The organism is Acinetobacter sp. 231_lipA (assembly GCF_058243005.1).
The window spans coordinates 230,687-461,372 of record NZ_JBZAYU010000001.1 but is presented as its reverse complement, the minus strand read 5'-3'; the positions used below and the strand labels follow the sequence as shown (position 1 = coordinate 461,372).

The 230,686-nt window shown below is 41.5% G+C and carries 211 protein-coding genes, 7 tRNA genes and 19 pseudogenes (2 of these 237 cut by a window edge); 133 read left to right on the top strand and 104 right to left on the bottom strand.

Features of this window, described 5'->3' with window-relative positions:
* Together folP and AC4CUX_RS02385 are read left to right on the top strand one after the other, a co-directional pair.
* On the top strand, window positions 1-270 hold the end of the coding sequence (gene folP / locus AC4CUX_RS02390) for a dihydropteroate synthase (protein WP_490792148.1). The gene continues 582 nt to the left of window position 1, outside the view; only the last 270 of its 852 coding nucleotides appear in the window; its start codon lies beyond the left edge, outside the window; the stop codon is at window positions 268-270.
* A gap of 160 nt (window positions 271-430) precedes the next feature.
* Window positions 431-742 (top strand): DUF5713 family protein, encoded by a 312-nt coding sequence (locus AC4CUX_RS02385; RefSeq protein ID WP_004982696.1) that lies wholly within the window; start codon window positions 431-433, stop codon window positions 740-742.
* A gap of 54 nt (window positions 743-796) precedes the next feature.
* Here AC4CUX_RS02385 and AC4CUX_RS02380 read toward each other — a convergent pair whose 3' ends face one another.
* Together AC4CUX_RS02380 and AC4CUX_RS02375 are read right to left on the bottom strand one after the other, a co-directional pair.
* A complete protein-coding gene (locus AC4CUX_RS02380; protein WP_010327270.1) occupies window positions 797-1,165 on the bottom strand; it encodes a hypothetical protein in 369 nt (122 codons plus the stop codon).
* 97 nt (window positions 1,166-1,262) lie between these two features.
* Window positions 1,263-1,348, bottom strand: a tRNA-Leu gene (locus tag AC4CUX_RS02375).
* Window positions 1,349-1,560: 212 nt separating this feature from the next.
* Here AC4CUX_RS02375 and AC4CUX_RS02370 point away from each other — a divergent pair.
* Window positions 1,561-3,330 (top strand): alkaline phosphatase D family protein, encoded by a 1,770-nt coding sequence (locus AC4CUX_RS02370; protein WP_178928300.1) that lies wholly within the window; start codon window positions 1,561-1,563, stop codon window positions 3,328-3,330.
* Between the two features lie 40 nt (window positions 3,331-3,370).
* On the opposite strand, the gene AC4CUX_RS02365 is transcribed toward AC4CUX_RS02370, so the two are convergent.
* Window positions 3,371-4,099: a hypothetical protein gene (locus AC4CUX_RS02365; protein ID WP_058870058.1), complete on the bottom strand. Its 729-nt coding sequence runs from the start codon at window positions 4,097-4,099 to the stop codon at window positions 3,371-3,373.
* A 174-nt stretch (window positions 4,100-4,273) separates the two neighbouring features.
* Here AC4CUX_RS02365 and AC4CUX_RS02360 point away from each other — a divergent pair, with 174 nt between their 5' ends.
* Entirely contained in the window at window positions 4,274-4,786 is a 513-nt protein-coding gene (locus tag AC4CUX_RS02360; protein WP_004695616.1) for a hypothetical protein, read from the top strand.
* A 47-nt stretch (window positions 4,787-4,833) separates the two neighbouring features.
* Here the strand turns inward: AC4CUX_RS02360 and AC4CUX_RS02355 are convergent, their stop codons facing one another.
* The 4 genes from AC4CUX_RS02355 to AC4CUX_RS02340 form a co-directional block, all read right to left on the bottom strand.
* Window positions 4,834-5,118 (bottom strand): hypothetical protein, encoded by a 285-nt coding sequence (locus AC4CUX_RS02355; RefSeq protein ID WP_058870057.1) that lies wholly within the window; start codon window positions 5,116-5,118, stop codon window positions 4,834-4,836.
* Window positions 5,119-5,239: 121 nt separating this feature from the next.
* Window positions 5,240-6,580 carry a CitMHS family transporter gene (locus tag AC4CUX_RS02350; RefSeq protein ID WP_490792147.1) on the bottom strand — a complete coding sequence of 447 codons (1,341 nt, stop codon included), beginning with the start codon at window positions 6,578-6,580 and terminating at the stop codon, window positions 5,240-5,242.
* A gap of 236 nt (window positions 6,581-6,816) precedes the next feature.
* Window positions 6,817-8,145 (bottom strand): polyamine export protein PaeA, encoded by a 1,329-nt coding sequence (paeA, locus tag AC4CUX_RS02345; RefSeq protein ID WP_125273234.1) that lies wholly within the window; start codon window positions 8,143-8,145, stop codon window positions 6,817-6,819.
* A gap of 129 nt (window positions 8,146-8,274) precedes the next feature.
* On the bottom strand, window positions 8,275-9,264 hold the full coding sequence (locus AC4CUX_RS02340; RefSeq protein WP_178928301.1) for a LysR family transcriptional regulator: 990 nt from the start codon (window positions 9,262-9,264) through the stop codon (window positions 8,275-8,277).
* 647 nt (window positions 9,265-9,911) lie between these two features.
* Between AC4CUX_RS02340 and AC4CUX_RS02335 the strand changes: the two genes are divergently transcribed.
* Window positions 9,912-11,516, top strand: a complete 1,605-nt coding sequence (locus AC4CUX_RS02335) for an isocitrate lyase (protein ID WP_178928302.1) — start codon at window positions 9,912-9,914, stop codon at window positions 11,514-11,516.
* A gap of 103 nt (window positions 11,517-11,619) precedes the next feature.
* Here the strand turns inward: AC4CUX_RS02335 and AC4CUX_RS02330 are convergent, their stop codons facing one another.
* Together AC4CUX_RS02330 and AC4CUX_RS02325 are read right to left on the bottom strand one after the other, a co-directional pair.
* Window positions 11,620-11,994 carry a diacylglycerol kinase gene (locus AC4CUX_RS02330; protein ID WP_178928303.1) on the bottom strand — a complete coding sequence of 125 codons (375 nt, stop codon included), beginning with the start codon at window positions 11,992-11,994 and terminating at the stop codon, window positions 11,620-11,622.
* A 214-nt stretch (window positions 11,995-12,208) separates the two neighbouring features.
* Window positions 12,209-13,348, bottom strand: a complete 1,140-nt coding sequence (locus AC4CUX_RS02325) for a glycerophosphodiester phosphodiesterase (RefSeq protein WP_178928304.1) — start codon at window positions 13,346-13,348, stop codon at window positions 12,209-12,211.
* 256 nt (window positions 13,349-13,604) lie between these two features.
* Between AC4CUX_RS02325 and AC4CUX_RS02320 the strand changes: the two genes are divergently transcribed.
* The 4 genes from AC4CUX_RS02320 to AC4CUX_RS02305 all read left to right on the top strand — a co-directional run bounded on the left by AC4CUX_RS02320 (window position 13,605) and on the right by AC4CUX_RS02305 (window position 19,272).
* Entirely contained in the window at window positions 13,605-16,709 is a 3,105-nt protein-coding gene (locus AC4CUX_RS02320) for a multidrug efflux RND transporter permease subunit (RefSeq protein ID WP_178928305.1), read from the top strand.
* A 135-nt stretch (window positions 16,710-16,844) separates the two neighbouring features.
* Window positions 16,845-18,191 carry a magnesium transporter gene (gene mgtE / locus AC4CUX_RS02315; RefSeq protein WP_178928306.1) on the top strand — a complete coding sequence of 449 codons (1,347 nt, stop codon included), beginning with the start codon at window positions 16,845-16,847 and terminating at the stop codon, window positions 18,189-18,191.
* Window positions 18,192-18,306: 115 nt separating this feature from the next.
* Window positions 18,307-18,900 carry a DUF4112 domain-containing protein gene (locus tag AC4CUX_RS02310; RefSeq protein ID WP_178928310.1) on the top strand — a complete coding sequence of 198 codons (594 nt, stop codon included), beginning with the start codon at window positions 18,307-18,309 and terminating at the stop codon, window positions 18,898-18,900.
* A 6-nt stretch (window positions 18,901-18,906) separates the two neighbouring features.
* Complete coding sequence (locus AC4CUX_RS02305) at window positions 18,907-19,272, top strand: bleomycin resistance protein (RefSeq protein WP_490792146.1); 366 nt, start codon at window positions 18,907-18,909, stop codon at window positions 19,270-19,272.
* A 72-nt stretch (window positions 19,273-19,344) separates the two neighbouring features.
* Here AC4CUX_RS02305 and htpX read toward each other — a convergent pair whose 3' ends face one another.
* Window positions 19,345-20,250, bottom strand: coding sequence for a protease HtpX (htpX, locus tag AC4CUX_RS02300; RefSeq protein WP_004982663.1), 906 nt, complete (start codon window positions 20,248-20,250; stop codon window positions 19,345-19,347).
* Window positions 20,251-20,367: 117 nt separating this feature from the next.
* Complete coding sequence (locus AC4CUX_RS02295; protein ID WP_490792145.1) at window positions 20,368-21,240, bottom strand: lytic transglycosylase domain-containing protein; 873 nt, start codon at window positions 21,238-21,240, stop codon at window positions 20,368-20,370.
* Window positions 21,241-21,741: 501 nt separating this feature from the next.
* Between AC4CUX_RS02295 and ttcA the strand changes: the two genes are divergently transcribed.
* Both ttcA and AC4CUX_RS02285 read left to right on the top strand, forming a co-directional pair.
* Complete coding sequence (ttcA, locus tag AC4CUX_RS02290) at window positions 21,742-22,665, top strand: tRNA 2-thiocytidine(32) synthetase TtcA (RefSeq protein WP_004695645.1); 924 nt, start codon at window positions 21,742-21,744, stop codon at window positions 22,663-22,665.
* Between the two features lie 227 nt (window positions 22,666-22,892).
* Window positions 22,893-23,276, top strand: coding sequence for an SCP2 sterol-binding domain-containing protein (locus AC4CUX_RS02285; protein ID WP_004695646.1), 384 nt, complete (start codon window positions 22,893-22,895; stop codon window positions 23,274-23,276).
* 67 nt (window positions 23,277-23,343) lie between these two features.
* Here the strand turns inward: AC4CUX_RS02285 and AC4CUX_RS02280 are convergent, their stop codons facing one another.
* On the bottom strand, window positions 23,344-24,456 hold the full coding sequence (locus AC4CUX_RS02280) for an MltF family protein (RefSeq protein WP_078388608.1): 1,113 nt from the start codon (window positions 24,454-24,456) through the stop codon (window positions 23,344-23,346).
* A 365-nt stretch (window positions 24,457-24,821) separates the two neighbouring features.
* On the opposite strand from AC4CUX_RS02280, the gene greB reads away from it, so the two are divergent.
* From greB to AC4CUX_RS02260, 4 genes are all read left to right on the top strand, one after another.
* Window positions 24,822-25,316 carry a transcription elongation factor GreB gene (gene greB / locus AC4CUX_RS02275; RefSeq protein WP_004695648.1) on the top strand — a complete coding sequence of 165 codons (495 nt, stop codon included), beginning with the start codon at window positions 24,822-24,824 and terminating at the stop codon, window positions 25,314-25,316.
* 89 nt (window positions 25,317-25,405) lie between these two features.
* Window positions 25,406-25,495, top strand: a tRNA-Ser gene (locus AC4CUX_RS02270).
* Between the two features lie 564 nt (window positions 25,496-26,059).
* The gene (locus tag AC4CUX_RS02265; RefSeq protein WP_490792613.1) at window positions 26,060-26,638 is read left to right on the top strand and encodes a TetR/AcrR family transcriptional regulator; all 579 of its coding nucleotides are present in this window, start codon (window positions 26,060-26,062) and stop codon (window positions 26,636-26,638) included.
* Window positions 26,635-27,540 (top strand): DMT family transporter, encoded by a 906-nt coding sequence (locus tag AC4CUX_RS02260; RefSeq protein ID WP_490792144.1) that lies wholly within the window; start codon window positions 26,635-26,637, stop codon window positions 27,538-27,540. The genes AC4CUX_RS02265 and AC4CUX_RS02260 overlap by 4 nt, the downstream gene beginning before the upstream one ends.
* 122 nt (window positions 27,541-27,662) lie before the next feature.
* On the opposite strand, the gene AC4CUX_RS02255 is transcribed toward AC4CUX_RS02260, so the two are convergent.
* Complete coding sequence (locus AC4CUX_RS02255; RefSeq protein WP_490792143.1) at window positions 27,663-28,811, bottom strand: acetyltransferase domain-containing protein; 1,149 nt, start codon at window positions 28,809-28,811, stop codon at window positions 27,663-27,665.
* A gap of 170 nt (window positions 28,812-28,981) precedes the next feature.
* On the opposite strand from AC4CUX_RS02255, the gene AC4CUX_RS02250 reads away from it, so the two are divergent.
* The 3 genes from AC4CUX_RS02250 to AC4CUX_RS02240 all read left to right on the top strand — a co-directional run bounded on the left by AC4CUX_RS02250 (window position 28,982) and on the right by AC4CUX_RS02240 (window position 31,015).
* Window positions 28,982-29,614 (top strand): TetR/AcrR family transcriptional regulator, encoded by a 633-nt coding sequence (locus AC4CUX_RS02250; protein WP_234950536.1) that lies wholly within the window; start codon window positions 28,982-28,984, stop codon window positions 29,612-29,614.
* A 3-nt stretch (window positions 29,615-29,617) separates the two neighbouring features.
* Window positions 29,618-30,595 (top strand): zinc-binding dehydrogenase, encoded by a 978-nt coding sequence (locus AC4CUX_RS02245; RefSeq protein WP_490792142.1) that lies wholly within the window; start codon window positions 29,618-29,620, stop codon window positions 30,593-30,595.
* Between the two features lie 66 nt (window positions 30,596-30,661).
* Window positions 30,662-31,015 carry a DUF1304 domain-containing protein gene (locus tag AC4CUX_RS02240; RefSeq protein WP_125273248.1) on the top strand — a complete coding sequence of 118 codons (354 nt, stop codon included), beginning with the start codon at window positions 30,662-30,664 and terminating at the stop codon, window positions 31,013-31,015.
* A gap of 79 nt (window positions 31,016-31,094) precedes the next feature.
* Here AC4CUX_RS02240 and AC4CUX_RS02235 read toward each other — a convergent pair whose 3' ends face one another.
* The 3 genes from AC4CUX_RS02235 to AC4CUX_RS02225 form a co-directional block, all read right to left on the bottom strand.
* The gene (locus AC4CUX_RS02235) at window positions 31,095-31,790 is read right to left on the bottom strand and encodes a pirin family protein (protein ID WP_490792141.1); all 696 of its coding nucleotides are present in this window, start codon (window positions 31,788-31,790) and stop codon (window positions 31,095-31,097) included.
* Window positions 31,791-31,912: 122 nt separating this feature from the next.
* The gene (locus AC4CUX_RS02230) at window positions 31,913-32,974 is read right to left on the bottom strand and encodes a hypothetical protein (protein ID WP_490792140.1); all 1,062 of its coding nucleotides are present in this window, start codon (window positions 32,972-32,974) and stop codon (window positions 31,913-31,915) included.
* An 82-nt stretch (window positions 32,975-33,056) separates the two neighbouring features.
* On the bottom strand, window positions 33,057-34,298 hold the full coding sequence (locus AC4CUX_RS02225; protein WP_490792139.1) for a L,D-transpeptidase family protein: 1,242 nt from the start codon (window positions 34,296-34,298) through the stop codon (window positions 33,057-33,059).
* Window positions 34,299-34,500: 202 nt separating this feature from the next.
* On the opposite strand from AC4CUX_RS02225, the gene hemE reads away from it, so the two are divergent.
* The 7 genes from hemE (at window position 34,501) to AC4CUX_RS02190 (ending at window position 42,504) form a co-directional block, all read left to right on the top strand.
* Entirely contained in the window at window positions 34,501-35,571 is a 1,071-nt protein-coding gene (hemE, locus tag AC4CUX_RS02220; protein ID WP_004695668.1) for a uroporphyrinogen decarboxylase, read from the top strand.
* Between the two features lie 36 nt (window positions 35,572-35,607).
* Window positions 35,608-36,405: a DUF817 family protein gene (locus tag AC4CUX_RS02215; protein ID WP_490792612.1), complete on the top strand. Its 798-nt coding sequence runs from the start codon at window positions 35,608-35,610 to the stop codon at window positions 36,403-36,405.
* 144 nt (window positions 36,406-36,549) lie between these two features.
* Window positions 36,550-37,020 carry a DUF3015 family protein gene (locus AC4CUX_RS02210; RefSeq protein WP_490792138.1) on the top strand — a complete coding sequence of 157 codons (471 nt, stop codon included), beginning with the start codon at window positions 36,550-36,552 and terminating at the stop codon, window positions 37,018-37,020.
* A gap of 82 nt (window positions 37,021-37,102) precedes the next feature.
* Window positions 37,103-37,717, top strand: coding sequence for an IS607 family transposase (locus AC4CUX_RS02205; protein WP_005402019.1), 615 nt, complete (start codon window positions 37,103-37,105; stop codon window positions 37,715-37,717).
* Entirely contained in the window at window positions 37,714-38,868 is a 1,155-nt protein-coding gene (locus tag AC4CUX_RS02200) for an RNA-guided endonuclease InsQ/TnpB family protein (RefSeq protein ID WP_005402020.1), read from the top strand. The genes AC4CUX_RS02205 and AC4CUX_RS02200 overlap by 4 nt, the downstream gene beginning before the upstream one ends.
* Before the next feature lie 179 nt (window positions 38,869-39,047).
* Window positions 39,048-40,931 carry an Lnb N-terminal periplasmic domain-containing protein gene (locus AC4CUX_RS02195; protein ID WP_490792137.1) on the top strand — a complete coding sequence of 628 codons (1,884 nt, stop codon included), beginning with the start codon at window positions 39,048-39,050 and terminating at the stop codon, window positions 40,929-40,931.
* Window positions 40,932-41,127: 196 nt separating this feature from the next.
* A complete protein-coding gene (locus AC4CUX_RS02190) occupies window positions 41,128-42,504 on the top strand; it encodes a diguanylate cyclase (RefSeq protein ID WP_490792136.1) in 1,377 nt (458 codons plus the stop codon).
* Between the two features lie 56 nt (window positions 42,505-42,560).
* On the opposite strand, the gene AC4CUX_RS02185 is transcribed toward AC4CUX_RS02190, so the two are convergent.
* The 6 genes from AC4CUX_RS02185 to AC4CUX_RS02160 all read right to left on the bottom strand — a co-directional run bounded on the left by AC4CUX_RS02185 (window position 42,561) and on the right by AC4CUX_RS02160 (window position 47,638).
* Window positions 42,561-42,920 (bottom strand): cupin domain-containing protein, encoded by a 360-nt coding sequence (locus AC4CUX_RS02185; RefSeq protein ID WP_125273255.1) that lies wholly within the window; start codon window positions 42,918-42,920, stop codon window positions 42,561-42,563.
* Window positions 42,921-43,006: 86 nt separating this feature from the next.
* A complete protein-coding gene (gene folE, locus AC4CUX_RS02180) occupies window positions 43,007-43,555 on the bottom strand; it encodes a GTP cyclohydrolase I FolE (RefSeq protein ID WP_171054237.1) in 549 nt (182 codons plus the stop codon).
* A 93-nt stretch (window positions 43,556-43,648) separates the two neighbouring features.
* Window positions 43,649-44,335, bottom strand: a complete 687-nt coding sequence (locus AC4CUX_RS02175) for a Smr/MutS family protein (RefSeq protein WP_004695682.1) — start codon at window positions 44,333-44,335, stop codon at window positions 43,649-43,651.
* 252 nt (window positions 44,336-44,587) lie between these two features.
* A complete protein-coding gene (locus AC4CUX_RS02170) occupies window positions 44,588-45,397 on the bottom strand; it encodes an SDR family NAD(P)-dependent oxidoreductase (RefSeq protein WP_114837171.1) in 810 nt (269 codons plus the stop codon).
* 41 nt (window positions 45,398-45,438) lie between these two features.
* Entirely contained in the window at window positions 45,439-47,073 is a 1,635-nt protein-coding gene (locus tag AC4CUX_RS02165) for a long-chain fatty acid--CoA ligase (RefSeq protein WP_490792135.1), read from the bottom strand.
* A 70-nt stretch (window positions 47,074-47,143) separates the two neighbouring features.
* Window positions 47,144-47,638 carry a 2,4'-dihydroxyacetophenone dioxygenase family protein gene (locus tag AC4CUX_RS02160; RefSeq protein ID WP_114837173.1) on the bottom strand — a complete coding sequence of 165 codons (495 nt, stop codon included), beginning with the start codon at window positions 47,636-47,638 and terminating at the stop codon, window positions 47,144-47,146.
* Between the two features lie 346 nt (window positions 47,639-47,984).
* Between AC4CUX_RS02160 and AC4CUX_RS02155 the strand changes: the two genes are divergently transcribed.
* The 3 genes from AC4CUX_RS02155 to AC4CUX_RS02145 are packed head-to-tail and all read left to right on the top strand — an operon-like array spanning window position 47,985 to window position 50,640.
* Window positions 47,985-48,818, top strand: a complete 834-nt coding sequence (locus tag AC4CUX_RS02155; protein WP_228254593.1) for an AAA family ATPase — start codon at window positions 47,985-47,987, stop codon at window positions 48,816-48,818.
* Window positions 48,800-49,369, top strand: a complete 570-nt coding sequence (locus AC4CUX_RS02150; protein WP_228254594.1) for a winged helix-turn-helix domain-containing protein — start codon at window positions 48,800-48,802, stop codon at window positions 49,367-49,369. Before AC4CUX_RS02155 ends, AC4CUX_RS02150 begins: the two co-directional genes overlap by 19 nt.
* A gap of 14 nt (window positions 49,370-49,383) precedes the next feature.
* Window positions 49,384-50,640 carry a LuxR C-terminal-related transcriptional regulator gene (locus tag AC4CUX_RS02145; protein WP_490792134.1) on the top strand — a complete coding sequence of 419 codons (1,257 nt, stop codon included), beginning with the start codon at window positions 49,384-49,386 and terminating at the stop codon, window positions 50,638-50,640.
* 115 nt (window positions 50,641-50,755) lie between these two features.
* Here the strand turns inward: AC4CUX_RS02145 and trpC are convergent, their stop codons facing one another.
* The 3 genes from trpC to AC4CUX_RS02130 are packed head-to-tail and all read right to left on the bottom strand — an operon-like array spanning window position 50,756 to window position 53,226.
* Window positions 50,756-51,562, bottom strand: coding sequence for an indole-3-glycerol phosphate synthase TrpC (gene trpC / locus AC4CUX_RS02140; protein WP_062034010.1), 807 nt, complete (start codon window positions 51,560-51,562; stop codon window positions 50,756-50,758).
* Window positions 51,563-51,578: 16 nt separating this feature from the next.
* On the bottom strand, window positions 51,579-52,625 hold the full coding sequence (gene trpD / locus AC4CUX_RS02135) for an anthranilate phosphoribosyltransferase (protein WP_005400478.1): 1,047 nt from the start codon (window positions 52,623-52,625) through the stop codon (window positions 51,579-51,581).
* Between the two features lie 16 nt (window positions 52,626-52,641).
* Window positions 52,642-53,226 (bottom strand): anthranilate synthase component II, encoded by a 585-nt coding sequence (locus AC4CUX_RS02130; protein ID WP_005400479.1) that lies wholly within the window; start codon window positions 53,224-53,226, stop codon window positions 52,642-52,644.
* An 841-nt stretch (window positions 53,227-54,067) separates the two neighbouring features.
* Here AC4CUX_RS02130 and glnA point away from each other — a divergent pair.
* The 6 genes and pseudogenes from glnA (at window position 54,068) to AC4CUX_RS02100 (ending at window position 58,963) form a co-directional block, all read left to right on the top strand.
* Complete coding sequence (glnA, locus tag AC4CUX_RS02125) at window positions 54,068-55,483, top strand: type I glutamate--ammonia ligase (RefSeq protein WP_005400480.1); 1,416 nt, start codon at window positions 54,068-54,070, stop codon at window positions 55,481-55,483.
* Between the two features lie 89 nt (window positions 55,484-55,572).
* On the top strand, window positions 55,573-55,848 hold the full coding sequence (locus AC4CUX_RS02120) for a hypothetical protein (RefSeq protein ID WP_078388621.1): 276 nt from the start codon (window positions 55,573-55,575) through the stop codon (window positions 55,846-55,848).
* Between the two features lie 87 nt (window positions 55,849-55,935).
* On the top strand, window positions 55,936-56,421 hold the full coding sequence (locus AC4CUX_RS02115) for a chorismate--pyruvate lyase family protein (RefSeq protein ID WP_078388622.1): 486 nt from the start codon (window positions 55,936-55,938) through the stop codon (window positions 56,419-56,421).
* The gene (gene ubiA, locus AC4CUX_RS02110) at window positions 56,418-57,299 is read left to right on the top strand and encodes a 4-hydroxybenzoate octaprenyltransferase (RefSeq protein ID WP_490792133.1); all 882 of its coding nucleotides are present in this window, start codon (window positions 56,418-56,420) and stop codon (window positions 57,297-57,299) included. The genes AC4CUX_RS02115 and ubiA overlap by 4 nt, the downstream gene beginning before the upstream one ends.
* A gap of 107 nt (window positions 57,300-57,406) precedes the next feature.
* Window positions 57,407-58,633, top strand: a pseudogene (locus AC4CUX_RS02105) (alpha/beta hydrolase family protein).
* A gap of 99 nt (window positions 58,634-58,732) precedes the next feature.
* Complete coding sequence (locus AC4CUX_RS02100; RefSeq protein ID WP_078388624.1) at window positions 58,733-58,963, top strand: hypothetical protein; 231 nt, start codon at window positions 58,733-58,735, stop codon at window positions 58,961-58,963.
* Window position 58,964: 1 nt separating this feature from the next.
* Here the strand turns inward: AC4CUX_RS02100 and AC4CUX_RS02095 are convergent, their stop codons facing one another.
* The 8 genes and pseudogenes from AC4CUX_RS02095 to AC4CUX_RS02060 form a co-directional block, all read right to left on the bottom strand.
* The gene (locus AC4CUX_RS02095; RefSeq protein WP_490792132.1) at window positions 58,965-59,465 is read right to left on the bottom strand and encodes a DUF2726 domain-containing protein; all 501 of its coding nucleotides are present in this window, start codon (window positions 59,463-59,465) and stop codon (window positions 58,965-58,967) included.
* 20 nt (window positions 59,466-59,485) lie between these two features.
* A tRNA-Asn gene (locus AC4CUX_RS02090) sits at window positions 59,486-59,561 on the bottom strand.
* A gap of 280 nt (window positions 59,562-59,841) precedes the next feature.
* A tRNA-Asn gene (locus AC4CUX_RS02085) sits at window positions 59,842-59,917 on the bottom strand.
* Between the two features lie 196 nt (window positions 59,918-60,113).
* Window positions 60,114-60,189, bottom strand: a tRNA-Asn gene (locus tag AC4CUX_RS02080).
* A 4-nt stretch (window positions 60,190-60,193) separates the two neighbouring features.
* Window positions 60,194-60,269, bottom strand: a tRNA-Asn gene (locus AC4CUX_RS02075).
* Between the two features lie 144 nt (window positions 60,270-60,413).
* A complete protein-coding gene (gene sodB / locus AC4CUX_RS02070) occupies window positions 60,414-61,040 on the bottom strand; it encodes a superoxide dismutase SodB (RefSeq protein WP_058870028.1) in 627 nt (208 codons plus the stop codon).
* A 209-nt stretch (window positions 61,041-61,249) separates the two neighbouring features.
* A pseudogene (locus AC4CUX_RS02065) lies at window positions 61,250-61,870 on the bottom strand (superoxide dismutase).
* 345 nt (window positions 61,871-62,215) lie between these two features.
* Window positions 62,216-62,974, bottom strand: a complete 759-nt coding sequence (locus tag AC4CUX_RS02060) for a Nif3-like dinuclear metal center hexameric protein (protein WP_114837191.1) — start codon at window positions 62,972-62,974, stop codon at window positions 62,216-62,218.
* Window positions 62,975-63,142: 168 nt separating this feature from the next.
* Here AC4CUX_RS02060 and AC4CUX_RS02055 point away from each other — a divergent pair, with 168 nt between their 5' ends.
* On the top strand, window positions 63,143-64,324 hold the full coding sequence (locus AC4CUX_RS02055) for a S1C family serine protease (RefSeq protein ID WP_419323681.1): 1,182 nt from the start codon (window positions 63,143-63,145) through the stop codon (window positions 64,322-64,324).
* 70 nt (window positions 64,325-64,394) lie between these two features.
* Here the strand turns inward: AC4CUX_RS02055 and AC4CUX_RS02050 are convergent, their stop codons facing one another.
* The 4 genes from AC4CUX_RS02050 to AC4CUX_RS02035 form a co-directional block, all read right to left on the bottom strand.
* Window positions 64,395-64,718 (bottom strand): CREC-EF hand family protein, encoded by a 324-nt coding sequence (locus AC4CUX_RS02050; protein WP_004695767.1) that lies wholly within the window; start codon window positions 64,716-64,718, stop codon window positions 64,395-64,397.
* Between the two features lie 261 nt (window positions 64,719-64,979).
* Window positions 64,980-65,942: a Tim44 domain-containing protein gene (locus AC4CUX_RS02045; RefSeq protein WP_114837189.1), complete on the bottom strand. Its 963-nt coding sequence runs from the start codon at window positions 65,940-65,942 to the stop codon at window positions 64,980-64,982.
* Window positions 65,943-66,060: 118 nt separating this feature from the next.
* Window positions 66,061-67,452 carry a DNA repair protein RadA gene (gene radA / locus AC4CUX_RS02040; protein ID WP_004695771.1) on the bottom strand — a complete coding sequence of 464 codons (1,392 nt, stop codon included), beginning with the start codon at window positions 67,450-67,452 and terminating at the stop codon, window positions 66,061-66,063.
* A 143-nt stretch (window positions 67,453-67,595) separates the two neighbouring features.
* Complete coding sequence (locus tag AC4CUX_RS02035) at window positions 67,596-68,957, bottom strand: alanine/glycine:cation symporter family protein (RefSeq protein ID WP_490792131.1); 1,362 nt, start codon at window positions 68,955-68,957, stop codon at window positions 67,596-67,598.
* Between the two features lie 331 nt (window positions 68,958-69,288).
* On the opposite strand from AC4CUX_RS02035, the gene AC4CUX_RS02030 reads away from it, so the two are divergent.
* From AC4CUX_RS02030 to AC4CUX_RS02000, 7 genes are all read left to right on the top strand, one after another.
* Window positions 69,289-70,692 (top strand): amino acid permease, encoded by a 1,404-nt coding sequence (locus AC4CUX_RS02030; protein WP_114837188.1) that lies wholly within the window; start codon window positions 69,289-69,291, stop codon window positions 70,690-70,692.
* A 133-nt stretch (window positions 70,693-70,825) separates the two neighbouring features.
* Entirely contained in the window at window positions 70,826-71,050 is a 225-nt protein-coding gene (locus AC4CUX_RS02025; protein WP_004982578.1) for a hypothetical protein, read from the top strand.
* Between the two features lie 32 nt (window positions 71,051-71,082).
* The gene (lysA, locus tag AC4CUX_RS02020; protein WP_004982575.1) at window positions 71,083-72,333 is read left to right on the top strand and encodes a diaminopimelate decarboxylase; all 1,251 of its coding nucleotides are present in this window, start codon (window positions 71,083-71,085) and stop codon (window positions 72,331-72,333) included.
* A gap of 6 nt (window positions 72,334-72,339) precedes the next feature.
* Window positions 72,340-73,185: a diaminopimelate epimerase gene (gene dapF / locus AC4CUX_RS02015; protein ID WP_114837187.1), complete on the top strand. Its 846-nt coding sequence runs from the start codon at window positions 72,340-72,342 to the stop codon at window positions 73,183-73,185.
* Window positions 73,186-73,339: 154 nt separating this feature from the next.
* Window positions 73,340-74,251 carry a tyrosine recombinase XerC gene (locus AC4CUX_RS02010; protein WP_114837186.1) on the top strand — a complete coding sequence of 304 codons (912 nt, stop codon included), beginning with the start codon at window positions 73,340-73,342 and terminating at the stop codon, window positions 74,249-74,251.
* Between the two features lie 181 nt (window positions 74,252-74,432).
* The gene (locus AC4CUX_RS02005) at window positions 74,433-75,383 is read left to right on the top strand and encodes an IS481 family transposase (RefSeq protein ID WP_031952572.1); all 951 of its coding nucleotides are present in this window, start codon (window positions 74,433-74,435) and stop codon (window positions 75,381-75,383) included.
* Between the two features lie 198 nt (window positions 75,384-75,581).
* Window positions 75,582-75,980, top strand: a complete 399-nt coding sequence (locus AC4CUX_RS02000; RefSeq protein WP_114837185.1) for a hypothetical protein — start codon at window positions 75,582-75,584, stop codon at window positions 75,978-75,980.
* Here AC4CUX_RS02000 and AC4CUX_RS01995 read toward each other — a convergent pair.
* Both AC4CUX_RS01995 and AC4CUX_RS01990 read right to left on the bottom strand, forming a co-directional pair.
* A pseudogene (locus AC4CUX_RS01995) lies at window positions 75,907-76,512 on the bottom strand (GNAT family N-acetyltransferase). The gene AC4CUX_RS02000 and the pseudogene AC4CUX_RS01995 overlap by 74 nt on opposite strands.
* On the bottom strand, window positions 76,512-77,006 hold the full coding sequence (locus AC4CUX_RS01990) for an Lrp/AsnC family transcriptional regulator (protein ID WP_004695793.1): 495 nt from the start codon (window positions 77,004-77,006) through the stop codon (window positions 76,512-76,514). The pseudogene AC4CUX_RS01995 and the gene AC4CUX_RS01990 overlap by 1 nt, the downstream one beginning before the upstream one ends.
* A 114-nt stretch (window positions 77,007-77,120) precedes the next feature.
* On the opposite strand from AC4CUX_RS01990, the gene AC4CUX_RS01985 reads away from it, so the two are divergent.
* From AC4CUX_RS01985 to AC4CUX_RS01960, 6 genes are all read left to right on the top strand, one after another.
* Window positions 77,121-77,726 carry a LysE family translocator gene (locus AC4CUX_RS01985; RefSeq protein WP_087013283.1) on the top strand — a complete coding sequence of 202 codons (606 nt, stop codon included), beginning with the start codon at window positions 77,121-77,123 and terminating at the stop codon, window positions 77,724-77,726.
* A 481-nt stretch (window positions 77,727-78,207) separates the two neighbouring features.
* Window positions 78,208-78,960, top strand: a complete 753-nt coding sequence (locus tag AC4CUX_RS01980; protein ID WP_005400499.1) for an electron transfer flavoprotein subunit beta/FixA family protein — start codon at window positions 78,208-78,210, stop codon at window positions 78,958-78,960.
* A 17-nt stretch (window positions 78,961-78,977) separates the two neighbouring features.
* Window positions 78,978-79,913 carry an FAD-binding protein gene (locus AC4CUX_RS01975; protein WP_004982561.1) on the top strand — a complete coding sequence of 312 codons (936 nt, stop codon included), beginning with the start codon at window positions 78,978-78,980 and terminating at the stop codon, window positions 79,911-79,913.
* 295 nt (window positions 79,914-80,208) lie between these two features.
* Entirely contained in the window at window positions 80,209-80,817 is a 609-nt protein-coding gene (locus AC4CUX_RS01970; protein WP_078389622.1) for a hypothetical protein, read from the top strand.
* Window positions 80,818-81,123: 306 nt separating this feature from the next.
* On the top strand, window positions 81,124-84,105 hold the full coding sequence (gene gyrA, locus AC4CUX_RS01965; RefSeq protein ID WP_114837184.1) for a DNA gyrase subunit A: 2,982 nt from the start codon (window positions 81,124-81,126) through the stop codon (window positions 84,103-84,105).
* Between the two features lie 73 nt (window positions 84,106-84,178).
* A complete protein-coding gene (locus AC4CUX_RS01960) occupies window positions 84,179-84,622 on the top strand; it encodes a DUF3887 domain-containing protein (protein WP_490792130.1) in 444 nt (147 codons plus the stop codon).
* Between the two features lie 33 nt (window positions 84,623-84,655).
* Here the strand turns inward: AC4CUX_RS01960 and AC4CUX_RS01955 are convergent, their stop codons facing one another.
* From AC4CUX_RS01955 to AC4CUX_RS01940, 4 genes are read right to left on the bottom strand one after another with little or no spacing between them, the layout of a single operon-like run.
* Window positions 84,656-85,744, bottom strand: coding sequence for an ABC transporter permease (locus AC4CUX_RS01955; protein ID WP_490792129.1), 1,089 nt, complete (start codon window positions 85,742-85,744; stop codon window positions 84,656-84,658).
* The gene (locus tag AC4CUX_RS01950; RefSeq protein WP_490792128.1) at window positions 85,741-86,871 is read right to left on the bottom strand and encodes an ABC transporter permease; all 1,131 of its coding nucleotides are present in this window, start codon (window positions 86,869-86,871) and stop codon (window positions 85,741-85,743) included. Before AC4CUX_RS01950 ends, AC4CUX_RS01955 begins: the two co-directional genes overlap by 4 nt.
* A complete protein-coding gene (locus AC4CUX_RS01945) occupies window positions 86,871-88,019 on the bottom strand; it encodes an HlyD family secretion protein (protein WP_490792127.1) in 1,149 nt (382 codons plus the stop codon). Before AC4CUX_RS01945 ends, AC4CUX_RS01950 begins: the two co-directional genes overlap by 1 nt.
* 21 nt (window positions 88,020-88,040) lie before the next feature.
* Complete coding sequence (locus tag AC4CUX_RS01940; protein WP_490792126.1) at window positions 88,041-89,558, bottom strand: TolC family protein; 1,518 nt, start codon at window positions 89,556-89,558, stop codon at window positions 88,041-88,043.
* A 341-nt stretch (window positions 89,559-89,899) separates the two neighbouring features.
* On the opposite strand from AC4CUX_RS01940, the gene serC reads away from it, so the two are divergent.
* Window positions 89,900-90,979, top strand: coding sequence for a 3-phosphoserine/phosphohydroxythreonine transaminase (gene serC / locus AC4CUX_RS01935; protein ID WP_004982544.1), 1,080 nt, complete (start codon window positions 89,900-89,902; stop codon window positions 90,977-90,979).
* Between the two features lie 122 nt (window positions 90,980-91,101).
* On the opposite strand, the gene AC4CUX_RS01930 is transcribed toward serC, so the two are convergent.
* The 3 genes and pseudogenes from AC4CUX_RS01930 to AC4CUX_RS01920 all read right to left on the bottom strand — a co-directional run.
* Window positions 91,102-92,058 (bottom strand): TauD/TfdA dioxygenase family protein, encoded by a 957-nt coding sequence (locus tag AC4CUX_RS01930; protein WP_490792125.1) that lies wholly within the window; start codon window positions 92,056-92,058, stop codon window positions 91,102-91,104.
* A 165-nt stretch (window positions 92,059-92,223) separates the two neighbouring features.
* Window positions 92,224-92,358, bottom strand: coding sequence for a hypothetical protein (locus AC4CUX_RS01925; protein WP_004982541.1), 135 nt, complete (start codon window positions 92,356-92,358; stop codon window positions 92,224-92,226).
* Window positions 92,351-93,238 (bottom strand): annotated as a pseudogene (locus tag AC4CUX_RS01920) (MFS transporter); the annotation flags it as partial. The gene AC4CUX_RS01925 and the pseudogene AC4CUX_RS01920, both read right to left, overlap by 8 nt.
* A gap of 86 nt (window positions 93,239-93,324) precedes the next feature.
* On the opposite strand from AC4CUX_RS01920, the gene AC4CUX_RS01915 reads away from it, so the two are divergent.
* The 5 genes and pseudogenes from AC4CUX_RS01915 to AC4CUX_RS01895 form a co-directional block, all read left to right on the top strand.
* Window positions 93,325-93,708 (top strand): transposase, encoded by a 384-nt coding sequence (locus AC4CUX_RS01915; protein ID WP_146857247.1) that lies wholly within the window; start codon window positions 93,325-93,327, stop codon window positions 93,706-93,708.
* Window positions 93,705-94,040 (top strand): IS66 family insertion sequence element accessory protein TnpB, encoded by a 336-nt coding sequence (gene tnpB, locus AC4CUX_RS01910; protein ID WP_058951667.1) that lies wholly within the window; start codon window positions 93,705-93,707, stop codon window positions 94,038-94,040. The genes AC4CUX_RS01915 and tnpB overlap by 4 nt, the downstream gene beginning before the upstream one ends.
* A gap of 74 nt (window positions 94,041-94,114) precedes the next feature.
* A pseudogene (tnpC, locus tag AC4CUX_RS01905) lies at window positions 94,115-95,494 on the top strand (IS66 family transposase); the annotation flags it as partial.
* A gap of 576 nt (window positions 95,495-96,070) precedes the next feature.
* Window positions 96,071-97,732, top strand: a complete 1,662-nt coding sequence (gene ltrA, locus AC4CUX_RS01900) for a group II intron reverse transcriptase/maturase (protein WP_005167203.1) — start codon at window positions 96,071-96,073, stop codon at window positions 97,730-97,732.
* Window positions 97,733-97,836: 104 nt separating this feature from the next.
* Window positions 97,837-98,064: pseudogene (locus AC4CUX_RS01895) on the top strand (transposase domain-containing protein); the annotation flags it as partial.
* Window positions 98,065-98,094: 30 nt separating this feature from the next.
* Here AC4CUX_RS01895 and AC4CUX_RS01890 read toward each other — a convergent pair.
* The 5 genes and pseudogenes from AC4CUX_RS01890 to map all read right to left on the bottom strand — a co-directional run.
* Window positions 98,095-98,424, bottom strand: a pseudogene (locus tag AC4CUX_RS01890) (MFS transporter); the annotation flags it as partial.
* 152 nt (window positions 98,425-98,576) lie between these two features.
* A pseudogene (locus AC4CUX_RS01885) lies at window positions 98,577-99,095 on the bottom strand (OmpW/AlkL family protein); the annotation flags it as partial.
* 36 nt (window positions 99,096-99,131) lie between these two features.
* Window positions 99,132-99,833, bottom strand: coding sequence for an IS1 family transposase (locus tag AC4CUX_RS01880; RefSeq protein WP_004282341.1), 702 nt, complete (start codon window positions 99,831-99,833; stop codon window positions 99,132-99,134).
* A gap of 64 nt (window positions 99,834-99,897) precedes the next feature.
* Window positions 99,898-100,455: pseudogene (locus AC4CUX_RS01875) on the bottom strand (OmpW family protein); the annotation flags it as partial.
* Between the two features lie 328 nt (window positions 100,456-100,783).
* The gene (gene map, locus AC4CUX_RS01870; protein WP_004695821.1) at window positions 100,784-101,611 is read right to left on the bottom strand and encodes a type I methionyl aminopeptidase; all 828 of its coding nucleotides are present in this window, start codon (window positions 101,609-101,611) and stop codon (window positions 100,784-100,786) included.
* 207 nt (window positions 101,612-101,818) lie between these two features.
* Between map and rpsB the strand changes: the two genes are divergently transcribed.
* The 9 genes and pseudogenes from rpsB (at window position 101,819) to AC4CUX_RS01825 (ending at window position 107,106) form a co-directional block, all read left to right on the top strand.
* Window positions 101,819-102,568 carry a 30S ribosomal protein S2 gene (gene rpsB / locus AC4CUX_RS01865; RefSeq protein WP_004982536.1) on the top strand — a complete coding sequence of 250 codons (750 nt, stop codon included), beginning with the start codon at window positions 101,819-101,821 and terminating at the stop codon, window positions 102,566-102,568.
* A 141-nt stretch (window positions 102,569-102,709) separates the two neighbouring features.
* On the top strand, window positions 102,710-103,585 hold the full coding sequence (gene tsf / locus AC4CUX_RS01860; RefSeq protein WP_004695824.1) for a translation elongation factor Ts: 876 nt from the start codon (window positions 102,710-102,712) through the stop codon (window positions 103,583-103,585).
* A gap of 82 nt (window positions 103,586-103,667) precedes the next feature.
* Window positions 103,668-104,162, top strand: a complete 495-nt coding sequence (locus AC4CUX_RS01855; RefSeq protein WP_114837352.1) for a DUF3465 domain-containing protein — start codon at window positions 103,668-103,670, stop codon at window positions 104,160-104,162.
* A gap of 67 nt (window positions 104,163-104,229) precedes the next feature.
* Window positions 104,230-104,925, top strand: a pseudogene (locus AC4CUX_RS01850) (AraC family ligand binding domain-containing protein); the annotation flags it as partial.
* A gap of 89 nt (window positions 104,926-105,014) precedes the next feature.
* Window positions 105,015-105,419: a transposase family protein gene (locus AC4CUX_RS01845; RefSeq protein ID WP_017395860.1), complete on the top strand. Its 405-nt coding sequence runs from the start codon at window positions 105,015-105,017 to the stop codon at window positions 105,417-105,419.
* A gap of 37 nt (window positions 105,420-105,456) precedes the next feature.
* Window positions 105,457-105,849, top strand: a pseudogene (locus tag AC4CUX_RS01840) (transposase family protein); the annotation flags it as partial.
* A gap of 34 nt (window positions 105,850-105,883) precedes the next feature.
* Window positions 105,884-106,015, top strand: a pseudogene (locus AC4CUX_RS01835) (AraC family transcriptional regulator); the annotation flags it as partial.
* Window positions 106,016-106,083: 68 nt separating this feature from the next.
* Complete coding sequence (locus AC4CUX_RS01830) at window positions 106,084-106,785, top strand: AzlC family ABC transporter permease (RefSeq protein ID WP_490792124.1); 702 nt, start codon at window positions 106,084-106,086, stop codon at window positions 106,783-106,785.
* A gap of 3 nt (window positions 106,786-106,788) precedes the next feature.
* Window positions 106,789-107,106 carry an AzlD domain-containing protein gene (locus AC4CUX_RS01825; RefSeq protein WP_114837355.1) on the top strand — a complete coding sequence of 106 codons (318 nt, stop codon included), beginning with the start codon at window positions 106,789-106,791 and terminating at the stop codon, window positions 107,104-107,106.
* A 643-nt stretch (window positions 107,107-107,749) separates the two neighbouring features.
* On the opposite strand, the gene AC4CUX_RS01820 is transcribed toward AC4CUX_RS01825, so the two are convergent.
* The 6 genes from AC4CUX_RS01820 to AC4CUX_RS01795 form a co-directional block, all read right to left on the bottom strand.
* The gene (locus AC4CUX_RS01820) at window positions 107,750-108,358 is read right to left on the bottom strand and encodes a septal ring lytic transglycosylase RlpA family protein (protein ID WP_004695839.1); all 609 of its coding nucleotides are present in this window, start codon (window positions 108,356-108,358) and stop codon (window positions 107,750-107,752) included.
* A gap of 287 nt (window positions 108,359-108,645) precedes the next feature.
* Window positions 108,646-109,647, bottom strand: a complete 1,002-nt coding sequence (mltB, locus tag AC4CUX_RS01815) for a lytic murein transglycosylase B (RefSeq protein WP_490753188.1) — start codon at window positions 109,645-109,647, stop codon at window positions 108,646-108,648.
* A gap of 470 nt (window positions 109,648-110,117) precedes the next feature.
* On the bottom strand, window positions 110,118-110,768 hold the full coding sequence (locus AC4CUX_RS01810; protein ID WP_004695843.1) for a hypothetical protein: 651 nt from the start codon (window positions 110,766-110,768) through the stop codon (window positions 110,118-110,120).
* 27 nt (window positions 110,769-110,795) lie between these two features.
* On the bottom strand, window positions 110,796-111,608 hold the full coding sequence (queF, locus tag AC4CUX_RS01805; protein ID WP_490792123.1) for an NADPH-dependent 7-cyano-7-deazaguanine reductase QueF: 813 nt from the start codon (window positions 111,606-111,608) through the stop codon (window positions 110,796-110,798).
* Window positions 111,608-112,381 carry an ABC transporter permease gene (locus tag AC4CUX_RS01800; RefSeq protein WP_004695847.1) on the bottom strand — a complete coding sequence of 258 codons (774 nt, stop codon included), beginning with the start codon at window positions 112,379-112,381 and terminating at the stop codon, window positions 111,608-111,610. Before AC4CUX_RS01800 ends, queF begins: the two co-directional genes overlap by 1 nt.
* Complete coding sequence (locus AC4CUX_RS01795; RefSeq protein WP_004695849.1) at window positions 112,378-113,313, bottom strand: ABC transporter ATP-binding protein; 936 nt, start codon at window positions 113,311-113,313, stop codon at window positions 112,378-112,380. The genes AC4CUX_RS01800 and AC4CUX_RS01795 overlap by 4 nt, the downstream gene beginning before the upstream one ends.
* 178 nt (window positions 113,314-113,491) lie before the next feature.
* On the opposite strand from AC4CUX_RS01795, the gene AC4CUX_RS01790 reads away from it, so the two are divergent.
* Both AC4CUX_RS01790 and AC4CUX_RS01785 read left to right on the top strand, forming a co-directional pair.
* Window positions 113,492-113,567 (top strand) — tRNA-Arg (locus AC4CUX_RS01790).
* A 671-nt stretch (window positions 113,568-114,238) separates the two neighbouring features.
* Complete coding sequence (locus tag AC4CUX_RS01785) at window positions 114,239-115,219, top strand: tyrosine-protein phosphatase (RefSeq protein ID WP_490792122.1); 981 nt, start codon at window positions 114,239-114,241, stop codon at window positions 115,217-115,219.
* Between the two features lie 159 nt (window positions 115,220-115,378).
* Here AC4CUX_RS01785 and AC4CUX_RS01780 read toward each other — a convergent pair.
* The 6 genes and pseudogenes from AC4CUX_RS01780 to moaA all read right to left on the bottom strand — a co-directional run bounded on the left by AC4CUX_RS01780 (window position 115,379) and on the right by moaA (window position 120,325).
* Window positions 115,379-115,846: pseudogene (locus AC4CUX_RS01780) on the bottom strand (molybdenum cofactor biosynthesis protein MoaE).
* A gap of 1 nt (window position 115,847) precedes the next feature.
* Window positions 115,848-116,099 (bottom strand): MoaD/ThiS family protein, encoded by a 252-nt coding sequence (locus AC4CUX_RS01775; protein WP_078389601.1) that lies wholly within the window; start codon window positions 116,097-116,099, stop codon window positions 115,848-115,850.
* 195 nt (window positions 116,100-116,294) lie between these two features.
* Window positions 116,295-116,900, bottom strand: coding sequence for an NTP transferase domain-containing protein (locus tag AC4CUX_RS01770; RefSeq protein WP_078389600.1), 606 nt, complete (start codon window positions 116,898-116,900; stop codon window positions 116,295-116,297).
* Between the two features lie 140 nt (window positions 116,901-117,040).
* Window positions 117,041-118,258: a molybdopterin molybdotransferase MoeA gene (locus tag AC4CUX_RS01765; RefSeq protein ID WP_078389599.1), complete on the bottom strand. Its 1,218-nt coding sequence runs from the start codon at window positions 118,256-118,258 to the stop codon at window positions 117,041-117,043.
* The gene (gene moaCB, locus AC4CUX_RS01760; protein WP_004695990.1) at window positions 118,255-119,178 is read right to left on the bottom strand and encodes a bifunctional molybdenum cofactor biosynthesis protein MoaC/MoaB; all 924 of its coding nucleotides are present in this window, start codon (window positions 119,176-119,178) and stop codon (window positions 118,255-118,257) included. The genes AC4CUX_RS01765 and moaCB overlap by 4 nt, the downstream gene beginning before the upstream one ends.
* Window positions 119,179-119,317: 139 nt before the next feature.
* The gene (moaA, locus tag AC4CUX_RS01755; protein ID WP_490792121.1) at window positions 119,318-120,325 is read right to left on the bottom strand and encodes a GTP 3',8-cyclase MoaA; all 1,008 of its coding nucleotides are present in this window, start codon (window positions 120,323-120,325) and stop codon (window positions 119,318-119,320) included.
* A gap of 378 nt (window positions 120,326-120,703) precedes the next feature.
* Between moaA and AC4CUX_RS01750 the strand changes: the two genes are divergently transcribed.
* The 6 genes from AC4CUX_RS01750 (at window position 120,704) to AC4CUX_RS01725 (ending at window position 126,773) form a co-directional block, all read left to right on the top strand.
* Window positions 120,704-123,112: an FdhF/YdeP family oxidoreductase gene (locus AC4CUX_RS01750; protein ID WP_151836065.1), complete on the top strand. Its 2,409-nt coding sequence runs from the start codon at window positions 120,704-120,706 to the stop codon at window positions 123,110-123,112.
* Window positions 123,113-123,203: 91 nt separating this feature from the next.
* On the top strand, window positions 123,204-124,004 hold the full coding sequence (gene fdhD, locus AC4CUX_RS01745; protein ID WP_151836066.1) for a formate dehydrogenase accessory sulfurtransferase FdhD: 801 nt from the start codon (window positions 123,204-123,206) through the stop codon (window positions 124,002-124,004).
* Window positions 124,005-124,088: 84 nt separating this feature from the next.
* Complete coding sequence (locus AC4CUX_RS01740) at window positions 124,089-124,439, top strand: winged helix-turn-helix domain-containing protein (RefSeq protein ID WP_005400523.1); 351 nt, start codon at window positions 124,089-124,091, stop codon at window positions 124,437-124,439.
* A 237-nt stretch (window positions 124,440-124,676) separates the two neighbouring features.
* Window positions 124,677-125,459, top strand: a complete 783-nt coding sequence (modA, locus tag AC4CUX_RS01735; protein WP_201951981.1) for a molybdate ABC transporter substrate-binding protein — start codon at window positions 124,677-124,679, stop codon at window positions 125,457-125,459.
* Complete coding sequence (gene modB / locus AC4CUX_RS01730) at window positions 125,459-126,151, top strand: molybdate ABC transporter permease subunit (protein WP_005400525.1); 693 nt, start codon at window positions 125,459-125,461, stop codon at window positions 126,149-126,151. The genes modA and modB overlap by 1 nt, the downstream gene beginning before the upstream one ends.
* Window positions 126,152-126,155: 4 nt before the next feature.
* A complete protein-coding gene (locus AC4CUX_RS01725; RefSeq protein ID WP_005400526.1) occupies window positions 126,156-126,773 on the top strand; it encodes an ATP-binding cassette domain-containing protein in 618 nt (205 codons plus the stop codon).
* Window positions 126,774-126,848: 75 nt separating this feature from the next.
* Here the strand turns inward: AC4CUX_RS01725 and AC4CUX_RS01720 are convergent.
* From AC4CUX_RS01720 to AC4CUX_RS01705, 4 genes and pseudogenes are all read right to left on the bottom strand, one after another.
* Window positions 126,849-127,079, bottom strand: a pseudogene (locus tag AC4CUX_RS01720) (helix-turn-helix transcriptional regulator); the annotation flags it as partial.
* Window positions 127,080-127,153: 74 nt separating this feature from the next.
* Window positions 127,154-128,086, bottom strand: a complete 933-nt coding sequence (locus AC4CUX_RS01715) for an IS5 family transposase (protein WP_490792120.1) — start codon at window positions 128,084-128,086, stop codon at window positions 127,154-127,156.
* 65 nt (window positions 128,087-128,151) lie between these two features.
* On the bottom strand, window positions 128,152-128,382 hold the full coding sequence (locus AC4CUX_RS01710; protein ID WP_078389470.1) for a DUF2171 domain-containing protein: 231 nt from the start codon (window positions 128,380-128,382) through the stop codon (window positions 128,152-128,154).
* A gap of 188 nt (window positions 128,383-128,570) precedes the next feature.
* Window positions 128,571-129,083, bottom strand: a pseudogene (locus tag AC4CUX_RS01705) (serine O-acetyltransferase).
* 525 nt (window positions 129,084-129,608) lie between these two features.
* Here AC4CUX_RS01705 and AC4CUX_RS01700 point away from each other — a divergent pair.
* The gene (locus AC4CUX_RS01700) at window positions 129,609-129,827 is read left to right on the top strand and encodes a hypothetical protein (RefSeq protein WP_201951975.1); all 219 of its coding nucleotides are present in this window, start codon (window positions 129,609-129,611) and stop codon (window positions 129,825-129,827) included.
* Window positions 129,828-130,163: 336 nt separating this feature from the next.
* Here the strand turns inward: AC4CUX_RS01700 and AC4CUX_RS01695 are convergent, their stop codons facing one another.
* Together AC4CUX_RS01695 and AC4CUX_RS01690 are read right to left on the bottom strand one after the other, a co-directional pair.
* Complete coding sequence (locus tag AC4CUX_RS01695; RefSeq protein WP_114837798.1) at window positions 130,164-130,760, bottom strand: hypothetical protein; 597 nt, start codon at window positions 130,758-130,760, stop codon at window positions 130,164-130,166.
* 89 nt (window positions 130,761-130,849) lie between these two features.
* Window positions 130,850-131,548 (bottom strand): exonuclease domain-containing protein, encoded by a 699-nt coding sequence (locus tag AC4CUX_RS01690; protein ID WP_114837799.1) that lies wholly within the window; start codon window positions 131,546-131,548, stop codon window positions 130,850-130,852.
* Between the two features lie 490 nt (window positions 131,549-132,038).
* On the opposite strand from AC4CUX_RS01690, the gene AC4CUX_RS01685 reads away from it, so the two are divergent.
* The 8 genes from AC4CUX_RS01685 (at window position 132,039) to ahpF (ending at window position 141,667) form a co-directional block, all read left to right on the top strand.
* Complete coding sequence (locus AC4CUX_RS01685; protein WP_078389474.1) at window positions 132,039-133,298, top strand: alpha/beta hydrolase; 1,260 nt, start codon at window positions 132,039-132,041, stop codon at window positions 133,296-133,298.
* A gap of 156 nt (window positions 133,299-133,454) precedes the next feature.
* Entirely contained in the window at window positions 133,455-134,708 is a 1,254-nt protein-coding gene (gene glyA, locus AC4CUX_RS01680; RefSeq protein WP_005400534.1) for a serine hydroxymethyltransferase, read from the top strand.
* 109 nt (window positions 134,709-134,817) lie between these two features.
* On the top strand, window positions 134,818-136,152 hold the full coding sequence (locus AC4CUX_RS01675; RefSeq protein WP_201953753.1) for an IS4 family transposase: 1,335 nt from the start codon (window positions 134,818-134,820) through the stop codon (window positions 136,150-136,152).
* A gap of 160 nt (window positions 136,153-136,312) precedes the next feature.
* Window positions 136,313-136,717 (top strand): nucleoside diphosphate kinase regulator, encoded by a 405-nt coding sequence (rnk, locus tag AC4CUX_RS01670; RefSeq protein WP_005400535.1) that lies wholly within the window; start codon window positions 136,313-136,315, stop codon window positions 136,715-136,717.
* Window positions 136,718-137,029: 312 nt separating this feature from the next.
* Window positions 137,030-137,818, top strand: a complete 789-nt coding sequence (locus AC4CUX_RS01665) for a tellurium resistance protein (RefSeq protein ID WP_201951973.1) — start codon at window positions 137,030-137,032, stop codon at window positions 137,816-137,818.
* 19 nt (window positions 137,819-137,837) lie between these two features.
* A complete protein-coding gene (locus tag AC4CUX_RS01660; RefSeq protein ID WP_004696049.1) occupies window positions 137,838-138,971 on the top strand; it encodes a toxic anion resistance protein in 1,134 nt (377 codons plus the stop codon).
* A 33-nt stretch (window positions 138,972-139,004) separates the two neighbouring features.
* On the top strand, window positions 139,005-139,931 hold the full coding sequence (locus AC4CUX_RS01655) for a hypothetical protein (RefSeq protein ID WP_078426580.1): 927 nt from the start codon (window positions 139,005-139,007) through the stop codon (window positions 139,929-139,931).
* A 170-nt stretch (window positions 139,932-140,101) separates the two neighbouring features.
* Window positions 140,102-141,667, top strand: coding sequence for an alkyl hydroperoxide reductase subunit F (gene ahpF, locus AC4CUX_RS01650; protein WP_490792119.1), 1,566 nt, complete (start codon window positions 140,102-140,104; stop codon window positions 141,665-141,667).
* A gap of 287 nt (window positions 141,668-141,954) precedes the next feature.
* On the opposite strand, the gene AC4CUX_RS01645 is transcribed toward ahpF, so the two are convergent.
* From AC4CUX_RS01645 to AC4CUX_RS01635, 3 genes are all read right to left on the bottom strand, one after another.
* Window positions 141,955-142,209, bottom strand: coding sequence for a YfhL family 4Fe-4S dicluster ferredoxin (locus AC4CUX_RS01645; protein WP_078389479.1), 255 nt, complete (start codon window positions 142,207-142,209; stop codon window positions 141,955-141,957).
* 14 nt (window positions 142,210-142,223) lie between these two features.
* Window positions 142,224-143,624, bottom strand: coding sequence for a prephenate-dependent tRNA uridine(34) hydroxylase TrhP (trhP, locus tag AC4CUX_RS01640; RefSeq protein ID WP_078389480.1), 1,401 nt, complete (start codon window positions 143,622-143,624; stop codon window positions 142,224-142,226).
* Window positions 143,625-144,086: 462 nt separating this feature from the next.
* Complete coding sequence (locus tag AC4CUX_RS01635) at window positions 144,087-144,515, bottom strand: Cd(II)/Pb(II)-responsive transcriptional regulator (protein WP_005400541.1); 429 nt, start codon at window positions 144,513-144,515, stop codon at window positions 144,087-144,089.
* Window positions 144,516-144,591: 76 nt separating this feature from the next.
* On the opposite strand from AC4CUX_RS01635, the gene AC4CUX_RS01630 reads away from it, so the two are divergent.
* Complete coding sequence (locus AC4CUX_RS01630) at window positions 144,592-145,230, top strand: cation efflux transmembrane domain-containing protein (protein WP_039890057.1); 639 nt, start codon at window positions 144,592-144,594, stop codon at window positions 145,228-145,230.
* A gap of 142 nt (window positions 145,231-145,372) precedes the next feature.
* Here the strand turns inward: AC4CUX_RS01630 and AC4CUX_RS01625 are convergent, their stop codons facing one another.
* The gene (locus tag AC4CUX_RS01625; RefSeq protein WP_005400543.1) at window positions 145,373-146,215 is read right to left on the bottom strand and encodes a hypothetical protein; all 843 of its coding nucleotides are present in this window, start codon (window positions 146,213-146,215) and stop codon (window positions 145,373-145,375) included.
* Window positions 146,216-146,466: 251 nt separating this feature from the next.
* On the opposite strand from AC4CUX_RS01625, the gene AC4CUX_RS01620 reads away from it, so the two are divergent.
* Window positions 146,467-147,033, top strand: a complete 567-nt coding sequence (locus AC4CUX_RS01620; protein WP_005400544.1) for a TetR/AcrR family transcriptional regulator — start codon at window positions 146,467-146,469, stop codon at window positions 147,031-147,033.
* Window positions 147,034-147,422: 389 nt separating this feature from the next.
* Here the strand turns inward: AC4CUX_RS01620 and AC4CUX_RS01615 are convergent, their stop codons facing one another.
* The gene (locus AC4CUX_RS01615; protein WP_201951969.1) at window positions 147,423-148,223 is read right to left on the bottom strand and encodes a DUF2071 domain-containing protein; all 801 of its coding nucleotides are present in this window, start codon (window positions 148,221-148,223) and stop codon (window positions 147,423-147,425) included.
* 108 nt (window positions 148,224-148,331) lie between these two features.
* Window positions 148,332-149,111 carry a ferredoxin--NADP reductase gene (locus AC4CUX_RS01610; protein ID WP_004696086.1) on the bottom strand — a complete coding sequence of 260 codons (780 nt, stop codon included), beginning with the start codon at window positions 149,109-149,111 and terminating at the stop codon, window positions 148,332-148,334.
* Window positions 149,112-149,213: 102 nt separating this feature from the next.
* Here AC4CUX_RS01610 and tsaA point away from each other — a divergent pair, with 102 nt between their 5' ends.
* Complete coding sequence (gene tsaA, locus AC4CUX_RS01605) at window positions 149,214-149,924, top strand: tRNA (N6-threonylcarbamoyladenosine(37)-N6)-methyltransferase TrmO (protein ID WP_039890059.1); 711 nt, start codon at window positions 149,214-149,216, stop codon at window positions 149,922-149,924.
* Window positions 149,925-149,929: 5 nt separating this feature from the next.
* On the opposite strand, the gene AC4CUX_RS01600 is transcribed toward tsaA, so the two are convergent.
* Complete coding sequence (locus AC4CUX_RS01600) at window positions 149,930-151,186, bottom strand: MgtC/SapB family protein (RefSeq protein ID WP_201951966.1); 1,257 nt, start codon at window positions 151,184-151,186, stop codon at window positions 149,930-149,932.
* A gap of 208 nt (window positions 151,187-151,394) precedes the next feature.
* Between AC4CUX_RS01600 and tfpB the strand changes: the two genes are divergently transcribed.
* Window positions 151,395-153,152: a type IV pilus assembly ATPase TfpB gene (tfpB, locus tag AC4CUX_RS01595; RefSeq protein WP_201951964.1), complete on the top strand. Its 1,758-nt coding sequence runs from the start codon at window positions 151,395-151,397 to the stop codon at window positions 153,150-153,152.
* 32 nt (window positions 153,153-153,184) lie between these two features.
* On the opposite strand, the gene AC4CUX_RS01590 is transcribed toward tfpB, so the two are convergent.
* Window positions 153,185-153,886 carry an IS1 family transposase gene (locus tag AC4CUX_RS01590; RefSeq protein ID WP_004282341.1) on the bottom strand — a complete coding sequence of 234 codons (702 nt, stop codon included), beginning with the start codon at window positions 153,884-153,886 and terminating at the stop codon, window positions 153,185-153,187.
* 161 nt (window positions 153,887-154,047) lie between these two features.
* Between AC4CUX_RS01590 and AC4CUX_RS01585 the strand changes: the two genes are divergently transcribed.
* The 3 genes from AC4CUX_RS01585 to AC4CUX_RS01575 all read left to right on the top strand — a co-directional run bounded on the left by AC4CUX_RS01585 (window position 154,048) and on the right by AC4CUX_RS01575 (window position 156,555).
* Window positions 154,048-154,410 carry a NirD/YgiW/YdeI family stress tolerance protein gene (locus AC4CUX_RS01585; protein WP_201951961.1) on the top strand — a complete coding sequence of 121 codons (363 nt, stop codon included), beginning with the start codon at window positions 154,048-154,050 and terminating at the stop codon, window positions 154,408-154,410.
* A gap of 145 nt (window positions 154,411-154,555) precedes the next feature.
* Entirely contained in the window at window positions 154,556-155,218 is a 663-nt protein-coding gene (locus AC4CUX_RS01580) for a response regulator transcription factor (protein WP_114837362.1), read from the top strand.
* Window positions 155,218-156,555: a sensor histidine kinase gene (locus AC4CUX_RS01575; RefSeq protein ID WP_201951958.1), complete on the top strand. Its 1,338-nt coding sequence runs from the start codon at window positions 155,218-155,220 to the stop codon at window positions 156,553-156,555. Before AC4CUX_RS01580 ends, AC4CUX_RS01575 begins: the two co-directional genes overlap by 1 nt.
* Window positions 156,556-156,671: 116 nt before the next feature.
* Here AC4CUX_RS01575 and hemP read toward each other — a convergent pair whose 3' ends face one another.
* Window positions 156,672-156,839: a hemin uptake protein HemP gene (gene hemP / locus AC4CUX_RS01570; RefSeq protein ID WP_004696105.1), complete on the bottom strand. Its 168-nt coding sequence runs from the start codon at window positions 156,837-156,839 to the stop codon at window positions 156,672-156,674.
* A gap of 150 nt (window positions 156,840-156,989) precedes the next feature.
* On the opposite strand from hemP, the gene AC4CUX_RS01565 reads away from it, so the two are divergent.
* Window positions 156,990-157,889, top strand: a complete 900-nt coding sequence (locus tag AC4CUX_RS01565) for an NUDIX domain-containing protein (RefSeq protein ID WP_201951955.1) — start codon at window positions 156,990-156,992, stop codon at window positions 157,887-157,889.
* A gap of 12 nt (window positions 157,890-157,901) precedes the next feature.
* Here AC4CUX_RS01565 and AC4CUX_RS01560 read toward each other — a convergent pair whose 3' ends face one another.
* Window positions 157,902-158,450 carry a tetratricopeptide repeat protein gene (locus AC4CUX_RS01560; protein ID WP_201951951.1) on the bottom strand — a complete coding sequence of 183 codons (549 nt, stop codon included), beginning with the start codon at window positions 158,448-158,450 and terminating at the stop codon, window positions 157,902-157,904.
* A gap of 21 nt (window positions 158,451-158,471) precedes the next feature.
* Window positions 158,472-160,868: a penicillin-binding protein 1B gene (mrcB, locus tag AC4CUX_RS01555; protein WP_201951948.1), complete on the bottom strand. Its 2,397-nt coding sequence runs from the start codon at window positions 160,866-160,868 to the stop codon at window positions 158,472-158,474.
* Between the two features lie 153 nt (window positions 160,869-161,021).
* Between mrcB and AC4CUX_RS01550 the strand changes: the two genes are divergently transcribed.
* From AC4CUX_RS01550 to AC4CUX_RS01540, 3 genes are all read left to right on the top strand, one after another.
* Entirely contained in the window at window positions 161,022-161,960 is a 939-nt protein-coding gene (locus tag AC4CUX_RS01550; protein ID WP_004696112.1) for an NAD(+) kinase, read from the top strand.
* Between the two features lie 3 nt (window positions 161,961-161,963).
* On the top strand, window positions 161,964-162,230 hold the full coding sequence (locus tag AC4CUX_RS01545) for a YeaC family protein (RefSeq protein WP_058869973.1): 267 nt from the start codon (window positions 161,964-161,966) through the stop codon (window positions 162,228-162,230).
* A 93-nt stretch (window positions 162,231-162,323) separates the two neighbouring features.
* Window positions 162,324-162,764 (top strand): hypothetical protein, encoded by a 441-nt coding sequence (locus AC4CUX_RS01540; protein WP_114837366.1) that lies wholly within the window; start codon window positions 162,324-162,326, stop codon window positions 162,762-162,764.
* A 28-nt stretch (window positions 162,765-162,792) separates the two neighbouring features.
* Here the strand turns inward: AC4CUX_RS01540 and AC4CUX_RS01535 are convergent, their stop codons facing one another.
* Entirely contained in the window at window positions 162,793-163,788 is a 996-nt protein-coding gene (locus AC4CUX_RS01535; RefSeq protein WP_114837367.1) for a glycosyl transferase family protein, read from the bottom strand.
* Between the two features lie 410 nt (window positions 163,789-164,198).
* Here AC4CUX_RS01535 and AC4CUX_RS01530 point away from each other — a divergent pair, with 410 nt between their 5' ends.
* Together AC4CUX_RS01530 and AC4CUX_RS01525 are read left to right on the top strand one after the other, a co-directional pair.
* Window positions 164,199-165,542: a dicarboxylate/amino acid:cation symporter gene (locus AC4CUX_RS01530; RefSeq protein WP_201951946.1), complete on the top strand. Its 1,344-nt coding sequence runs from the start codon at window positions 164,199-164,201 to the stop codon at window positions 165,540-165,542.
* 142 nt (window positions 165,543-165,684) lie between these two features.
* Window positions 165,685-166,827: an acyl-CoA dehydrogenase family protein gene (locus AC4CUX_RS01525; protein WP_005400559.1), complete on the top strand. Its 1,143-nt coding sequence runs from the start codon at window positions 165,685-165,687 to the stop codon at window positions 166,825-166,827.
* A 56-nt stretch (window positions 166,828-166,883) separates the two neighbouring features.
* On the opposite strand, the gene AC4CUX_RS01520 is transcribed toward AC4CUX_RS01525, so the two are convergent.
* Complete coding sequence (locus tag AC4CUX_RS01520; protein WP_078426360.1) at window positions 166,884-167,402, bottom strand: DJ-1/PfpI family protein; 519 nt, start codon at window positions 167,400-167,402, stop codon at window positions 166,884-166,886.
* A 457-nt stretch (window positions 167,403-167,859) separates the two neighbouring features.
* On the opposite strand from AC4CUX_RS01520, the gene pheA reads away from it, so the two are divergent.
* The 4 genes from pheA to AC4CUX_RS01500 all read left to right on the top strand — a co-directional run bounded on the left by pheA (window position 167,860) and on the right by AC4CUX_RS01500 (window position 172,855).
* Window positions 167,860-168,969 (top strand): prephenate dehydratase, encoded by a 1,110-nt coding sequence (gene pheA, locus AC4CUX_RS01515; RefSeq protein ID WP_201951942.1) that lies wholly within the window; start codon window positions 167,860-167,862, stop codon window positions 168,967-168,969.
* A 67-nt stretch (window positions 168,970-169,036) separates the two neighbouring features.
* Window positions 169,037-170,128 (top strand): histidinol-phosphate transaminase, encoded by a 1,092-nt coding sequence (gene hisC / locus AC4CUX_RS01510; RefSeq protein WP_114837590.1) that lies wholly within the window; start codon window positions 169,037-169,039, stop codon window positions 170,126-170,128.
* A 3-nt stretch (window positions 170,129-170,131) separates the two neighbouring features.
* Entirely contained in the window at window positions 170,132-172,381 is a 2,250-nt protein-coding gene (locus tag AC4CUX_RS01505; RefSeq protein ID WP_114837589.1) for a bifunctional prephenate dehydrogenase/3-phosphoshikimate 1-carboxyvinyltransferase, read from the top strand.
* Window positions 172,382-172,489: 108 nt separating this feature from the next.
* The gene (locus AC4CUX_RS01500; protein ID WP_005400562.1) at window positions 172,490-172,855 is read left to right on the top strand and encodes a hypothetical protein; all 366 of its coding nucleotides are present in this window, start codon (window positions 172,490-172,492) and stop codon (window positions 172,853-172,855) included.
* Window positions 172,856-172,968: 113 nt separating this feature from the next.
* Here AC4CUX_RS01500 and AC4CUX_RS01495 read toward each other — a convergent pair.
* Window positions 172,969-173,322 (bottom strand): annotated as a pseudogene (locus tag AC4CUX_RS01495) (DUF2147 domain-containing protein); the annotation flags it as partial.
* 30 nt (window positions 173,323-173,352) lie between these two features.
* Here AC4CUX_RS01495 and AC4CUX_RS01490 point away from each other — a divergent pair.
* Together AC4CUX_RS01490 and AC4CUX_RS01485 are read left to right on the top strand one after the other, a co-directional pair.
* Window positions 173,353-173,658 (top strand): IS630 transposase-related protein, encoded by a 306-nt coding sequence (locus tag AC4CUX_RS01490; RefSeq protein WP_000122230.1) that lies wholly within the window; start codon window positions 173,353-173,355, stop codon window positions 173,656-173,658.
* Window positions 173,659-173,705: 47 nt separating this feature from the next.
* Window positions 173,706-174,200, top strand: coding sequence for an IS630 family transposase (locus AC4CUX_RS01485; protein ID WP_490792118.1), 495 nt, complete (start codon window positions 173,706-173,708; stop codon window positions 174,198-174,200).
* 468 nt (window positions 174,201-174,668) lie between these two features.
* Here the strand turns inward: AC4CUX_RS01485 and AC4CUX_RS01480 are convergent, their stop codons facing one another.
* Window positions 174,669-175,298, bottom strand: a complete 630-nt coding sequence (locus tag AC4CUX_RS01480) for an alpha/beta hydrolase (RefSeq protein ID WP_201953955.1) — start codon at window positions 175,296-175,298, stop codon at window positions 174,669-174,671.
* 126 nt (window positions 175,299-175,424) lie between these two features.
* Here AC4CUX_RS01480 and yaaA point away from each other — a divergent pair, with 126 nt between their 5' ends.
* Window positions 175,425-176,204, top strand: coding sequence for a peroxide stress protein YaaA (yaaA, locus tag AC4CUX_RS01475; RefSeq protein ID WP_004696136.1), 780 nt, complete (start codon window positions 175,425-175,427; stop codon window positions 176,202-176,204).
* A gap of 15 nt (window positions 176,205-176,219) precedes the next feature.
* Entirely contained in the window at window positions 176,220-176,846 is a 627-nt protein-coding gene (locus AC4CUX_RS01470; RefSeq protein ID WP_004696137.1) for an HD domain-containing protein, read from the top strand.
* Here AC4CUX_RS01470 and AC4CUX_RS01465 read toward each other — a convergent pair.
* Window positions 176,843-178,270, bottom strand: a complete 1,428-nt coding sequence (locus tag AC4CUX_RS01465) for a cryptochrome/photolyase family protein (protein WP_201951939.1) — start codon at window positions 178,268-178,270, stop codon at window positions 176,843-176,845. The genes AC4CUX_RS01470 and AC4CUX_RS01465 overlap by 4 nt on opposite strands.
* A gap of 227 nt (window positions 178,271-178,497) precedes the next feature.
* Between AC4CUX_RS01465 and AC4CUX_RS01460 the strand changes: the two genes are divergently transcribed.
* From AC4CUX_RS01460 to AC4CUX_RS01445, 4 genes are all read left to right on the top strand, one after another.
* Complete coding sequence (locus AC4CUX_RS01460; RefSeq protein ID WP_227557032.1) at window positions 178,498-178,695, top strand: hypothetical protein; 198 nt, start codon at window positions 178,498-178,500, stop codon at window positions 178,693-178,695.
* A 412-nt stretch (window positions 178,696-179,107) separates the two neighbouring features.
* Window positions 179,108-180,430 carry an NCS2 family permease gene (locus AC4CUX_RS01455; RefSeq protein WP_004696144.1) on the top strand — a complete coding sequence of 441 codons (1,323 nt, stop codon included), beginning with the start codon at window positions 179,108-179,110 and terminating at the stop codon, window positions 180,428-180,430.
* Window positions 180,431-180,497: 67 nt separating this feature from the next.
* Window positions 180,498-181,499 carry an adenosine deaminase gene (locus tag AC4CUX_RS01450; RefSeq protein WP_114837584.1) on the top strand — a complete coding sequence of 334 codons (1,002 nt, stop codon included), beginning with the start codon at window positions 180,498-180,500 and terminating at the stop codon, window positions 181,497-181,499.
* A 54-nt stretch (window positions 181,500-181,553) separates the two neighbouring features.
* Window positions 181,554-181,916 carry a hypothetical protein gene (locus AC4CUX_RS01445; RefSeq protein ID WP_114837583.1) on the top strand — a complete coding sequence of 121 codons (363 nt, stop codon included), beginning with the start codon at window positions 181,554-181,556 and terminating at the stop codon, window positions 181,914-181,916.
* 26 nt (window positions 181,917-181,942) lie between these two features.
* On the opposite strand, the gene AC4CUX_RS01440 is transcribed toward AC4CUX_RS01445, so the two are convergent.
* Window positions 181,943-182,497, bottom strand: a complete 555-nt coding sequence (locus tag AC4CUX_RS01440; RefSeq protein ID WP_004696150.1) for a cytochrome b — start codon at window positions 182,495-182,497, stop codon at window positions 181,943-181,945.
* A 236-nt stretch (window positions 182,498-182,733) separates the two neighbouring features.
* Here AC4CUX_RS01440 and AC4CUX_RS01435 point away from each other — a divergent pair, with 236 nt between their 5' ends.
* The 3 genes from AC4CUX_RS01435 to rnhB all read left to right on the top strand — a co-directional run bounded on the left by AC4CUX_RS01435 (window position 182,734) and on the right by rnhB (window position 184,252).
* Window positions 182,734-183,111 carry a hypothetical protein gene (locus tag AC4CUX_RS01435; protein ID WP_078389498.1) on the top strand — a complete coding sequence of 126 codons (378 nt, stop codon included), beginning with the start codon at window positions 182,734-182,736 and terminating at the stop codon, window positions 183,109-183,111.
* Between the two features lie 137 nt (window positions 183,112-183,248).
* Window positions 183,249-183,611: a hypothetical protein gene (locus tag AC4CUX_RS01430; protein ID WP_078389499.1), complete on the top strand. Its 363-nt coding sequence runs from the start codon at window positions 183,249-183,251 to the stop codon at window positions 183,609-183,611.
* 62 nt (window positions 183,612-183,673) lie between these two features.
* A complete protein-coding gene (gene rnhB, locus AC4CUX_RS01425; RefSeq protein ID WP_201951936.1) occupies window positions 183,674-184,252 on the top strand; it encodes a ribonuclease HII in 579 nt (192 codons plus the stop codon).
* Between the two features lie 57 nt (window positions 184,253-184,309).
* Here the strand turns inward: rnhB and csrA are convergent, their stop codons facing one another.
* From csrA to alaS, 3 genes are all read right to left on the bottom strand, one after another.
* Complete coding sequence (gene csrA, locus AC4CUX_RS01420; protein ID WP_004696158.1) at window positions 184,310-184,564, bottom strand: carbon storage regulator CsrA; 255 nt, start codon at window positions 184,562-184,564, stop codon at window positions 184,310-184,312.
* Window positions 184,565-184,837: 273 nt separating this feature from the next.
* On the bottom strand, window positions 184,838-186,118 hold the full coding sequence (locus AC4CUX_RS01415; protein WP_005400573.1) for an aspartate kinase: 1,281 nt from the start codon (window positions 186,116-186,118) through the stop codon (window positions 184,838-184,840).
* 66 nt (window positions 186,119-186,184) lie between these two features.
* The gene (gene alaS / locus AC4CUX_RS01410; protein WP_171355056.1) at window positions 186,185-188,878 is read right to left on the bottom strand and encodes an alanine--tRNA ligase; all 2,694 of its coding nucleotides are present in this window, start codon (window positions 188,876-188,878) and stop codon (window positions 186,185-186,187) included.
* Between the two features lie 393 nt (window positions 188,879-189,271).
* Here alaS and gap point away from each other — a divergent pair, with 393 nt between their 5' ends.
* Window positions 189,272-190,306: a type I glyceraldehyde-3-phosphate dehydrogenase gene (gene gap, locus AC4CUX_RS01405; RefSeq protein ID WP_490792117.1), complete on the top strand. Its 1,035-nt coding sequence runs from the start codon at window positions 189,272-189,274 to the stop codon at window positions 190,304-190,306.
* Between the two features lie 113 nt (window positions 190,307-190,419).
* On the top strand, window positions 190,420-190,725 hold the full coding sequence (locus AC4CUX_RS01400; protein ID WP_004696167.1) for a hypothetical protein: 306 nt from the start codon (window positions 190,420-190,422) through the stop codon (window positions 190,723-190,725).
* Between the two features lie 12 nt (window positions 190,726-190,737).
* On the opposite strand, the gene AC4CUX_RS01395 is transcribed toward AC4CUX_RS01400, so the two are convergent.
* Window positions 190,738-191,037: an AzlD family protein gene (locus AC4CUX_RS01395; RefSeq protein ID WP_005400577.1), complete on the bottom strand. Its 300-nt coding sequence runs from the start codon at window positions 191,035-191,037 to the stop codon at window positions 190,738-190,740.
* Complete coding sequence (locus AC4CUX_RS01390) at window positions 191,034-191,780, bottom strand: AzlC family ABC transporter permease (RefSeq protein WP_078426372.1); 747 nt, start codon at window positions 191,778-191,780, stop codon at window positions 191,034-191,036. The genes AC4CUX_RS01395 and AC4CUX_RS01390 overlap by 4 nt, the downstream gene beginning before the upstream one ends.
* Before the next feature lie 162 nt (window positions 191,781-191,942).
* On the opposite strand from AC4CUX_RS01390, the gene AC4CUX_RS01385 reads away from it, so the two are divergent.
* Window positions 191,943-192,398, top strand: coding sequence for an Lrp/AsnC family transcriptional regulator (locus tag AC4CUX_RS01385; protein ID WP_201951928.1), 456 nt, complete (start codon window positions 191,943-191,945; stop codon window positions 192,396-192,398).
* A gap of 88 nt (window positions 192,399-192,486) precedes the next feature.
* On the opposite strand, the gene AC4CUX_RS01380 is transcribed toward AC4CUX_RS01385, so the two are convergent.
* Window positions 192,487-192,999 (bottom strand): hypothetical protein, encoded by a 513-nt coding sequence (locus AC4CUX_RS01380; protein ID WP_114836828.1) that lies wholly within the window; start codon window positions 192,997-192,999, stop codon window positions 192,487-192,489.
* Window positions 193,000-193,428: 429 nt separating this feature from the next.
* Here AC4CUX_RS01380 and AC4CUX_RS01375 point away from each other — a divergent pair, with 429 nt between their 5' ends.
* From AC4CUX_RS01375 to AC4CUX_RS01360, 4 genes are all read left to right on the top strand, one after another.
* Window positions 193,429-194,595, top strand: a complete 1,167-nt coding sequence (locus AC4CUX_RS01375; RefSeq protein ID WP_078388960.1) for an ATP phosphoribosyltransferase regulatory subunit — start codon at window positions 193,429-193,431, stop codon at window positions 194,593-194,595.
* Between the two features lie 69 nt (window positions 194,596-194,664).
* Window positions 194,665-195,984 carry an adenylosuccinate synthase gene (locus tag AC4CUX_RS01370; protein WP_114836827.1) on the top strand — a complete coding sequence of 440 codons (1,320 nt, stop codon included), beginning with the start codon at window positions 194,665-194,667 and terminating at the stop codon, window positions 195,982-195,984.
* Window positions 195,985-196,184: 200 nt separating this feature from the next.
* The gene (locus AC4CUX_RS01365) at window positions 196,185-196,490 is read left to right on the top strand and encodes a hypothetical protein (protein WP_004696180.1); all 306 of its coding nucleotides are present in this window, start codon (window positions 196,185-196,187) and stop codon (window positions 196,488-196,490) included.
* A 186-nt stretch (window positions 196,491-196,676) separates the two neighbouring features.
* A complete protein-coding gene (locus AC4CUX_RS01360) occupies window positions 196,677-197,450 on the top strand; it encodes a M48 family metallopeptidase (protein WP_004982314.1) in 774 nt (257 codons plus the stop codon).
* Window positions 197,451-197,575: 125 nt separating this feature from the next.
* On the opposite strand, the gene AC4CUX_RS01355 is transcribed toward AC4CUX_RS01360, so the two are convergent.
* Both AC4CUX_RS01355 and crp read right to left on the bottom strand, forming a co-directional pair.
* Window positions 197,576-198,625: an NADP(H)-dependent aldo-keto reductase gene (locus tag AC4CUX_RS01355; RefSeq protein ID WP_078388958.1), complete on the bottom strand. Its 1,050-nt coding sequence runs from the start codon at window positions 198,623-198,625 to the stop codon at window positions 197,576-197,578.
* A 188-nt stretch (window positions 198,626-198,813) separates the two neighbouring features.
* Window positions 198,814-199,521 carry a cAMP-activated global transcriptional regulator CRP gene (gene crp / locus AC4CUX_RS01350; RefSeq protein ID WP_004696183.1) on the bottom strand — a complete coding sequence of 236 codons (708 nt, stop codon included), beginning with the start codon at window positions 199,519-199,521 and terminating at the stop codon, window positions 198,814-198,816.
* A 147-nt stretch (window positions 199,522-199,668) separates the two neighbouring features.
* Here crp and AC4CUX_RS01345 point away from each other — a divergent pair, with 147 nt between their 5' ends.
* The 3 genes from AC4CUX_RS01345 (at window position 199,669) to AC4CUX_RS01335 (ending at window position 204,576) form a co-directional block, all read left to right on the top strand.
* Window positions 199,669-200,091 (top strand): OsmC family protein, encoded by a 423-nt coding sequence (locus AC4CUX_RS01345; RefSeq protein ID WP_004982311.1) that lies wholly within the window; start codon window positions 199,669-199,671, stop codon window positions 200,089-200,091.
* Window positions 200,092-200,481: 390 nt separating this feature from the next.
* On the top strand, window positions 200,482-203,061 hold the full coding sequence (gene clpB, locus AC4CUX_RS01340; protein ID WP_201951924.1) for an ATP-dependent chaperone ClpB: 2,580 nt from the start codon (window positions 200,482-200,484) through the stop codon (window positions 203,059-203,061).
* A 228-nt stretch (window positions 203,062-203,289) separates the two neighbouring features.
* Complete coding sequence (locus AC4CUX_RS01335; protein ID WP_201951921.1) at window positions 203,290-204,576, top strand: DUF945 family protein; 1,287 nt, start codon at window positions 203,290-203,292, stop codon at window positions 204,574-204,576.
* A gap of 123 nt (window positions 204,577-204,699) precedes the next feature.
* On the opposite strand, the gene rlmKL is transcribed toward AC4CUX_RS01335, so the two are convergent.
* A complete protein-coding gene (rlmKL, locus tag AC4CUX_RS01330; RefSeq protein WP_201951918.1) occupies window positions 204,700-206,904 on the bottom strand; it encodes a bifunctional 23S rRNA (guanine(2069)-N(7))-methyltransferase RlmK/23S rRNA (guanine(2445)-N(2))-methyltransferase RlmL in 2,205 nt (734 codons plus the stop codon).
* Window positions 206,905-207,135: 231 nt separating this feature from the next.
* Here rlmKL and AC4CUX_RS01325 point away from each other — a divergent pair, with 231 nt between their 5' ends.
* The 12 genes and pseudogenes from AC4CUX_RS01325 to AC4CUX_RS01270 form a co-directional block, all read left to right on the top strand.
* A complete protein-coding gene (locus tag AC4CUX_RS01325; protein WP_004696191.1) occupies window positions 207,136-207,489 on the top strand; it encodes a hypothetical protein in 354 nt (117 codons plus the stop codon).
* Between the two features lie 285 nt (window positions 207,490-207,774).
* Window positions 207,775-208,791, top strand: coding sequence for an aspartate carbamoyltransferase catalytic subunit (locus AC4CUX_RS01320; protein WP_148825756.1), 1,017 nt, complete (start codon window positions 207,775-207,777; stop codon window positions 208,789-208,791).
* Between the two features lie 10 nt (window positions 208,792-208,801).
* A complete protein-coding gene (locus AC4CUX_RS01315; protein ID WP_201951915.1) occupies window positions 208,802-210,037 on the top strand; it encodes a dihydroorotase in 1,236 nt (411 codons plus the stop codon).
* Between the two features lie 160 nt (window positions 210,038-210,197).
* A complete protein-coding gene (locus tag AC4CUX_RS01310) occupies window positions 210,198-211,655 on the top strand; it encodes an OmpA family protein (RefSeq protein WP_201951911.1) in 1,458 nt (485 codons plus the stop codon).
* Window positions 211,656-211,767: 112 nt separating this feature from the next.
* Window positions 211,768-212,061 (top strand): hypothetical protein, encoded by a 294-nt coding sequence (locus AC4CUX_RS01305; protein WP_227557031.1) that lies wholly within the window; start codon window positions 211,768-211,770, stop codon window positions 212,059-212,061.
* A 32-nt stretch (window positions 212,062-212,093) separates the two neighbouring features.
* Entirely contained in the window at window positions 212,094-212,708 is a 615-nt protein-coding gene (locus AC4CUX_RS01300) for an IS607 family transposase (protein ID WP_005402019.1), read from the top strand.
* Window positions 212,705-213,859, top strand: coding sequence for an RNA-guided endonuclease InsQ/TnpB family protein (locus tag AC4CUX_RS01295; protein ID WP_005402020.1), 1,155 nt, complete (start codon window positions 212,705-212,707; stop codon window positions 213,857-213,859). The genes AC4CUX_RS01300 and AC4CUX_RS01295 overlap by 4 nt, the downstream gene beginning before the upstream one ends.
* Window positions 213,860-214,040: 181 nt before the next feature.
* Complete coding sequence (locus tag AC4CUX_RS01290; protein ID WP_490792116.1) at window positions 214,041-214,418, top strand: hypothetical protein; 378 nt, start codon at window positions 214,041-214,043, stop codon at window positions 214,416-214,418.
* 33 nt (window positions 214,419-214,451) lie between these two features.
* Window positions 214,452-215,542, top strand: a protein-coding gene (locus tag AC4CUX_RS01285) for an IS4-like element ISAba1 family transposase (RefSeq protein ID WP_088631513.1) whose coding sequence is annotated in 2 segments (ribosomal slippage) — window positions 214,452-214,992 and window positions 214,992-215,542 — 1,092 coding nt in all. Because the reading frame shifts where the segments join, the coding sequence is not laid out codon by codon here.
* Window positions 215,543-215,562: 20 nt separating this feature from the next.
* Window positions 215,563-215,943: pseudogene (locus AC4CUX_RS01280) on the top strand (DUF1311 domain-containing protein); the annotation flags it as partial.
* 72 nt (window positions 215,944-216,015) lie between these two features.
* Window positions 216,016-216,420, top strand: coding sequence for a transposase family protein (locus AC4CUX_RS01275; protein WP_000669095.1), 405 nt, complete (start codon window positions 216,016-216,018; stop codon window positions 216,418-216,420).
* A gap of 37 nt (window positions 216,421-216,457) precedes the next feature.
* A pseudogene (locus AC4CUX_RS01270) lies at window positions 216,458-216,805 on the top strand (transposase family protein); the annotation flags it as partial.
* On the opposite strand, the gene AC4CUX_RS01265 reads toward AC4CUX_RS01270, so the two are convergent.
* The 9 genes from AC4CUX_RS01265 to AC4CUX_RS01225 form a co-directional block, all read right to left on the bottom strand.
* Window positions 216,767-217,857, bottom strand: a protein-coding gene (locus AC4CUX_RS01265) for an IS4-like element ISAba1 family transposase (RefSeq protein ID WP_088631513.1) whose coding sequence is annotated in 2 segments (ribosomal slippage) — window positions 216,767-217,317 and window positions 217,317-217,857 — 1,092 coding nt in all. Because the reading frame shifts where the segments join, the coding sequence is not laid out codon by codon here. The pseudogene AC4CUX_RS01270 and the gene AC4CUX_RS01265 sit on opposite strands and share 39 nt — an antisense overlap.
* 313 nt (window positions 217,858-218,170) lie before the next feature.
* Window positions 218,171-219,580, bottom strand: coding sequence for a short-chain fatty acid transporter (locus AC4CUX_RS01260; protein WP_201951906.1), 1,410 nt, complete (start codon window positions 219,578-219,580; stop codon window positions 218,171-218,173).
* 138 nt (window positions 219,581-219,718) lie between these two features.
* A complete protein-coding gene (locus AC4CUX_RS01255) occupies window positions 219,719-220,348 on the bottom strand; it encodes a CoA transferase subunit B (protein WP_010327116.1) in 630 nt (209 codons plus the stop codon).
* Between the two features lie 3 nt (window positions 220,349-220,351).
* Window positions 220,352-221,056 carry a CoA transferase subunit A gene (locus AC4CUX_RS01250; protein ID WP_201951903.1) on the bottom strand — a complete coding sequence of 235 codons (705 nt, stop codon included), beginning with the start codon at window positions 221,054-221,056 and terminating at the stop codon, window positions 220,352-220,354.
* 26 nt (window positions 221,057-221,082) lie between these two features.
* Window positions 221,083-221,985 (bottom strand): hydroxymethylglutaryl-CoA lyase, encoded by a 903-nt coding sequence (locus AC4CUX_RS01245; protein WP_201951900.1) that lies wholly within the window; start codon window positions 221,983-221,985, stop codon window positions 221,083-221,085.
* The gene (locus AC4CUX_RS01240) at window positions 221,982-223,973 is read right to left on the bottom strand and encodes an acetyl/propionyl/methylcrotonyl-CoA carboxylase subunit alpha (protein WP_201951898.1); all 1,992 of its coding nucleotides are present in this window, start codon (window positions 223,971-223,973) and stop codon (window positions 221,982-221,984) included. The genes AC4CUX_RS01245 and AC4CUX_RS01240 overlap by 4 nt, the downstream gene beginning before the upstream one ends.
* Window positions 223,974-223,993: 20 nt before the next feature.
* Window positions 223,994-224,788: an enoyl-CoA hydratase/isomerase family protein gene (locus AC4CUX_RS01235; RefSeq protein WP_201951895.1), complete on the bottom strand. Its 795-nt coding sequence runs from the start codon at window positions 224,786-224,788 to the stop codon at window positions 223,994-223,996.
* A 10-nt stretch (window positions 224,789-224,798) separates the two neighbouring features.
* Window positions 224,799-226,400: a carboxyl transferase domain-containing protein gene (locus AC4CUX_RS01230; RefSeq protein WP_201951892.1), complete on the bottom strand. Its 1,602-nt coding sequence runs from the start codon at window positions 226,398-226,400 to the stop codon at window positions 224,799-224,801.
* A gap of 36 nt (window positions 226,401-226,436) precedes the next feature.
* Window positions 226,437-227,609, bottom strand: a complete 1,173-nt coding sequence (locus AC4CUX_RS01225) for an isovaleryl-CoA dehydrogenase (RefSeq protein WP_005400596.1) — start codon at window positions 227,607-227,609, stop codon at window positions 226,437-226,439.
* A gap of 148 nt (window positions 227,610-227,757) precedes the next feature.
* Here AC4CUX_RS01225 and AC4CUX_RS01220 point away from each other — a divergent pair, with 148 nt between their 5' ends.
* The 3 genes and pseudogenes from AC4CUX_RS01220 to bioB all read left to right on the top strand — a co-directional run.
* Entirely contained in the window at window positions 227,758-228,384 is a 627-nt protein-coding gene (locus AC4CUX_RS01220; protein ID WP_004982268.1) for a TetR/AcrR family transcriptional regulator, read from the top strand.
* A gap of 100 nt (window positions 228,385-228,484) precedes the next feature.
* Window positions 228,485-230,173: an AMP-binding protein gene (locus tag AC4CUX_RS01215; protein WP_201951889.1), complete on the top strand. Its 1,689-nt coding sequence runs from the start codon at window positions 228,485-228,487 to the stop codon at window positions 230,171-230,173.
* Window positions 230,174-230,222: 49 nt separating this feature from the next.
* A pseudogene (gene bioB / locus AC4CUX_RS01210) lies at window positions 230,223-230,686 on the top strand (biotin synthase BioB); it runs 527 nt beyond the window's last position.

Sequence of the window (230,686 nt, the reverse complement as noted above, 5' to 3'; positions counted from 1 at the left end):
TTTGGCTTTGCTAAAAATGCAAAGCAGAACCTTAAGCTTTTAAACGAATTCCATCAGCTGAATCAGCTCGGGTATCCCATCTTGTCCGCATTGTCACGGAAGCGCTTTATCGGCGAAGCCTTAGGTGGGGCGGATGCAGGGCAGAGGGCTGTGGGTTCTGTAGCGGGACATTTGCTGAGTATTCAACAAGGCGCGTGTATGGTGCGCGCTCATGATGTCAAAGCCATGAGTGATGCGATCAAGGTTTGGCAAGCGATGAATATTGCTTAATGCGGCGGCGGAATGCTGGGCTAATGATTTAATTTGAAAATTTGATCTTTATCTGATTTTTAGACTAGCAGCATTTTGAGATGCTGCTTTTTTATTTGGTGATTTGTTCGGTTTATGTTATACAGACTCGTTTTTTAAGTTTCTCGTTTTGAGTGCCTGTATGTTTGCAGATTTACTTCTCCCTATGTTTGATGATGAATATTATCCCGATATTCTTGTTGCTGAAGTGAAGCAGCATGTCGAGACTTTTGCTAAAAAAATTGTAAAAGCAAAATCTGAGGGTGATATTTATCAATATGCCAATGCCACAGTGGCTGAAATTAATGAAATGAAGCCACATTTTGAAGATCTGGATTCGTCGTTAGATGATTCTGCTGCCGATTTTATTGCTGAAGCGATGATGATGGTGGTACAAGATGCTGGGTTTATGGATATTGAAATGGAAGAATTGGTGGTGAACAGAGAGTGGTGAGCCACTCTCTCATTTCAAGTTCTGTTGGTTTTGCTTTAGAAGCTGAGATTGCTGTTATAACTCATCTAAAAGATCGGTGAGATGACAATTTTGGTTCAAATGTTCATCTTGAATCGTATCGACTGTCATCACATATTCACCTTCGACCATTTCAGCATTTGCACTGAGATTCAGCCAAAATTTTGGATGCTTTTTCATGACCTCACGAATATGTTGCTCATCTTTAGTGTGATTAAAGCTTAATTTAAAATGAGCATCTACTGATTTACACGCATGTAAATAGAGTTGACGGTCTTTTTCAATAATTGTGCCTGCAAACAAGTCATAAAAGGTATCGCTATCTGTTTGCTGTGAGGTGGGGTTTGCATGGCTGATGTTTGAAAAAATTAGGCATAAGATGATAATGAGAGTGTTCTTTTTCATATTGTGATTGTTATGTGCTTCGATGCATAAATTATAGACATAAAAAAACCAGCATATCGCTGGATTTTTTATTGCACCATCTTAATTAGCTTAATAATGGTGCCCGAGGCCAGACTCGAACTGGCACGCTTTGTGGGCGGGGGATTTTAAATCCCCTGTGTCTACCGATTTCACCACTCGGGCATGAGCGCAATAATAGAGGACGAAATAAAAGTTGGCAAGTCTATTTGTGATTATTTGCTTTCTTTTCAAACAATTCAGCGGTTTATGTTTAAAAAATAGCAAAATTATCTGTCTGCACTTGTTCAGGCGTCATAAAAATGTCATCGACTTGAGATATGCATGTCATATTTTTCGCATAAATTTCAAGTCCATATCGTCTTTAGGCAATCCACATGACAAAAAAAATGAACCGCCGAGAACTTATTCAAAAAACTTTGGCAGGATTTGGTGCTTTATCTTTACCTATTTCACTGACCGCTTGTGGTGATGACGCCGATTCAAACACACAGCCCACTACGCAAGTGCAGTTTTTGCATGGGGTTGCCAGTGGTGATCCTTTACAAACTCAAGTTATCATTTGGACACGCGTAACACCATCGGATAGCAGTGCGCGTTTAGAGGTGCTCTGGGAAGTGGCAAAAGATGCAGACTTTAAACACATTACAGCAACAGGAAAGGTGCTGACTACAGCTGCACAAGATTTTACGGTGAAAGTGGATGTGACGGGACTTGCTGCGGGGCAAGTTTATTTCTACCGTTTTAAATCGGCGTCGACATATTCAACCACAGGGCAAACCAAAACTTTGGCAACGCAAGTACAGTCGGTACAGTTTGCCGTATGCTCATGTTCAAATTATCCAGCGGGTTATTTCCATGTTTATAAAGAAATTGCAAAACAGGATGTGGATGTTGTGATTCATTTGGGGGATTACATTTACGAATATGGTATGGGCGGATATGCAACGGAAGAGGCTGTAGAGATGGGGCGTGCACTGGCGGATGATAATAGCTTAGAAATTATTCGCTTAGATGACTATCGCAAACGTTATGCTTTATACCGACTAGATGCAGATTTGCAGGCCGCGCATCAACGTCATCCTTTTATTGTGATTTGGGATGACCATGAACTCGCAAATGATACATGGGAAAAGGGTGCTGAAAATCATCAGTCAGATACTGAAGGCGATTTCCTTGAACGTAAACTTGCGGCACTGGCGGCCTATTTTGAGTGGATGCCAATCCGTCCGCTTTCTGAAAAAGATCATTTGAATATTTATCGCCAGTTTAACTTTGGTAATTTAGTGCAGTTGAATATGTTGGATACGCGTATTCTAGCGCGGAGTAAACAGTTAGATTATGCAGATTATTTAACCGCATCGGGTTTGGATGCTGTGCGCTTTACTACAGATATGCAAGACCCAAATCGAACGTTACTGGGGTTGAATCAACGCGCATGGTTAACACAGCAACTTGCGAGCTCTAAAGCCACATGGCAAGTTTTGGGTCAGCAGGTGTTGATGAGCAAAATGCTTGTTCCAGCCGAGATGTTACAAGTGCTCAGTGCAATCAGTAGCGGCGCGGTGACTCCAGAGGTTTTGGCGCAGGTGAATCAACTCATTAAAGAATTGGTAGAAATAAAACTTCGTTACTTAAATCATGATCCATCTTTAACAGTAGAGCAGTTGTCTCGTATTAAAACTGTGGTTCCTTACAATTTAGATGCATGGGATGGTTATGCGGTTGAAAGGGAGACGTTGTACGGCACACTACAGTATTTAAATAAAAAAGTCGTGGTCTTGGCTGGTGATACCCATAATGCATGGGCATCGGACTTACACGATTTAACAGGGCAATTTGTAGGTGTGGAGTTAGCGACAAGTTCAGTTTCCTCGCCAGGTATGGAAAAGTATTTGTCTATTCCAATGCAACAACTCAAAGAGTTTGAGTTTGCTTTTACAACCTTGATTGATGAGCTGAGTTATTGCAATTTAAATCAGCGTGGTTATTTGAAAGTCCGTTTTACCGCAGAGCAGGTACAAGCGGATTGGATATTTGTGGATACCATTAAGAACAAAGAATACATCGTTGATGAGACTCGCTCACATCAAGTAATATTAGATCCGACATTATTGCCAATCAGTGCGTTAAAGCAAACGGCCTAAAATGACCTTAGAAAAAACCGAGCATCATTGCTCGGTTTTTTTATAATTTCTCATCGATATAGCTGTCGAGATCGATGTGCTTAATCTGTTTACAGTAAGCATGCTCATACTTCAGCAGTTGCACATACAAATCTGCTTCATGCCCCAGCTGGGTTTTACGTGCCTGATAATCTTCAGATTGATGGGAGCTAAAGCGTAATTGGAGTCGTGATTTGAGCGTTTGCTTATAGGCCCAAAAGCAGACACGTCTAAGTTGTTGTAACTGATGATGTTCAACCGACTGGCTGTGGTCTCGAAATAAATTTTCTTTATAGAAGCGCACAAAACCAAAGTTTACACCAAAATAAAACAAGATCCACATCAGCAAACTGCTTTCAAGGAACATTAGATTGAGTCCACTTAAAAGAATCACGGCAGCGAGTTTGATGGGCGCATGGCGTTGCAGTTGATACAGGGAGTTTGATGAATGTTTAATTTGCTTAATGACAAAAGGTAAGACCCACATCAGCACCAATAAAATAGTGATAATGGCGTAACTATGACTTTGCAGCGGGTCGAGATTCTCCAAGTGAGTTAAGTAAAAATTTTTTAGAATTAAGCTGATTGGAATAAAAATCATCACCGCCAAAACCCACGGAATAATTTCACGTTGGTCATCTAAAATACCGCGTGTTTTGATTTGACTATAAAGCAAGTAATTACGTTTAAATGCGGCAGGGTAGCGGGTCTCTAATTGTTGCAGTAACAGTTGAACTTGTTTGGATTGCATCGTCAAAAAAGAGCGTATGAGAAAAATAGCCTTTACTATAGTAGATTTGGAAGGGGATGACTCAAAAAAATAAGTAAAACAGAATATTCACAGAGAAAAGCACAACAATTTCGCTTTTTCGCTCTGAATTATGCGAAAATGTCGGATTCAATTTTTTTTGTCTAAGGGCAGTTCATGACTGATCATTCTCCTGAATCTTTAAGTGATATCGAAATTTTAGACATTTTGCAGTCTATGAAAGACGATGAGCTTGATACAGAGGCAAAAGAAGAGATTCGTAAGGGTGGTAAAGCGGGTCGTCAAGAAGCACATAAACTTGCGATTGTGGCTTTGAACCAATCTTTTGAAAGCAAATTTGTTGAAGCTGTAGCTTTGGCGTTGGGTCTGAATGAAGGTCAAGCCAAAAAAATTCGCTATAAGAAAGACCGCATCCGTATTTTAAAAGTACGTGGGATTGATTACATGGCGATTGATGGTGCGGAAACAGCACAAGTCTTGTCACAAGTTGCACAAGCCATTGTACGGGAAGATGCGACCGTGACACATGATTTGCACAACATCTTCCCATTTTGGAAAGAAGGCTGGCCAATGGTTCAGTTTGACAGCGCATATAAAATTTTATCTGAAGATATTACCATTCACTATCAAGCGACTTTAGATAAATTGCTTGAATTATATGGTCGTTAAGATCGCAGTCTCAAAAGCACCTTTGGGTGCTTTTTTATGGCTTCTATTTAACTATGGAAAATCCAAGACAGTAATAAGCTGATGGGCCAAATAAACAGTCGCCACCATGTAATCAGTGGATTCCAGAAATACTGTCCAAAAGACAGAGTCTCGTTAAAGCTTCGTTGCCCACGTTCATAAGCACAAGGTGTAATCCGCCATGCTAAAATCAGCAAAACAATCGCACTTACGATCAGCAGCGTGTGGCTGTATTGGGCAAAATAATAATAAATCAGATAGAGCGCAGAATAAAAGAAAGTACATGCCAACACAGCGGGCAATGAAAAAGACATAGGCTTGACTCTATTATATTGTTATATCAAGGTATTATAAATGAAAATACCCGATGTATCACATCGGGTATTTATCGGTTGTTGAGCTTAAGGTTCGTTATAACTCAGTATGAGTATTTGATTAACCCAGTGTTGAGTAAAGTGGGAAAATACCAAAGATCATCGCTGTAACCAGCATCACTAAACAAGTAATCACCGCCCACTTGATGGTAAATTCTTGGTGTTCACCAAAGTTAATTCCAGCCAATCCACAGAGTAAGTAAGTCGATGGAACCAATGGGGACAGTAAGTGTACAGGTTGACCAACAATCGATGCACGAGCCATTTCCACAGGAGTGATACCATAGTGTCCAGCGGCTTCAGAGAGTACAGGCAGTACACCAAAGTAGAAGGCATCATTCGACATAAAGAAGGTCAGTGGCATACTAATCACAGCCGTGATAGGTGCTAAATACGGCCCCATACTTTCTGGAATAATGGCAACCAGTTCTTGAGACATGGCTTCAACCATACCTGTACCCGATAAAATACCGGTAAAAATACCTGCCGCAAAGATAATCCCGACTACAGCTAAGGCACTGGCAGAGTGGTTACCAACCAAACGCTTTTGCATGTCTAGATCTGGATAGTTCACCACCAAGGCAATACACAGGGCAACCATGAACAGAATCGCCGCAGGTAAAATGCCCATTATTAAGCAGACCATCAAGACCAAAGTTAGTAGAGCGTTAAACCATCTTAAGTGGGCACGGTTGGCTTCAGGTTCTTGCGAAATCTGAATACTGTCACCATGGCTAATATCTAATTCCACAATACCAATGCGCTTACGCTCCATACGGCCATACATAAAGCCGAGGAAGTATAACCACCCAATTGCAACGAGCATTGGTAAAATCATCGGAACAAAGACATCGTTTGGATCGACATGCAATGCCGTTGCAGCACGTGCTGTTGGTCCACCCCATGGCGTTAGGTTCATGATGCCGCTCGCAAGCATCATTAGACAAGCCATAATTAAAGGGCTCATACCAATACGCTTATACAGCGGTAGCATTGCGGCAACACAGATCATGTAAGTGGTTGAACCGTCACCATCCAAGGAAACAATTAAAGTCAGTGTAATGGTGCCGAGGGTCACTTTTAAAGGATCACCTTTAACCTGCTTTAAAATCCACTTCACTGAAGGGTCGAATAGACCCGTGTCGATCATAATTGCAAAATAAAGGATTGCGAAAAGGAGCATTACGCCCGTAGGAGCGAGCTTTTTAATGCCTTCCATCATCATATTGCCAAGTTCAGCAATATCAAATCCAGCAAGGTTGTCAACAAAGAGACTTAAAACATAAGTAAGTAATGCAAAAATGATAGGGATTAAAGTTAAAGCAACAAGAGCGCTCAGTCGTTTGGACATGATTAAGTACATGAAGCACATAATCATGCCTAAACCTAAAATGGTCAGCATGGATCAATCCTTTGAACGTGTTAAGTCTGTTTATTCAGCAAGTGACAGCGATAGTATGCAATTCAGCATGATTTTTAAATGCTCTTAAACATATGTGATTTTTCATTCTATTTTTCTAATAAATAATATATATCTGTAAAGTATGGTTAAGATACTTATTTTGTATAACTTCATATGGTTAAATCTGAAGCAAAAAAAACCTTGCAGTTGCAAGGTTTTAATTCAAGGCGATGTTCCTATTCCTCGACTGTTTTAGTTTCAGGCTGTAGTGTTTCTTCAAGTAAACGCGTCACTAAAAGTTGGTCAATCTTAAAATGGTCGACATCAACCACTTCAAATTTAAAGCCTGCATATTCTACGGTATCGGCAGGGCGTGGAATTTTGCGTAGACGGTACATCATAAAACCAGCCAAGGTTTCATAATTTTCTTCATCTGGCATTTCATCAATGGCCAGTGCATGCTTCATGTCTTCAATCGGCGTGCTGCCATCAATCAGCCATGAATTATTATCACGTTTAATGATCTGTTGTTCGGCTTCAATTGGAGTAACCCAGTCGCCCATGACCGTAATCATAATGTCTGACAGGGTGATGACGCCCACGACCAAAGCATATTCATTAATCACAACAGCAAACTTTTCTTTGGTGGAGCGGAAACGGTCTAATAACTCAGACAAGGTTAATGTGTCTGGAATGGTGAGAACATTACGAATGGTGCTTTCATTGAGTTGTAGTAAAGATTGATTATTCAGGATACGGACCAGAATGTCTTTGGCATCGACATAGCCAATTACATCGTCAATATTTTCACTACAGACTAAAAACTTAGAATAAGGATATTCAGCCAATTTTTGACGAATGCTGGTTTCGGATTCATTTAAAGTAAAATACACCACATTTTCACGCGTGGTCATACTTGAAGGAACGTTCCGCTCTTCAAGTTCAAATACGTTTTCAATGAAATGGTGCTCTTGCTTTTGCAGAACCCCAGCTTGTGCACCCGCATCCATCACTGCAGAAATATCATCAAAGGTAATGTTGTCATCACGGGTGGTATTCACTTTAAATAGGCGGAATAACAAGTTGGCAAGAGCATTAATAATCCAAGCCAAAGGTTTGCATACCTTAATAAACACCTGAATGGGGTTAATCACCGCAATAGAGATTTTCTCTGGGGCAATCATGGCCAAACGTTTTGGCATGAGGTCAGCAAACAAAATAAATAGAGAGGTGACTAAAGTGAAAGATAGAGCAAAGCTAATGGTTTCAGACCAAGGGCCAGTATAAAAACGAGAAACAAAGCTCATGAAGTAAGGACGAAAAGCCCCTTCACCTAAAATACCGCCCAAGATTGCCACTGCGTTTAAGCCAATTTGTGAAGCGGCAAAGAAGTCAGCAGAATTTTCTTGTAAATTCAAAACTTTCTGTGCGCGATCCTCACCCGACTCAGCCAAGATTTTCAGCTTGACCTTACGTGCTCCCGCCAGTGCAATTTCTGTCAGAGACAAGAAACCCGCCCCAGCAATCAGGACTAGAATGATAACTATGTTTTGAAAAAGACTCACCGAATCCACCTGTGATTCATCGTTATTATGAATATTTTTAACACAAAAAAAATAAAGACAGTAATTAGTTACTGTCTTCTATCATACCTGAGTTATTGATATGAATATGAATTATTTAGAACTGAATGCTTAATAATGTGAGAATTGCAAGTTATTGCCTAAAAACTCTCGATTTTCCTCCTCAATCATTTGACGTGCCACATACAAAATCAGCTGTCTGAGCCAGCGATGTGCAGGATGGTGATGCAACAGTGGGCACCATGCCATTTTCAACTCAAATTCTGGAATATAAAAAGGTGGATCTTTAATCAGGAGATTTTGACTTTTGGCTTGTAGGCGTGCAATACGGGTCGGTAAAGTCGCGACTAAGTCTACATTTGAAGCCAATAGTGCAGGCATTTGATAATGTCGAGTGAAGACCGAAATTTTACGTTTTTGGCCAATACGCTCTAACGCTTGATCAATCCAACCGAGACCTGCTTGTTTTTCAGGGTTAACGCCGAAACCAACGCCCATACCTGTTTTAGAAACCCAAATATGCTGTGCATCAAGGTAACTTTTTAGGTTTAAGTTGCTGGCGGCGGGGTGTTTACCGTTCAGCAAACATGAAAAACTGTCACGCCAGACTAAAACTTGATGGAAGCTTTGTGGAATTTCATTGAATCGGTTAATGGCTAGATCAACTTTACCTTGTTCCATATCACGATATGACACATCACTTGGAGTTAAGAAGTCTAAAACCACATTGGGTGCTTCAGACCGTAATGCTTTAACGAGGCGTGGAACTAAGGTTGCTTCGGCATAATCCGAAGTCATAATACGGAAAACCCGATTTGAGGTATAAGGACGGAACTCGGTACGAGGTTCCAAAATCATGGAGAGATCAGAAAGAGCGTCACGTATGCGGGGTTGTAACTCTAAAGCCCGTTCGGTCGGTGTCATACCTTCAGAAGAGCGAATTAGCAGGGGATCATTAAATAAGTTACGAAGACGACGTAGAATATTACTCATTGCTGGTTGGGTGACACCCAATTGTTCAGCTGCTCGGGTTACATTTTTTTCGCGTAAAAGTACGTCCAAGTAAATTAAGAGGTTTAGATCAACCCGCTCCAGATTCATAAAATAAATACCGAGAATAAAATCATGAAATTATTTGCATTATGCCATAAGCCACCAGTCTTGTGTAATAAACTGACGAAAAAAAAAGCATCGGGTTGTATAAAGAATACCCCCTTCATTTTCTCAGAAAATGTTTTTTTATTTTTAAAAGCGGAGAGGATATTAGTCCTAAGCAATGTTTTAATATGTGTGAATTGAGGCTTAGAGTATCGCCTAGAAAATGGCTTGAGATGGCTTATTGTTGGTGGAATAAAAGCGTGATAAATACTCTTTTTGCTGAATATTGAACTTTTGTCATTTTGGTCACATTAAGTATTGATTTTCGGTTGGGACTCTTTTTTTCAACGGCCGAGACTTAAGTCTAATGAAGAAATATTCGACAAAGTATGTATTTTTTACGGTTTTCTTATTTTATTTAAGTTTAATAATAACAAATACTTGGTTTTAATTTGTCGAAATATAATTAGACTTTTATCTATGTATTTTTTAAATAAATACTGAAAATTAATGCAGAATATTGGATTAATTTTTTCTGTCAATCTAATCTGTATTCATCGCAACGAAGCGCTCTAAATCTAAGCAAAAGCTTGAGGGTCTGATTTTAGCTTTTCGTTGAAGAAAATCCTAATATTATTACAGGAAATATCATGACTACATATCAAACAGCGATTGATGCAATCCGCGAATTAAAAGCAAAATTCGGTAGCACTTGGGCAGACATCAGTCCTGAAGATGCTGCGCGTATGCAAATCCAAAACCGTTTCAAAACTGGTTTAGATATCGCTAAATACACAGCTGCAATTATGCGTCGTGATATGGCTGCTTATGATGCTGACTCTAGCAAATACACTCAGTCTTTGGGTTGCTGGCACGGTTTCATCGCACAACAAAAAATGATTGCGAACAAAAAATACTTCGGTACGACTGAACGTCGTTACATCTACCTTTCTGGTTGGATGGTTGCTGCACTTCGTTCAGAATTCGGTCCACTTCCTGACCAATCTATGCATGAAAAAACTTCAGTACCTGCATTGATCGAAGAAATCTACACTTTCTTACGCCAAGCTGATGCTAAAGAATTAAACGACCTATTCCGTGCGCTTAAAAAAGCTCAAGAAGCTGGTGATACTGCAAAAGCTGCTGAAATCACTGCGCAAATCGACGGTTTCCAAACTCACGTAGTGCCAATTATTGCGGACATCGACGCTGGTTTCGGTAACGAAGAAGCAACTTACTTACTTGCTAAGAAAATGATCGAAGCGGGTGCTTGTGCACTACAAATCGAAAACCAGGTTTCTGACGCGAAACAATGTGGTCACCAAGCTGGTAAAGTAACAGTTCCACACGAAGACTTCATCGCGAAAATCCACGCGCTTCGCTATGCATTCCTAGAAATGGGTCTTGACGACGGTATCATCGTTGCACGTACTGACTCTGAAGGCGCTGACTTGACTCAAAAAATCCCAGTGGTTAAAGAGCCAGGCGACATCGCTTCTCAATACATCAGCTACTTAGACACAACTGAAATCGACATTTCAGAAGCTCAAGAAGACGAAATCCTGATCAAGCGTGATGGTAAACTTCACCGTCCTAAACGTCTTGCTTCTGGTCTATACCAGTTCCGTGAAGGCACGCAAATCGACCGCGTTGTACTTGACTGTGTAACTAGCCTACAAAACGGTGCTGACCTTCTTTGGATCGAAACTGCGACTCCAAACGTTGCTGAAATCGCTCACATGGTTAACCGTGTACGTGAAACAGTTCCAAATGCGAAACTTGTTTATAACAACTCGCCTTCGTTCAACTGGACTTTAAACTTCCGTCAACAAGCATATGACCGTTGGGTTGCTGAAGGTAAAGACGTTTCTGCTTACGACCGTGCTAAGTTAATGAGCGCTGAGTACGATGCAACTGAACTGGCTGCTGAAGCTGACGAAAAAGTTCGTACATTCCAGGCTGATGCTGCTCGTGAAGCGGGTGTGTTCCATCACTTGATCACACTTCCGACTTACCACACAGCTGCGCTTTCTACTCATGAGCTTGCTCAAGGTTACTTCGGTACTGAAGGTATGTTGGCTTATGTTGCTGGCGTACAACGTAAAGAAATCCGTGGTGGTATCGCTTGTGTTAAACACCAAGCAATGGCGGGTTCTGACATCGGTGATGATCACAAAGAAATCTTCTCTGGTGACAACGCTCTTAAAGCGCACGATGATGCTAAAAACACAATGAACCAATTCGCTGCTCACTAAGCACTGAACTGATTCAAAAGAAAACCCTGCGAAAGCAGGGTTTTCTTTTGACTTAATTTTAAGCTTGTTGAACAGCTTGAGTGTGAAATATTGAACAAAAATGTTAAGGCATCAGAATCAGTAGCCAAACAATAAAGATAATACTTAAAGAAACAAACTGTGCAGCACTGCCCATGTCTTTGGCATTTTTTGAAAGCTCATGCCGCTCCAGTGAAACACGATCCACAATCGCCTCAATCGCTGAGTTGAATAACTCAACAATAATTGCAAGTAAACAGACGGCTACCATGAGGGCTTGTTCTAAGCGACTGACATCACAGAAAAAACTTGTTGGAATCAGAATCAGGTTAATCAACAGGACTTGGCGAAAAGCAGCTTCGTGCGCAAATGCGGCCTTAAAACCTGAAATAGAATAATGTGTTGCATTAAAAATACGTCTAAAACCTGACTTGCCTTTGAGTGGGGAATATTGGCTCATACCATCAACCATTTTAAAATTTCAGCCACAATACATGATCTATATTAAAAGTCACTTAATTATAGTATTCAAAAAGTGCTTAATCTATGTATACCTAAAATAAGAGAAAAGAGATTAAAAAGCCTGCTTTTTAATCTCTATAGTTAAAGGGTGGATATGGGTTGGAAGTAAACGAGATGCTCAGTTGTCTGGTTTGCTTCGTAGATGATCTATTCTATTTTTTCAAAAAAGCATCGGCGGCTTGACGACCTAAAGCGGGATCATCGGTAAAGACACCATCCACTCCCGCTTTAAATAAAATCTCAAACTCTGCCAGTGCGCCTTTTTCGCACTTTTCAGCGGCAATGGCGCTACAGTCTAAATAGTCTGGCAAGAAATTGTTTTCAGGGCGTAGGGTATAAGGATGTACTTTTAAGCCCACTGCGTGTGCATCGTTCACAAAACTGGACGGGGTCGCTGGCTGAGTATTCGGCACGATATAGGTTTTGCTTGGTCCGACACCATGCGCATAGCTTGCGACGTCTTTCAGTCCTTGAGGTGTTGCCATATCACTATAGCGGAGTGTTGATTTGGCAAGCACAGCATCGGCAGGTTGTTCGGACTTGCCACCATAGAGTTGAATAATTTTGGCATGTCGAATCGATTTTAATTGATCCAACTGTTGACGCATCTGTTTTAAGTTGCTGACTTCAAACGACTGGATATAGACTGGCGCAATGTCACGACTATAGGTGTGTTTGGCCAGCGTGGTTAATAAGCGTTGCTCCATGGCCAAATTGAGACCTTGGAAATAGCTGGGATGTTTGGTTTCGATATACAGGCCCACAATTCTTCCTGTCTTTTTATAGTGCGCATCTACGAGTTCAATAATTTCATCTAAAGTAGGCAGATCAAATTGATCATTATATTGGGCATTTGCTGGACGAATCTCTGGAATACGTTCTCGTGCCTTCAGTTGCTTCAGCTCGTTTAAAGTAAAGTCTTCAGTAAACCAACCTGTGTAAGTCACGCCATCAACGACTTTACTCGTCTTCCGTTCTGCAAACTGCGGCAAGCTGCTGACATTGGTGGTTCCTCCGATTTCATTTTCATGGCGAGCGATTAAATAACCGTCTAGAGTTGGCACCAAATCAGGCTCAATAAAATCTGCACCATCATCAATTGCTTTTTGATAAGCGGCTAATGTGTGTTCAGGGCGTAGCGCGCTGGCGCCGCGATGTCCAATGATAAGCAATGTAGGCTCAATGTATTCGGCGTTGTTTGGCGGTGCTTGGGACGCGGCATTGTCTTTCTCATCATGATGACAGCCCAATAAGCCTAAAAAAATCAAACTCAATAATGTTCTTTTTAACATGTGTTCCTCAACATTTTATTGTGGTGTTGCGGATTCAGTGTTCAATTTTAATATCTCAGATCAATGACAAATTGCGAAAAATTACAGGATGTCATCAATTGGTCAAAAAGCTTTCTTCATAGTTTCTTCATATTTAGCTCTAATGTTCTATTTCATGTTGTTAAGTCTTGTTTTTTAATGATTCGTCATAGAAGATCAAGCATAAAGTGATACCAGTTTCTAGATCTAGCCTCAGACCCAAGAGTACCGCAGACCCATGCTGTCTAAATTTTTTATTCATCGTCCAATTTTTGCTGGTGTGCTGGCGATTATCGTGATGGCATTTGGTTTATTTGCCACCTTTCAGTTGCCTGTAGAGCGCTACCCCGATATTGCACCTCCGCGAATTACGGTGAGTGCAACATATACAGGCGCGTCGGCAGAGACGGTGGAGGAGAGCGTTACTCAGGTTTTAGAACAGCAAATTAAAGGGATTGATCATTTACTGTATTTTAGTTCGAGCAGTGACTCGAATGGCCGTAGTCGAATCAGCATTAGTTTTGAAAATGGAACTGACCCAGATACCGCTCAGGTTCAAGTTCAAAATGCCATCAATGGGGTGATTAACCGCTTACCAGAAGATGTGCAGCGTCAAGGGGTCAATGTTTATAAGTCGCTTGGCGATACGCATATGGTGATTGGTCTATATGACCAAACAGGCAAAAGTAGCAATATTGCACTGTCTGATTATATGATGACGCATTTGGAGCAAGATTTAGCCCGTATTGATGGGGTTGGTGAGGTTGATGTCTTTGGCGCACAGTATGCCATGCGCTTATGGCTGAATCCGCACAAATTGCGTCAATATGGACTGATGCCGAGTGATATTCGTGCGGCGGTTGAAGCGCAAAACACGCAAGTGGCCGCAGGGGCAATTGGCGAGTTACCCAGCCTGTCAGACCAATATTTAAATGCGAAAGTCACCTCTGGTACACGTCTAAAAACCGTTGAAGAATTCGAAAACATCATTGTCAAATCGACCCGCGATGGCAGTTTTATTTATTTAAAAGACGTCGCACGGGTGGAACTAGGCGCGGAAAATTACCAGTCGTTTAATACCATTAATGGTTTTCCTTCAGCGGGGATGGGCATTTCACTGTCTTCAGGGGCTAATGCCTTAGCGACGTCTGCATTGATTAAGCAAGAGGTTGCCCGTTTATCTTCTAAACTGCCTGAAGGCTATCAAATTGTTTATCCACGTGATAACACGCCTTTTGTGCAAGAGTCGATTAAGGAAGTGGTCAAAACACTGTTTGAAGCAGTGCTTTTGGTGATTGTGGTCATGTTTGTATTTTTGCAAAATTGGCGTGCAACGTTGATTCCGACTATCACAGTACCTGTTGTAATTTTAGGTACGCTCGCCATTCTGTATGTGCTCGGGATGAGTATCAACACCTTAACCCTATTTGCATTGGTCTTAGCCATCGGGCTTCTGGTGGATGATGCGATTGTGGTGGTGGAAAATGTTGAACGGCTGATGCATGAACAGCAGATGAGTGCTCAACAAGCCTCGATTGCATCGATGCAGGAAATCAGTGGGGCATTAATTGGGATTACTTTGGTGTTAACCGCAGTGTTTATTCCCATGGCCTTTTTCGGTGGCTCGACAGGAGTGATCTACCGTCAGTTTTCAATGACTTTAGTTGCTGCCATGGCGCTATCGCTGCTGGTCGCATTGATTCTGACGCCAGCGTTGTGCGCCTTAATTTTAAAACCCAATGATAAATCGGCACGATGGGCAACTTGGTTTAATCTGAAGCTAGATCAGCTAAAACAGCGTTATTTAAAGTTGAGTACGCAGACCATTCAGCACAGTAAAATCATGCTGGTGGTTTTTGTGGCGTTAATTGCCGTCTTTGCATTATTTTATCGTGCTTTGCCGACCAGTTTTATTCCCAGTGAAGATCAGGGTATTTTAAGTGTCCAGTTTAAACTGGCCGATGGTGCACCGCTGAGTCAAAGCCGTGTAGTTGGGGAAGAAATTCGCCAATATTTTTTAGACCAAGAACAGGCCAATATCAATTTGGTGATGATCCGCTATGGTCGTAATTTCTCAGGGACGGGACAAAATTTAGGTCAGGGTTTTATTGCATTGAAACATTGGGATGAACGTAAGGGGAAAGAAAATTCCGCACAAGCGATTCGAGAACGAGCGATTGCTCATTTTAGATCGCATCGAAATGCGCAAATTAATGTAAATATGCCGTCTTCAGTCAGTGGCTTAGGACAAACCGATGGCATGGAGTTTTGGATACGTGATATCAATGGCGAAGGTCGTGCCTATTTAGAAGCACAGTTCAAAACTTTGCAGGAAGCATCCAAGCAGTATTCTAGTTTTAGCAATTTAGATAAACGTTCTAACCCAGATAAAGCCGAACTCAAAGTGGATGTGAACCAAAAGCAAGCTTTGGCCAATGGACTCAGCCAGACCGCCATTAATAGCACTTTATCCAGTGCTTGGGGTGGAAGTTATATCAATGACTTTATTGACCGTGGTCGGATTAAGCGGGTAATTATGCAAGGGGATGCCGAATTTCGTTCAAAACCTGATGATCTTCAAGCATGGACCGTACGTAATGATCTGAACCAAATGATTCCTTTTACAAATTTTGCTCAAGTATCTTGGAGTGGAGGCCCTGAGGTAGTGAATCGCTTTATGGGCTATACCGCACTAGAAATGGAGGCGGATACAGCACAAAATGTTAGTTCTGGACAAGCCATGCAAGACGTACAAAACATGGTACGAGGGCATGATGGTATTGATCTAGCATGGAGCGGGTTATCGTTCGAGGAAAACAAGTCCAATAACCAAGCATTGCTGCTGTATTTGGTCTCCATAGGCTTTATCTTTTTATGCCTTGCTGCACTTTATGAAAGTTGGAGTATTCCAACTGCAGTCATGAGTGCGATTCCACTCGGTATCGGTGGCAATATTTTGTTCAGTTATCTGACGGGTTTTCCGAATGATATTTACTTCCAAATTGCCTTGCTGACTACAATTGGTCTGTCCTGTAAAAATGCGATTTTAATTGTGGAATTTGCTTCACTGGCGCAGCAAAAAGGCCAAACCGCAATTGAAGCTGCCTTGGAAGGCGCAAGCTTACGTCTACGTCCGATTTTAATGACGTCTTTGGCTTTTGGCGCGGGTGTTACACCTCTGGTCTTTGCTTTTGGTGCAGGGGCCGCAAGTCGTCAGGAAATTGGGGTGAGTGTACTCGGTGGCGTGATTTTTGGTACGGTGTTGGTATTGCTGTTTATTCCTTTAATGTATGTCTTGGTTCGCCGTGTGTTTCATGGACGAACACCTCAGGAGGAAGTCTAAGATCGAATCTGAAACATTCGTGTGCAGTATGAATAGGCAAAGCGAACCTTTAATCCAATCAGGCTGAAAGGCCTGACATTTAAAGATCCTTTGCTATACTCGGACAGATAAAGAAAAACAATATTTGAGTGGTGTATGCCAAATCCGTCATTTTCACAGCAAGATTTCCAAGCGCAATTAAATCAGCCCGATAACCATGCTTTTATCCAAAGTTTGAAACAGTACAGCACTGCGGATTTAGCTGATATTTTAATGGCCCTGCCTATAAATGACCAAATTCGGCTATTGGAACAATTACCACAAGCCAGTTATGTCTTTGAGTTTTTAGCATTAACCGAGCAGCAGCAGCTAGCAGCGAAATTGCCTCAGGCTTTGCTGGTGAAGCTATTGGCTCAGATGCATTCGGATGACCGTACCGATTTATTTCAAAGCTTGGCACAAGAGGTTCAAGGTCAGATTTTTCCGCAGCTAGATGCGCATGTTCAAGCCCAGCTGAATGATTTAATGCACTATCCTGCCGAGTCTGCGGGTGCAATTATGAGCACCGAGGTCATTACGGTACATGCCGAAATGACAATGCAACAGGCGATTCAACATATACGACAGTATGCAGCGGAAAGTGAAACTTTATATCTCATCTATGTGACCGATGCCTCGCGTTATTTACACGGTGTGATTTCGCTGCGGCAAATTATCCAATCTCCTCCTGAGCAATTGATTGGACAGGTTATGACCAGTCATGTCATCACGGGGTTGGTCAGTGAGGATCAAGAAAGCATTGCACAGAAACTGGCTCATTATGATTTTATGGCTTTGCCCATTGTCGATGAGCAGCAGCGTCTATTGGGGATTGTGACTTATGACGATGCAATGGATGTGGTGCAACAAGAAACCACAGAAGATATTCTAAAAAGTAGTGCGGTTGCAGCCAGTCCGCAGATGAGTATTAAAACGGCTCCAATCCTATTACTGTATCAGAAGCGGGTGTTTTGGTTGGTGTTTCTGGTTTTTGGTAGTTTACTCTCGGGGCTAGGAATTGCACACTTTGAAGACTTGATTGCGGCACATATCGTTTTGGTATTTTTCCTTCCTTTACTGGTGGGAAGTGGGGGAAATGCGGGGTCTCAGTCTGCAACCTTAATGGTACGTGCACTGGCAACCGGCGATGTACATTTTAAAGACTGGTTTTATTTGCTAGGACGTGAAAGTCTGGTTGCGCTGTGTCTAGGCGGAACCATGGCAACGGCTGTTTCCATTTTGGGCTATTTCCGTGGGGATATTCTGGTCGCCGTAGTATTGGCATTGAGTATGATGGGCATTGTGTTGATGGGTTGTCTGATTGGTATGAGTCTGCCGTTTATCTTAAACCGCATGAAACTCGACCCAGCCAGTGCATCTGCACCTTTGGTCACCTCAATTTGTGATGCGTCAGGCGTGGTGGTATATCTGCTGATTGCATCGCAAATTTTAAGCTTATCCTAAGCTTATAAGCACTTGTTTCAGCACAAAGTTAGCACAGAAAAAAGTCATGAAAACCAGCATAATTCAGTGGTTTTATGATGTTAATGTGGTTGAAATGATGGAGGTCAGTAACAACATGCCTGAACCCTTAGAACAAAAAAAAATGAGCCAGCAAGAGGTCATTCGTTTAGAGCGTGATTTGGCCAAATATGCCAATATGATGGATTCTGTGGTGCGTATCCCATTCACTAAGCAGGGAGTCGGTGCTGATGCTGCATTGAGTACTGTTCCGATTGCTGGGGATATCGCAGGTTTTGCCCTAACGTGTTATGCCATTTATAAAGCCAAGCAAATTGGCGTGCCGCAAGAGAAATTGAGCCCTGTATTGAAGCTGGCTATGATTGACGCTGTGGTCGGTTTTATCCCAGTGTTAGGAACATTGTTTGATATTTTTATACGTCCGAGTCGTAAAGCACTGGATGTGGTTCATGATCATATTCGGGAAGAATACCAAATCCATTCAGAGCATCATGTGACTCATCCTTTTCTTCATGAAAAATTGGAAAAGAAACAGCAACAGTCCGCATTTTGGCGAAATCCAGTAGTGGCATGGCTTTGGCTACACATTCCCGATTTGTTTGGCCTGATCTTTTTAGTGTGTTTTATGGGCTTATTGTGGTGGGGTGGCAGTGTGATGTGGCATTGGTTACAGGGACTAAACTTAGGATAGCCGCTGATGAAATTTGAAGGTCAATTTACGGCGAATTTGCCAGCGATTGATTTAGCGCGCACCGCTTCATTTTACCAAGGCTTGGGCTTTAATCTGGTGTATCAGTCCCCCGAGTGGATGATTATGCGTTTGGGTGAAATGACACTGGAATTTTTCCATCATCCGCATTTAGATCCAAATAGTTCATGGCATAGTGCCTGTATTCGCGTAGCGGAAATTCAATCCTATTATGAATACTGGTCTAAAGTGAATTGGTCGTTGTGGGAAATTGCCCGTATGAGCGATATTCAGAATTTTGATGAGATCCGCCAGTTTTGCATCATTGACCCAAATGGCAGTTTATTACGCTGTATCGAAGTGACGATTGAATAAAAATGTTCTGTTATGCAGAGTCACAAAAAAGCCTCCAAGTGGAGGCTTTTTAAAATCTTGTGAACGAATTGTTTATGGACAATCGAGCTGTTGTAAAGCAGCAACACGTTGTTCAATCGTCGGGTGGGTTTGGAACAATGCGGCTAAACTAAAGCCTTGTTCTTGACCCGCCGCGATAGCAAACGCTTTCATTTCTTTAGGCATCGCATCTGGAAGTTGTGACTCCGCTTGTAAGCGTAACAAGGCTGAAATCATTGCTTGTTTGCCTGCAAGACGCGCGCCTGCTTCATCTGCACGATATTCGCGGTAGCGGGAGAACCACATCACGATTGCAGAAGCTAAAATACCAAAGACAATATCAAGCACGATGGTAATGGCAAAATAAGCTAAACCTGGTGCTTCACCTTCTTCACGACCAAAGACATTACGGTCAATGAAATCACCTGCGACACGTGCAAAGAACATCACAAAGGCGTTCACGACACCTTGAACGAGCGCCAAAGTCACCATGTCACCATTGGCAACGTGACCAATTTCGTGAGCCAAGACTGCACGAAGCTCGTCTTTATTCATACGCTCAAGTAAGCCGGTAGAAACTGCAACTAATGCATCGTTCTTGTTCCAACCTGTAGCAAAAGCATTAGATTGGTAAGACGGGAAAATACCGACTTCTGGCATTTTAATACCAGAACGTTGCGCCAATTGAGCGACTTCTTGTAACAACCATGCTTCTGCTTGGTTGCGCGGGGCATTTGGGTCAATTAACTCTGTACCAGTTGTTTTCTTCGCCATCCATTTTGACATGAATAGAGAAATCATTGAGCCAACCATACCAAAGACAAAACAGATAACCAGTAGGTTACCTAGATTTAAGCCACCCGCGCCATGGTAACTACCGACACCGAAGAGTGACAAGATAATGCCAGCTACAACCAGTACCGCGAGGTTGGTTAGCAAGAACAAACCAATCCGCATCATTGAGAAAATCCTCTTATAATAAAAAAATAATCTGATTTATAAATCGAAAATCATTGATCTCAATATGAGGTGAAACTCTTCAAAATTCAAGAAAAAATAATAAAACTGCTATAAAAATTATTCTGAAATTTGGATGCGGGCAGAGGCGGTTGCATTGGCCGTGGCATAGGAACCCGGCGCATCGGTAAAACTGCCATCGGCTGCGAGGATAATTTGGCGTGAAGGTGCGCTACGACTCACACTGAGTTGTGTGCTTGGAGAAGAGTCTGCATCATAATGTGCAGATTGGGCAATGACTTGAGCATTGGCTGGTGTGCTATTTGAGCCTGCAGAAATGTTAATCCCGCCCGCATATAGATTGCTATAACGGCTACTCACGCGGCGAACATAGTCTTGAGTTTCACGGAAGGGTGGAATGCCGCCGTACTTTTGTACATTGCCTTCGCCAGCATTGTAGCCTGCAAGCGCGAGGCTGGTGTTGCCGTTGAAGCGTTTCATCAGCCATGCCAAATACTTGGCACCTGCATTTATGTTCTGCTGTGGATCATATGCATTAGAGACATTAAAGCGCCGTGCTGTCGCAGGCATGAGTTGCATAAGCCCCTGAGCCCCAACAGGTGAGCGTGCATTGACATTAAAGCCTGATTCGGTATGCATGACCGCTTTAATTAAACCTTCAGAAACCCCGTGGGTTTGAGCCGCTTGGCGAATAATGTGGTCAAAAGCATTTTTGTTGCGACTATAACTGGGCAACACGGAGGACTCAGAAGACCCCCAGTTACTATAACTGTGGATATTACTGTCTGGATAATAGGTTTTCTTTTCGACTTTTAAGTTGCTATAACGACTTTGTTTATTGGTTAACAAGGTCGTGCCGTTGGAATCTCTCAATTGGTAGATGGTTTGACCCGCGTGACAATCTAGTGCCATGAACGAAATCGTCATACACCCCAAAACGTAAAAACGACTCAAAAGCAGCTTATTTTTCATTATCTATTATTAATCGTAAAAAAATCGATTTCAGTGACTAGAAATGAGTTTAGCAAAAAAAGAACCGTCTGAAACTATTTTAAGTTCAAAAATCCATGTCTTTGTAAAAATCAAGTCAAATTGTTGAGCAAGTAATCAAAAAAAATAATTAATTTATTTTTAATGAGGATTGCTTGACTGGGTTAAGTTATTGAAATTTAATAGTAAATAAATTGATCAAAAAATGATCAATTTAAATAGAAGCCTTAAAGAGTGGGGGGAACACCCTGTCAAGTCGATTAGAATCCACAAAGTTATCCCCAGCTTTTGTGGAAAAATGTGGAAAAGTCCAAAACATAAGCAGTTCAGCTAAAATATGAACGCAATCGTTCAAAGTTAAACCGATTTCAATACATGAATATGACAGCAATGACAATTCATGAGAATTTACATTCTTTAGGTGCGAGATGGCTGTGAATCGGATAAAATTGCGCGGTATTTTTTTTAAGGTTTAACTCGTCTATGTTCTCGCCAGTTGAGTCCAATCAGGGATTTAATTTTAAACCAGAACTACCCACTAGCTCTGCGTATTATCGTCTGTTGAAAAAGTTACGCCGTCAGGTAGGTCATGCCATTCGCGATTTTAAAATGATCGAAGAAGGCGATAAAGTGATGGTCTGCATTTCCGGTGGTAAGGACAGTTATACCTTGCTCGATATTATGTTGCAGTTTAAACGCATTGCACCGATCAATTTTGATGTGGTGGCTGTGAATTTGGACCAGAAGCAACCCGGTTTCCCTGAGGACGTGTTACCACGTTATTTAGAAGAGAATAATATTCCCTACTATATCTTAGAAAAAGACACCTACAGCATCACCAAACGTTTAACGCCTGAAGGCAAAACCTACTGTGCAGTTTGTTCACGCTTACGCCGTGGCTCTTTATACGGCTTTGCGCAAGAAATTGGCGCGACCAAAGTAGCATTGGGGCATCATCGTGATGATATCTTGGCGACTTTCTTCTTAAATTTATTCCATGGCGGCAGCTTAAAGGCGATGCCTCCTAAATTGTTATCGTCAGATAAAAAGAACATCTTGATTCGCCCACTGGCTTATGTGGAAGAAAAAGACATCATTAAATATGCTGAAATGCGTCAGTTCCCGATTATTCCGTGTAACTTGTGCGGTTCTCAGGAAAATCTGCAACGTGCCATGTTAAATGACATGTTGCGTGAGTGGGATAAAGCACATCCAAAGCGTCTACACAGTATTTTTGGCGCCTTGCAGAATGTTTCGCCATCGCAGCTGGCAGACCGTGAGTTATTCGACTTTGAAGCGTTAGATAGCGAACGTGAATTCGACTTTAAAGGTGAAAGTTGTTCAACGGAAGATGAACCAGAGAACAAACGCATTAACATGGTTAATCTTGGCTTTGCAGCAGACTAATTTTGTCAGTTAAGCCAATGCAAAACACCAATCAATGATTGGTGTTTTTTTTATGTGGATGATTTTGATAAACTTTGTATAAGAAATATAAAATATGAACGGTACGTACAAAAAACTTTAGGCACATGTAGGATATACATGCTATAACAATCTCCGAGCATATTTAGCTTCACAATGATGCCGTCTGGATAGGCAGCACACAACGAACAAAGAATTGAGGAAACATCATGCCTGCTTTTTTAACTGATGATTGGTTTTCAACTGTAGAAACATTAACTGCTCAAGCGGGGAATCTGAACCTGCCGCCAGCACTTGCGAATCTTGCAATTAACTTAGTTGTTGCTGACAATGCGGGTAATACCGAATTATCTTTAGATGGCGGCGCAATTAAAAAAGGCTTGTCTTCAAACGCGAAAACAACCTTGAACATGGATGCTGAAACACTACGTAAAGTGTTCCTTGAGTTTGATATGGCTGCAGCAATGCAAGCGTTCATGACGGGTAAAATAAAAGTTCAAGGTGATATGTCACAGTTGATGGCATTGCAAACAGCGAAGCCAAGCCAAGAGCAAAAAGATTTATTTAAGAAAGTGCTTGAGCAAACAGCTTAAGTGTTCTGAAATAAAAAAAGCTTACCTTTATAGGTAAGCTTTTTTTTATGCCGATAGAGAGGATCTTTTAGATATTGACCAACTGCGGCGTGGTTTTAATGTGCTCAAGATAAGCTCGGATACGCGTCACATACTGAAGTGCTTGGCGGTAGCGACCATTCTTCGCTTGGTTATGCTCTAAGTAAGCATACAAATTGAGCCAGTTATTTGGGTCTTTACCTTGTGCCTGAATGCGTTTTTGAATCTGATTCACCGCACCCGGTCCCATATTGTACGCAACCAGTGCATACCAGTTCCGGTCAGGAAAGGGGATATCATCATAGCGACTCAGCATTTGGTCGTAGTACTTGGCACCACCTTGAATGCTTTGCGCTGGATCGGTACGGTTACTCACACCCATGGCTTTGGCTGTGCTATTGGTCAACATCATCAAACCACGAACACCCGTGGGAGAAATGGAGTTCGGTTTAAGATAAGACTCTTGATAACCAATCGCTGCCAATAAGTGCCAATCTAAATCGTACTTTTGCGCTGTGCTTTTAAAACTGGCCTTATAGATTGGCATACGCTGACGCAAATCGCGTTGAATCGTATTCCAGTTTTCAGGCTTCACGACATTACGGTTGTAAAAAGAGGCCAATTGACCAATTGAACCAGATTGTTTACCACGGCAGACAAATCCGCTCGCCGTTTGCGTTAATGGATCATTCGCATGTTTAAATACCCAGTTCAGCTCAGTATTGAGGCCATTTTTACGTAAAACGTTTAAATCACCACAAGTTGCAGAAAAGGTTGCGAGACTTTTTTGTTCAATCGTTTGAACACTTGCCGTCGTCATTGCAAAATTTGCTTTGCCCTGTGCTACCCATTTCAGTGCTGTAGCATTATCGGGGACGGTTTTGAAGTCTAGCTTTACATTTAAGCTGTCTGCATAGTTACGTGCAAGGTCATAACCAAAACCATGCAAATGCTGACCATCTTTAAAAACGGTCGTTGGGTTTTCCACTGAAACGACAGTCAATTTATTATGATTGACGACGTTATCATACTGGTAGGTCTTACTTGCATTAATACTATGAAATGGAATTAACAAAGTACTTAAAGCAAGGGCTTTCAACGGGAGAGAGAAAGTTAATGAATTAAGGCAAAGCCTCGATCCAGAAGTTGAACTACTGTGCATGTTGTCTCCGCTACAAGTAATTTATGCCCTAGAACGCAAAGGCAAAAACATGCCTTAAAACGAGTTCAAGTTGTCTAAATTCAATAAGAGGTTGGGCATTCATGACGTCATTCAAAATGACATGGGATTAAGAAGATTATGTAGAAAAACTACATAGATTAAAAAATAGGCAACTAATTTAAGATGTGCGCATAATATATAGCAATTTTAAAAGTGTCAAATTTTGTGCAATATTTTTTTGAAAAATGTAACATAACAATTTAATTTAATTCAGGAATTTATTTTATAAACTTCTGTTGTGAAGAAATAAGGGATAAAATAATCCTTTGTTGTAAATCAATAAGCGGATTTAGACGGCATTCATCATGAAATCAAACTTAATTACACGTGCAGGTCACGACAAATTGGTGGCGGAATTAAAGCAGCTTTGGCATGAAGAACGCCCTGAAATTACCAAGAAAGTAAACTGGGCGGCGAGCCTTGGCGACCGTAGTGAAAATGCGGATTATCAGTACAACAAACAGATCTTACGTAAGATTGATCGACGGGTTCGCTACTTGGGAAAACGCCTCGAAGAACTTCGTATTATCGACTTTTCTGAAGAGCAGGCTGGCAAGATTTATTTTGGCGCTTGGGTCGAAATTGAAAATGACGCAGGGGAACAAAAAACCTTACGCATCGTCGGAGTAGATGAAATTTACGATCATCACCCGCAGCACATCTCCATCGACTCGCCGATGGCACGTGCTTTACTGTCCAAACAAGTCGATGATGAAATTGAAGTGTTGACGCCAACTGGAAAAAAACACTGGTATGTCAATTCAATTCGTTATGACAGACCTGAAAGTTCAGAGAACTAAAAGATTTTGTTTTAATTTTAGCCACTTGGTGTGATTTTTGAAGAAAAGTATTTGCCAAGTAGATTGAATGTTTATATGATGTCGCCCATGGAAGCGTGGCAGAGCGGTTTAATGCACCGGTCTTGAAAACCGACGAGGGTGTGAGTCCTCCGTGAGTTCGAATCTCACCGCTTCCGCCAAATTATTTTTAAATACAAATTAAAATTAATCGATAACCCAAGTTTAAGTTGGGCCATTACGTCAAGTAGTGTGGGGCACACCACATAGATCGGCAGTGATCAAATTCTAAAAAAAGCAGTCAGACCTTCTCTTGCTGCTTTTTCTATTTAAGGCATTTAAGCCTTCTTTTATAACTATTCAATTATAGCTTGAGTTGCCCAACTCAATTCCTTTTAGATTCACTATTCGTTTCAGACAAGCAGTTATAGAGACTATGCAGTTGTACTGTATAGCAGTCATTTCTGTAGATCAGTTTTTTAATTTCATCTGAGTGGTTTTTAGCATCCTTCGTTTGGTTTATCTAGCAGCTCATTACCTATAAGTTGGAACTACATATGCCGTATAAAAGTATAGTGCGATTGTTCTGTTTCGCTTTTTACCCACCGCCATTGTAATGGGGTGATTGAAGGGTATTCTCCCGTTTTTGATTCATCTGATATTTCCTTCATTAAATAGGCAAAGGTGACTTGCATATTTTTACAGATTCTATAAATTAGGTAGATCGGTCTACTTAGTTGAGTATGATGAATACGAAAACCGCGAAACAGAAAATTTTAGATGCAGCCGCGATTTTGTTTTATAACGACGGCATTACCAGTACAGGGATTAATAGCATCACAGATAAGGCCAAAGTTGCCAAAATGTCCTTATATAATAATTTCCCGACTAAGGCTGACTTGATTACCTCTTATATAGAAGCACGGCATCAAGAGTGGTTAGATTTGTATGCGCTTCGAAACCAACAAGCCCATACTCCTATTGATAAAATTGTCGCGGTTTTTGAAGCCTATCAAGACCATGCCGAGTTTGCTTATGAAAAAGGTTTTCGGGGCTACGGTTTGTTGAATGCTGCTGCTGAGTTCCCAGCGCACAGCGCCGAACGTTTGGCTGTGAAAGCGCATAAGGATGAAATTGAAAACATTATCTCTACACAGCTTGCTCTTGTTATTTCGGACGCAGACAAGGTCAAACAAATGGCTTTGTTGTTGTCTTTTATTCTAGAGGGATCGATTGCGCGAGCAGGCTTGGAAAGCTCGAGTGAAAAAGTACAAGCTGCAACGGCGATGGTGAAAACACTTTTAACACAGGAAATCAGTACGTGAATCGGTCTGTTTCTGCGGTACCGAATTATGGTTTGATCGCGGTGCTGTTCGCTGCTTTTCTATGGGGAACGACGGGCACAGTCGCATCTTTTGCACCTAATTTGAGTCCTTTGGCTGTTGGCGCTGCCGCCATGGGCGGTGGTGGACTGTTGCAGGCACTTTTGGCACGAAAAAGTATTATCTACCATCTGGCACATATCAAAGCCAATGTTGTGATGCTCGGTGTAGGCGTAATTGCGGTTTTTATTTATCCTTTGGCCTTTTATTCATCGATGCATTATGCAGGCATCACGATTGGAACAGTCGTTTCGATTGGTACGGCACCTTTATTTACTGCACTTTTAGAAAGGGTGTTTGACCGAAAAGCACTTTCGATGACATGGCTGATGAGTTTCGTATTGGGAGTGACGGGCGTTGCGTTACTTTCTCTAGGGGAATCACATGCTGTAGCAACCACGGAGCATTTGTCCCAAAATCGACCAATGTTGGGTATTGCTTTAGGGGCGGTTGCGGGATTGACCTATGCTTTATATTCTTGGGCGGCAAAACGAATGATTGACCAAGGAATGGATGCAAAAGCATCTATGGGGCTCATCTTCGGACTTGGTTCTTTATTATTACTTCCGACTTTATGGATAACAGGTTCAAACTTGTTTGAAGAAAACATCAACCTTTATGTCGTGGGGTATATGATGTTGATCCCCATGTTTTTGGGCTATGTTTTATTTGGATATGGCTTAAAAACTGTGCCTGCGAGTAAAGCCATTACCTTGACCTTATTTGAACCTTTGGTTGCCGCTGTTTTTGCAATCCTGTTGGTGGGAGAACAACTTGCACCAATCGGCTGGATTGGGATGGTTTTAATTTCAATTTGCTTAGCATTGCAGACTAAAGCAAAGTAAATTTTTTGCTTCAGACATTCGTTGGCGCATAAAACATATTTGCCGGGTGTCGGGAAATTTGATGCCTAGTTGGACTAAGCATCAATCTTGTTTCAGTGAAATTGGCTATACACCTTAAATCCTTAGAGGTATTTAAGAATGCGAATGTGTTTGTTTTTATGTTTAAAAGCTGAGAATTTCAACATCAACGGATAGAGAGCCACAGTTAAAATAATCGAAATGAGCCAGAGGGTGGAGACATGATCGACGCCGAAGTATTCGCCATGGGTCGTGCCAAACAGTGTGACCGCAGTGAGATAGAGGGCTTTCAGCACATATAAGTGTACGATATAGAAGAACATCGGCACGGAACCAAAGACAATCAAGGGTTTGAGCCAAGGTTTACTTTCAACCTTTTGAAGTAACAATAACAGGATTAAACCTAGTCCGACATTCCACAAAATAAACAGCAGCGATGGCGGATACTTCGTCAAGTTTAAAAAACTCATAACGGTTTCAGTGCTGGTCGGCATGACTGACCATGCTTGGTCGCCATAGAGATTGATCATTCTTAAAACGATAAATAAGCTGATACTGGCCAGCCCGAAGCCTAACAAAATTTGATTTCTTTTTGCGACATCGTGTGTGCTGTTAAATACGGTATGACCGATGCAATAGCCGAGGGTAATCACCCCAATCCAAGGCAGTACTGGGTAGGAGGTTCTAAAGCGAAACAGATCTCCAAATTCGATCCAACCACGTTCATGTAAAATAAACCACAGATTTTGCAGGATCGGCATCTGCGAAAATGACACTTGATCCAGCGCATTATGTCCAAAAATAATGCTGAGACTGATCACCCAGAGCCATTTTTGCGATAGCCCAATCAAGCCTGCTAAAACCACCATACTGAGACCAATGGCCCAAATTACTTGTAAATAGATGACATCGGGCGGGAACTGTCCAGTCCAAGCGAAGTTGATAATGATCAGTTCGAGAAAAATCAGAAATAGACCGCGTTTGAGTAAAAATTCACGTGTCATTTGAGCGCTGTTGTTTTTTGCTTGGTAAAGATAAGCCGATAAGCCTGTTAATACCACAAAAACAGGTGCACATAAGTGAGCCAAGATCCGGCTAAAGAAAAGGGATTCTTCGGTTCCTGGAATCAGCATCGGGTCGGGGACTTGCTGGTGGAGATAAAAAGTTTCTCTGACATGATCGACCATCATAATCAGAATAACTAATCCTCTGAGGGCGTCAATTGCTTGTAAACGTTGTGAAGGTGTAGACATAAGATGAATTAAAAAACTAATGTTATGGTATAATGTAACATCTATTTCAATCATTTATATCTAAAATTTAATCAGTAAAATTTATATGTAATCCAATGGTTCGAGATGAAGTATCGAAAACATGCATTATTTTATAGACGACTGGTCTATTATTAATTTATAGTGTGGATATGAAACGATCAGATAAAAGTGAAGCAACACGACTACACATTTTAAATAGCAGTTTTCAACTGGTGTTACATAAAGGTTTTGTCGGAGTGGGCTTGCAGGAAATTCTAAAGAATTGTGATGTGCCAAAAGGTTCATTCTATTATTACTTTGCTTCGAAAGAGGCTTTCGGCTGTGCGCTACTCCAGCAGTATCTGGCCGATTATAAAGTCAAAATCGATCAGCTGATACAGCAAGAACAGCGAAGCGCCTATGCAAGTCTGATGGCACTTTGGCAAGCATGGATTGATAACTCATCACATATTGAAAGTGATGTTGAACATCATAGCGATGGGGGATGGGCAGAGAATTGTTTGATCGTCAAATTGGCAGCAGAAGTCTCAGATTTGTCTGAAGATATGCGTCAGATTTTGAACTTCGGGGTGCGTAAGTTAACAGAACGTATTTCGGGTCTAATCCAAGCCGGGCAGCAAGACGGTTCAATTCCAGCGCATATTGACGCTGAAAAGATGGCACAGACGATGTATCAACTGTGGTTGGGAGCAGCTTTATTGGCAAGACTGGCCCAAGATAAGCAGCCCCTTTACCTCGCTTTGGAAACCACCCAACAACTATTACAGCCGATAAAGGAATAGCAAATGCAAAGTATTATTCATCACCATTTTGGTGAACCTGTTGACGTCTTGGAAGCTGCGGATATGCCGCAACCTGAGCCGAAAGCGGGTGAAGTACGTATTAAAATGATTCTATCGCCAATGCATAACCATCACGTGTGGACAGTGCGTGGTAGTTATGGTTATAAACCCACACTGCCTGCAATTGGTGGCAGTGAAGCTGTGGGCGTGATTGATGCGCTTGGTGAGGGTGTACAAGGCGTATCGATAGGGCAGCGTGTAGCGGTTGCAGGAATTCATGGCAGTTGGGCTGAGTATTTTATTGCGCCAGCGCATGGCGTTGTGCCTTTAACTGATGCGATTGATGATGAAACGGCAGCGCAGTTGATTGGGATGCCGATCAGTGCACTGATGCTTTTAGATTTTATCGACTTACCAGCAGATTCGTGGTTGATTCAGAACACTGCCAATGGTGCGGTGGGTAAAACCGTGGCAATGATTGCAAAAGCGCGTGGTCAAAAGGTGATTCATTTGGTTCGCCGTACGGAGGCTGTAGCTGAAATGCAGGCCTTAGGCATTCAAAATGTGGTCGCAACAAACCAAGCCGATTGGAAAGAACAAGTCAAAGCGATTCATGCAGATCAGCCATTGATCGCGGGTGTAGACTCCATTGGTGGTCAGGCCAGTGGTGAAATGTTAGCTTTGCTGAGTGAAAATAGTCTATTGGTTTCATTTGGCAGCATGACGGGTGAGACCATGCAGATTTCTTCGGGAGATCTGATTTTTAAACAAGCCACAGTTAAAGGTTTTTGGGCGAGTGTGGTGAATAAGCAATTGTCTGCTGAACGCAAAAAAGTGTTAATTGTGGAGTTATTGACGCTTGCTGCACAGAAAAAATTACTGCTGCCTGTTGAAGGTATCTTCAGCTTTGCACAAATTAAAGATGCTGCACTGAAAGCGACGCAAGGCGCACGTCAGGGTAAAGTACTTTTGAAACCCTAATAGTTTCGACTTAGATCAGCTGTGAAGCTGATCTAGCATCATTCATCAAAAATAAGGATAAAGCGTATGATGGGACAAATTTTGATTGCTTTAATTGCACTGTTGCATGTGTATATTTTAGTTTTAGAGATGTTTTTATGGGATAAGCCATATGGCTTAAAGGCCTTTGGCAATACGCCTGAAAAAGCACAACTGACCAAAGTTATGGCGCAAAATCAAGGCTTATACAATGGTTTCTTGGCCGCAGGTCTATTTTGGGCGTTATGTGCACCCGAAACTTATGCACTGCCACTGGCCAATTTCTTTTTAGGCTGCGTTTTGGTTGCAGGGATTTATGGTGGCCTGACCGCCAGTAAGAAAATTATCTACATCCAAGCCTTACCTGCGGCTGTGGCGTTACTTGTGGTGAATTTTCTCTAAGCCAAGAGAAAAAATTGCTTGAGTTCTACATTAAAAAAGCCAACGTCGAGACGTTGGTTTTTTTAATGTGAGTGATGACTTATTTGACTTCAGGCAAATCAAACCAAATCACTTGTGCATCTTCTAAAGCTTTAATGTCGTTTGCTTCTAAGAACGCAATCGCGTCACCTGCATGAAGAGTATGTTCTGCAACTTGGATAGAACCTGAAATTACATGCACATAGTTAATATGCTGTGTAGCTTTAACTTGTAGCATTTGATCTTTTTCAATAACAGCTGTTTTGACTTCGGCATCTTGACGGATATGCATTGCAGCATTGTCATTTGGACCACAGATCACATGCCATTGATTTGGCTGCTCATGTGGATCAAGACGAATCTGCTGATAGGTTGGTGCTGCATCTCTTTGATTTGGGGTAATCCAAATTTGTAGTAAATGTACCGGCTCATCACCCTGATTCATTTCACTGTGCTGTACACCCGTACCTGCACTCATCAGTTGCCATTCACCTGCAGAAATACCACCATGGTTGCCCATGCTGTCTTTATGGGTGATGGTGCCTTTGATCACACAGGTTAAGATTTCCATATTGTCATGGCGGTGTTGACCAAAACCTTGATGACCCGCGATCACGTCGTCATTGATGACACGTAAAGCACTTACGCCCATATATTTAGGGTTATACCAACTACCAAAAGAAAAGCTGTGTTTCGACTCTAGCCAGCCGATATTGACATGACCACGGTCTTGACTGCGATGAATGAATGCATCCATTTTAAACTCCAATCTTATTTTTAATCTATGGAGTAATTCTAGCGTTTTATATTTATCGCTAAAATAGTGAATTTGCAATGTTGCGTTTCAATATTGGAATGATTAAACACAACATTGCAGCCTTAGTTTAAATCACAATACCGTACGCGGAAATCTTTCCAGACGTAGTTTTTGCCCTGCGCATATTCAGCTAAAAATTGTTGATGTAGCTTCGGCTGCTGTTGCATCCAGTCATTGCCCCATTTCACACCGAGTGGAGCCGCTTTGTCCTTAAAAACAAAATAGTCATCAAGGCAAGTACTGCTTTCAACGGAGAGTGGTACATTTTGATCATCGAGATAATTTTCATAATTAATAGAGTTCGGTGAATTCTTTAAGAACACTTTGTCACTGGCGGTGAGCAGAATTTTTTGTTCAAAGTGCTTCAATTGACCTTGTTTGTATTCATAACGGGTTTCAATGTTATAAGGATGCACGGTTTGGTAGTCGCCCGGGGACTTGGTACTGTATTCAAGTATTGCATTATTATAATCTGATAAGTCTTCATCCCATTTGGGGCCAAAACTCATTCCATCTTCAATGATTGGAGCCACAAATTGCACGCGGTGGAGCTGTTTGCCATTCGTGTCGATTTCAATAATTTCATAGCTGTATCGGTAGCGATTGTTGGCATAGATGGCGTTCATGGCCGCATTGGCTTTTAACTCTGTAGGAGTATAGGCATAGCGAGTACGAAAAATCAGTGCGAGATGCTTCGCGACGGGCATAATCGAAAACAGCTCATGATCTTTGACTGTATTGTCGAGTTGAGGCTGTAGGGTGATTTTTTCTCGATTTTCAGCATAAGCCTCGCCTATTGAAAAAACTGCCGAGTGGGGCTGGTTTAAATAAAGTAGTTTAGGCTTTGCTCCTGTTCGAATCGCGTAATAGTGAATCGGAGATTTGCCTGCGATGACATAATAGCGTGCATTCAAAAGTGGATCTCTGAGGCTATCTTGCTCTGGAATGTATTGCGGATGACGGATTTTTTCATGATCATCCAGACTGTCGAATGGATTGTCAGATTCCACCACATAAGCAGAAGCATCCACGCTGGTCACTATTTCTTCATCTAATTCGGCAAAGCTATAAGTTGAGAAAGATAGTAAGCAGGCCACGGGCAGTATTATTTTTAAAGCATTCATCGTCATTTTTATATTGTTGTAATTGAAAAAAAGGTGCTCTCAAGAGAACACCTTTTATAGCGTAAATGCCTTAGAAAGCCAATTATTCTAAGAATTTAACCGTTACACCAGACTTCACTTTTTTGCCAAGATCATTGGCATCCCAGTTGGTCAAACGGATACAACCGTGTGATGCTGTCTTAGAAATAGCAGAAGGGTTTGGCGTACCATGAATACCAAATGATTTTTTGCTTAAACCAATCCAGATATTCCCTACAGGGCCATTTGGACCCGGTGGTAGAGAAAGTGGTTTTAAGTTTTTACCCTGTACAAAGTTACTTGGTGAGTAGCTATACCAAGGATTTGGCGCAACACCCGTAACTTTATAAGTACCCGTTGGAGACGGAGTGTCTGAGCTACCAATGGTTGCAGGGAAAGAACCAATCATTTGGTTACGGCTGTTAAATAAATACAACTGTTTTGCACCTTTGTGTGCAACAATCAAATGAATGTCTTCTGGCACTTCATTGCGGATATTGGCCACAATAATTTTTTCGCCCGCTTTTTTGAAGGTTGCTTTTGGATTTAACTTCTGCAAGAAGTCTTCATCCATATGGAACTTTTCACCCAACATTTCAGTCACGCGAGTGTAATACAAACCTTTCATTTTGGCTTGTAGTGCATAATCGCGTGGAATTGATGCAGCATAAGGACCTTTTAGGTCTGCTTCGGTAATGGTGTATTCAATAAATGCAGGCTTAGAACCTTGGCTTGCCAGTAAGGCATCCCAAGTTTCTTTGGTTAAGGTGCCTGTTGCTTTTAAACCACTCATTTGCTGGAACGAGGCAATGGCTTTGAGGGTATTTTTACCGCTCATGCCATCAATTGCACCCGGAGACGCATGTGCATTATTCAACATCACGTGAGCACGTGCATAGACAGGGAATTGGCCTTTACCAATGTTGTCAAACCATTCTGCACTGTTTAAACCATTTAATGTCCACGATGCTTTTGCTGCAGCAGAATTGGTCGTCGTGGTGGTCGGTGCAGTGGTGGTTTTGCTTGGTGCAGCACCAACGTCAGCTGTTTTATCTTCAGATTGTTCAAGTTGATCTAAAGTTTGCGAAGCTTGGTTTAAGTCTGCTTGTTCTTTTGCTGTAATTTGGCTATTTGCAACCGCAGTAGAAGCTGAAGCGACATCTGTTGCTAAAGGATCAATAGGATCTTGAACTGAAGTACCAATGATCTTTTTGGGCGTCAAAGGTTGTTCAGTAGTAGATGCAGCAAACGCTGTACCAGCAAGAATGCAACTTAAACTCATCGCGAGTATTGTGCGAACGAACATGTAATTCAACCTTAAGAATTATTCATTTACAAAGTAAAAACTAGTCAAGTATTACAGAAAAAAGATGGAGATGCAGTATTTGTTTTGTGTAAATATTCGTTTGCATCTTTGTCCTGATCGAATTTTAGTGTTATGAGAAGTTATTAAAAATTCGACCTTTTTGTTATGATGGTGAGCAAATTTAATTGAGATGGGAAAGTAAATGACGACGCTTAAAAATGATCGTTTTCTACGTGCTTTATTACGTGAACCTGTAGATACCACACCCGTCTGGATGATGCGTCAAGCAGGGCGTTATTTACCTGAATATCGTGCAACCCGTGCACAAGCGGGTGATTTCCTTTCGCTGTGTAAAAATAACGAATTTGCGTGTGAAGTAACTTTACAGCCTTTACGTCGTTATGAGCTCGACGCTGCCATTTTATTTTCAGATATTTTAACTGTACCCGATGCATTGGGTTTAGGGCTTTATTTTGAAGCTGGGGAAGGGCCTAAATTTCATAAAACGGTTCGTACTGAACAAGATGTGGCGAATTTACCTCAGTTTAATGCTGCATCTGATCTCGACTATGTGATGAATGCAGTCAAGACGATCCGTTCAGCGCTTGGCGGCCAAGTGCCATTAATTGGTTTTTCAGGCAGTCCTTGGACGCTAGCAACTTATATGGTTGAAGGCGGTTCAAGCAAAGATTTCCGTTTCACCAAACAAATGATGTATGCGCAACCTGAAGTTTTACATGCGCTGCTCGATCGTTTGGCTGATGCGGTGATTGACTATCTAAATGCGCAAATTGATGCAGGTGCTCAAGCCGTACAAATTTTTGACAGCTGGGGCGGGGCATTGGCACACCGTGAATATTTAGAATTTTCTTTAAAATACATGCAAAAAATTGTTGCAGGTTTAAAACGTGAAAATGAAGGACGTAAAGTACCTGTGATCTTATTCACCAAAGGTGGCGGTCAGTGGCTAGAGCCGATGGTGGCAACAGGAGCTGATGCTTTTGGTTTAGATTGGACGACGCCATTAAATGTAGCTCGTCAAACGGTGGCTGGCCGTGCGGCACTGCAAGGCAACTTAGACCCTGCAACATTATATGGTTCGCATGACACCATCGTGAAAGCCACTAAAGCCATGTTGGATGACGCTTATGCAGGCGGTGAGAAAACAGGTTATGTTGCAAACTTAGGTCACGGCATTACTCAGTGGGTTGACCCTGAAAACCCGAAAGCCTTTATTGATACTGTGCATGAATACAGTGCCAAATATCTCTAAGTTTCACAGCTTCAATTCAATTAGGATTCATGCGTGATCACGATTTTAAAATCATGTTTTGAGTTCTCATCTAAGGCAGCTTCGGCTGCCTTATTTGGGATATTGCTGTTATTGGCTTTTGCGTTCACAGCCAGTATGGGGGATCAGGAATATTTCGGCTTTTTCCGTTATGACTATCTATTGTTTTATGCCGTACTGATTCAGGTATGTCTACTGTATTTAAAACTTGAGTCTTGGACCGAAGCTAAAGTGATTGCATTATTTCATGTGATGGCAATGGTGATGGAAATCTTTTTGACCCATCCGCAAATTGCGTCTTGGCAGTATCCGCATCCCGCCGTGTTTAAAATTTTAACAGTGCCTTTGTTTGCAGGTTTTATGTATTCGGCTGTGGGTAGTTTTTTTGCGCGTTCATTACGTCTTTATCATGTTTCTTTTGAACACTTGCCCCGTTTCTCCGCCATGCTGACATTGGCGGTGTTGTCTTATATCAACTTTATGTCCAAATTTTTTGTTCCAGATATTCGTTATCTTTTGTTTGCGTGGAGCATAGTGCTGTTTTGGAAAACCAAGATTGGCTTTGAATTGCAGCAGCATCGTTTTCAACTGCCGATGTTACCCGTACTTTTACTGTTGGCCTTTATTATTTGGATTGCGGAAAATATCAGTACGTTTTACCAAATCTGGCTGTACCCAAGTCAAGTCGATGCATGGCATATGGTCGGTTGGGGCAAGTTGGGTTCTTGGTATTTATTGCTACTGCTCAGTCTGGTGTTGGTGTTAAAGATTTTAGGGAAACGAGACCTACGAGGCAGTTGGTTCTTATACCGCTAGCACATTTTTAAATATTCACTTCACTTTAGTATAAATTGTTTTGCGTTATGCGCTTGTTACCGCTATCTTACAAGGGTGTAGCTCAAAATACACACAATAGGCACAATAAAAATACTCGGAGATAATCGAGTCTGGAGAAACCTTATGTTGAAAAAAATAGCATTGGCTGCGGTTTTGGCTGTTGGTTCTACCGCTACATTTGCAGATAATGACGTCGGTTGTGGTATTGGTTCACAAATTTGGGCTGGCCAGTCTGGTAAAGTCGCTAAAATTTTAGCGGGTACAACCAATGGTCTTTTTGCTAACCAACTTTTCGGTATTACCTTTGGTACTTTAGGTTGTAGCGGTACAGGTACTGTGACTGCTCAGGCAGTAACATTTACCAACGAAAATGCGGAAGCATTGGCGCGTGATATGGCAGTTGGTGAGGGCGAAAGTCTAAATGTACTGGCTGAATTACTGAACATCCAGTCTGAAGATAAAGCACGTTTCTTTGAAGTGTCTAAACAAAACTTCGCAAAAATCTATTCAGCTGAAAACCAAGATGCGCTTCAAGTATTAGCATCTTTACAAGCAGTCATGGCAAAGGATAGCGTATTAAAAGCATACGTTTAATTGCACCATAAAACCCTGCCATTCAGGCAGGGTTTGTAACTGCTAATTGAAATCTACTTATTTCTATACTATTATATACAACATGAGTAAATATGTAAGCATTAGCGTTGCAGCTAAAACATTAGGTGTTTCCATTCAAACATTAAGGCGTTGGGATGAAGAAGGCACTTTGGTTGCAGATCGAACCCCTAAAAATCATAGACGATATGATCTGAGTAAGATCACGCCTGAGCAAATACACAAGCCCGATAGTCAACTTCAAAGGAAAACCATTGCATACGCAAGGGTATCGAGTCATGACCAAAAAGAAGATTTAATTCGACAGCAACAAGTTCTTGAAATGTACTGTGCAAATCAAGGTTGGACGTTTGAATTAATCTCCGATCTTGGTTCGGGTATGAACTATAGAAAAAAAGGCTTAAATAAGCTGCTAGAAGCAATCATGAATGATGAAATCGGACGTTTGGTTTTAACGCATAAAGATCGCTTATTGCGGTTTGGTGCTGAGTTGGTTTTTGCCTTATGTGAAGCTAAAAGCGTGGAGATCGTCATTCTTAATAAGGGTGAAAATTTGTCTTTTGAGGAAGAACTTGCTCAAGATGTTTTGGAAATCATTACAGTGTTTTCGGCAAGATTATATGGTAGTCGTAGTAAGAAAAACCAAAAGTTAATACAGGCAGTCAAAGACGCACTATGAGCCGATTCATACGAGGGCATGTAATCCAATTACTGCCAAATAATAAGCAAGCAAGTCATTTCGCTCAAGCGAGTGGTGTTGCTCGTTTGTCGTATAATTGGGCTTTAAAAGAATGGCAACGTCAATATAAAGCAGATAAGGAATATAGAGATCAGTGTGACTATTATGGCGTTCAGGTGGATAAAAAACTTCTAAATAAACCATCCGAAGCTAAAATAAGAAAGCACTTAAACTCGTTCAAGCGTGAGAAATACCCTTTCATGCTTAAAGTGACCAAATGTGCGCCACAACTTGCGATTAAGCAATTGGGTAGTTCATTTGATCGTTTTTTTAATGGTCAATCCAAATATCCAAAGCCTAGAAAAAAAGGCGTAGATGATCGCTTCTCATTATCAAATGACCAATTCAGCATTAAAGATAGAAAAATTAGTATCCCAAACTTGGGTTGGGTAAAAATGACTGAGGATTTGCGTTATCAAGGAAAAATATTATCAGCGAAAATATTTAAACAGGGTGGTAAGTGGTTTGCTTCGATTGCTGTTGAATTAAATCAGCCTGAGAAACTTCACCCCAAAACAGGTTTATCTGTTGGTATTGATTTAGGTGTTTCCAGTCTTGCCACTTTATCTAATGGCGAGGTTGTTCCATCAAGTGCGCCACTAAAGAAACAGCTTGCCAAGTTAAGACGACTTGCTAAGTCTTTTAGCCGTAAAAAGAAAGGTAGTCAAAACAGAGAAAAAGCGAAAACCAAGCTCTCTCGTTTGCACTACAAAATATCATGCTTGAGAAAAAACAATCTTCATCAAGTCACATCTGATTTAGTTAAGCGATTCGATCTGATTGCGATTGAGGATTTAAATGTGAAAGGTATGGTACAAAACCGTAAGCTCTCAAGAGCCATATCGGATATGGGCTTTTATGAGTTCAAGCGACAGTTGATTTACAAGGCTAAACAGCATGGCAAATCAATACTTTCTGTTGGACGATTCTTTCCAAGCAGCAAGATGTGTTCGAATTGTGGTGAATTAAACCAAAACCTGACACTTGCAATGCGTGAGTGGCGATGTTCATGTAACACCCTGCATCACAGGGATATTAATGCTGCCATCAATATTCTAAAACATGCAGATAAAGAATTGGTGGCTACATAAGCCACCAATGGCGGTGAGTTACACCGTGACAGCCTATGGAATTGAGGTAATCCCAAGCGCAATAGCAATTGGTTCTTGATGATGAAGTAGGAATTAAACATTAAACCCACGTAAGTAGGTTTAAGTAGGTTTTAAATAACGGTTTTTCATATCTAAAAAAGAAGAATAGCTAACACTGCATGAAATCTGTTGTCCTCCTCTTTAGTGTGCTATTCAGCACCAGCATCTTTGCTCAAGCACCTAGCTCAGCAGAGTTTTATATTGAAAAAGCACAGCAGCTGAAGCTAGCCTCAAATGTGACTTGGCAACGTTTGATGTATGCCAATGCTTCAGGACAAAGTGAAGTCACCTACCGTTCATTTTTTTATAGCGAACACGGACAAACTCAGCTCAAACAAGAGCTTGATGCCAATATTGCAGCACTTTTTACCCCAGCCGAAGCCAATCAATCGATTCAGTGTCGCTTTCCGGCACGTTCAAAATGGCTCATAGGACAACTTGATATTGAATCGAATCAACTGCCTAAAGCCTCATGTCCTGAGCTAGATGAGTGGCTTGGGCAAATTAAGCCGTATAAGGCGACTTTAATTTACGCCACGGACTTTATGGGCAATCCCAGTTCGATGTTTGGGCATACCCTGTTAAGGCTCGATCCTAAAGACCAAAAACAGCTGAACTTAGTCTCTTATGCAGTGAATTATGCAGCGACAGTGGCCAATAGCGATAGCTTTTCTTTTGCATGGAAGGGCTTAACCGGGCAGTACCCAGGTGAGTACTCACTCATGCCGTACTATCGAAAAGTGAAAGAATATGGTGATTTGGAAAGCCGTGATTTGTGGGAGTACGAGTTAGCCCTGACGCCAGAAGAAACCAAAACCATGGTTGAGCATATTTGGGAACTCAAGCATGTGCAATTTCCTTACTATTTTATCAGTGATAACTGTGCCTATCGTTTACTGGGTTTAATTGATTTGGTACGGCCAGAGGTCAACCTACAAAAACAATTTAAAACCGCTGCGATTCCTGTTGAGACTATTAAGGCGGTCGATGAAAACCATTTAATTGCAGAAAGTGTTTACCGTCCAGCTCTAGAAACTCAGTTGTTGGCACAAGTCAAACAACACGGACAAGCCTTGGCAGCGGCGGCGCATCAGGTTTCGCAACTTGAACCTGCTCAAATGCAAGATTATTTGAATCGCTATGCCTTGGTGGATCAGGCACGTATTTTAGAAATGGCCTATGACCATGTGTATTTACAGTTAATTGCACAAAAGATTGCGGCAGAAGACGCCCAACCGCGTATTCGACAACTGCTGGGTTTGCGGAGTCAGATTGATTTGGAAAAGCAACGTCAAGTGGTCGAAGCGCCAAAAGTAGATCCAGTAAAAGGTCATCAGGCGCGAACCATTCAGCTTGAAGCAGGTGAAATACAAGGTGACACTTATTTCCGACTGAGCCATCGTCAGGCCTATCATGACTTGATTGACCCGCAAGGCGGTTTTCGTTTGGGTACACAGCTTAAGTTTCTAGATGGTAGCCTCGAATACCGTGATGATCGATTAAAACTGCAAGAGCTGAATGTGCTGGAGGTCAATGCCTACAGTCCGCTGACTGCTTTTAAAACACCATTAAGCTGGGGTTTTAACATGGGTTGGCAACAAGAGGCACTAAATCGATATGGTGCATTTAGTGAACAGGATCAACACGGTGTATTCAATCTATCTAGTCAGTTTGGCTATAGTGTGGCAGATCAAGAGCGTCAACATTTATGCTATGCACAATTGCAAAATCATGTTCAAGCAGGCAAAGCTTTAGACCGAGGTTGGCGCGTGGGACTTGGGCCAACGGTAGGCTGCCAGAACATCTGGAGCGAACATATCAATAGTTTGGTACAGGTCGAGCTGCCATATTGGGAAGATAGCCATCAATGGCAAGTCAGACTGAATACTCAGTTGCAATATTTATTCAATCAGCAAAATGCCTTGAGGCTTCATTGGCAGTATCAACAGCAAAAAGGCAAAGATTGGGAACAGACGGGTTTGAGTTATATCCATTTCTTTTAGTTCGATCCTCTTTTCAAAGCTCCAATAAAGGGGCTTTTTTTATGAAAGTCATTGTTGTTAAAACAACCAAACGTGAGCCTTACTTTTTATAAAGTGATGAAAATGAAAGCTGATGGTGAAAATAAGTATTGAAATTTGTTATATTAATCACATAAATGTCTAGTAAGTCTCAAAAATATATAAATAGGTAAGTTTTATGAATGATGAATGCATGGCTAAATTGGCCGAGCAGTGGGGGAAAATTTGCCAACATTATTCAGTGAATGATCACGTTAAAGCGCAAAATTTTATTCAGCAGCATTCGTCTGTATTGGTTAATGAGTTTTATAGCAATATTGTCTTGGAGCCTGAGGCTGCAGATTTTTTTAAAGATGACATCATTCAACAACGTTTAAAAAACAGTTTAAACCAATGGCTCATTGAAAGTTTCGACGTGGCTGTGAATGAAGCTTATTATGCAGCAGTTGAAAAACAACAAAAAGTTGGGCAGGTACATGCGCGGGTGGGCATTCCTTCTTGGTTGATCATGCGTGGTATTCGTGAGATTGAGAACAAGATCTTGGAACTCTTGGCTGGACTTCCGCTAGAAAATAACCACCACATGCTGAGTTATATGCTGCAAATTATGGGCTTTGCGACAGAAATCATGTGCAGATCCTATGAAGCCAATACTGAGCGAAGCCACGAAGTTAAGCATAGCTATCGTTTATTTTCTGCAATGCAAGATGTCGCGGTACAAAAAGATAAGCAGCGCAGCATTTTACTCGACTGGGAAAATGAGTTGATGTTCAAAGTCTTCTCCGAGCATCCGCAGTTACAACACATTGCTTTGTCTAAGTCGGAATTTGGTCTATGGTTTGTGCATAAAGCTGCGTATGCGTTTACGGGTGCAGAGCAGGTGGAGACTATTATCAGGCTGATTCAACAGGTCGATACCCTCAATTTTGACGTGCTCGACTGTCAAGATCAGGCTCAGAAGGTAGAACGCATTCAAGAAATTCGTGACGTGAACCGACAGATTCAGCATTTGGTCGATCAACTGTTTCAAGTGACCGAATATATAGACTCAGGCAATGACTCACTGACTCAGCTGTTAAACCGTCGTTATTTAAGTACGATTGTGTCGCGTGAAATTAATTTTGCCCGTAAAAATGATGCTGCGTTGAGCCTACTAGCAATTGATGCGGATTATTTCAAACGTATTAATGATAAGTATGGGCATACCGCAGGGGACTTGGCACTGAGTTTTATTGCTGAAGTCTTGTTAGATGTAGCGAAGGGTAGTGACTATGCCTTCCGTGTCGGTGGCGAAGAGTTCTTATTGCTGTTGGTCGACAGTGATCTCACGCGTGCTTTACAAATCGCTGAAACGATTCGCATGCGGATACAAGAAACCCCAATTCGTACCGCTCATGGGCAAAGTTTTAGTTTTACCGTCAGTATTGGCTGTACGGTTTATAATGGTCATCCTGACTATCAACGCTTTTTAGACACTGCCGATTCGGCACTCTATGCAGCCAAAAATAAAGGGCGTAACTGTATTCATGTGACTGAAAAAGTCCTGAGTGTTTAAATCTCAGACTTAAACACGAACTGTTCTAAGACGTTTCAAATCGATTGTTGAGGTGCTTATACCTCAACAATCACATAGTATTTTTTTACAGCTTCAATCACTTCAAATGTGCCGATAAAACTCGGTGGAATAATTCCTGCCTGACCTGCTTTGACTTCAATGAAGTTTTGAGTGTGGGCATCATGAATACGGATGCAGCCTTCCATCACTTGAAAGAATTCTTGTTTATTGTCGGCAAATTGAATATTCCATGAGCCAACTTCACAGTGCCAAATTCCGCAGCCCATGTGTGGGTGTTCATATAGACTATAGGTCTGGCGCTGTGGATTGCCTTGAACCAAACGGTCTGGACGTGGAAAATCAATACTCTGTTCGCCTTGGGTCAAACCATGACCTGCTAACCAAATTGCTGACATTGCGTATTCCTCTAAACAAAAAATGAATCGTTCAATGATATATGCATAAAAAAAGCCCCAACAGAGGTTGAGGCTTTATGTTTCAATTAATAGCTTTCAGGGACTGCACTTAAAAACTCACGACGCTCTTCTTTATTGGTTTTAAAGTCACCAATAAAGGAAACGGTACGTGTAGTCGATTCTTGCTTGCCGACGCCGCGCATCATCATACACATATGTGCAGAATCAATCATAACCGCCACGCCACGTGCACCTGTCACTTCTGCAACCGCTTCTGCAATCTGCTGCGTCAGATTTTCTTGAATCTGTAGACGACGTGCAAACATTTCGGTGATGCGTGCAAATTTAGAGAGTCCAAGGACATTGCCTTCAGGTAAATACGCAATATGTACGCGACCATAAAAAGGCAATAAATGGTGTTCACAGAGTGAATAAAATTCGATATTTTTAACCAGCACCATTTCACGGTTGTCCGATGGGAACACCGCATTATTGGTCACTTCTTCTAAGCTTTTGCTATAACCAGACGTTAAATACGAAAAAGCTTTAGCAGCACGCATAGGCGTATCGAGGAGACCTGGACGGGTTAGGTCTTCACCAACGGCAGTTAAGATGTTAGCGTAGGATTGCTGCATAGACATAAGACGTGTTCACTTACACTGATATTGAACAAGGACGGCATTGTAGCAGAAAACTATTCCAATGCCTTATTTTGGACAAAAATCCGATTACTGTTTAAACTTTGGGTTCTTTTCAGCACGTTTTAGCAACACTAAAACTGCACCTGTGCCACCTTGTTTCTCTGGTGCACTCACAAAAGCCAATACATCGCGGTGTTGACGCAGCCAACCATTCACATATGTTTTTAAAATGGCTTCTGGACCTTTGCCGTGTACAATTTTAATGACATTTTGATTTTCATCTTTGGCCATTTGAATGACTTGTAAAACTGCGACACGGGCTTCTTCAACGGTGCAACCATGCAAGTCGACTGCTTCAAACCAACGAATGTTACCCGCTTTTAAATCTTCAAATACTTTGTGTTGCAGCGTAGCAATGCGATAACTGAGCGCGGCTTGGCTCGCAACAGGGTTGAGCATCGCTTGAGTATCGGACAGCTCAGTTGCATCGGTATGCATAGGGCCTTCAGCCGCTGCACGTTTTGCTAAAGTTTGTGCATCGATTTTTTTCTTTGGATTTTTTTCTATTTTGGCAATGTTCGCGGTCTCCATCTTTTGGACACCTTGCATTTGCTTTTGAAACAACGCGAAATCATCTTCTGGCTCGGGCGGAGCAACTTGAGCTTGGGCCTCAGACTGTTTGATGGCAGTCGAATGCGGATTGGTGATTTGCTTTTTAAAGTCTTTCAGTAAATTAAACTGTTCTTTAGAAAGCGATGAATCATGTTTGCTCATAGTGTCAGAAAAATACGCAAAATAAGAAATTAGGCGATAATTATAGTCTGATTTTCCCTATATTTGAACTGAATTGCATTCATAGAGATTTGCAAAAAATTGCATATCAAATGGCTAATAGTATTCTGCGGGGTGCTCAAGAGAACTGCTGTTCTGTAAGAACTTAAAATGATTGAACCCGAGCAACCATTCTATCTAGATAGACAAATGATGTACTCGGGTTCAGGTTTGGCATGCTAAGTCAGTCGTGACTTAACTTGCACGTAAAGTACGGATGATTTTATCCAGTTTTTTATCGATTTGGTTACGATAAAGGTCAGGCAAGACACGCGAAAGTTTGGCAAGAATACGTGCTTGAGTACTTGGAATGATCATAAATTGGGATGAGAAAATGCCGCTGTAAATTTCCTGACAGGCCTTCTCTAGTGGGAGGCTGCCGCCAAGTTGTTTTAATGCCGCTGTGACTGGTGAACCATTTTTACGTTCGTCAAATACCATCGGTGTTTCAATTTCTGGCGGGCAAACCACGGCAACTTTAATTTTCTGACTACGCAGTTCCATACGTAGCACTTCAGCCAAACCGACCACGCCAAATTTAGATGAGCAGTAACCCGTATAACCATAACAACCGACCAAGCCCGCTGCTGATGCAACTAAAACCAGTTTTGGTGATTTGCCTTGTTGAACCGCTTGCTTGAGATGCGGTAAGGCAGCATGGGCTACATTACGGCTACCGACTAGGTTGATATTAATTTGTCGTAAATATTCTTCAGAAGTCATGTCTTCAAATGATTTTGCAATTGCAATGCCTGCTGAGTTAATCAACAAATCTGGTGTGCCGAATGCAGCCACTGCTTCAGCAAATTTTGCCTCCATTGTACTTTCATTTTGTACATCGACTTCAAAACCACAGACAGCAGGAGAACGCTTTTGCAAATCAGCAACCGCTTGTTCAATCCCAGCATGGGCAAAAATACACACTTGGAAGTTGTCTTTGAGTAAACGTTTAGTCAACTCAAGGCCGATACCGCTACTGCCGCCTGTCACCCAAGCTGTTTTCATCTTCTTCACATCAATATCCTTTTGAATGTTTTGAATGAGCCTTAAACGACTTCGTCTTGAAGTAGAACATGACCAAATTGTTTGCGGAGTTCTACTTTCACAATTTTACCTGTACCGTTGATTGGCAGTGCATCTACAAAAATCACCACGTCAGGAATCTGCCAGCGGGCAATCTTATTATCAAAGTAAGCCAGCACTTCTTCTTCAGTCAGTGTTGAGTTTTCCTGTTTTACGGCAATCAAAATTGGGCGCTCATCCCATTTTGGATAACGTGCTGCAATAGCAGCTGCCATGCGAATTTCAGGGTGACCTACGGCAATATTTTCAAGTTCAACCGAAGAAATCCATTCACCGCCCGATTTGATTAAGTCTTTGGCACGGTCGCAAATGGTCATATAACCGTCTGCATTTAATGTTGCAATATCGCCTGTATCGAACCAACCATCTGCTGTGGTGGCACTTTTTTCTTGGTTGAAATAATGATCGACAATCCAAGGGCCACGAATTTGTAAATTCCCTTGAGTATGACCATCATTAGCTAAGACTTGATTGGTGCTTTCATCAACGATACGTAATTCAACACCAAAAGGTGGACGACCTTGGGTTAAGCGTAACTTTTCAAAGTCTTCAGCACTCAACGTGGCATGTTTTGCTTTCGGTTGGTTCGCTGTTCCCAGTGGACTGGTTTCAGACATTCCCCATGCATGAATGGTGTCGCAAGCATAGTTGTTTTTGAAATCACGAATAATCGACGGTGGGCATGCAGCGCCACCCACGACATTACGGTTCATACTTTCTAAAGTTGTCCCACGTTTTTTCGCAGCTGCAAGTAAGCCTTGCCAGATGGTGGGAACACCTAAAGCCACAGTAACTTTATAGTTGTCTATCAGGTCAACAAGGCTGTCACCATCTAGATTTGGTCCCGGTAAAACCACGCTACTACCGACCATAGCTGCGGCATATGGCACACCCCATGCATTGACATGGAACATTGGAACAACAGGCATGACCACATCATTTGCCGACAGGTTTAATGAGTCTGGCAAGCTAATTGCCATGGTGTGTAATAGGGTAGAACGGTGGCTATACAGTACGCCTTTCGGATTGCCTGTTGTGCCTGAGGTATAACATAAAGAACTTGGGGTTTCTTCGCCGAATTGCGGCCAGTTAAATTCAGCAGATTGGTTTTGAATTAAATCATCATAGAAAATAACATCTGGAAGTGCTGCAATGACTTTTTCATCACGTGCACCGTAACAGATAAATTTTTCAACGGTTGGTACTTTGCCTTGGATTGCGACAATTAACGGTAGAAAAGTTGAATCAAAGAAAATCGCTTTATCTTGTGCATCGTTAATAATGAACACCAGTTGTTCTGGGAATAAGCGAGGGTTGATGGTGTGGCATACATAACCACTCCCTGAAATAGCATACCAAGACTCTAAATGACGGTGGTTGTTCCACGCGATCGTTGCAAGACGATCACCTTGGTTAAGATTAAATGACGTGAAAGCATTGGCTAAACGTTTGCTATTCTGTTGGACCTGTAACCAATTGGTGGTGGTCATTTGACCATTTACTTCACGTGAAAAAATAGAAGTATCTGCGTGGTACTTTGCCGCATGTTCGATTAAATTACTAATCAATAAAGATTGGTGCATCATTTTGCCAAACATTTCATTCATCCTTGGTGACTATTTTTCTAATAAAAAAGGCTATTAGCCGAAGCCAAAAGCCTTTTGGAATTTATTTGTCGCTAAATACAACATCCGAACCTGGTTTAATATAACGCGGCATTTTTTGCCATGTATGTTCAGCCACGACGTGAAGGGTGCGCTCGATCCAACCTGCATCCATAATAAACATCAGTGAATCATCATCATTTAAGTTGACGTTCGCGCCATTAATGACCATGAAGCCTTCAGCACCTTCTGGGGTTGCTAAAGTATGGATCGAACCTGCTGGTTCAAATAAATAGCTGCCAGCCGTTTGAACATCTTCAGGATATTCGACATAATGCCATGAACCTGCTGTTGTATAGAAATGTACAACACCGGTATGGAAGTGACGTGGAAGTATAGTACCCGGTTCAAAACGGGTATGAATGACCCAGACGCCATTATCGGGGTCTAAAAAGCAAGGTGTGACATGCACACCCGGTAGTGCATTTTTGATTTCGCCATCTTTGATGTTAATCGTTAATAATCGATCCTGATGTTTAACTGATTGTGCGATGCTCATGACAAACTCCTTATATGTCTTTGATTTAGAATATGATATGAGATATCAATACCTAAGATTTCCTTAAGCTTGAGCATAACAAGGTTTCAGAAAATGCAAACCACTCGAAAGAATGGAATTCACCTTGTTTGATAAATGCGCGAATGAACAGTTTAAAATAGGGATAGGAATAGTTTTTGATGCTATTTCATATTGCTTAACTGCTGTGCCCCTACTAATTTATAAGTGTTTTAGACTGGAAAATGGCATAACATGATTCGTAGAGGATGATGTTTTGCCCAATGCAAAATTCAGGGAAATGAACATTGCAGATGAAGTTGAATAAAAAACGATTGGATGAATATACATGCAAGTGTTGAAGACTAAACTCAGTCGTCCGAGCATGCAAAATGGCAGGGCCATGCAACGTCCCCAACTGTTAAGTCAGATCGTGGACTATTGTCAGTCTTCTTTGGTTTTTATTCACGCCGCGGCGGGTTATGGAAAAACCACGCTGATGCATCAACTTTCAGAGTCTCTTTTAGCAAAGGGAAAGAAAGTCTGTTGGTTAACTTTGGATGATGATGAAAATGATCCTATTCGACTCTATCAATACTTGCGTTTAGCGCTTTTAGATTTAGAACCACCGCATTCGATCTCTTATGGACAGATCCATAAACAACACATCATTGAACTGACGCAAAAAGTTGCAGAAGAGGATGCTGACACAGTTTTATTTATCGATGAGTTTGAAGCATTAACAAACCCAGAATGTTTAAATATCTTTTGGTGGTTATACCAGTCTTTACCTGAAAATTGTCATTTGGTGATTGCTTCAAGGGTCAAACCCAACTGGAGTTTCGCGAAAGAATATCTATTAGGTCGTTTAAAGTGGGTCACAGAGTCTCAGCTGAGTATCAAACAGCAAGAAAGCAGTGCGCTTATTCAGTTTTTACAACAACAAAACTTTGACCAGCTTGCTTTAAGCACTGAGCTTGCAGAACAACTGATTGATAAAACTGAAGGCTGGTTTACAGGCATTCAGTTCACCAATTTATATTTGAAAGAACATAAAGATATTCATGGCTTTATTCAAAACTTAAGTGGTGCGCACCATCAGATTGTAAATTACCTCAGTGAGCAGGTTTTTTACAACAAGACCCTGAAATTCAGCAATTCTTATTGCAAATTAGTGTACTGAGAAAAATTAATCCAGCTTTGGTCATCGCTTTAACGGGTAATCCTGCTGCACAGCAAATTCTCGATGTCATCAGTCAAAAAGATTTGTTCATTCAAGCGATAGATGAACAGCGTACATGGTATCGCGTGCATCATTTATTTCGAGACTTTTTACAATCGAAGTTTAAACTTTTACAACCTGATGCATATCAGAAAATGCATAGTAAAGCGGCAGAATGGTTCAAACAACAGCGTTATCTGATGGAGGCGATTTATCACGCCCAACAAGCAGAAGATCAGCAGTTGATTTTGTCATTGCTTAACTCGGTGTGTCGTGAACTGATTTTAGAAGGCCGACACTATACTTTCTTGGAGTTGGTCAAACAGATACCAGATTCTGTTTTGGTGCAAAATCCAAATTTGCTCTATGACATTATTTGGACCTTGGTGCTGACCCATCAAGTGACCCTAGCCAATCATTATTTACAGCTCTGGCATAGTGTGGATCAACATGAAACCTTATTACAACATGAGGACCAATTAGGTTTAGCCCCCCTCTCATTGCTGTTTTAGAAGACAAGTTAGATGTGGCTTATAGCTTAGTGCAACAAAACTTAGCACAACTGCCAAGTACCGTTTATTTTGTCCGTGCTCCACTCATAGGAATTGTGGGGTTGTATCACATTTGTTTGGGGCAAATGAGCGAAGCACGAAAGTTGCTGCTACAAACGCGTATTATCTATTTGCAAGGGCATAACCTATATGGTGTGGCAATGGTTGATTGTATTGATGCCCTATGTGATTATTTATTAGGAGATTTGACTCTCGCAGCAGAAAAGTTTGCACAAGTTGGACAGAGCGAGGAATATCGTAAATTAGGCTTAGATGATGACAATAAAGCAGCCATTATGAATATTCTGAGCAGCTTTAAAGCAGACTTGTATTATGAAATGAACCAAATGTCGCAAGTCGAAGTTGCATTAATGGACTTTAAGGGCGGCGGTAATCTAGCAATGCCTGATATGGTGATAGTCGGTTATATTTTGCAAATGCGACTAGCGACCTTGCATCAAGATCAAAGTGCGATACAAACGTGTTTGCACCAAGCACATACCCGTAGTAGCCAATGGTCATTACCTCGACTCGCACAAACCATACAAGCCTATGTGCAACAATCAAGCCCGCTTTCTGCATTAGCTGATACTGAACAGGCAGCATTTCAGCCGTATTTAAATTTTACGAATTTGCTGCGTGGCGATGATTTAATGCTGGTGCGTCAGCAAATTTTCATGGGGCAAGCCGAGCAAGCTAAAGAATATTTAAGCCAGCAGTTAGCATTTTTTAGGATTTATCCGATACGTTTTGCGCGTGTTCAAATTTTGTTTGCACTGGCCCTGTATCAGCTGAAACAACATGAACAGGCTTTTGAGGCGCTACAACAAGCGCTTGAAACCCTCATGCCGACTCAGGCGGTGCGGGTGATTCTAGATGAAGACCCTTTAATTTGGGATATATTAAGTGGGCTAAGTCAGCATTTAAGTCGACAGAAGCAAAAGCATACAGTTGTGTTATTAGAATATATTCAGCAACTTCAAAAGCTCAATCAAGCTGAAAGCAGTGCTGAAGCTTTGATCGGAAGTTCTGGCCTTGAGGCTTTATCAAAACGTGAAGTCCAAATTTTAGAAAAATTAAGCCGTGGCTGTACTGATGCTGAAATATCCGAGTCGATCTTTTTGTCCATCAATACGGTGAAATGGCATCTGCGTAAAATCTATAACAAGTTGCAGGTCCGCTCTCGAATGGAAGCGGTGAATGAAGCCAAGAAGCAGGGTTTAATTGAGTAATTTAAGATTGAATAATTTTTTATATGTTACTGTTTAACGAGATCTTCAACGGCTTTTTGAAAGAACATATCACAAAGTATTCAGGGCAAGGGCATGCCTTACCCTGAATATGCCATTAAAGTGATTTAGGTGTTCCAAACAGCTCAGTAAAGGCGTGGTCTGGACGCGGCTGCTTCATAAAACTTTCACCGACCAAGAAAGCATGAATGTCATGCTCTTGCATCATTGCAACATCCGCTGGGGTCGCAATGCCGCTTTCAGTCACCAGTAGACGAGATGGTTCAAGCAGTTTTTTCAGTCGAATCGAGGTGTTTAAGTCCACATCAAAGGTTTTTAAATTGCGGTTATTGACACCCAATACGCAACGCTCAGATAGACGTAAAGCACGTTCAAGTTCTGCTTCATCGTGTACTTCAACCAAGACATCTAAATTCTGCTCAAAAGCCGTTTTCGACATTTCTTCGAGTTGCTGATCGGACAAGCATGCCACAATCAGAAGAATACAGTCCGCATGTAAAGCACGTGCTTCAATCACCCCATAAGGGTCAATCAGAAAGTCTTTACGTAATGCAGGCAGGGCACAGTGAGAACGTGCAATTTGAATATTTTCATCGGCACCTTGGAAAAAATCGACATCGGTTAAAACCGATAAACATGCTGCACCTGCGGCTTCATATTGCTGCGCGATTTCAGCAGGATCAAAGTTTTCACGAATAATGCCTTTAGATGGTGATGCTTTCTTAATTTCAGCAATTACACCCGGTTGTTTGCTCAGTAAAGACTTTGCAAAACCACGTACAGGAGTTGCCTCAAGTGCCCATTCTTCAACATCTTTATAGCTACGTTGTTTGAGGCGTGCAGCAAACTCTTCCTGCTTGCGATCCACAATTTTGCCTAAAATCGTATTTGCGATATCTACCATGACAAAGTCCTGTCTATCAAGCGTCGTATTGTTTAAGGGTTTTGCTGAATTCAGCAAGGATGCTCATCTTTTCTAAGGCTTGTCCGCCGTAGATGATGTCATGTGCTAAAGCCACGCCTTGTTTATAGCTAGTACAAAGTCCAGAGACATACAGACCAGCACCTGCATTTAAAGCAATCATGTTGGCTGCTTTTTCGCCTTTATCGGATTTATTTTTGCCTAAGGCATCTTTGATTAAGCTTAAACTTTCAGCAGAATCTTGAATGATTAAACCTGTTAAAGTTTGCGATTCGATTCCGACATCTTCAGGTTGAATTTCCCACTCGGTGACTTCGCCATTTTTAAGTTCAGCCACATAAGTGCTTGATGCAAGGCTAATTTCATCTAAACCATCTTTAGAATGAACCACCATGACATGTTCTGCGCCCAGTTGTTTCATCACTTCTGCAATAGGACGGCACAATTCAGTCGAAAACACCCCAATCACTAGACGTTTTACTCCAGCCGGATTCGTAAGCGGGCCAAGTAAATTAAAAATACTGCGAATGCCTAATTCACGACGTGGGCCAACCGCATACTTCATCGCTTTGTGATGATTCGGGGCAAACAAGAAACCGACACCCATTTCGCGAATACAGCGTTCAGTTTGTTGCATGTTTAAGTCAAGTTGGATGCCTGCTTGTTCTAACAGGTCCGAGGAACCCGATTTGGTTGAAACACCACGGTTACCATGTTTAGCAATGGTTGCACCTGCCGCAGCAATCACAAAAGCAGACGCAGTCGAGACGTTAAATAAGTTCTGACCGTCACCACCTGTACCGACGATATCGACTAAATAAGGCACATCACTGACATCAATTTTGATGGCAAACTCGCGCATGACACGAGCTGCTGCGGTAATTTCATCAATACTTTCACCTTTTAAGCGAAGACCCATCATCAGTGCACCAATTTGGGCATCTGTTGCTTCACCATTCATGATGGTACGCATGACGTCTTCCATTTGCGGCTGCGTCAACTCAATATTTTTAGTGATGTTATTTAAAGCTTGTTGCATATTCATTTTTCACTGCACTCATTTATGCGTAAATTTCTAAAAAGTTCTTAAAGATTTGATGGCCATGCTGACTCAAGATTGATTCAGGGTGAAATTGCACGCCTTCAACGGCAAGCGTCTTATGCTTTACACCCATGATTTCTTCAATTGAGCCATCTGCTTCATTGGTCCAGCAAGTCACTTCTAAGCATTCAGGCAAGCTTTCTTGATCAATCACCAGTGAGTGATAACGCGTTGCTGAAAACGGAGAAGGGAGGTTGCTAAAAATGCCTTTATTCGAGTGGTGCATGTCAGACAAACGCCCATGCATCACTTTTTTGGCACGAATGATTTCGCCGCCAAAAGCCTGACCAATGGCCTGATGTCCTAAGCACACCCCTAATAATGGAATTTTTCCAGCAAAATGCTGAATGGCTGGAATGGAAATTCCTGCTTCCGAAGGTGAGCATGGGCCAGGGCCAATCACAAGATACTTAGGTTGCCATCGCTCAATATCCTCCAATGTCACGGCATCATTACGTACTACTTTTACTTCTTGATTTAACTCGCCAAAATACTGGACGATGTTGTAGGTAAAAGAGTCATAGTTGTCGATCATTAAAAGCATGAGCTTAACCTATTGAAATTTATGCACATAAATGTGCTTGAAGAGTCCCGTAGTATTCGTGCGATTACATTATAAAGCTATAAGTAAATTATTTTTCTCATTCAATGACTTGAATGGAGGCACAAAACCGAAATTATCATAGCAAAAAATACACAGCTAGGGCGCGACATTTTTTTTCGGGCCTAAAAATTACAATGGGTTTTGTTACTAACTGATATAGAGTTTATGAATATCTCAGATTCAAATCTTAACGAGAAACCTCGTGGACTATGTGCAAATGATATGAAGCATGCACATTTAAGGAATATAAAAGAATATCTCTTAATGCAGTGAGCCAAAAACTCCCCTAATGTCACCAAAACAGAGCATATTTTTTTACTTGCTCACATCTGAGATGTCGGCTTTATATTTAGTTTGAAAGGAGAGGTTTTTTATTTTTTAAAAATCAAATAAAAACAGTTAATTACGCTGCTTATATTTGATTTAAGGTATATCGCTCGCCGTGATATGAGGTGTGGAAGTCAAATCAAGGCGAAAATAACAGCTTAAAAAGCGCTCTAATTTATAAAAAACGGGTGTAAATCGACCCGTAATATTTAAAAATGCACCATTATGATCCACACTCAAAATCTTTTAGATTAAATGTGAAGAAGCGTGCTTGAATATGGTGCATTTACTTTTTAGCTCAGTATAATAGAGCCAAAGCAAACAGCTTAAAACTGTTATTCTGATAATGAATTCAATATTTTAGCTAAGCTTTTTAAAGTTGGTACGGTAATTGCTTTAGAACAACCAACTACTAACACGCACTAAAGAGTGCAACAAAATTCATCGGAGCAAAATGAGCATGGCGAACAAGGTCCTACAACTCATCCAAGAAAGTGGCGCAAAATGGGTCGATTTCCGTTTTACGGATACTAAGGGTAAAGAACAACACGTAACTTACCCAGCAGATACTATCGACGAAGATACTTTTGAAGACGGTAAAATGTTTGATGGTTCTTCTATTGCTGGTTGGAAAGGCATTGAAGCATCTGACATGATCTTACGCCCAGATGCTGCAACTGGTTTTATCGACCCGTTCTTCGCTGAGCCGACAGTAGTTGTTACTTGTGACGTTATTGAGCCATCAACAGGTCAAGGTTATGACCGTGACCCGCGTTCGATTGCTCGCCGTGCTGAAGAATACCTAAAATCGACAGGTATTGGTGATACTGCATTCTTTGGTCCAGAACCAGAATTCTTCGTATTTGACGAAGTAAAATGGGAAATTGATATGTCTGGTGCGCGCCATACATTGATTGCTGAAGAAGCTGCTTGGTCAACAAACAAAGACTACGAAGGCGGAAACTCTGGTCACCGTCCACGTGTTAAAGGTGGTTACTTCCCAGTTCCTCCAGTTGATTCTTCACATGACATGCGCGCTGATATGTGTGCGCGTATTGAAGACATCATGGGCCCAGGTCGTGTAGAAGTACACCACCACGAAGTTGCATCTTGCCAGTTAGAAATTGGTGTAAGCTTCAACACAATGGTTCGTAAAGCAGACGAAGTACAACAGTTCAAATATGCGGTTTGGAACGTTGCGCACCAATATGCAAAAACTGCGACTTTCATGCCTAAGCCAATGGTTGGTGATAACGGTTCTGGTATGCACGTTCATATGTCAATCTCTAAAGATGGCAAGAACTTGTTTGCTGGTGATGAATACGCTGGTTTGTCAGAAATGGCGCTTTACTTCATTGGTGGTGTAATCAAACACGCTCGTGCATTGAACGCAATTACGAACCCATCTACAAACTCGTACAAGCGTTTAGTTCCGCACTTCGAAGCACCGATTATGTTGGCTTACTCAGCACGTAACCGTTCTGCTTCTATCCGTATTCCTTACGTTTCTAGCCCGAAAGGCAAACGTATCGAAGCTCGTTTCCCAGATCCAATGATGAACCCGTACTTAGGTTTCGCTGCATTGTTAATGGCGGGTCTTGACGGTATCCAAAACAAGATTCACCCAGGTGAAGCAGCTGATAAAAACTTATACGACCTTCCTCCTGAAGAAGAAGCGAAAATCCCTACAGTTGCGCACAGCCTAGATATGGCTCTTGAAGCGCTTCAAGCGGATCACGAGTTCCTTCTTAAAGGTGGTGTATTCACTAAAGAAATGCTTGATGCATATATCGAACTTAAAACTGAAGAAGTGCGTCGTTTGAACACGACAACTCACCCAGTTGAATTTGATATGTACTACAGCTTGTAATTCTGAACTGAATTTCGCTGCAAAAAACCCGCGCTAGCCGCGGGTTTTTTTGTATCATCTGTTTAACTTGAAAAAAATTGATGAGAGCAATGGCACAGCGTAAGAAGCACACCAGTTTTTATCCTTGGATTGACCCTAAAGATCACGACAAAGGTTTTAAGCTAAATTTTTCGATGGTGATTTATATCGAAGTTGGTCGCACCCCTGAAGGCTACAAGCAGGCAGAATTTGTTGCATTGAAAAGCCCTGAGTTAGCACTGGATTATGATTATCCTCAAAGTTTTTACTTGAGTGCTGAAGGTTTTATTTTGGTAAAAACTCCGCAGGGTAAATTTGAAACCATTGCAAAAACAGATAATTGCTAAAGATTGATCTTAGAATTGAATCAATGACATTCTGCATAACTCAAAAAGCGTTTAAGCGCACAGTAAATCAATGGTACAGGTAGGCTTATGCAGCAGATTCCAGCTGAACTGAAAACATGGTTATATGCTTCAGGTTCACTTACTCAGCAACTGAAGGATTTGGCTGATGGAACATTTAGGGTTCAACCAACCAAAGAGCATTTTCAGCGTCTTCAGTTTATCGATGCAAAATGGATGGGCATGCCGTTTCAGCATACGTCATGGGTACGAGAAAGTTTTTTATATGGTAGTGATGTAGAGCCTTGGGTTAAAGCCAAAAGCATTTTCCCGATTTTAAGTTTGCAAGGCCGTGCACGGCTTTTTAAACATATTGGTAAAAAACCGATTGGCTGGTTCTTGTTTCAGCGCACCAATCCAGCATGTGAACGTCGTGTGATTTGGCTAGAAGATGGCTGGACTAGACAGAGCTGTTATACTTGGCACGGCTGCAAGTTTATTGTTCAAGAAACTTTTTTAGCGAGTTTTGAGCAATTTTTGCAAAAGCAGAATTCAGCATCTGAAGGACAGTCATGACAACTGCGCATCAAATTACTTGGCGTGAACGTTTAGAAGCCTATTATTATTTATGTCGTTTTGATAAGCCTGTTGGCACAGAATTGGTATTCTGGCCCACCATGTGGGCACTGTGGATTGCAGCAGAGGGCATACCGCCAATTGGTATTCTGATTCCGATGGTACTTGGCACGATATTTATGCGTGCGGCTGGGTGTGCAATTAATGATTTTGCTGATCGTAAGGTCGATGCGCATGTAGAGCGCACGAAAACAAGGCCTTTAGCAACAGGGATTATCACGGCCAAAGAAGCCATTTATGTGTTTCTAGCTCTAGTCTTTGCTAGTGCTTGTATGTTGTTTTTTCTACCGATTGAAACGTTTTATTGTGCTTTAGGTGGGCTTGTTCTCGCATTTATATATCCTTTCATGAAGCGCTATACCCATTTGCCTCAGGTTGTTTTAGGCATGGCTTTTTCGTGGGGAATTCCGATGTCATTTACGGCTATGGGTAAACCATTAGATTTAACCTGTTGGTTGCTGTATTTCGGCAATCTGGCTTGGACTGTGGCATACGATACTCAATATGCGATTACCGACCGTGAATATGATTTAAAAATTGGGGTGAAGTCGACAGCCATTTTATTCGGTCGTTTTGATATTCAAATCATTGCACTTTTACAGGCGATGAGTGTCGTTTTGATCGGTACGGCGCTTTACCTTGAAAATTTATTGATGCCATTGGGTCTAATCGCATTGCTTGTAGTCGTGGCTGATTTTATTTATCAATGGTCAAAAACCAAAGACAGAGATCCACAGCGTTGTTTTTGGGCATTCCGTCACAATCGTTGGGTGGGATTGATTGTTTTTGCTGGAATCTTTTTAGAATTAATTATTTAAATTTATATATTGGTTGAAAAAGCGTCCTGTACAGGGCGCTTTTTTATGTCTTAATAAAACGGCATGTAGTTTCATGCTTAAAAAAACAACGAATAAAAGGATATTTTATGAAACGCTCGAAAATAGCATTAGCCCTTACAGTTGCCGTTTCAATGCTGTCTTTAACTGCTTGTAATGACGATGATGATTCGCCCGCTTCAAATCAAAAAACAGACCTATGTTTCTGAAAGTACCTATTCAGAAGACACATTAACCACTGCAGCTTCTATTAAGGTAATGACGTATAACATGGAAAATGTTCAAGGTCAGACCGCTAAAGCAACGGCGCTGGTGATGTTCCCTAAAGTAGCACCACCTACAGATGGTTATCGCGTAGTGGTTTGGGAGCATGGAACGGTTGGAGGCGGAGATGATTGTGCGCCAAGTAAAAATGTGATTCATCCACGCTTTAAAATTTTAGCGAATACATTATTGGCTGCAGGCTATGTCATTGTTGCTCCAGATTATGAAGGCCTAGGTACATCAGGTGTACATCCTTATTTGAATTTATCTAGTGCTGCAAACTCAGCAATTGCGGCCGTTAAGGCCGTAAAAGAGCATTATGGCACCCAGTTAAATGGGGCATGGATGTCGATTGGTCAATCACAAGGTGGGCATGCATCATTGGGTACAGCCGAGTTTGCTAATACAGATACGACTTATAAAGGAGCTGTGGCTGGTGCACCTGCATCCAGTTTAGGACAAATTATTCAAATTTATCTCGATCCACAATATAATCTTGACGCAAATGGTCAACCTAAACCAATGGGCGTACAGGCGATGATGGTGCATGTTTAGGTTATCCAGCACCGAATAGTGCAAATGGCTTACAAGAACAATTTAAAGCGGGTGTTGTTGAGTTTCTGGCAGATCCGACACACTGGACTTCTCAGTATGGTGTTGATTTAAATAAAATTAAAACAGATCCAGTGGTTCAGAAGTTCTTGGCGGATAATCAACCAGCAACCAATGCCACTGCTGCGAAAGTCATTAAAACCCCTGTATTTATTATTCAAGGTGCGAATGATCAAGCGGTACTGCCTGATATGACGAAACTGTTATATGCGAATATGAAAGCAAAAGCGACCACATACTTCCCGCAAAATGGATATGCTGATGGTTATAAACTAACTATTGTACCGAAGGCGACGCATACGCAGGCAATCGTATGTCAAAATAAGGAGGCTGTGGATTTTATTCAGACCTATATGTCTGCGGGTACGGGTATTGTACTAACTGATGCACAAAAAGATGCCAGCACCAATGAAAATTGTACAGGTATAGCACCGACATAAAATTAACCATTTAAACTGAAGACAGAGCCTCATGGTTGAGGTTCTTTTTTTGTTATAGTATTGGCCCATCAAAATCTAGATATTGGAAATAGGCTGGCTATGACGAAATCAACTAAAAAACTAACGTCGAAAGTGATGTTTTTGGCGAGTCTTGGTATTGTGATTCCATTGCTTATTTTAGGAATTGCTTTTTTAGCGGTAAAAAGCGATGCAAAAAACCAAGCGGAATATCAGCGTATTAAAGAAGAACAACAGCAGCGTATTCAAGAAAAGTTGGCTGCCGAAAAGCAATTCACACAGCAGGAAGCGAGCAGCGCGGTCTCAAAATAATTCAAGCACGCATTGCAGGTGTGATACCAATGTGTTTGTGCAGTTGGCGAATGCTTGGAATTTCAGTAAAACGCAGAACGATGTAACCTGCTTCATTGAGCATGGCATCACGTTCTGCATCTTCTTGTTCCTTGCCGATATGGGAAGGATCATCAAGTTCAATAATCACCACGACTGCTAATTGTTTATCTAATAAAACGAAATCGGTGACTTTACGGTTAAATTTGGCCCGCATTTTATAGTGATCACTGGTAATCAGTGAACTAAATGAAACTTGAGCTAGAACATGATGGCGTGGAAAGGCTTCTTTTAAGCGAATAAACATTTTACGTTCAAACGGCGTAATGACGTGTTTGGCATAAAACTTTTGTTTACGGCGAAACAGGTCAGGGTAGACCATCATCACTAACGTAATAGTGGCGAAGCAGCCGATGATAAAAAAGATGATTTGACTCAGATCGAACACAATATTTTCTAGCGCAAAGAAAAAACCCACTCGCATGGAGTGGGTTTTTAGAATTTTGGCTCTCCAACCTGGGCTCGAACCAGGGACCTGCGGATTAACAGTCCGTCGCTCTACCGACTGAGCTATTGGAGAATCTGCACGCATTCTATGTGGCAAAGCTCAAAGGGTCAAGTCTTTGGCCTGATATTTTTATATAATTTGCTTTAAATGATTTAAAAATAAACGGTTTAGCTTTTATTGGTGCGATTTGATTCAGCCACACACTTTTCATGAAGATGTTTTGGGGGAGTCAAGATGAGGAGGGCCTGTATGGAGAGCTGCTTTGGAGTGATTTTGGTTTTACTTATTAGGCGAATATCATCTATATGGATAGAAAAAAGCCCAAGTCATAATGCTTGGACTTTTTAAAATTTGGCTCTCCAACCTGGGCTCGAACCAGGGACCTGCGGATTAACAGTCCGTCGCTCTACCGACTGAGCTATTGGAGAATCTGAAATGCAGTATAGAGAAAATTACACATCGGTCAAGTTACAATTCTAAAAAAAGTCGAATTTTAGATTAAATGTTTTTTTTATAAACAATTTGATATGTCATAGCTGTATACCAGAATGGTATATGTTTGTGGATCAGAATAATGAGCGATAAAAAAAGCCCAAGTCACGATGCTTGGGCTTTTTAGAATCTTGGCTCTTCCACCTGGGCTCGAACCAGGGACCTGCGGATTAACAGTCCGTCGCTCTACCGACTGAGCTATGGAAGAATAGTGGCTCTCCAACCTGGGCTCGAACCAGGGACCTGCGGATTAACAGTCCGTCGCTCTACCGACTGAGCTATTGGAGAATCTGATGCGCATTTTAGGGAGGAAAGGAAAATGGGTCAAGCAAAAAATATTGAGAAATGAATTGTTTGCTTTATAAATATGCGTTTAGGCAGCAAAAACAAAAAAACCGCTCAAAAAGAGCGGTTTTTTAAACAAGACGAATCTTATTTTTCAACGCCAGCAGCTTGACCTGCATATTTCGCGTTTGCATAATCCCAGTTTACAAGGCTTTCAAGGAAAGTTTTGATGTAAACAGGACGCGCATTACGGAAGTCGATGTAGTAAGCATGTTCCCAAACGTCAATGGTTAACACTGCAACTTTACCGTGTGCAAGTGGAGTGTCTGCATTTGAAGTTTTAAGAATAGAAAGGTTGCCATTTACTTCGTCAGCAACTAACCAAGCCCAACCTGAACCGAATTGAGTTGTTGCAGCAGCAGCAAATTCTTCAGCGAATTTTTCGTAAGAACCGAACGCTTCATCAATTTTAGCAGCTAAAGCACCTGTTGCTTTACCACCACCGTTTTTAGCCATACAGTTCCAGTAGAATGTGTGGTTCCAAACTTGTGCTGCGTTATTGAAGATACCTGCTTTAGCTGCATCACCAGCAGAAGCTGTGATGATTTCTTCTAAAGTTTTGCCTTCAAGGTCAGTACCCTTGATTAGGTTGTTTAGGTTAACAACATAAGTATTGTGGTGTTTGTCGTGGTGGAATTCTAAAGTTTCTTTGCTAATGTGCGGAGCAAGATCTTCGTAGCCATATGGAAGTGCAGGTAAAGTAATGGTTGTCATGTTTCATTCCTTGCAGATTTGCTGGGTTTTACTTTAAGTGCATTTATTGTAAATGATTCTATAGACAATAGGGCAGTCTTTTAATACACAAAATATGCAAAAAAATTCGCAAGGAGACATATACGATACACAAGATATCATTAGAGTCTTTCGTACAGAATATATTCATTTTAAAAGACTCTAAGCTCTAGATGGATTGATGTGTGAAATTAATTTTTAGTCTGCAACGCTGCATGGTAACGGCGATTTACCTCATCCCAATCGACCACATTATAAAAGGCATTGATATATTCAGGACGGCGGTTTTGGTATTTTAGATAATACGCATGTTCCCATACATCTAAACCGAGAATAGGGGTATGACCGTGCATAAGTGGGGAATCCTGATTTGCACTACTTTCAACAATCAGGTTGCGTTCAGGTGTTACGCTCAGCCATGCCCAACCACTGCCAAAACGGCTAATCGCGGCTTTGGTAAATGCCTCTTTAAAAGCATCAAAACCACCGAGTTGCTAATCAATAGCTTTTGCCACAGCTCCAGTTGGTTGCCCACCACCTTGTGGACTCACGACTGTCCAAAACAGTGAGTGGTTGGCATGACCACCTGCATTATTGATCACCATATTTTTAAGATCAGTAGGGACTTCATTGACTTTGGCAACCAAATCTTCCACAGACAGTTTCTCCCATTCTGTGCCTGCAATCGCGCCATTAATGTTATTGATGTAGGTTTGATGGTGTTTACTGTGGTGAATTTCCATCGTTTTCGTATCAATATTGGGTTCGAGTGCGTCATAGGCATATGGAAGAGCGGATAAAGAATAAGCCATGTGTTTGATTCCTTTAATCATCAAAATTGTTTTATTGGGATTTTTTAAAGCAGTTTTATTATCCACTTAAAAGTTAATGAGAATCAATATGCTTATTATTTGCAGTTTTGAAGTGAAAGGTCGCAAGTTTTATTGTTCATGTTAGGTTGGACGTTCAGTATGTATAACAAAGGTGAGATGCACAGAATTTTTGAGCTGATGCTATGTTTTGATTTAAAAAGATGAAAGGCTAGGAATAATATTTTAGAAATTCATAATTTGCTGAAATGGAAGTGATGTTGGATGCCGTGCGATGTAAGCGCATTGAAAGGACTGGGATGAAAATAGTCTCATCCCAGCGATTGCTTAGATCGGGTTGTTTAACTCGAAATAAATATATTCAATATCAAATTGTTCTGAAATGGCTTGACCTAATCGCTGCACGCCATAGCGTTCAGTCGCATGATGTCCGCAAGCAAAATAATGTACGCCTAATTCTTTAGCTTCATAGAAGGTACGTTCACTGACTTCGCCTGAAATATAGGCATCACAGCCTTGTTCAGCGGCTTTTACAATAAAATCTTGTGCACCACCGGTACAAAAACCGACTTTTTCAATCATGTTCTTGTCCGCAGGAAGATGGATGGCATCGAATTTTAATTTCTTAGATACAAACTTTTTAAACTCTTCCACAGGCATCGGCTGGTTTAAATAACCAATATTGCCAATAGGATGACGCTCAGATGGATCAAGTGCCTCAATACGTTCCAATTTGAGCAAATCTGCAATCGCTACATTATTTCCAAGACTCGGATGGCTGTCGAGGGGGAGGTGATATGCCAACAAAGAAATGTCATGTTGAATCAGACTCTTGATCCTTTTACCGCGCATACCTGTGATGGGATAGGCTTCACCTTTCCAAAAATAACCATGATGCACCAGTAAAAGATCCGCATTTTCTCGGATCGCGGCATCTATAGCATCTTGCGATGCAGTCACAGTAGCTAAAATTTTACGCACTTCGGTTTTACCTTCAATTTGAAGGCCATTCGGTGCATAGTCCTTAAACTCAGATGATTTGAGGGTTTGATCACACCACTGAATAATGTCTTGTAATTTTGCCATATCGACTTAAAAACTCTTTTAAATTGATTACATCGGAACCTATTGTTTATTGTAACTAAAGCATGACAAAACTCTTGCTTATTTTTGTGCTTCGGCTTGAATTTCGCTTTACAATAGGCATAAATTACTTAGTCATCAATGAATTAAAACATTTTAGAGGGTGAAATCGTGCGCAGGACCTTTTCCTGGTTACCTTGGGTATTACTCATTTTAGTCATTGCTGGATTTTTTGCTTGGCAGCAGTATCAAAAGCCAAAAGCGCCTGTGGCGTCCGATGGGATTAAGATGCCTGCTGAAAAGGTGGAGCCTTTAATTAACACCACGCGTACCGGTGGGGTGGTTTCTTATAGTGCCGCCGTGAAAGTGGCTGCGCCAGCAGTAGTGAATATTTTTACCACGCAAAAAGTCAAACAACTTGACCATCCATTACTCAATGATCCTGCGTTTCGTGAATTTTTTGGCAATCAAATTCCAGATCAGTTTAGCCAAAATAAAAATGAAAACAGTTTGGGTTCAGGTGTGATTGTTCGTCCTGATGGTTATATTTTGACAAATAACCATGTGATTGCTCAAGCCGATCAAATTGTTGTGGCGTTACAAGATGGCCGTCGTGCAGTGGCAAAAGTGATTGGTACAGACCCCGATACCGATTTGGCTGTGATTAAAGTTGAGTTGGCGAATCTGCCTGTTTTACCCTTTAAGCTCAGTGGCAACGAAGTGGGTGATGTAGTCTTGGCCATTGGTAACCCATTTGGTGTAGGTCAAACCGTTACGCAAGGTATCGTCTCTGCTACAGGACGCTCTGATCTAGGTATTAACACTTATGAAGACTTTATTCAAACCGATGCTGCAATTAATCCCGGCAATTCTGGCGGTGCTTTGATTGATGTCGCGGGGAATTTGATTGGAGTGAATACGGCCATTTTCTCTCAGTCAGGTGGGTCTTTAGGTATTGGTTTTGCCATTCCTGCAAGAATTTGCCAACAAGTACTGAACTCTATTCTTAAAGACGGTCGCGTGGTACGTGGTTGGCTAGGTATCAGCTTATTGCCTGTTGAACAAGTCAATATCTTAGAGCCTAAAGGACCAGGTGTGGTTGTCGCGGATGTGTTAAAAACGGGACCTGCTGCAAAAGCTGGTTTAAAGAAAGGCGACAAGATTGTGAAAGTGAATGATGAAGTGATTACTTCAACCTCACATTTGATTAATTTTGTGGCTTTACAACCGCCAAATAGCACCATTCAGATTTCACTTGAGCGCGATGGCAAACCTTTAGATGTTGCTGTGGTTGTTGGGGAAAGAAAAGAGCAAAATCAGGACTCTCAATTTATCCCATTACCAGAACGTTAATCATTATTTAAAAATATTAAACCCTGATTATTCAGGGTTTTTTATTGCTTAGAATTTTATGATTGAGAAATTATCGTGGGGGCCAATTTGCACAAGGATTAGGGAGTAAGCTATGAATTTCTCCAAGCTCTTCATCGGCCAGTTTACCATCCTTATTTTTATCTAGATATTTAAATAATTTAAAATTTTTATCTTTAGCTTGGAAGCGTTTGTCATCGGGCCAAGGAAGCGGGTCAAAATCTTTAACGCTTAAAAATTCTTTTAACTCGAAGGTTTTATTTTTATTTAGATCATAGGTCTTATGAAACTGTTCCCAATTTAAGGAGGCTGGCTCGCAGGCGAGACTATGGGAGCTGATAAATAGTGAAATGCAAAGCATGGTTAAATTTTTCATATTTTCTTTCTCAATAACATTATTTACAGAGTGTTCAAAATGCGAAACTATTTGTGATATGGCTATAGCCTAAGCGCAAAATAGAATTCTGAATATGAATACTATAATTTATTAGGTAAGGAAATTTATTGAAATAGGTGTTCAGTTTTTGTGGATGCTATTTTGTATTGAAAAGTTGTATAGCGATTTATCCGTAATTTAATTGTTGAATCTGCACAATAAAAAACAGCGACCGAAGTCGCTGTTTTTTATCTTTAGAGATTAAGCTTCTTGCTGGATACCCGCAACGAGCCAGTCTTGGGTAGAACCCGCAGGTTTTACAAAGTGCCAAACTTCAGCAAAAGGTTGCGGTAAGCTGTTGAGGTCTTCACTTACTGTACCAGTAAAACGTACGCTAACCACGTATTGGCCATTTTCTGTCGCAGAGTCTGCAACCATCGCATTCAGGTTTGAAAACTCAGCTACATCTTGATCTTGGTTTGCCATAATGTCTTGATACATAGACTGGTAAAGATCAGGTGTCAAGTAACGCTGAATTTCAGAAATGTTACTTGCCGTGTTCATCGACTGAATATGATTGAAACGTTGACGAGCAATACGTAAGAAAGCCGCAGGTTCTGTACCGTCTGGCAGCTGACTACCACTATTGGTATAGGCAGTGCCAAAAGGTGCGTTGTTTTGTGGTGTAGCAGCTGAACCACCTACAGACTGGCCAAAAATGTTGCTGTTGTCATTTGATGTACGTGGTGCAGCTTGTTGGCCAAACGGTGCTTGAGTTGAACCATTGTTTGGCGCGTATGGATTAGCTGCTACTTTTTTTTTTGCGCCCATTTTACGGAAAATGAAGAAGGCAACAGCAGCGGCAAGAAGAATCCAAATCCAGCTCGGAATACCACCTTTTTCTTCCTGTGCTTGCGCTTGAGAAGCAGAGTTATCATCTGCCAATGCATTTGCAGCTACAGCACCAATTGCAGCACCCGCTACACCAGCCGCAACCATACCACCGACGCCTGGACCAGATTTAGCTGGAGCTGTAGCGGGCGCGGTAGGTTGTTGAGCTGGAGTTGCTTGACGAGGTTGTTGATAAGACTGAGTTGGTGCAGCTTGACGGCTCATGCCGTGGCTTTTACCACCACCTGCACGTTTAGCGTCTGCGGCTAAGGGTGCAACTAAAAGAGCCGCTGTTAAAAAACCAGCAATCAAACCACGCTGTCGAACTTCCATCAAATTTTCCTACTCTATAAAAAATAAATTTTAACTCTACCTTTATGCAGTCTTTCATCCTAAATTTCAATAAAAAACGTGTTTATTTTATGAGAAATCCAAACGAATGGAATTTAGCTTAGTTGAGTTCGTCACTTAAGCTCATGGCTTCAGTGAGTGCCTCATGTAAGCGCGCCACAGCGATGACCTTCACCCCAGCAATGTCTTTTTGCGGTGCGTTGCCTCGCGGTAGAATAATGTATTTAAAACCATGTTTAATGGCTTCTTTTAAGCGTTCCTGCCCATTTGGCACTGGGCGAATTTCCCCAGAGAGTCCTACTTCACCAAAAACAGCCAGTTGTTGTGGCAGCGCTTTACCTCGCAGGCTAGAGGCACAGGCCAATAAGACGGCCAAGTCAGAGCCTGTTTCCGTGATTTTTAAACCACCGACAACGTTGACGTAGACATCTTGTCCAGATGTTTGCACGCCACCATGGCGATGCATTACCGCCAAGAGCATATTTAAACGGTTTTGTTCTAAACCTAAGGCGACTCGACGCGGTTGACCATGTGCATCATCAACCAAAGCTTGAACCTCAACCAACAGAGGACGTGTGCCTTCACGGCTGATCATTACGATTGAGCCTGCAATGGCTTCATCATAACGGCTTAAGAAAATGGCTGAAGGATTCGCTACTTCTCTTAAGCCTTTATCGGTCATGCCAAAAACCCCGAGTTCATTGACTGCACCAAAACGGTTTTTAACAGCTCGAATCATCCGATAACGTGAGTCGGACTGACCTTCAAAGTACAGAACACAGTCCACCATATGTTCAAGCACACGTGGACCAGCCAGTGCACCTTCCTTGGTGACGTGTCCGACGATGAACAAGGCTGTGCCACTATTTTTAGCAAAACGTGTTAGTAAAGCAGCAGATTCGCGAATTTGAGAAACGCCGCCCGGCGCTGACTGGAGTGTTTCGGTATATAGGGTTTGAATGGAATCTAAAATTGCCACGGCAGGGCGTTCGTGAGCAAGCATTTCACATATCCGCTCGACACAGGTTTCAGCCATGACTTTGAGTTTATCTGTGGGTAGATCAAGACGATTTGCACGCAAAGCCACTTGAGAGAGTGATTCTTCACCTGTGACATACAATGCCGCACTGTTGGCTGCGGCCATATGCGTTGCCGTTTGCAATAAAATGGTCGATTTCCCGATGCCCGGATCACCGCCAATCAGCACCACGGAACCCGTGACGAGACCACCGCCAAGCACACGATCAAACTCACCAATTCCTGTAGCCAGTCGAGTCTCATGTGAAACTGAAATTTGATTTAAGGTGCTAATAGCAGCAGCTTGACCTGCATAGCCGCCCCCCATTTTGGGCTGCGCACGATGTGTGACTGCAGGTGCAATATTGACTTCAACTAGACTATTCCATTCTCCACATTCAGAACATTGACCCGCCCATTTTGAATGGTCAGCGCCACATTGTTCACAGCGGTAAACACTTTTTGCTTTTGCCATGCTTTATTTGATGCACTATTTAGAGTATTCGATGGTTCAACAGCATACAGAGGATTTGATTTGAAATGAATGCTCTGAATCAAAAAGCCACCCGAAGGTGGCTTAACGATTGCAGATTTTAAAAACTTGCTTTGAAAATAACCTTAGTACAACTCACCTGATTTACGCTTTTCGACAAAATCACGTGACTCTTTCACAATCACCGTCGACAGCAATAACAAAGCAATTAAGTTTGGAACCGCCATTAAACCATTAAAGGTATCGGCAAATAGCCAGACTAAATCAAGAGATGCCACGCAACCAATAAAGACTGATGCGATGTAAATGAGACGGTACAACAGAACATACTTTTCACCGAGTAAATATGTACAGCATTTTTCGCCGTAATAGCACCAACCTAAAATGGTGGAATAAGCGAAGAACACAATACCAAAAGTTACGATCCAGCCTCCGACACCCGGCAGTAATTGGTTAAAAGTATGGGTGGTTAATACCGCGCCTGTTTCGCCACCAAAACTATTGCCCGCCATAATAAAGCCCATGACCAAAACGATCCCTGTGATACTACAGACGATAATGGTATCGATAAACGTACCTGTCATTGAGACTAAGCCTTGACGCGCAGGGTGGTCGGTTTTTGCAGCAGCTGCGGCGATCGGCGCCGAACCCATACCAGCTTCATTTGAGAAGACGCCACGAGCGACACCGTAACGAATGACAGCACCAATTGCGCCACCTGCTACCGCTTCACCAGTAAAGGCATCACGGAAGATCAGTTCAAGTGCAGGCATGACGAGTTCAAGATGGTTGAAGATAATAATGAGGCCACCGAGGACATAGCCAATCGCCATAATCGGCACGATGAAAGAAGCAGCTTTAGAAATCGATTTAATCCCGCCTAAAATAACCAAAGCGGAGAATACCGTAATGACGATACCTGTGATCCATGTTGCAACTCCCATACTGTTTTCAACAGCGAGCGCAACTGTGTTGGATTGCACTGAACTGCCAATCCCAAAAGACGCCAAGGTGCCAAATAGTGCAAAAATCAGGGCTAACCACTTCCATTTTAGGCCGCGTTCAATGTAGTACATTGGACCGCCAGACATTTCACCTTTTTCATTTTTGATTCGGTATTTAACTGCCAGTACGCCTTCACCATATTTGGTTGCCATACCGAACAGTGCTGTCATCCACATCCAAAACACCGCACCTGGGCCACCAAGGACACAAGCGGTTGCAACACCGGCGATATTACCCGTACCAATGGTGGCAGAGAGTGCCGTCATGAGGGATGCAAAGTGGGAGATATCTCCTGCATGAGAATGTGCTTGGTCATGTTTGCCAAATACTTGTTTAAAGGCCAGAGGCAACATGCGGATTTGCCAGAAGAACAAGCGTAATGTGAGGAATATCCCTGTTCCGACAATGAGGACCAACATATAGGGTCCCCAGACCCAACCACTGATGGTTTCCATAAAAGTTTGTAAACTTTGTGTATTCATTTTTCTTTTAGTCCTCTATGTTTTAAAACTTGAAATTTCTAGAAAAATTTTGAGTTTTATTAAGCAATTGATATGCCACAGTCATGCTTCCTGCACGATTTTTTATTGATTTTTAGTCTTGTTGTATTTGTTACACGGAAATTTATTTTTGACAAGTGTTTTGCTGATTTTTTCAACAGGAACTTTCACGTGTCCTTTGTCGTATTAAATATAAGAAAAATTAATTAACTTTTCAAAAGATGTTGAAAATATAGATTAATACAATTTTATTTTTATTTTTTTGTACTTTTCGGGTAATTTTGGCGACTGGAAATAAAAGACGACATCAAGAATGAGTTTAGAAAATACAGAATCGACCTCTGAACAAGGCGATTTAAAACGGAGTTTATCCAACCGCCATTTACAACTCATTGCGATTGGCGGTGCGATTGGTACAGGTTTATTTATGGGGTCGGGGAAGACGATTAGTCTCGCTGGGCCATCTATTTTAATCATTTACATGATTATTGGTTTTATGGTGTTTTTGGTCATGCGCGCGCTTGGCGAATTACTGCTGTCTAACTTGAAGTACAAATCGTTTATCGATTTCTCTACCGATTTGATCGGACCGTGGGCAGGCTATTTCGTTGGTTGGACCTATTGGTTATGTTGGATCACGATTGGTATTGCCGACTTATCAGCCATTATTTATTACCTTCAGTTCTTTAATGGAGGTATGCCGTTCACACCTGGGGAAGGGGTGATGATCAGTGTTGCGGCCATTGTGTTCATCATGGGCTTGAACTTGGTCACGGTGAAACTGTTTGGTGAGCTGGAGTTCTGGTTTGCACTGATTAAGATTATTGCCATTGTGGTGTTGATTGCCGTTGGTTTATGGATGATCTTTACAGGGTTCACTTCAACAACGGGTGAAATTGCATCATTTAGTCATCTTTGGTCACATGGCGGAATGTTCCCAACAGGCGTGACGGGCTTCCTTGCTGGTTTCCAAATTGCGATCTTTGCCTTTGTAGGTGTAGAGCTAGTCGGTACCACGGCTGCTGAAACTAAAGACCCAGAAAAGAATTTGCCTAAAGCGGTGAACTCGATTCCAATTCGTATCATTGTTTTCTATGTGCTGTCTTTAGTGATTGTAATGTCTGTGACACCATGGAACGTGATTGATCCGGCGGTTTCGCCTTTTGTGAACTTGTTTAGTCAAGCGGGTATTGCAGCAGCAGCAATCATCATGAACTTGGTGGTATTGTCTTCTGTGATGTCATCAATGAATAGTGGTGTGTTTTCAACGTCGCGTATGTTGTTTGGTTTGTCTCGTGAAGATCAAGGGCCAAAAGCATTTGGCCACTTAAACAAGCGTGCTGTTCCTGCAAATGCATTGTACTTTTCAGCAATTTGTTTACTGTTAGGTGCTGCACTACAGTACTTTGTACCAAATACTGTTGAAGCCTTTACTTTGGCAACTACACTGTCGACGATTTTGTTTATCTGCGTCTGGATCATGATTATCTGGAGCTACATTGTGTATTACAAAACATGTCCAGAGTTACATGCAAAATCGACTTTTAAACTACCGGGTGGTCTATTTACTTGTTGGTTTGTGATTGTTTTCTTTATTGGTGTGATCTATGTGTTATCACTAGAAGCCGATACCATGAAAGCTTTAATGGTGAGTCCGATTTGGTTTATCATTTTGATTATTGGTTATTTTGGTTTCTACAAACCGAAACATAAATAATCGATACCATTTAAAAAAACGCCAGTCTTTAACTGGCGTTTTTTTTTAACTCACTATAATCTTTAGCGCTTAGTGGTTTGGTCATGTATGTTGATCAGGTTATACTTCTTCAAAATATCAAATAGGTGATCAGATGCGTTCTGTCATTTGCTGCATCAGTGTCTTGGTGATGAGTACTGCATTCGTCGGTTGTGGTCAGTCTGGTACATTACATATGCCAAATGATCCAAACTACGACAAGCGAGCGAAATATTTGCTTTATAAAGACGCAGCATCTAAGCCGTCTGCACAAAAGGAAGATACAGCGCCCGTGAAGCAAGAGTTTGCTGCACCTTCAGTTGAAACCAATCAGCCTTAATACCTTAAACGCTTCATAGAAAGGATACATTCATGAGTTTTACCCGCAATCATGGGGTTTTGCACGCTGAGCAATGCTCGCTGCAACAGCTTGCGCAGCAATTTGGTACACCACTGTATGTTTATTCAAAAGCGACTTTTGAAAAACACTTTACAGAGATGGATCGTGCTTTTGACTTTATCGATCATCAAATTTGTTTTGCGGTTAAGTCAAACTCAAACATTGCGGTATTGAATGTCCTTGCGAAGCTCGGTGCGGGTTTTGATATTGTGACCGGCGGAGAACTGGCTCGTGTACTAAAAGCGGGTGGCGATGCTTCTAAAATTGTCTTTTCGGGTTTAGGTAAAACTGAGATCGATGTTCAAAAAGCATTAGAAGTGGGTATTGCATGCTTCAATGTCGAGTCTCATGCAGAGCTGGATCGGATTCAAAAAGTTGCAGCGAAGCTCGGCAAAAAAGCACCCATTTCATTGCGTGTCAATCCAGATGTAGATGCGAAAACGCATCCTTATATTTCAACAGGGCTGAAAGAAAATAAATTTGGGATTCCGTCAGATACAGTTTTTGAAACCTATCAATATGCTGCAACGCTGCCGAATTTAGACATTATTGGGATTGACTGTCATATTGGTTCCCAGTTGACCGAAACACAGCCTTTTGTGGATGCGCTAGATCGTGTGATTGTGATGATCGATCAGCTGAAAACCATGGGTATTCAGTTGAAACACATCGATATTGGTGGTGGTTTAGGCGTGACCTATAAAGATGAAGTGCCGCCTACCGTTTTTGAATATGCCAATGCAATGAAGCCCGCTTTAGAAAAATTGGGCTTGAAAGTGTATATGGAACCGGGACGTAGTATTTCGGCAAATGCAGGGGTACTCCTGACCAAAGTTGATTTACTCAAACCGACTATTCACCGTAACTTTGCGATTATTGATGCAGCCATGAACGACTTGATTCGTCCTGCACTGTATGAAGCATGGATGGATATTCAGCCCGTTACACCGCGCTCAGATGTCGAGGCAAAAGAGTGGGATGTGGTTGGTGCGATTTGTGAAACAGGTGATTTCTTAGGGAAAGAGCGTGTGCTTGCACTCAAAGAAAATGACGTACTGGCGGTATTAGGTGCTGGCGCTTATGGTTTTGTTATGAGTTCAAATTACAACAGTCGCGGTCGTGCCGCTGAAGTGATGGTGGATGGTGAAAACGCACATTTGATTCGTGAGCGTGAAACCATTGAGTCGCTTTGGGACAAAGAACGTTTATTGCCTGAAGGATAATTCAAGATGTTATTAGAATTTACCAAAATGCATGGTCTAGGCAATGACTTTATGGTGGTTGATTTAATCAGCCAAAGAGCATTCCTTGATACTGTTACGATTCAGCGCTTGGCGGATCGTCATTTCGGCATCGGTTTTGATCAGTTGTTGATAGTCGAGCCACCTGATTTACCCAATGTCGACTTCAAATACCGTATTTTCAATGCTGATGGTTCTGAAGTTGAACAATGTGGTAATGGCGTGCGTTGCTTTGCGCGTTTTGTACATGAGCGTCAGCTCACTACAAAGACCAAGATTAAAGTACAAACCAAGGCTGGAATTGTAGAACCCGAACTTGGTCAAAATGGCTGGGTACGTGTGAATATGGGTTATCCAAAGTTCTTGCCACAGGAAATTCCATTTATTGCGGATGCTCCTGAAGCTTTGTATGACATTGCTTTGGCGAACAATGAGCAATTGACTATTGATGTGGTGAATATGGGTAACCCTCATGCAGTTACTATCGTTCCTGACGTGATTACAGCTGATGTTGCACGTCTGGGCCCTCAGGTTGAATCGCATGAGCGTTTTCCGCAGCATGTGAATGCTGGGTTTATGCAAATCATTGATGAAAAGCATGCGCGCTTACGTGTGTTTGAACGCGGCGTAGGCGAAACCTTGGCCTGTGGAACAGGAGCTTGTGCGGCTGCGATTTCAGGTATGCGCCGAGGTTTACTCGATTCATCTGTTGAAATTGAATTGGCAGGTGGTAAGTTGCATATCGAATGGCGTGAAGGTGATGTGGTTTGGATGACGGGACCAACCTCAAATGTCTACGAAGGACGTATCGATCTGAGTTACTATCAAAACTAAGTTTAGCGTCACACAAGAAGCACTGATTCATCAGTGCTTTTTTTATGAAAAATGTACATAGGCATAGAAAGAGCTGAGACAGTGCTACTATGCAAAAGAAAATCAATCTTCCACAGAATAGAACTATAGAGGCTGACTTGTGACTTTTGAGCCCATGCAACTGCTCGCGATGTGGTTAAAACAACGAGAAATACAAAATCAGTCTGCCCATACTTTGCAGGCTTATGAACGAGATGTGTCTGATTTTTTGTTGTTCTGCGAACAGAAAAAGCTTCAACTGGGCGATGTTGAAGCCACTGATTTACGAGAATTTATTGCGCAAAAAGTTGAATATCAACAGTTGAGCTCCAGTAGTTTACAGCGGATGTTGTCTTCTATTCGTCAGTTTATGAAATGGGCTGAGCAGGGGCAACATTTGGCTTTTAATCCTGCCGATGACTTTCAACTTAAACGTAAACCTCGCCCTTTACCAGGGCTAGTGGATATTGAAACTATCAATAAAATTTTGGATCAGGCCTTGCCTGAGAAAGAAGTCGAACAGCAAATGTGGTATCGAGACAAAGCTTTGCTTGAGCTGCTTTATGCCAGTGGATTACGCTTAGCGGAAGTGCAGGGCTTAAGAATTAAAGATATCGACTTTAACCGACAGTTATTACGTATTACAGGTAAGGGGAATAAAACTCGGGTTGTGCCTTTTGGTTCTAAAGCCAAAGATGCGGTAATGAAATGGCTGAGCATTTATCCGCTATGGAATGGTGATTTTGTGCCCGATGCACAAGTTTTTATTACTCAAAAGGGCAATCCTTTGGGAATGCGCCAGATTGAAAATCGGGTCAAGTTTCAAGCACAGCGCGCAGGCGTGAATATCGATTTACATCCGCACTTATTACGGCATTGTTTCGCCAGTCACATGCTGTCAAACAGTGGTGACTTACGCGCAGTGCAGGAAATGTTAGGCCACAGTAACTTAAGTACCACCCAAATTTATACCCATGTCGATTTTGACAGACTGGCTCAAGTGTATGATCAGACGCATCCTCGAGCACAGCAAAAGGTGAAAACTTAGTTTATTCATACTTTAAAAATAGTGTCACATAATGCATGCACTATAGCGCTGTATTTTGGGTTAAGCGCCAAAAGTCAGAACAAACAGCGTAAACACATCAGTAGATAATTATGTACGCGCTAGGGTGTTTAGTCCCAGATTTTAATGGTGCAATATTCTCAGATAAATGGAAGGAAGCACTATGGGACAAGTTCTACACAGCAGCGCCACAACGACACAGGCAGTGCGTCGAGCAATACAAAATAGTCAAGAGAGCTTAAGAACGCTAGCCAAGCGTTACGGCATCAATCAAAAGACCGTCGCAAAATGGAAGAAACGTACTTCAGTAGATGATCTTACAACCGGCCCAAAGAATCCTCGCTCAAGCGTGTTATCGCCTGAAGATGAGGCGGCAATTGTTGCTTTTCGAAAACGCACTTTGTTGCCGCTAGACGATTGCCTTTATGCATTGCAGCCGAGTATTCCTTATCTGACACGCTCGTCGTTACACCGCTGCTTACAGCGGCATGGTATTTCACGACTGCCTGAGGTACAAGGTGATCGCCCTGTCAGGAAGCGCTTCAAGAGCTACCCCATTGGTTACTTTCATATCGACATCGCTGAGATGCAAACAGCACAGGGTAAGCTTTATCTCTTCGTTGCCATTGATCGCACTTCCAAGTTTGCGTTCACTGAATTGCATACTAAAGCCAGTAAGATGGCAGCCGCGGAGTTCATGCGCAATCTGGTTAAGGCTGTGCCCTATAGAATCCATACGGTGCTAACAGATAACGGCATCCAGTTCACGAACCGCACCTGTGATCGCTACGCCTCTGAGCACATCTTTGATCGGGTTTGTACTGAATGTGGCATTGAACATCGTCTTACCAAGGTTAAGCATCCATGGACCAATGGACAGGTCGAGAGGATGAACCGAACGATTAAAGAAGCTACTGTCAAACGGTTCCATTACGACGATCACACTCAGCTATGCATTCACCTTGCTGATTTTATTGCTGCATACAACTTCGGCCGCAGACTCAAAACACTCAGGGGCCTGACTCCCTACGAATTCATCTGCAAACAGTGGACAGATGAACCTGAACTTTTTAAAATTGATCCGATCCATCAAATGCCGGGACTAAACAGCTAGGGGCTGTGAAATTCGGCATTATTCTTGCTTGAATCAACTAGATCAATAGGTAGCAATCATCGCTCACTTTTGTTGGGAAAAGAGTGATTATGAACTTTTGTAGAATAATAAATTGGCAAAAAATAGAGTATAAACTTAAAAGAGGATGGGCTGAATGTTCCAGTTTAATGAAACGGTAGATTTAAGCTTATATTGAAGATGACAAATGTGAAAATAGGTCAGTGTATGATTTCAGATATACAAGCAAAGTATGATCAACTCAGCTCCGCGCAAAAAGACATTTTTGCGGGCTATGGTTTGCGTCAGGTCAAACACTTTGTTGAAATTAGTTTAGCCAATATTGAGCCTGTACTGCCTGAAAATGCATTTGTTCAAGGCGTCAATGCAGCAGGTAAAGTTCAGGCTTTTAATGCAGAGACTGGGCAATACTATTTATGGATTTCCGATTTACAGTGGCAAGCGACTGCACAGCCCTCAAATAGCATTGATTTAAAAGACGACTTTCTTGAAGTCTGGAAAATTTTTAATCTTGGACAATATGAATTGATTGATTTAAGTCATATTCATCGTGATTTTTTAGAAAGTCAGTTGGCTTAATGGCATAGAGCGTATGTCGAAGCAGTGGGCTATTTTGATCGAGTTTAGGATGATTAAAATAGCCACGATGTTACATGCCGAGACGTTTCATTACCGCTTCAGAAGCCCTATTTTGAACTGCGGTAAAAGCAACAACTTCATCCAGTTTTAAAACCGAAAAAGCAAAATATAGGCAAGCCTGTGCAGCTTCTGTCGCATAACCCTGATGCTAAAACTTCGAGTCCAATCGCCAACCAATTTCGACACAGGGTGAAAAATCAAAGCACTCAGGTTGAGCATGTAAGCCTGTAAATCCAATGAACTCCTGACTATGCTTCAGTTCGACTGCCCAAAAGCCCCAACCATTTTGATTGATGAATTGCTGAAACATTTGCGCAAGGGCATCGCTTTCTGTTTGCGTGAGTGGACTAGGAAAATAACGCATCACTTGAGCATCGGCATTTAACTGCGCAAATGCAGGAAAGTCATCTGCGTGCCAAGCTCTTAGACGTAAACGCGCCGTTTCTATCGCAAAATTTAAATGCGCTGACATTAGATTTCATCAAGCGGGAGTTGGAAACTTTGTTTAATGATTTGACTTGGCAAGTCTGTTTTGACACTGGTAATGCCATTCTTTTTGGTCAAATGTGTGGATTGGAACTCACGATAGCTTTCTAAATCGGGTACCACGACTTTCAGCATTGCATCGCATTCACCTAAAATAATGTAGCATTCCATGACTTGAGGGAGCTCTTTCATGGCTTCAATAAAGGTGTCGATGGTTTCGGCATCTTGACCGACCAGCCAAATACGCGAGAACAGAATCAGTTGAAGGCCAATTTTTTGTGGATCGACCACTGTGGTATAATTTTGAATAACACCTGCTTCTTCTAATAGTTTGACGCGTCTTAGGCATGAAGACGGTGATAGACCGATTTCTCGTGCTAAGTCATTATTTTGAATACGGCCATTGTCTTGTAAGTGGCGAATGATATTTTTATCAATACGGTCAAGTTTTATGCGCACAGACTTTGGTGATTGTTTCATATCTTAGAATATAATTTGAAAAATACGTTTTATTATAGAATAAATTGAAAGCCAATTTTGTATTATTTCGCACATACTAATTTTCACTTTCTAATGGATGAAAGGGGAAAGGAAATGTCTGTATATGTACTCTTTGCACTGACCGTGCTGCCACTAATTTTTACACCTGGGCCAGATATGTTATTTATTCTGTCTCAAGTTATGGGCAAAGATGCAAAAGCAGGCATGATGGCGACTATCGGCGTATGTACAGGCTATTTACTACATTCAATTTTAGTGGCTTTGGGTATTGCTGCCATTATTGTGTCTTTCCCGCTTTTGTTTGAAACCATCCGCTGGCTGGGTATTGCATATTTGTTGTATTTGGCCTTTGGTTTATTAAAGTCGGTTTTTAGCACTAAAAAATTGCAACTAGACCGAAAAACGGAAAATAACCCGATCAAAAAAGGCTTTTTTACCGCACTATTAAATCCTAAAGGTATGCTTATCTATTTTGCAATCTTGCCGCAATTTATCGATAAATCTGCCAACACTGTCAGTCAAGGTTTGATTTTATCTTTACTCTTTATCGCGATGATTTTTGTGGTCTACTGTAGTTTGAGTCTGGTTTTTGCAAAACTGACACAGAAGGCCCCAATAGATGAACGTAAGCAAAAATGGATTGATGGCACTTCAGGTGGTCTGTTGGCATTGGCCGCGACATGGCTGATTGCCAATTAAACTCAGAGAAGCATGTCAGAAGGGCATGCTTTTTTTTGAGGAAGTTTTTAAGATCGCCTAATAAAGCAGCAATATTGTGTCATCGTATGTCTAGAATAATGAGTATTTGAATCTAAGGCTGCGTGATCTATCTTAAATGACAGATTTGTGAAGCCTGATAAAGATGTAAACAGGCAGTCAATCATCTATTTGATGATGAATATTAGAGAAAAGAAATCAAATCTTTGAATAATGTAAATCAGATAAAAATATAATAAAAATCATAACTTAATCTGAGTGCGATTTTGTGCAAATATAGTGCGTACAAAAAAGTATGAACGCGTCGTTCAGCTAAATTTACGCATTTTTACAGCTCTTTGGTGAATTGTGACTTGACCGAAATGCCGTACACATTGCAAGATAGGGCACCTAAAAAAATTTAAGTGAAGAGTTAAACTAACTTTTCTCAACATTTACATTTGCTAAAACAGCCGAGGATTACATGAAGGCTCTTGTTGCTGTAAAACGTGTGGTTGATGCCAACGTTAAAGTTCGCGTTAAGCCGGACAACAGTGGTGTTGACTTAACCAACGTTAAAATGTCAATTAACCCATTCTGTGAAATTGCAGTGGAAGAAGCGGTTCGCTTAAAAGAAAAAGGAACTGTTTCAGAAATCATCGTTGTTTCTATTGGTCCTAAAGAAGCGCAAGAGCAAATCCGTTCTGCAATGGCGCTTGGTGCTGACCGCGGTATCTTAGTTGAAGCTGATGACAGCCAACTGGGTGCTTTAGAAATTGCGAAAGTGTTGAAAGGCGTTGTTGACGCTGAACAACCTCAGTTGATTCTTCTTGGTAAGCAAGCAATTGATGATGACTCTAACCAAGTTGGCCAAATGCTTGGTGCGCTTCTAGGTGCAGGTCAAGGTACTTTTGCTTCTGAAGTTAAAGTTGATGGCGACAAAGTACAAGTAACTCGTGAAATCGACGGCGGTTTACAAACTGTTGAGCTTGCACTTCCAGCGATCATCACCACTGACTTACGTTTGAACGAGCCACGTTATGCCGCTCTTCCAAACATCATGAAAGCGCGTAAAAAACCGCTGGATACGAAGTCTCCTGCTGATTTTGGTGTTTCTACGACAACTAAACTTAAAACAGTTAAAGTTGAAGCGCCTGCTGAACGTAAAGCCGGCGTACAAGTGAAGTCTGTAGACGAACTTGTAGAAAAACTAAAAAATGAAGCGAAAGTGATCTAATACAGAAGGATAAAATCATGAGTATTTTAGTTATCGCTGAGCACGACAACAAAGCACTAAACGGTGCAACTTTAAACGTTGTTGCAGCAGCTCAAAAAATCGGTGGTGATATCACTGTATTAGTTGCTGGTTCTGGCGCTCAAGCTGTTGCTGATGCTGCTGCAAAAGTTGCGGGTGTAAGCAAAGTATTACTTGCTGACAACGCAGTTTACGCAAACCAATTGGCTGAAAACGTTGCAGCTTTGGTTGCAGATATTGCTAAAGGTGGTTTCAAACACGTATTGGCTGCATCAACTACAACGGGTAAGAATATTCTTCCACGTGTGGCTGCTCTTCTTGATGTCAGCATGATTACAGACATCATTGCTGTTGAATCTGCAAATACGTTTAAGCGTCCAATCTATGCAGGTAACGCGATTGCAACAGTTCAGTCTGATGAAGCAATCATTGTTGGTACTGTACGTGGTACAGCATTTGACCCTGTCGCTGCTGAAGGTGGTTCTGCTGCGGTTGAAGCTGTAAGCGAAGCAAAAGATGCGGGTATCTCTAAGTTTGTTGCTGAAGAGATCGTAAAATCTGAACGCCCAGAATTAACTGCTGCGCGTATCGTGGTTTCAGGTGGTCGTGGTGTGGGTTCAGGTGAGAACTACCATACTGTTCTTGATCCATTGGCTGACAAATTGGGCGCTGCTCAAGGTGCATCACGTGCTGCGGTTGACGCAGGTTTTGTTCCAAACGACATGCAAGTAGGTCAAACAGGTAAAATTGTTGCACCTGACCTGTATATCGCTGTAGGTATCTCTGGTGCGATCCAGCACTTGGCGGGTATGAAAGACTCTAAAGTGATCGTTGCGATCAACAAAGACGAAGAAGCACCTATCAATGCAGTAGCGGATTACTGGTTAGTAGGTGATTTGAATACCGTTGTTCCAGAGTTAGTATCTAAAATCTAATTCCTGACAACGTTTCAAAAAACGCTTTTGTGCAAGCAGTTTAAGCAATGCTTAGCTGTCATGTGCAGGAGCGTTTTTTTATGTGCGTAAATCAATCTCAATATTATAAAAAATCAAAATCACTCGATATTTATTTTGTTATTTTAAGTCCTTGTATTTTGCAAATAATAATGAAAATTTAAGCATTTCTTAAGATGAGTGTGCATCTGAATATTCAGATTTATGATACTATTTGCCATCCATTTTTAAGCTTAACTTACATAAAACTTTTTTTGTTAAGTTGGGAGTCGTGATTTTGCTGATTGATACGCGTGTATCGTGGTCTGTTCTGATCCTTGCTGTTCTGTGTTTAATCTTTCCATTTTTGGCTGATCTACAGCTTCCACTTTTAGGTGGTGCTGTTGTACGTGGCGTGGAAAATATACAAGCTCTACTTTTATTGATATTCGCTGTATTTAGTTATTTTTATATGCAGCCGATGCGTCTTCCAGAGGGTAAAAAGTATTTTTGGATCTGGGGAGTACTGTGGTGGTTACTTTTATTTGGGCGTAGCACCAGTTGGGGTAGAGACTATTTCCCTGAGGTCCCAAAAGTATATTTTCGTGGCATCTCGGTAGTTTTGATTGGTTCAGTCGTATTTATGTTGTTGGTTAAACCATTGCGCCATGAGATTGCGATAAAAATGAAGAACATTACGATACCTGCTTGGGCAATGCTGCTCACGGTGTTGGGTTTGATTATTTCTGACGGCATTGAACACAGTCGCATTTATGGTGGAATTTTCTTACATCAGATTGCTTATAAAGACCTTATGGAGGAGCTATATGAGTTTCCTTTAATATTGGGCTTGTTTATGGTGGCATTTCATATTATGCGGCGCGATAAGCAAGGGGTTGATCAGTAAGTCCAAAGATAGGCAAGACATGGCTTAAAGCTCTCAAAAATGAGGGCTTTTTTGCATTTTACGCAACGTTAATAGGGAATGTGATGGAGCTGTAAATGTTCATCCTATACATGTGTAAAAAATAACCCCTAAATTAAAGAAAATTAACGAGATTAACTGTGGTGACGTGGCACAAAAATCAGAGTGTTTATGCTATAATTTACGGCTATATTTCAGTTTTTAGTTCAGTATTTTGAACTAATAATTTTGCAAGTTTTACGACATATAAATGCAAGCGGTTTTACGTTTGTAGAATAAGGAGTATGCATGAGCGTATCGGAAATCAGACCGATTGCGATTGAGGATGAACTCAAGAACTCGTATCTTGACTATGCAATGAGCGTGATTGTTTCTCGTGCTTTGCCAGATGTTCGAGATGGTCTAAAACCTGTTCATCGTCGTGTGCTTTATGCAATGCACGAATTGGGTAATGACTACAACAAAGCTTATAAAAAGTCTGCCCGCGTGGTTGGTGATGTGATCGGTAAATATCACCCACACGGTGATTCTGCTGTTTATGAAACCATTGTTCGTATGGCTCAAGACTTTAGCTTGCGTTATCAATTGGTTGATGGTCAGGGGAACTTTGGTTCGGTCGATGGCGATAGCGCAGCTGCGATGCGTTATACCGAAGTTCGTATGCGTAAGTTGACTCATGAAATCCTTGCCGATCTTGAAAAAGATACGGTGGATTGGGAAGACAACTACGACGGCTCTGAACGTATTCCGCAAGTGATGCCAACGCGTATTCCTAACTTACTGATTAACGGTACTACAGGTATTGCTGTGGGTATGGCGACCAATATGGCGCCGCACAATATGACTGAAGTAGTGAACGCTTGTTTGGCCTATGCTGAAAACCCAAATATTTCAATTGAAGGATTGATGGAATATATTTCGGGTCCAGACTTTCCTACAGGTGGCATTATTTACGGTAAAGCGGGCATTGTTGATGCTTACCGTACGGGTAAAGGTCGTTTGCATATTCGTGGTAAATACCACTTTGAAGAAGACCAAAAAACAGGTCGTACCACGATCGTTTTCACAGAAATTCCATATCAAGTCAACAAAGCAAGAACCATTGAACGTATCGCTGAGTTGGTGAAAGAGAAAAAACTGGAAGGTATTTCTGAGCTACGTGACGAATCTGACAAAGACGGGATGCGTATTGCCATCGATTTAAAGCGTGGTGAAAACGCCGAAGTTGTGGTAAATAACTTATTCCAAAACACGCAGTTGGAAAACTCTTTCAGCATTAACATGGTGTGCTTAGATAACGGCCAGCCGAAGTTAATGAACTTGAAAGACATTGTTGCGGCATTTATTCGTCACCGCCAAGAAGTAGTGACGCGTCGTACCATGTTTGAATTGCGCAAAGCACGTGAGCGCGGCCATATTTTAGAAGGTTTGACGGTAGCATTAGCAAATATTGATGCGATCATTGAGACCATTAAAACTTCTGCAAACCCAGCTGAGGCTCGTGAGCGTTTACAAGCAGGTGAGTGGGCAGCAGGGAATGTGATTGCATTGCTTGAAAAAGCAGGTTCTGTTTCTGTACGTCCAGACGAAATTGAAGGTGAAGATCCAAGCCGTCCATTTGGTTTAGATGGTCAGATTTATCGTTTATCGCCTGCGCAAGTTGGTGCGATTCTTGAGCTTCGTTTGCACCGTTTAACGGGTCTTGAACAAGACAAGTTACAAGCTGAATATACTGAAATTTTAGGTCAAATTGCTGAACTCACAGCTATTTTAAATGACTTCAATTTATTGATGGCCGTGATTAAAGAAGAATTAGCTTTAATTTTGCAACAATATGGTGATGCTCGTCGTACTGCAATTGTTGAGTCTCGTATTGACTTCTCTCGTGAAGATTTAATTCCTGAAGAGCAAGTGGTACTGACTGTTTCAAAAACAGGTTATGCGAAAACTCAACCACTTTCAGACTATGCTGCGCAGCGTCGTGGTGGCCGTGGTAAATCTGCAACATCGATGAAAGAAGATGACTACATCCAGCATCTGATTGTGACCTCTAACCATGCCACAGTGTTGTGCTTTACCAATGTTGGTAAAGTCTATCGCCTGAGAGTGTTTGAAGTGCCTCAAGCATCGCGTGGTTCAAAAGGTCGCCCAATGGTGAACTTATTGCCACTGGATGCCGATGAGACAATCACAGCAATTCTTCCTGTGATTGATGCGCCGAAGAAATTTAAAGAACGCTTAGCTGAGTTCAAAAACTTTGTGCGCAGCAATGTCGCGACATTACGTGAAAATAGTATTATCGACGCGCATTATGAAGCGTTAAAAGCTTCATTCGATGAGTTGGCTGAAGATGCTGATGAACTCTCTGATGCATTACGTAAGCAATTGAAAGAGTTGGGTGTTGAGCTTTCAACAACAGATTTGGACAATGAAACCGTTGTTGAATTTGCTGATCTTGCAGAGAAAATGCGTAAGAACTTCTTTGTATTTATGGCAACTGCATCTGGTACGGTCAAGCGTGTTGAATTAGAACAATTTAGTAATGTTCGTTCAAACGGCTTACGTGCAATTGAGCTGAAAGAAGAAGATACCTTGATTGGTGTTGCAATCACTGATGGCGAACAGCAAATCATGTTGTTCTCAAATGAAGGTAAAGCAATCCGCTTCTCTGAAACTGATGCACGTGTGATGGGGCGAACTGCAAAAGGGGTACGTGGTATGCGCGTCACTTTAGCTGCAGCCCAGGCCGAAGATGATGTTGAAACTGACACAGATTCAGATGATGAAGAATCTTCTGATTTAAATGTGGCAAGCCGTATTGTTTCATTAGTTGTTGTACCTGAAACTGGCGAAGTACTGTGTGCTTCTGCAAATGGTTATGGGAAACGTACGCCTGTTGATGACTTCCCAACCAAGAAACGTGGTGGTAAAGGTGTTATTGCCATCAAAACATCTGAACGTAACGGTGAGTTGGTCGGTGCGGTTGCAATTGATGAATCTAAAGAGTTGATGTTGATTTCTGATGGCGGTACTTTAGTTCGTACTCGTGCCTCTGAAGTTGCTAGAACGGGTCGTAATGCACAAGGTGTACGTCTGATTCGTTTAGGTAATGAAGAAATCTTGGTCGGTGTCGTTGCTGTTGAAGCAGTTGAAGTCGAAGATGATATTTTAGATGCTTCTATTGAAACAACTGAAGAAACTGTGGTTGACGAAGTAAATGTAGATGCATCTGAAAATACTACAGATACCAATACATCGAACGAAGACTAACTGAATGAAAAAGAAAAGGGCGCTTCGGCGTCCTTTTTCATATTGGCGATGACCTAGTGGTGGATAAGATTTTATGAAAGCAAAATTACTGGTTTTGAGTTGTGCGTTGGCTTTAACAGCGTGTGATAAATTGGGACAACAGGCATTGGATTCGATCCCAAATCCGAGTCCTGCTCAAGAGAAAGTAGCTCAGCAAGCTTATCAAGCCTTTACTCAGGGCGATTTTCCGCAGCTATATACTTATTTTGAGCCAGAGTTACAGCGTAAATTTAAAACTCATGAAAAAGACATGCGCAAATTTGCAAAATCGATTCCTAAACAAGCCATAACGACTCAAAAAATTGTATCGAAACACATTGAAAAATCGACAGAAAAACTAAGTTTGTATGCAGTTACCTATGAGTATGCTTATAGCAATAAAAACCTAGTTCAATACGATGTTGGTTTCGACAAAGCAGGCGGAAGCACAAAAATTCGCAGCTTTGATGTCAAACTTTATGGGGCTTCAACGGATTAAATGGGTAGGATTGCTATCAATACGTTCTAAAATTTAGCGATGCTTGAGACGCCAATAAGCAAATGCTGCGCAAACTATACCAAACACAAAGAGATACAGTAGTTTCGACAGAATAAGTGCAGTTGGTACACCCATTTGGTTCAGTTGAATAAACATTTGAATCCCTTGGGTCGATGGCAAAACATTACCCAAGTATTGCATCCAAGCGGGCATTGCGGCGTGTGGCCATGCTGTTCCTGAAAGTAGAAATAGCGGAATAGAGGTAAATACAATGACATGTCCTGCACGTTCAGGCATATCGAAAAATGTTGAAATCAACATGCCTAAAGCCACGATACAGCCTATAAAAATCGGCACGGCCAGTAACATGCCACTAAAATTTCCCCCATGTGGGTAGTCATTTAACCAATAAATAAAGCCAAATAAATATAAACAACCGAGCATACCAATGGTCAGAATGGTGCAAAAAATCGCAAAAAATTCTGTCGTCGTTGGTCGCCATTTCTGTTCGCGGTATCCGGCCAACAACATCCCTAAACCGAGCACGATGGTTTGATGAATAATCAGCGGAGCAATGGCGGGGAAAATATAACTACCATAACCCGACATGGTGTTAAAAAGCGGCGTTTGATGAATGGAAATAGTTGGAGAAAAGTGCGAAATATTGCCAAATTTTTCCACGTGCTCGCGTACAGCATTTTCAATTGAGGTAGCGAGACCTAGTCCAATTTGCTTGGTTTTTAAAAAGTTTGCCGCGCTGAGATAGAGCCCAATCCCACCGACTTCGCCATGCCGAAGACTATTGGAAAGATTTTCGGGTAAGAGCAAAATACCATCGGCTTGCTGTTGTTTAATCATATTTTCAGCATCGAGGAAATTGCCCGTCACAGCTTTCACTTCAACATTTGGACTGAGCGAAACTTGCTGAATGATGTTATTGGTCACGATACTTTGTTCTTCATCCACAATTACAATCGGCAAAGCTTCTGATTGCTGTGCTTTGTAGGCAGTCGGATAGAAAACACTATAGAAAATCACCGAGAGGATGAGCGTGGTTAAAATCGACTGATTGGTGATGATGTCTTTAAATGTTTTGAGGTAATAGTGCAAAAATGACTTCATGATACTGCTCCTTTGATTCTTTTTTTGAGGAGCAGGACAGAGGTCACAGCGTAAAAGACCACATAGAGGATAAGTACGAGTAAAGGCAACAGCGATGAACTGATTGGGCTACCAATGACCCATTGTTCGGTTTGTAGTTTGGCATAAGGTGTGTAAGGGATAATATTGGCCCAAAATTTGGTAAACAGTGGTGCGTTATTTAAGGGGAGCGTCACTCCTGCAAAACTGAGCGAAGAGCCACCATACACAGCAATTAAACCAAAGGTTTTAGATAAGTTGTTGGTGGCTAAAACAATGGTGCTACTGATCAAGGCATAGGCGCTATAAAATAAAAGCTGTGCCAACATGATGAACCAAAGCTGACCAGCAACAAACCAACCGCGAATTTCGACTAGCCAAAACATCCACGCCCATGTCCATAAGCTAAAAATAAGTACATAGGTCAGGTTTTTCGTGAGGATGGCTTTAAAAGCAGATTGCTTGTTTAGCCAATTTTGCGCTGTATGAAACTTAAATTCTTGACCGACTGAAAATGCGACACAGCAGCAGAGTAGTAAATGCAAAATCGCAGGAATCATAAAGGGTTCTAAATAGAACTCATAACTCAAATTTGGGTTGTATAAGGTCGAAATTTTAACGTGTGGCGTAGGTACATCTAAATAAGGAATAGTATTTTCTAAATAGCTTTCACCAGCATAGTCTGCCATGGCTTCAACTGTGCTGAGTAACATAGCTGATGAAATGGTGTTCCCCACACTAAAGTAACTTTGGTTATAGGCAATGCTGATTTCAGCATCTTTAGCTTGAACAAAACGTTGTTCGGCGCCATTGGGAATACTGACGTAACCCCAAACTTTGGTTTGGTTCAGTAACTTTTCGACTTCAGTATTTTGATCACTGACGATGGCGACATCTAGAGTATGGTTGAGTCTCAAGTAGCGCTGTATATTTTGGCTCAGTTCACTTTGGTCTTGGTCAATAATCGCAATAGGCAAATGTTCGGGTTTACCTTGGGCAAACATGCTGGAAAACAGCACGATAATAAACAGTGGGGCAAGCGTGACTAAACATAGATCCCACTTATGTTTGAGTAAATAGTTCAGTTCCCGCAGTAGCCCGCTTAGCATTATTTGCTCTCTTTGACTTTAAACAACACACTCATGCCAACTTTTAGGTCTGGAATGGCTTGCGTAGGTGTCAAATGAACTTTAAAGCTACGAATGTCATAGCCTCCTGTTTGGCGTGTAGTCTTAATAGTGGCAAATTCGCCTTCGGCATCAATATTCTTAATATTAAAGTTTGTATGCAGGTTTAAGGCTGGAATAAAGCCTTCAATTTGTTTTGCCTGATAGATGTTGGCGTATTGGTCTTCACGAATATTCAGTGATACCCAAAGCTCGCGATCTTGAATAATACTGACAATCGGCACACCCATCGCTACCAATTCAGAGGGTTTGCCATAGGTTTTAGACACGGTACCGTCAATCGGCGAGAGTAGTTTGGTTTCAGCTTCAAGTGCATTGACTTCAGCAACAGCTGCTTTTGCAATTTGCACTTGCGCATCTGCTGAACTTTTTTGCTGTGGGGTGCTGCCACGTTCAGCCCGAGCATATTGTTGATATGCTGCTTCTGTCATTTGAGCGGCTGATTGTGCCGCGGCTTGCATTTCATCGCGACGTTGGCGTGAGATGACACCTTGGTGGTACAAGTTTGCACCACGTTGATAGGTGGTTTGTGCCAAAGTTTGCTGTGCTTTCAGTGCTTGCCAGTTGGCGTATAAACTCGCAATATTTTCTTCCTGAGAGCCACGGTCAGCAGTGGACTGGAGTGCTAAAGCAGCCTGTAAGCTGGCCAGTGCTTGCTGTTTTTTGGCATCGACTTCAGGGCTATACAGTCGAACGAGTTCTTGGTTTTTGCTGATCTTCTGTCCGTCATGTACATAAATTTCATCAATTCGACTTGGCACTTTGGTGCTAACATGGATCGTTTCTGCTTCAACTCGACCTTGGATTTCAACCGTTTTCGGTTGATAGGCCTTCCACAGTCCAAAAGCAATCACGATGAATAGAATAATAAGAGCAAGGCCTCCAATCAGCTTGATTGCTTTGGACTTTTGCTCGGTGTTTGTATTGGCTGATGCTGGCTTAGTCTGTTCGGTCTCAGCTTGTACCTGCTCTTGAGTATCATTTGTGGTTAATTCCTCTGTTGATGGCACCGCTTGATCTTCTTGTTTTTCAGGTTTTTGCGGATCAGATTGGTTTTGATCTTGATTCATTAAATGGCTCTCATCAAAGAATTAACGAATAAATCGCGTATTGGGTTGCAGAAGATAGGTTTGGAACTGATGGATCGAACCATGACTTTGTAGAAGCGTCGCCAGTGACATGACATATTTATAGGCATTCAGTGCGGTTTCTGCTTTTAAAGCGCTGAGCATATTTTGTGCATCGATCACTTGGGTCGCTGTTCCCATATCTTCTTTAAAGGACAGTTCTTGTATACGTAAATTTTCTTGCGCTGCTTTTATATTTTGCTGTAATAACTGATCACTTTGCTGCGCTGTGGTGGCTTCGCTATACGATTTATAAATCACATTTTCAATTTCTTGTTTAGTCCGTGCTGTCATCAGTTCAGAAGCGTAGCGTTGTAACTCTGCTGCTTGGACATTTTTGTTTTTATCAATGCCTGAGAACAGATTGTACTGTGCGGCTAAGCCAACGATCCAGTTATTTTTATCGTCCAGACTGTATTCACCAAAGGCAAAAATATGTGGTTTCTTGGCGGCGTTTTGTGCCGTGACATTGGCTTGTGCCAGTTGAGTGTCCATTTGCAGTTTTTGTACTAAGGCCGATTGATCTGCATATGACCTGAGTAGAGTATTTAAATCTTGGTTTTGGGTACTGTTAATAAAGAGTGGTGTGGTTAGCTCAGTAATTTGGCTGCTTTGTAAAAGGTTATTCAGCTGAAATAAACTGGCTTTTAAATTGGCCTGACTGGCTTGTTCACTCCGCTGTGCATTGTTTTTTGCCACTTCAAATTGCATGCGCTGGCCTTTACTAATAAAGCCCTGTTGTTCAAGTTTAAGTGCATTGTCATAGTGTTTTTGCATTGCATGCCAATTATATTGGCTAGACGCGAGCAACTGTTTTTGCAGTTGAACATTGAAATAGGCTTGAATCAGTTCAAAGCGTTGTAGGTCTTGCTGTTGTTTTGTATTGAGTTCGCTACGTTTTGCTTTGATATTGGCGACTTGTTTCACACTTGAGGTTAACCCACCTGTATAAAGCGGCATCATTGCAGAAATGGTCGGGCGTATGACTTGATCTTCTAAGGTAATTTGCGAGCTATTCGGAATAAGCCCGACACCTTTGTGAATGGTTTGATCAATACCTTGCTCTAAACCACTTAAATCGCCCAAATTTGGATAGGCGTTTTGCCACTCATCAATTTTCGTGGCTACACCATCAGTCAGTGTTTGTTCTAAATTATTTTTGAGTGCACCAAGAGGCACATCAAGCTCATTATGAAAAGCATAAGCACGTACGTTCAGATCGATACGGGGTAGCCCCAAACCTTTGACCGCTTCAGCCTCTAGTTTTGAGGCTTGTTGTAAGGCTTGTGTGGCCTGTGTGCTAAACGAGTCTTGTAAAACACTTTGCTCAGCTTGTTGATAGCTGATAGATGCAGCAAAAGTTGTCGAGCTGATTCCGAGACTGAGACCGAACATGCTTAATGACAAGATTGATGGCAGTGATGTACGCAATAGGAATTTGTTGGCTGGTGTATTAAGCATGTTGAATAGTCTTTGTGGCATGAACACGACTCTTTTCTATGTTTTTGCACATTATACGCATAATCTAGCTGTGCTGAATGCTGACTCAGTTACTGAATTGTTTAATTTGCAAATGTATATCAATAGATTAGCGACATTTTTAAGCAAAGGAAATGCTTTCGTTTGAGCTTAGATGAATGGGAAAGCGCCACTGTAATTGATTGAGCAGTGCTGAGTTAAAACTGGATCATTGATCTTGATTGAGTTTTTGACTGTAAAGGTGAGATTACATTGAAATATTTTCAGTTGAATTTACTGCAAGCACTGGCTATCTGTGGTTAAATGCCATCATTTTATTGTGTTTCACTTTGAAAGGAAAAATCATGCGCGCGTACAACTTCTGTGCTGGTCCTGCTGCATTACCTACTGCCGTTTTAGAAAAAGCACAAGCTGAAATGCTTGATTGGCAAGGCAAGGGTCTTTCCATCATGGAAATGAGTCACCGTAGTAAAGACTATGTTGCTGTGGCTGAAAAAGCAGAAGCAGATTTACGTAAACTCATGAACATTCCAGAGAACTATAAAGTCTTGTTCCTTCAAGGTGGTGCTTCACTTCAGTTCTCCGCGATTCCTTTAAACTTGTTGGGTAAAAACAGCAAAGCGGACTATATCCATACTGGAATTTGGTCTGAGAAAGCACTAAAAGAAGCGCAGCGCTATGGCGATATCAACGTCATTGAAGCGGGTACGCAAATTGATGGAAAACTTGCCATTGCAGACTCAAGCACTTGGAACTTATCTCAAGATGCGGCTTATGTGCATTATGTAGACAATGAAACGATTGGTGGTCTTCAGTTTGCGGCTATTCCAGAAACCAATGCACCATTGGTTGCAGACCTGTCTTCAAGTATTTTGTCTGCACCTGTTGATGTGACTAAATTTGGTATCATCTATGCAGGCGCGCAAAAGAACATTGGCCCAGCGGGTTTAACCTTGGTTATTGTTCGTGAAGATCTGCTAGATCAAGCTAAACCTGAAATTCCAAGCATCTTGAAATACGCTTCACAAGCGAAGAATGATTCGATGGTCAATACGCCGTCGACCTATGCTTGGTACTTATCTGGTCTGGTATTTGAATGGTTGCTTGAACAAGGTGGTGTTGAGGCGATTCATAAAGTGAACCTTGAAAAGGCGAAACTGCTTTATGGTTATATCGATGCAAGCGATTTTTATGCAAATCCAATTGCTGTGCAAAACCGTTCAATTATGAATGTGCCGTTTACTTTGGCGAATCCAGATTTGGAAAAACTTTTCCTGAAAGAAGCTGAAGAAAACCATTTGTTGAACCTTGCGGGTCACCGCTCAGTTGGTGGGATGCGCGCAAGTATTTATAACGCGGTTCCTCTAGAAGGCGTGCAAGCCCTAGTGAATTTTATGGATGACTTTGCGAAACGCAATGCTTAAGTCATAGAAATAAAAAAAGCCCATCAAACGATGGGCTTTTTTTATTGGTTTTTTAACAGATTATCTAAAAAAATCGTGACATTTTGGTGTCATGCCAATGAATTATTCATTTTATTTATCGCCTAGTACGGACGCCCACCTGCAAGACTAATACGTTTGAGTAAGCGACGTTGATCGACAGGAAAGGGGCGACGTGAATGTAGTGTCACCTGATTATCCCAAAAGACAATATCTCCAGTTTCCCAGTGATGTTCATAGCGAAACTCAGGTTTGAGGATATGCGTACGAAGTGCAGCAATCAGTTCACTGCCTTCGCTATCATCGACATTGAGTAATTCAACTTCCGAACGGGTATTGAGCCAAAGCGCTTTACGCCCAGATTCTGGATGTGTGCGGACTAAGGGATGAGGATAGGCATGACCTAAAATGGGTTGATCTTTAAAGCGATAATAAGGGCTGTCTCCATAACCCGTATTGCCTGTATTACTTTGCGCACGGACGAATGGGTTATAAGTAATCAGCTGTAGCTGGTCGATCTGCTTTTTCACGTCACCGGGAAGTGCATCATAGGCTTTGATGGTATTGAACCAAGAGGTTTGTCCGCCGTCTTGAGGAAGTTCAAGGGCATAGAGTAGAGAGCCAAAAGAGGGAAGAGGTGTCCACTGGTGATCGGCATGTGGGGTGAGTTCGCCATGACCAGTGTAGTCGCCTTGACCGACTGCATTGGAAACAGGAACCACATCGGGTGGAACACCAGTGTCAGACTGACTAGCCAGCACTGGATTATCTGCACTTGGGCGGAAGATAGAACCAAAATAGCTGGCAAAGGCTAAATATTGCAGATCATCCAAAGTTTGGTTCTTAAAAATTAAAATTAGATGTTCGGCCAAAGCTTGTTTTAAGCGATAAATGGTTTCTCCTGCTTGGGCTTTACGGGCATCTAAACCAAAAACCACAGCACCTAAGGCTTCTTCCGCCAGTGGGATAATTTGTATTTCTTCTGGATTTTGAAATTGTTCAGGTTGATGCCAACGTGGAGCATCATGAATCGCTTGTGAAAGTTGGGTTAATGCGGTCATTTTGATTATTTTCTCTAGATATGGGGGCTAGAGAAAATGTAATCAAAATATGTGTAATCTTAAAATTAAAAGAAGTTCTAAACTTATGAAAAAATTTAAAAAACACTAAGATACTGATTGTATTGATTTTTTTATAATAAAATATATAGCTCAAAATATGCAGATTTAATGTGCGCAAAATGCCTGATTAAAATACTCAAACAGGTCAGGCGTATTCAGCCAAAGGCTAATCGCCAGAGCAAACAAAGCAATAATGCTAATGCCGATACCGCATTTGAGCCATAAAAATGAATTAGTCATGGACAACCGCCTTTTCATCGACAAAGAAATGTACCAGTACGCCAAAAACACTCAGAATAATAGAGAACAGCCAAATCAAGTCATAATTACCTGTCACGTCATGGTTCACACCACCCAGCCATCCACCGAAAAATGAACCAACTTGATGGGTAAAGAACACGATGCCGCTCAGCATGCTCAGATATTTAATACCAAACATATTGGCCACAATACCGTTAGTCAAAGGTACTGTAGATAACCATAATAAACCCATCACCACACCAAAGCTATAGATGGTGAGTGTGCTGAGCGGGAGCATCAAAAAGGCAATAATGGCAATGCCTCTGAGCCCATATAAGCCCATCAGCAACTTCGGTTTAGAATATTTTCCACCTAGCCAGCCTGCAGTGTAAGTGCCAACGATATTAAATAAACCGACCAGCGCCAAGAAAACGGTTCCTGTGGTTGCATTAAAACCATGGTCAATCAAATAGCCAGGTAAATGGATACCTATAAAGACCACTTGGAAGCCACAGACCAAAAAACCGAGTGATAGGAACCAAAATGGTTTATGGTTTTTCGCAATGACTAAAATATCTTTAAAGCTGAGCTGAACTTGGTTGGTTGACGTATTCGGTACAACAAAGGCGGGAGCTTTGAGCATCCAGGCCAGTGGAACAATCATCGCAATTAAAATTGCACTAACGACCAGCGCCGCAGACCAGCCAAAGTTTTGTAACAGCAGTAAGGTTGACGGCAGCATAATGAACTGCCCAAAAGAACCCGCTGCACTGGCAATGCCCATAGCAAGGCTACGTTTTTCAGGCGGTGCAGCACGACCCACCGCGGATAACAATACAGAAAAAGAGGTCGCAGATAATGCTAGGCCTAAAATAAGACCGTAAGCGTCCGCTAAACACACCTTATGAATTCGTCCTATAAGCCTTAATTTAGTCCTCACTTAAAAACAAGTGGGAACTTAAATTTATGACTACAAATAACCAGACATCCATCGCATCTCTTACGATAATACGAAGAACATATAGTGCTGAATTTAAACAGCAGATCGTTCAGGCGTGTAAAGCATCGGAGGTTTCAATTGCTTCGGTCGCTTTGCAACATGGATTGAATACACATCTTGTATCCAAATGGATTCGCTTAATTGATGCTAAGCCAGGGAATGATCGCTCACTACTACCGAATAAACCTGCATTTATTGCCTTATCTTGCTCTGCACCATTAGATCCTATTTCTACTGGCATGTTAACGGTTCAAATTACTTTACCCCACTCAAAAGCAGAAATTGGCTTGAAATGGCAAGTATCAGAAATATCTGCTTTAGCAGAATTACTCAAGGCACTTACAACATGATCCGTATCGATGAAATCTGGTTGTCTACCCAGCCCATGGACATGCGTGCAGGTATGGATACGGCCATGGCTCAGGTGGTGAGAGCCTTTGGCTACATTAAACCGCATTGTGCTTACCTGTTCTGTAATAAACGTGGCCATCGCATGAAAGTGCTGGTACATGATGGACTGGGGATCTGGCTGTGTGCTCGGCGGTTGGAACAGGGCAAATTTCACTGGGCTAAAGTTCATCAGGGTGAAACCCTGGCACTCAGTCCAGAACAGTTACAGGCACTGATCCAGGGTTTGCCTTGGCAGCGCATTGGACGACAGCAAGTGGTCACAATGCTCTAAACTAGCTTGGTCCATTCTGCTATTCTCCAAACGTTCTATTTCATTCTTCTCATGACCTCAGGCATACTGCGGTCATGAATACACTGCCTGATTTAAGCCAACTGACCCATGAACAACTGCTGGAATTTACTAGACAGTTGGCAATGCAGCATCAGTCTTTGGCACAATCAAATCAAGAATTAGAAAAATCAAACCAGCAATTGGATGCCAAAGTTCAACATCTTTCCATTCTCACGCAAAAATACGAGCATGAGCTCGCACTATTTAAACAGCACAAATTTGGCAGTAAAAACGAACATCTCACCGCAAAACAAATCCATCTGTGGGATGAAGCGGTCGAAGAAGATATTGCCGCTGTTGATCTGGAACTGGAACGGCTGAATGCAGATAAAACTGATGCAGCGACACACAAAGCCACAGTCAACAAACCTAAACGTCGACTGCTGCCCGATCATCTACACACCATCCGTATCGAGCATGAACCAACATCAACCCAATGTGCTTGTGGCTGCACCTTGCGTCGTATCGGCGAAGATATCAGTGAAAAACTACATTTCAGACCGGCACAGTTCTATAAGGAACAGCATGTGCGTGGCAAATGGGTCTGTGATCAGTGTGACACACTGACTCAGCAAGCGATGCCCGCCTATTTGATTGATAAAGGCATTGCCAGTCCTGAACTACTGAGCCATGTGTTGGTCTCGAAATACGCAGATCATTTACCGCTGTACCGTCAACGTCTGATCTATCAGCGGGCGGGCATTGATCTGTCCAGATCCACGTTATCTGACTGGATTGGTCGCTGCGGTGTGGAACTGGAACCTCTGGCCAATGCCTTAAAACAGGTGGTGCTGCAACAGCGGGTGATCCATGCCGATGAAACGCCGGTCACCATTATGCGGATGGGTGATAATGAGAAAAAACCAAAGAAAGGTTATGTCTGGGCCTATGCCACCACACAGTACAATCCAGTTCAAGCGGTGATCTATGACTTTCAGGATAGCCGTTCAGGTCAGCATGCAGAAGAGTTCCTGAATGGCTGGCAGGGCCATCTGGTCTGTGATGATTACAGTGGTTATAAAGCACGCTTTAAATCAGGCCAGGTCATTGAGGTGGGCTGCATGGCACATGCACGTCGTAAATTTCATGAACTGCATGTGACCGGGAAAAGTCAGATCGCTGAACAGGCATTAGTGCTGATTCAGAAACTGTATGCCATAGAAGCAGAACTCAGGAAAAAGACCGATGGTACAGCAGAACAGCGCCGCGAATACCGACAACAGCATAGTCAACCGGTGATGCAACAACTGTATGAATGGCTCAACCAGCATCAACTGACGGTGCCATCGAGTTCTCCAACAGCCAAGGCCATCAATTACACTCTGAAGCGTTGGCCAGCTTTAAGCCGCTATCTGGATGATGGCAATCTACCGATTTGCAATAACTGGGTGGAAGTGCGACACGAAGTCGCTTAATGAAGTTGTTCCCCCCTGCGGGAACCACCCGTGTCACCGGGTGAATCTAGAAGGCTGAATAAAGAGCGCCTTCGACAATGTAACGAGGCACCGCAAGGTGCGGGGTATCAATCGTGAGAGGCGTACCCTTCTGGCAGCCATAGCCGGACAAGGGCTAGATAATCGGTATGGTGAACACATGTGAATCTGCGTAACGATCGTTAAGTTGAACGAGCGGAAATGGCTGATACGCTCGAACCAAAACGGTAATGGAGGTGGGAATTGCGTCTTTCGACTACGCATTCGTGACCCATACGCCTCCCGGTCGATAGCAGGCACCTAAGCCGATGTACTTCAGTAAGCGGAACGTGGAAATCCCGTATTACTCCCATTGGGAAAGCAGTTTGCAAAAACTGCCCATGGTGATGCGGGCGAAGGAACGAGGAAAAAGCGAATGCCAGTCTGTAATGGGTTGGATAGAGGTTGAAACATTACCCCACGCGAAAGCGGGCTGACGTCCTTATGGTCTCTCATCACAAGAGAGTGTGTAGAACCCTTTTAATGGAGGGAGAGCAAATGAATGCAGCAGTATCAGCGTGTGCACCTTCCAGCACATCGTGGGACAGCATCGATTGGATTGCTGTACAGCGTCATGTCAGAGGGCTGCAAGCGCGTATTGTGAAGGCGGTACAAGACGGCAGGCATAACAAGGCGAAAGCTTTGCAATGGCTGCTGACTCACTCGTTTAGTGGCAAAGCATTGGCCGTCAAACGAGTGTCTGAAAACAAAGGCAAAAACACGGCTGGGGTCGACAAGGTGACTTGGAATACACCCAAGGCCAAGACCGGTGCGATGATGTCGTTGAAGAGGCGAGGTTACACGCCCCTTCCGCTTCGGAGAGTCCTTATTCCGAAGAAAAATGGCAAGATGAGACCTCTCGGGATACCCACGATGAAATGCCGGGCCATGCAGGCGCTCCATCTGCTGGCTTTGGAACCCATCGCGGAGACCATCGCTGATCGGAACTCTTATGGGTTCAGACCGCAACGCTCAACCGCGGATGCTGCAGCACAGTGCTTTGGTGTGCTGTCAAGAAAAGTAAGTGCGGAGTGGGTGCTAGAGGGTGACATTCAAGGCTGTTTCGACAATATCAGCCATGACTGGATGATCGCCAACCTCCCAATGGACAAGGTGATTCTACGGAAATGGCTCAAAGCCGGTTACGTCTACCAAAGCAAGCTGTTTCCCAGTCTTTCCGGAACACCGCAAGGAGGTATTATCTCCCCGGTGCTGGCCAACATGACCTTGGACGGACTGGAAACGATGCTGGCGAAGAGGTTCTCTAACGCCAAATGGACAGGCAAAAAGCTGCAACTGGTACGGTATGCGGATGATTTCATCATCACGGGGTATTCTAAAGAGTGGCTCGAAAATGAAGTTCGTCCTGCCGTGGTTGAATTTCTGGCGCAGCGCGGTCTCGTGCTCTCTCAGGAAAAGACCAAAATCACGCACATAGGGAACGGGTTCGATTTTCTTGGCTGGAACGTACGTAAGTACAACGGCAAGCTACTGATCAAGCCGTCAAAGGCAAACATCAGCGCTCATCTTGACAAGCTGCGAGCATTAATCAATGCAAACAAAGCGACACGACAGGCCACTTTGATCGGTTTGCTCAACCCGATTCTAAGGGGTTGGGCCAACTATCACAGTCATGTCGTTGCCAAGAAGGTTTTCAACCAGGTAGACAACGCAGTGTGGGAAATGCTCTGGCGATGGGCTGTACGTCGCCACCCTCGCAAGACACTCCGATGGGTCAAAGATCGGTATTTCAAAGTACAAGGAGCGCGTCGATGGGTGTTCTCATGTGATGAACAGTCCGCCGATGGTCGGAAGCGACAATACACATTAGTGTCTGCCTCGGACACGCCAATTGTGCGACATATCAAGATCAAGGCTGCTGCTAACCCTCATGACCCCGCATGGGATGAGTACTTCGAATCCCGATGGGGTAAAAGAATGCTGGTCTCCGCAAAGGGGCGAGCCAAGCTGTATCGGGTGTGGCTAAAACAAGGTGGTCGCTGCTGCGCCTGTCTTAAACCAGTCACCAAAGATACACCATGGCACAGCCGTCATATTGTGAAGCTAAGTCATGGTGGAACGGATGCAGTTGCTAATCTTGAGATTTACCATCTGTATTGTCCGAGGAGTGTTCAGTTTGCCAATGTCAACGATGTATAACCGGGTGCCGAATGGCGCCTTAGCAGAGGCTTGAGCCGTGTGCTGGGAAACTCGCATGCACGGTTCTTAGGGGGTTGGACGTAGGTAACTGCGTCTGACTACCCGACAACCAGATGCGGCCTTGGGCGTTGGGACGTAAGAACTGGTTATTTGCAGGTTCGCTGCGTAGTGGTCAGCGAGCGGCAAACATCATGACTTTAATCCAGTCAGCAAAGCTGAATGGGCTGGATCCGTATGCCTATTTAAGTGATGTGCTGAAAAGATTGCCGACCCATAAAGTGACCCAAATAGAAGAATTGCTACCACACCGCTGGAAATCCAACTCAAATTAAAAAATAGACATGGGGTTCAGCGGACGCTTACATAAGACCGACACTTAAGTTGAGTAACCAACCCGTAGAGCTGACTGCCATGAGCAGCAAACCGATGGTATACAACACCCCACCGACGGCAACCACGATTTTAGAGCCATATTTATCTGCTAATGCGCCTGTAAAGGGCTGCGCAGCGCCCCAAATCAGGTTTTGCATCGCAATCGCTAGACTAAAAACATTATGTCCCCAGCCAAACTCATCACTCATAGGCACAAGGTAGAGTCCAAAGCCATGTCGGACACCCAGTGATAATGCCAGAATTATTGCACTTCCAATGAGCATATAAATCAGCGGTTTGGAAAAACGAGTTTCTGACATATTTCAACCAAAAAATGAGCTTAGAGTTCGCTATATTAAGTAAATTATTTGCTGAAAGCGATGATAAAAAATTGACTATTTGATCAATAAAAACAATGAATATTCATGAAAAAAGACGACTTGGTGTCGTCTTTTTGGTAGTTGTTTGAAGCTTAGAACCGGTAGCCGACACCTGCATACGCCAGAATTGGGTTAATTTCAATATCGGCTGTAGATTTGATTAGTTCACCGTGCGTAGCATCTTTGACGGTGATTGTGGTTTCATTTTTAAGATGAGCATAGGACACCGAGCCGACAGCAAACCATTTATCATTAAAGTCATAGGTGAAACCGACGGTTGCAATAGGCGCGAAGGCATCAGTTGCTTCTAGCTTAACTTTGGGATTGGCTGAACTCTTTTTCCCTTCAAGTGATGCACCAGCATTTCCTTCTTTAATATTGGCAATCATATGACCTGCTGCAATCAAGTCTTTTTCAGTTTGTGGGTTAATTTCCAACTCATTAAAGTAGGCATACATCATTCCAACACCGACATAGGGGCGGAATTTATTCACACCTGTTTTACCAAAGTGATATTGGAACTCGAAAGCAGGTGTCCACGCGCGTGCAGATGCCGCAGGGCCATGTGCTTCCAAATCGGTAATGAAAATATTATTTTTTAAGTCAATATTTAAAAATTCGGTGGTGTTTCAAAAAGTATGCTGGCATTAAACGAATCCATTATTGATATAAAAGAACACTAAATCAAAGGCTTTGAAATGATTTTCAAGCTTTTTGGAGAAGTTGCAGCTTCTCCTAAAGCCTCGCCTGATTCGATGCCGTAATCGACAATTATTGCCTTCTATACCCACAGTGAAAAATTTACCAATCAACTGTTTGCATTCTTTAAAGGTCGTAACAAAGCTATCCCAATGGTCACTTGATATACATGTATAGCTTACACCTAACTGCTTCAATTTTAATTTAAGTCGTTTTGCAGTGGCTAAATCTCGGTTACCCCATACATAAGCAACAATTTCACCTGTTTCTCGATGATAGGCATAAATTAGCCATTGTTTATTTTGCTTATGACCAACAAAAGTCCAAAACTCATCTACTTCAAGGGTTTCATAATGACTTTGCTGTGCTCGAAGTTGATATTTTGATTGGCTAAGTGTCCGTAGAACTTTACCGATACTTACTCTTTCAATTTCTGCTATATCCCTGACACCACTGCCTCGCACCATGAGGTGTAATATTTTGGTTTTGATACCTGAGTGACAGCCTTGATAACTGAGAGCATGATCACCAATAAATTGACGTCTGCATATTTTACATTGGTAATTTTGCTTACCATCTACTTTTGTGCCATTTTTCTTTATACTGTCACTTAGGCAGGCTGGACACTTGATTTCTAGAGTTATTCGCATTTCTCTATTTTATCAAAATCCAACCTGCTTTTTTTCAGCATACTTTTTGAAACACCACCAAAAATTCTAAGGGGAGGTTGCCTATTTGTGGGGTCGCAACTGCGGCGAAGGGTGCATAAATTTTTCCTTTGCCTTGTAAGTCGACTTTAGGCGGAATACCGGCTTTCATTTCGAAGGAAATATTATCGGTAAAAAAGTAGTTGGTCATGATACCAAGGGTTGTGACATCATCGGCTTCTAAACCCGTACCTGGGTTATCCCAGCTTTCGAGGCCGCTTATAGTGGATGAACCACTTAAACCTGAACTGAGATTCCCTCCTGTTACAAACCCCAATACTTTGAGTGCATCGGCTAATAATCTTTGGTCAACATCTTCATTTAGATTATTTAAGACGGTGTCGACTTTAATGTCACCATTTTTGGCTACTTCGCCTTCTTTAACTGATGTGCTAACTCGGAAGGGTTGAGCTTTACCTTGTGGCATGACGTGTAAAGCACCGACCGATACAGAAAAGCGTTTAAATCCATCACCATCTTGTAGACTAAAATAAGGTGAATCTGCATGTGTGAGCATAGGCAAGGCAGCAATAGACGTTGCTACACAAAGCAATGTTTTTTTCATTCTGGGACTCCATGTCCAAATTAGCTATTCGTTTTTATAGAGCGTATTATTAAGGTTGCTGCTACGATAAAGCTGTTGTTTTTGAAGGACATGTGTTTTTGACATTTGTGAATGTCAAAACCCGTTTTGTGTGATCATGTTACTTGCTTGCAATCTTTGTTACAGATGAATGAATGTAATAGAGCGCTACAGTTGAGTGTTTTTTGATTCTAGCTATCTGTAAAATAAAGAATAAATTTAAAATCCAATATTTGCTCAGCCATAAAAAAGACCACCTCAAGGTGGTCTTTTTGACAGATGGCATCATATTTCATGCCAATGACATTATTTAAGACTGAAAACGTGATAAATCTTCTTCAGGACGTGCAGTTAACACTTCAACCCCGTTTTTAGTGACCAACAACGTATGTTCATACTGTGCAGACAAACTATGGTCTTTGGTCACTACCGTCCATTTATCGCCCAGTAATTTAGTTTTCCAGTCACCACCATTGACCATTGGTTCAATGGTAAAGGTCATGCCTTCTTCTAAAATCATGCCTGAGTTTGGTTGACCATAGTGTAAGACTTGAGGTTCGTCATGGAACACAGTTCCAATACCGTGACCACAGTATTCACGCACGACACCAAAACGTTCCGATTCGACATATTGTTGAATGGCATGACCAATGTCGCCAATGGTTGAACCCGGCTTCACTGTTGCTATTCCACGGTACATCGCTTCTTGTGCCACTTTACATAAACGATTCGCGAGAATAGACGTCTCGCCACCCACGATGTACATCATGTTGGTATCGCCGTGGAAACCATCTTTAATGACCGTCACATCAATATTTAAAATATCGCCTTTTTTCAACACTTTTGCATCTGAAGGAATGCCGTGACAGACCACATGGTTTACAGAAGTACAAATCACATGTTGGAAAGCAGGGCGACCCGGTGCAGCACCGTAACCTAAACATGCTGGAATCGCGTCTTGTTTATTGACAATATAATCGTGACAAATCGTATCTAACTCAAGTGTAGTCACACCTGGTTTAATATGTGGCTTGATCATATCCAAGACTTCAGCCGCCAGTCGTCCAGCCACACGCATCTTTTCGATGTCTTCAGCGCTTTTGATGAGTCGACGGGGTGCTTCGTAAGTACTGTTCATGATCTCTAAAAACTTTTGGAAATTTGTGTGTGACTATGGTATAAATAGCCGCCCATTTTATCAAATGCTTTTTCGTGAATAAATTTCACGGGCTTTGTGCGATGGGGCAATAAAATCCGCACATATATCGACACATTTCTCTGGGTGCCCGTTAGGGTGGAGGATGCGGATATATGGAGGCCTAACCCAAACTTTAAGGTAAAGAAAATGGCAGATTACAACGTAAGCATGCGCGACCTTCTTCAAGCAGGCGCACACTTCGGTCACCAAACACGTTTCTGGAACCCAAAGATGCGTCAATACATCTTTGGTGCGCGTAACAAAATTCACATCATCAACCTTGAGCACACTGTTCCTGCGTTAAATGATGCTTTGAACTTTGTTAACAACCTTGCTAGCAAAAAAAATAAAGTATTGTTTGTTGGTACGAAACGTGCTGCTTCTAACATCATCCGTGAACAAGCACAACGTGCTGGTCAACCATATGTTGATCACCGTTGGTTAGGTGGTATGTTGACGAACTGGAAAACACTTCGCCAATCTATCAACCGTCTTAAAGACCTTCAAACTCAATCTCAAGATGGTACTTTCGCTAAGCTTACTAAACGTGAAGCTTTAGAGCGTACTCGTGAGATGGAAAAACTTGAACGCGCTTTAGGCGGCGTTAAGAACATGGGTGGTTTACCTGACGCATTATTCGTAATCGACGTTGATCACGAAGCAATTGCAATTAAAGAAGCTAAAAACCTTGGTATTCCTGTAATCGGTATCGTTGATACAAACTCTAACCCAGACAACGTAGACTACGTTATTCCGGGTAATGACGATGCGATCCGTGCAGTTACTTTGTATGCTTCTGCTATGGCTGATGCGATTCTTGCAGGTAAAGAATATGCTCAATCACAAGCAAATGCACAAGCTAAAGTTGAAGAAGCTAAAGAAGCTCCTGAGGCTTAATGCGTTTGACGTAAGCTTGTCATTTTTGCGACATGTGATGGTGGCAAAGTAAGCGTTATGTATGCAGACGGCCCAAGAGACAGCTCTGGGCCGTTTCTGTTCTAAAAAGAATTCATTTTCTACCGTATTTAGGAGATTGACATGACTGCAGTTACAGCAAGCATGGTTAAAGAATTGCGCGATCGTACTGGTCTTGCAATGATGGAATGTAAAAAAGCATTAACAGAAGCGAATGGTGACATCGAATTAGCGATTGATAACCTTCGTAAATCTGGTCAAGCTAAAGCGGCTAAAAAAGCGGGTAACATTGCAGCTGATGGCGCAATCACTATCGCTCAAGACGGTAACAAAGCGCTTCTTTTAGAAGTAAACTGCCAAACTGACTTCGTTGCTAAAGACGAAAACTTTGCTGGTTTCTCTGCTCAAGTTGCTGCTGCTGCGTTAGCTGCTGGCGAAACTGATGCTGCTAAAATTGCTGAATTGAAACTTGAAGATGGTGCAACTGTAGAAGAAGCGCGTATTGCTCTTGTTCAAAAAATCGGTGAAAACATCCAAGTTCGTCGTGCTCAAATCATTGAAGGCGAAAACCTTGCAGTTTACAAACACGGTTTAAAAATCGGTGTTGTTGTATCTTACACAGGTGATGCTGCGACTGGTAAAGGTATTGCAATGCACGTTGCTGCATTCAACCCAGTTGCTATCTCTGCTGAAGGTGTATCTGCTGAACTTATCGCTAAAGAGAAAGAAATTGCTGAAGCTAAAGCAATTGAATCTGGTAAGCCTGCAAACATCGTTGAGAAAATGGTCACTGGTTCAGTTGAGAAATACTTGAACGAAGTTGCTCTTGATCGTCAAATGTACGTAATCGACAACGACAAGAAAGTTGCTGACGTTCTTAAAGCAACTGGTACTACAGTTGTTCAATTTGCTCGCTTTGAAGTGGGTGAAGGTATTGAGAAAAAAGCTGAACTTTCTTTCGCTGAAGAAGTTGCTGCTGCTCAAGCTGCTGCAAAATAATTGAAAAATTATTTTGAGTAAAAAAAGCCCCTTTGGGGCTTTTTTTATACAATTAATAAAAATAAAACGGAGAAGTAGATAAGTGGCCAACAAAACCAACCTGAGTATTGGTGCGGTGATCGTACTTTTGATTGCTGCGTATTTCGGAATCGATCTTCAAGAAAATCAATTACAAACATCGACACCATCAGTCGCGGTAGAGCCCTCTACACAGACCAGCCAACCGCAAAATCAAGTACTTGATGGCACAGCAAAAATTGCCCAAGCGTTTCAAAACCGGAAAAGTAATATTCAAGTTCAATCACAAGGGCGTGTTGTGGCTGTGCTTAAAGATGATAATGATGGTTCTCGTCATCAAAAATTTATTGTAGAACTCCCTAATACAATGACGGTTTTGGTTGCACATAATATTGATTTAGCACCCCGTATTGAACGCTTACAAAAAGGGGATACCGTTGGCTTCAATGGTGAATACGAATATAGTGAAAAAGGTGGGGTGATCCACTGGACACATCACGATCCACAACAGCGCCATGAAGGTGGTTGGTTAAAACACCAAGGAAAAACCTATCAGTAGTAGAGCAATTTTGTTCTATACGTTTTGCTGAATCGCAGTATGCTGAGTGTTCAGGAGAGGCCAACTCATGCACGAAATCAGACCCAGTGAATTTGTAAATTACCATCATGTTCAAGAACTTGACGGTCTTGAAATGTTAAAAGCCTCCTATCAGCATACGCAGTTTTCAAAACATACCCATGAAGGCTATTGCATTGGCTTAATTGATGAAGGTGCGCAGTCTTTTTTACGTACAGGAAATCAGCATATTGCACCGCAAGGCGACATTATTTTAGTGAATGCTGATGAGGTGCATACGGGTTCTTCTGCTGTTGAAACTGGGTGGTGTTATCGAGCAATTTATCCGACTCCTGAAATGATTCAAGAAGTGAGTCAAGATTTTTTTCATGAAGCAGGCACTATGCCGTGGTTTCCGCAAGCTGTGGTTCATGATGAAGGATTAGCCGAACAATTGAATTTGCTATTCGATTTGTTGTTACAGCCAAAAAATACACTGTTTAAACAGAGCTTATATATTTTAACTTTGGCTTATTTATTAAGCCGTTATAATCAATCTAAGAAAATATTAAAAGACTTGCCTGAAGCGCAGCGTAAAGTGGTCTTGGTACAAGAACTACTTGCTGCGGAACCTGAAAGAGAGCATCAACTGGCCGAGCTCGCCGCTGTCGTCGGGATGAGCCCATGGCATTTATTACGTCAATTTAAAAAGTTTACTGGACTTCCACCTCATGCATGGTTGGTACAGTTTCGATTACGTAAATCATTAGACTTCCGTCATAAATCAAAAAACGTACAATTTATTTGATCTTAAATTAATCAGCAAAATTATTTAATTCAAGGGATAATCCTTGGATGAAATTCAAAGATATTCAAAAATTATCAGACGTTAAGTTTCGTAGGCTTACCGGTGTTAGTTGGGCTACATTTAACCTCATGTTGGCCGAGCTAAATAAGCATTTACCTCGTCATATTGGTAAAGGACGACCGCATAAATTACCGTTGGAAGATCGTTTGCTCTTATGTATAGAATATTGGAGAGAATATCGAACATTTTTCCATCTTGGTATGAGTTACGGTGTATCTGAAACGAGTGCAATTCGTATCACACGTGTTATTGAAGATACCTTAATCGGTTCTGGAAAATTTAACTTGCCAAAACAACTTCCTAATCGAGATGAAGTGGATTGGGAAGTTGTTGTGATTGATGCCACTGAAATATTAGTTCAACGTCCAAAAAAAACAGAAGAAATGGTATAGCGGTAAAAAAAAGCGACATACCTTTAAATTTCAGCTATCTATGCACTATACAACAGGTGAAATACTGAGTGTATGTGGAAGTCATGGAAGCATGCATGATTTTAAAATATTTAAAAAAAGCATGAGGAAATTAAAATTTAAGCCCTTTTTTATTGTTGATAAGGGGTATTTAGGGATAAAGAAATTGGGTTTTGGATGCCTCATGCCATCTAAAGCAAAGAAAACTGAAAAACTAGATTCTGAATTAAAAAAGTTAAATAGAGAGATTGGTCGTAGACGAATTCAAGTAGAGCATGTATTTGGAAGGATGAAATGTTTTAAGATTTTATCTTGTGTATATAGAAATCGTCGTAAAAGATTAAACCTGCGGTTTAATTTACTTGCTGGCATATACAATTTAGATTGGGTGAAAGATAAACAATTAAATTGATTGAAAAATGATTTATGAAGGAAGTCTATTATATTTACTTAAACAAGGCTGCGAGATTGCGACAGTCGCACAACTCTGTGGTTTCTCCGATCAAAGCCATTACACTCGTCATTTTAAAAAGTCTTTAGGCTGTACGCCTGCGCAATATCTGGCACATAAAATTTAAAATAACAGCAATTTCATACAAGAAAGCCGTCTAAGGTATGCAGCATATTGACTCTAGCGAGTTGAAAAATGGAGTCTGCTGTGCAGTCGCAATTGATCCAACAAAAAAGTTTAGGTTTTTTCCGTGGTGTGCAAGATATGTTGCCGCTTTCAGTCGCCGTTATTCCATGGGGGATATTGGCTGGCTCAGCGGCGATTAATGCGGGTCTGAGTGTCATGCAAGCTGTAGGCATGTCGGCGTTAGTGTTTGCAGGTGCGGCACAATTGGTCAGTTTGAGTATGCTCATGACGGGTGCATCTTTACTGAGTATTCTGATCACCGTGTTTTTTCTAACCAGCCAGCACTTTATTTATGCACTGAGTCTAAGAGAAGAGGTGAAGCCTTGGTCACTCAAAAGAAGATTGAGCATCGGTTTTTTGCTGACCGATGAACTCTACGCCACCGCGATGCTAAAGGAAAAGCCGTCTTATGCCTATATGTTGGGTGCAGGATTCAGCTTTTATGTCAGTTGGGTGCTGTTTAGTTTAATGGGTATTTTGCTTGCAAATAAAGTACCTGATCTTTCGAATCTCCACTTAGAGTTTTCAATTGTGGTGGTTTTTTTAGTTATGGCGGTGATGCTGATTCAAAATAAAGCCGCAATTTATGGCGTGGTGAGTTCCTCGATCATGGTGCTGATTTTGAGTTGGTTCGAGCTTGGATCAGCTATTTTGCTGGCTGGGTTTAGTGGGATGTGGGTTGCTGCGTTTTCTGATCAAGCAGAGGACTAAAACATGACCTGGTTATTTGTTTTGAGTTTGACCTGTGTGACCTTTTTTAATCGGTATTTATTTTTAGAGCCTAAAACTCAAATTCGACTGCCTAAATTTGCGACACGCATGCTGAAATATGCGGCGCCTTGTTTGATGGTTTCGATTTGTTTGCCACTGGTTTTTTTCGAAGGAGGGCACTGGAAAGGGATACTTCAAAATAGTTATTTTTATGGGGCGATTTTTACGCTGTTAATCACTTTTTTGACGAGAAAATTATTGCTCAGTATTTTGCTGAGTTTAGGATTTTTTTACGGTCTGAATCTGTTATTCGATTTCTAGCATTTCGTCAGCAAATAGGCCCATAAAATACCGAAAAAGCATGAAAAAGTGCGAGAGCCCGATCTTTTTCATTGCTTTTAAATTTGTGTTGTTCTAAATGCTCACCATTTGCGATTTTTTCTATGTCTATCAAATTGGCTTAGCTTTGATTGGGGAGCTAAAAAAGTTGAAAATAGAGCAAATGAGGCGGGGTTTGAGAACTTTGAAGAAATAACAAGGTTTTCTTTTGAGTTTTGGTTCATAAAACTGCCCTAATTATACAAAAACAAGCAGGGCAATAGTGAATCTAATATCGCAAAAATGGCGCTTAATTTACTAGGTAATTCATAAAATCATTCTAATTTGACGAATGCATAAAACTACAGTTCAGGGTAGGCAGAAAAATTGGCTTTGATCAGATAAGAATGAGCTGAGAAAATATTTAATTTTGCTAGTCTTCCACCGCTGTAAAAATGTGAGCGCACTCACTTCAAAAAATCGGATCGATTAGATTTCGCATCTTATTCAAACTAAGCATCTGGGAGGGATCAAATGATGGAGATCGAGCTGTTTACGATTGTGTAAAACATTAGGCAAAGATAGAACAATAAAAAAGCCACATTACTGTGGCTTTGCTGTCAAATGCATGCTGTAGGAAAGAATCTTAAGAGTTGGGTCCATCAATACGTTCAATGCTAACTTTAGCAGTACCTGCATTGGTGATACCCAGTTGCTTAGCAGCGCCATAAGAAAGATCGAGTACACGGTTACCATGGAATGGGCCGCGGTCATTTACTTTAACCACAACACTTTTACCATTGGTTTTATTCGTTACACGAATAAAGCAGTTTAGTGGCAAGCTACGATGAGCTGCAGTTAATGCATTCATATCGAATGTTTCACCACTTGCTGTTTTACGACCGTGGAACTGACGACCATACCAAGACGCCATACCCGTTTGACTAAACTTACGGACTGTATTTGATGCAACAGTATTTAACTTTTCAATCACTGAAGGCTCTTCTTCAGGGATCTCAATTTTTGCAGCGATTGTTTCGCGACGAATTTTATCACCTGAACGTTCAGTGATTGAAAGGCTATTTAAATTTGAGAAGTGTGAGTTGAAGCCTTGAGCATCTTTATTCAAGACACGCGCAGCTAGGCGAGAGTTATCGTTATCATTGGTAAATGATGACTGAACCATCTCTGCTTGCGATTGGCTCAGCGCGATGGTCGAGGCAATGGCCAGTATATATTTAAGTGAAGACTGCATTTATAAACTCCAAAAGACAATACTTTTTTCTTTAAACTAAGTGGTTGAAAGATAAAAAAACTTGCCTGTTAATTCACTTTTGCAACAACATTTGACGAAATGGATAATATTCATGCAGTCATAAGCATGTCTAGTGTTTAATTAAAATAATGATAAAAACTACATAAACCGAACAATTTTTGATTAAAAAATAACCAATATTGTAACAAGGTGTGAAAAATGCCGAAATTTGCATCATTTTTAAATATTTTTTTATTGACATCTCAAGGTTGAGTAAAAAGCTAGCCTTATCGGCTAGCAATTTCAGCCCCTAATTGCCAGACTGCAGTCGCATACATACGGCTCTTGTTATAGGTCGTAATCACTTGAAAGTTAGGGTAAGTGATGTAATAACTTTGCCCATAATTTTCCTGTAGTTGGATCACATTCACCATATCTAAATCATCGATTTTGACAATCGGATTGGTCGGTTGAATGCCCTGATTTTTTAAAACGCCATAAGGTGTCGGTAAAGTTAAATCTTTAGCAATGACCGCTTCAGGATTTGAGCCACTATAGCGTGCTGCGAATCCAATTGGCTGATTACGTTGCCAGCCATGATTTGCTAAATAGTTGGCAATTGAACCAATCGCATCGACTGCTGAATTTCGTAAATCGACATGACCATTGCCGTCATAATCGACACCAAACTTTGGAATATTGCTAGGCATAAATTGTGGGTAGCCCACCGCACCTGCATACGAACCTACAACCGAGTTGGTTGGCACGCCATCTTTATAGCTCCACGCAATTAAGGCGCCGAGTTCATCTTGGAAATATTGCTTACGACGTTCGTAACCAAAACCTAAAGTGGCTAAGGCATCACGGGTGACAAAATTACCTTTGTTCGTCCCAAAACCTGTTTCTACCCCTAAAATGCCGAGAATGACTGATTGCGATACACCAAATTGTTGTTCGGCGCGGTTTAAAGTATCTGCGTACTGTGCTTTAAAACGGACACCACGTTGAATGGTGCTTTCTGCCATAAAGTTGGTTTTATATTCGTACCACGGTTTACTTTCACCAGGGCGGTTCATAATGTTGATGATGTTGGGTACATTTTTAGAACCACTCATCGCCCAATCGACTTGTTCAGCAGACAGACCATAATTTTGCATGGTTTTTTGTTTAAAGCTGAAATAGTCAGGATGAGAAGCGAAATCGTTGGCTTGGCAAAAACTGGTGATCGACAAAGCGCCAATCAATAAAGGTAAACGTTTAACTTTGTTATAAAAGTTTAAATTTAACATAGAAGTCTAATTTCCAGAGTCGTTATTGGCAGTGGAGCAAAGCGAATAGGGTAAAGCCCATAGTTCGCGTTTCTGTTATGTCGAAATTCTTGTGAACGGAGTCTAGCGTGAATAGGCTTTAAGATAACATTGTCTGTACTGAAGCGGGCAAATAGGTATACAAAAAAAGACAAACTCAGCCTATATAAAGGACAGATTATTCAAAATGGTACAGTTTTTCAGGCAGAATATTTACGTGACTATATAAGTCAAGTTTTACTGACTGATATAAAAAGTCTTCCTTATATAGAGGCAATTAAAATTGTAGTGTTTAGGGTCTAGTGACAATGACAAAAAGATCTGGTCTCAGCTTATAAATGGACTTTATATAGCTTTATATAAAGAGCAAGAAATCACAGCTTAGAAACCAAAATGACCCTACACAAGTAGAGTCATTTTTGATCTGAAAAGCCTCGAAAGACTTTTAGTACTTAAGCATGAAATAAGGTGTCGTGATATTCAGCCAAAGCTAAAAGTTCATCTTTGGTTAAATTGGGGATGATTTTATTGGCAGCAATATGCACTGCTTTAATGACAGCTGCAGAACCGATATCGGCTGCTTTACGCTTAATCATGCCCAAATCGAGGGTTTTATTAAAGTCATTCATGAAGTGGCGTACAGTCGCTTCAGCAAACTGTTTATACAGTTCGGTTAACGCGGCTTTATCTACTTCATTGCCTGCTTTAATTTCAGCATAGTTATATTTGAGGCTGGTCACTAAGCTCGCATCTAACGCTTCACCCACACGGAACTGACCTTCAGCATCTTTAAACAAGCTTTTTTCAGAAAACTGAATCGATGCTTGAACCACATCATTCGATGATTTGCCTAAAAGCTGCTTCAACAAAACCGCAACTGTTGACTTAATATAGCCAGCCAGTTTCTCGGCTGTGTCACGTTTATCACTCGGTGGAAAACGGCGAACTAACTCAGTCAAAATGGCATCAATAATTTCATCATTGATGAGGAGTGCTGTTTTATCTCGAAGTGGATATAAAGGTTCACTTGAGTCTTTCTTCTGCTGAGCAGTTTGAATAGTCTGTAAAAGTTCAGTCGATGGAATAAAACCAAAAAATGGCATCGTGTATTAACCTCAATGTTCTTTATTTTATTGTCGCGCCAATCGAATTGGGCGGGGCATCCATGACACATCTGACACACGACAAGGGTTAATGTCTAAACCACCACGGCGTGTATAAGCTGCGTACACCATCAGCTTTTCAGGTTTCAAATTTTGCCAAATATTGGCAAATATTTGTTCCACACATTGTTCGTGAAAACCGTTGTGCTGACGATAAGAGATAATATAAGCCAGTATACTGTTATAACAAGGCTTTTTACCTTTATATCGGATAAATACCGTGCCCCAATCAGGTTGTCCAGTTACTGGACAGTTACTTCTGAGTAAATGTGAGTAAATCTGTACTTCAACATCTTCCGCAGCATCATCTAATGCCAACAGATTAGCATTGGGATGATTTTCCAATTGGGTCGGAATCAGTTCATCTATACAGATACCTTCAGGTTGACTAATTTCCACGTCATCGACATGGAAAAGATCAATATTCACATCTGCGCCAGCGGCTACGGATAAATCCTGCTCAACCGTTGCTTTAAATGCCGCTTTAGACTCAAACTGAGTAAAGTTCATGCTATTAAAGTAAAGCTTTAATGACTTTGACTCAATTAGGTTGGGCGAGGTGGCCGGCAGACTGATGCGACCAATGGCAACTTGCGGAACACCATGGTTATTTAACCAAGAAATTTCAAAAACATGCCACCAGTCTTTACCTTGTTGAATACCTTCAACATGTGCATAGTGCTCACGTGCTGTAGCACGGGCAATGGGAAAAAGAATATCGGGTTGATAAGTTGTAGGGTAATTGGTGTCTTTACCCAAAAGAGAATGTTCTACACTCATTATTCACGCATTCCTGAACCACGAGAAAGTAAATAGTAAGCAATGCCATAAAGCACTGCACAGCATATGGTCATAACAGATAGGGAGACGACGACGTTAACATCACTATGACCTAAGATACCGAAACGAAAAGCATTGACCATATACACAATCGGATTGATCAGCGATAAATTTTGCCAAAAAGGGCTGAGTGCTGAAATGGCATAAAATACGCCACCTAAATAAGTTAAAGGCGTCAGCACAAATGTTGGGATGATGGAGATGTCATCAAAAGATTTGGCATACACCGCATTGATAAAACCACCCAGTGAAAATAAGAACGAGGTGACCAAGACGGTGTAAATGGTAACAAACCAATTGGTAATATAAAGGTCAGTAAAAAATAAACTCATGGCCGTCACAATAATACCGACCAAGACCCCGCGACACACACCGCCTAAAACAAAGCCCCATAAAATGGCATGCAAAGGTACAGGACTCATGATCAGCTCTTCAATACTTTTTTGAAATTTGGCACTAAAAAAGCTCGAAGAAACGTTAGCGTAACTGTTGGTAATCACCGCCATCATAATCAGTCCAGGCACGATGAACTGCATATAGCTAAAACCGCCCATCTCACCAATACGAGAGCCGACCAAATTGCCAAATATCACAAAGTACAAGCTCATGGTAATGGCAGGTGGAAGTAAAGTTTGCGGCCAGATGCGCATAAAGCGGCGAATTTCTTTATACACCAAAGTATATAAAGCTACGCTAAGTTGATTTAAGTTCATGGCGTAGTTCCTTCGAGATTTTTTTCGACCATCTTCACAAACAGTTCTTCTAAACGGTTGGATTTGTTCCGCATACTACGAACTTGGATCCCTTGCGATTCGAGCAATTGAAATAAGTCATTGAGGGTATGCGCTCTATCCATAGTCACCTCTAAAGTCACGGCGTCGACTAAATGGAAACGAACCCCAATAATGTCGATATGAATTGGTTCAATCGGTGCGGCCAAATCAAAAATAAAGGTTTCCTCATTGAGTTGATTGAGGAAATTTTTCATGCTGGTGTCTTCTTTAATGACACCACGGTCAATAATGGCAATTCGACGACACAGCATTTCTGCTTCTTCTAAATAGTGTGTGGTTAAAATGATCGATGTGCCTTTATTGTTCATTTCTGTGAGGAAGTCCCACATCGAACGACGTAGCTCAATATCAACCCCTGCTGTGGGTTCATCTAAAATAAGGAGTTTCGGTTCATGCATCATGGCACGGGCAATCATCAGGCGACGTTTCATACCACCTGAAAGCATACGGGCTTGAACACCGCGTTTTTCCCATAAGCCGAGTTTTTCTAAATATTCTTCGGCACGAACTTCCGCAATTTTTTTAGGAATACCATAATAGCCCGCTTGTGTGACTAAGATATCGAAGGTTTTTTCAAACTGACCGAAGTTAAACTCTTGAGGTACAACCCCTAAGCACTGTTTGGCTTGAGAGGGGTGTGTATCGAGATTATGTCCAAAAATTTCGACAGTACCTGAGGTTTTCTTGGTCAATGAGCTGATAATACCAATCGTTGTAGATTTGCCTGCACCATTTGGTCCAAGAAGGGCATAGAACTCGCCTTCAGGAACAGTTAAATCGATGCCTTTTAAAGCCTGAAACCCATTTTTATAGGTTTTGGACAAATCTCTTAACGTCAATGCATCAGTCATGAAATTCTCGAATGATTAATAGTGGCACTATTGTGAGCGATTATGCCTAATAAACCAAGTAATCTACTCGCAATTCTGTGTTGCAGATATGGAACATTGTATAAAGCATAAGCAGGAAAATCACTCTAAGCTATATAGATGCTTTACCTTGTGATTTTTTTTGATATGATGTGCTCGCGCGCTCATAGCTCAACTGGATAGAGTACAGGTCTCCGAAGCCTGTGGCGTGGGTTCGAGTCCCGCTGAGCGCACCATTTTTTTTATTTTCCTTTCTGAAGCTATATTAAAAATACAGTTTTAAGCTCTATTTTCATTTCACTCAAAGCTACCTTCGTTATATTTCTTGCAACAATTTAAATGTTTATTGTTGCTCTATGACGACACTAGCTATTTGCAATAAATCTAAGTGTTGTAACTAATCATGGCGACTCTGTTACCGTATATGACGTAAATTGATCGAATTTATATAGAACAAGTAATTGGTTTGAATCAGTTTTTGTACGCTTAAAGCTTAGAAAATTTTATTTTCCAAGGCAAAATATTAAAAATTTAGTGCATGCGTTAGCATATGGAAGCCCGTGTATTTTTAGATATGGGCAAAATTTTAGTATCGATTGATGCAATTACATGAACTGATAAGACAATGTGCTTAGTACTGGTCTAGCTATAACAAATCGTGTTCGGCGCAGCATTTGATTATCATAAAAAATGACAAAATGATTAAAGTATTCCATCCAGTCACTTACGCGGGTTGATGTGTATTAAATTGTGATTTATGTCACTAATGTGATTTTATTTTGAGATAAATACTATAAAAATTAATATATTGGCTTATGTTTTATTCTTGATTATTCTTGATTATTCATGTAAATGTAATGTGCTCTAACAATAATACGACTTCCGTAAATCAGATGTGTAAAAGACCATGGACGTCAGTACTAAACAAAGCCTTTTAGTTTCTTGTCTTAAAAAAAGTTTATTTATCCCATTACTTGTAGGAACGCTTATCCTTACAGGATGTGGTGAGGAAAGTCGTTATTCAAACTCATCAAACAATGCTAATAACACCGTCGTTGATAATCCGGCAAATACTACGGATGATCCGAGTTTATATTTGGCAGATACACCTACAATTGAAACAGCAGACAACTTTCGTGATATTGCAGGAAATAGCATTTCAAGCAATTATGTTAACGCTGATGGTTTGAAATTAAGACGAGGCGTGATTTATCGATCGAACTATTTGCCATTAAATGAAACAGACTTAGAAACCTTTAAAACATTGGAAATTAAGACCGTCTATGATCTGAGAACCAATTCTGAAAGAGAAAAAAGCCCAGATATTTTAAGTCCCGATACTAATATTATGATGGTAAATATTGCTGGTTCAAAAGAGAGTGATCTACCGAAAGGAATTGCTACAGCTGAAGATATGATCAATTTTTTTAATAGCTCAATGGCGAATATGGCTGCGCATGATAAAGGCACTCAATTACGTTTCGGAGTAGTGATTAATAGTTTAATTTATACAGATGGTGTTCAGCTTTATCATTGCACAGCAGGCAAGGATCGTACGGGATGGGTTACCGCTGTGATTCAGTTATTGGTCGGTATGAAGTATGACGATGTCTTACAAGATTATCTTTTAACAAATGCGTATACCGCAGACCGTGTCAATGCGACGTATCAATATATGGTCAACACCCAAGGTGAAGCAGCCGCTAATATATATCGACCAGTTCTTAATGTGCGTGAAGAATTCTTTAAAGCACAATTCGATGAAGTCATCAAAGTGTATGGCAGTATTGATAAGTATGCGACAGAAGGTTTGGGCTTAACGGATGAAGATATTGAAAAGTTGAAAGAAAAGATGCTCGTCGGCTATAAATCAAAAAGTGCTTCATAATATCAAGCCGTAATAACGCCATCCGAGTTCAAAGCCCAAAGTAGAAGAGGGCTTTGGACTGACTGGGAAAACTAAACTTGAAGATTGCGATAGATGATTTCCCATTATTTTCGTTTAAAGAGTTTCATTGCTTTTTAGCATCAATGGATGCAAGTATTTCTAGTGATGATGGTGTTGTTCATGCTTTTCATCATAGTCTTGGCGAATACAGCAGCCTGCAACATATTGGCTGCTTCCATCGGTATAAAACTCTTCTTTCCAAACTGGCACTTCATGTTTAACACGCTCAACCGCTTCTTCACAGGCCTGAAATGCTTCTCAGCGATGTGGAGCATACGCAATGGCAATAATAGCTTTATCACCAATGTCTAATGTACCAATCCGATGTACAACCCGAACATAGCGAAGCGCATATTTTTCTTGTATCTCTTGTTCAATCGTTCTTATCATCTTTTCGGCAACAGGTGCATAAGATGTATATTTCAGTGCCTGAACCGTGCGTCCTTCATGATGGTTTCGAACCGTACCAATAAAAATACCTGTTCCGCCGCATTCAGGAAATGCTTGAATGCCGTCAAAATCCTCTAAATTGAGAGCAGTATCTTGAATACGAGCAAACTCTAACATCTTAGCCTCCGGCAACGGGTGAAAGTAATACCAAGGTGCTATCTTGTACTAATCGACTTTGACGCGCCACAATATCTTCACCAATCGCACAAACACAGCGTTCCAGCAGGTCAGAAGCAGATGGATAACGTATTTTTATTTGATCAAGTACATCAGCAATTAAACTGTTCGGCACACAACTCAGGCTAAGTTCGACAGGAAGATGCTTTTCAATTGCACCATAAGCCTCGATTTTGATATGAATGTCCTGCATGTCGCCTCGGTTAAAACGGATTTAAAAAATAGTTTGCTGACTTCAGTTTATTGAGTACTTATTAATTCACTTTAGCATTATTTAATTTGATCATCAAAATGGGAAAGTCAGTTTGTACAGACAAATAAAACGCCATTTTTCTTATTATTTCGCTATATCTATCTATGACAGTACGGTTTGAATGATATGACTCGACTAAGAGTCTAATGACTTTTGGTAATCGTGCACTTCTTCAAATGAATTGAGGCTGTGGTAAGCCAAATGCGCATTTTGAATATCTACTGTTTGTGGCGACAGATCGTTGAAACAGTGTTTTAAGCTGAATTGTTGTTGGTGTAAATGGTTATTCAAGGTTTCTAGACTATTGCGTTTTAACAAACAAAAAGGGTAGAGCGCTTGTCCATTGATATTCAGGTAGACAACAGAAGAGTGCGGATGTTGTTCTAATGTGTGATGGAGGCGCGGCAATATATCTTGTGGAATATTGGTAATATCACACGGGATAAATAAAATATAATCAGCCTGCACATATGACCATGCCGTTTGAATACCGATTAAAGGCCTTAAAAAACCGGCATTATTATCTTTGAAACAGCGAATATCAGGAATCAACTCACTATATTGCGCATAATCGCGATGACTATTGATCCATATGTCCTGAACTTTTCCATCAAAAGCTGAATATATTTTTAACAACTGGACTTCATGGTCAAATCTTTGCAAAAGCTTATTGACCCCATTCATTCGTGTGGCTTTACCACCCGCTAAAATCACCAGTGCTGTTGCTGGGTAGTTTTGCATGATTTTGACCTAACATCCGTGTGTAGGGATATCAATAATAACCGTTCAATATTGAGATGTACGGTCTAGGACAAAGCTGTTCATGCCTTAGACCGTGTGCAAAAAAGCACTTGGTTTGTATCACTATCCAATCTATGTTGTTAGATGGAGATGAAATCGACATAGTCCAATGTTATAGGGGCATCAGATCGAGCAGGGATTCGAACAATACTATTGGCTCGATTTAAATTACTGAGCATGTGGGATTGTTGTTTGCCGAGTTTGGAAACGGTTAATTGTCCAAACTCGTTGACATCTAATACCATGCGAACCAGTTGCTCACGGCTGTCTTGTTTAATACTGTCGTTGAAACGAGCTTTTTTCCAAGCGGGTGCGGGAGACGTAACTCCCTGTAAAGCCGCCAATAGTGTCGATACATGTACAGCAAGACAGGTGAGTACAGCAGCAGGGTTCCCAGGCAAGCCAATCAAATAAGAATGATGATAGTCTGTCTGATATTCAGCAAAATACAATGGTTTACCCGGTTTTTGCGCAACTTGCCAGAAAATCTCTTTTGCACCTAAAGCCATTGAAACAGGTCGAATCAAGTCATAATCGCCAACCGAAACACCGCCTGTGGTAATGACCACGTCATAATGATTCATGGCATTCGAGAGTGCTTGTGTGAGTATCTTCTCATCATCAATCACATGCTCTAAATGGACTTCAGAAAAACCGTGTTCTTTGAGCCAAGTGAGGATCATTGGCGCATTGGCATCGAACACTTTAGATTGATTGTCCAGTTGCGTACTGACTTCATCACCGGTAATAAGCACTGCAATTTTAGGTTGGCGATAAACCTCGACATGCTGAACACCCGCCATACTGAGTGCCGCAATTAAACCGCTGCCTAAACGCAGGCCTTGCTGTGCAAGTGTTGTCCCGATGGATAACTCCTCACCTTGATAACGAATGTCTGCGCCTTTGTCCAAAGCTTGAGTTAGAGTCGCTTGTTTATGGCCACGCGTGATAATTTCCTGTCGAGCCACAGTATCTGCTGAGTTTGGCAGCTTGCCCCCAGTAAAAATACGAACAGTTTGACCTGCTTGAATCTCAATATGTTCTTCAATACCCGCACGAATTTCACCAACCAATTCAAAGCTGGTAATTCCAGCTTGCAAGTCTTCAGAGCGCAGCGCATAGCCATCAACTGCACTTTGGGTAAATAGAGGCAAGGCAACTGTTGATGCAACATCTGCCGCTAAAACATGTCTATGCGCCTGTACTAAAGGCAAAGTAACGACAGGCAATGTTTGGACGGCGCTATAGTGTTCAAGAGCTTGATCGAGTGTAATTAAACCAACGCCAGAGCAACTCATTCATAACCTCCTGGGTGAGGTAGATCACGGCAGACATCAAAAATATGAACCAAAGCAGGTAAAATGGCTGCCATAGATTCACTTGCACCACCACGGCTGCCCGGAAGGGTAATCACCAATGAACGGTCGATAAAACCTGCAACGCCACGTGACATCGCAGCATAAGGGGTACGTTTTTGTCCGAAAGCACGTGCGGCTTCCATCAGGCCATTGAGCTCACGTTCAAGTAAAGGCTCAAGTGTGTCTACTGTAATGTCACGTTTGCCGATGCCTGTTCCGCCTACAGTAATAATGCAAGCATAAGATTGAGTGAGCTCTAAGACCAATGCTTTTAACTGATCGGCTTCGTCAGGTAAAATTTGATAATGAATTGGATCAAAACCAGCTTCGGTTAAGGTCTCGACGACGGAGCGGCCAGCAGTATCTGGTTTACGACCTGCGGCAACGGTATCTGATAGAACCAATACTGCCGCAGAAACAGGCTGACGCAAATGACGTTTAAAGTGTGATTTTCCGCCTTTTTTCAGATCGAGTTTACATTGCTGAATGATCAGCTCATGCGGTTCGCAATGGGGTTTGAGCATGTCGTAAATGGTGAGAGCCGCAATACTGGCAGCGGTCAACGCTTCCATTTCTACACCTGTTGGCCCAATCGTTTCAACGGTTGCACGAATAATCACACGGTCGACAAGCAGTTCAAAATCGACATCGGCACGATAAATAGGTAGCGGATGGCACAGCGGAATCAGTTCATCGGTACGTTTTGCGGCTAAAATCCCAGCAATGCGGGCTGTTTTGAGAGCATCACCTTTTTCGGTATTGCCGTCGGCAAGAAGTTGTAAACAATGTGCAGGGGCAAGCAGTTCGGAGCTTGCAGTTGCAACGCGATAGCTTTCTGGCTTCATGCCAACGTTTTTCATAAAGTATTCCGAAACATTGAAGTGTTGATCTAAAGTGAAACTGTTCGATCAAGAGAAAAAGTTTATGACGTATTTAGATAACACAAAAATAAAAGCGGATACAGTCGAATGACTGACAAACTCAAAATTAACCAGTTGATTAACCCCCTATGGCATGCATACTGATTTTGCGCGTTGGGGCATGTTGATGTTCAATAAACCCTGCTTTTTTATGCCACACAGCATTGAGAATCTGAGCTTGTAATAAAGCGGAATCTTTTGGTTGAAGTAAATGACGCAGCGGTGTTCCCCTATTGGCAAATAAACAGGTAAATAGCTCTCCCGTTGCAGTGATACGTAAACGGTCACAGCTTTGACAGAAGGGTTTGCTGATGGTGGAAATAATGCCTAATGTGTATTGATCATTAAGCAGATAAATGGTTGCAGGGTCATGTTGTCTGGCTTGTTTCTGAATCTGAAAATGGGGTTCAAGTATTTGGATAATGTCATCTTCAGTGATAACTTTTTCTGCCTGCCAGTGTTCAGGTTGATCTAAAGGCATATATTCAATAAAACGTAATGCGATCTTCTGCTGATAAGCCCATTGGGTCAGTTCAAGCACTTCATGATCATTTTTTCCTGCGACTAAAATACAGTTTAATTTTATCGGGAGATTGGCTTGCTGTGCTGCCGCAATGCCTTCGAGAACAGGTGCTATCGGACGTTTGGTCATGTTCATAAACGTGTCTGCATGAATGCTATCGAGGCTGATATTGAGATCATCTAGTCCTGCTTCTTTTAGCGCTCGTGCATACTTGTTTAAATAGGAAGCATTGCTGGTCATGGAAATACGTTCTAAGCCCTGTGCCTTGAGTCGATTCAAAGCATAAATAAAATTGACTACGCCTTGACGCATCAAAGGCTCGCCACCTGTTAAGCGGATGTACCGAATGCCTAAACTGACCATCATTTCACAAAATGTTAAAAGCTCTTCAAAGCTTAATATGTCTTTTTTGGCTAACCATTCAGGCATATCGGGCATGCAATAACTACAACGAAAGTTACAACGATCTGTCAGTGAGATTCGGAGTTTATGTTTATGACGGCCAAATTGATCGATCAGTTGCGCTGACCTATGTTCTAAGGGTGTAGTCGTCGAACCGTCCATAGTCGCTCCACTTCGTATTTACATACGATTTAGTTTTTATAAACAAGAGTATGAAATGTTTTATTTCAAAGATCAAACAGAGTCTTAAAGTCGCTTAGTTCGTTCATTTTCAAAAATGAGAGGGTGTGTTGCCCGAACATGATCCATCAAATCATTGTCTTTTGTAATAATTCATCTATTGAAATTGCATGCCAAAAGGGTGATATTTTTGATCAGAAGTGTTTTTGGAATTGTGCCAAGAAACGCAGGCATGATGAATAAGAAAAGAGCAATAAAAAAGGGTTGAGCAATCCAAATCGCTTGCAAGTATGAGCAAAGCGAACAGTGAATTGATCATTGCAGAACTTTTTACCGAAGATAAATATTGAGGGCGGTGAGATGGAAAACACTGAAGATAAAAAGCATGATGAAGAAACCAGCTATGCACGAATAGAACCTTATACCAATCCTGCGGGTGGATGGGGCGCGTTGTTAAGTGTTGCAAGAAACTTAAAGAGACAGGAAGTTTTCAAAAAAGGTGCGATTACGCTTCTCAATATTAACCAACCCACGGGTTTTGACTGCCCAGGATGTGCATGGCCTGAAAAGAAAGATGCACATGCCTTTAACTTTTGTGAAAACGGTGCAAAAGCCGTTGCCTTTGAAGCCACTTCAAAACGTGTTACACCTGAATTTTTTGCGACCCATACGGTCAGTTGGCTGTCTGAACAAAGTGATTTCTTGCTTGAAGATTCAGGTCGTCTAACTGACCCAATGCGCTATGACAGCGCGACCGATAAATATGTGCCTATCTCGTGGGACGATGCTTTTGCCTTAATTGCAAAACATTTACATGCCTTGGATCATCCAGATCAAGCGGCATTTTATACTTCGGGTCGTGCCAGTAATGAAGCAGCATTTCTGTATCAACTCTTTGTCCGCTCTTTTGGTACCAATAATTTTCCAGACTGTTCCAATATGTGCCATGAGACCACCAGTGTTGGCTTACGTGACTCAATTGGTTTGGGTAAGGGAACGGTGACTTTAGAAGATTTTGATATCGCCGATGCGATTTTCAGTTTTGGGCATAATCCGGGCACCAACCATCCGCGGATGTTGGGGACTTTACGAGAAGTTTCACGGCGTGGTGGCAATATTGTTGCCATTAATCCCTTAAAAGAACGTGGTTTAGAACGTTTCCAAGATCCGCAAGCACCTGTTGAGATGATGACCAATGGCAGTACAACCATTAGTCGTTATTATTTCCAACCCAACGTGGGTGGTGATTATGCACTCATGTTCGGAATGCTGAAACATTTACGTGAATGGGACATTCAAACACTGGCAGCTGGGAAAAAGAGCGTTTTTGACCGATCTTTTATTGAGATGAATACGGTTGGTTTCGATGCCATGATGGAAGAAATTGATAGTACTGCATGGTCCGATATTCATACACATACGGGACTTAGCCCTGAGCATTTAGAATCTTTAGCTAAAATGTATTTGGATGCCAAAACGGCCATTTTCTGTTGGGGCATGGGGATTACACAGCATCGGCACGGGACTGCGAATGTACATATGCTCGCGAACTTAATGTTGGCAAGAGGGCATATTGGTCGTCCAGGGGCAGGCTTAGCACCGATTCGTGGGCACAGTAATGTGCAGGGCGATCGAACCATGGGGATCAATGAACGACCAAGCCCAAAATTGCTGGATAGTCTGGACCGAGTATTCGGCATTAAGTCGCCACGTGAACATGGTTTTGGCGTGGTGGATACCATTCAGGCGATGTATGAAGGTGATGTAAAAGTCTTTATTGGTTTAGGTGGTAACTTTGCTGTTGCCACTCCAGATACACCGTATACACAAGAAGGCTTACGTCGTTGTGATTTAACAGTACAGATTGCAACGAAGTTGAATCGTAGCCATTTAGTTTGTGGTAAAGAGGCATTACTTTTACCCTGTTTGGGCCGTACCGAAATTGATATGCAACAGCATGGGCCACAGGCAGTGAGTGTTGAAGATTCTATGAGTAATGTACATCTTTCAGCAGGGCGTAATGAGCCTGCTTCTAAGAATCTACTTTCAGAGCCTGACATTGTGGCGCGTATGGCAGCAGCCGTCTTGCCAGACAGTGATATCAAGTGGAAATGGTATGTAGAAAGTTATGATCGTATTCGAGATTCGATTGAAGAGGTCTTTGATGAATTCCAAGATTTCAATGCACGTGTCTATCAGCTGGGTGGTTTTCACTTAGAGCATCCTGCCAATCAGCATGTGTGGAATACGCCTGTAGGCAAGGCACAGTTCTTAATTACGCCGTTGGCTGAAGTGTATGCCGATAAAGAGAATAAATACGCTGAACAATATACAGGGGCAAAAGTCTATACCCTAATGACCACACGCTCTCATGACCAATACAACACAACCTTGTATGGACTCGATGACCGTTATCGTGGGGTATTTGGTCAGCGCCGTGTTTTGTTTATGAATGCAGAAGATATCGCTGCGGCTGGTTTTGTTGCAGATCAATGGGTGCATATCGAAAGTATTTATTCGGACGGTGTTAAACGTGTGGTTCACAGCTTCCGTATCGTACCGTATAACATTCCACGGGGTAGCCTCGCAGCCTATTATCCAGAAACCAATCCATTGGTTGCGCTCAGTAGTCATGATAAATACGCCAAAATACCGGCTTCGAAAAGCGTGCCTGTGATTTTACATGCAGGTCAAGCTCCTGAACATTTCAACTTGGCACAAGCAGTTGATCCTGAAGATGCCAATCAGATCGTGAATCGAGCTGGCTAGTTGATTCAATGCTGAAATGGCGCCTGATTTGTAGGTGTCATTTTTTTCATGATTGAAGGGTTGAGTGTTTAGGGAAGATTGGAAAATTATTATGGATATTCGAACGTCGAAGTTGAGTTCTCTGGGCTATGAAACTGTTGATATTCAGCGTCTAAGTGAAAATAGAGCTGTTGAACAATCTGATTTTGTGGTGCAAGAACACCCTATTGCTTTGGTTTATAATGGGATTTCCCATGCAGTAATGATGGCAACGCCAGCAGATATTGAAGTCTTTGCGAAAGGCTTTAGCTTGTCTGAAAGTATTTTGACGAGTTTGAAAGAGCTTTACTCTTTAGACATATACGAAACGGAATTTGGGATCCAAGTCGAAATGACGATTTCTACCCGCGCCTTTATGGCGCTAAAACAACATCGACGGATGATGGTTGGACGCACGGGTTGTGGTCTCTGTGGGATTGAAAGCTTGCAGCAACTTCATTTGGATTTACCTCAAATTACCACAGCCCTTTGTGAGGGATGGCTGGCTCAAATTCCCCAAGCCATTGCTCAACTCAATACCCGACAGAAAATCACCCAAATGACAGGTGGTGCACATGCGGCTGCATGGGTTGAAGCAGGGGAAATAGTGGCTTTGTTTGAAGATGTAGGCCGACACAATGCTTTAGATAAACTATTGGGTTATATTGCAAAACATCATTATGATGTGAATCAAGGTTTTGTCGTGATGACCAGCCGCGCCAGTTATGAGTTGATTCGTAAGTGTGCTCAACTGAATATTGCCTTGCTGGCGTGTATTTCAGCTCCAACCAGTATGGCGATTAATATGGCAAAGCAGTCAGGTTTGACCTTAGCGAGTTTTTGCCGCGGTAATGGTTTTGTTTTATATACTTGATATTTAAAATTTTGCTGTATAAAAAGTAAAAGGTTTTTCTTTAGGTCATCTGTGTCGATGACAGGTCTTTATTTGAGTGAATGTATGCAGGACGTCAAATTAAAATTACAGCTCAGAATACTTCTCAATCAAGACATTGCCTTTGGGCCAGGTAAGGCCGAGTTATTGGAAGAAATTCGCCGTACAGGTTCAATTTCTCAAGCTGCAAAAAGTATGAATATGAGCTACCGCCGTGCATGGCAGTTGGTTGAAACCATGAATCATAGCTTTCAGTCAGGATTGGTCGAAACTCAAAAAGGTGGAACGCATGGGGGTGGGGCAAAACTCACAGACTTGGGCGAAAGTATTTTAAGTCAATTTAGACAGATGGAAATAAAAGCACGCGTTGCGATTGAGCAGGATTTTGAAGAAATAGCTCAACACCTGAAACCATAATCTATTTAGTTCAACTAGATGCTTCTCGTAGTCAGTCATTGCATACACGAATAAGCTTCCTCTATTTGATAAAACCTCTTATCTACTCACTCGATTGTAAGAGCAGTATCAGTCACGTGATTAAGATACAAACACTTTAACTTGAGCGATAAATAATCTGTTTCTAGAATTGACGTTGCTTGTGTATCCATATATTTTTGAAAACATATCGATCAATTTATAACGCTTAAGGGGAACATGGTGCTGCTCAATTTTAAGAGTAAGTGCATGCAATATGCGGTGTTGTGTTGTGGTTTGGCTCTTGCGGCACATGTACATGCAGAGCAAGCCATTACCGTTTATGCAGCGGCCAGCTTGACCAATGCTATAGCAGATGTCGATGCAATGTTTGAACAACAAAAAAGAGTACGTGTGAAAACCTCTTATGCCGGGTCGTCGACTTTGGCTAAGCAAATTGAAGCGGGTGCACCTGCGGATGTTTTTATTTCGGCAGATGAACAGTGGATGAATTATCTGCAAAATAAAAAGTTAATTGTGCCGAATAAACGTGTGAATTTATTGGGCAATCGTCTTGTTCTGATTTCTCCAAAAGCTAAGCCCGTCAAAATAAAAATGGATAAAAGTTTTGATCCTTCTACCGCTTTTCAAGGCAAGCTTTGTACAGGTGACACCAAAAGTGTCCCAGTCGGAAAATACGGGAAACAAGCACTGACCGCATTGGGGTGGTGGTCAAAACTTGAACCAAGATTGGTTGAAACTGAAGATGTCAGAGCTGCGCTCAACTTTGTCGCACGTGGTGAATGTCAGCTTGGCATTGTCTATGCAACCGATGCTGCTATTAGTAACGATGTCACCGTCGTTGGCGTTTTCCCTATCAGCACCCATACCCCGATTGTTTATCCCTTAGGTCTTGTCAAAAATAATCCAGATGCACTAGCGTTTTATCAGTTTGTACAGAGTAAACAAGCACATGCAGTCTTTAAAAAATATGGCTTTACCGTTTTATCTGCTGCCAAGTGATGATGTTTTCTTTATCGGCTGAAGAAATAGAGGTACTCAAGTTATCCTGCCAAGTGGCTGCAACCTGTTTGGCATTTAGCCTGATCCCTGCGTTGGTAGTGGGTTGGGTTATGGCACGTAAAGAGTTTTTTGGCAAATCATTATTTGAAACCTTTATTTTCCTACCTTTGGTGCTGCCGCCTGTAGTGCCAGGATATTTGCTGTTACAGGTTTTTGGAGGAAACGGAATACTGGGTAAATATCTTGAGCCCTTTGGACTCAATTTTGCATTTAATTGGAAAGGCGCAGTTTTGGCCTCAGCAGTGATGGGCTTTCCACTCTTGGTTCAATCGATTCGTTTGGCCATAGAGCTGGTGGATCAACGGCTAGAAATGGCGGCGAAAACGCTCGGTGCTTCCTCCTTGGGCACTTTTTTTTATGTCACTTTGCCTTTATCCAGCAGTGGCATATTGGTGGGGGCAATTTTATGTTTTTGTCGCAGTCTGGGCGAGTTTGGCGCAACTATTACCTTTGTCGGTAATATTGCAGGGGAGACCAGAACTTTGCCCTTGGCCATGTATAGCTTGATGCAGCAACCCGACACAGAACAAGCGGTCTGGCGACTGATTATTCTGTCATTAACTGTGGCATTTTTCGCTTTATGGTTTGCCCAGTGGTTCCATCGTTATCAGAAAAAAAAACGGGGGCATTAAGACGATGATTGACTGTCATATTCTGTTAAATTTAGGCAAATTTAAACTCGATCAGACATTTTCATCTGAACATCCTGTCGTTGGATTATTTGGAGCGTCAGGCTCAGGAAAAACCAGTATTTTGCATGCTATTGCAGGACTTAATACTCCAGTCAAGGGCTGGATTAAAATCAATCATCAGACATGGTTTGATGCGAAAAATAAGATTAATTTAAACGTGCAGCAACGTCATGTGGGTTTGGTTTTTCAGGATGCACAACTGTTTCCACATATGACGGTGATGCAAAATTTATTGTTTGGCTATAAGCGCATTCCGCCTGAAAGCCGACGTTTTGATCCTGATTATATTATTGAACTGCTTAAACTTAATCATTTACTCAGTCGTATGCCGACGAAGCTTTCAGGTGGTGAAAAGCAGCGAGTTGCATTGGGTCGGGCACTGTTGTATTCGCCAAATTTATTATTATTAGATGAACCATTGTCTGCGTTAGACGCTGCACATAAACAGGAAATCCTTCCTTTTTTTCAAACCGTCCAACATGAAACCCATATCCCGATGCTGTATGTCAGCCATGATATGGATGAAATTAAGCAGCTGACCGAAGCAGTTTGGTTGCTTTAATTGAACACATTTCAGCTTCAACTTTTAAAGCGGGAACGAATAAAAACAGAAAAAGGCTTCTGTATCAGCTTAGGATTATTCGGTGCCATTTTTATAAACAGACGGCGCTTGGCCTGTCCAGCGTTTAAATGCCCGACGAAATTCACGTACTTCACTAAAACCTAAAGCTTGGCTAATGTCCCCAATGGAGAGATTATTTTCAAGCATCTGTTTCGCTTTTCGTTCTAATACGGTTTGTCGAATTTGCTGAAAACTAATACCTTCTAGCAATAAGTAGCGTCGAAGATGACGCTCACTCATTTGTAAATAGTCTGATGCGAGTTGCATAGGCTTTGTTGCACAAAGATTTGAAATGCAAAGCACCCCTAATTGAGCCAAATTTAAGGCGTAACTTGGGTAAGTGGTCGACCTAATTCCGTAAATCTGTTAAGGACTGCTACACGTGCATGGATCTCATTCACTTGGCTATCAAAACTCCTTGCACTGAGTTTATCTCCTAATAATTTGATGCAATGCATCTTAGTTTCAACCAAACTTCGCCGATGATAGCCTGACCATTTTTTCCATAGTGTCCTGCCTAAACTTTTAATTGTTCGAAGTAATTCATTTCGCTCTAGCGAGCTACTCTTTGTATCTTTCCATTGTTTCGCATTTTTTCTAGGTGGAATCACCGCATGCCCTTGCCGATCTGCAATGACCTGACGGCATTGCTTGGTGTCATAAGCTCCATCGGTATAAACAGAGTTAATCTGCTCATCTTGTGGAATCTGATTAAGTAAATCACCAAGCACCTGTGAATCACTGACATTATTGGTTGTAAGCTGAACTGCTCGTATTTGTAGGGTTTTAGCATCTATACCAATATGAAGTTTACGCCATTGGCGACGATATTCAGGTCCATGTTTCTTGCGTTTCCATTCGCCCTCACCTAGAAACTTCATGCCTGTAGAGTCCATGAGTAGATGCAGCCCATCGCTACTTTTTTGGTAGCTGATTACAATATCAATATGCTTTTGTCTTCTACAAAGCGTGGTGTAATCTGGAGCTATCCAATTTAATCCGCAAAGTTTAATCAGACTTTGCACAAAGCCAGTGACCATACGTAAAGACAGACGGAATAAGGATTTAATCATTAAGCAGCATTGGATGGCTGCGTCGGAGTAGGTTTGATTTCGCCCTTGTTTGCCTTTTGATGGCGCATACCATTGCGTAGCAGGATCAAACCAAATGGCAATATTTCCGCGACTCATGAGTGCTCGGTTATATGCGGGCCAATTGGTTGTGCGGTAGATTTTGTGTGTAGGCTTCTTCATTTGAAAATTATATCGCTAAAAAAGCCTTTACAGATAGGTTTGTGCAACAAAGCCGTTTTTTGAGTCTATGCTTCAATCCAATTATCTTTAATTTCTTGGGCATCTTTGCTTAACATGACCTGATCCTCTCGAATTTCTCTTACCCATGCACTTGAGATAATATGGTGTTTCCCATCGCCATGTTTGGTGAGTTTGATCTCGTTACCTTCTATGTGGTCAACATCTCCAATCTTCGTTCCACATACGGCAATTACACTAGAATGTTCTTTAATGTCTGAAATATTAATCGTGGTCATGATATACCTCTATCTTATTCATCGAACAAAAACGAAGATTTACCCTAACCTAATTTATCCTATTCATGAGCTTTTGAAATACAACACTAACATATTATGTCTTAAAATTTACGAAGTATAAAATTGTCAGTCTGTGTTTTATTCATAGAGTGCTAAGTTGATTAAATTATGCTGGTGTTATTTTTTTTTCAATTCAGCCAGCATCTATTTACTGAATTTCCAGCATTATTATAGTGAATGACTTTTGCATAATTACCTACGGCTATTGCATTATCAGGAATATCTTTGGTGACCACACTACCTGCACCGATGGTGGCATTATTGCCAATTTTAACATGGTCGATAATACAGACATTTGGGCCAATATATACATTGTCGCCAATTACAGCAGTCTGACGACCGCCATTGGCATCAATCGTTGTAAATTGTTATAGGTTGACATTGTTTCCAATCACAGTCGTTGGGTTGACAATCAAAGGTCCCCCATGACCGATGAACAAGCCATAGTCAACTTTTGTGGTGCAGTGGATATCGATCCCGTATTTTTTCTTCTTATAATAAAAAATAGGGTAGGCCAGTTTGCCGATCCATGATTTTGAAGTCGAAAGACGTAACCAAACGCTAAAGTTAAAACCACGATTAAACAAATAAGTTTTGAGGAATGAACTTAGTTTTGTATTTATAAATGACTCAAAATCAATTGAACTAACATGGAAAAGAACTCATAGGTTGAATGCGCGATTTTACTTGATTTGACGCTGAGATGTTATCTCGATTTTGCCTTTCAGTATGGTCTCTTATTTTTAAAAAATATCAATTGGCTTTTATTTGTACAGTTGTTTCGAAATGTCATAGGCTCTTGTCGAGAGCAAAAAATGTTTTTATATTGTACTTACAGTAGGTCGATAACTAAGACGCTACGATGTAGTTGGACGGATCAATGACAGCTCGTTGAGTTTGAAACGGAGTGTTCAAACAATAAATCAGCACTAGCCTTCCAACATAGAAAAGCTCGCAGCAATGCGAGCTTTTTTTATGTGAAAAAATATGACTATGTATCTCGGTTGTTAAGCATATTTGATTTAAGTTTATGATTTATAGTTATGATTTTGAAAATATTTATATAAATTAACATTGCGATAAATTCTAACAACTCTAAGGGCAGTATTGGAAAAAACTTGTGCTATAAGATTAAACAGAGCTAAAAAAAGAAAAGGAAAATGACCATGACTCAGCTTGTAGATGTAAAGGTAAAAGACCAATACAGCCAAACGTATAATGTAAAGGCCCGGTTAAGGCAAGTACCTGAAAACTCCGAAGCAGAACGTTTGGATTTGTTTAAACGAATTGAACATATCGTTGTTGATGGTGAAGTGATTCTGCCTAGTATTGAACTGTTATTTGAAAGTCGGCAAACGGAAAATATATACCGAGTTGTTGATTAACACTTTTGAAAAAAAAGCTCATGTTTACATGGGCTTTTTTATGGGCGATAAATGTCGAGTTAAGTTATCCCATTGCAGTATAAGAGATAAATTTTTTTGAGCGACTATTTTTAACGTCATAAAATAAAATCAGGATATCACTTCACACATAGTTATTATTTATCAAGCTGTTTGATAAATGGTTCGAGTAACCATTGTGCCAAAGTCTGAAAAGTCGATGAAAGACATTAGGATTTTTTGCCTGAATAATAAAACAATAGATTGCTAATCAAACTCGTAGTCTTTAAATCTTAACTAAGACCGAAAAAGACTCAATTATCCATTGAATTTATTTCTTTAAGCTGCTTGCAAACGCAACAGTGAATGATTGATCTGTTGTAAGTGTTGATTGAGTGCTGTGGGTTCTATTCGACTTTCCTGTAACGTCGTAATCCATTGCATTTGGCAGCGTTTGAGACTGTGTAAGTCTGTCGCCGATTGAATTTGAAGAATGAGTTGTTTTGCCATTAAGCCACAATAACGTTGTAATAAGCTCATCATCAAATCGCGTGTTTCTTCAAAGCTATAAGCTTTAAGTGGTGGGGCTGGGCTTTGTGTAGGAGCGGGTGGTGCAGGAGTCTGCGCTTTGCTGTCTAAATCTATTGGATTGACGCTATTTTGACTATTTTCTAGTAGTGAGGCAGGTGGTTGAGATTCGGATAGAGGCTCTATTGGGCTAGAGACGTGAGCTGTTTGTGTGGAATGAATTAAACCCAATTCAATTAATTGTCCGAGGATTTCAGGCGTTGCGATGCGTTGTTTGAACTGGTCAGCCAATTGTTCAAAATCTTCTGTACCAATTAAAACCAATAGTCGTCTTTGACGCGCATTGAGTGGGATATGACGTTGTTGTAAAGCATCTAAACCCAATGCTGTCTTTTGATAATGATTCATACCTTAATTTACTCCCCCGAACAAATAAATTAAGGCTGAACATACAGGGTGAAAATTACAACAATATTAAGAATTTATGACAATACATTTTAGAGCGTTTTAATGCTCGTATTTTCTAAAGCTTTTCGTAAGTAAGGATCGAGTTCATCTTGACGCATTAACCACTGAATATAGTCAGCAGGGAGTTCAGCAATCGCTGTGCCGCGATGCTTGCCAAAATTAATGACACGCGGAATACGAGCATCTTCAGAGACAGCAAATAATTGCTCCATGCTGTTTATTTTTAATTGATGAACCACATGCATTAAAATATTGGCCGTTAAAATAATATCCATATCGGCACGATGAGCTTTTTTAATCATTTCACGGGCTTTTTCACTGCCTTTTGAAATCATATAAATGAGTGCCGAAATATTGTTCGCTTCAGCATCAGGCCAGACCAAACGTGCAAGGGCGAGTGTACAAATCGCTTTAATATGAGAAGTATCGACACCACATTTTTCGATAGCCCGAATATCATAATCAATATTATGACCAATGATGTACTGTGTTTCAGCAGGTAGTTTAAAGGTCGTATAGTGAGGCTTCCCAACGAGGTCTGACTCTAAAATATGATGCACAGCCATCGCTGCGAATGAGATTGGTTCATCGACGGTATAGAGCTGATCAAATACTTGGCTTTTGTCTAGGCTTAATTTGCCATTTGTAATTTCAATCGGTGCATATGCAATCTCAATGGGTTGACCATTTAGGGTATGGGTTTCTGTGTCGAGAATAATGGCTTGCATGTGCATATCCGAAAATTAAAAGCTGAATAAATTTATCATTTTCAAGACTATCAAGACAGCCTATGACTGCCAGATTTGTGGTTTATTCGCTGATTTTGTGCAGTGATGTTGTTTAAATCATCTGGTGAACCTGCGTGATTAGAGATCAGACTTTATTGAGCAAGGAAAAAGTTGGAAGTTACTTGTTGATTTATTTAGGCAGATTACAAGGAAAATTTTTGCTTAAAATTAAAATAATTCTTTGGGATTCGGTTCAAACAAAGACTAGAGAAGAGCTTAATGCCTGAATTCAGTTGTGGGATCAGGATTTATTTTAAGTTCCAATGACCAGTTTTTATAACAATGGTAAGTGCTCACTTGCAGACAATGTTCACTTTGTATCATTCTCGTAACTGGTCTTGCCATGTGTCATTTTGAGGCGTAAATCATTAATGTATTCAAGTGATTTGAATCGTTACAACAAGAAAAAATGTCATTAAGGAATTTTAAGATGAAAAAACATATATTGGCCGTGTTCGTCAGTAGTTCTGTGCTTGTTTTAACAGCCTGTGGAGGAGGGGATGGCGATTCAACTTCTGTTATCGTAGATGATGGGGTGCCTAAAAATAATATTGTTAATCCAGTGGTTAGAGTCGAGGCTTATACAGATGTAGATATTAATGCTAATGTTGTGTTGGATAGTGTTAGTAGTTCTAAAACATTGATGACCTATTTAATGCGTGGGGTCAATGGAAGTGAAACGCAAGCAACAGCTTTAGTCTTTAAACCAAAAGGGCCAATGCCAGCAGGCGGTTGGCCGATCGTTGCATGGGCACATGGAACTACAGGTGTTGCTGATCAATGTGCCCCGAGTCAGCAAGGTTTAGGTGGAAACGAATTCTTAATTGCAAAGTTACTTGTAGCAGGTTATGCCGTGGTTGCTCCAGATTATGAAGGCTTAGGTGAACCTGGAGGTCGTGAGTTACATCCATTTTTAAATCTGAAAAGTGAGGCTTATTCGATCACAGATGCAGTTGTTGCCGCGAGTAAAAATTTGGGGAATACAACGGAGAAGCGCTGGACTGTTATTGGTCATTCTCAAGGGGGACATGCCGCATTAGGTGCTGCTGAGAATGCATCAAGAGCACAGCTCGATTACAAAGGCGCTATTGCCATTGCACCAGCATCCAACCTGAGTTTAATCCTCGCAGGTGGTGAGCAGCAAGCTGCTACGGAAACGGATCTAACGAAAAAAATTAATATTCTTGCGCCATTAGATACTTTTACTGCTTTAATTACAGCAGGATTAAGAAATCCTTACCCAGCATTACGCTATAGTGAAGTCTTTGAAATTCCAACAGATGATATTGCGAGACAAGCTGAGTCTCTATGTTATACGCTATTAGGAGGTACTTTTCGTGCCCCAATGGTCGATTACGCAGACATTTTTGGAACAATAGAGGGATATCCACGTACCCAAACTGGGTTTATGACCAATATTCCGGAAGTGAAAGATTTTCTAGCAAATGGTTCTCAGCCTTTGAAAAAGAAGATAAGTACTCCAATCATTATTTATCAAGGATCATTTGATGAGACTGTGCCTAGAAAGGTTACGGATTTTTTAGTGAATACTGCACCAGCAGGGACAGTCATTACTTACAAAAATGATGGATTACTTGCTCCAGTTGATAAATGGAATCATACGACTGTTTATACTCGTAATTTGGATAATTTTGTGACCGATGTAAAAACTCTCATGCCAATTCAGTAATTTGCTTTGACTCAAATCGCTCAAGGAGTTCTGCTTCATGAGCGATTTTTTATTTAAAACTGCGTAAAGTTCGTTCTCGAAATTTATAAACTTCATGCTACAATACGCGCCAATCTTAGCACGGCTTAAAAGCCCTAATTTCATAGGACCTCGCTAATGTTTGCCAATATCTCAATTGCTGAATTTGATCCAGAAATCGCGCAAGCAATCACAAATGAAGATGCTCGCCAAGAAGCGCACATCGAACTGATTGCTTCTGAAAACTATTGCTCTCCAGCAGTAATGGAAGCACAAGGTTCAAAACTTACAAACAAATATGCTGAAGGCTACCCAGGCAAACGCTACTACGGCGGTTGTGAATATGTAGACGTGATTGAACAATTAGCGATTGACCGTGCTAAAGAACTTTTCGGTGCAGATTACGCAAACGTTCAACCACATGCAGGTTCACAAGCAAACTCTGCTGTTTACTTAGCGCTTCTTAACCCGGGCGACACTGTTTTGGGTATGAGTTTGGCTCACGGTGGTCACTTGACTCACGGTGCTAAAGTAAGTTTTTCTGGTAAAACATATAACGCAATTCAGTACGGTTTAAACCCTGAAACTGGCGAAATTGATTACGAAGAAGTTGAACGTTTAGCAATTGAGCACAAGCCACGTATGATCGTAGCTGGTTTCTCTGCTTATAGCCAAATTGTAGATTGGCAGCGTTTCCGTGACATCGCGGATAAAGTTGGCGCTTACCTATTTGTAGATATGGCTCACGTTGCTGGTCTAGTTGCTGCTGGTGTTTACCCAAGCCCAGTTCAGATTGCTGACGTAACAACAACCACTACACACAAAACACTTCGTGGCCCACGTTCAGGTTTAATCCTTGCAAAAGCAAACGAAGAAATTGAGAAAAAATTACAATCAGCTGTATTCCCTGGTAACCAAGGCGGTCCATTGGTTCATGCGGTAGCGGCTAAAGCAATTTGCTTTAAAGAAGCAATGGCTCCTGAATACAAAGTTTACCAACAACAAGTAGTGAAGAACGCTCAAGCAATGGCTGAAGTTCTCATTGCTCGTGGTTATGACATCGTTTCTGGCGGTACAGAAAACCACTTGTTCTTGTTATCTCTTATTAAGCAAGATGTAACAGGTAAAGAAGCAGATGCATGGTTAGGTGCAGCTCACATTACTGTGAACAAAAATGCAGTACCAAATGACCCACGCTCACCATTTGTGACTTCTGGTATCCGTATTGGTACACCAGCTGTGACGACTCGTGGTTTCGGCGAAGCTGAAGTGCGTGAACTTGCTGGCTGGATCGCTGATATCCTAGACAGCAAAGGTGACGAAGCTGTGATTAACGCTGTTAAAGCGAAAGTTGAAGCTGTTTGTGCGAAATTTCCTGTATACGCAAACTAAGTTCTGACTTGAGAAAGCCCCCTCAAGGGGCAATGCTGTTCACTTAAGCAATTGAAGCGTGGCGGAGTTTGTTAGAGAATCCGATGTCGGGTTTGGCATTGGATTTTTTATGGTGTTTCAGCAGGATCTTCTCGACCTCAACAGTCTGTTTAACTTCTCGGATCTGAATACATTTACTCATAATATCCCCATTGAGTGGGTTGAATCTGCACTTAAATTGAGCAGTTCGGCTACTATCCGCAGGCGACGCTTGCCCGCAGATCAGGTTCTCTGGCTGGTTCTCGGAATGGCGATTTTTCGTGATGAGCCTGTCCATGAAGTGGCAAGAAGACTAAATATTTGCGCTCAAGGACTGGCCTCTCTTGACCTGTTGGCACGCAGCGGGGTAACTGAAGCACGTAAGCGTTTGGGTGCAGATCCTGTGGAGTGGCTGTTTCGCCAGACAGGTCAGCACTGGGGACATGAGCGTTACCCAGATGATCAATGGCAGGGGCTTCAGGTCTTTGCTGTCGACGGTGCACTCTTGCGAACCCAAGATACAAATGATCTTCGTGAGCATTTTGGCTCAGGGAATACTTCCACGCAGCGCCAGACGCCATTTCCGATGCTACGGCTCGTCGCACTGATGAATGTGCGCTCGCATATATTAGTCGATGCGCAGATCAGTCCCTATCGCCGGGGGGAGATTCCTCTGGCGTCGAAGTTTCTCAGCCAGATTCCCGATCATTCGATCACCTTGTTTGACAAGGGTTTTTGGAGTGCGGACTTATTGCTTTCACTCTCGATGCAGGGTCAAGGTCGTCACTGGTTGATTCCGGAACGCAAAAATCTGAAAAGTGAGGTGATCGAGACGTATGCAGAAGATGACGTGCGGGTACGGATGAAAGTATCACCCCAAGCAAGAAAGAACAACCCGATGCTCCCCGAATACTGGGAAGTCAGGCAAGTCAGTTATGCTGTGGATAAGGGACGAATAAAGACGGTTCTGACCTCGCTGCCGGCCGATCAGTATCCTGCAAAGGATATCGCTAGACTCTATCAAGAACGCTGGGAAATCGAATTAGGTTTTCGGGATATCAAAAGCTCGATGCAGCATAATGCCATCACGCTTCGCAGCAAGACAGTAGAGCTGGTTTATCAAGAGCTGTGGGGTCTATTGCTGACCTACAATATTATCCGGCGAGAAGCGGCATTTGCAGCGGTAGCCTTTGGGCGTTCACCTTCGGATATCCGTTTCAAGCCTGTATGCCAGTACATAGCCGTTCAGCTGATCGTGATGGCGAATGCCAACCCATTATCAAGAACTGGCAGGCGGCTATCGGAGCTGAGATCAGGGATAGGTAGCCTGTTTCTGGAAAGGCGTTCGAGGGCAACAACACCCCGAACGGTTAAGATGTCAAAAACCCGTTATCCAGTAGATCGAAATGCTGCTCCTCTTAAGTGAACAGCATTGCCCTCAAGGGGGCTTTTTTTATAGCATTAAAAAATCAAAATCAGTTGAAATATAATTTAGACTGCATTTCTGATATAACAGAAGTTATAGGCTAATAAATTATTTTTAATAAGAATTTTATTCATACCGTATTCAAATAGGAATGCAGCACATGGCAAACCCAGCAATTATCATTTCTGAGCAGGATCTTCATCGTTTAGAAACGATGTTAGAACATCAGCCTAAACTTACACCGACCATGCAGTTGCTTGAAGAAGAATTGGCACGCGCCGATGTTGTTGCTCCACAAGATATGCCTGCCAATGTGGTAACGATGAATGCAAAAGTTTTACTGACTATTGCACCATCTACAGAAGCATCTGAAATTACCTTGGTTTATCCGCATGATTTTAAAGGCGAGAAGGGACAGGTCAATGTTGTAGCCCCTATTGGTGCAGCAATTCTTGGCTTAGCTGAAGGTCAAGAAATTGAATGGCCACAGCCAGACGGGCAAATGATGAAAGTCAAAATTGAAAAAGTGGTTTATCAACCTGAGCGTGAAGGCAATTATTTATAATATCGAAACACCCCATTTTAAAGCCATGTTGATCATGGCTTTTTTATGATTTCAAATATGCGTTTTGTTTCATAAAGGATTGTAACTCCATAGAAGATAAAAACAGAGTATGTATTGATTGGATCTTTTACTTCTACTCAATAGGTTTGGGTCTAGTATGAATAGAGTACTGAATAACTGATATAACCTTCATGATAATTTTTACGGCACAAAAGATGTCACAGCATTTTTGCAAAAATCTACATGTTATGTGACATAAAAGCTGTACTATAAAAATGATTTTATTCAATTTCTTTATTGGGTTAAAGCGCTATGGCACAAATTGACGTTCTTGTTCCTTTAAGGGATATACCAGTCAATTCAGATGAACTTTTAAGTATCCAGCGTAATGATTTGGTTCCTTTGCTGAACGATCAATATCGTCTCAATCATTATGCAGATGGTGTCATTCAAGCGCAGTCTGTGCTGTTAAATGGAGTGGACCCGCAGCTCACTTTACAGTTGAGTCAGACCATTGAGCAACTGATCCAGTCACTGGCTGACTCAAAAAAATACCTGAAGAAGCGCAAATTTAATGGGCTACAAAAGTGGCTCGGAATTGATATTGAATATGGTTCAACCCAAGTTGAATACTATAAAAAACTGGATCAGCTGTTGGATCGAGCCAATCATCTCAGCCAAAAATTACAAATTGAAATTCAAAAGTCACAGGCGCGCTATCAGCAGTTAACAGGCTTACGTGAGCAAATGGCCAAATATATATCTGCGGCTGAAGCATTTTTAATGGAATATCCTAAATTTGTGAAGAATGCACATCCTTTAGATAATTTTGCAGAACGTTTATCCAAGAAAATAAACAGCTTGCAGACTTTGCAAAGCAGTAATGATATTGTGATTACGCAAATGCAGTTGTCACAGCAGCTTTCATTGAGTTTGTTAGACCGATATAAAGAGGCACAGCAGGTTTTGATCCCGGCATGGCAATATCATGTCAAACAATCGCAGCAATCAAGCTCGACAATTGAACTAGAAAAGCTCGATAATAGCCGTGAAAAATTGATTCATACCTTAAAAAAATCACTACAGAAACCAACACTTTAAGAAATAGATTAGGTGAATTATGACCAACTCAGAACAAAACAGTCTTGTGGTAGAGCCAACCACCGAAGTGATTGAACATAAGTTTCAACAGTTAAATTTGCAAGAAATTGGCTTGCAACAAGATGACTTCAATGCGGTCTTGGCAGCACGGAAAGAGTTGGCAGAAATCAACCATAACGCCGTAGCGGAGTATGGTAAAAATATTGCGACACAAACCTCAGGATATACCGATGAGTTGTTAAATTTGGTTCAAAATAAGGACTTGGATGAAACTGGGCAAAAGCTAAATCAGGTGGTACAAGTTGCACAACAACTGAATACCTCAAGTATCTTAAATAAAAAGAAAAATTCAGGTTTCTTCGGTGGCTTGATAAGCAAAATTAAAGGCGCAAAGAATAATATTGATATGCACTTTAATACCACCAAAGAACAGATTGATACTTTAGTGAAAGAAATTGAAAAATCACAGTCTGGTTTAAAAGCACGTGTTGATACGCTAGATCGGATGTTTCATGGTGTGCAAAGTGAATATAAACAGCTCGGTGTGTATATCGCAGCGGGTAAGTTGAAACAGGATGAAATTCAGCAGGAAATCTCAACACTGACTGCACAGGGGCAAGACCAAACCACGACACAGAGAGTTTACGACCTCAATCATTTAGCCAATAATTTGGAAAAACGTGTGAGTGATTTGCAGGTTTTACAACAATCAGCCATGCAAACATTACCGATGATTCGTATTATCCAGTCTAATAATTTGATGTTGGTCGATAAGTTTTATGCGATTAAAAACATTACATTGCCTGCATGGAAAAACCAAATTAGTTTGGCGATTTCTTTAAATGAGCAGACGAATAGTGTGCAGTTGGCCAATACCATTGATGATGCGACCAATGACTTGTTGAAGCGCAATGCTGATTTGTTACATCAAAACTCAGTAGATACAGCAAAAGCCAATCAACGTTCAGTGATTGATATTGAGACGCTTGAACATGTACAAAACACCCTCATTAAAACAGTAAATGATGTGATTCAAATACAAAAGGAAGGTATGCAGAAACGTGCTGAAGCAACCACACGGTTGCGTAGTTTGCAGGACAATTTGAATCAATTGGTTTTAGATTCAAGTTCTAATCGTACGACACCATCTTAATGCCGAGGTGGATGGTCAATAGAGGAGAAGCGTTTGCCTTCCTTAGATGAGTATGTTGTTCAGCCTCAGCACATTGAACAAGGCGTGGTTGCACTTAAACAACGTCAACGTAAACTGAGTTTATGGTGTATGTTGAGTGCTGCCTTGTTTATTGCCTCCAGCATTAGTTATTTTCTACAACCTGATTTTGTCTATAGCTTTTTTGGGCTGAGCACTGAAATACAGCAACTGCATATGCCCATGAGTGTCGATGAAAATCTCGCATCACTAGGACATCAGCCAGATTATTTTCTGAATTTGCTGTCGTGGTTTGGTTGGCTTGTGCTCAAGATCATGGTGTCTTTTATTGGGGCATTCATACTGGTGCACTATACACGGAAAATTCATTTTTTCTATGTACGTTTTCAGTCTTTTATACTGAAGTTTGTGGCATGGCTGATTGCCTTTATTCTGCTTTGGTCAGGACTGACTTATGTGCAATATGATTTAAAAGATGATGAAAGCGAGGCTTTTCAGCAAATCGTACACTACGATAAAAACATTCAGCAAAGTGAAATAGCACAGTATTTGCAGCAGTCGCAAATTCAAATGCCTGTAAAACATTATTTGCTTGCGCAGACGGCATTGTTACACCAACCTGTCGATAAAAATGCAGCCATTCCGCATGTGCTTGCTCTGGTCCAAGCAGAAAAAACCGATTCACATTTTATTGAATATGGGTTTAAGCCTGAACAGTTATGGACGATGCAGCATCAACTCTATGGCAAAACACTCACGCCGATGGCTGCAAGTGTAGAAAAGCAAGTTCAGCAAGCAGCGCAGTTCACTAAGGTCATGCAATTCTTCTCACTTATCTTGATGTTACTGATGGCAGTGCTAAGTCTTTTGTTGTTTGGTTTGACACGTCAGTTAAAGGCCAGAACGCTAAGAATTGAACAGCGGATGCAGAGTGAATCTTAAGCTTTGACTTCGTAAAAAGTCCTGCGGGGTAGTGGGACTTTTTATGATGAATATCTTTAAATCTATAAAACCGATTATTAAAATAAAAACAAACTGTTTTATCTATTTCTAGATTTACTCTATGATTCTTCTATCAAATAAATTTATAGACTGCTTTGGAGAGCTTAACAATGTTAGATCAAAATACTTCAGCTCAATTAAAAACACTTCTTGAACGCCTAGAAGGTCCGATTGAATTGGTTGCGACTTTGAACGGTTCTGAGAAATCAGACAAAATTAAAGAATTGGTTGAAGAAGTTGCAGCACTGTCTCCACTGGTGACTGCACGTTTTGATGGTCAAAACTCACGTGCACCTAGCTTTGGTGTGGCAAAAGCCGGTGAACAGCCGCGTGTCTTCTTTGCGGGTTTACCAATGGGACATGAGTTTACCTCTTTGATCTTGGCATTGTTACAAACCTCTGGTTATGCACCCAAAGTATCGGATGAAGTTTTGGCTTCAATCAAAGCTTTGGGCATCCAGTCTAACTTTGACGTATTTGTCTCTTTAAGCTGTCATAACTGTCCAGACGTGGTGCAAGCGTTGAACCTGATTGCTATTTACAATCCGGGCACGACAGCAACCATGATTGATGGTGCATTCTTCCAAGACGAAGTTGAAGAACGCAAAATCATGGCTGTACCGATGGTGTTCCAAGACAATAACCATATCGGTCAAGGCCGTATGACCTTGGAAGAAATTATTGCCAAACTGGATACCAATTCAGCAGTCAAAGAAGCTGAAAAACTCAATGCCAAAGAGGCTTTTGATGTTTTAGTGGTTGGTGGTGGCCCTGCGGGAAATACCTCTGCCATCTACGCAGCACGTAAAGGTATTAAAACAGGGATCGTGGCTGAACGGATGGGTGGTCAAGTCATGGATACCATGGACATTGAAAACTATACCTCGATTCAAAAGACTCAAGGGCCGAAGTTTGCTGCTGAAATGGAAGCACATGTACGTGAGTACGGTGTAGACATCATGAACTTACAACGTGTCTCTAACATCAAAGGTGCAGATGAGACAGCGAATGGCTTGGTTGAAGTCACTTTAGAAAATGGTGCAAAGCTTGAATCTAAAACAGTAATCCTTTCAACAGGGGCACGTTGGAGAGAAATGAATGTGCCGGGCGAAGCAGAATACCGTACTCGTGGTGTTGCCTACTGCCCACACTGTGATGGTCCACTGTTTAAAGGCAAACGTGTTGCAGTGATTGGTGGGGGGAACTCAGGTGTCGAAGCCGCGATTGATCTTGCTGGGATTGTTGAACATGTGACCTTGGTAGAGTTTGATACCAAATTACGTGCAGACCAAGTGTTGCAAGATAAGTTACATAGCTTGCCTAATACCACAGTGATCCTGAATGCACTCTCAACTGAAGTTGTGGGTGATGGTTCACAAGTAACAGCATTGAAATATAAAGACCGTACAACCGATGTAGAACATACGGTTGAGCTTGCAGGAATCTTTGTGCAAATTGGTTTATTGCCAAACACCGATTTCCTCAAAGAAACAGCGGTTGAGCTTTCAAATCGTGGTGAGATTGTGATTAATGATCGCAATGAAACCAATGTCAAAGGTGTATTTGCCGCAGGTGACTGTACGACTGTGCCTTACAAGCAAATCATCATTGCCACAGGTGAAGGCGCGAAAGCAGCTCTGTCTGCTTTTGATTATATTATTCGTTCTGGGCTGTAAGTGTGAAATGAAAAAGCCAACGCTCTCCCAAAATATACGTTGGCTTTTCCCCTTTATGCTGTATTGTTGATCTTTGGTTTTACCCTTGATAGGAACTGAGTCGCTAACAGCTCAGTTCCTTTTTTTTTCGTTTAAAGCAAATATCTTGTACAAAGAAAAAGCCAAAGTGCTCCCCAGTCACTTTGGCTTTTTCATTTAGTTTTTGTTTATTGTTATTCTTTGCCCAGTTTTTGTTTTGAAACTCTGAGTGTGGTCAGTACTCGGTTTCTTTTCTACTTTCCCCAAGGTTAGACGCTAAATAAGTTCAATCCTTTAAATTTTTCTAACAGTTGTTGTTGTGTTTCAACGTATTCTGGATGTGGCTCGATACAGGCAATTGGGCAAACATCGACACAGGTTTGGGTATCATAAAAACCAACACACTCGGTGCAGCGGTTGACGTCTATTTCATAAATTTTATCACCTTCAAAAATAGCGGTATTGGGACATTCAGGAAGACACATATCACAGTTAATACAAGCATCCGTTATTTGTAGTGCCATAGCATTATCCCCAGTCAGCTTGTAACATAAGCCAATGCAGGCGCTGAAATGTCAGTGCTTGAATGCGGTAAGTTACGAATGAGCAGGGCATAGCGCATGTCTACATCAGCAGGAACGGGTATTTCAACCACATGTCCTGAGCCTTTCGCTTCAAGTATTGGATTGCCTTTTTTATCGAGGATTTCTGTTAGTTTAAATATGATGTTGCCTGAAGTGGTCATGAGTTCGAGCACATCGCCCACTACAAAACGGTTTTTGACATCGACTTTCAAATAATCGCCATTGCGTTCCAAAATTTCACCGCAGTATTGTTGATGGTCAAAACTGGATGAACCATTTTCATAGTTTTGATATTCGCTATGCACGTGGCGGCGTAAAAAACCTTCGGTATAACCACGGTTGGCCAGACCTTCGAGTTGTGTCATGAGTGAGGAATCGAAAGGTTTACCTGCGAGCGCATCATCTATGGCTTTGCGATAAATTTGTGCTGTACGGGCACAGTAAAAATAAGACTTGGTGCGTCCTTCAATTTTTAAAGAATGAATCCCCATTTGGGTTAAGCGCTCAACATGTTGCACCGCGCGTAAGTCTTTTGAGTTCATAAAGTAAGTACCATGTTCGTCTTCTTCAGCAGCAAACATGTCTTCATCATGACGTTGTAGTAATACGGGTTCATCAAACTGATGCTGTGCTTGCATATGCAGTTCATCAGCATTAGAGCTTGAACAGCAGTTGGAGCCTGTATTCAGATTTTGGACTGGGATCACATCGCCATTTTCATCTTGCTGAGTCTCGTGTACTTTGTATTCCCAACGGCATGCATTGGTACATGCCCCCTGATTGGCATCACGTTTATTCATATAGCCGGAAAGCATACAACGTCCAGAGTACGCCATGCATAGCGCACCATGCACAAAAACTTCAATTTCCATGTCTGGTACTTGTTGCTTAATTTCTTCAATTTCATCAATAGATAATTCACGGGACAAAATGACCCGAGTCAGTCCCATGTTCTTCCAAAACTTCACAGTAGCCCAGTTAATGGCATTGGCTTGAACCGAAAGATGCACATCCATGTCTGGAAAATGTTCGCGTACCATCATAATCAGGCCTGGATCCGACATGATCAGGGCATCGGGTTGCATTGCAACCACAGGTGTGAGGTCACGAATAAAGTTTTTGAGTTTTGAGTTATGTGGTTGAATGTTGACGACCACATAAAACTTTTTACCTAAGTCATGCGCTTCTTGAATGCCGATAGCCAGATTGTCATGGTCAAATTCATTATTGCGCACACGTAAACTGTAACGAGGTTGTCCGGCATAGACTGCATCTGCACCATAGGCAAATGCATAACGCATATTTTTAAGCGAACCTGCAGGAGAAAGAAGTTCAGTAACGTGATGAATGCTCATGATTAAACTAAGGCATAGAAAAAATATGGGTTTATTGTAGGGCTTTAAAAAATAGATTCAACCTAGTAAACAACTCGGAATTTAAACGGTTATAGACGCGAAAATTACATGTTCAAATGCTGGATGTGAGTGCTCCATTATAAATGTTTGAATATATGGTTTTATGTGGCTAAGGATAAAAATGAATTTAAATCCCCTTGTTTTATAAAGTAAAAGATCTGTTATATAAAACTTATTCGAGGTTCTAATCATCAAAAAATTGGAGTTCTTTGCGGCCTTTTATCCGAAATAATTAGGGATCATTTTTATTAGATTTGAGGTTAGGCTAGATTTTTTATTTCTGAAATTATTAAAAAATTAAAGAAAATAAGGATAAAAATCCTGCATTGCCCACGAATGGTTTGAGTAAATAGGTAGCAAAACTGAGTAATACCCATATTCTAAATTCTGCGTTGATGTGTTTTATACATCTAGCCCTGCTTCAAGATGTCTTAAAATTTGACAATCATCAATGGTTGATTGAGTTGAGCAAGACTGCCGAAGCTGTTGTAGCTGTATCTGAAATTTTTGCAATTCAATGATTTTTTGTTCGACTTGTTTTAAATGCTCATCGATCAGTTGATTGACAGCACTACAGTCTTGTTGAGGTTTTTGTTCCAGTTCAATCAGGTATTCAATTTCTTTGAGTGAGATATCCAGCGCGCGGCAACGTTTAATAAAGATGAGTCGTTTAAGTGCATTATCTTGATAATAGCGATAATTATTGTCCCCGCGAAAAGAAGGTTCTAATAAATGCTTTTTTTCATAGAAACGAATGGTATCGGCACTTAATCCTGTTTTATGGACTAAGTCTTTCATCAAATAAATAGCAGATGAGTTTTGTTGATTCATTTTGCTTGACCTTAGAGCGACTCCATAGTTTTTAATCATAATAGAAAATGATTACGTCTGAATAGAGGTTGTGTATATGGCATGTTCTTCTTGCAGTTGTGCACCTGCACCGCAAAAGCCAAATAGTAAGTTTAGAACGGCATTGTGGATAGCCTTATTGATCAATTTAGCTATGTTCGTGGTGGAGCTCATTGGTGGGGCTTATGCGCATTCGTCATCTTTATGGGCCGATTCTTTAGATTTCTTTGGTGATGCAGTCAACTATGGTATTTCCCTAGCGGTGCTTGGTGCGAGCTTGTATTGGCGGGCGACAGTGGCATTGCTTAAAGGTATAACCATGGCGCTGTTTGGCTTAGTCGTGATAGGTAAAGTGATTTATGCCTATGTTTTGGGAATTCCGCCTGAAGCCATGACCATGGGGGTGATTGGTGTGATTGCTTTGCTTGCGAATGTGGTTTGTGCCGTCATTTTATATGCCTTTAGAGAAGGTGACTCTAATATGCAATCGGTCTGGCTTTGTAGCCGAAATGATGCGATTGGGAATGTGGCGGTTATTTTTGCTGCAATAGGTGTGTTTGGTACAGGCAGTTTGTGGCCAGACATAATCGTGGCAGGCATTATGGCGACTTTAGGTATGACGGCGGGTTATCAAGTGGTGAGCAAAGCGTTATCTGAGCGCAAAAAAAGTATATTAGAAAATTCGACTGCACAATAAAAGTGAGAGTGCTTCTACGGTTTAATTCTAGATTTAATACTACTGCTGGAAATTAATGCTTGGCATTCATAAGATGTGAATTCACTCCATATTCAAGAGTTGGATACGTGAGTGTACAAGGACGTTTAGCTACTGAGGTGAATTAATGAGTTCGTAAACTCATCTTGCTCCAAAAGTTATTCCATAGACTTAAATATTCAGTTTGAAGTTGCTGGAAATACAGAGCCTGTTCAGGTTTATAGCATTGTGTGAATAGCACCCAAACGTCGTCTTCATGATTGTCATCGTTAGCAAGGGTTGTATCACATGTTTCTGCAAGGCCATGACATGCATAGTATCCTTGGGTAAATAAAGGATCATAGGCTGCGAGATTAGTTCTGAGTGCTTCACTAAACTTAATCACTTGTAATTCAGTACAAGCCAAAATGAGCAGCAAGTCTGCATAAGAATGAATATGTTCTTGAATAAATTGTGCGATTGCAAATGCTTCAGGCTCGGTCTGTTTTTGATCGGTGACATTGAGTTCAAGTTGCTGCATCAGTTGAAGGAAATAGACCAAATGCGATTTAGAGGGTGAGCTTTTCTCAAGTTGATGGGTATTAAAACCCAATTCATCTAGAAGATTTAGTGACAACAAATAACGTGCATATATCTTGGCTGCAATGCGGTCTTGCTCCACGATATTACTGTCGTGCTCAAGTTGCAGTGCTTGATACATAGCCATACTCAAAGCATCAGTGAAAATTTTGACAATGGCGGTAAAATAATTCAGATGAATAAATTTCAGCTGTTCAAGGCTCAGTTGGCATTGATGCAGCCGTGTCAGTATCGGATGTTGAAATAAAATATGTTCGGCTGTCGTTTGTTTCAAGCGGATGATCGCTTGAGTATTGGTTGCCCATGACGCTGAGCTTAAGGATCGTTCAATAAAGCGCAAAACTTCTGCGCGGGTATGTTCAGACTGGGTGAAGGAGAGAGCATTCATATACGAAGTAAATTTTAATTGTCATCATTTTTATCATAGTGAAAAAGATCCGACTCTTCTAGTGTTTTATTTATTTTAAAAACTATATATTTCAAATGGTTATTTTAATATTGATATTGTTTCTTATAAAAAAACGGTGTTGATCTAAATTTGATATATAATATCGTCTTCAATCGATGTATTTCGTTTTCATGTGCTGTTCTTTTGGGTTAATGGCTTAATTTTAAAGTTTTGTGCATCAGGTAAAATAAATGTCAAAAAAAGAAGACATCATTAACACAGCGCTTAATCTCTTTAACTCACATAGTTATAATTCTATCGGTGTGGATCGGATTATTAGCGAGTCTGGCGTTGCTAAAATGACGTTTTACAAATACTTCCCATCTAAAGCTAAATTAATTGAAGAATGCTTAGTGACCAGAAACCAAAATTTACAGCAGTCGCTTGAAGCGACGATTGCTGCATGTGACCCAAGTGATTATCTCTCCCATATTCGTGCAATTTTTGAATGGTACCATGCTTGGTTTCATAGCGCGGATTTTAATGGTTGTATGTTCCAAAAGGCAGTTGAAGAAATTTCAAAAATTTATCCTTCTTCACTACAGCCCGCAATTGATTATAAAGAATGGTTAAAAGGCAAGTTATGTCAGGCTTTGAATCGTCTAGGTGTGAAGCAGGATGAACAGTTGGCGGCTTTTTTATCGAGTATTTTGGATGGCATGACCATACAAGCACAAATCGATCCGAAGCAAGTACATTTGGAAGATTATTGGAAGCGTGTGAATACTTTAATTCAAATGGAACTTTCAGCTGCCTAATATATAAATTTTGATTTTAAGGTTAACCTAATACACTCATTATATTGCTGGCTTAAATGCGCTTAAAATAAATCACGTACAAATAAATAAGCGCGATAACGGTTAAGTTATCGCGCTTTGCTGATAATGATTATGTTCCATATCGCACATTATTTGACAATAATGCATGATATGAATATGAGCAACTTAATGTGCCTTCTTATATTTTTTGTACCCTCTGAATGTTTTCGGTCATTCAGTATTTCAGCAAAAATAGACAGACTTGTCTGTTTTGTTGAATTATAGAGACTTTGTGGAGAAAAACAACCAATCTCTCATTATTTTGGCTGAAATTTATTCATCATGCTTAATATCCCTTAAAATATGTAGGGTATTCATTATTTATTGTGTTATTCAGCCGAATGATTAAGGCACCTTGGGGGTAAATAAATGGTAAATTCATTGATTGGTTCAATCAGAACACTATAGGGTTTGAGCTGATCTTCATAGCATACAAGATTGAGCCTTGCTAAAAGTTCAAAGCGAGCATAATGCAGCGTTGCAGGTTTTGGATTTAAGCAACCATGCCACACACGATAGCTGCCGAGTTTTCCATCGCGGCGATGGTAAAATCCTGCCAAAGGATGAGTCAAGAAGACCTGATAACTTTCTAAATTGGGAAAGCCTTCAAAAAGCCATGGGTCATGTTCGGACTGAGACAAATGCACATCTGAAGTGGCCCATGCCGATTGAGTCCGCATTTTATATTGTGTATATCGACCCTCTGCATCTTGCTGACAATCAAACTCAATCTGTGCAGGATGCCACGGTAGTTGCCAGACATAACGAGGAACGATTAGCGTCCAAGAGTCCAAAGTCGTTCCTAAAAACCAAACACAACGTTCCTGTGTTTCCTGATCAATCACGTAGACACGATAATTAGTTTGCCCCATAGTGAATTTTGGAAAAGGATAAACCGCAGAGCTGAAATCGACATCGATGAAGGGCACTACCGACATCAGTGCATGTTGTTTGCCTTGGTACTGGACCGTGTCTAACTTAAATCGTGCTGGAATGATCTCTTTAAAACGAGCTGGGTCAACGGCATAAGTAATGAGGGCAAAATGCTGGAGTTTACACTGTACATCGAGGCCGCTGGGCTTGGGTTTTGGATGTAAATAGTCTTTAAATTTGAGTTCTGGAAAGGTCATGGGTTTAAATTCTAGATTTGTTATTTTTTTAATATTAGATAAAACTATGCGTAGAGTAAATAAAAAACCGAAGCCTAAGCTTCGGTTTTTTAATATCTTTATACGATCTTATTTTTCAACGAATGCACGTTCAATCACGTAGTCACCAAGTACACCCATACGTGGCGACTCTTTTAAACCATGTTGGTCTAGAAGTGCAGCAACGTCATCGAGGAATGCAGGGCTACCGCAAAGCATTGCACGGTCCGTTTCTGGGTTGAAACGTGGTAAACCGATCTTCTCAAAAATCTCACCAGTTTCAATTACAGTTGTGACACGACCTTGGTTTGGATACTCTTCACGAGTAACCGTTGGGTAGTAAACCAATTTATCTTTAATGCCTAGCTCTTCAAAGAACTCATTGTTCGGAAGTTCGTCTAAAATGAGGTCTTGGTAAGCCAATTCAGAAATGAAGCGTGTACCATGAACCACAATCACTTTCTCAAAACGTTCATAGGTTTCAGGGTCACGAATGGTCGCCAAGAACGGTGCAAGACCTGTACCAGAAGAAAGCAGGTATAGGTTTTTACCTGGGTTTAAGTCATCAAGTACTAAAGTTCCAGTTGGTTTTTTAGATACCAAAATTTCGTCGCCCACTTTAACTTTTTGTAAAATAGAGGTTAACGGGCCATCTGGAACTTTAATTGAGAAAAACTCAAGTTCTTCTTCGTAGTTTGCACTAGCAATAGAATAAGCACGCATTAACGGTTTGCCATTTACTTCAAGGCCGATCATCACAAATTGACCGTTTTTAAAACGTAGAGCAGTGTCGCGCGTCGTTTTAAAAGAGAATAAAGTATCATTCCAATGGTGGACGTGAGTAATCTTTTCGACGTTGAAAGCAGCCATTAAAGGTCTCAATAAATTATCAAATTAGAACAGGTTGCTATTCTAATCTAAAATCATTCTCGATAAACTGAATATATTTAATTGAGCTTATTAGAAAAAGTGATGATGACTGAGTTAACCTTGCCAATTATTGGCTATATGCACTCTTCTTATAAGGAAAAGTTTGGTATTCCTCGTCAGCCTAATTTGGTTCAAGTGGAATCGTATATTGAAATGCTAGCACCCTATAATGATGTTCTGGCCTTTGAAGGAATTGAGGCATTTAGTCATGTATGGTTGGTGTGGCAGTTTCATGACAATAAAAATCCAGAAAAAAACCAGTTTCGCTCACAAGTTCGTCCGCCACGCTTAGGGGGCAATAAAAAAATAGGAGTATTTGCTACGCGTAGTATGTATCGTCCTTCACCGATTGGTCTATCGGTGGTAAAGCTCAAGTACGTTAAAAAAGAAGGGAAATCGGTTCGAGTGTATGTCACAGGAAGTGATTTGCTAGATGGCACCCCGATTGTCGATATTAAACCCTATATTCACTACTCAGATGCCGTTATAGAAGCGGAAAGTGGCTATGCGCAAGATGAACCTAAACGTAAATCGGTGATATGGTCGAATCGGGCGATCGAACAGAAGCAGCAGCTTTTGACGAGTGGGAAATTGTCTGTACAGACCCTACAAGAGCTTGAAGCCATTTTATCTTTAGATCCCAGACCGGCGTATCAGGATGATGAAGCACGGGTATATAAAATGAAATTTGCTGCTGTTGATATCGCTTTTACAGTGGGTGAAACTACAGTGAATATCACGGCCGTAGAATGAGAGATTTAAAGAGAGAAGCTCCAATACAACAGCCCAATCAAAACCACCATATGCAAAATCTGAATCGGGGCAAAAGCTATAAAGTATTGCTTACCACCTGTTAAGGCGGCATTAATGGACTTGGCAACAGCGTGTGCAGTCAAACCTAATATAAATGCAGACATTGCTGCCGTGTCTGTCGGTGCCCCTTGCATGACCACTGTTGCCATCGCTGCATGAATTTCAAATAAAGAGGCCAGCAAAGTCCCAGCGATTAAACCTGCATCTCCCAGCCAAAGGTTAAGTCCATACACACCCGCTTGGATGAACGTCAAAGTCAGGGCAATAATGCCAGCCTCTTTTAAGCTAAACATGCGTGAATCAGTGGGTTGATGTTGTTCTTGTGCAGGGGCAGATCGTACCAACGCATAAGCACAGATCCCTAAAAGGACACTTGCCACAAGCGTCGGCAGCAGTATAGTTTTGAGCCAAAGTATACTCACACCTGCGACTATAATTAGTAGTTGCAACAAAGTCGCAATACAGGACATGAGCGCTGCACCTGCATTGGGTTTGGCAAGTGCTCGACCTGCACGTACTTCCATGCCTAAGCTGGCAACAGTCGCGGTACTGGATACAAAACCTGAGGCGATTGCCGATAAAATCATGGCATTTTTAGTGTTCAGCAGTCGTTTGGCAATATGTGCAAGCGCTTGAACACCAAGAATAAGTGTAACTAATTTTAAAATAATATAGGGATTCAGCACAGCACCCCATAAAGGCGTATTCGGCGTTAAGGGCAAAGCAATTAGAATCAGTGCTAGAAGAAAGATACCGTCTTTAAATTCAGCTTCAGTAATCCATTTTCCAGCAATGCTGTGCATAGAATGTTTGGTCATTAAAATAATGGTCAGGAGCACGGCTAAACCTGCCGCTAAAGGGGTATTCCACAGGCACATTGCGCCAATAAAATAGGTCATGACAAAGGCAAGTTCAGTGGTTGAACCCAAATCTTCTGTTTGGTTTTTCATTGAGAATATAACTATGCCGCCGATGATCAGCGCACCAACAATGCCAATATTGACACCAAATAAAAAACAAATGGCACCGAGAAGGGCACAAATGGCAAAGGAGCGTAGTCCTGCAAAGCTCTGTTGGTTTTCACGTTGTTTGCTTCGTTCGCGCTCTAGACCAATCAACAGTCCACAGCCTAATGCTGAAGCCAAGGTAATGAGGACATCAGATAAAGCCAAGTTGTTGATGGAAACTATGCTGAAGTCCAAGCCTATCTCACTAAATTTAATGACCTGTCTAAAATATAGGCGAATGCTGAAGGTGGATTCAAGTTAAAAGAGCAAGATTTGTGAGTAAATTCGTGATTCTATTGATGAGCTTGGCTACTCCTCGATATTTGTGGGATTTGCTTATGCTTTGTGTGAATGAATACAGAAAATCTTGCTATAGTGGGGTTATGTTTGGGGACGTATAACAATGAATTTTAATTTTGAAATTGATACCACTTGGTGCTTAGATCAACTGTTTAAAGATGGGCGAATTACTGAAAAAGAAAAAAATCTAGTACAAACCTCGCACCGTCAACGCGATCAATTGAAGTGGCATCCTTTACAGTGGATTGCTCATTTTAATCTGGTGGATCAGTCGCATCCACAGTCGAGACTGACATTAAATCGGCTGTGTCAGTGGCTAGCCGAAAAGACCCAATTACCGTTTTATGTGATTGATCCACTCAAAGCCGATGTGCAAGCTTTGACTTCGGTGATGTCTCAAGAATTCGCCTTCCGCAATAAAATCTTGGCAGTAGAAGTTCAGGCTAATCAAGTTTTGATTGCAACAGATCAGCCGTATATGAAAGATTGGATTGCAAATTTGGAGCAGAATGTTGCACCGAAAAAAATCCAGCGTGTATTACTCAGCCCTGAACAATTACAGCGCTATATGGTCGAGTATTATCAGGTGAGTCGCGCCGTCAGTAACTCCCAGAAGTCTGGGAGTTATGACCGTGATAATAAAGGCGTAGAAGCACTTTTACAGTTGGGTGATAGTCAAAACCTTGATGCCAATGACCAACACATTGTTAAATTAGTCGACTGGGTTCTACAGTTTGCTTTTGAGCAAGGTGCCAGTGATATTCACTTAGAACCACGTAAAGACAACGGCAAAGTTCGTTTCCGTATTGATGGAGTGCTGCATACGATTTATAACATGCCTGCCAATACTTTAACCGCAGTGATTTCGCGGATTAAAATTTTAGGTCGAATGAATGTGGCGGAAAAACGTAAACCACAAGATGGACGGTTAAAAACACGGACACCGAAAGGACAAGAAACAGAACTGCGTCTTTCGACTTTACCGACTGCTTTTGGTGAAAAGTTGGTGATGCGTATTTTTGACCCTGAAGTTTTAGTGCGTAGCTTTCAGCAGTTGGGTTTTGAAGGGCATTTGCTCAGTGATTGGCAAGCGCTGACTTCGCATAGTCACGGCATTATTTTAGTGACAGGGCCAACGGGTTCAGGTAAAACCACCACGCTTTATTCTTCTTTGAAACAATTGGCTACCGAACAGGTGAACGTCTGTACCATTGAAGACCCAATTGAGATGTTAGAGCCGAGTTTTAACCAAATGCAGGTGAATACAGGCATTGATCTTGGGTTTGCTGATGGTGTTCGCGCACTGATGCGTCAAGACCCTGACATTATTATGGTCGGTGAGATTCGTGACCATGATACGGCCAATATGGCGATTCAGGCCGCACTTACAGGGCATTTGGTGCTTTCAACTCTGCATACTAATGATGCACCTTCCAGTCTGACGCGTTTGCATGATTTAGGCGTACAACCGTTCTTAACCGCGGCAACCATTTTAGGGGTGTTGGCACAGCGTCTCGTACGTCGTTTATGTCCACATTGTAAAGTTGAAAAGCAAATCAATAGCCAAGAATGGGAGCATCTGACTTTTGATTACATTATGGAGATGCCTGAAAAAGTCTTTACCGCAGTGGGATGTGAAGAGTGTCGTCAAACGGGCTACAAAGGACGAGTCGGCATCTATGAGTTTATGCCCGTGAGTTTAGAGGCAAAGCAACTGATTGGTGCCAATGGTGACTTGACTGCACTGCGTCAACAAGCCAAAAAAGAAGGCATTGAGCCTTTAAGAATTTCGGGTGCTCGTAAAGTTTTAGAAGGCGTCACGACACTAGAAGAAGTGTTACGTGTCGTCCCACTTAACTAAGCGTTGGTGGTGTTTCAAAAAGTATGCTGGCATTAAACGAATCCATTATTGATATAAAAGAACACTAAATCAAAGGCTTTGAAATGATTTTCAAGCTTTTTGGAGAAGTTGCAGCTTCTCCTAAAGCCTCGCCTGATTCGATGCCGTAATCGACAATTATTGCCTTCTATACCCACAGTGAAAAATTTACCAATCAACTGTTTGCATTCTTTAAAGGTCGTAACAAAGCTATCCCAATGGTCACTTGATATACATGTATAGCTTACACCTAACTGCTTCAATTTTAATTTAAGTCGTTTTGCAGTGGCTAAATCTCGGTTACCCCATACATAAGCAACAATTTCACCTGTTTCTCGATGATAGGCATAAATTAGCCATTGTTTATTTTGCTTATGACCAACAAAAGTCCAAAACTCATCTACTTCAAGGGTTTCATAATGACTTTGCTGTGCTCGAAGTTGATATTTTGATTGGCTAAGTGTCCGTAGAACTTTACCGATACTTACTCTTTCAATTTCTGCTATATCCCTGACACCACTGCCTCGCACCATGAGGTGTAATATTTTGGTTTTGATACCTGAGTGACAGCCTTGATAACTGAGAGCATGATCACCAATAAATTGACGTCTGCATATTTTACATTGGTAATTTTGCTTACCATCTACTTTTGTGCCATTTTTCTTTATACTGTCACTTAGGCAGGCTGGACACTTGATTTCTAGAGTTATTCGCATTTCTCTATTTTATCAAAATCCAACCTGCTTTTTTTCAGCATACTTTTTGAAACACCACCAGCGTTTAATGCTTTAATTGAATCTTTCTTAAGATTCAGCTCATCTAGCTTTGGTTTAATGACTTCATCAAATAGATGAACAATTAAATAGAGGTACTGGATATGAATATGATGATGAAAGCGTTATTGGTTGCAGGTGTTATTGGCTCAACCACTGTCGCTGTAGCAAACACCGCAGTGAACCAAGCGGCAGTTACTGCTTCAACACCAACTACAGTTAAGCATGCGTTAACATTAAAAGATGACAGTCACGTCCAGTTAAAAGGTTATGTGGTCAAAGCCATTGGGGATGAGAAGTATGAATTCCGTGACCAAACTGGTTCAATTACTGTCGACATTGATGATGAATTATGGGGTGGCAAAGCAATTTCGGCTAAAACACCTGTAACCATTATCGGTGAAGTAGATATTGACTACAAACCAGCAAAACGCGTTGAAATTGACGTAGATCAAGTGAAATTCTAAACACACTTGCCCAAGCTCAATTCAATTTTGATTGGGCTTTCTTAAAAAAACCACAGGGCTAAGATTTGATCTTAGCCCTGTGGTTTTTGTATTTTGAGTCATTTCACGGCATGATCTAAACAATAGTGATTAGGCAGGTTAAGCAGTGCGGATATTATTAGCAGAAGATGATGCCTCTCAAGCTGAGAGTATTAAAACTTGGCTTGAAATGGATGGCTACAGTGTCGACTGGGTGGAACGGGGCGACCATGCCATTTTAGCCATTGAACAGCATCAGTATGACTGTGTGCTTTTAGATCGTGGTTTGCCACATGCCACAGGTGATGACATTTTGCTGAAAGTCCGTGGCAAGAACCTATCGACTCCTGTGATTTTTCTCACAGCGCGTGACAGTATTCGAGATAGAGTCGAAGGGCTAGACTTGGGCGCCAATGATTATTTGGTCAAACCTTTTAGTCTAGAGGAATTATCCGCTCGAATTCGTTTACAACTTCGACAGCAACAGCATAGTAGCTCGCAGGTATTGAGCTATGCCAATATCCAACTCGACCCACAGTCCAAAAGTGTGACTCAAAATGGTCAAGCTGTTAATTTAACCGCCAAAGAGTTTCAAATTTTGCATAAATTGATGCTCAAGCCAGAATATGTCGTTACGCGGGAACAACTTGAGGAAAGTCTTTATGCATGGGGCGATGAAATCGAAAGCAATGCGATTGAGGTTTTTATTTATCAATTGCGAAAAAAACTCGGTAGTCATTGTATTAAAACCATTCGTGGTTTGGGCTACAGAATGAATCAGGACACATAATGGCACAGCCAATTTCACTGCAGCGTCAGCTCGTTAAAAGTTCGCTCCTCAGTTCGATACTGGCGGGGCTTTTGGCATTGCTGATGTTTATTGGGGTATCGGTTTATCAGACCATGTCTATGCAAGATGAAATCATGGATGAAATGGCCGATATGTTGCTGGCAGATGATTTAACGGTCAGCAATGGTCAAGCCTTGGCAGAGCTTAGTGATGAGTTTGATATTCGCTATCGACTCGATAATGCGCAGCAACTTTTGACTGCATCCGAAGATGTACCTGAAAAAATAACTGTGGATCATTTGAGTTTGGTTTCCGATGAACCTTATGGTTTTTATTGGTCAGAGCAGAAACTGTGGCGTATTTATACTGCGCAGGATAATCACGGTTTACAGGTTCAAGTGACCCAGTCGATGTCCGAACGTTTCCATGCATTTTGGCAAAGCATCCTAGTTTTCAGCGGTGTGTTGTTTTTAGTCTGGTGTGTACAGTGGTTGTTGATGCATTTTGCCATTCGACGTAAATTTCGGGTGATACACCAAGTTTCAGAGCAAATTTCAAATAAATCGGTCAATGATTTAGCACCTATTTCTATGCCAGAACCTGAGCTGATTGAGTTGCAACCGATGCTATCTCAGCTGAATGCCTTGTTGGCGCGTTTAGACCAAGCTTTAGTGGCAGAGCAGCGCTTTACCGCGGATGCTTCACATGAGTTACGTTCTCCACTGTCTGCGATACAAATGCGACTTCAGGTGCTCAAGCGCAAGTTCCCTGAACTTGAAAGTGAGTTCAAACCGATCCAGCAAGATGTCAGTCGTGGGGTACAGGTGTTGGATAATTTGTTATTGCTGGCGCGTCTAGACCCTGAGCAAAAGGAGGGCTTGGCGAAGACTAAGTTTGACTTCAGTCTACTAATGCAGGACGTGATTAAAGCTTTACAGCCGTTTGCTGACTCAAAACAGATTAAAATTAACGTGGTGCTTGCAGAGCAAGCCTGTGTCTTGGCCAATGAGCAGCTCTTATTTAGCGCACTTCGCAATTTGCTCGACAATGCCATTCGCTATAGCCCCGAGCAGGCACAAGTTTTTGTCAATCTCACTATTGAAAAACAGCAGCTCAGACTGAGGATTGAAAATAGCGGAAATGGGGTCGATGCAGCAGTTATCCAGCGCTTGGGTGAACGCTTCTATCGGGCTTTAGGTACAAAAACACAAGGTTCAGGCTTGGGCTTATCGATTTGTCAGAAAATTGTCGATTTACACGCAGGGCAGTTGTTATTTATTTCATCCGACTTAGGCGGTTTAAAAGTGGAGCTGCTGTTAAATAGGGTTGAGGCTTAGATGTGCAGATTTGCGATAAAAACAGCATAAATGATCAAACTTAAAGACATTAAAAAGCAGTACGCGCTGACATACTGCTTGTTTCCACGATTATTGTTATTGGGTTTTTATAGTTCTTATTTGGTAAGAATGAGTCGGTTATTGCGAGTGAGTCGTAGACGATACTCTTCTCCAGCATGCATAATGCGAATTTCACGGCCTAGGGCAAATAAGTTGTTTGAGTGTAGCATTGGTAGTGAATGGGCTGTTTCGTTACGAGTAAATAAGCTAAATGGTGCGTTCATTCTGGCGACTCCGTGGTGTATGTTGAACGATTTAAATGATAATCATTATCGAATGAGGCTGTCAACATTTTCTCGCTGAAAATATAAAAAACTTCAATATCGTTACATGCAATCACTTAATACACTACACATCTGAAATGGAATCTGATTATGTCAAAACCTTTGGTTCAAGTTGCTATAGCCATCCTTTTACATCAAGGCAAAGTTTTGGTGGGCTGGCGCCAGGCGGAACAGCATCAGGGCAATAAGCACGAATTTCCTGGGGGTAAGGTGGAAGCAGGTGAAACGCCTGAGCAAGCTTGTCGCCGTGAAGTGTTAGAAGAGGTCGGAATTGGTATACAAGATTGGCATGCTTTTGACTGTATTCAGTTTGAATATGACGATGTAATTGTCAATTTGCATTTATTTCATGCTGTAGTATCAAATCATCTATTGGCAGACATTCACTCACCATGGGTGTGGTTCAAGCGTGCCGAATTACAAGATCTTAACTTTCCAAAAGCCAATCAAGCCATTTTGAAGCGACTCTATGCCGCACCCGTGATTAAAATTTCAGATCAAATCGATCTGTTGAAGGATTTGCCTGAACAACAAGTGCTGTATTGGCGAGTGTCTGCCAGTCCTGAACATATTTTAAAAATTGCAGAACTGAGTGTAGAACAATTGGCACGGGTGATTGTCAATATAGAACTATGGAAAGGTTTAAATCCACTACAACAGCAGGCAGTTGCGGCCATACACCTGAAACAATCTCAACTGATGCAATTGAGTAAAGGGGAGCTGAATGTTGGGCAGCGTTATATTGCGGCCTGTCATGACCGTAGCAGTGCTGAACATGCACAAGAAATTGGCTGTGATGCTCTTTTACTCAGTCCCGTACTTGATACACTCAGCCACCCAAATAGTGAAACTTTGGGTTGGGAGCAATTGAGTTTGATTGCAGAAGAGATTCATATCCCAATTTTTGCTCTAGGCGGCTTACAGTTAGCCGATTTAGCCAAAGCGCAAAGTTATGGCGCTTATGGTATAGCAGGGCAGCGCTCCATCTAACGGAGCGTGCTTTTAAGACAGACTTTTGATTGCTGTTTGGGCTTGTTGAATGGTTTTCTGATTCTTCTGCATTTGACCTGCTTTTAAGATAACGCTCCAAAGCTGCTTTTTCATGGCATTGCTTTGGGCATAACTCAAGCCGCGACGTGCAAGCGATTCCGCATTTGCAGGTTGTTTTTGTTGATTGGCAATTAAAGCCAAATACAAAAAGGTCTCACTCGACTGTGGTGCTAAACGCTGTGCTTGCATGGCGTAGCTTTGTGCTTGACTCCACTGGCCTTGGCGATAGGCCGTTTGTGTTTTTTGCATCAGACTTTTAAAAGCAGGAAGCTGTCGCCCATCATCAAACTGTTGTTTGCTTTTCTGCTCAGGAATCACAATCTTCTGACGTTGAATTTCTTCGCGATCATAAGGATGAATTGTTACCCCTGAAGGTGTTTTCTGCTCTTTATCCGACTGTGTCGGCTTTTCAGGTATCTTTTTTTCAGCTAGCTGTGGGAGACTTTGACAGCCTGCCACAGTCACGATGGTTACTAAGATACTTAAACGTTTAAACCACATCAAAATTTAAATCCGTCCTATTTATTCAGGTTGATAGCTACCACTCGAAATGACTTGCGTCTCATCTTCTAAGTTACGCTGCATGTTCGATTCACTTTCACGAATATAGTTGTCTATGCTGTCGCCTTGTTCAGGTGTAGCTTGGTAACCATCTGTTTCAGGATTGTAAGTGGGTTCAACTTGATAATGCGGTAAGCCACATGCGGTTGCTTTACGTGGTACGGTGTTTCGCAAGAGGGGAATATACATTGCACCCTCACAACCTTGAGCAGCAAGATAACCCGTGCCACGATCAATCCAGTGCCATTGCACATCATCTGGTTGGCGTAAGTTGACTGGTTTTTGACGCAGTTGGCTCATTACATTGGTCCACACTGGCAACGCACCTGAAGAACCTGTTAAGCCAGTTTGTTTGTTGTCATCTAAACCTAGCCAAACCACAGAAACATAATTGCCCGAGTAACCTGCAAACCATGAGTCACGGGTGTCATTGGTGGTTCCAGATTTGCCTGCAAGCTGAAGCGAGTTCGGTAGAGTGTTATAAGCCGAACGACCTGTACCTGAGGTCATCACTTGTTGTAGACCATAGTTCAGGACATAGGCAGAAGCAGGGTCAATGGTTTGTTGGACATTTAAGCCATAACGGGTTAGTAAGCGACCATTTTGATCGACAACAGTACGAATGGATTTAGTCGGATACTTAAAACCGCCTGTGGCAAAGTTGCCATAAATGCTGAGCATTTCCATCGGAGACATGTCTACCGCACCCAAGAAAATGGATGGATAGGTTGGAATATTACTGGTCACACCAAAACGTTTTAGGTGGTTACTAAACGTCGATAAACCAAACTCTTGACCAAGGCGAACTGCTGACAAGTTATATGAATTAGACAGTGCCTGTACCATCGGCACAACGCCATGTTCGCCACCGCTATAGTTCTTAGGTGTCCATGCTTTACCATTGGCTTGAATACTAATACTACTGTCTTCAATTGGGCTGGCCCAGTTGTAACGTCCCGACTGAATCGCACTGAGGTAAATCACAGGTTTAAGCAGTGAGCCGACCTGACGTTTGGCATCGAGTGCACGGTTAAAACCAGTAAAGTCTTGGGTTGAACCAACAGCTGCGACCAATTCACCATTTTCAGGATGTGCAACTAACACAGCACCTTGCAGCTCTTTTAGACGGCTTGAGCCACGGCTTAAGCGACCAACAGTCGATTTAAATGCATCTTGAATTTTGGTTTGGGCAATCGGATCGAGCGTTGTAAAGATGCGTAGACCTTGGTTGGTCAAATCACCTTCTTGGTATTCGGTACGTAACTGACGGCGTACAATGTCTAAGAAATCTGGGAAACGTGAAGGGCCGAGAGTCGGTTTGGCAATCACATTTAAAGGGCGAGCCGTTTCAGTTTCATATTGTTCTTGGGTCAGATAGCCCATGACCAACATGTTGTTTAAAACAATATTACGGCGTTTTTTCGCAGCTTCTGGGTTACGCCAAGGGTTATATAAGGTTGGACCTTGTACCAAACCCACCAAATAAGCTTGTTGCGCAATATTTAGCTCACGCAAAGGCATCCCGAAGTAAAACTGCGAAGCCAAACCATAACCATTAATAGAATAGTTGCCATTTTGACCGAGGTTCACTTCATTGAGATAGGCTTCTAAAATTTCATCTTTGTCATAGTGAAATTCGACCAATAAAGCCATAAATGCTTCATTGACTTTACGCTTAATGGTTTTTTCAGGGGTGAGATAGAAGTTTTTCACCAACTGTTGGGTCAGTGTTGAACCACCTTGACGTTTTCCACCCGTGACATTACTCACAATCGCACGTGCCGTACCACGAATCGAAACGCCGTGGTGACTATAGAAATTACGATCTTCTGTTGCAATTAAAGCCTCAATTAAAGGCTTAGGGACTTTGTCGAGTTTAATCAGGACACGGTCTTCATTATGCTGCGGATAAATCCCGCCAATCAGCATCGGCTCTAAACGTGCAATCCCTGTAGATGAGGGTTTAGTTGCACTGACTTCAGCCACTTGCTCATTGGCAAAGGTGACTTTAAGCACTTGTTCAGGCTCGATACTATCACCGAAGTCAAAGCCACGAGTGTGTACATATAGCTCATTGCCAGAACTGACAAAGTTCCCTGATTTGGTATAGTTTTCCGAGGACTTATAGCCCAAAAGTTTTAACTCTTGAGTGAAGTCAGCCTGACTGACAGGGGCATTGGTATACACTTCGAGTGGGCGTGCGAATACCTTCGCAGGAATGTCCCAGCGCTTGCCTTCAAACTTGTCACGTACAACGGAGTCGAGTCTTATTAAATAAATACTAAACACCAAGAATGCTGCAATGACTAAGATGCAGAAGATCAGTGCAATTAAACCTATGCCACGTTCTGACTTCATAAATACGAATAAGATCCTGAGAAATTGTGCTAATCATGCGAAGCTTTTCGCTAATTTGCAATAATTAAACTGTGAACGAACTGAAATATAGAGACAATTCCGTGTGTAGCAGCAGTCACTTTAGTTTTTGAATCAATTTAAATAAATAATGTTATGATAGGCGGGAATCGTAGCGGAGCGATGTTGCAGGTGCAAATTTCACATAAAACATTTCGAAACATAGGCTTAATTGGACGTCCAGATAAGTCTTCAGTTGTCGAAACCTTATGTCTTATTCATGATCATCTACTCAGCTTAGGGTTACATCCCGTTTTTGATGCGCAAACCGCTGAACTGGTTCCTTATAAAAACACGCAAACGGTGAGTCGTGCGCTTCTGGGTGAAGTGGTCGATTTGGTGATTGTGGTGGGCGGAGATGGCTCACTTCTGCATGCTGCACGTGCCTTGGTTAAATTTAATACCCCTGTAATGGGTGTAAACCGAGGGCGTTTGGGTTTTTTAACCGACATCAAGCCGACTGAAGTGATTTTTAAGCTCGATCAAGTCTTAAAAGGTGAGTTTCAGTTAGATCGTCGTTTCTTATTGGAAATGGAAATTCGCTCAAAGGGCGAGACGATTTATGATGCTATTGCGCTAAACGATGTGGTATTACACTCGGGCAAGTCGGTGCATATGATTGACTTCGAACTCAATATCGATGGTCAATATGTCTACCGTCAACACAGTGATGGTTTGATTGTATCGACGCCTACGGGTTCAACCGCTTATTCGTTGTCAGGTGGTGGCCCAATCGTGCATCCGGGGATGGATGCGATTGCTTTGGTACCGATGCATCCACATACTTTGTCTTCACGCCCGATTGTGGTGGGTGGTCATAGTGAAATTAAGCTTCTGATTCGTGAAAACCGTGTCTTGCCGATGGTCAGTGCCGATGGTCAACACAGTGTTTCACTCAATGTGGGTGATAGCTTACATATTCGTAAGCACCCCTTTAAACTGAATTTATTACATCCACCGGGTTATGATTTTTATATGTCATGCCGTACTAAACTCGGTTGGAACCAAGATTTTGACTCTTTTCAACAGGATTAAATCATGAATATTGAACAGATGCTTTCTATTTTAGATGCCGATATTGTTGAGCGTTTAAAAACAGCTGTAGAAATTGGTAAATGGCCGAATGGCGTTGCGTTGACTGCTGAACAACGTCAAACTTGTATGCAAGCCGTTATTGCTTGGGAGCATCAGAATACTCCTGAAAAAGAACGTACGGGTTATATTGATAAAGGGCATAAAGAAGAAGGTGAGGAGTGTGATTCTCATGTGCCTGAACCAGAATTTAAACCTATTCGCTTTATTTAATTGATTAAAAATACGTTGAATCGCTCAGCAACAGATGCTTGGTGATTCAACAACTCAATCTAACAAGAATACCTTCAAACTGTTTCAATCATTATGCTTATAAAAATAATAAAGCTCACTCGACTCAGTTTATTCTTCATTACTGTAATTTCGACCAATGTATTTGCTGAGCGAACAAGTGATGCAAGAAAAATTGAATGTTTATTAGATGTTTCTGTGTTACCGAGTCAAAATTTTCAAAATCCCGTCACACAATACACATCAATGAAAAATGATGGTTATCCGATGTTATTGATTGGAATAAAGATCCATAACGCCCATGCAGGTGAAGCATCGAAAAAGATAAAAAGCCATCAGCTCTATTGTTCAAACCTCATTGGACAACAAAAAGATGTTTATTTATCTGGCCCTTATGAATCTCAAAAAATTGAGATCCATATTGGTGATCAGTTGATACTCAGAAATATTCATTCTTCAGGAAAGCATTATCCTTACTGGGCCGACTTTTACTGGGTCGAAAAGCGTAACGAATAACGTTCACGCTTTTGCTTGTCCCTTATGCTTAGAAACGAGTGTGCCAAAGCTGGTTGGCCTGTTGCATGGCATCGCTATATGTATCGCACACTCCCATGGTATAGAGCGCAATGCCAATGGTTTCAGTCACTGCCATTTCACCATATTCATGCTGTTTTTCACCCAGCCAAACTGCTTTAAACTCAGCCAAATCTAACTCTTCTTCAATTGGGCTTCGGTTGTCGGTGAGTTTAGGTAGCTCATGTTCGTAGAGTTCACCATTTTTGATGCCGCAGATCAGTGTTTTGGCATCTGGGTTACGTTCAAATTCGCCGCCTTCACCTTTAATGACCGCGCTATTTTTATAGCCCAGTTTAAATGCTGCTTGCTGATGCGAACCACGATAGGCAGGGTGGAAAATAGCTTGCAAGGTTGCTTTGGCATTAAATGGATTGATCAAGCGTGCAAGAGTATGAATGGGTGAACGAAGACCCATAACATTTCGTAGGGAAATTAAGTCACTTAAAATCGGGGAGATGGCGTGCAGCGGTAAATATGCAAAATTACGCGTCGCTAATTCCTGTTCCACATCTGCTTGAGTTTGGCAAATATTAAAATCGAGATACTCTAATACCTGCTCAGTATAAATACGGTTAATGGTATGACCTGATGCTCCGTGCATCACGACCTTATAACCTGCTTTAGCTAAAGTCAGTGCCGCTAAGAGAAACCATGGATAGTGTTTACGCTTGCCTGCATAAGAAGACCAGTCTAAATCGACCTCTAAAGCCGTGAACGGCAGTTGATCTCGTGTGGCTTGAACAAAGCCTACCAGTTCATCTACAGACTCTTCCTTAACTCGTAGTAGCATCAGAAATGCACCGAGCTGTACATCTAACACTTGATTTTTCAAGATCATATCAAAGGCTTGGTAAGCTTCTTCATAACTGAGTGAGCGCGCACCATTTTTCCCTTTGCCAATAATGCGAACAAACTGGGCAAAAGGGTGCTCAGCATCTTTATAAATATTTCTTTTGTTGTTCATGGAAAAACCAAAGTAAGTGAAGGCTGTGTTGTGCTATTTTAGTGGAACAATCAAAAAAAACAGCACTTTTAATTTTAAATAAATTTTCCACCATTAGACTAAAGTATGAGTAATATTGTTTAGATTTTATACATTATGATTAAAATCAGTTTACTTTGATTAAAGAATGTTAGGTAAAATTTACCCAATAATTGTGACTCGCTAGTTTTTAGTCTCTCCCATTGCAGTAAATGTGAATGAACTGTGATTTTTGTCACAGTGCTGTTGTTTGTACACCATGATTTTTTTACCCGGTGTTTGGATGCGGTCCAAACTGTGGGCTTTTTTGTGTTTATCAGAAAGCCAACTACCTATGAGGAAGTATAGGTATACCGATTTTTTCAGTCTTTTGATTTACAGAAGTATTCGTTATGACTAAGAAACCAATCTATAAGTCACTATATTTTCAAGTTATTGTCGCGATTATTGCGGGTATCTTAGTAGGACATTTTTTCCCTAGTGGTGCGCAAGTTATCAATGGCGTTGAAAAATATGTACCCGGCTGGGGCGAGCTTTTTTATCCTCTAGGTCAAGGCTTTATTAAGCTGATCAAGATGATTATTGCGCCAGTAATTTTCTGTACTGTCGTGAGTGGTATCGCGGGTATGGAAAGTATGAAGTCTGTGGGTAAAACAGGCGGTGTTGCGCTACTTTACTTTGAAATTGTATCGACTATTGCACTATTGATCGGTTTACTGGTCATTAACATCTGGAAGCCAGGTGTGGGCATGAACGTTGACCCTTCAACATTAGATACTTCTGGTATCTCAAAGTTTGTTGAATCTGGTCAGCAGCAATCGACTGTCGACTTCTTTATGCATATTATTCCAAACACTGTGGTTGGTGCATTTGCTGAAGGTGAAATCCTGCAAGTGCTGCTCTTTGCCTTGATGTTTGGTTTTGCATTACACAAGTTGGGTGATGCAGGTAAACCTGTACTGAAGTTCATCGATCAAATTTCGCATGTGTTCTTTAACATTGTAAACATGATCATGAAACTTGCTCCAATTGGTGCTTTTGGTGCAATGGCATATACCATCGGTAAATATGGTATCGGTAGCTTGGCGCAACTTGCTCAGTTGATCATCTGCTTCTACATTACCTGTCTGCTTTTCATTTTCTTGGTTCTCGGCACAATTTCACGTCTTTGTGGCTTCAGCATTTTGAAAATGATTCGTATGATTCGCGAAGAGCTGTTGATCGTACTGGGTACGTCATCTTCAGAATCGGTTTTACCGCGTATGCTGAAAAAGCTTGAAATTGCGGGATGTGAAAAGTCAGTGGTTGGTTTGGTTATTCCAACAGGTTATTCATTTAACTTAGATGGTACCTCAATCTACTTAACGATGGCTGCGATCTTCATTGCACAAGCGACCAATACTCAGCTTGATCTTATGCACCAAGTGACTTTATTGGGTGTGTTATTGATTTCATCGAAAGGTGCTGCGGGTGTAACAGGCTCGGGCTTTATTGTGATGGCAGCGACTTTGTCAGCCGTTGGTCATATTCCAGTGGCGGGTCTTGCGCTTATCTTAGGTATTGACCGTTTTATGTCTGAAGCACGTGCCTTAACCAACTTGGTGGGTAACTCATTGGCAACGATTGTTGTTGCGAAATGGGTGGGTCAGTTAGACCAAGAAAAATTAAACTTCGCACTTGCAAATCCAGAAGAAGTAGATCGCTTGATGGCTGTTGAAGAAAATGCTCACGCATAATTTCAGTTCATCTTAAAAAGGAAGCCCAAAGGCTTCCTTTTTTATTGGAATATAAAATGGCCTGATGCGTTCATGACAGTTGCCTTAAAAATGGCTAGCATGTGAGCTGAATAATAAAACAACGTCACTACAAGGAAGAAGCATGTTGAATTACGATGCAGACTTAGAACTATTTCGCGATAACTTTCGCCGTTTTATGAATGAACACATTGCACCACACTATGAACAGTGGGAACGAGAAGGCTTAATGCCGCGCTCAGTCTGGAATGCCTTGGGTGAAAATGGTTTCTTATGTGTCGATGTACCTGAGGAATATGGCGGTTATGGTGTTCCAACGCATTATTCACTCATGTTGGTGGAAGAGTCAGCACGTGCAGGTTTTAGTGCTTTATCGACAGGTATTTCTTGTCACTCTGAAATTGCTGCGCCTTATATTTTGCATATCGGAACTGAAGCACAGAAGCAGTACTGGTTACCGAAAATGGTGTCAGGTGAAGTGGTCGGTGCGATTGGGATGACTGAACCGGGTGCGGGTTCAGACTTACAAGCCATGCGAAGTAATGCCATTTTGCAAGGTGAGCATTATATTTTAAATGGCTCTAAAACCTTTATTTCCAATGGGCAGCATGCCGACCTTGTGGTATTAGCGGTGAAAACTGATCCGCAAGCCCGAGCAAAGGGTGTTTCACTGATGTTAGTCGATACCCATTTGGATGGGTTTAAAAAAGGCACCAACCTCGACAAAATTGGGCTGCATTCACAAGACACTTCTGAGTTGTTTTATGACAATGTCAAAGTCCCGAAAGATCAATTGTTGGGACAAGCAGGCCAAGGTTTTGCTTATTTGATGCAAGAGCTACCACGAGAGCGTACAGCAATTGCAGCAACAGCTATAGGTGCAATTCGCGGTTCGATTGATGTCACTATCCAATACGTCAAAGAGCGTCAAGCCTTTGGTCAACATATTTCGCAGTTCCAAAATACACGTTTTGTTTTGGCTCAAGCCAAGATTGATGAACAAGCCACAGCTGCTTTTTATAATCAAAACGTTGAGCTTTATATGCAAGGCAAGTTAGATGTCGAAACTGCAGCTGCGCTAAAAAGCTTTTCAACGGATATGCAAATGAAGGTGGCAGATAATTTATTGCAGCTCTTTGGTGGCTATGGCTATATGAGTGAATATCCAATTTCACGTTTCTTTGTCGATGCACGTATTCAACGCATCTACGGCGGGACCAATGAAATTATGAAAGAAATTGTCGCACGTAGCTTACTTGGCCGCTAAGCCTTAGATGTTGATATAAACATGTGTCTAAAAAGAGCCTCAAGTAGGCTCTTTTTTTATCGGTTCAGTACCAATAAACTTTCTTGTATAAAGGCGGGGAGATCATATTGGGTTTGTGATGAAATGTATAAATTATTGTCATTCACAACACCTGTGTCATATAGCACGGCACCTGCATCTTTTAAGTCCTGATGAAGGTGATGGATACACGTCATGCGTCTACCTTTCACAACGCCAGCATGCATTAAAATTTGCGGAGCGTCTGCACTGCATAAAATGGGTTTTTGCGTGTTTGCAAAGTGCCTGACAAATAAGATATAGCGTTCATCTTGGCACAGGTTGTCTGGCGAAAAACCGCCCGGGATGAGTAAGGCATCAAAGTCATGCACGGAGGCATCATCGATACTTTGGTCGATGGTGACAAAGGCTTTACGCTTTTTACCATAAATGATTTTGCCAGCCTGACTTTCAAGGTTAATAATACTATGCCGAGCTGCTCGAAATGCTTCTACGGGTTCAGCATATTCGGCATCCTCAAAGTCATAGGTGACCAAGACTGCAATTTTTTTGTGCATGACAGTACCTACAGTTCATTATTGTTTTGTTTTATTGAGACTATAGAGCAATCGCTACTGCTGCATACTCTCTTTGTTATGAATACGTCAACTTAAGTAAAGCATATTTTAAAAAAAAGTCTAACGCACTGAAATACAGATAAATGGTGATTTTTGCCTAGGTGTAGCAAAAATTTTCTAAACCAAGTTTAAGTGTTAAAAACATTAGACTTAGATAAAAATTCAATAATCAGGGGAGGTGTGTTTTTAAGGGTGTTCTGCATAATATGTGCAAGCTCAATACAGATTCCTCAGTGATTTTATTGATGTCGATTATTTAGGCAGTTTATTGATTAACTTGATGATTAAATCAACTGTCTGTTTTTAGCACTGAAACATGCAAAGTCTTATTGCGCAAGATTTCAAAGCTAACTATTGTTATACTGTTTGCACAATGTATATGAAGGGCGACATAACAATGATCCAAGACGATCAAAACACAACGACTTCTCTTGACCTCAACCAAATCCGTCAGGATATCGACTCTGTTGATCAACAGATTCAACAACTTATTAATCGTCGAGCGAAACTGGCGGAAGCTGTTGCAAAAGCAAAATTTGCTTCTGAAGAGAATCCAATGTTTTACCGTCCAGAACGTGAAGCGCAAGTTTTACGGAATGTTATGGAGCGTAATGAAGGCCCTTTGTCTGATGTGACCATGGCACGTTTGTTCCGTGAAATCATGTCTGCATGTTTGGCTCTAGAAGCACCGCAAAGTATTGCATTTTTAGGCCCTGTCGGTACGTATACACACTCTGCGGTGTTGAAGCACTTTGGACATGATGCTGTGGTTCGTCCTTTACCGACCATTGATGAAGTGTTCCGTGAAGTGGAAGCAGGCACTGCCCACTATGGTTTGGTGCCGGTAGAAAACTCATCAGAAGGTGTGGTCAACCATACTTTAGATTGCTTTAAAGCCTCAAACTTAAATGTGATTGGTGAAGTTGAATTGCGTATTCATCACCAGTTTCTTGTGTCTGAAAACACGCGTAAAGACAGTATTAAACAAATTTATGCGCATCAGCAAACTTTGGCGCAGTGCCGTGCATGGTTGGACGCGCACTATCCTGGTGTGGAACGTGTAGCTTTAAGCTCGAATGCTGAAGCGGCACGTCGTATTCGTACTGAATGGCATTCGGCTGCTATTGCATCTGATGTTGCAGCAAGTATTTATGATTTAGAAATTTTACACAGCAATATTGAAGATAATCCTGAGAACACCACACGTTTCTTGGTGATTGGTCGTGAAAGAATCCCGCAAAGCGGTAATGATAAAACCTCATTGCTGATTTCTGCACACGATCGTGCAGGTGCATTGCTTGAAATTTTAGCACCTTTTGCAAAGCATAATATTAGCTTGACCAGCATTGAAACCCGTCCTGCGCTGCCTGAAAAATGGGCTTATGTCTTCTTTATTGATTTAGAAGGGCATGTGGAACAAGACAATGTTAAAGCGGCGATTGAAGAGATTCTTCCACTCGTGAAAGAAGTTCGAGTATTGGGTTCATACCCGATTGCAGTACTGTAATCTCTAAGGTGGTTGGGTTTACTCCAAACTCAACCATGTACACCACTTGTAAGAATGGAAAGGTCACATGTCGTTTGCTCCAGCCAATGAAGGTATTGCGAAGTTAAAACCATATCAACCAGGTAAGCCAATCAGCGAATTAGAGCGTGAATTGGGCATGACCGATATTGTTAAACTTGCCTCAAATGAAAACCCTTTGGGTTGTTCGGACAAAGTAAAAGAAGCAGTTGCTGCTGAATTGGCGGAAATTGGACGATATCCAGACGGTGGTGGTTTTATCTTGAAGGATCAAGTTCATACGCAGTTTGGTGTAGCACATGATTGTATTACTTTAGGCAATGGCTCAAACGATCTACTTGAAATTTTTGCCCGTGCATTTGTTTCAGATAAAGACTCGGTAGTGTATAGCCAACACGCATTTGCAGTTTATGCTTTGGTCACGCAAGCCATCAATGCTGAAGCGATTGAGGTACCTGCTCAAGGTTTTTCGCATGACCTTGACGCGATGGCGGTGGCAATTAAAGACAATACCAAATTGGTGTTTATTGCAAATCCCAATAATCCGACAGGAACTTGGTTTGAAGAGGCCGAATTTGAGCGCTTCATGCAAAAAGTACCGAGTCATGTGATCGTGGTTTTAGATGAAGCTTATGTGGAATATTTTCCAGAAAACTTTAATAGCTTGAAGTTTTTAGCACAGTATCCAAACCTGATTGTTAGCCGCACCATGTCGAAGTGCTTTGGTTTAGCGGCATTACGTGTTGGTTTTGCTTTAGCATCGGCAGAAGTGACAGATTTCTTAAATCGCATTCGTCAGCCGTTTAACGTCAACCATTTAGCCATGGTGGCAGCAGTTGCTGCACTGAAAGATGAAGATTTCATTGAGAAATCACGTGTGGTCAATAAAGTGGGCATGGTGCAACTTGAAACAGGGTTTAAAGCGTTAGGTCTAAACTATGAGCCTTCTCGTGCTAACTTCATTTTGGTCGATATACAAGCCGATCCTGCACAAACTTTTAATGCTTTATTAAAAGAAGGGGTGATTGTTCGTCCTGTGGGCATCGCCAATCATTTACGAGTATCGATTGGAACTGAAGCTGAAAATACGAAATTTCTAACGGCTTTGGCCAACGTACTAGGTTTAGAGGCGAACGCTTAAATTATGTCTGTGCCACTATTTGAAAAAGTTGCATTTATTGGTCTTGGACTGATTGGTTCAAGTCTTGCACGGGTGATGATTGCTGAAGGTTTAACCCAAAATATTGTAGCCTCTACACGTTCGGAAAAAACCTTACAGGATGCCAAAGCTTTGGGCTTAATCCAACAGGGGTATAGTGATCCTGTGCAGGCGGTTCAAGGTGCGGACTTGGTGGTTTTAGCCTTACCTGTTCGTGCAACGCAAAAAGTATTGGAAACCATCAAACCATATTTGCAAGAACATACGATTATTACCGATGTAGGCAGTACCAAAGGCAATGTGGTCGACGCGGCCAAAGCCGTGTATGGCGAAGCATTACCTGCCGGGTTTGTACCGGGGCATCCAATTGCTGGGGCAGAACACACGGGTGTACATGCGGGTAAGGTCGATTTATTTGCAAATCATAAAGTGATTCTGACACCGTTACCGACCAGTGCTGATTGGGCTGTAGAGAAACTGATTCAACTATGGCAAGCTGCGAAAGCAGAAGTGATTTGTATGGATGTGGCCAAGCATGATGAAGTCTTGGCTCATACCAGTCATCTTCCGCATTTGATGGCTTTTAACTTAGTTGAACAACTGGCAAACCGTGAAGATAATTTAGATATTTTTCGCTATGCTGCGGGGGGCTTCCGCGATTTTTCTCGAATTGCCGCAAGTGACCCACAAATGTGGCATGACATCTTTTTTGCCAATAAAAAAGCCATTTTAAATGCCGTAGATGGTTTTGAAAACCAACTGGCTACGATTCGTAAACTCATTGAAGATGAAGATTCACATGCTTTAATGGGCTTGCTTGGACATGCGCAAGCAGCACGCCAGCATTTTAACCATATGCTGGCTCAAAAACCTTTCATGGAGAACAATAAAGTGACGACACAGCAATTCACCATATTACCGGGTAAAAAGAGTTTCCAAGGTAAGTTTAGCGTGCCAGGTGATAAATCTGTGTCACACCGTTCAATCATGTTTGGTGCAATTGCAGAAGGAACGACGCATGTGACAGGTTTCTTGGAAGGAGAAGATGCGCTAGCAACCTTACAAGCCTTCCGTGATATGGGCGTGAGCATTGAAGGTCCTAAAAATGGTGAAGTGACGATTCATGGTGTCGGCGTAAATGGCCTAAAAGCGCCAGCAAGTGCGCTTTACATGGGTAACTCAGGGACTTCGATGCGTTTGCTTTCAGGCATGCTCTCTGCACAAAAATTTGACTCTGTAATGACGGGTGATGCATCACTGTCGAAGCGTCCAATGGAACGTATTGCTAAACCGTTACGTGAAATGGGTGCACAGATTCAAACTACAGGTGAGCGTGGTACACCTCCTGTTTCGATCACGGGAAACCAAGCTTTACAAGGCATTCACTATGATTTGCCAATGGCATCTGCGCAGGTGAAATCTGGGATTTTATTGGCAGGATTGTGGGCAGCAGGTGAAACATCGGTCACAGAACCAGAACCTACACGTGACCATACTGAACGTATGCTACGTGCATTTGGTTATGATGTGAAAACAGAGGGTAATCGAATCTCACTGCAAGGTGGCGGTAAGCTAGTCGGTACAGAGATTCAGGTGCCATCAGATATTTCGTCGGCTGCTTTCTTTATGGTGGGTGCTGCGATTACTGAAGGTTCAGACGTTACTTTAGAAGCCGTGGGCATTAACCCAACGCGTACAGGTGTGATCGAGATTTTGAAGCAAATGGGTGCGGACATTACGGTTGAAAATGAACGTATTGCAGGCGGTGAGCCGATTGCAGATATTCGTATTCAAGGCACACGTACACTCAAAGGTATTCATATGCCTGAAGATCAAGTGCCATTGGCGATTGATGAATTCCCTGCATTGTTCATTGCAGCGGCATGTGCTGAAGGGCAAACCGTATTAACGGGTGCTGCTGAGCTGCGTGTGAAAGAATCAGATCGTATTCAAGTGATGGCGGATGGTTTAAAAACCATGGGTATCGATTGTACGCCGACTGACGATGGCATCATCATTGAAGGTAAAGGTCATTCAGGTGAGTGGGGCGCGATTTTCACTGGTGGCGAAATTGAATCACATCACGATCACCGTATTGCGATGAGTTTCTCAATGGCTGGCTTACGCACCTCTGGTGAAATTAAAATTATTGGCACTGAAACGGTTGCTACGAGTTTCCCGACCTTTACGCAATTAAGCAATCAAGCCGGTTTAGCGATCCAAGTCACGGAATAAGACTAAAGCTTATATATTTTGTGTGAGAACAGCCAAGCTTTTGCTTGGCTGTTTTGTATTAAGCCATTATGCTAAACCCATATAACAAAAAAGCCTTTGGGATGATCAATGAGAAAATTACAATTTACGGCGCAGCATGGACAGCAGCAGGAAGTAAGTGAGAGTAGTGTAGTACAGAAGCAGGTACAAGACCTACTGGTTGAAAAGTTAGGTCAATTGGGTTTTGAAACTTTGCCACAAAGTGGTGATCAAGTGGCTGTGAGTGTCGATAATCATACTTTGCCACTGTCTATTACGTGCCAAGGTCATGACGGCGAAGGAAATCTGGTGTGCGAAATTGCCTCTTATCCAGATGAAGAGCAAGACTGGTTAGACCGAATTGCTGAACGAAGCTTATTAAATCAATTGGCACAAGCGGTTGAAACCACACTAAAAACAGATAAAAGTTTTACTGAGTTTGAGTGGAAAGGCTAATTGAATAGATAAAAAATGCTGAATTGGTTTTTCCTAATTCAGCATTTTTTAGAACAGAACACGTTTAATATTTTGATGGGTCAACGCGCTTATAACTGGATGTGCTATAAGACTTATTCCACACGTAACCACGTCTGACTACGTCCCACAGCCGAGACGCCTAAATAGCCTCTTAAGAATAGTTTTTTCCCATTTGGGCTAATTTTACCTTTTAGGCTATACAGCTTGCCTGAAACGGGGTCAATGATTTTGCCATGGGTATAATTAATATTATTTTCAGTTTTTAAACCTGTAATCACTTGCATACCAATAATAGGCTTATCGGTGTAGGGTGCAGGGCAGTTGGTGCAGAACTCTTTTGCTGTATAACCTGGGCGAGGAGTTGCTTTCAGTGCAGTTCCTGCATAAGTTCCATTGGCTTGCTTTTCAATTTTCACCAGACCTTTGGGTTCTCCAGTTTTATAGTCAAATCATTATAAAACCAATACAATGGTGCAATGAGTTATTCAGAACATTTTAGACGTAAAATTTTAGCTAAGCTTGAGGAAGGTTATTCTATTCGAGCGGTAGCTGCACAATTTGAAATTAATAAAAATACCATTGTTGAATGGAAGAAACGTATAGAGATTAAAAAAACTCGTGTACGTAAACCTTCTAAAATTAACGATGATGCTTTACGTGAAGATGTTGAAAAGTATCCTGATGCTTATCAATATGAACGTGCTGCACGTTTTAATTGTGGTGTTTCATCTATTGGTGCTGCATTAAAGCGCTTAAATATTACAGTTAAAAAAAGACGTTAAGCCATCCTAAAGCAGATACAAAGCTTAGGGATAAATTTATTCTGCAAGTGAATGAATTAGAAAAAAACCATCCGATTATTTATCTGGATGAAAGTGGTTTTAAGTCACATGATTATAGACCTCATGGCTACTCACGAAAAGGAGTACCCTGTTTATGGCAATATAATTGGCAATTAAAGAATCAGACCAATGCCATTGGAGCAATCCATGAGGGTAAGTTATTTTCAGTCGGTTTATTTGACTGCAAAATCAATTCAGATGTTTTTCATTTTTGGATTGAGCAATTCCTCATACCGGCATTACCAGAAAATAGTGTAGTGGTTATGGATAATGCAGCATTTCATAAAAGAGCAGATATTCAGGAGTTATTGGAACAACAAGGGCATAAAATTCTTTGGCTTCCTGCATACAGCCCTGATTTAAATCCTATAGAACACATGTGGGCATGGGTTAAACGTAAGCGTAAAGAATGGTTGATCGACTCAGTCGATGAGTTATTTCGAGTTTTTTTCGAATCTTGTATGAATAATAAAGTATTTTGACTATATCATCGATATAACGCCAAGTTCCTATAATGTCCTGAGCACAGGCTGATGTGGTGGCTATAGTGACTAAAACTGCCCCGAGAATTGTTTTCATAAAATCCCTGAATATTTTAAAAATTATTTAAATGAATAGCTCTCTCGAGCTAAGATGTTGATTGTATAACTTATTATTTGAATAATGATGTGCAGAATATATCAAGTTCAAGCGTAGATTGTTGCATAAAGTACCATTAGCAGGGTTCAAGCCTCACTGATTTTTAAAACAGGTATTTGATGGAGGTAGTGCTGATTGAGTTTAGCGCTCAAAAGGGAGCTTAAAATTATTTTGGGAACAGAATAGATATAACGGACGGCTAATGAAGCGTTGGAATAGAAAAAGAGATACGTCTAGATTAAAAATAAAAAGTTCAAGAAAGAAAGGGGCTAATGTTAGACAGTCATTTCTTTCCTGAACTGAGTGATGCGTTAAATCCACAGGAAACGTGTAATCGCAATACGTAACTGTTTTAAGTAACCGGTAAAGAAATGGTTTGCACCAGGTAATACAGTCACTAAATGGCGCTGCGGTTTAGCCCATGTAATCATGTCAGACAGTAAGGTCACTTCATCGGCTTCGCCATGGATAAATAAGATGTCACCTTTAAGTTGAGGTGTTACATAGTGGCGCACACCTGCGACCGTTGCCGTTGGTAGACCACATAAAATGGTTTGTTTTGGTCGAATTTCTTCTTGTAAAGCATCATAGCATTTTGCCATGACATGCGCACCGAAACTAAAACCACCTGCATAGAAGGGTAAAGTTGTATGTGCTGCACGAGCATGCTTAATCACTTCAAGAACATCATCAGTTTCGCCATGACCTTCGTCGTGTAGACCAACACTTTGACCTGAGCCACGGAAACTTGGACGGTACACAATACAACCGCGTTCTAAGAACATTTGCGCAAGCAATGCTGGAACCTTGTGTTGAGGCGTACCACCTTGGAGTGGATGGGGGTGAGTAACTACCGCGAATCCTTTCACTTCACCCTGTGGATAATCTACAAAAACTTCAATTTGTCCAACTGGACCTTGAATGAACATGTGCTCAGACATAGAGAATCGATACATATAACAGGAGAATGGGCTAGTTTAACCGTTTATGCTTATTAAAAACACAGATTGGCAATAAAATAAGTCTACTGATATAGTCTGTTTAATTGTTTTTTAATCAGGTTATCTATGCTTGCCCTTGTTTCTCCTGCCAAAACTTTAGATTACCAAACTGCTTTACCAACCGATGCGTATACACAACCCAGATTGCTACAACATTCCCAAGAATTGATCGAAGTTAGTCGCAAACTGTCAGCAAGTGAAATTGCAAGCTTAATGAGTGTCAGTGAAAAAATTGCCACCTTAAATGTCGATCGTTTTCGCGATTGGCAGCCAGAATTCAACTTTGCAAATGCCCGACAAGCTATGTTTGCTTTTAAGGGCGATGTCTATACTGGTTTAGATGCTTATCATTTGTCAGAGTCGAGCATTGAATACGCACAGCAACATTTAAGAATGCTCTCTGGGTTATATGGTTTGCTACGTCCATTGGACTTGATGATGCCGTATCGTTTAGAGATGGGAACTAAGCTAGCTAACCCACGCGGACATAATCTGTATGAGTTTTGGGGCAATCACATTACCGATTTAATTAACCAAGATTTAGAACAGGCAGGTTCGAAAATTTTGCTGAATATTGCTTCGGATGAATACTATAAATCTGTGAAAGAAAGCAAAATTCAAGCAGAAATTATTAAACCTGTGTTTTTAGATCAGAAAAATGGCAAATATAAAGTCATTAGTTTCTATGCCAAAAAAGCGCGTGGTTTGATGGCGCGTTATATGATTGAAAACCAAATTGATCAAATTGAGGGGTTAAAATCATTCCAAACAGATGGTTATTATTTTGATGCAGATAGCTCATTAAAAAGTGAGTTGGTCTTTAAACGAGATGAACAGGCAGCATAACGAAAGGGCATTCCAATGGTGCAGTATACAAAACAGTTTCAGGACTATTGGGCGCTCACCGCAAAGCAATTGAGTTTGGATGACGATACCACTCAAAAGTTCCATGCCTCGCTGTATAACGCCTATAGTGAAGTACAGCGGCATTATCATAGCATTCAACATATTGTTGAATGTTTTGAGCATTTTCATCAGATCAAAACCTACCTAGACGATCCTTTGTCTGTTGAGTTGGCCATTTGGTTTCATGATGTCATTTACAACCCGCAAGCACATGATAATGAGCAGCAAAGTGCCGACTATATGCAACGGATGCTTAAAAATGTGCTTGGAGCTGAGCAAATTGCAAAGCTCTACGCATGGATTTTGGCAACAAAAGCACATGCACCGACAGTTGACACTGATTTGGCTTATTTATTGGATATTGATCTGGCTATTTTAGCCAGTGATCCTATGCGTTTTGCTGAATATGAACGCCAAATTCAGCAAGAATATGCTTGGGTTGAGCCCGCACTTTATGTGCAGAAGCGCCAGCAAGTGTTAAGGCACTTTTTAGAAACGCAACCACTGTACCAGACGCCATTTTTCCAAAAGTGCTATGAGCGTCTTGCTAAGCAGAACTTAGCCCAAACTTTAGGTGTTTAAAGCCCTTTAAATGCTTCGATGGCACGAACACGACTGGATTTTAAATCGACGATTGGTTTGGGGTAGTCCAAATCCATATTCTGCTGCTTCGCATAAGGCTCATGAATGTTTTTGGCATCTAAATGTGCAAGCTCTGGCAGCCACTGTCGAATATAATCACCATTGCTATCAAATTTCTGAGATTGGCTCACAGGGTTAAAGACTCGGAAATAAGGCACAGCATCGGTGCCCGTGGAGGCACACCACTGCCATCCGCCATTATTGGCAGCTAAGTCACCATCAGCCAAATGTTGCATAAACCATTGCTCGCCCAGACGCCAATCAATCAACAAGTTTTTAGTTAAGAACATTGCGACAATCATACGAACACGATTGTGCATCCAGCCTGTCGCAAGTAGTTGTCGCATACCTGCATCCACAATTGGAATACCAGTACGACCTTGTTGCCACGCGTTTAAATCTTCAGGCGAATTTCGCCATACAATACGCTGTGTATTGGCTTTAAATGGCCGATGTTTAGAGACATGTGGAAAATCAAATAAAATATGCTGATAAAACTCTCGCCAAAGTAATTCATCTAACCAAGTCTGCTGACCTGTGTTATCAATCATAAATTGGCCGTGTTGAGCACGAAACAGGGCATTGAGACACTGTCGAATCGACACGATCCCGAGATTTAAATAAGTTGAAAGTTGACTGGTGCTATTTAAAAATGGAAAGTCTCTCTCTTTTTGATAGTCACTAACTTTGTGATCAATAAAATCATCGAGCATTGAAAGCGCATATATTTCCGTTTCAGGCCAATAGGCTTTAATTTGATTTAACTCATTCGTATTCACATCAATCAGTGATTCAATGTGTGGAATGGCTGTATTTAAATCGGCAGGAAGGTGTATAGGTTGCTGTGCAGAAGGGAGAGGGTAGCACTGCGGTAAGCCAATATTTAAGCGCTCATAACAGGTTTTTTTAAAAGCGCCAAAGACTTGATAGGGCTTACCAGATTGGTTACGAATACTGTTTAAGGGAAAGAGGATTCGATCTTGGAAGAGCGTAAATTCAATGTGTTGCTGATTTAAGCATTGTTGAACTTCGGCATCGCGCTTAAGCTCATTCACGCCCATTTCGATATTTGCAAAGATTTGTTGTACTTGCAGTGTATGACATAAAGATGAAAGCTGACGTGGAATATCTTGCCACAGCGGAATATTTAGAATGAGCAAAGGAATATTCAGCTGAGCAAGGCTCTGTTTTAAATCGTGCAATTGTCTGACATATAAATCAATTTTTACAGCTGCATCATGATGTAATAGCCACTGTTGTGGGGATAGGATCACTAAAGCCAGCATAGGTCCATGTTGGCTTGCATGCCAAAGTGCGGCATGGTCGTGTATGCGAAGATCTTGTCTAAACCAAATTATGTTCATAAAAGGTTAATCAACTGTAATTTTTTGAAATATAAAATATTACAAAATTGAGCACTTTGATCATATTTTTTCTCACTCATTTAATTTAATCTTATGTTATTGAAATAATTAAATCAGAAAAAACTATAAAGTGTGAAGATACTTTTTATCTGATAAATGTGTGGCCCTTTGTATTATTTGTTATGATTTGTAATCATGCTAAAGCAGTTGTGGATATTGTGAATGTCATGAAAAAAATTCTAATCCCTATTTTTGTGGCTGCTGTTTGTTTGCTTGGGTTTGTTGTTTTTCAGGATACAGAAACGAAAAAACAGCAACAGTTGAATCAACTCATGAACAGTACTGAGCCTAAAGTGCAAAAGTTGAGTCCTCTCTCAAAGGCAAAGGTCGTGCCTGAAAAAGTCAATAGCTCGTTTTCAAAGTGATGCTGAAGCAATAATCGATCAGGTCTCCATTAAAGTACTTTGACGCTTAAGATAGAATAAAATCATGTGTAAATGACTTATCATGTTGAATTTTAATTAAAAATAAATTTAAAACAATTAAAAATCAGTGTGTTATAATTCGCGCCAAGATATATTGAATTTTAGATTTTGAGTCTAAAATGACGTTTTTGTTGAAAGCTGCATACAGTTTATGCGGCTTTTTTGTTTAGGTATATATGGTTCGACCCTGCGTTTGAACCATTCATGGCTAAATAAACTTTTCCTGAATTGAGGAAATTTGGCATATTCATTGCTTTAACTTCCAGAAATTTAATCAGATTTTCATCATACTGAGTGTCGAAATTTTTTGGCAGTTATACAGTTTTAAAAGTTTATTTACAGGGGCTAGGTCATGACGACTCCTAATCCATCTTCAGAAAATATGCTCGAGCGTATGTTCAAACTGAGTGAAAATAAAACCAGTTTTCGTACAGAGCTTCTTGCAGGTGTAACCACATTCTTAACTATGTGTTACATCATTATTGTGAATCCAATGATTTTATCCGAAACGGGGATGGATCATGGTGCTGTCTTTGTAGCGACTTGTCTTGCAGCCGCAATTGGCTGTTTGGTTATGGGTATTGTTGCAAATTATCCAATTGCATTGGCACCGGGTATGGGCTTAAACGCTTACTTTACCTATTCGGTGTGTATGGGTATGGGTGTGCCTTGGCAGACTGCTTTAGCTGCAGTGTTTGTATCAGGTTTGGTGTTCATTGCGATCAGTATGTTTAAGATCCGTGAAGCCATTGTGAATGCAATCCCAATGTCGCTTAAGCTTGCGATTGGCGGCGGAATTGGTTTATTCCTTGCGTTGATTGCTTTAAAAAATGCAGGCGTTATTGTGGACAATCCAGCGACTTTGGTTGGATTGGGCGACTTAAAGCAACCGACGGTTCTTTTGGCTTTATTTGGCTTCTTGATGGTGGTTGTACTGCATCACTTTAAAGTGCGTGGTGCCATTATTATCAGTATCTTGGCTTTAACTGCAATTTCAACAGCCATGGGCTTAAGCGAGTTCAAAGGTGTTGTTGGTGAGATTCCATCAATTGCTCCAACATTCATGCAAATGGACTTTGAAGGCCTATTTACAGCAAGCTTAGTGGGTGTCATTTTTGTATTCTTCTTGGTCGATTTATTTGACTCAACAGGTACATTGGTGGGTGTGTCACACCGTGCAGGCTTACTGAAAGATGGCAAGCTTCCACGTTTGAAAAAAGCATTATTTGCAGACTCAACCGCAATTGTTGCAGGTGCAGCATTAGGTACATCTTCGACAACACCATATATTGAGTCGTCTGCGGGCGTTGCTGCTGGTGGCCGTACAGGTTTAACCGCAGTTGTGGTCGGTGTGTTATTTATCTTATGTTTGTTTTTAGCACCCTTAGCTCAATCTGTACCCGGTTTTGCAACAGCTCCAGCATTGTTATTTGTTGGCGTGTTAATGATTCAGGGGATTACCCATATTGATTGGGATGATATTACTGAAGCCGTACCTGCGTTCTTAACCATTGTATTTATGCCATTTACCTACTCAATTGCAGATGGTATTGCGATGGGCTTTATTAGCTATGCATTGGTTAAATTGTTCACCGGTAAAGCGGCGACTGTACCGTACATGGTGTGGATTGTAGCTGTGCTTTGGGCATTAAAATTCGCGTTATTTGGTGGCTAATTCATCAAATAGTGATAAGGGTGTAAACTCAGTTTACGCCCTTTTTTATTTTTAAAGAGGAAAAGTTATGAGTCAATTGGAGCTCATTCGTGCTTTACCAAAAGCTGAATTGCATGTGCATATTGAAGGGACATTTGAGCCAGAACTCATGTTTGCAATCGCACAGCGTAATCAAATAGACATTCCTTATAAGTCGGTTGAAGAAGTGAAACAGGCTTATAATTTTCACAATCTACAATCATTTTTAGACATCTATTATGCAGGCGCAAATGTACTGATTCATGAGCAAGACTTTTATGACTTGGCTTGGGCGTATTTTGAAAAATGTGCAGAAGATCGTGTAGTACATACCGAAATGTTCTTTGACCCACAAACGCATACAGACCGTGATATTGCTTTTGAAACAGTGATTAATGGTCTGCAACGCGCATGTGATGATGCCAAGGCAAAATTTGGCATTAGTTCGCATTTGATTATGTGTTTCTTGCGTCATTTAAGTGAAGAAGCAGCCCTTGAAACTTTAGCGCAAGCATTGCCTTATAAAGATCAAATCATTGCTGTGGGCTTGGACTCAAGTGAAGTTGGGCATCCTCCTTCAAAGTTTGAACGTGTCTTTGCTAAAGCACGTGAAGCAGGCTTTTTAGTGGTGGCACATGCGGGTGAAGAAGGTCCAGCAGAATATGTGTGGGAAGCTTTAGATTTGCTTAAAGTGAATCGTATTGACCACGGTGTGCGTTCTGAAGAAGATCCTGTATTAATGCAGCGTTTGATCGCAGAGAAAATGCCACTGACAGTTTGTCCACTCAGTAACTTAAAGTTATGTGTCGTTGACGATATGGCACAGCACAATATCCGCCGTTTGTTGCAACAAGGTGTGCAAGTAACAGTAAATTCAGACGATCCATCGTACTTTGGTGGTTATATGAATGATAACTTTATTGCCATTACAGATGCGTTAGACTTAACAGCAGCTGAGCTAAAACAATTGGCGTTGAACTCTTTTGAAGCGTCGTTTATTTCGGCAGAAGAGAAGCAAAAATGGGCGGCTGAAATTGTAGCCATTGCTTAATCTAATGTCCTTTTAAAGACAGAGTTCGCTCTGTCTTTTTTATGTGAGGTCGATATGAAAAAAATCATTGCATTGCTTGTGGTTATTTTTGTGCTCTTTGCAGTTTATTTGCTCAAAACGGATATTGGGTTAACGCAAAAACTACTAAAGCCTGTGGTGGTGTATCAGTGCGGTGTAGAGCTTGAAGCGACAAGGTTGTGGAAAGTCAGTACAGCATTGCTTGGTGAAGAGAAAAAGAATCAGCTCCAAACGCAAATCTGTGGTTGCGTGGGTGAAAATGCGTTAAACGATATTCCAGCAACAACTTTGTTGCGCGCAGTGGTTGATGAACAAGTCAAAAAACAGGTGGTACAACAGGGTGTGTTGAATACGCTGAAAGGATGTGTGGTGGATGAAGTCCTAAAAGCAACAGATTGATGCTTTTAGGCTAATTCAACTTGGTCTTACTTTGCTTGTTTGGTCATGCTATTTAACACATTATCTTTATCAATAAAGTGGTGTTTCAGTGCTGCTGCAATATGACCCACTAACAGCAATCCTGCAGCCCATGAAATCCAGATATGTAAAGGTTTCACGATCGCGAGTAATTCAGGGTTGTCTTGTACTAAACGGGGAATTTCAAAAAGGTACAATACAGGTGCAGGGTGCCCAGCACTCCAGCTAAATAAACAGCCAGTAATTGGCAAAGCCAACAAAATGAAATATAAAGCCAAATGACCGAGGTGTGCCATTTTTTGCATTAACGGCGACATACTGTCTGGAAGTTTGGGTGCAGGGTGGGTATAACGCCAAAAGATACGAATCACTACTAGAAAGATAATCGTGGTTGCAATGTTCTTATGTAAGGTAATGACATCCCCTTTAAAGCTACCATCAGCATCATAACTGAGGAAGTTTCCGCTATAAAACCCAATCAGCCAAGCAGCAATAAAGATAATTGCCATGAGCCAATGCAGGATTTGAGCAGTACGCGTGTAATGGGTATTTGCCGAGTTCATTAGATTCACATCCATTTTTATGCTGCGCTATTTTATAGAACTATAGATAGGTCAAAAATGTAGTAGATGCAACATAGCGTTGATATTCTGCAACGCTGTACAGACCAGTGGCGCATGTCTGATCTAAAACTGTGCAATAAGCGAAAGATATTAAAATGGCATGGAAATAGTGTTTCCGTAAATAGCAAAGATTCGGCAAAATACGCGCACTTTAACTGTTATAAATGGATAACTCCGTGAAAAAAATGATTGCAGTGCTTGCTCCTTTGGCTTTGATCCTTTCGGCTTGTACAACGACTGATATAGCAACGACCAATACGACGACCACCACACAACAACTGGGTACAGCAGCGCTTAAAATTGCCATTAATGCAAAATGTACGACTGAGTTGAATAATCTGCCAGCATGGAAAACAGCAACCAAATTTATGACGGCTGATCAAAAAACCGATATTCAAACCGAAATTTGTGGTTGTGTCAGTGAGAAAGCCCCACAAAATATTACCGCTGTCGATGTGGCAACAGCGGCCATTGACCCTGCGGCGCGTACAACCATTATTAGCAATGCTGTGACGAAAACCATCAATGCATGTGTGGCTGAAGTGGTGAATTAAGTTGTGATATATCAAAGAAGCGGGGGACATGCCTCGCTTCTTTGCGGTTTTTTGTACTTTTTGGCGTTTATCTTTTATATTGATGTGAATAATAACAATTGAAGCCTGATTTCTTTTACAACAAAGGGTGTATCTGTATGAAAAATGATAAGTTAATTCTCTGTTTGTTTGGCTCGCTTATGCTTTCCGCGTGTGTGTCGAATCCTTTATCTAGCTCAGATGATGATGGAATTTCGGCTATTAAAATGGCCTCACATGCAAAATGTATGGATGAAATCGAAACTAATCCGACATGGGTTGTGGGCAGTAAGCTGTTATCTGAAGACCAAAAACAGAAGAAAAAACGTGAAGTCTGCAACTGTGTGGGTGATAACTCGCCCAAAGTGTTGTCTAAAGAGCAGTTGGCTTTGGCGGCAATTGATCCCAAAGCAAAGGCAACCTATAGCGCTTTAGCAGCAACAAAAACAACAGCCACATGCGCCTCTGAAATGCTAAACTAAGCCAATAAATTGTTAAGTTTTTAAAATGGCTGTTGATCAGCCATTTTTTATGAGAGTAGAAAATGCAAATTGCAGGTGCAGATGAGGCAGGGCGCGGCCCTTTGGTGGGTTCAGTGGTCGCTGCTGCGGTAATATTAGACCCGAATAACCCGATACAAGGGTTAAATGATTCCAAAAAACTGACCGAAAAAAAACGTGAAAAACTTTTTGTCGAAATTAAGGAAAAAGCATTGGCATGGGCGATTGCTGAGGCGAGTGCTGCTGAAATTGATGAGATCAACATTTTACAAGCATCTTTGCTTGCGATGCGCCGCGCGGTTGAACAGCTTGCAATACAGCCTGAACATGTCTTGGTTGATGGTAATAAAATTCCACAATGCTTGAGTATGAGCTGTGAGGCAATTGTGGGTGGGGATGCTTTACATGCTGAAATCTCAGCGGCGAGTATTTTGGCCAAAGTGACACGTGATCATCAAATGATTGAGATGGATCGAAAATATCCTCAGTTTGGATTTGCCAAACACAAAGGTTATCCAACCAAAGCGCACTTTGAAGCGATTGCTGAACATGGGGTTATCGACGAGCATCGTCGTAGTTTTGGGCCTGTAAAGAAAGTGATCGAGGTACTTGAGCAAAAATAGACTGGGTAAAAATTTAAAGCGGCCAATCGGGCCGCTTTATATCTGAATGTTTCAATCTTAACGATTGAAATTATTCTGCTGTGAACCTTCATCTTCAAATGCAGGCTGGTAATCCTGATCAAGATGTTGAAGATGTTCATGCATTGCACGTTCATGCTGAATGCGTTGATAAATCTCTTCACGATGTACAGATACTTCTTTGGGAGCATTGACACCAATACGAACTTGGTTGCCTTTGACACCAAGTACAGTAACACTTACTTGATCCCCAATCATTAATGTTTCACCGACGCGTCGGGTCAAAATCAGCATGTTTATCTCCTTGCAAAACGCTAAACCTGCAGTTGTACTAAAGTAAAATACATAATTTTTTGTATTTAAAAAAATTTAAACAAATGTTTAATACAACCGCATGACACTTGAATTTTTAGATATCTAGTGACATTAGGTATAACATTCATCTAAATTTAAGAAAGCCTCGGGCTTAATATAACAGAGCCACTATAGAAAAAACTATAGTGGCTCCTGATTTTTGTAGTCTTTTGCAAAAACTGTCAGACAATGACAAGTTTTTCGCAAGATTGCTTAAGCACGTGCGCTTGATTCACCGTGTTCACGGTCTAAACCGAAAGCAGTGTGTAGAGAACGTACAGCAAGTTCTAGGTAGTTTTCTTCAATAATCACAGAAATTTTGATTTCTGAAGTTGAGATCATCAAAATGTTGATGCCTTCATCAGCCAAGGCAGTGAACATTTTACTTGCAACACCCGCGTGTGAACGCATACCAACACCTACGATTGACACTTTAACAATGTCGTCACGTGTAGCAACTTCGCGCGCACCAATGGCTTGAGCAGTTTCTTGAAGAATTTTTGTTGCTTTTGCAAGTTCGCCGCGGTTTACCGTGAAGGTGAAGTCAGTTGTACCATCTTCTTCAACATTTTGGATAATCATATCCACTTCAATGTTGGCATTACCAATTGGCGATAAAATTTTAGATGCAATACCTGGTTCATCAGGAACACCTAGAATCGTAAGTTTAGCTTCGTCACGGTTAAATGCGATACCAGAGATAATTGGTTGTTCCATGTTGTCTTCCGCCTCAGTGGTGATTAGTGTTCCGACGTTCTTTTTAAATTCTTCGTCGAATGCGCCATCATCGTCATTATCAAAACTTGATAATACGCGTAAAGGCACTTGGTATTTTCCTGCAAATTCAACCGAGCGAATTTGTAGAACTTTTGAACCAAGTGATGCCATTTCCAGCATTTCTTCAAATGAAATACGGTCTACTTTTTTCGCTTTTGGTGCAACGCGTGGGTCAGTCGTATAAACGCCATCTACATCGGTATAGATTTGGCATTCATCTGCTTTTAATGCCGCAGCAAGTGCTACACCAGAAGTATCTGAACCGCCACGGCCGAGGGTGGTGGTGTTGCCATCGGCATCGAAGCCTTGGAAACCAGCAACCACGATCACACGACCGGCATCTAAATGCGCAGTCATGGTGTCAGTATCAATTGATTCGATACGTGCTTTAGTAAACGCATTGTCCGTTTTGATACCGACTTGGCGACCTGTAAGTGACTTAGCTTCAACGCCAATAGAATTGAGCGCCATTGCTAACATTGAAATCGTTACCTGTTCACCCGTAGAAACCATTTGGTCTAATTCTCGTGGGTCAGGGGTTTCGGTAATGGCTTTCGCTAAAGCAAGTAGACGATTGGTTTCGCCACTCATTGCTGATACAACCACTACAACCTTGTGGCCGTGGTCATGCCAACGCTTTACACGACGAGCAACATTTAAAATGCGCTCTGGAGTACCCATAGAGGTACCGCCATATTTTTGAACGATTAATGCCATAGTTGTTCCATATAAACCATGACCCTGAATGCATCATTCAGGGTCAGTTACACAAAAGGTGAAGTTTTATTTCGCTTCAAGCCAAGCAGTTAAATCTGCCATCACTGTTGCAAACTTCTCGTTTAGTGGCGCGCCACCTTGTGCTAAGTCAGGTTTGCCACCACCTTTACCACCGAGCTCAGTTGCTAGATGTTTGATGATGTCACCTGCTTTAATAGAAGCAGTAAAGTCTTTTGCTACAGATGCAATCAGGCTAACTTTGTCACCTTCAACACCAGCAAGTACGATGACTGCATTTTCTAATTTTGATTTCACACCGTCATGTAGGTTGCGAAGTGATTTCGCATCCATGTTTTGAACAGTCGTGATTAGCGTTTGACGACCCGCAAGCGTTTGAACTTGGCTAAGCAGTTCAGCAGCTTGGAAGCTGGCAAGTTTTTGATTGAGTTGCTCAATCTGCTTTTGCAAGCTTGATGCTGTGTCGACTAAGGCTTCAACTTTTTCTAAAGTTTGGTCTTTTTGAGCTTTTAGTAAACCATTGATGGTATTGATATCACGGTCAGCTTTTTGAGTAACTTCAATGGCTTTGGTACCCGTTACCGCTTCAATACGACGTACACCCGCAGCTACACCACCTTCAGAAGTGATTTTAAACAAGCCAATGTCGCCTGTGCGTTTAACGTGAATACCACCGCACAGCTCGATTGAGAAGTTTTTCTCTTCAATGATTGAACCCATTGAAAGTACACGAACTTCATCGCCATATTTTTCACCGAACAACATCATCGCACCTTTTGCTTTAGCAGATTCGATGTCAAGAAGTTCAGTACTTACTGCTGTATTTGCAATCACTTCAGCATTGACTAAGCGTTCAATTTCTTGAAGTTGTTCAAACGAAACAGGCTGATCGTTGGCAAAGTCAAAACGTAAGATGTCTGACGCAACCAATGAGCCTTTCTGTTGTACGTGCTCACCTAAGATTTGACGTAGTGCAGCATGCAAAAGGTGAGTTGCAGAGTGGTTGCGCGCAGTTGCAGCACGGATGTCTGCTTTAACTGTTGCTTCAACATTTTGAGCAAGCTTAATGCTACCTACAGTCACGATACCTTGGTGTACAAAAGCGCCGCCCGATTTCTTGGTGTCCTGGACTTCAAAAATACCTGTGTCGTTTTTGAAAATACCCGTGTCACCAATTTGACCGCCGCTTTCTGCATAGAACGGGGTTTGGTTCAGTACGATGAGGGCTTCGTCACCTTCAACCACTTCATCAACTTGTTCGCCATCTTTATAGATCGCGATAATTTGACCTTCGCCAACTGTTGCGTCATAGCCGTCAAACTGAGTTTCGCCTTCAACTTTAACAACAGAGTTGTAGTCAATGGCGAATTTACCTGCATCGCGTGCACGTTGACGTTGAGCTGCCATTTCAACTTCAAAGCCAGCTTCATCAATGGTTAAATCACGTTCACGAGCGATGTCAGCAGTCAGGTCAGTTGGGAAACCGTAAGTATCATACAGTTTAAACACCACTTCACCTGGAATTACAGAACCTTTCAGTTGAGCCAATTCACCTTCAAGCAATTTCAAACCTTGCTCTAAGGTTTTAGCAAATTGCTCTTCTTCTTTCAGTAATTGCGCTTCAATACGTGCCTTTTGTGCTTCAAGTTCTGGGTAAGCTTGACCCATCACTTCAATTAAAGGTTGCAACATTTTATGGAAGAATGAACCTGTTGCACCCAGCTTATTACCATGACGTACTGCACGACGGATAATACGGCGAAGTACATAACCACGGCCTTCATTTGATGGGTTTACACCATCAGCAATCAGGAATGAACATGAACGTGCGTGATCCGCAACCACTTTAAGTGATGCAGGGTACTGAACAGGTGTACCTTTTTCGCGAGCTTCTGCTTCAAGTGCAGCGGTATCTAAACCAATAATTTCAGCGGCCGCTTTGAGTAAGTGCTGGAACAGGTCAATTTCGTAGTTTGAGTTAACGTGTTGTAAAACTGCAGAAATACGCTCTAAGCCCATGCCTGTATCAACAGAAGGCGCCGGAAGAGGGTGTAATACGCCATCTGCAGTGCGGTTGAACTGCATGAAGACGTTGTTCCAGATTTCAATGAAACGGTCGCCATCTTCTTCAGGTGTGCCTGGTAAGCCACCCCAAATATGGTCGCCATGGTCAAAGAAGATTTCAGAACATGGACCACATGGACCTGTATCACCCATTGCCCAGAAATTATCTGATGCGTATTGGCCGCCTTTGTTGTCGCCAATACGGATAATACGGCTAGCATCTAAACCAATTTCTTTGTTCCAGATGTCAAATGCTTCGTCGTCAGTGTGGTAAACCGTTGCATAGAGTTTGTCTTTAGGCAGAGCTAACCAAGCTTCACCAGTGAGAAAATCCCATGCAAATTTGATTGCATCACGTTTGAAGTAGTCGCCAAATGAGAAGTTACCTAACATTTCAAAGAAGGTATGGTGACGTGCGGTATAACCGACATTGTCTAAGTCGTTGTGTTTACCACCTGCGCGGACACACTTTTGTGAAGACACTGCACGTACATAATCACGTTTTTCTAGGCCTAAGAAACAATCTTTAAATTGGTTCATACCCGCATTGGTAAACAACAAAGTAGGGTCGTTGGCGGGAACTAGAGAACTCGACGCGACACGTGTATGTCCTTGCGATTCAAAGTAGCTTAAAAAAGCTTCGCGGATTTCAGCTGATGTCATAAAACGAGTACTCACAACCAAGTCACTCCATAATTTTCGATTTGGCTAATAGTAGCTGAAGTTAGTCTTATTCTAAATACGCTGACTTCAGATACTGGCTTAAAAATTTTAAAACGCCAAATTATAACGGAAAAAGGATATTGCACCAATCACTTTAAGGCGAATTGATGACATTTCTATGTATTCGATAGTTCTAAGATTTTGCTTGTTATTGTTGGATATTTATATCATTTCATGGAAATGAGCTGATTGGTCCGAGGTGGTTAGGTAGATCAATTTATGACTTAAGGGTTCATATTCATCATCTTCACTGATGGATGATAGAAAAAGAAAGCTTAACCAAATCTGTATAAATCCATTAATATAGGCCTGATTTATCTTTCATCATTTTATAAATAAGGGCAAGTCATGCAACGAGTGGCGATAAATGGATTTGGTCGAATCGGACGTAATGTACTACGCGCTTGGTTTGAAAATCCAAAGAACTTTCAGTTTGAAATCGTCGCGGTAAATGATGTAGCAGATGTAGAAACCTTATTGCATTTATTTAAATATGACACCACGCATGGGCGCTTTCCGGGAAAAGTCGATTTAAGTTATGAAAATGAAAGAATTTATTTACATTTTTCTAAAGATCAAGCGCAGCTCAAAGTTGAAGTCTTGCGTCAGGCAAACCCGCAGGATTTACCTTGGTCAAGCCTCCATGTAGACGTGGTTCTAGAGTGCACAGGTTTATTTCGCTCGCGTGAAGCAGCAACAGGGCATATCAGTGCAGGTGCAAAGCGGGTCATTATTGGCGCGGCACCTTTTGACTCGGTTGATGCCGCCATTGTGTATGGGGTGAATCACCATGAGGTCAAAGTCAGTGACCAAATTATTTCCAGTGTGTCATGTACTACGCAGGCCTTAGTGCCTTTGGTTAAAATCATTGATGATGCTTTTGGAATTGATACTGCGCTCATGACCGAAATTCATGCAGTGACTGCCGATCAGTCTGTATTGGATCATGCGCATCGTGATTTAAGACGTGCTCGTGCTTCAAGTCAAAATATTATTCCCACCACATCGTCAGCGCTTGGTGCTTTAAAACAAGTCATGCCAAAAATGGCCGATCGTATCGATGGTTATTCGATTCGTGTGCCAACCATTAATGTGGCGGCAATTGATTTGACCTTTATTTCGCAAACACCAATTACCGACCATAAAATTAATGAAGTGCTGATTCAAGCGGCGAAGTCAGACTACCGTGAAATTATGGATGTGACGGATGAACCTTTGGTATCTTCGGATTTTAATCATTCACCCTATTCACTTATTGTTGATTTAACGCAAACCATGGTGGTGGGGCATCAAGCTAAAGTCTTTGCGTGGTATGACAATGAGTGGGGCTATGCAAACCGCTTATTAGATTTGTGTGAATCTTTTAGTGCGTTAACTACCTAAAGGTCTTTATTTTTAAGCATTTTTACTCTGAAAACAAGATGATAGGCATAGACCGAATACAGACTTGTGGTTATCATGAATCTATAAATGAAAAATAATGTAGAGTGGTGCTTATGTTGATCTTAATTTGGGGATTTATTTTGCTGTTGGCGGTCGCTGTCGTATTTTTAATTTGGTTTCAATTTAAAAATCAGGCAGATAAAACCGATCCAAGCGTAGAGCAAAATCAACTGCAAGAAAAAGTACATCATCTTGAAGAAAATTTAAAAAAGACCTTGGAAATTATGCAAGATCTTGCAAAAAAGATGCATGTGCAACAGGAAGTGATCGAGCAGACCACGTCTAAGTTGCAAAAAGTTGAGCTACAAAATGCTGAATTGGTGAATATTCTCGCTAAAGCCGTACAGCCTGAGCGCTAAAAATTAAGTTTATTAGATGAGCACGGTACGCAATAATGCCGCGCTCAGCATACTAATTACAACGGTTGGTAGTAGTGAAAAGCGTGAAGCTGCAATCAAAGTGATGGCAATGGCGAGTAGATCTGCGACATTGTCTTTGACAAAATAAGGTGCAATCACTGAAATCAGCACGCAGCCTGGAACAACTTCCAAAATCTTTCGTTGTTTGTTGCTTAAAGTTTTATTTTTCAGCAAAACATAGCCCAATATACGCGTCAGATAAGTGGTAGCTGCGACCAATAAAATCGCGATAAGTGTAGTGCTGTGGATCATAGCTCATCTTCCTGAATAAATAAGAAAGCAGAAGCGATGCCACAGAGCGCACCAATTGGCACATACCAACCTGTCGGTAAATATAAATAAGCAATGACCGCACTAATTAGACTGATAAGCCAAGGGCGTGCTGTACTGAATCCTTTCCACATGCCACGTAGTAAAACCAGAAATACTGCAGCAAAGGCCATATCAAACCCATAACGGTGAACATCCCCTAGCAAAGGACCAAGAATGGCCCCTAAGCTGGTAAAACTGACCCACATCAAGTACAGGGCAAAACAGATACCTGCGTAGTAGGACATGCTAAAGGCCTGTTGCAACCCGAATTTTTTCTTCTTTTCTGCATCGGCAAGGGCTGCTGCCCAACTTTCATCACACATGAAAAACAGGGCAGGGAAAACCTGTCGATTAGGCAAATGGCGTAAATAGGGCACTAGACTTGCGCCCATGAGTAAGTGACGGCTATTGACTAGGAACGTAATGAAAATTAAAACGACAAAATTTGGTGGATTGGTCCATACTTCGAGCACAGCAAACTCGGAACCGCCCGCAAAATTCAGGCCAGTAAATAATGGAACTTCTAAATGGCTAAAGCCTTTTTGAGTGGCTTGTGTCCCTAAGACCAAAGCAAAAGGAATAATGCCCAGCAGCATGGGGATAGATGTTTTAATACCACGTTTAAACTCGACGTAATCGGTGGAGTCATTGAGTTCTTGAGTCGTATTTCTAAGGGAGAACATTTTAAATCGCCTATGCGTGCTAGGTTTTGGTGCAGTAGGTGAATAAGTTTATGTTTTTTATGAGATATTTTTTGCTTTATTTAGCTTAATATAGAGATTGTTTGGAATAATATGCTGTGATTGGTTAAGTCTGAGCAAAATTATGCTTTAAGGATGGAATTTATGGATCAAACAGATAAGCGGATATTGCAAGTACTACAAACCGACGGAAAACTTCAAAATAATGAGTTGGCTCAGCGCATTGGACTGTCTGCCTCACCGTGTTTAAGACGAGTAAGACAACTAGAAGAAGACGGGATTATTCGGGCTTATGTGGCTTTGGTAGATCCTGCTAAAGTGAATCTGCGATTGACCGTGTTTGCACGCATTTGGCTAAAGAGTCAGGATCCGCAAACGGTGAACCAATTTGTTGAATCGATTCGTGAAGTTCCTGAAGTGGTCGAGTGTCATTTAATGGCAGGGGATTGTGATTTCTTTTTACGTATTGTGGTTGCAGACTTAGACGCCCATCGACAGTTTCAAATCCATCGTCTAAATAAAATCCCCAATATACAAAGTATTAAAACAGAAATTCCATTGCAAAATATCAAACAAACCACAGAACTGCCGATTTGGTAGCTCAAAAGTTGATAGTGAAATCGCCTATGAATCTGGCAGCATGACTCAAAGTGATAAGACTTGTACTCTAGTCATGCTACTTAGGATGTTATGACTCTTCGTTTAAAAAGCCTTCTTTAATTTCTTTAGGCAGATCTGCGTGCCACCATGCATAAATACTGGCTTTAATTTCTTCATCTTCTTCAGGGTCATTTAGAGGTTCATCATCTTCACGAACCAGTTCATCACCTTCAAATTTGAACCAAAACTCCCAAGGATCATCATCACCGCAACCCCATGCTTGCGCATGGATGTCTGGAAGCAAGGCTTTCAGGAAGAATAAAATCGCTTCCATGAACTCATCACCTGATGAACCATGGACAAAGTGTGCGATGGAATAACCCGCGAGGGAGTATAGTGATTCAGGACCTAAGTCAAACTCGATATTATCGACGGTATTTAAAATATCTTCGGCCAGTTCAGCGCCATGTTCTGGATTGATGTCACAGACTAAAGCCGTAAATTGACTCGCATCGCCGCGATGTTCTTGAAATAATCGGTCTAACTTTGACATGATTTGAGCATCTGCATGCCTGTAATATAAGTTGCTATGCATTTCCATCGAATTTTCCCCAAGTAAAAAATATGTGATTAAAAGTGTTATCTGTATAACGCCGTTGTATTTATTGTTGCTGTTAAATTGAGCTGAAGTATAAAAGAATGTGCCTTTTGTGCAAGCACAGGTATAATTGGAAATAAAATATAAAACAAAGTCTTAAATGAATTTTTCCAATCTGTGCAGAGCACTAGGATGAGTTAATATTATTGATTCTGATACTTAGGCATTGTCTAAAGCCATGTTTTGAATGGCTCGCTCAAAATCGGTAAGAATTTATAAAGTTGTTAACGATGACATCGAAACGATAAATTAAATTTTCCGAAATTGTCTAATGCACAGCACATTGTATCGTGATAGACTAAGAGAAATCGGGTGTGCCCCGATTTTTTTATGCGGATTCGTTCCGCGCAGACAAGATTTTAGGTTTACAACATGCCCATTTCAGAGACATGGTTATTACCTGATGGTGTAGCTGATGTACTACCAGAACAGGCGCAAGTGATTGAAACTTTGCGTCGTCAAGCATTAGATTTCCTCGCAACTCGAGGTTATCAGTTGGTGTACACGCCATTCATTGAATACATCGAATCGTTATCTTCTCTTTCAGAATCGAATCAAGATTTAGACTTAGCCACTTTTAAAGTGATTGATCAGCTTTCTGGTCGTTTACTTGGTGTGCGTGCCGATATGACACCACAAGTGGCTCGTATTGATGCGCATGTACATCCAGTTGAAGGCGTTGCTCGTTATTGCTATGCAGGAACAGTCCTACATACCAAACCACAAGGCTTTAATACCACGCGTACACCTTTGCAGTTAGGTGCTGAGCTATTTGGTTCAGACAGCATTGATGCCGATGTGGAACTGATTGATGTGATGATCAGCCTGCTTGAAAAAACAGGTTTTGCAGACGGTATCCATTTGGATTTAGGCCATGTGGGTTTATTCCGTAGTATGGTGAAAGTTGCGGGTTTAAACAAAGCGACTGAACGTCAACTCTCTGATTTATACCAACGTAAAGCTCTGCCAGAATTGGCTGAATTTACCCAAGATTTAAACTTTGGTGCAGACTTTTATACTTTAGGTCGTTATGCAAGTGACTTAGCTGCCTTGCAAACGCATTTAAGTGCAGAAGTCATTGCCGATGCTGAATTTAAGCACGCTTTTGATGCATTAAAAACTACACAATCTGAGATTCAAGCACGTTGGCCAAATCTTCAGATGGGTATTGATGTGGTTGAGCTACGTTCGTATCACTACCATACGGGCTTAATGTATGCCGTTTATGCACCAAACCGTGCTGCGCCATTGGCACAAGGTGGACGTTATGACGGAATTGGTGAGCACTTTGGGCGTGCACGTCCAGCAACAGGCTTTAGTTGTGACTTATATGCACTTAGTGCAGGTCGTTTTCAGCAAAACAGTCTTGTGGTTGCACCCAAAGGTACTCAAACAGATTTGATCCAAGCGATTGAACACACGCGTGCTCAGGGCATGAGCGTGATTCAACTTTTGGGGCAGGATGATTTAACTACGCTTCCATATGCAACGCACCAGTTGGTGAATGTTGCAGGCCAATGGACTGTAGAACAGATTTAATCACTTCTTCAGGTAAGCTAAAACCTGAGAAGTTCTTCAATTTTAACAGCATGATGCAATGAGGCTATTATGGGCAAGAATGTTGTGGTACTCGGTACCCAATGGGGCGACGAAGGTAAAGGTAAAATCGTCGACCTGCTCACAGATCAAGCGGCTGCGGTCGTTCGTTATCAAGGCGGACATAACGCAGGTCATACACTTGTCGTTGGTGGTAAGAAAACTGTATTACACCTCATTCCATCTGGTATTTTACGTGAAAACGTACTGTGCTTAATTGGTAATGGTGTGGTACTTTCTCCTGCAGCGCTCATCAAAGAGATGGACATTCTTGAAAAAGAAGGCGTACCAGTTAAAGAACGTCTACGTATTTCTCCGAACTGTCCACTGATTTTGCCAAACCATATTGCACTTGACCAAGCGCGTGAAATCAAGCGTGGTAATGCGAAAATTGGTACCACTGGTCGTGGTATTGGCCCTGCGTATGAAGACAAAGTTGCACGCCGTGCAATTCGTGTTGCAGATTTGGTTCGTGGTGGCGAGCATCTTAAAGCTCAGTTAACTGAACTTCTTGAATACCATAACTTCCAATTAACACAATTCTACGGCGTAGAAGCAGTTAAATTAGAAGATGTACTTGCGCTGTGTGATCAATGGCGTGAAGTGGTTGCACCACTTGTGATTGATGTCACTACAGAGCTGCATAATTACCGTAAAAACGGTGACAACATCATGTTTGAAGGTGCTCAAGGTTCACTTCTAGATGTTGACCATGGTACATATCCGTATGTAACGTCTTCAAATACGACTGCTGGTGGCGTAAGCTCAGGTTCTGGTTTGGGGCCATTACATCTTGACTATGTATTGGGTATTACCAAAGCATATACAACACGTGTAGGTGCAGGTCCGTTCCCAACTGAGTTGGTTTATGACGCTGCAAATGACGTAGGTGATGCGATTGGTAAGCACTTAGGGACTGTAGGTTCTGAATTTGGCGCTTCTACAGGTCGTCAACGTCGTTGTGGTTGGTTCGATGCTGAAATCCTTCGTCGTTCTGTAGACGTAAACTCACTTTCAGGTATTTGCTTAACTAAACTTGATGTTCTTGACGGTTTAGAAGAAGTGAAAATCTGCGTAGGTTACGAAGCAGCGGATTCTGGTTGTGTTGGTTCTTCTGATGCGCTTGCATTTGAAACTTTAAAACCAATTTATGAAACAATGCCAGGTTGGTCTGAGTCTACCTTTGGTGCGAAATCAATGGATCAATTGCCACAAGCAGCGATCAACTATGTAAAACGCATTGAACAATTAATCGAATGCCCAATCGATATCATTTCTACAGGTCCAGACCGTGAAGAAACGATTGTTTTACGTCATCCATTTGACGCTTAAGCGATAAAGCATTGAGTAAAAAACCCTGTCTCGTACAGGGTTTTTTATTTGTGCGGTACATCTGTGCATGAGCATTACTGCTGTTGATTTAAGCTACTGAGCTGGAATGATTTTCCCGACTAAAGTTGCATGAATAAGCACGACATAATGTATAAGTGCTTGTTAGAATAAAATGCACAATAAACAGATGAGCAGGCAGGATGCAAAAGAATATCGCGGGAACTATTTTTTACTCACTACTTTTTGCTATGGGTGGTGCGCCAACAATCGCGATGATGATTATTCAAGGGCAAACCACCGATCCAGACGTGATTTATAGTGCGCTCATTGGATTGTCTGTGATTATTGCTTGTATCTTAGTGCCGATCATACTGCTCCAAAATGCATTCCTGTTCGCGAAGCGTAAAAGTGCGACCCTTGAGGAAAAAATTGAACCTTTAAGCCACCTGTATTTGGGTTTAAATATTCTGTGTTTGGTTTATTGGCTTTTGATTCAGTTTATGTAACTAGGTTTAAGGTGGTGTGTAGATATCGCTCTAACGCGGAAATTTGGCTTATTGTGCTTAATTGTGAAGATATTTTTACATAATTGCTATGATAAAACGTGGTGATGATATTTAACAATTTAAATCTATTCAATATAATTCAGCACATTATGTAAAATGCTTTGAGATGGATGGAGTTAAGCAATAATGAAAAATAAAATATTAATGAGTTTGTGTGCAGCAAGTGTGGTTACAATTTCAGGTTGTGCAACTTTTGCGGAAGTGGCAGGTGCAGACACTGCAACATTAAATGCAGCAGCAACCCAAGGCTTCAACAAAACTGTGAATGAAGCGCGAAGCACAAAGACCTTAGATACCTCATCTACGACCTATAAGCGTATTTATGGTGTATTCAATCGCTTGAAGCCATATGCCGATCAAATGAATCAAACTGGAACGAAATTTGACTGGCAGTTGGCAGTACTTAAGTCAAATCAGGTCAACGCCTATGTTGCACCTGGTGGTAAGGTGGTGTTCTACACAGGTATTGTAGATAAATTGAACCTAACTGATGCTGAAATTGCAGCGGTGATGGGACATGAGATGGTGCATGCTTTAGAAGAGCACTCGAAGAGTAAGGTTGGTGCGCAGGCATTAACGGATTTGGCATTGGGAATTGGTCTAAGTGCAGCAGGTGTAGGTCAAACGGGTTCGGCAGCAGCACAGCTAGGTAGTCAAATTGGTATTGGCTTGCCATACTCACGTAGCCTAGAAAGTCGTGCAGACCAAGGTGGTTTAATGTTGATGGCTAAAGCAGGCTATAACCCTCAAGCCGCAATTAGTCTGTGGGAAAAAATGAATAAGCTCGATGGAGCAGGCGGTTCTTCATTCCTGTCGACGCACCCCTCAAATAGTCAACGTATTGAAGCAATGCGTAAGAACTTAGCCGCTGCTCAAGCGGTTTATAATCAAAGACGTTAATTCGTTTTGAATAAAAAAGGACGCCAAGGCGTCCTTTTTTAATATCAGTTGATGATTTTGAAAATCATCAATTATTTGTGACAGGTGAAGTAGTGCTTCACCTGAACAGCTAATATAAGAAATATCTATGGCGCAGGATTAGGTTGTTGCTGATGAATAGCTTGAATACCCTGTAAAACATCTTCGGATAAATCAATCTCAAAAGCTTGAATATTTTCTTTCAACTGGTCTAAGTTGGTCGCCCCAATAATCGTACTGGTCACAAAAAATTGCTGCTTGATAAAGGCTAAAGCCAGTTGTGTCGGTGTTAAACCATGTCGTTCAGCCAGTTGCGCATACTGTTCTGTTGCCCATTCACTCTCTGGGTTGCTATAACGACTAAAGCGGCTGAAAAGCGTTACTCGAGCATTGGCTGGGCGTGCACCATTGCGGAATTTACCTGTGAGATAGCCAAAAGCGAGTGGGGAATAGGCGAGTAAACCAATGCCTTCATATTTCGCAATTTCCGACATACCAATTTCATAAGTACGGTTCAATAGGCTATATGGGTTTTGCACACTGACAAATTTAGATAGACCAAGCTGTTCTGCAATCTGTAGAAACTTCATAGTGCCCCATGGCGTCTCATTAGATAAGCCAATATAACGAATACGCCCTTTTTGAATCTCTGTTTCTAATGCTTGTAGTGTTTCTTGCAAAGAGGTCACGGTTTGCGTGTTATGGGCTTCACTGTTTTCATAGCCTAATTTTCCGAAAAAGTTGGTTGGGCGCTGTGGCCAGTGTAGCTGATATAAATCAATATAATCGGTCTGTAAACGCTTTAGGTTGCCATCTAGGGCAGAAGAAATATCGGTTGCATTAAAACGAGTCTGTCCATCACGAATATGACTACCACCTTGCGATGGCCCCGCAATTTTAGAGGCTAGAAATAGCTTGTCTCGACCGCCGCGCTGGGCAATCCATTGGCCAATAATACTTTCGGTTGCACCTTGGGTTTCAGGTTTTGGAGGAACAGGGTACATTTCCGCAGTGTCCCAAAAGTTAATGCCTTGCGCCAAAGCATAGTCAAGTTGCTCAAAGGCTTCAGCTTGAGTGTTTTGCTCACCAAAGGTCATGGTGCCGAGACAAATTTCAGGAACCAAAATACCTGTATCGGCTAAGGGTTTAAATTGCATTCAACATTTCCTTTTATGGACTGCATTTTTTCGGTCGAATTAGGTTACACAGTTATGCCCAGTAGGTTAAATCACTATTTTTACAAAGTTTGTCATGATTTTGTCAAAGCAGAAGCAGATTTAAAGACATAAAAAAAAGCAAATCCTAAGATTTGCTTTTGGCTGTATCAGCTACGAAGAAAAACGGCTTATTCTTCGTCTTCATAGTCATCAGCATTCGCTTTTGACTCTTCTAAAGAGGCATCGAAAATTAAGATGGCTTTACCATCAGTTTCGATCATGCCTTGCTCTTCGAGTGTTTTTAAAACACGACCAACCATTTCACGTGAACAACCGACAATACGTCCAATCTCTTGACGCGTAATACGAATTTGGCGGCCATTTGGTAAAATCATCGCTTCAGGTTGCGAAGATAGGTCGATTAGGCAACGTGCAATACGACCTGAAACATCGATAAATGCAAGGTCAGTCACTTTGCGAGTGGTATTTTTTAGACGGCGTACCAGCTGTGCAAATACTGCATAGCTCAGGTCAGGGTATTGTTTGCTGAGCTCATGGAAGTTTTCATAAGTCACTTCAGCAATTTCGCAGACATCACGGGTACGCACTTCTGCAGTACGTTGTGAGTTTGCTTCGAATAGACCCATTTCCCCAAAAAAATCACCCGCATTTAAATAAGCGACTACGATTTCACGTTCATCGTCTTCACGCAGAATAATGGAGACCGAACCTTTTAAAATCAAATATAAAGATTTAGATTCTGAGCCTGCATCTACGATGGTTGTACGCTTAGGATAACGATTAATATATGCGCGTTTTAATAATGCTTTGACTGACTCGGGGAGTTGACCTGGAGACAGCGCATCAGTGCTTAATTGTGAAAAGCTTGAAGTCATGCTAACGGTTCCGAAAATGGATAAAATATAGATCGCACAGACCTAGGGTGAACTTGTCACACAGTCAGAGCTGAAATTCCTTATCAACTCAATTTATGTTAGTGTACAGTCACTTCGTCAATCTATAGCTTTTTTTAGGTACTTGCAATGCAAACAACTGTTCATTGGTTAGAGAATGTTGCTTTCGAAGCAAAAACTCAAAGTGGTCACAGTGTTATCATGGATGGATCGCCAGAATATGGTGGTGAAAACCGTGGTCCAAGACCAATGGAATTGATCCTGACAGGACTGGGTGGTTGTGCCTCTTTTGACATCGTGACCATACTTAAAAAATCACGCCAAGAAATTACCGATGTACGCTGTGAACTCAAGGCAGAGCGGGCAGATAGCATCCCTGCAGTGTTCACAAAAATCCACTTACATTTCGTGATTACGGGTCATGCGGTGAAGGAAAAACAAGTCGCAAAAGCTGTGGAATTATCGGCAGAAAAGTACTGTTCTGCGAGCAAAATGTTGATGGATGGTGGGGTTGAAATCACCCATGATTTTGAGATTATTGAAGCAAATTAAACGCTGACTTTTAAGTCATTTGAGGCTGATCTGGTGATCGGCCTTTTTCATGCTTCACGCTTTTGTTTTGATTCCGTAAACTGGGACACAATTCATCACACGAATAAATAGAAAAATGCGTTGCTTGTTTGATTAATAATTGATCAAATGATTTTGGTTGTCACGGATTGATAGGTCGTCGTGGTCTTTAATACATAAATAATCTAGGTTGGCGCTTGAAAATAAGACGGAGAAGACCCATCTTATAACCCAGTCTTATGAGTTTATTATTAAGATAAACTAATGAAAAATAAGTTAAAATGTAGAAAAATTAATTAAATTTGAATTGAATTTTGAGCAATTGTTCCCATATATCCATCAAGTTCGAAATTTATTGTGAGGAAAACAAGAATGCGATTTGAAAAATTCACAAACCGCTTACAGCAAGCTCTCTCAGATGCTCAATCACTTGCAGTGGGGAAAGACCATACAGCAATTGAAGGTATTCATATCTTATCAACATTGTTAGATGAAACCTCCAATCTGAGTTTGTTGCAACAAGCGGGTGCCAATTTACCTGCTTTACAAAGCAAATTAAAACAAGCGCTAGCTGATGCACCAACACTGACAAATCCTACAGGGGACGTCAACTTAAGTTCAGAGGCAGTCAAAGCACTGAATTTGGCAGATAGCTTCGCGCAAAAAGCAGGCGATGAGTTTTTGTCTACCGATTGGGTGATGCAAGCCTTGGCCGAAGTGGGGGCAACTAAAACGCTACTCAACAGTGTGGGCGTACAAGCAGACAGCTTACGCCAAGTCATTTTAAAAATTCGAGGTGATGAGAAAGTCATGAGCAACAATCATGAAGATCAACGTGATTCTCTGAATAAATACACCATTGATTTAACTGAACGTGCACTTGCAGGTAAGTTAGATCCTGTGATTGGGCGTGATGACGAGATTCGTCGTACCATTCAAGTTTTGTCGCGTCGTACCAAAAATAACCCAGTGTTGATTGGTGAACCAGGGGTGGGTAAAACAGCCATTGTTGAAGGCTTGGCACAGCGGATTATTAACCGTGAAGTACCTGAAAGCTTACAAGGTAAACGTGTTTTATCCTTAGATTTGGGTTCTTTGCTTGCGGGTGCCAAATACCGTGGCGAGTTTGAAGAGCGCTTAAAAGCAGTACTGAAAGATTTGTCTAAACAAGATGGTGAAGTCATTTTGTTTATTGATGAATTACACACGCTGGTGGGCGCAGGTAAAGGCGATGGTGCGATGGATGCAGGCAATATGCTCAAACCTGCTCTCGCGCGTGGTGAGTTACGCTGTGTTGGTGCAACCACATTGGATGAATATCGCCAATTCATTGAAAAAGATGCTGCACTAGAGCGTCGTTTCCAAAAAGTGTTGGTCGATGAGCCGAGTGTGGAAGACACCATTGCGATTTTACGTGGTTTGAAAGAGCGATATGAAGTGCACCATGGTGTGAAAATTTTAGACTCTGCCATTATTGCAGCAGCGAAAATGTCACATCGCTATATCACCGACCGTCAATTGCCTGATAAAGCGATTGATTTGATTGATGAAGCGGCTTCTCGTATCAAAATGGAGCTGGACTCTAAGCCAGAAGCTTTGGATAAACTTGAGCGTCGTTTGATTCAATTGAAACTGCAACTTGAAGCAGTGAAAAAAGATGAAGATGTAGGTAGTCGTGCGGAAGTCGCTCATCTTGAAAAGCAAATTAGCGAAGTTCAACATGAATACAATGATTTAGAAGAGGTTTGGAAAGCTGAGAAAACTTTAGTTGAAGGCACCAAACAAGTTCAAGCTGAATTAGATCAGGCGCGTATTGCGCTGCAAAAAGCGCAGCGTGAAAACGACTTAGGTGAAATGTCGCGTCTTCAGTATGGTGTGATTCCAGAGCTGGAAAAACGTCTCAATGAAGAAGAAGTCGTTGAGGAAAAAGAAGAGCCAAAACTACTGCGTAACAAAGTCACTGACAATGAAATTGCAGAAGTCGTTAGTGCTGCTACGGGCATTCCAGTGGCTAAAATGATGCAAGGTGAACGTGAGAAACTTCTCCATATGGAAGAGTTCTTACATAACCGTGTCGTTGGGCAGGATGATGCTGTGGTTGCAGTATCCAATGCGGTTCGCCGTTCGCGTGCGGGCTTGTCCGATCCGAACCGGCCAAGCGGCTCGTTTTTATTCTTGGGTCCAACTGGTGTTGGTAAAACAGAGTTGACCAAAGCACTGGCAAACTTCTTGTTTGATAGTGACGATGCCATGATTCGTATCGACATGTCCGAGTTTATGGAAAAACACTCTGTCAGCCGTTTGGTGGGTGCGCCTCCTGGTTATGTCGGCTATGAAGAAGGTGGTGTGTTAACCGAAGCTGTACGCCGTAAACCGTATAGTGTCGTGCTGTTCGATGAAGTGGAAAAAGCACATCCCGATGTGTTTAACATCTTGCTCCAAGTGTTGGATGATGGTCGCTTAACGGATTCGCAAGGTCGCGTGGTTGACTTTAAAAATACTGTGATCGTCATGACATCGAATTTAGGTTCGAGTGATGTGCGTGAGTTGGGTGACAATCCTTTGGATGAAGAAGTGCGAGCAGTGGTGATGAATGCCGTGACGCAACATTTCCGTCCAGAGTTTATCAACCGTATTGATGAGTTAGTGGTTTTCCATTCACTCAAAAAGGCGCAAATTCGTGGTATTGCGGATATTCAATTGGATCGTTTACGTGATCGTTTGGTTGAAAAAGATATGCGCTTAACGGTGGATGATCAAGCCTTTGACTTATTGATTGACGCTGGTTTTGACCCTGTATACGGTGCACGCCCATTGAAACGTGCCATCCAGCAACAGGTTGAAAACAACTTAGCGCAAAAAATATTGTCGGGTTACTATGTGGCCGGAGACAATATTATGATCACTGCACAAGATGGTCAGCTGAGCTTTGACAAAGTGAAAATGAGTTAATCATTTAAACGGTTCATTGAAACTAAAAAACCCAGCTTCGGCTGGGTTTTTTATTACGTGATAGAAATGTTAAAAGATGACACTTTTAAGCAAAAATGTGACGTAAGTTTTCACATTTATGTGATGGGTATGGCATCTAAGTGGTTTATTCGCAAAACAATTATCTTTATTTAAAGATTCTCTTTATAATTTATTTTAATAAAAAACAAACAACTTGAGATAGAAGAAATGACTCAATTGAAGTGGGGTATTGGAGGCGTACTTACGCTTGCTGTGGTCACAGTAGGGGGGAATCTTTATGCGGATAAAAGTTTGAAGGCTTATTATCAACACAGCACCAAACAGTCGAATGATTTAAAGTTGCAATATCAACAATTTCAAATGGGTGCTTTAAATGGCAGTGCGAACTGGACCGCTGAATTAGTACTAGACCCATGTAAACCGAAAGAAGTGATCCAATTGAAGGGGCAGGATCATATTCAACGGAGTTGGAATGGATATGCGATTCGTTCAGATATTAATATTACGCAAGCACCCGGCGCACTTCAGTCTTTGTTGAAGGAACCACTTAAAGTACAAAGCAAAGTGAATTGGTTGGGTACTTTGAATAGTACCTTGACTACGCCAGTGATTACCCGTAATGAAGCTCAACTCCAGTCTAGATTAGACCCGATGACATTAAAGTTTCGGGCAAAACCGATCGAACAGCAGTTAAAGATACTGGATTTACAGCTTGAAATTCCGAATCTAACAGTCACCGATCCAAATATACATTTGCAAATGGTGGGGCTAAAGCTAGAAAGTAACCAAGGGCTGAATGGTGAGTATCTTGAGGCGGGTGAAACCAAAATTAAGATGGATCTGCTGAAAATGTCAGATCGAAATATCAATAAACCTACCAATGCCGAACTAAAGAATTTTAGTATAGAAACGCAAAGTGAACTGACAGACCGAGTTGTAAACACTGAAATGTTATTGCGTCTAGATGAAATGAAAATGCCTTCAGCGCCCGCTGTCCAAAACGTACAGTTTAATTTTAATGTACTCGATATAAACCGACAAAAATTGCAGACGTTGTTTGATATTTTGGCGAAAAGTGAAAACAGTTGTTTGGCAAAAGAGGCAATGGAAAAAGATATGGAGCCTGCTTTATTGGCAGTGATTAATGAAGGTTTCCGTTTTGAATCAAAAGAGAACCAATTTGCTATTGGGGAAGGGGTTGCACAAGCGAGTGTGACGGGGCGTATTATGCCGAGCCACCAATCGACGGTGATGGGTATGGTGAAAATGATGCCGAGTTTAATGGAATACAGAGCAGATATTCAGTTTGATAAAAATATGATCTCGCGCATCATGAATAATTATCTGCAAAAAGGAGGCATCAGCATGTCTGATCAAGAGATCGAAAGCATGCTTTCGACGATGCAGAGTTCAGGGCAGGTGAAACGTGAAGGGAATGTCATGAAAATGTCAGTTGATTACAAATATGGGCAAACCAATTTCCTGACTGAATAATGTAAAAGATGATGATCTAACATAATAAAAGGGACGTATTTCGTCCCTTTTTTATATCTGAAAATTGTCTAATGCAAAATTTAGCGAAGATGAAAGACCTGCTGGTATTTCATCTTCAGTGCATTAGTTTTTTGGATGGGTAATTTTCCATGCACGGTGGATTTTTTGATTGCGCTTGAAATCAGGCCCAATGGTTTCACTGGTAATTTCTTCGACATCAAAGAATGCTAAAATTTCTTCGTCCATTTCAAAACCACGGTAGTTGTTCGAGAAGTACAAAGTACCATCCGTGGTTAAACGGTTCATTGCACGTTTAAGCAATGATAAATGGTCGCGTTGTACGTCAAAGGTACCGTAGAATTTCTTCGAGTTTGAGAAAGTCGGTGGGTCAATAAAGATCAGCTCATATTGCTCATGACCTTCTTTTAACCACTCAAAACAGTCGCTGGCAAAGAATTGATGTTGTTCATCAGCATGGTCGACCGTTAAGCCGTTCAAGACGAAGTTCTCTTTAGACCAGTTCAAATATGTATTTGAAAGATCGACGCTGGTGGTACTTGCCGCACCGCCTAAAGCTGCATGTAAGCTGGCTGTAGAGGTATAGCTATATAGGTTTAAGAAGTGCTTACCACGCGCTTCTTGTGCAATGCGTAAACGCATTTGACGATGGTCTAAGAACAAGCCGGTATCTAAGTAATCAGTTAAGTTCACTAAGATTTTTGCTTTGCCTTCTTGCACGATAAAACGCTTAGAAGCCGTACTTTGCTTGGTATATTGAGTTTTACCTTCTTGGCGAGCACGTGTTTTGATAAAGATCGCATCACGGCCTAAACCTGTTACAGCACGAATCGCCTGTAAAGCAAGATTGAAACGTTTCTTGGCTTTTTCAGGATCGATTTTTTTCGGTGGCGCATATTCTTGGACGTGTAAACGTTCACCATACAAATCGACTGCGACGTTAAAGTCTGGAAGGTCAGCATCATATAAACGTAAACAGTGAATGTTTTCTTTTACTGCCCATTTCTTTAAGGTCTGCATGTTCTTTTGTAAACGGTTAGCAAAGTCTTCAGCGCCTTCAATTGCTTCAAATTGCTGAGGCTGCCATGTTTCCAAGAACGGCTTGATCACTGCAACAGGTTTAACTGAACCTGAACGAACGTAAATTGGCAGTTTACCATTCATCAAACGCATGGTTTGCGGGTCATTCAGGGCCAATACATCGGCTTGCTCGACGGCTGCGGCGATAACTGCTGCGGTTTGATTTGGGAAGTTCTTTTGCAGCAAAGCAGATAAGCCTAAATATAAAGCACGGTTTGAGGCTTTATCACCCAAACGCTCACCATAAGGTGGGTTGGTCACAATAAAGGCTGTTTTTCCTTCGGCTTCAAAGTTTGGCCAGTCGGCTAAAGTACGTTCTTCGATTTGGATCTGGTCTAGTAGACGCTCAAAACCCGCAGCAATAATGTTTTGCTTGGTGGCTTTTACCGCTTCCCAGTCTGCGTCAAATGCGTAGAACTTAGGGAGCGGTTGTTCCAAAGCTGCTTGATGGCGTTCAGCTGCTTCCGCTTTAATGCTCATCCACAGATCATGGTCATGGCCATTCCAGCCATTGAAACCGAAACGACGAACTAAACCCGGTGCACGGTCAGTCAGCATCATTAATGCTTCAATAATGAACGTCCCAGAACCACACATTGGGTCAAGGAAAATATCGGGTCTTTTTGTAAGGAGCTTGGCTTTTTGTAAAATCGCAGCGGCTAAGTTTTCTTTAATTGGGGCATCGGTCATATAACGACGGTAGCCACGTTTATGTAATGAATCACCAGATAAGTCTAAACAGTAGGTGTGTTCAGTTTTGCCTGCGAGTGCATAAATGGTAATTTCAGGTTGCTTAATATCAATACTTGGACGCTTACCAACAGCTTCCATGAATGAATCGACGATACCGTCTTTTACGCGTAGAGTTGCAAACTGGCTGTTCACCTTAATTTCACGTTCAATATGTAAACGAACGGCGAAGGTGCTTTGTGGTGCAAAAATTAGCGACCAATCAAAGTTCATTGCACCTTCGTAGAGCTCTTCAGCGACATCACGTGCATCATGGCTAAATTCCAGCTCATGGACATGAATTGGTGTGAGTACACGCGAAGCAAGACGCGACCACATACAAATGCGATAGGCATGTTCCAGTGTACCTTTGAAAACTAAACGCCCAGGAAAACGTTCAATGTTTTGAACACCTAAACCTTCTAATTCTTCTTGGAGTAAGGTTTCTAAGCCATCGGCACACGTAACCCAATAGCTGCTTAAACGCGAAGCGGTTTTCATAAATTTGAGAGACCAAAATAAAACAAAATAAACTCGCTAAAGTTTAACGTATTTTGCCTCTGAATGGTTTTTTAAATATGCTTCTACTCAGCGGAAATATCAAAATAAATGAATCACCATGTGAACAATAACGTTTTTGGTACGTATTTTGCTAAATCCTTGCAAGTTTAATTTGCTGACTGATTTCTGATAGATCGTTAGTAAATATTTTTCACTTGAAAGGGGATGAATATGTCGACCAAGTTAGATCGCGGTGTTGTAAGTCATGCTGATGCTTTTTCAATTGCAACTTTACTTTATGCACGTCTGCGCCGTGTATCGGGGCGTGTAATTGATGTGATGTATTTGGTGGAAAACCCAAGTTATGCACGTCAAATGGCAGAGCTTGCTTTAAGTACAGAAGATGCTGAACTGATTCGATTGGTGAGTCGTTTAGACAGTGTCATGGATGTTTTTAACTATGAAGAAACCGCCGTGATCGAAAAACCTAAACAGGTCGACACGACACGACATGAGTTGGAAGCCACTGAAGAAGAAATCTACCGTGCCCAGGTGTCACATCACTATATTGGCGCTTTACGATAAGAATCGCTGAAGTTGGATCGCTCTCGCAAGAGAGCTTTTTTAAATGTCCGCTTGGATAAATGAGATAAGAAACTCTATAGAATTGATATTTATAGCAATTTGATGAACTCCGAATTTGGCTAATTTAGCCTTTGATGGTTTAATTTAACTGGTTGAAATAATAGATAAGAATTTCATAATCTTAGTTTTGAAGCCGATGATAATTAAGGCAATTGTTTTAAACTGAGGTCCAAATCAAAAAGAAAATCTGTATAATGCGTTAACTTAACGTACAAGGAATCTCTCATGCACTTGGCAGCATTGCATACTCCGAGTCAGATTCAACTCAACCAAGATGGTCATCTCAAACACTTCCTCACCATCGAAGGTCTTTCTAAAGAAACTCTTACAAAAATATTGGACACCGCGCAGTCCTTTTTTAATGACCAAAATCAGCTGATTACCAACAACCTCTTAGAAGGTCGAACGGTAATGAACCTTTTCTTTGAAAACTCAACCCGTACTCGTACCACTTTTGAAGCAGCGGCAAAACGTCTTTCTGCAAATGTATTAAATATCGATATCGCACGTTCAAGTACTTCCAAAGGGGAGACGCTTAGAGACACTTTGTGGAACTTAGAAGCGATGGCTGCGGATATTTTTGTGGTACGCCATTCTTCCTCGGGTGCGGCACATTTTATTGCCCAAACCGTCTGTCCTCATGTTGCAATTATCAATGCAGGTGATGGCCGTCATGCGCATCCAACACAAGCTATGTTGGACATGCTGACCATTCGCCGTGAAACCAAAAAGAAATTTGAAGATATTTCAATTGCCATCATTGGTGATATTAAACACTCACGCGTGGCGCGTTCAGATGTTGCTGCATTACAAACACTGGGGTGTAAGGACATTCGTGTAATTGCACCGAACACGTTGCTGCCATACGGCTTTGATGAATACGGTGAAGGTGTACGTCTATTTAATAACATGGAAGCAGGGATTCAAGACTGCGACGTGATTATTACCTTACGCATTCAAAATGAACGCATTGATTCGCCTGCGCTGTCATCTCAAGCTGAATTCTACAAAATGTACGGTTTAAACAAAGAACGTCTTGCAATGGCAAAACCTGATTGCATCGTAATGCATCCGGGACCTATGAACCGTGGTGTAGAGATTGATTCCAGTATTGCCGATGGTCCACAGTCTGTGATTTTAAATCAGGTGACCAACGGAATTGCTGTACGTATGGCAGTTTTGGCACTTGCAATGCAAGGTCAACTGCAAGAGCAAGGTTTGTTAGACGCAATTGCGGTATAAGGAATAAGTCATGACTGTTGTAAAAATTGAAAATGTACGTGTTCTTGACCCAATTCATCAAACAGATGCGGTTCAAACGGTATATATCGAAAATGGCAAGTTGGTTGCTGAAACAGCCAATGTCACTGAAACAATTGATGGTCAAGGCAAGTGGTTGATGCCAACGATGGTGGACTTATGTGCACGCCTACGTGAGCCAGGTCAGCAGCAGCACGGGACATTAAAATCAGAAGGTCGTGCTGCGCGTGAAAATGGTATTTTGCATGTGTTTACACCGCCAGACTCAAAACCGATTGTGCAAGATAATGGTGCTTTGATTCATGGTTTGATGGAAAAAGCGATGTTGGATGGCGGCATTTATCTTGAAGTGATTGGTGCTCAAACCCAAGGCTTACAAGGCAACCAACCTGCAAATATGGCGGGTCTCAAAAAGGGTGGTTGTACAGCCGTTTCAAATGCCAATGCGCCTTTTGCAGATGACGATGTGGTGCTGCGCACTTTAGAATACGCAGCAGGCCTTGGTATGACTGTGGTGTTTTATGCCGAAGAACCGCAAATTGCCAAAGATGGCTGTGTCCATGAGGGCTTTGTGGCATCGCGTCAGGGCTTACCGACCATCCCTGCGATTGCCGAAACCATTGCGATTGCCAAGTATTTGTTAATGATTGAAGCGACGGGTGTTCGTGCTCACTTTGGCTTATTGTCTACAGGCGCTTCTGTCGATTTGATCAAAATCGCTAAAGATAAAGGCCTGCCAGTCACTTGTGATGTGGCAATGCATCAGCTGCATTTAACAGATCAGTTGATTGATGGATTTAACTCACTTGCACACGTCCGTCCTCCGTTACGTGCTGAGTCGGATAAAGAGCTCCTGCGCCAAGGTGTGAAAAGTGGAGTGATCGACGCGATTTGTACGCATCATGAACCGCTGAGTAGCTCTGCAAAGCTAGCACCATTTGCTGAAACACAGCCAGGCATTACCGCTTTTGATACCTATGTAGCTTTCGGTGTGCAATTGGTGCGTGAAGGTTTATTTAGTCCTTTGGAATGGGTCGAAAAAGTCACCATTGCACCTGCCACGGTAGCCAATATGCTTGAACGTTGGTCTGCTGAAGCTGGCTGGGTGTTGGTTGATCCTGAGTTAGACTGGATTGTGAATAAAGACAATATTTTGTCACAAGGTAAAAATACACCTTTGATCAATCAAGTGGTGAGAGGAAAAGTTCTAAAAACTTTTGCAGCTTAAATATTGCATTAAATGTGGATTAAAAAGTCAGCTTCGGCTGGCTTTTTTATTGGGCCTAGATAAAAATGATGCAAATACAATATTTTACAAAGTATAAAAAATGAACAGATAAACTGAAAAATGACGATGAAAACAATGAGAAAAAGTGGGGTAAGACTTCATGAATGTCGATTTTATGGATTTACTAAAACAAAATATCTCTGCAATTGTTTTAGAGGGTGATACACAACATTTACTTGAAAAAAATCAAGCGATTCAGTCCTTTTTACCAATTTTACTGTCTATATTAAAGTCAAAATCTGAACTGATTTCTGCATTTCAGCAGCAGTTGAATCCACGTCTCAATGATGCTTTTGCCTCGAATGTCAGTCTCAAGCAACAGTTTTTGGAGCATGTCCGTGGGGCAGTATCGGCAGATGAAATTGAAAGTACCTTGAGCCGTTCAATTACACCTGCATTAGCATTTTTAGCCACAGAGGCAGGCTCTTCAGAACCTGAAGCGATTTCCCATTTACTACAGGTCAACACAGATTCTATTAGTCGTGCGTTACCTGAGTGGGCAAGTGCATTACTGGCCGGATTAGGGGTAAATACCTTACAAGGACAAGCTACACATGTTGCACCTGCAAGTGTACATACCACAAAAGTAGATGAGAAACGGTCATTTTTACTGCCAATTTTGGCTTTAATTATTTTTGCGGCATTGTTTGCTTTTATTTTTAGGGCCTGTACCGACAAAGTCACGACTGAAACAGCACCAGTTGCAAATGTGAATGCCAGCCAACCCGCTAAATTTCAAATCACCACAGGGGCAACAGGAGACTTGGTCACCTGCCAAATTTTCTCAGCCAATGCTGCTTATGTTGAAATTTTACAAAAAGAAGTGAAGCAAATTTTTAATAACAGCATCGGCTGTGGTGCAGATATGCAGAGTATGTATCACACTGAATTTATCGACCAAGATGCAATACCCAGTGTAATCAGTGCATTGAAAGGTGTACCGAATGTAAATTTAACATGGTTTGGCAATCAGTTATCGATTCAATCGCAAGATCCAGCCAATGCACTTAAAGTGGCAGATCAAATTAAACCTTTACTACACAATATGACGGTTGTGACTCAGCAACCACTGGATGTAAACCGTGCCGTGGATACCAGTATTAGTGATGCTGAGCGTGCGCTGGCAGAAATTAATCCTGAGCAAGTTCGAGCACTAGACGTTGCCACGGCATTGAATTTGCAAATTATTAACTTTGATACAGCTTCATCGGCGATACCTGATGTCAATAAGTCGATTTTGGATCAGGCCGCAGCGCTGATGCAAAAAGCACCGCAAGTCAAACTGACCGTGATGGGGCATACAGATGCAACGGGAGATGCGGCAGTCAATAAAACCTTGTCGCAAAATCGAGCACAAGCGGTGGTGGATTATTTAATTTTTAAAGGTGTCGATCCTGCGCAATTGCGAGCGATTGGATATGGCCAAGAAAAGCCAATTGCAGACAATCAAACCGATGAAGGCAAATTTAAAAACCGTCGTATTGAGTTTGAGGTTTTAAATACAGACTCTGGTGTGGTGCGTGAAGTGGACGACCATGGTGTTGAAAAGGTCAACTAAACGATATTTTTAACCCTGCTACGGCAGGGTTCTTTTATATAGCTACTCGCATAAAAGCTTATTTTTTGGTTAAATACGCTGCGAAAAACAACAGCCTTATGGTTTTATAACAATGATGAAGAAAACAATTTTTGCCAGTCTAATCTTGAGCAGTTTATTTTTAAGTGCTTGTAACCGAACAGAGAATAAAACAGAAACGGTTGCTGAACCGCAAGAAATGTCAGATTGGAGTTGTACGGCTCCTGCCAATGTCGAACAAATTCAAGCGCATTTAAAAGCTGAATACTTAAAAGCCCTAGACCGCCGTCTGCGTGATAGCCGTGAATATGAGGCCGATGAAAAATTATTAACGCAGATTAATAACGGTATTCGCTTTGAAATTAAAGGGTTTGTAACTGCTAATTGAAATCTACTTATTTCTATACTATTATATACAACATGAGTAAATATGTAAGCATTAGCGTTGCAGCTAAAACATTAGGTGTTTCCATTCAAACATTAAGGCGTTGGGATGAAGAAGGCACTTTGGTTGCAGATCGAACCCCTAAAAATCATAGACGATATGATCTGAGTAAGATCACGCCTGAGCAAATACACAAGCCCGATAGTCAACTTCAAAGGAAAACCATTGCATACGCAAGGGTATCGAGTCATGACCAAAAAGAAGATTTAATTCGACAGCAACAAGTTCTTGAAATGTACTGTGCAAATCAAGGTTGGACGTTTGAATTAATCTCCGATCTTGGTTCGGGTATGAACTATAGAAAAAAAGGCTTAAATAAGCTGCTAGAAGCAATCATGAATGATGAAATCGGACGTTTGGTTTTAACGCATAAAGATCGCTTATTGCGGTTTGGTGCTGAGTTGGTTTTTGCCTTATGTGAAGCTAAAAGCGTGGAGATCGTCATTCTTAATAAGGGTGAAAATTTGTCTTTTGAGGAAGAACTTGCTCAAGATGTTTTGGAAATCATTACAGTGTTTTCGGCAAGATTATATGGTAGTCGTAGTAAGAAAAACCAAAAGTTAATACAGGCAGTCAAAGACGCACTATGAGCCGATTCATACGAGGGCATGTAATCCAATTACTGCCAAATAATAAGCAAGCAAGTCATTTCGCTCAAGCGAGTGGTGTTGCTCGTTTGTCGTATAATTGGGCTTTAAAAGAATGGCAACGTCAATATAAAGCAGATAAGGAATATAGAGATCAGTGTGACTATTATGGCGTTCAGGTGGATAAAAAACTTCTAAATAAACCATCCGAAGCTAAAATAAGAAAGCACTTAAACTCGTTCAAGCGTGAGAAATACCCTTTCATGCTTAAAGTGACCAAATGTGCGCCACAACTTGCGATTAAGCAATTGGGTAGTTCATTTGATCGTTTTTTTAATGGTCAATCCAAATATCCAAAGCCTAGAAAAAAAGGCGTAGATGATCGCTTCTCATTATCAAATGACCAATTCAGCATTAAAGATAGAAAAATTAGTATCCCAAACTTGGGTTGGGTAAAAATGACTGAGGATTTGCGTTATCAAGGAAAAATATTATCAGCGAAAATATTTAAACAGGGTGGTAAGTGGTTTGCTTCGATTGCTGTTGAATTAAATCAGCCTGAGAAACTTCACCCCAAAACAGGTTTATCTGTTGGTATTGATTTAGGTGTTTCCAGTCTTGCCACTTTATCTAATGGCGAGGTTGTTCCATCAAGTGCGCCACTAAAGAAACAGCTTGCCAAGTTAAGACGACTTGCTAAGTCTTTTAGCCGTAAAAAGAAAGGTAGTCAAAACAGAGAAAAAGCGAAAACCAAGCTCTCTCGTTTGCACTACAAAATATCATGCTTGAGAAAAAACAATCTTCATCAAGTCACATCTGATTTAGTTAAGCGATTCGATCTGATTGCGATTGAGGATTTAAATGTGAAAGGTATGGTACAAAACCGTAAGCTCTCAAGAGCCATATCGGATATGGGCTTTTATGAGTTCAAGCGACAGTTGATTTACAAGGCTAAACAGCATGGCAAATCAATACTTTCTGTTGGACGATTCTTTCCAAGCAGCAAGATGTGTTCGAATTGTGGTGAATTAAACCAAAACCTGACACTTGCAATGCGTGAGTGGCGATGTTCATGTAACACCCTGCATCACAGGGATATTAATGCTGCCATCAATATTCTAAAACATGCAGATAAAGAATTGGTGGCTACATAAGCCACCAATGGCGGTGAGTTACACCGTGACAGCCTATGGAATTGAGGTAATCCCAAGCGCAATAGCAATTGGTTCTTGATGATGAAGTAGGAATTAAACATTAAACCCACGTAAGTAGGTTTAAGTAGGTTTTAAATAACGGTTTTCAACGACCACAGAAAAGCCTGATACAGCGAAGCAATTGGACTGCGAAAGCCAGTTGGTGGTGATTTTCCCGAAAGGGTTACAGAAACGTGCTGAAAATGCGTTTTTAGCACGTCCATGCGAAGAGTGTGAGGACGGTTATCAAAGTACTTTGCGTGATGTCTTAGAAGAGGGGGAATATTCACTCAACTTAGACAACGATCAGCTACAAGGTGCATTTAGCTATAACATCATTAAAACGGATAAAGAAGGCATTAGTCTGAATGTACCGAACCAAAATGGCGTGATTGATGGTGTAGTGTTGGTGACGCAGCATGCGGTTCAGTTTGCGGCATATGAAAAAGAAAATGCAGAAATACAAAAGAATATAAAACAATCTCTGTACACGACAAAAATAGATAACTCATTGAAATAATGTCATAATAATTGTTTTCTAACGACGAATACTATGACACATCTCAATGAGTTATATCTTATCTTAAACAAATATCTAAAATGGAACAAGTCACATTTAAAGTGCTTTGCGCTCATCATGCTTGTGATTATTTTAAAGCAAACATGTAATCTTTCTTCTGCATCTAAAGCCTTGCCCATCAAGTGCTTACCACAATCATTTTATCGACGTATGCAGCGCTTCTTTGCAGGTCAGTATTTTGATTATCGTCAAATTTCTCAGTTGATTTTCAATATGTTTTCATTCGACCAAGTGCAACTGACTTTAGATAGAACCAATTGGAAATGGGGAAAACGAAATATTAATATCCTGATGCTCGCAATCGTTTATCGTGGAATAGCGATACCTATCCTTTGGACATTGCTTAATAAACGTGGAAATTCAGATACGAAAGAGCGCATTGCTTTGATTCAACGCTTTATAGCCATTTTTGGTAAAGACCGTATTGTGAATGTGTTCGCAGACAGAGAGTTTATCGGTGAGCAGTGGTTTACATGGTTAATTGAACAAGACATCAACTTCTGCATTCGTGTTAAAAAAACTTCATTGTCACCAATCATTTAGGAAAGAATCATAAAATTAGTGATTTATTTCGCCATCTTAAAGTTGGTCAAATTGAATGTCGTAAACGACGGATTTTGGTTGGTCGGGTGAAACTATATATAAGTGCACTACAGTTAGAAAATGGAGAGCTTTTACTCGTCGTTTCTCCTCAGTTTAATGCCAATGCTATTCAGGATTATGCATTACGCTGGGAAATTGAAACCTTATTCAGTTGTCTCAAAGGACGCGGGTTTAATCTTGAAAATACGCGCTTGACAGACCCTAGACGAGTGAAAAAATTGATTGCGGTGTTAGCTATAAGCTTCTGTTGGTGTTACTTAACGGGTGAATGGCAACATGATCAAAAAAAAGTGATAAAAATAAAGAAGCATGGACGACTCTCAATGAGTTTATTTCGCTATGGTTTAGACTATGTTCAAATGGCGATTCAGCGTTTAATTGGTTTTGGGAAAAAAGAAGAGTTTAAGGAAATTTTGGCAATTTTAAGAAGGCAGAACCCTGATAGGATAAGGGTTCTGTGAAATTTGTCGTGTACAGAGTAAAACAATATAATGTGCAAGAAGTTGCGCAGATGGAACTGGCACAGAAAGCCATGAATATTCGTAAGAAGGAATTGGACGCTGACCAAGTCAAAGTGGTGGAACGTCTGAACCAAACTTGGGACAATTTCACTGAGGAGCAAAAACAGCAGCTACAACAAGACCAAACGGATTGGTTTGAAAAACGTGATGTGGACTGTAAAGTGATTTCTCAAAAAAGTGTCTACCAAATGACGGATAGTGAAAAAGAAACCTATCAAAAGCAGTCGCAATATTGGGATGATGCTTTACGTGCCCAAGATCAACAATTGCAATATACCAAGTGCTTTAACCAAAAAACCAATGAGCGCATTGTGTATTTAAATAATAGACTTCCGTCATAAATCAAAAAACGTACAATTTATTTGATCTTAAATTAATCAGCAAAATTATTTAATTCAAGAGATAATCCTTGGATGAAATTCAAAGATATTCAAAAATTATCAAACGTTAAGTTTCGTAGGCTTACCGGTGTTAGTTGGGCTACATTTAACCTCATGTTGGCCGAGCTAAATAAGCATTTACCTCGTCATATTGGTAAAGGACGACCGCATAAATTACCGTTGGAAGATCGTTTGCTCTTATGTATAGAATATTGGAGAGAATATCGAACATTTTTCCATCTTGGTATGAGTTACGGTGTATCTGAAACGAGTGCAATTCGTATCACACGTGTTATTGAAGATACCTTAATCCGTTCTGGAAAATTTAACTTGCCAAAACAACTTCCTAATCGAGATGAAGTGGATTGGGAAGTTGTTGTGATTGATGCAACTGAAATATTAGTTCAACGTCCAAAAAAAACAGAAGAAATGGTATAGCGGTAAAAAAAAGCGACATACCTTTAAATTTCAGCTATCTATGCACTATACAACAGGTGAAATACTGAGTGTATGTGGAAGTCATGGAAGCATGCATGATTTTAAAATATTTAAAAAAAGTATGAGGAAATTAAAATTTAAGCCCTTTTTTATCGTTGATAAGGGGTATTTAGGGATAAAAAAATTGGGTTTTGGATGCCTCATGCCATCTAAAGCAAAGAAAACTGAAAAATTAGATTCTGAATTAAAAAAGTTAAATAGAGAGATTGGTCGTAGACGAATTCAAGTAGAGCATGTATTTGGAAGGATGAAATGTTTTAAGATTTTACTCTGTACACGACAAATTTCACAGAACCCTTATCCTATCAGGGTTCTGCCTTCTTAAAATTGCCAAAATTTCCTTAAACTCTTCTTTTTTCCCAAAACCAATTAAACGCTGAATCGCCATTTGAACATAGTCTAAACCATAGCGAAATAAACTCATTGAGAGTCGTCCATGCTTCTTTATTTTTATCACTTTTTTTTGATCATGTTGCCATTCACCCGTTAAGTAACACCAACAGAAGCTTATAGCTAACACCGCAATCAATTTTTTCACTCGTCTAGGGTCTGTCAAGCGCGTATTTTCAAGATTAAACCCGCGTCCTTTGAGACAACTGAATAAGGTTTCAATTTCCCAGCGTAATGCATAATCCTGAATAGCATTGGCATTAAACTGAGGAGAAACGACGAGTAAAAGCTCTCCATTTTCTAACTGTAGTGCACTTATATATAGTTTCACCCGACCAACCAAAATCCGTCGTTTACGACATTCAATTTGACCAACTTTAAGATGGCGAAATAAATCACTAATTTTATGATTCTTTCCTAAATGATTGGTGACAATGAAGTTTTTTTAACACGAATGCAGAAGTTGATGTCTTGTTCAATTAACCATGTAAACCACTGCTCACCGATAAACTCTCTGTCTGCGAACACATTCACAATACGGTCTTTACCAAAAATGGCTATAAAGCGTTGAATCAAAGCAATGCGCTCTTTCGTATCTGAATTTCCACGTTTATTAAGCAATGTCCAAAGGATAGGTATCGCTATTCCACGATAAACGATTGCGAGCATCAGGATATTAATATTTCGTTTTCCCCATTTCCAATTGGTTCTATCTAAAGTCAGTTGCACTTGGTCGAATGAAAACATATTGAAAATCAACTGAGAAATTTGACGATAATCAAAATACTGACCTGCAAAGAAGCGCTGCATACGTCGATAAAATGATTGTGGTAAGCACTTGATGGGCAAGGCTTTAGATGCAGAAGAAAGATTACATGTTTGCTTTAAAATAATCACAAGCATGATGAGCGCAAAGCACTTTAAATGTGACTTGTTCCATTTTAGATATTTGTTTAAGATAAGATATAACTCATTGAGATGTGTCATAGTATTCGTCGTTAGAAAACAATTATTATGACATTATTTCAATGAGTTATCTATTTTTGTCGTGTACAGAGAAGATTTTATCTTGTGTATATAGAAATCGTCGTAAAAGATTAAACCTGCGGTTTAATTTACTTGCTGGCATATACAATTTAGATTGGGTGAAAGATAAACAATTAAATTGATTGAAAAATGATTTATGAAGGAAGTCTAATGTGTTTAATTAATTGGGCTACATTAAAAATACGCTTTATAGAATGAGAAAAGGACGAATATGATTCGTCCTTTTTTATTTAGATTGTGTTTTTTTCCTCGTTTAGAAGGTAGGTGGCATATAGGTCAGGCTACGGCCTAAAATCCAAAGTAGGAACAGCACCAAAGGTAGGTGGAAAACCAATTGAGTGACAGTAAAGCCGATCACATCTTTGGCTTTTAATTTGAGAATGCCAAGCATTGGCAGCATAAAAAATGGGTTGATTAAATTCGGCAAGGCTTCAGCAGCATTATAGATTTGCACCGACCAGCCTAAATGCACTTTTAAATCATGTGCAGCTTGCATGACATAGGGTGCTTCAATAATCCACTTACCACCGCCAGAAGGAATGAAAAAGCCTAAAATGGCAGAATATAAGCCCATCACAATGGCAAAGGTTTCTTTGGAGGCAATCGAAACAAAAAACTCAGCAATATAATGTGATAGCGACAAATCATGACTGTTCAGTGCTTGCGTCATCATAAAGGCGATACTGCCATACAGTGGAAACTGAATCAGGACACCTGAGACTGCTGGCACGGCTTTGGTGACAGCATTGAGGAAATTTCGTGGCGTACCATGTAGTGCAATACCCAGCATCAGGAAAATAAAGTTGTAGGTATTTAGGCTTGAAATGGCCAAGATCGGATTACTTTTGCTGAACTCATTGAACATCCAAACCAGCCCCAAGAGTACAATCAAGATACTCAATAAAGGCGAGTTCTCTAACCAGTCTCCTGGGCGTTTTGTGGTTGAAGTCGGGTTAGTTTCTTCCTCAAACTGAATGGGGAATTGATCAATGGTTTTAATGTCTTGCCCTTTGGGTGCAGACCAAAATGCAATAGCAATCGAGGCAATAATCAATACAGCCGTCATGATCATCGACTGTGGCAAGAAAATGGTTTCGGTGAAGGGAATCACGCCCGTTAGATTGTAAATCGATTCGGGCAGGCTGGCTTTGTTGGCTTGCAGTTGTGCCGCAGAAGAACTAATACCTAAGGCCCACGTCGCGCCCATACCAATAATCGCGGCAGCAGCAGCAGCACGATAGTCCATATTCAGTTCTTTGCGTTTAGCTAAAGCAATTACTAACAAGGCAGTCAGTACCGTACTCATGGCCCAGTTAATCAGCGAAATTAATAAACTGACTGTCGCAACAAGAACAATCGCACCGCGGCCACTATGGGGAATTCGAGCCATTTTTTGAATCAGCAGTTCTACAGGTTTTGAAACAGAAACCACATAACCAACCACAATCAGCATACACATTTGTAAGGTAAAAGGGATCAGACTCCAAAAACCATCACCAAAGGACACTGCGACATCTTTGGCAGGTGCGCCAATGCTGATCGAAGCAATTGCGACGATCACGACACCCAATAGGGCAAAAATATAAGAGTCTGGAAACCATTTCTCCGACCAATCACTGACACGTAGTGCAAAACGTTGCAAAATATTTTGAGAGTTTTCCATGCATTGATTCCATTTTTATCTATAAGGTATGAATTTTTGATTCAGCCTATCCGTGCTGATAGAATAGAAATGCCTTTAAAACAGGATCGCTGCTTTAAAGGCATTGGATTATTTTTCTATTGTATAAATGATGTCGAATTAGCGGATGAGGGGAACACCTGTCACTTTTTGAATATCTTCAAAACTGACATCTTTCGCCAGTTCAACTAATTTCACACCTTCTTGCGTAATGTCCATGACACCGAGATCAGTAATCACGCGATGTACGACATTTTTGCCTGTCAGGGGTAGGCTGCACTGCTCGACAATTTTCGGCGTACCATCTTTTGCAGAGTGTTCCATGAGCACCACCACTTTTTGCACTCCAGCCACCAAATCCATCGCGCCACCCATGCCTTTGACTTTTTTACCCGGAATCATCCAGTTGGCCAAATCGCCATTTTGTGAGACTTCCATTGCCCCTAAAATGGCGATATTGACATGACCTCCACGGATCATGGCAAAAGAATCTGCACTAGAGAAAAATGCGGCGCCCTGACGTGCGGTAACAGTTTGTTTTCCAGCATTGATTAAATCGGCATCGACTGTTTCCGCCGTTGGAAACTCGCCAATACCCAACAATCCATTTTCAGACTGTAACCAGACGTTGACGTTTTCAGGAATATAGTTGGCCACCAGTGTGGGTAAGCCAATACCTAAATTGACATAAAAACCATCTTCCAGCTCAAGCGCTGCACGTTGTGCCATTTCATTACGAGACCAAGCCATGGGTTAAGCCTCCTCTTTTAATGTGAGTTGTTCGATACGTTTTTCAGGGTTTGCATTCAGCACAATGCGATTGACATAAATACCCGGCAGGTGAATCTGGTCTGGGTCTAAAGCGCCAATTTCAACAATTTCCTCAACTTCGACAATGCAGACTTTTCCAGCCATGGCACATACAGGGTTAAAGTTTTGTGCGGTTTTACGGAAAATTAAGTTACCTGCAGTATCGGCCTTGTATGCCTTCACGAGTGCAATGTCAGCGGTGAGTGAGTTTTCTAGAATATAAGGTTTGCCATTAAACTCACGCTCTTCTTTGCCTTCGGCAATGAGCGTACCTACGCCTGTTGCGGTAAAGAAAGCCGGAATGCCCGCACCACCAGCACGGAGTTTTTCTGCCAGCGTGCCTTGAGGGGTGAGCTCCACTTCAAGCTCACCACTTAAGAACTGACGTTCAAATTCTTTGTTTTCACCCACATAAGAAGCAATCATTTTTTTGATTTGTTTGCTTTCTAATAAGAGACCTAAGCCGAAACCATCGACACCTGCATTGTTCGAAATACAGGTGAGGTTTTTCACGCCCGTTTGTTTTAAGGCTGTAATTAGACTTTCTGGAATACCGCATAAACCAAAGCCACCAACCGCTAAGGTTTGACCATCTTGAACTACATCTTGCAGTGCACCCTTTGCACTTGAATAAACTTTATTGACCATAGTGTTCTCGTTATCAATTGAATGGCTTAGGCACAGCGTTTTTGCCAGTAGGCATTGGCATAATTAGATGGATTGGTGCGTTGCAGTACTTGGCTGATGTTTTGGCTGGCAATCATCAGTGCATCAAGATCAATCCCTGTGTCATAACCCATGTTGGAGAGTAGGTAGTAAAGGTCTTCTGTGGACACATTGCCTGATGCGCCTTTGGCATAAGGGCAGCCACCTAAACCTGCAATGGACGAATCAAATACACGAATGCCTTGTTCTAAAGACTGGTAAATATTGGCAATGGCCATGCCATAGGTATTATGAAAATGTCCTGCTAAACTCGCGGCATCCATTTCAGCTAAACATGCCTGCCAGACTTTTTTCACACGGTCTGGTGTCGCCGTGCCGATCGTTTCACCTAAGGACACTTCATAACAGCCCATGTCTAGCAAACGTTGACTGACGTGTGCAACTTTGCTCGGTGCAATTGCACCTTCATAGGGGCAGTCCACAATACAAGACACATAACCACGCACTTTGATGTTATGGGCTTTCGCCGCAGTCATGATGTCTGCAAATTTTTCAAAGCTTTCGTCAATGGAGCAATTGATGTTTTTTTGGGTAAAGCTTTCGGAGGCTGCAGTAAAAACGGCAACCTCTTGACAGCCGGCAGCCAAAGCAGACTCAAACCCTTTCAAGTTCGGAGTCAGTAAATTAAAACTGATATTCGGATCTTTAGGTAAGCTGGCAAAGAGTTCGTCACTTTGTGCCATTTGTGGAACCCACTTTGCAGAGACACAAGAGCCCACTTCAATTGCACGGAGTCCTGTCTGCATTAAATCTAAAATCAGTTTACGACGGTCATCCAAAGTGAGCGGTGTCTTTTCATTTTGCAAACCATCTCGCGGCCCAACTTCGACAATTTTGACAAATTCACTCATGCGGCACCTTCCAAGCTTGAAAACTCAACCAATTCATCACCCGCTTTGACCTGATCACCGACTTGGAAGTAAGCTGCAGAGACAATGCCATCATGTGGAGCACGAATTGAATATTCAATTTTCATCGCTTCTAGCGTGAGGAGGACATCATCTTTTTTTACTGCGCTGTTGTTTTGTACCAAGACTTGCGTGATTACACCTGGCATTGGTGCTTTTAAGTTGTTGGCATCAGAAGCATCATCTTCCGTATTAAAGTTAGGCTGAATATGTGCAAATTTATAGCTTTGACCGTCTGCATAAAGGGTTAGGCCCTGTGCATTTGAACTATAAGCATAGGTCTTTTTGCTTGTTGCACATTCAATTTTAGCTAAATGTGCCTCTAACAATTCACCCTGAATGAAAACGCTATGTCCATTGTACTTTGCTGTAAAGCCTTTTGCCGCTGGGCTGAAATAGACTTTATGTTCTTCATCGTTCAGTGCCAGTTTAATGGCATAGCTGGCATTAATATTTAAACGCCATAGAGACTCGGCTTGCCATACAGAATTTGCAGCTGTTTTATTGCTGGCAAAACGGGACAAGAGTTCAATCAATGCTGCCGTGATGATGAGCTCTGAAGAGGCTGTTTCATTGTGTTGCAATAAAAACGCTTCTTCACGTTGAATTAAGTTGGTGTCTAGATTGGCGGTTTTAAAAGACTCTGAACGGACCAAACGGTCTAAGAATGCAATGTTATTGCCCAAGCCATCGACATGAAATTGACTCAGTGCGTGGTGCATTTGGGTGAGTGCTGCTTCACGATTCTTTGCCCAAACAATTAATTTGGCAATCATTGGGTCGTAAAAGGTCGTGATTTCATCCCCTTCAACGATGCCACTGTCTACACGGACATGCTCATTTTGCTGAGGGTAGTGCAGGTAGTGGATTTTCCCAATCGCAGGTAAGAAACCTTTTTCAGGCTCTTCAGCATAGACACGCGCTTCTAATGCATGACCATGAATACTGAGCTCGTGTTGTTGTTTAGGCAGTGGTTCACCAAAAGCGACACGTAGTTGCCATTCCACCAAATCTTGCCCTGTAATCATCTCTGTTACAGGATGCTCAACTTGCAGGCGGGTATTCATTTCCATGAAATACGCCGTGCCGTCTTGTTCCACAATAAATTCAACTGTACCTGCACCGACATAATCCACTGCACGTGCTGCATCAATAGCGGCTTGGCGCATGGCTTCGAGTTTTGGCTCTGCCATTTGGGGTGCAGGTGCTTCTTCTAATACTTTTTGATGGCGACGTTGTACCGAACAATCGCGTTCAAAGAGGTGCACATAGTTACCATGTGTATCACCAAAAACTTGTACTTCAATATGGCGCGGTTGTACTACATAGCGTTCAACCAGAACATCGTCATTGCCAAAGCTTGAACGCGCCTCACTTTTACATGAAGCTAGATGGCTTAAAAAGTCTTCGCCGCGATCAACTAAACGCATGCCTTTACCACCACCGCCAGCACTGGCTTTAATCAGTACAGGGTAGCCAATGGCATCGGCTTGTTGTTTTAAAAAATCAGGATCTTGGTTGGTGCCATGGTAGCCCGGTGTCAGCGGTACGCCTGCTTTTTCCATTACAGATTTTGAGGTGGCTTTGAGGCCCATGGCTAAAATGGCATCTACAGGTGGACCAATAAAGACAATGTTGTTTTTTTGGCAGGCATTGGCAAATTGGTCATTTTCAGATAAAAAGCCATAACCCGGATGAATTGCTTCTGCACCTGTATCTAAGGCAGCTTGGATAATACGTTCAATTTGTAGATAGCTTTGTGCAGCAGGAGATTCGCCGATACAAATGGCTTCGTCCGCTTGTTGCACATGTCGTGCCTGAGCGTCAGCATCTGAATAGACTGCAACAGTGGCAATGCCCATTTTTTTTGCAGTTCGGATCACACGACAAGCAATTTCACCACGGTTTGCAATTAAGATTTTATTAAACATATCGATATCCTTTCTTGTTGTTATGCCGTCGTCTTGATCCAGACTGGACTGTGTTTATTTAAAAAAGCATTTAAGCCATTTTTCGCCTCTGATCCTTGGCGTACATGGGCAATATGTTGTGCGGTTTGCAACAACAATGCTTCAGTTAACACTTGCTGGTCGACCATTTGGATGAGTTGTTTTGAAGCCGTTTGTGCTTCTGGCCCACCCAAAAGTAAGGCATCGACCATTTCTGCGACTTTTTCATCTAACTGTTCAGCATCGGCCACCACATGCGCTAGACCAATGTGTAGGGCTTGCTCCGCAGAAATACGCTCTGCGGTTAAAAAGTAGCGTGAAGCCTGACGTGCACCAATCGCACGAATCACATAAGGGCTAATGGTTGAAGGGGCTAAACCTAAGCGCACTTCAGAGGTTGCAAACTTAGCATCGCTGCTTGCCACACAAATATCACAGGCAGAAGCCAGTCCCATCCCACCACCAAAAGCAATGCCTTGCACACGGGCGATGGTCGGCTGTTTTAATGTTGCTAAGCTTTGTAGCATTTTCGCTAGTTTTAATGCATCAGCTTCATTTTCAGCCTGTGAGGCTTGTCCTGCTTCTTTCATCCAGTTCAGGTCAGCACCCGCCGAGAAGCTTTTGCCACGTCCTCCTAAAATCACCACACGGACATCATCACGCGTATTGAGTTCGCTAAAGCAGCGGTGCAGTTCTTCAATCACTTGAGTATTGAAGGCATTATGCATTTCTGCACGATTAATCCATACCGTTGCCACTTGGTCGCGTTGTTCGAGTTGTAAATATTGAAAGCTCATCACTCATCTCCTACATGCGGAACACGCCGAATTTGGTCGGTTGAATGGGTGCATTTAAGGCTGCGGCTAAACTTAAACCGAGTACCTGACGGCTTTGTGCAGGGTCAATCACACCGTCATCCCACAAACGCGCCGATGCATAATATGGATGGCCTTGACGTTCAAACTGATCGCGAAAAGGTTGTTTAAAATCATCTTCTTCTGCCGCAGACCAAGACTCGCCACGTTTTTCGATTTGATCACGCTTTAAGGTCGACAATACACTTGCCGCTTGTTCACCACCCATGACCGAAATACGCGAGTTCGGCCATGTCCACATGAAGCGTGGAGAATAGGCACGACCACACATTCCGTAGTTGCCTGCACCAAATGAACCACCAATCACAAGGGTAAGTTTCGGGACATTTGCGGTTGCAACAGCCATGACCAGTTTGGCGCCATTTTTGGCAATGCCTTCATTTTCGTATTGGCGACCGACCATAAAGCCAGTAATGTTTTGAAGGAACAGTAGGGGAATATTGCGCTGTGTACAAAGCTCAATAAAGTGAGCCCCTTTTTGTGCAGACTCTGAAAATAAAATACCGTTGTTGGCAATAATGCCAATGGGCATGCCATAGATTTTGGCAAAACCAGTGACTAAGGTGGTGCCAAAGCGAGCTTTGAATTCATCAAACCGTGAACCATCGACAATGCGCGCAATTACTTCACGAATATCGAATGGTTTGCGTGCATCACTTGGAACAACACCATACAGTTCAGTTGCATCAAATAACGGTTCTTCAATCTCTGTTGCACGCGTATGTGGTGCTTTATTTAGGTTGGCTACGATGTTACGAGCAATGGCAATGGCATGTTCATCGTTTTCAGCCAAATGATCGGCCACACCTGACAGGCGAGTATGCACATCACCACCGCCTAAGTCTTCACTGCTGACCACTTCACCTGTTGCCGCTTTCACCAGCGGTGGGCCACCTAAGAAAATCGTCCCTTGATTACGCACAATAATGGTTTCATCAGACATGGCAGGTACGTATGCACCGCCAGCCGTACAACTCCCCATTACCACCGCAATTTGGGCAATCCCCATGCTCGACATGCGTGCTTGATTATAGAAAATACGCCCAAAGTGATCACGGTCAGGGAAAACTTCATCCTGCATCGGTAAATATGCACCACCTGAGTCCACCAAATAAATACAGGGCAGATGGTTTTGCTCCGCAATTTCTTGAGCACGTAAGTGTTTTTTCACAGTCAGTGGGTAGTACGTGCCGCCTTTTACTGTCGCATCGTTGGCGACGATCATGCAGGTCACACCATTGACCTGACCTACACCAGCAACGACACCAGCCGCAGGCACATCGTCTGCGTAGACGTTTTGTGCTGCCAACTGACCAATTTCAAGGAATGCCGTGCCTGCATCAATTAACTGATCAATACGATCACGTGCTAACAGTTTTCCGCGTGCTAAATGCTTTTGTCGCGCCGCTTCACCGCCGCCTAAAGCAATTTGTTCTGCTTTTTGCTTTAAGTCATCGACCAAGCTTTGCATCGCGGTTTGGTTGGTTTTGAAGTCTTCACTTCGAATATTGATCTTGCTATGTAATTGATTCATCACGAACATCCTTGTCATTTTTATTGTTGTGGAGGATTAAGCTGTTTCATTAAACAGTTCACGGCCAATCAACATACGGCGAATTTCAGAAGTTCCCGCGCCAATTTCATAGAGTTTTGCATCGCGCCATAGACGGCCTGCAGAGAATTCATTGATATAGCCATTTCCACCTAAGGTTTGAATGGTTTCACCTGCCATCCATGTAGCTTTTTCCGCAGCATATAAAATTGCACTGGCTGCATCTTTACGTAGGCTACGGCTATGGTCAGCCTTATCGCACTCAGCACCCACGGCATAGACCAACGCTTTACATGCCAACCAAGTCGAATACATATCGGCAATTTTGCCTTGCATCAACTGGAACTCACCGAGCGCTTGGCCGAATTGTTTACGGTCATGGATATAGGGAATCACGGTGTCCATGCAGGCATCCATAATGCCTAAAGGACCTGCACTCAGAACTGCACGCTCATAGTCCAAACCACTCATAAGTACTTTCGTGCCGTTTCCTACACCGCCCATCACGTTTTCTTTTGGCACCTTTACATTGTCAAAGAACAGAGGGTAAGTGTTCGAACCGCGCATACCCAACTTGTCTAAATGTGTGCCATGGCTAAAACCTTCCATGCCTTTTTCTACAAGGAAAGCGGTCATGCCTTTAGCGCCTGCATGCAGATCCGTTTTGGCATAAACCACAAGCACATCAGCATCACCACCATTGGTGATCCACATTTTTGAACCATTTAACAGGAAGTGATCGCCACAATCTTCAGCTTTGAGTTTCATGCTCACCACGTCTGAGCCTGCGTTTGGTTCAGACATTGCGAGTGCACCGACGTATTCACCTGAAATTAGCTTAGGTAAATAGCGCTGCTTTTGTTCCTCGCTGCCATTTCGGTTAATTTGATTCACACATAGGTTAGAATGTGCACCATAAGAAAGACCAATCGAAGCTGAAGCACGTGAGATTTCTTGCATGGCAATGATATGCGCTAAATAACCTAGGCCTGTACCGCCATATTCTTCACTGACGGTCAGACCGAGTAAGCCCATATCGCCAAATTTTTTCCACAACTGAGCTGGAAATTCGTTGTTCTGATCGACTTGTTGCGCAATAGGAGTAATTTCCTTGGCACAAAAAGCCGCAACGGAATCACGCAGTGCAATGAGTGTTTCATCTAAACCGAAATTTAAGCTTTGTAGGGTCATTTCTTCATTCGTCCTATGAGTGTATTTATTGTTCCTGATAAAGCATTTTTGTTGTGCTTGATTTTTACAATACATCGAATTTTTAAAAAAGTGAACTAAAATTCACAAATTGATTTACAATTCATTTTATCTGGTTGAGAATAGAATTATGAGTTATAAAAGATCATCGTTGATGCAAGAACGCATGGAACAAAATCGTGAAGCGATTTTGCAATCCGCTCGTGAACTTATTGCTCAAGGGGGGATTAAAGACGCGCAAATTCAAGCAATTGCTGAACGCGCGGGTGTTTCGAGTGGTTTGGTGTATCGATACTTCGATAACAAAAGCCAAGTGTTAATTGAGGTTTTGTCTGAAGCCATACAGCATGAGGTGAAAATTTTAAATCACATTGCTGAAAGTGAGCTCTCGTCAAAACAGAAATTGGACAAGGCGGTAACGACGTTTGTGAAACGTGCCATGAATAGCCCCCAACTTGCGTATTCACTCATGTTTGAACCAGTCGATGCTGAGTTAGAACATGAACGTTTTCGCAGTAAACAGCTGATTAAACAGAGCATCAAAGAAATACTGGCCGCAGGGAAAATTAACGGTGAGTTTGGATTTGAAGATTTAAATACCGCAGCACTTTGTGTGGTCGGTGCCATGACTTTTGTGGTGATTGAGCCCTTAAATCCGTCTCGAAATGTGATGTTTGATCAAAACTATAAAGACTACTTTGTGAAACAAATTGCTGAATTTTGTGTCAATGCAGTTCAGGTTCAGGAGGAAAAATAGTAGCAGGTGTGAACACAAAGGCTTGGTGTTTGAAGGGAAGTAGTCATAGAACAATTAAAGTTGAATAACAAGATTACAATGAATCAAGGAGATCGATTCGATGACACAAGAACGGTTAAGTTATGCCTATGGAACGAGCAGTCAGCCCCTATTAGGCATGACGATTGGTGAGAAATTTGATCAGGCTTGTCAGCAGTATGCGGAACAAGATGCTGTTGTCAGCCTGCATCAAAATGTCAGACTCACGTATAAGGAATTGCAAACTCAGGTCAATGCATTTGCCTGTAGTTTACTAAAACTGGGCTTGAAAAAAGGCGATCGACTTGCGATTTGGTCTCCGAACTGTGTGGAATGGACGATTACCCAGTTTGCTGCGTTTAAAGCGGGCATCATTTTAGTCAACTTGAATCCTGCTTATAAAAGTAATGAGCTCGAATATGTGTTGAATAAAGTTTCTTGTAAGGGCTTGGTCATTGCATCACAATTTAAAAGCACGAATTATCAAGATATTTTAATGAAAATTGCACCTGAAATTAAAGGTGCTGAAAATAAAGTGTTAAAGGCAGAAAGACTGCCACATTTGAAATATATTATTAAAATTGATGAAGAAGAACATACGGGTTTACATCGTTTTAGTGATTTGCTTACTCCCCCCAGCAAGAGACAGCTCAATCAATTAGAGCTTGTTGCAAGCGAATCGCAGTTTGATGAAACAATCAATATCCAGTTTACTTCGGGCACCACAGGTAACCCGAAAGGCACAATGCTGACACATAATAATATTCTAAATAATGGTTATTTTGTTGGTGAAGCCATTCACTTAAGTCCTGCCGATCGAGTCTGTATTTCTGTACCGCTCTTTCACTGTTTCGGTATGGTGATGGGTAATTTGGCCTGTATTACGCATGGTTCAACCATGGTCTATCCATCGGCGGTGTTCAATCCTTTAGAAACGTTAAAAGCCATTCAGCAGGAAAAATGTACGGCTGCATACGGTGTACCGACCATGTTCATTGCTATTTTAGAGCATGAACAGTTCGATGATTTTGATCTTTCCAGTTTACGTACAGGCATTATGGCGGGCAGTCCTTGTCCACGTGAAATTATGCAACGTGTTATTGATCGGATGCATATGTCCGAAATTACCATTTGCTATGGTATGACTGAAACGGCACCTGTCAGTGCACAAAGTTCAACCTCGGATTCAGTTGAACAACGGGTCGGAACCGTGGGGCGCGTCCATCCACATCTTGAAATTAAAATTGTAGATGAACAAGGCAAAGTCGTACCACGTGGTCAGTTGGGTGAACTGTGTGTTCGCGGCTATTCGGTGATGTTGGGGTATTGGGAAGACCATGAAAAATCACAAGAAGTGATTGATTCGGCACGCTGGATGCATACAGGTGACATCGCAGAAATGGATGAAGCTGGTTTTGTGAAAATTAAAGGCCGGATTAAGGATGTCGTCATTCGTGGCGGGGAAAACTTATTCCCGAAAGAAATCGAAGACTTTTTATATACCCATCCTGATGTCAGCGATGTCCAAGTCATTGGTCTGCCCGATACACGTTATGGTGAAGAATTATGTGCTTGTATTATTTTACATGAGCATCATGAAATTACTGAAGAGTCGATCCGTCAGTACTGTGCGGAACATATTTCACACAATAAAGTTCCACGTTATGTCCGGTTTTTTAATGAGTTCCCAATGACGGCTTCGGGCAAAGCGCAGAAGTTTAAATTGCAGGAATTTATGCATAATGAACTGGATTTGAAAGAAATCGCATAAGGTTGAAGACGGACTTTCCTTTGCTGGGTTAAAGCAAAAGGAATAGCATATGCACCTGAGAAATGATTGGACTCGCGCTGAAATACAAGCACTCTACCAACAGCCTTTTTTAGATTTGGTCTTTCAAGCACAGAAAATTCATCGTCAGTACTTTGAAGCGAATGCGATTCAAGTCAGTACTTTACTATCGATCAAAACAGGCAAATGCCCTGAAGACTGCAAATACTGTTCACAGTCTGCGCGCTATGACTCAAAGCTTGAAGCTGAAAAAAGAATTGCGGTTGAAAAGGTCATTAGCGAAGCACAGCAGGCCAAGGCCTCGGGTTCTACACGGTTTTGTATGGGCGCAGCATGGCGAAATCCACATGAACGCGATATGCCTTATGTCTTGGATATGGTGCGTGAAGTGAAAGCATTGGGTTTAGAAACCTGTATGACCCTAGGCATGCTGAATGCCTCCCAAGCAGAGCGTTTAAAAGGTGCAGGACTCGATTATTAACCATAACTTAGACA

Excerpts from the sequence above, each read along its gene's own strand:
- AC4CUX_RS02385 (WP_004982696.1), top strand. The coding sequence starts at position 431 with ATGTTTGCAGATTTACTTCTCCCTATGTTTGATGATGAATATTATCCC.
- AC4CUX_RS02380 (WP_010327270.1), bottom strand. The coding sequence starts at position 1,165 with ATGAAAAAGAACACTCTCATTATCATCTTATGCCTAATTTTTTCAAAC.
- AC4CUX_RS02370 (WP_178928300.1), top strand. The coding sequence starts at position 1,561 with ATGACAAAAAAAATGAACCGCCGAGAACTTATTCAAAAAACTTTGGCA.
- AC4CUX_RS02365 (WP_058870058.1), bottom strand. The coding sequence starts at position 4,099 with ATGCAATCCAAACAAGTTCAACTGTTACTGCAACAATTAGAGACCCGC.
- AC4CUX_RS02360 (WP_004695616.1), top strand. The coding sequence starts at position 4,274 with ATGACTGATCATTCTCCTGAATCTTTAAGTGATATCGAAATTTTAGAC.
- AC4CUX_RS02355 (WP_058870057.1), bottom strand. The coding sequence starts at position 5,118 with ATGTCTTTTTCATTGCCCGCTGTGTTGGCATGTACTTTCTTTTATTCT.
- AC4CUX_RS02350 (WP_490792147.1), bottom strand. The coding sequence starts at position 6,580 with ATGCTGACCATTTTAGGTTTAGGCATGATTATGTGCTTCATGTACTTA.
- AC4CUX_RS02340 (WP_178928301.1), bottom strand. The coding sequence starts at position 9,264 with ATGAATCTGGAGCGGGTTGATCTAAACCTCTTAATTTACTTGGACGTA.
- AC4CUX_RS02335 (WP_178928302.1), top strand. The coding sequence starts at position 9,912 with ATGACTACATATCAAACAGCGATTGATGCAATCCGCGAATTAAAAGCA.
- AC4CUX_RS02330 (WP_178928303.1), bottom strand. The coding sequence starts at position 11,994 with ATGAGCCAATATTCCCCACTCAAAGGCAAGTCAGGTTTTAGACGTATT.
- AC4CUX_RS02325 (WP_178928304.1), bottom strand. The coding sequence starts at position 13,348 with ATGTTAAAAAGAACATTATTGAGTTTGATTTTTTTAGGCTTATTGGGC.
- AC4CUX_RS02320 (WP_178928305.1), top strand. The coding sequence starts at position 13,605 with ATGCTGTCTAAATTTTTTATTCATCGTCCAATTTTTGCTGGTGTGCTG.
- mgtE (WP_178928306.1), top strand. The coding sequence starts at position 16,845 with ATGCCAAATCCGTCATTTTCACAGCAAGATTTCCAAGCGCAATTAAAT.
- AC4CUX_RS02310 (WP_178928310.1), top strand. The coding sequence starts at position 18,307 with ATGCCTGAACCCTTAGAACAAAAAAAAATGAGCCAGCAAGAGGTCATT.
- AC4CUX_RS02305 (WP_490792146.1), top strand. The coding sequence starts at position 18,907 with ATGAAATTTGAAGGTCAATTTACGGCGAATTTGCCAGCGATTGATTTA.
- htpX (WP_004982663.1), bottom strand. The coding sequence starts at position 20,250 with ATGATGCGGATTGGTTTGTTCTTGCTAACCAACCTCGCGGTACTGGTT.
- AC4CUX_RS02295 (WP_490792145.1), bottom strand. The coding sequence starts at position 21,240 with ATGAAAAATAAGCTGCTTTTGAGTCGTTTTTACGTTTTGGGGTGTATG.
- ttcA (WP_004695645.1), top strand. The coding sequence starts at position 21,742 with ATGTTCTCGCCAGTTGAGTCCAATCAGGGATTTAATTTTAAACCAGAA.
- AC4CUX_RS02285 (WP_004695646.1), top strand. The coding sequence starts at position 22,893 with ATGCCTGCTTTTTTAACTGATGATTGGTTTTCAACTGTAGAAACATTA.
- AC4CUX_RS02280 (WP_078388608.1), bottom strand. The coding sequence starts at position 24,456 with ATGCACAGTAGTTCAACTTCTGGATCGAGGCTTTGCCTTAATTCATTA.
- greB (WP_004695648.1), top strand. The coding sequence starts at position 24,822 with ATGAAATCAAACTTAATTACACGTGCAGGTCACGACAAATTGGTGGCG.
- AC4CUX_RS02265 (WP_490792613.1), top strand. The coding sequence starts at position 26,060 with ATGAATACGAAAACCGCGAAACAGAAAATTTTAGATGCAGCCGCGATT.
- AC4CUX_RS02255 (WP_490792143.1), bottom strand. The coding sequence starts at position 28,811 with ATGTCTACACCTTCACAACGTTTACAAGCAATTGACGCCCTCAGAGGA.
- AC4CUX_RS02250 (WP_234950536.1), top strand. The coding sequence starts at position 28,982 with ATGAAACGATCAGATAAAAGTGAAGCAACACGACTACACATTTTAAAT.
- AC4CUX_RS02245 (WP_490792142.1), top strand. The coding sequence starts at position 29,618 with ATGCAAAGTATTATTCATCACCATTTTGGTGAACCTGTTGACGTCTTG.
- AC4CUX_RS02240 (WP_125273248.1), top strand. The coding sequence starts at position 30,662 with ATGATGGGACAAATTTTGATTGCTTTAATTGCACTGTTGCATGTGTAT.
- AC4CUX_RS02235 (WP_490792141.1), bottom strand. The coding sequence starts at position 31,790 with ATGGATGCATTCATTCATCGCAGTCAAGACCGTGGTCATGTCAATATC.
- AC4CUX_RS02230 (WP_490792140.1), bottom strand. The coding sequence starts at position 32,974 with ATGAATGCTTTAAAAATAATACTGCCCGTGGCCTGCTTACTATCTTTC.
- AC4CUX_RS02225 (WP_490792139.1), bottom strand. The coding sequence starts at position 34,298 with ATGTTCGTTCGCACAATACTCGCGATGAGTTTAAGTTGCATTCTTGCT.
- hemE (WP_004695668.1), top strand. The coding sequence starts at position 34,501 with ATGACGACGCTTAAAAATGATCGTTTTCTACGTGCTTTATTACGTGAA.
- AC4CUX_RS02210 (WP_490792138.1), top strand. The coding sequence starts at position 36,550 with ATGTTGAAAAAAATAGCATTGGCTGCGGTTTTGGCTGTTGGTTCTACC.
- AC4CUX_RS02205 (WP_005402019.1), top strand. The coding sequence starts at position 37,103 with ATGAGTAAATATGTAAGCATTAGCGTTGCAGCTAAAACATTAGGTGTT.
- AC4CUX_RS02200 (WP_005402020.1), top strand. The coding sequence starts at position 37,714 with ATGAGCCGATTCATACGAGGGCATGTAATCCAATTACTGCCAAATAAT.
- AC4CUX_RS02195 (WP_490792137.1), top strand. The coding sequence starts at position 39,048 with ATGAAATCTGTTGTCCTCCTCTTTAGTGTGCTATTCAGCACCAGCATC.
- AC4CUX_RS02190 (WP_490792136.1), top strand. The coding sequence starts at position 41,128 with ATGAATGATGAATGCATGGCTAAATTGGCCGAGCAGTGGGGGAAAATT.
- AC4CUX_RS02185 (WP_125273255.1), bottom strand. The coding sequence starts at position 42,920 with ATGTCAGCAATTTGGTTAGCAGGTCATGGTTTGACCCAAGGCGAACAG.
- folE (WP_171054237.1), bottom strand. The coding sequence starts at position 43,555 with ATGCAGCAATCCTACGCTAACATCTTAACTGCCGTTGGTGAAGACCTA.
- AC4CUX_RS02175 (WP_004695682.1), bottom strand. The coding sequence starts at position 44,335 with ATGAGCAAACATGATTCATCGCTTTCTAAAGAACAGTTTAATTTACTG.
- AC4CUX_RS02170 (WP_114837171.1), bottom strand. The coding sequence starts at position 45,397 with ATGAAAACAGCTTGGGTGACAGGCGGCAGTAGCGGTATCGGCCTTGAG.
- AC4CUX_RS02165 (WP_490792135.1), bottom strand. The coding sequence starts at position 47,073 with ATGTTTGGCAAAATGATGCACCAATCTTTATTGATTAGTAATTTAATC.
- AC4CUX_RS02160 (WP_114837173.1), bottom strand. The coding sequence starts at position 47,638 with ATGAGCATCGCACAATCAGTTAAACATCAGGATCGATTATTAACGATT.
- AC4CUX_RS02155 (WP_228254593.1), top strand. The coding sequence starts at position 47,985 with ATGCAAGTGTTGAAGACTAAACTCAGTCGTCCGAGCATGCAAAATGGC.
- trpC (WP_062034010.1), bottom strand. The coding sequence starts at position 51,562 with ATGGTAGATATCGCAAATACGATTTTAGGCAAAATTGTGGATCGCAAG.
- trpD (WP_005400478.1), bottom strand. The coding sequence starts at position 52,625 with ATGAATATGCAACAAGCTTTAAATAACATCACTAAAAATATTGAGTTG.
- AC4CUX_RS02130 (WP_005400479.1), bottom strand. The coding sequence starts at position 53,226 with ATGCTTTTAATGATCGACAACTATGACTCTTTTACCTACAACATCGTC.
- glnA (WP_005400480.1), top strand. The coding sequence starts at position 54,068 with ATGAGCATGGCGAACAAGGTCCTACAACTCATCCAAGAAAGTGGCGCA.
- AC4CUX_RS02120 (WP_078388621.1), top strand. The coding sequence starts at position 55,573 with ATGGCACAGCGTAAGAAGCACACCAGTTTTTATCCTTGGATTGACCCT.
- AC4CUX_RS02115 (WP_078388622.1), top strand. The coding sequence starts at position 55,936 with ATGCAGCAGATTCCAGCTGAACTGAAAACATGGTTATATGCTTCAGGT.
- ubiA (WP_490792133.1), top strand. The coding sequence starts at position 56,418 with ATGACAACTGCGCATCAAATTACTTGGCGTGAACGTTTAGAAGCCTAT.
- AC4CUX_RS02100 (WP_078388624.1), top strand. The coding sequence starts at position 58,733 with ATGACGAAATCAACTAAAAAACTAACGTCGAAAGTGATGTTTTTGGCG.
- AC4CUX_RS02095 (WP_490792132.1), bottom strand. The coding sequence starts at position 59,465 with ATGCGAGTGGGTTTTTTCTTTGCGCTAGAAAATATTGTGTTCGATCTG.
- sodB (WP_058870028.1), bottom strand. The coding sequence starts at position 61,040 with ATGACAACCATTACTTTACCTGCACTTCCATATGGCTACGAAGATCTT.
- AC4CUX_RS02060 (WP_114837191.1), bottom strand. The coding sequence starts at position 62,974 with ATGGCAAAATTACAAGACATTATTCAGTGGTGTGATCAAACCCTCAAA.
- AC4CUX_RS02050 (WP_004695767.1), bottom strand. The coding sequence starts at position 64,718 with ATGAAAAATTTAACCATGCTTTGCATTTCACTATTTATCAGCTCCCAT.
- AC4CUX_RS02045 (WP_114837189.1), bottom strand. The coding sequence starts at position 65,942 with ATGGAAGTTCGACAGCGTGGTTTGATTGCTGGTTTTTTAACAGCGGCT.
- radA (WP_004695771.1), bottom strand. The coding sequence starts at position 67,452 with ATGGCAAAAGCAAAAAGTGTTTACCGCTGTGAACAATGTGGCGCTGAC.
- AC4CUX_RS02035 (WP_490792131.1), bottom strand. The coding sequence starts at position 68,957 with ATGAATACACAAAGTTTACAAACTTTTATGGAAACCATCAGTGGTTGG.
- AC4CUX_RS02030 (WP_114837188.1), top strand. The coding sequence starts at position 69,289 with ATGAGTTTAGAAAATACAGAATCGACCTCTGAACAAGGCGATTTAAAA.
- AC4CUX_RS02025 (WP_004982578.1), top strand. The coding sequence starts at position 70,826 with ATGCGTTCTGTCATTTGCTGCATCAGTGTCTTGGTGATGAGTACTGCA.
- lysA (WP_004982575.1), top strand. The coding sequence starts at position 71,083 with ATGAGTTTTACCCGCAATCATGGGGTTTTGCACGCTGAGCAATGCTCG.
- dapF (WP_114837187.1), top strand. The coding sequence starts at position 72,340 with ATGTTATTAGAATTTACCAAAATGCATGGTCTAGGCAATGACTTTATG.
- AC4CUX_RS02010 (WP_114837186.1), top strand. The coding sequence starts at position 73,340 with ATGCAACTGCTCGCGATGTGGTTAAAACAACGAGAAATACAAAATCAG.
- AC4CUX_RS02005 (WP_031952572.1), top strand. The coding sequence starts at position 74,433 with ATGGGACAAGTTCTACACAGCAGCGCCACAACGACACAGGCAGTGCGT.
- AC4CUX_RS02000 (WP_114837185.1), top strand. The coding sequence starts at position 75,582 with ATGACAAATGTGAAAATAGGTCAGTGTATGATTTCAGATATACAAGCA.
- AC4CUX_RS01990 (WP_004695793.1), bottom strand. The coding sequence starts at position 77,006 with ATGAAACAATCACCAAAGTCTGTGCGCATAAAACTTGACCGTATTGAT.
- AC4CUX_RS01985 (WP_087013283.1), top strand. The coding sequence starts at position 77,121 with ATGTCTGTATATGTACTCTTTGCACTGACCGTGCTGCCACTAATTTTT.
- AC4CUX_RS01980 (WP_005400499.1), top strand. The coding sequence starts at position 78,208 with ATGAAGGCTCTTGTTGCTGTAAAACGTGTGGTTGATGCCAACGTTAAA.
- AC4CUX_RS01975 (WP_004982561.1), top strand. The coding sequence starts at position 78,978 with ATGAGTATTTTAGTTATCGCTGAGCACGACAACAAAGCACTAAACGGT.
- gyrA (WP_114837184.1), top strand. The coding sequence starts at position 81,124 with ATGAGCGTATCGGAAATCAGACCGATTGCGATTGAGGATGAACTCAAG.
- AC4CUX_RS01960 (WP_490792130.1), top strand. The coding sequence starts at position 84,179 with ATGAAAGCAAAATTACTGGTTTTGAGTTGTGCGTTGGCTTTAACAGCG.
- AC4CUX_RS01955 (WP_490792129.1), bottom strand. The coding sequence starts at position 85,744 with ATGAAGTCATTTTTGCACTATTACCTCAAAACATTTAAAGACATCATC.
- AC4CUX_RS01950 (WP_490792128.1), bottom strand. The coding sequence starts at position 86,871 with ATGCTAAGCGGGCTACTGCGGGAACTGAACTATTTACTCAAACATAAG.
- AC4CUX_RS01945 (WP_490792127.1), bottom strand. The coding sequence starts at position 88,019 with ATGAATCAAGATCAAAACCAATCTGATCCGCAAAAACCTGAAAAACAA.
- AC4CUX_RS01940 (WP_490792126.1), bottom strand. The coding sequence starts at position 89,558 with ATGCCACAAAGACTATTCAACATGCTTAATACACCAGCCAACAAATTC.
- serC (WP_004982544.1), top strand. The coding sequence starts at position 89,900 with ATGCGCGCGTACAACTTCTGTGCTGGTCCTGCTGCATTACCTACTGCC.
- AC4CUX_RS01930 (WP_490792125.1), bottom strand. The coding sequence starts at position 92,058 with ATGACCGCATTAACCCAACTTTCACAAGCGATTCATGATGCTCCACGT.
- AC4CUX_RS01925 (WP_004982541.1), bottom strand. The coding sequence starts at position 92,358 with ATGACTAATTCATTTTTATGGCTCAAATGCGGTATCGGCATTAGCATT.
- AC4CUX_RS01915 (WP_146857247.1), top strand. The coding sequence starts at position 93,325 with ATGACTACAAATAACCAGACATCCATCGCATCTCTTACGATAATACGA.
- tnpB (WP_058951667.1), top strand. The coding sequence starts at position 93,705 with ATGATCCGTATCGATGAAATCTGGTTGTCTACCCAGCCCATGGACATG.
- ltrA (WP_005167203.1), top strand. The coding sequence starts at position 96,071 with ATGAATGCAGCAGTATCAGCGTGTGCACCTTCCAGCACATCGTGGGAC.
- AC4CUX_RS01880 (WP_004282341.1), bottom strand. The coding sequence starts at position 99,833 with ATGCGAATAACTCTAGAAATCAAGTGTCCAGCCTGCCTAAGTGACAGT.
- map (WP_004695821.1), bottom strand. The coding sequence starts at position 101,611 with ATGAACAGTACTTACGAAGCACCCCGTCGACTCATCAAAAGCGCTGAA.
- rpsB (WP_004982536.1), top strand. The coding sequence starts at position 101,819 with ATGGCAGATTACAACGTAAGCATGCGCGACCTTCTTCAAGCAGGCGCA.
- tsf (WP_004695824.1), top strand. The coding sequence starts at position 102,710 with ATGACTGCAGTTACAGCAAGCATGGTTAAAGAATTGCGCGATCGTACT.
- AC4CUX_RS01845 (WP_017395860.1), top strand. The coding sequence starts at position 105,015 with ATGAAATTCAAAGATATTCAAAAATTATCAGACGTTAAGTTTCGTAGG.
- AC4CUX_RS01830 (WP_490792124.1), top strand. The coding sequence starts at position 106,084 with ATGGAGTCTGCTGTGCAGTCGCAATTGATCCAACAAAAAAGTTTAGGT.
- AC4CUX_RS01825 (WP_114837355.1), top strand. The coding sequence starts at position 106,789 with ATGACCTGGTTATTTGTTTTGAGTTTGACCTGTGTGACCTTTTTTAAT.
- AC4CUX_RS01820 (WP_004695839.1), bottom strand. The coding sequence starts at position 108,358 with ATGCAGTCTTCACTTAAATATATACTGGCCATTGCCTCGACCATCGCG.
- mltB (WP_490753188.1), bottom strand. The coding sequence starts at position 109,647 with ATGTTAAATTTAAACTTTTATAACAAAGTTAAACGTTTACCTTTATTG.
- AC4CUX_RS01810 (WP_004695843.1), bottom strand. The coding sequence starts at position 110,768 with ATGCCATTTTTTGGTTTTATTCCATCGACTGAACTTTTACAGACTATT.
- queF (WP_490792123.1), bottom strand. The coding sequence starts at position 111,608 with ATGAGTGTAGAACATTCTCTTTTGGGTAAAGACACCAATTACCCTACA.
- AC4CUX_RS01800 (WP_004695847.1), bottom strand. The coding sequence starts at position 112,381 with ATGAACTTAAATCAACTTAGCGTAGCTTTATATACTTTGGTGTATAAA.
- AC4CUX_RS01795 (WP_004695849.1), bottom strand. The coding sequence starts at position 113,313 with ATGACTGATGCATTGACGTTAAGAGATTTGTCCAAAACCTATAAAAAT.
- AC4CUX_RS01785 (WP_490792122.1), top strand. The coding sequence starts at position 114,239 with ATGGACGTCAGTACTAAACAAAGCCTTTTAGTTTCTTGTCTTAAAAAA.
- AC4CUX_RS01775 (WP_078389601.1), bottom strand. The coding sequence starts at position 116,099 with ATGCAGGACATTCATATCAAAATCGAGGCTTATGGTGCAATTGAAAAG.
- AC4CUX_RS01770 (WP_078389600.1), bottom strand. The coding sequence starts at position 116,900 with ATGCAAAACTACCCAGCAACAGCACTGGTGATTTTAGCGGGTGGTAAA.
- AC4CUX_RS01765 (WP_078389599.1), bottom strand. The coding sequence starts at position 118,258 with ATGAGTTGCTCTGGCGTTGGTTTAATTACACTCGATCAAGCTCTTGAA.
- moaCB (WP_004695990.1), bottom strand. The coding sequence starts at position 119,178 with ATGAAAAACGTTGGCATGAAGCCAGAAAGCTATCGCGTTGCAACTGCA.
- moaA (WP_490792121.1), bottom strand. The coding sequence starts at position 120,325 with ATGGACGGTTCGACGACTACACCCTTAGAACATAGGTCAGCGCAACTG.
- AC4CUX_RS01750 (WP_151836065.1), top strand. The coding sequence starts at position 120,704 with ATGGAAAACACTGAAGATAAAAAGCATGATGAAGAAACCAGCTATGCA.
- fdhD (WP_151836066.1), top strand. The coding sequence starts at position 123,204 with ATGGATATTCGAACGTCGAAGTTGAGTTCTCTGGGCTATGAAACTGTT.
- AC4CUX_RS01740 (WP_005400523.1), top strand. The coding sequence starts at position 124,089 with ATGCAGGACGTCAAATTAAAATTACAGCTCAGAATACTTCTCAATCAA.
- modA (WP_201951981.1), top strand. The coding sequence starts at position 124,677 with ATGGTGCTGCTCAATTTTAAGAGTAAGTGCATGCAATATGCGGTGTTG.
- modB (WP_005400525.1), top strand. The coding sequence starts at position 125,459 with ATGATGTTTTCTTTATCGGCTGAAGAAATAGAGGTACTCAAGTTATCC.
- AC4CUX_RS01725 (WP_005400526.1), top strand. The coding sequence starts at position 126,156 with ATGATTGACTGTCATATTCTGTTAAATTTAGGCAAATTTAAACTCGAT.
- AC4CUX_RS01715 (WP_490792120.1), bottom strand. The coding sequence starts at position 128,086 with ATGAAGAAGCCTACACACAAAATCTACCGCACAACCAATTGGCCCGCA.
- AC4CUX_RS01710 (WP_078389470.1), bottom strand. The coding sequence starts at position 128,382 with ATGACCACGATTAATATTTCAGACATTAAAGAACATTCTAGTGTAATT.
- AC4CUX_RS01700 (WP_201951975.1), top strand. The coding sequence starts at position 129,609 with ATGACTCAGCTTGTAGATGTAAAGGTAAAAGACCAATACAGCCAAACG.
- AC4CUX_RS01695 (WP_114837798.1), bottom strand. The coding sequence starts at position 130,760 with ATGAATCATTATCAAAAGACAGCATTGGGTTTAGATGCTTTACAACAA.
- AC4CUX_RS01690 (WP_114837799.1), bottom strand. The coding sequence starts at position 131,548 with ATGCAAGCCATTATTCTCGACACAGAAACCCATACCCTAAATGGTCAA.
- AC4CUX_RS01685 (WP_078389474.1), top strand. The coding sequence starts at position 132,039 with ATGAAAAAACATATATTGGCCGTGTTCGTCAGTAGTTCTGTGCTTGTT.
- glyA (WP_005400534.1), top strand. The coding sequence starts at position 133,455 with ATGTTTGCCAATATCTCAATTGCTGAATTTGATCCAGAAATCGCGCAA.
- AC4CUX_RS01675 (WP_201953753.1), top strand. The coding sequence starts at position 134,818 with ATGGTGTTTCAGCAGGATCTTCTCGACCTCAACAGTCTGTTTAACTTC.
- rnk (WP_005400535.1), top strand. The coding sequence starts at position 136,313 with ATGGCAAACCCAGCAATTATCATTTCTGAGCAGGATCTTCATCGTTTA.
- AC4CUX_RS01665 (WP_201951973.1), top strand. The coding sequence starts at position 137,030 with ATGGCACAAATTGACGTTCTTGTTCCTTTAAGGGATATACCAGTCAAT.
- AC4CUX_RS01660 (WP_004696049.1), top strand. The coding sequence starts at position 137,838 with ATGACCAACTCAGAACAAAACAGTCTTGTGGTAGAGCCAACCACCGAA.
- ahpF (WP_490792119.1), top strand. The coding sequence starts at position 140,102 with ATGTTAGATCAAAATACTTCAGCTCAATTAAAAACACTTCTTGAACGC.
- AC4CUX_RS01645 (WP_078389479.1), bottom strand. The coding sequence starts at position 142,209 with ATGGCACTACAAATAACGGATGCTTGTATTAACTGTGATATGTGTCTT.
- trhP (WP_078389480.1), bottom strand. The coding sequence starts at position 143,624 with ATGAGCATTCATCACGTTACTGAACTTCTTTCTCCTGCAGGTTCGCTT.
- AC4CUX_RS01635 (WP_005400541.1), bottom strand. The coding sequence starts at position 144,515 with ATGAATCAACAAAACTCATCTGCTATTTATTTGATGAAAGACTTAGTC.
- AC4CUX_RS01630 (WP_039890057.1), top strand. The coding sequence starts at position 144,592 with ATGGCATGTTCTTCTTGCAGTTGTGCACCTGCACCGCAAAAGCCAAAT.
- AC4CUX_RS01625 (WP_005400543.1), bottom strand. The coding sequence starts at position 146,215 with ATGAATGCTCTCTCCTTCACCCAGTCTGAACATACCCGCGCAGAAGTT.
- AC4CUX_RS01620 (WP_005400544.1), top strand. The coding sequence starts at position 146,467 with ATGTCAAAAAAAGAAGACATCATTAACACAGCGCTTAATCTCTTTAAC.
- AC4CUX_RS01615 (WP_201951969.1), bottom strand. The coding sequence starts at position 148,223 with ATGACCTTTCCAGAACTCAAATTTAAAGACTATTTACATCCAAAACCC.
- AC4CUX_RS01610 (WP_004696086.1), bottom strand. The coding sequence starts at position 149,111 with ATGGCTGCTTTCAACGTCGAAAAGATTACTCACGTCCACCATTGGAAT.
- tsaA (WP_039890059.1), top strand. The coding sequence starts at position 149,214 with ATGATGACTGAGTTAACCTTGCCAATTATTGGCTATATGCACTCTTCT.
- tfpB (WP_201951964.1), top strand. The coding sequence starts at position 151,395 with ATGAATTTTAATTTTGAAATTGATACCACTTGGTGCTTAGATCAACTG.
- AC4CUX_RS01590 (WP_004282341.1), bottom strand. The coding sequence starts at position 153,886 with ATGCGAATAACTCTAGAAATCAAGTGTCCAGCCTGCCTAAGTGACAGT.
- AC4CUX_RS01585 (WP_201951961.1), top strand. The coding sequence starts at position 154,048 with ATGAATATGATGATGAAAGCGTTATTGGTTGCAGGTGTTATTGGCTCA.
- AC4CUX_RS01575 (WP_201951958.1), top strand. The coding sequence starts at position 155,218 with ATGGCACAGCCAATTTCACTGCAGCGTCAGCTCGTTAAAAGTTCGCTC.
- hemP (WP_004696105.1), bottom strand. The coding sequence starts at position 156,839 with ATGAACGCACCATTTAGCTTATTTACTCGTAACGAAACAGCCCATTCA.
- AC4CUX_RS01565 (WP_201951955.1), top strand. The coding sequence starts at position 156,990 with ATGTCAAAACCTTTGGTTCAAGTTGCTATAGCCATCCTTTTACATCAA.
- AC4CUX_RS01560 (WP_201951951.1), bottom strand. The coding sequence starts at position 158,450 with ATGTGGTTTAAACGTTTAAGTATCTTAGTAACCATCGTGACTGTGGCA.
- mrcB (WP_201951948.1), bottom strand. The coding sequence starts at position 160,868 with ATGAAGTCAGAACGTGGCATAGGTTTAATTGCACTGATCTTCTGCATC.
- AC4CUX_RS01550 (WP_004696112.1), top strand. The coding sequence starts at position 161,022 with ATGATAGGCGGGAATCGTAGCGGAGCGATGTTGCAGGTGCAAATTTCA.
- AC4CUX_RS01545 (WP_058869973.1), top strand. The coding sequence starts at position 161,964 with ATGAATATTGAACAGATGCTTTCTATTTTAGATGCCGATATTGTTGAG.
- AC4CUX_RS01540 (WP_114837366.1), top strand. The coding sequence starts at position 162,324 with ATGCTTATAAAAATAATAAAGCTCACTCGACTCAGTTTATTCTTCATT.
- AC4CUX_RS01535 (WP_114837367.1), bottom strand. The coding sequence starts at position 163,788 with ATGAACAACAAAAGAAATATTTATAAAGATGCTGAGCACCCTTTTGCC.
- AC4CUX_RS01530 (WP_201951946.1), top strand. The coding sequence starts at position 164,199 with ATGACTAAGAAACCAATCTATAAGTCACTATATTTTCAAGTTATTGTC.
- AC4CUX_RS01525 (WP_005400559.1), top strand. The coding sequence starts at position 165,685 with ATGTTGAATTACGATGCAGACTTAGAACTATTTCGCGATAACTTTCGC.
- AC4CUX_RS01520 (WP_078426360.1), bottom strand. The coding sequence starts at position 167,402 with ATGCACAAAAAAATTGCAGTCTTGGTCACCTATGACTTTGAGGATGCC.
- pheA (WP_201951942.1), top strand. The coding sequence starts at position 167,860 with ATGATCCAAGACGATCAAAACACAACGACTTCTCTTGACCTCAACCAA.
- hisC (WP_114837590.1), top strand. The coding sequence starts at position 169,037 with ATGTCGTTTGCTCCAGCCAATGAAGGTATTGCGAAGTTAAAACCATAT.
- AC4CUX_RS01505 (WP_114837589.1), top strand. The coding sequence starts at position 170,132 with ATGTCTGTGCCACTATTTGAAAAAGTTGCATTTATTGGTCTTGGACTG.
- AC4CUX_RS01500 (WP_005400562.1), top strand. The coding sequence starts at position 172,490 with ATGAGAAAATTACAATTTACGGCGCAGCATGGACAGCAGCAGGAAGTA.
- AC4CUX_RS01490 (WP_000122230.1), top strand. The coding sequence starts at position 173,353 with ATGAGTTATTCAGAACATTTTAGACGTAAAATTTTAGCTAAGCTTGAG.
- AC4CUX_RS01480 (WP_201953955.1), bottom strand. The coding sequence starts at position 175,298 with ATGTCTGAGCACATGTTCATTCAAGGTCCAGTTGGACAAATTGAAGTT.
- yaaA (WP_004696136.1), top strand. The coding sequence starts at position 175,425 with ATGCTTGCCCTTGTTTCTCCTGCCAAAACTTTAGATTACCAAACTGCT.
- AC4CUX_RS01470 (WP_004696137.1), top strand. The coding sequence starts at position 176,220 with ATGGTGCAGTATACAAAACAGTTTCAGGACTATTGGGCGCTCACCGCA.
- AC4CUX_RS01465 (WP_201951939.1), bottom strand. The coding sequence starts at position 178,270 with ATGAACATAATTTGGTTTAGACAAGATCTTCGCATACACGACCATGCC.
- AC4CUX_RS01460 (WP_227557032.1), top strand. The coding sequence starts at position 178,498 with ATGAAAAAAATTCTAATCCCTATTTTTGTGGCTGCTGTTTGTTTGCTT.
- AC4CUX_RS01455 (WP_004696144.1), top strand. The coding sequence starts at position 179,108 with ATGACGACTCCTAATCCATCTTCAGAAAATATGCTCGAGCGTATGTTC.
- AC4CUX_RS01450 (WP_114837584.1), top strand. The coding sequence starts at position 180,498 with ATGAGTCAATTGGAGCTCATTCGTGCTTTACCAAAAGCTGAATTGCAT.
- AC4CUX_RS01445 (WP_114837583.1), top strand. The coding sequence starts at position 181,554 with ATGAAAAAAATCATTGCATTGCTTGTGGTTATTTTTGTGCTCTTTGCA.
- AC4CUX_RS01440 (WP_004696150.1), bottom strand. The coding sequence starts at position 182,497 with ATGAACTCGGCAAATACCCATTACACGCGTACTGCTCAAATCCTGCAT.
- AC4CUX_RS01430 (WP_078389499.1), top strand. The coding sequence starts at position 183,249 with ATGAAAAATGATAAGTTAATTCTCTGTTTGTTTGGCTCGCTTATGCTT.
- rnhB (WP_201951936.1), top strand. The coding sequence starts at position 183,674 with ATGCAAATTGCAGGTGCAGATGAGGCAGGGCGCGGCCCTTTGGTGGGT.
- csrA (WP_004696158.1), bottom strand. The coding sequence starts at position 184,564 with ATGCTGATTTTGACCCGACGCGTCGGTGAAACATTAATGATTGGGGAT.
- AC4CUX_RS01415 (WP_005400573.1), bottom strand. The coding sequence starts at position 186,118 with ATGGCATTAATCGTTCAAAAATATGGCGGTACCTCTATGGGTACTCCA.
- gap (WP_490792117.1), top strand. The coding sequence starts at position 189,272 with ATGCAACGAGTGGCGATAAATGGATTTGGTCGAATCGGACGTAATGTA.
- AC4CUX_RS01400 (WP_004696167.1), top strand. The coding sequence starts at position 190,420 with ATGTTGATCTTAATTTGGGGATTTATTTTGCTGTTGGCGGTCGCTGTC.
- AC4CUX_RS01395 (WP_005400577.1), bottom strand. The coding sequence starts at position 191,037 with ATGATCCACAGCACTACACTTATCGCGATTTTATTGGTCGCAGCTACC.
- AC4CUX_RS01390 (WP_078426372.1), bottom strand. The coding sequence starts at position 191,780 with ATGTTCTCCCTTAGAAATACGACTCAAGAACTCAATGACTCCACCGAT.
- AC4CUX_RS01385 (WP_201951928.1), top strand. The coding sequence starts at position 191,943 with ATGGATCAAACAGATAAGCGGATATTGCAAGTACTACAAACCGACGGA.
- AC4CUX_RS01380 (WP_114836828.1), bottom strand. The coding sequence starts at position 192,999 with ATGGAAATGCATAGCAACTTATATTACAGGCATGCAGATGCTCAAATC.
- AC4CUX_RS01375 (WP_078388960.1), top strand. The coding sequence starts at position 193,429 with ATGCCCATTTCAGAGACATGGTTATTACCTGATGGTGTAGCTGATGTA.
- AC4CUX_RS01370 (WP_114836827.1), top strand. The coding sequence starts at position 194,665 with ATGGGCAAGAATGTTGTGGTACTCGGTACCCAATGGGGCGACGAAGGT.
- AC4CUX_RS01365 (WP_004696180.1), top strand. The coding sequence starts at position 196,185 with ATGCAAAAGAATATCGCGGGAACTATTTTTTACTCACTACTTTTTGCT.
- AC4CUX_RS01360 (WP_004982314.1), top strand. The coding sequence starts at position 196,677 with ATGAAAAATAAAATATTAATGAGTTTGTGTGCAGCAAGTGTGGTTACA.
- AC4CUX_RS01355 (WP_078388958.1), bottom strand. The coding sequence starts at position 198,625 with ATGCAATTTAAACCCTTAGCCGATACAGGTATTTTGGTTCCTGAAATT.
- crp (WP_004696183.1), bottom strand. The coding sequence starts at position 199,521 with ATGACTTCAAGCTTTTCACAATTAAGCACTGATGCGCTGTCTCCAGGT.
- AC4CUX_RS01345 (WP_004982311.1), top strand. The coding sequence starts at position 199,669 with ATGCAAACAACTGTTCATTGGTTAGAGAATGTTGCTTTCGAAGCAAAA.
- clpB (WP_201951924.1), top strand. The coding sequence starts at position 200,482 with ATGCGATTTGAAAAATTCACAAACCGCTTACAGCAAGCTCTCTCAGAT.
- AC4CUX_RS01335 (WP_201951921.1), top strand. The coding sequence starts at position 203,290 with ATGACTCAATTGAAGTGGGGTATTGGAGGCGTACTTACGCTTGCTGTG.
- rlmKL (WP_201951918.1), bottom strand. The coding sequence starts at position 206,904 with ATGAAAACCGCTTCGCGTTTAAGCAGCTATTGGGTTACGTGTGCCGAT.
- AC4CUX_RS01325 (WP_004696191.1), top strand. The coding sequence starts at position 207,136 with ATGTCGACCAAGTTAGATCGCGGTGTTGTAAGTCATGCTGATGCTTTT.
- AC4CUX_RS01320 (WP_148825756.1), top strand. The coding sequence starts at position 207,775 with ATGCACTTGGCAGCATTGCATACTCCGAGTCAGATTCAACTCAACCAA.
- AC4CUX_RS01315 (WP_201951915.1), top strand. The coding sequence starts at position 208,802 with ATGACTGTTGTAAAAATTGAAAATGTACGTGTTCTTGACCCAATTCAT.
- AC4CUX_RS01310 (WP_201951911.1), top strand. The coding sequence starts at position 210,198 with ATGAATGTCGATTTTATGGATTTACTAAAACAAAATATCTCTGCAATT.
- AC4CUX_RS01305 (WP_227557031.1), top strand. The coding sequence starts at position 211,768 with ATGATGAAGAAAACAATTTTTGCCAGTCTAATCTTGAGCAGTTTATTT.
- AC4CUX_RS01300 (WP_005402019.1), top strand. The coding sequence starts at position 212,094 with ATGAGTAAATATGTAAGCATTAGCGTTGCAGCTAAAACATTAGGTGTT.
- AC4CUX_RS01295 (WP_005402020.1), top strand. The coding sequence starts at position 212,705 with ATGAGCCGATTCATACGAGGGCATGTAATCCAATTACTGCCAAATAAT.
- AC4CUX_RS01275 (WP_000669095.1), top strand. The coding sequence starts at position 216,016 with ATGAAATTCAAAGATATTCAAAAATTATCAAACGTTAAGTTTCGTAGG.
- AC4CUX_RS01260 (WP_201951906.1), bottom strand. The coding sequence starts at position 219,580 with ATGGAAAACTCTCAAAATATTTTGCAACGTTTTGCACTACGTGTCAGT.
- AC4CUX_RS01255 (WP_010327116.1), bottom strand. The coding sequence starts at position 220,348 with ATGGCTTGGTCTCGTAATGAAATGGCACAACGTGCAGCGCTTGAGCTG.
- AC4CUX_RS01250 (WP_201951903.1), bottom strand. The coding sequence starts at position 221,056 with ATGGTCAATAAAGTTTATTCAAGTGCAAAGGGTGCACTGCAAGATGTA.
- AC4CUX_RS01245 (WP_201951900.1), bottom strand. The coding sequence starts at position 221,985 with ATGAGTGAATTTGTCAAAATTGTCGAAGTTGGGCCGCGAGATGGTTTG.
- AC4CUX_RS01240 (WP_201951898.1), bottom strand. The coding sequence starts at position 223,973 with ATGTTTAATAAAATCTTAATTGCAAACCGTGGTGAAATTGCTTGTCGT.
- AC4CUX_RS01235 (WP_201951895.1), bottom strand. The coding sequence starts at position 224,788 with ATGAGCTTTCAATATTTACAACTCGAACAACGCGACCAAGTGGCAACG.
- AC4CUX_RS01230 (WP_201951892.1), bottom strand. The coding sequence starts at position 226,400 with ATGAATCAATTACATAGCAAGATCAATATTCGAAGTGAAGACTTCAAA.
- AC4CUX_RS01225 (WP_005400596.1), bottom strand. The coding sequence starts at position 227,609 with ATGACCCTACAAAGCTTAAATTTCGGTTTAGATGAAACACTCATTGCA.
- AC4CUX_RS01220 (WP_004982268.1), top strand. The coding sequence starts at position 227,758 with ATGAGTTATAAAAGATCATCGTTGATGCAAGAACGCATGGAACAAAAT.
- AC4CUX_RS01215 (WP_201951889.1), top strand. The coding sequence starts at position 228,485 with ATGACACAAGAACGGTTAAGTTATGCCTATGGAACGAGCAGTCAGCCC.